The sequence below is a fragment of the Desulfitibacter sp. BRH_c19 genome, assembly GCA_001515945.1.
In the GTDB taxonomy this organism is placed as follows: Bacteria; Bacillota; DSM-16504; order Desulfitibacterales; family Desulfitibacteraceae; genus Desulfitibacter.
This window is the reverse complement of the sequence record LOER01000023.1, coordinates 1-165,006: the sequence shown is the minus strand read 5'-3', so window position 1 is coordinate 165,006 and position 165,006 is coordinate 1. Positions and strand designations below refer to the sequence as shown.

General features: G+C 36.6%; 143 protein-coding genes, 7 tRNA genes and 1 pseudogene. 136 read left to right on the top strand and 15 right to left on the bottom strand.

The genetic code is table 11. From position 1 onward, the window contains the following. Nucleotides 1-1,590 (top strand): annotated as a pseudogene (locus APF76_13575). A 12-nt stretch (nt 1,591-1,602) separates the two neighbouring features. Further along, a complete protein-coding gene (locus APF76_13570; protein ID KUO51662.1) occupies nt 1,603-2,259 on the top strand; it encodes a hypothetical protein in 657 nt (218 codons plus the stop codon). A gap of 14 nt (nt 2,260-2,273) precedes the next feature. Here APF76_13570 and APF76_13565 read toward each other — a convergent pair whose 3' ends face one another. Next, the gene (locus APF76_13565; protein ID KUO51661.1) at nt 2,274-3,350 is read right to left on the bottom strand and encodes a hypothetical protein; all 1,077 of its coding nucleotides are present in this window, start codon (nt 3,348-3,350) and stop codon (nt 2,274-2,276) included. Nucleotides 3,351-3,821: 471 nt separating this feature from the next. Here APF76_13565 and APF76_13560 point away from each other — a divergent pair, with 471 nt between their 5' ends. The 22 genes from APF76_13560 to APF76_13455 all read left to right on the top strand — a co-directional run bounded on the left by APF76_13560 (nt 3,822) and on the right by APF76_13455 (nt 29,138). Next, a complete protein-coding gene (locus APF76_13560) occupies nt 3,822-5,252 on the top strand; it encodes a hypothetical protein (GenBank protein KUO51660.1) in 1,431 nt (476 codons plus the stop codon). A 292-nt stretch (nt 5,253-5,544) separates the two neighbouring features. Further along, entirely contained in the window at nt 5,545-6,123 is a 579-nt protein-coding gene (locus tag APF76_13555; GenBank protein KUO51659.1) for a hypothetical protein, read from the top strand. Nucleotides 6,124-6,144: 21 nt separating this feature from the next. Then, entirely contained in the window at nt 6,145-7,299 is a 1,155-nt protein-coding gene (locus tag APF76_13550; protein KUO51658.1) for a hypothetical protein, read from the top strand. An 11-nt stretch (nt 7,300-7,310) separates the two neighbouring features. Next, nucleotides 7,311-8,018 (top strand): ABC transporter ATP-binding protein, encoded by a 708-nt coding sequence (locus APF76_13545; protein KUO51657.1) that lies wholly within the window; start codon nt 7,311-7,313, stop codon nt 8,016-8,018. 1 nt (nt 8,019) lies between these two features. Continuing rightward, on the top strand, nt 8,020-9,189 hold the full coding sequence (locus APF76_13540) for a hypothetical protein (protein ID KUO51656.1): 1,170 nt from the start codon (nt 8,020-8,022) through the stop codon (nt 9,187-9,189). A gap of 272 nt (nt 9,190-9,461) precedes the next feature. Continuing rightward, nucleotides 9,462-10,913, top strand: coding sequence for a hypothetical protein (locus APF76_13535; GenBank protein KUO51655.1), 1,452 nt, complete (start codon nt 9,462-9,464; stop codon nt 10,911-10,913). Nucleotides 10,914-11,090: 177 nt separating this feature from the next. Further along, nucleotides 11,091-12,737 carry a hypothetical protein gene (locus APF76_13530; protein ID KUO51654.1) on the top strand — a complete coding sequence of 549 codons (1,647 nt, stop codon included), beginning with the start codon at nt 11,091-11,093 and terminating at the stop codon, nt 12,735-12,737. A 131-nt stretch (nt 12,738-12,868) separates the two neighbouring features. After that, on the top strand, nt 12,869-13,765 hold the full coding sequence (locus tag APF76_13525) for a peptide ABC transporter permease (GenBank protein ID KUO51679.1): 897 nt from the start codon (nt 12,869-12,871) through the stop codon (nt 13,763-13,765). A 37-nt stretch (nt 13,766-13,802) separates the two neighbouring features. After that, nucleotides 13,803-14,699, top strand: coding sequence for a diguanylate cyclase (locus APF76_13520; protein KUO51678.1), 897 nt, complete (start codon nt 13,803-13,805; stop codon nt 14,697-14,699). A 12-nt stretch (nt 14,700-14,711) separates the two neighbouring features. After that, nucleotides 14,712-15,716 carry a peptide ABC transporter ATP-binding protein gene (locus APF76_13515; GenBank protein KUO51653.1) on the top strand — a complete coding sequence of 335 codons (1,005 nt, stop codon included), beginning with the start codon at nt 14,712-14,714 and terminating at the stop codon, nt 15,714-15,716. Between the two features lie 54 nt (nt 15,717-15,770). Continuing rightward, complete coding sequence (locus APF76_13510; protein ID KUO51677.1) at nt 15,771-16,691, top strand: peptide ABC transporter ATP-binding protein; 921 nt, start codon at nt 15,771-15,773, stop codon at nt 16,689-16,691. A 142-nt stretch (nt 16,692-16,833) separates the two neighbouring features. Continuing rightward, nucleotides 16,834-18,432 (top strand): hypothetical protein, encoded by a 1,599-nt coding sequence (locus APF76_13505; protein ID KUO51652.1) that lies wholly within the window; start codon nt 16,834-16,836, stop codon nt 18,430-18,432. A 176-nt stretch (nt 18,433-18,608) separates the two neighbouring features. Then, nucleotides 18,609-20,246 (top strand): hypothetical protein, encoded by a 1,638-nt coding sequence (locus APF76_13500; GenBank protein ID KUO51651.1) that lies wholly within the window; start codon nt 18,609-18,611, stop codon nt 20,244-20,246. A gap of 15 nt (nt 20,247-20,261) precedes the next feature. Then, the gene (locus APF76_13495; protein KUO51650.1) at nt 20,262-21,194 is read left to right on the top strand and encodes a peptide ABC transporter permease; all 933 of its coding nucleotides are present in this window, start codon (nt 20,262-20,264) and stop codon (nt 21,192-21,194) included. Between the two features lie 2 nt (nt 21,195-21,196). After that, nucleotides 21,197-22,003, top strand: coding sequence for a diguanylate cyclase (locus tag APF76_13490; GenBank protein ID KUO51676.1), 807 nt, complete (start codon nt 21,197-21,199; stop codon nt 22,001-22,003). An 89-nt stretch (nt 22,004-22,092) separates the two neighbouring features. Beyond that, nucleotides 22,093-22,746, top strand: coding sequence for a hypothetical protein (locus APF76_13485; protein KUO51649.1), 654 nt, complete (start codon nt 22,093-22,095; stop codon nt 22,744-22,746). Nucleotides 22,747-22,982: 236 nt separating this feature from the next. Then, nucleotides 22,983-24,284 carry a hypothetical protein gene (locus APF76_13480; GenBank protein ID KUO51648.1) on the top strand — a complete coding sequence of 434 codons (1,302 nt, stop codon included), beginning with the start codon at nt 22,983-22,985 and terminating at the stop codon, nt 24,282-24,284. 19 nt (nt 24,285-24,303) lie between these two features. Then, nucleotides 24,304-24,831: a hypothetical protein gene (locus tag APF76_13475; protein ID KUO51647.1), complete on the top strand. Its 528-nt coding sequence runs from the start codon at nt 24,304-24,306 to the stop codon at nt 24,829-24,831. 155 nt (nt 24,832-24,986) lie between these two features. Further along, nucleotides 24,987-27,527, top strand: a complete 2,541-nt coding sequence (locus APF76_13470) for a pyridine nucleotide-disulfide oxidoreductase (GenBank protein ID KUO51646.1) — start codon at nt 24,987-24,989, stop codon at nt 27,525-27,527. A gap of 313 nt (nt 27,528-27,840) precedes the next feature. Continuing rightward, nucleotides 27,841-28,374, top strand: coding sequence for a transporter (locus APF76_13465; GenBank protein ID KUO51675.1), 534 nt, complete (start codon nt 27,841-27,843; stop codon nt 28,372-28,374). A 12-nt stretch (nt 28,375-28,386) separates the two neighbouring features. Further along, complete coding sequence (locus APF76_13460; protein KUO51645.1) at nt 28,387-28,611, top strand: response regulator SirA; 225 nt, start codon at nt 28,387-28,389, stop codon at nt 28,609-28,611. Nucleotides 28,612-28,622: 11 nt separating this feature from the next. After that, on the top strand, nt 28,623-29,138 hold the full coding sequence (locus tag APF76_13455; protein ID KUO51644.1) for a YeeE/YedE family protein: 516 nt from the start codon (nt 28,623-28,625) through the stop codon (nt 29,136-29,138). On the opposite strand, the gene APF76_13450 is transcribed toward APF76_13455, so the two are convergent. Continuing rightward, complete coding sequence (locus tag APF76_13450; protein ID KUO51643.1) at nt 29,139-30,032, bottom strand: LysR family transcriptional regulator; 894 nt, start codon at nt 30,030-30,032, stop codon at nt 29,139-29,141. Between the two features lie 280 nt (nt 30,033-30,312). On the opposite strand from APF76_13450, the gene APF76_13445 reads away from it, so the two are divergent. The 9 genes from APF76_13445 to APF76_13405 all read left to right on the top strand — a co-directional run bounded on the left by APF76_13445 (nt 30,313) and on the right by APF76_13405 (nt 38,529). After that, nucleotides 30,313-31,254 carry a hypothetical protein gene (locus tag APF76_13445; GenBank protein KUO51642.1) on the top strand — a complete coding sequence of 314 codons (942 nt, stop codon included), beginning with the start codon at nt 30,313-30,315 and terminating at the stop codon, nt 31,252-31,254. 210 nt (nt 31,255-31,464) lie between these two features. Next, complete coding sequence (locus APF76_13440; GenBank protein ID KUO51641.1) at nt 31,465-32,184, top strand: hypothetical protein; 720 nt, start codon at nt 31,465-31,467, stop codon at nt 32,182-32,184. Next, nucleotides 32,177-33,418 (top strand): ABC transporter substrate-binding protein, encoded by a 1,242-nt coding sequence (locus tag APF76_13435; protein ID KUO51640.1) that lies wholly within the window; start codon nt 32,177-32,179, stop codon nt 33,416-33,418. The genes APF76_13440 and APF76_13435 overlap by 8 nt, the downstream gene beginning before the upstream one ends. 3 nt (nt 33,419-33,421) lie before the next feature. Beyond that, nucleotides 33,422-34,279 carry a spermidine/putrescine ABC transporter permease gene (locus APF76_13430; protein ID KUO51639.1) on the top strand — a complete coding sequence of 286 codons (858 nt, stop codon included), beginning with the start codon at nt 33,422-33,424 and terminating at the stop codon, nt 34,277-34,279. A 2-nt stretch (nt 34,280-34,281) separates the two neighbouring features. Beyond that, on the top strand, nt 34,282-35,088 hold the full coding sequence (locus APF76_13425) for an ABC transporter permease (protein KUO51638.1): 807 nt from the start codon (nt 34,282-34,284) through the stop codon (nt 35,086-35,088). Between the two features lie 11 nt (nt 35,089-35,099). Further along, on the top strand, nt 35,100-36,221 hold the full coding sequence (locus APF76_13420) for a hypothetical protein (protein ID KUO51637.1): 1,122 nt from the start codon (nt 35,100-35,102) through the stop codon (nt 36,219-36,221). Beyond that, nucleotides 36,136-36,819, top strand: a complete 684-nt coding sequence (locus APF76_13415) for a hypothetical protein (protein KUO51636.1) — start codon at nt 36,136-36,138, stop codon at nt 36,817-36,819. Before APF76_13420 ends, APF76_13415 begins: the two co-directional genes overlap by 86 nt. Nucleotides 36,820-36,821: 2 nt before the next feature. Next, nucleotides 36,822-37,493: a hypothetical protein gene (locus tag APF76_13410; protein KUO51635.1), complete on the top strand. Its 672-nt coding sequence runs from the start codon at nt 36,822-36,824 to the stop codon at nt 37,491-37,493. A gap of 1 nt (nt 37,494) precedes the next feature. Further along, nucleotides 37,495-38,529 (top strand): hypothetical protein, encoded by a 1,035-nt coding sequence (locus tag APF76_13405; protein KUO51634.1) that lies wholly within the window; start codon nt 37,495-37,497, stop codon nt 38,527-38,529. Here APF76_13405 and APF76_13400 read toward each other — a convergent pair. Then, complete coding sequence (locus APF76_13400) at nt 38,512-39,357, bottom strand: hypothetical protein (GenBank protein ID KUO51674.1); 846 nt, start codon at nt 39,355-39,357, stop codon at nt 38,512-38,514. The two genes, APF76_13405 and APF76_13400, sit on opposite strands and share 18 nt — an antisense overlap. Nucleotides 39,358-39,570: 213 nt before the next feature. Next, the gene (locus APF76_13395) at nt 39,571-40,431 is read right to left on the bottom strand and encodes a hypothetical protein (protein ID KUO51633.1); all 861 of its coding nucleotides are present in this window, start codon (nt 40,429-40,431) and stop codon (nt 39,571-39,573) included. A gap of 204 nt (nt 40,432-40,635) precedes the next feature. Between APF76_13395 and APF76_13390 the strand changes: the two genes are divergently transcribed. From APF76_13390 to APF76_13350, 9 genes are all read left to right on the top strand, one after another. Further along, nucleotides 40,636-41,577, top strand: coding sequence for a hypothetical protein (locus tag APF76_13390; protein ID KUO51632.1), 942 nt, complete (start codon nt 40,636-40,638; stop codon nt 41,575-41,577). Nucleotides 41,578-41,754: 177 nt separating this feature from the next. Beyond that, complete coding sequence (locus APF76_13385; GenBank protein ID KUO51631.1) at nt 41,755-43,488, top strand: indolepyruvate ferredoxin oxidoreductase subunit alpha; 1,734 nt, start codon at nt 41,755-41,757, stop codon at nt 43,486-43,488. 11 nt (nt 43,489-43,499) lie between these two features. Next, a complete protein-coding gene (locus tag APF76_13380) occupies nt 43,500-44,078 on the top strand; it encodes an indolepyruvate oxidoreductase subunit beta (GenBank protein KUO51673.1) in 579 nt (192 codons plus the stop codon). A gap of 147 nt (nt 44,079-44,225) precedes the next feature. After that, on the top strand, nt 44,226-44,546 hold the full coding sequence (locus tag APF76_13375; protein ID KUO51630.1) for a hypothetical protein: 321 nt from the start codon (nt 44,226-44,228) through the stop codon (nt 44,544-44,546). 398 nt (nt 44,547-44,944) lie between these two features. Further along, nucleotides 44,945-45,790, top strand: coding sequence for an MBL fold metallo-hydrolase (locus APF76_13370; protein KUO51629.1), 846 nt, complete (start codon nt 44,945-44,947; stop codon nt 45,788-45,790). A gap of 72 nt (nt 45,791-45,862) precedes the next feature. Next, nucleotides 45,863-46,624: a hypothetical protein gene (locus tag APF76_13365; protein KUO51628.1), complete on the top strand. Its 762-nt coding sequence runs from the start codon at nt 45,863-45,865 to the stop codon at nt 46,622-46,624. Then, complete coding sequence (locus APF76_13360) at nt 46,621-47,523, top strand: hypothetical protein (GenBank protein ID KUO51627.1); 903 nt, start codon at nt 46,621-46,623, stop codon at nt 47,521-47,523. The genes APF76_13365 and APF76_13360 overlap by 4 nt, the downstream gene beginning before the upstream one ends. 58 nt (nt 47,524-47,581) lie before the next feature. Continuing rightward, nucleotides 47,582-48,655, top strand: a complete 1,074-nt coding sequence (locus tag APF76_13355) for an iron ABC transporter (GenBank protein ID KUO51626.1) — start codon at nt 47,582-47,584, stop codon at nt 48,653-48,655. 1 nt (nt 48,656) lies between these two features. Continuing rightward, nucleotides 48,657-49,925 carry a hypothetical protein gene (locus APF76_13350; GenBank protein KUO51625.1) on the top strand — a complete coding sequence of 423 codons (1,269 nt, stop codon included), beginning with the start codon at nt 48,657-48,659 and terminating at the stop codon, nt 49,923-49,925. 174 nt (nt 49,926-50,099) lie between these two features. Here the strand turns inward: APF76_13350 and APF76_13345 are convergent, their stop codons facing one another. Continuing rightward, nucleotides 50,100-53,150 (bottom strand): hypothetical protein, encoded by a 3,051-nt coding sequence (locus APF76_13345; protein ID KUO51672.1) that lies wholly within the window; start codon nt 53,148-53,150, stop codon nt 50,100-50,102. Nucleotides 53,151-53,375: 225 nt separating this feature from the next. Here APF76_13345 and APF76_13340 point away from each other — a divergent pair, with 225 nt between their 5' ends. The 10 genes from APF76_13340 to APF76_13295 all read left to right on the top strand — a co-directional run bounded on the left by APF76_13340 (nt 53,376) and on the right by APF76_13295 (nt 63,665). Further along, nucleotides 53,376-54,578, top strand: a complete 1,203-nt coding sequence (locus APF76_13340; GenBank protein KUO51624.1) for a hypothetical protein — start codon at nt 53,376-53,378, stop codon at nt 54,576-54,578. 107 nt (nt 54,579-54,685) lie between these two features. Next, nucleotides 54,686-55,987: a hypothetical protein gene (locus tag APF76_13335; protein ID KUO51623.1), complete on the top strand. Its 1,302-nt coding sequence runs from the start codon at nt 54,686-54,688 to the stop codon at nt 55,985-55,987. A gap of 89 nt (nt 55,988-56,076) precedes the next feature. Continuing rightward, nucleotides 56,077-57,222 carry a hypothetical protein gene (locus APF76_13330; protein KUO51622.1) on the top strand — a complete coding sequence of 382 codons (1,146 nt, stop codon included), beginning with the start codon at nt 56,077-56,079 and terminating at the stop codon, nt 57,220-57,222. Nucleotides 57,223-57,239: 17 nt separating this feature from the next. Then, the gene (locus APF76_13325) at nt 57,240-58,145 is read left to right on the top strand and encodes a hypothetical protein (protein ID KUO51621.1); all 906 of its coding nucleotides are present in this window, start codon (nt 57,240-57,242) and stop codon (nt 58,143-58,145) included. A gap of 43 nt (nt 58,146-58,188) precedes the next feature. Beyond that, the gene (locus APF76_13320; protein ID KUO51671.1) at nt 58,189-58,989 is read left to right on the top strand and encodes a hypothetical protein; all 801 of its coding nucleotides are present in this window, start codon (nt 58,189-58,191) and stop codon (nt 58,987-58,989) included. 12 nt (nt 58,990-59,001) lie between these two features. Then, entirely contained in the window at nt 59,002-59,727 is a 726-nt protein-coding gene (locus APF76_13315) for a hypothetical protein (protein ID KUO51620.1), read from the top strand. A 32-nt stretch (nt 59,728-59,759) separates the two neighbouring features. Continuing rightward, on the top strand, nt 59,760-60,692 hold the full coding sequence (locus APF76_13310; protein ID KUO51619.1) for a hypothetical protein: 933 nt from the start codon (nt 59,760-59,762) through the stop codon (nt 60,690-60,692). Nucleotides 60,693-60,722: 30 nt separating this feature from the next. Further along, the gene (locus APF76_13305; protein ID KUO51618.1) at nt 60,723-61,721 is read left to right on the top strand and encodes a hypothetical protein; all 999 of its coding nucleotides are present in this window, start codon (nt 60,723-60,725) and stop codon (nt 61,719-61,721) included. Nucleotides 61,722-61,840: 119 nt separating this feature from the next. Further along, a complete protein-coding gene (locus APF76_13300) occupies nt 61,841-62,938 on the top strand; it encodes a hypothetical protein (GenBank protein KUO51617.1) in 1,098 nt (365 codons plus the stop codon). Between the two features lies 1 nt (nt 62,939). Then, on the top strand, nt 62,940-63,665 hold the full coding sequence (locus APF76_13295) for a glucosamine-6-phosphate deaminase (GenBank protein KUO51616.1): 726 nt from the start codon (nt 62,940-62,942) through the stop codon (nt 63,663-63,665). 54 nt (nt 63,666-63,719) lie between these two features. On the opposite strand, the gene APF76_13290 is transcribed toward APF76_13295, so the two are convergent. Then, nucleotides 63,720-63,965, bottom strand: coding sequence for a hypothetical protein (locus APF76_13290; protein KUO51615.1), 246 nt, complete (start codon nt 63,963-63,965; stop codon nt 63,720-63,722). A gap of 1 nt (nt 63,966) precedes the next feature. Beyond that, nucleotides 63,967-64,962, bottom strand: a complete 996-nt coding sequence (locus APF76_13285; GenBank protein KUO51614.1) for a hypothetical protein — start codon at nt 64,960-64,962, stop codon at nt 63,967-63,969. Nucleotides 64,963-65,153: 191 nt separating this feature from the next. On the opposite strand from APF76_13285, the gene APF76_13280 reads away from it, so the two are divergent. The 8 genes from APF76_13280 to APF76_13245 all read left to right on the top strand — a co-directional run bounded on the left by APF76_13280 (nt 65,154) and on the right by APF76_13245 (nt 72,781). Continuing rightward, nucleotides 65,154-65,837 carry a 2-deoxyribose-5-phosphate aldolase gene (locus APF76_13280; GenBank protein ID KUO51613.1) on the top strand — a complete coding sequence of 228 codons (684 nt, stop codon included), beginning with the start codon at nt 65,154-65,156 and terminating at the stop codon, nt 65,835-65,837. A gap of 97 nt (nt 65,838-65,934) precedes the next feature. Continuing rightward, nucleotides 65,935-67,047: a hypothetical protein gene (locus APF76_13275; protein ID KUO51612.1), complete on the top strand. Its 1,113-nt coding sequence runs from the start codon at nt 65,935-65,937 to the stop codon at nt 67,045-67,047. Between the two features lie 100 nt (nt 67,048-67,147). Then, nucleotides 67,148-68,671 carry a heme ABC transporter ATP-binding protein gene (locus APF76_13270; protein ID KUO51611.1) on the top strand — a complete coding sequence of 508 codons (1,524 nt, stop codon included), beginning with the start codon at nt 67,148-67,150 and terminating at the stop codon, nt 68,669-68,671. Further along, entirely contained in the window at nt 68,668-69,726 is a 1,059-nt protein-coding gene (locus tag APF76_13265; protein KUO51610.1) for a sugar ABC transporter permease, read from the top strand. Before APF76_13270 ends, APF76_13265 begins: the two co-directional genes overlap by 4 nt. A gap of 1 nt (nt 69,727) precedes the next feature. Next, nucleotides 69,728-70,675, top strand: a complete 948-nt coding sequence (locus APF76_13260) for a sugar ABC transporter permease (protein ID KUO51609.1) — start codon at nt 69,728-69,730, stop codon at nt 70,673-70,675. Between the two features lie 121 nt (nt 70,676-70,796). Continuing rightward, nucleotides 70,797-71,207, top strand: coding sequence for a hypothetical protein (locus APF76_13255; GenBank protein KUO51608.1), 411 nt, complete (start codon nt 70,797-70,799; stop codon nt 71,205-71,207). A gap of 432 nt (nt 71,208-71,639) precedes the next feature. Beyond that, nucleotides 71,640-72,461 (top strand): hypothetical protein, encoded by an 822-nt coding sequence (locus APF76_13250; GenBank protein ID KUO51607.1) that lies wholly within the window; start codon nt 71,640-71,642, stop codon nt 72,459-72,461. 86 nt (nt 72,462-72,547) lie between these two features. After that, the gene (locus APF76_13245; GenBank protein KUO51606.1) at nt 72,548-72,781 is read left to right on the top strand and encodes a hypothetical protein; all 234 of its coding nucleotides are present in this window, start codon (nt 72,548-72,550) and stop codon (nt 72,779-72,781) included. On the opposite strand, the gene APF76_13240 is transcribed toward APF76_13245, so the two are convergent. Further along, a complete protein-coding gene (locus APF76_13240) occupies nt 72,776-73,315 on the bottom strand; it encodes a hypothetical protein (protein ID KUO51605.1) in 540 nt (179 codons plus the stop codon). The two genes, APF76_13245 and APF76_13240, sit on opposite strands and share 6 nt — an antisense overlap. 34 nt (nt 73,316-73,349) lie before the next feature. Between APF76_13240 and APF76_13235 the strand changes: the two genes are divergently transcribed. From APF76_13235 to APF76_13225, 3 genes are all read left to right on the top strand, one after another. Continuing rightward, nucleotides 73,350-73,952, top strand: coding sequence for a hypothetical protein (locus APF76_13235; GenBank protein KUO51604.1), 603 nt, complete (start codon nt 73,350-73,352; stop codon nt 73,950-73,952). Between the two features lie 116 nt (nt 73,953-74,068). Continuing rightward, nucleotides 74,069-75,199: a hypothetical protein gene (locus APF76_13230; protein ID KUO51603.1), complete on the top strand. Its 1,131-nt coding sequence runs from the start codon at nt 74,069-74,071 to the stop codon at nt 75,197-75,199. Nucleotides 75,200-75,257: 58 nt separating this feature from the next. Continuing rightward, the gene (locus APF76_13225; protein KUO51602.1) at nt 75,258-76,511 is read left to right on the top strand and encodes a hypothetical protein; all 1,254 of its coding nucleotides are present in this window, start codon (nt 75,258-75,260) and stop codon (nt 76,509-76,511) included. Nucleotides 76,512-76,544: 33 nt separating this feature from the next. On the opposite strand, the gene APF76_13220 is transcribed toward APF76_13225, so the two are convergent. After that, nucleotides 76,545-77,285, bottom strand: coding sequence for a hypothetical protein (locus APF76_13220; protein ID KUO51601.1), 741 nt, complete (start codon nt 77,283-77,285; stop codon nt 76,545-76,547). Nucleotides 77,286-77,707: 422 nt separating this feature from the next. Here APF76_13220 and APF76_13215 point away from each other — a divergent pair, with 422 nt between their 5' ends. The 3 genes from APF76_13215 to APF76_13205 all read left to right on the top strand — a co-directional run bounded on the left by APF76_13215 (nt 77,708) and on the right by APF76_13205 (nt 83,866). Next, nucleotides 77,708-79,561, top strand: a complete 1,854-nt coding sequence (locus APF76_13215) for a protein prkA (protein KUO51600.1) — start codon at nt 77,708-77,710, stop codon at nt 79,559-79,561. A 350-nt stretch (nt 79,562-79,911) separates the two neighbouring features. After that, the gene (locus APF76_13210; protein ID KUO51599.1) at nt 79,912-82,509 is read left to right on the top strand and encodes a hypothetical protein; all 2,598 of its coding nucleotides are present in this window, start codon (nt 79,912-79,914) and stop codon (nt 82,507-82,509) included. 22 nt (nt 82,510-82,531) lie between these two features. Further along, nucleotides 82,532-83,866, top strand: a complete 1,335-nt coding sequence (locus tag APF76_13205; protein KUO51598.1) for a glutamate dehydrogenase — start codon at nt 82,532-82,534, stop codon at nt 83,864-83,866. Nucleotides 83,867-83,904: 38 nt separating this feature from the next. Here APF76_13205 and APF76_13200 read toward each other — a convergent pair whose 3' ends face one another. Continuing rightward, complete coding sequence (locus APF76_13200) at nt 83,905-85,734, bottom strand: GTP-binding protein TypA (protein KUO51597.1); 1,830 nt, start codon at nt 85,732-85,734, stop codon at nt 83,905-83,907. Between the two features lie 325 nt (nt 85,735-86,059). Here APF76_13200 and APF76_13195 point away from each other — a divergent pair, with 325 nt between their 5' ends. From APF76_13195 to APF76_13170, 6 genes are all read left to right on the top strand, one after another. Next, the gene (locus tag APF76_13195; protein ID KUO51596.1) at nt 86,060-86,503 is read left to right on the top strand and encodes a hypothetical protein; all 444 of its coding nucleotides are present in this window, start codon (nt 86,060-86,062) and stop codon (nt 86,501-86,503) included. Between the two features lie 144 nt (nt 86,504-86,647). Next, nucleotides 86,648-87,808 (top strand): stress response protein, encoded by a 1,161-nt coding sequence (locus APF76_13190; GenBank protein KUO51595.1) that lies wholly within the window; start codon nt 86,648-86,650, stop codon nt 87,806-87,808. A 9-nt stretch (nt 87,809-87,817) separates the two neighbouring features. Further along, nucleotides 87,818-88,993, top strand: a complete 1,176-nt coding sequence (locus tag APF76_13185) for a hypothetical protein (GenBank protein KUO51594.1) — start codon at nt 87,818-87,820, stop codon at nt 88,991-88,993. A 132-nt stretch (nt 88,994-89,125) separates the two neighbouring features. Then, nucleotides 89,126-90,211, top strand: coding sequence for a histidinol-phosphate aminotransferase (locus APF76_13180; protein KUO51670.1), 1,086 nt, complete (start codon nt 89,126-89,128; stop codon nt 90,209-90,211). A 25-nt stretch (nt 90,212-90,236) separates the two neighbouring features. Beyond that, entirely contained in the window at nt 90,237-91,304 is a 1,068-nt protein-coding gene (locus APF76_13175; GenBank protein KUO51593.1) for a butyrate kinase, read from the top strand. Between the two features lie 27 nt (nt 91,305-91,331). Then, a complete protein-coding gene (locus APF76_13170) occupies nt 91,332-92,243 on the top strand; it encodes a phosphate butyryltransferase (protein KUO51592.1) in 912 nt (303 codons plus the stop codon). Here APF76_13170 and APF76_13165 read toward each other — a convergent pair. Then, nucleotides 92,232-92,981, bottom strand: a complete 750-nt coding sequence (locus APF76_13165) for a LytTR family transcriptional regulator (protein ID KUO51591.1) — start codon at nt 92,979-92,981, stop codon at nt 92,232-92,234. The genes APF76_13170 and APF76_13165 overlap by 12 nt on opposite strands. A 201-nt stretch (nt 92,982-93,182) precedes the next feature. On the opposite strand from APF76_13165, the gene APF76_13160 reads away from it, so the two are divergent. The 16 genes from APF76_13160 (at nt 93,183) to APF76_13085 (ending at nt 104,984) form a co-directional block, all read left to right on the top strand. Beyond that, the gene (locus APF76_13160) at nt 93,183-93,818 is read left to right on the top strand and encodes a hypothetical protein (protein ID KUO51590.1); all 636 of its coding nucleotides are present in this window, start codon (nt 93,183-93,185) and stop codon (nt 93,816-93,818) included. A gap of 231 nt (nt 93,819-94,049) precedes the next feature. Then, the gene (locus tag APF76_13155) at nt 94,050-96,164 is read left to right on the top strand and encodes a hypothetical protein (protein KUO51589.1); all 2,115 of its coding nucleotides are present in this window, start codon (nt 94,050-94,052) and stop codon (nt 96,162-96,164) included. Nucleotides 96,165-96,354: 190 nt separating this feature from the next. Continuing rightward, entirely contained in the window at nt 96,355-97,158 is an 804-nt protein-coding gene (locus APF76_13150; protein ID KUO51588.1) for a hypothetical protein, read from the top strand. Then, complete coding sequence (locus APF76_13145; protein KUO51587.1) at nt 97,155-98,129, top strand: 2-hydroxyglutaryl-CoA dehydratase; 975 nt, start codon at nt 97,155-97,157, stop codon at nt 98,127-98,129. Before APF76_13150 ends, APF76_13145 begins: the two co-directional genes overlap by 4 nt. A 6-nt stretch (nt 98,130-98,135) precedes the next feature. Next, nucleotides 98,136-98,906 carry a 2-hydroxyglutaryl-CoA dehydratase gene (locus APF76_13140; protein ID KUO51586.1) on the top strand — a complete coding sequence of 257 codons (771 nt, stop codon included), beginning with the start codon at nt 98,136-98,138 and terminating at the stop codon, nt 98,904-98,906. 52 nt (nt 98,907-98,958) lie between these two features. Beyond that, nucleotides 98,959-100,107: a glycerate kinase gene (locus APF76_13135; protein KUO51585.1), complete on the top strand. Its 1,149-nt coding sequence runs from the start codon at nt 98,959-98,961 to the stop codon at nt 100,105-100,107. Then, on the top strand, nt 100,108-100,866 hold the full coding sequence (locus APF76_13130; GenBank protein ID KUO51584.1) for a hypothetical protein: 759 nt from the start codon (nt 100,108-100,110) through the stop codon (nt 100,864-100,866). It begins immediately after the preceding gene. A gap of 12 nt (nt 100,867-100,878) precedes the next feature. Then, complete coding sequence (locus tag APF76_13125; GenBank protein KUO51583.1) at nt 100,879-101,646, top strand: ribonuclease PH; 768 nt, start codon at nt 100,879-100,881, stop codon at nt 101,644-101,646. 11 nt (nt 101,647-101,657) lie between these two features. Continuing rightward, nucleotides 101,658-102,260, top strand: coding sequence for a non-canonical purine NTP pyrophosphatase (locus tag APF76_13120; GenBank protein KUO51669.1), 603 nt, complete (start codon nt 101,658-101,660; stop codon nt 102,258-102,260). A gap of 147 nt (nt 102,261-102,407) precedes the next feature. Further along, nucleotides 102,408-102,481, top strand: a tRNA-Gly gene (locus tag APF76_13115). A gap of 14 nt (nt 102,482-102,495) precedes the next feature. Further along, nucleotides 102,496-102,572: transfer RNA gene (locus APF76_13110), tRNA-Arg, on the top strand. 29 nt (nt 102,573-102,601) lie between these two features. Further along, nucleotides 102,602-102,678, top strand: a tRNA-His gene (locus APF76_13105). 28 nt (nt 102,679-102,706) lie between these two features. Continuing rightward, nucleotides 102,707-102,781: transfer RNA gene (locus APF76_13100), tRNA-Gln, on the top strand. Between the two features lie 7 nt (nt 102,782-102,788). Beyond that, nucleotides 102,789-102,864, top strand: a tRNA-Lys gene (locus tag APF76_13095). Nucleotides 102,865-102,886: 22 nt separating this feature from the next. Continuing rightward, nucleotides 102,887-102,971, top strand: a tRNA-Leu gene (locus tag APF76_13090). A 321-nt stretch (nt 102,972-103,292) separates the two neighbouring features. After that, complete coding sequence (locus tag APF76_13085) at nt 103,293-104,984, top strand: hypothetical protein (GenBank protein ID KUO51582.1); 1,692 nt, start codon at nt 103,293-103,295, stop codon at nt 104,982-104,984. 18 nt (nt 104,985-105,002) lie between these two features. On the opposite strand, the gene APF76_13080 is transcribed toward APF76_13085, so the two are convergent. After that, nucleotides 105,003-105,332: a hypothetical protein gene (locus tag APF76_13080; protein KUO51581.1), complete on the bottom strand. Its 330-nt coding sequence runs from the start codon at nt 105,330-105,332 to the stop codon at nt 105,003-105,005. A 473-nt stretch (nt 105,333-105,805) separates the two neighbouring features. Here APF76_13080 and APF76_13075 point away from each other — a divergent pair, with 473 nt between their 5' ends. From APF76_13075 to APF76_13030, 10 genes are all read left to right on the top strand, one after another. Beyond that, complete coding sequence (locus tag APF76_13075; GenBank protein ID KUO51580.1) at nt 105,806-108,532, top strand: diguanylate cyclase; 2,727 nt, start codon at nt 105,806-105,808, stop codon at nt 108,530-108,532. A 327-nt stretch (nt 108,533-108,859) separates the two neighbouring features. Beyond that, nucleotides 108,860-109,123 carry a stage V sporulation protein S gene (locus tag APF76_13070; protein ID KUO51579.1) on the top strand — a complete coding sequence of 88 codons (264 nt, stop codon included), beginning with the start codon at nt 108,860-108,862 and terminating at the stop codon, nt 109,121-109,123. 339 nt (nt 109,124-109,462) lie between these two features. After that, nucleotides 109,463-109,795, top strand: a complete 333-nt coding sequence (locus APF76_13065; protein KUO51578.1) for a hypothetical protein — start codon at nt 109,463-109,465, stop codon at nt 109,793-109,795. A 257-nt stretch (nt 109,796-110,052) separates the two neighbouring features. Then, nucleotides 110,053-110,127, top strand: a tRNA-Gly gene (locus APF76_13060). A 192-nt stretch (nt 110,128-110,319) separates the two neighbouring features. Further along, a complete protein-coding gene (gene tig, locus APF76_13055; GenBank protein ID KUO51577.1) occupies nt 110,320-111,657 on the top strand; it encodes a trigger factor in 1,338 nt (445 codons plus the stop codon). A 66-nt stretch (nt 111,658-111,723) separates the two neighbouring features. Beyond that, on the top strand, nt 111,724-112,326 hold the full coding sequence (locus APF76_13050) for an ATP-dependent Clp protease proteolytic subunit (protein ID KUO51576.1): 603 nt from the start codon (nt 111,724-111,726) through the stop codon (nt 112,324-112,326). Nucleotides 112,327-112,369: 43 nt separating this feature from the next. Beyond that, on the top strand, nt 112,370-113,617 hold the full coding sequence (locus tag APF76_13045; protein ID KUO51575.1) for an ATP-dependent Clp protease ATP-binding subunit ClpX: 1,248 nt from the start codon (nt 112,370-112,372) through the stop codon (nt 113,615-113,617). 152 nt (nt 113,618-113,769) lie between these two features. Beyond that, nucleotides 113,770-115,464: a Lon protease gene (locus APF76_13040; protein ID KUO51574.1), complete on the top strand. Its 1,695-nt coding sequence runs from the start codon at nt 113,770-113,772 to the stop codon at nt 115,462-115,464. A 143-nt stretch (nt 115,465-115,607) separates the two neighbouring features. Then, nucleotides 115,608-117,956, top strand: a complete 2,349-nt coding sequence (locus APF76_13035) for a DNA-binding protein (GenBank protein KUO51668.1) — start codon at nt 115,608-115,610, stop codon at nt 117,954-117,956. Then, nucleotides 117,946-118,530, top strand: coding sequence for a GTP-binding protein (locus APF76_13030; protein ID KUO51573.1), 585 nt, complete (start codon nt 117,946-117,948; stop codon nt 118,528-118,530). The genes APF76_13035 and APF76_13030 overlap by 11 nt, the downstream gene beginning before the upstream one ends. A 36-nt stretch (nt 118,531-118,566) precedes the next feature. Here APF76_13030 and APF76_13025 read toward each other — a convergent pair whose 3' ends face one another. Continuing rightward, nucleotides 118,567-119,724, bottom strand: a complete 1,158-nt coding sequence (locus APF76_13025) for a hypothetical protein (GenBank protein KUO51572.1) — start codon at nt 119,722-119,724, stop codon at nt 118,567-118,569. Nucleotides 119,725-119,749: 25 nt separating this feature from the next. Next, nucleotides 119,750-120,637 carry a hypothetical protein gene (locus APF76_13020; protein KUO51571.1) on the bottom strand — a complete coding sequence of 296 codons (888 nt, stop codon included), beginning with the start codon at nt 120,635-120,637 and terminating at the stop codon, nt 119,750-119,752. 136 nt (nt 120,638-120,773) lie between these two features. Between APF76_13020 and APF76_13015 the strand changes: the two genes are divergently transcribed. The 37 genes from APF76_13015 (at nt 120,774) to APF76_12835 (ending at nt 161,112) form a co-directional block, all read left to right on the top strand. Beyond that, nucleotides 120,774-121,184, top strand: coding sequence for a hypothetical protein (locus APF76_13015; GenBank protein ID KUO51570.1), 411 nt, complete (start codon nt 120,774-120,776; stop codon nt 121,182-121,184). Between the two features lie 140 nt (nt 121,185-121,324). Continuing rightward, nucleotides 121,325-122,275 (top strand): GTPase, encoded by a 951-nt coding sequence (locus tag APF76_13010; GenBank protein KUO51569.1) that lies wholly within the window; start codon nt 121,325-121,327, stop codon nt 122,273-122,275. Between the two features lie 658 nt (nt 122,276-122,933). Then, a complete protein-coding gene (locus APF76_13005; GenBank protein KUO51568.1) occupies nt 122,934-125,579 on the top strand; it encodes a valine--tRNA ligase in 2,646 nt (881 codons plus the stop codon). A gap of 16 nt (nt 125,580-125,595) precedes the next feature. Then, nucleotides 125,596-126,903: a bifunctional folylpolyglutamate synthase/dihydrofolate synthase gene (locus APF76_13000; protein ID KUO51567.1), complete on the top strand. Its 1,308-nt coding sequence runs from the start codon at nt 125,596-125,598 to the stop codon at nt 126,901-126,903. 91 nt (nt 126,904-126,994) lie between these two features. Then, nucleotides 126,995-127,624, top strand: a complete 630-nt coding sequence (locus tag APF76_12995; protein KUO51566.1) for a redox-sensing transcriptional repressor rex — start codon at nt 126,995-126,997, stop codon at nt 127,622-127,624. Between the two features lie 112 nt (nt 127,625-127,736). After that, nucleotides 127,737-128,324 carry a hypothetical protein gene (locus APF76_12990; GenBank protein ID KUO51565.1) on the top strand — a complete coding sequence of 196 codons (588 nt, stop codon included), beginning with the start codon at nt 127,737-127,739 and terminating at the stop codon, nt 128,322-128,324. A gap of 592 nt (nt 128,325-128,916) precedes the next feature. Next, nucleotides 128,917-129,576 (top strand): hypothetical protein, encoded by a 660-nt coding sequence (locus APF76_12985; protein KUO51667.1) that lies wholly within the window; start codon nt 128,917-128,919, stop codon nt 129,574-129,576. 95 nt (nt 129,577-129,671) lie between these two features. Beyond that, nucleotides 129,672-130,718, top strand: a complete 1,047-nt coding sequence (locus tag APF76_12980) for a rod shape-determining protein MreB (GenBank protein ID KUO51564.1) — start codon at nt 129,672-129,674, stop codon at nt 130,716-130,718. 18 nt (nt 130,719-130,736) lie between these two features. Then, nucleotides 130,737-131,609: a hypothetical protein gene (locus APF76_12975; GenBank protein KUO51563.1), complete on the top strand. Its 873-nt coding sequence runs from the start codon at nt 130,737-130,739 to the stop codon at nt 131,607-131,609. Then, nucleotides 131,609-132,112 carry a hypothetical protein gene (locus APF76_12970; GenBank protein KUO51562.1) on the top strand — a complete coding sequence of 168 codons (504 nt, stop codon included), beginning with the start codon at nt 131,609-131,611 and terminating at the stop codon, nt 132,110-132,112. The genes APF76_12975 and APF76_12970 overlap by 1 nt, the downstream gene beginning before the upstream one ends. Before the next feature lie 6 nt (nt 132,113-132,118). Next, on the top strand, nt 132,119-134,188 hold the full coding sequence (locus APF76_12965) for a hypothetical protein (GenBank protein ID KUO51561.1): 2,070 nt from the start codon (nt 132,119-132,121) through the stop codon (nt 134,186-134,188). Nucleotides 134,189-134,426: 238 nt separating this feature from the next. Beyond that, the gene (locus APF76_12960; GenBank protein KUO51666.1) at nt 134,427-134,828 is read left to right on the top strand and encodes a septum site-determining protein MinC; all 402 of its coding nucleotides are present in this window, start codon (nt 134,427-134,429) and stop codon (nt 134,826-134,828) included. Nucleotides 134,829-134,858: 30 nt separating this feature from the next. Then, nucleotides 134,859-135,650, top strand: coding sequence for a septum site-determining protein MinD (locus tag APF76_12955; protein ID KUO51560.1), 792 nt, complete (start codon nt 134,859-134,861; stop codon nt 135,648-135,650). A gap of 27 nt (nt 135,651-135,677) precedes the next feature. Continuing rightward, on the top strand, nt 135,678-135,941 hold the full coding sequence (locus tag APF76_12950) for a cell division topological specificity factor (GenBank protein KUO51559.1): 264 nt from the start codon (nt 135,678-135,680) through the stop codon (nt 135,939-135,941). Nucleotides 135,942-136,048: 107 nt separating this feature from the next. Continuing rightward, the gene (locus APF76_12945; protein ID KUO51558.1) at nt 136,049-137,194 is read left to right on the top strand and encodes a rod shape-determining protein RodA; all 1,146 of its coding nucleotides are present in this window, start codon (nt 136,049-136,051) and stop codon (nt 137,192-137,194) included. Between the two features lie 135 nt (nt 137,195-137,329). Then, nucleotides 137,330-138,007, top strand: a complete 678-nt coding sequence (locus APF76_12940) for a hypothetical protein (GenBank protein KUO51557.1) — start codon at nt 137,330-137,332, stop codon at nt 138,005-138,007. A gap of 12 nt (nt 138,008-138,019) precedes the next feature. Then, nucleotides 138,020-138,880, top strand: coding sequence for a hypothetical protein (locus APF76_12935; protein ID KUO51556.1), 861 nt, complete (start codon nt 138,020-138,022; stop codon nt 138,878-138,880). Nucleotides 138,881-139,084: 204 nt separating this feature from the next. Continuing rightward, on the top strand, nt 139,085-140,956 hold the full coding sequence (locus APF76_12930; GenBank protein ID KUO51555.1) for a radical SAM protein: 1,872 nt from the start codon (nt 139,085-139,087) through the stop codon (nt 140,954-140,956). Beyond that, entirely contained in the window at nt 140,940-141,638 is a 699-nt protein-coding gene (locus APF76_12925; GenBank protein ID KUO51554.1) for a hypothetical protein, read from the top strand. Before APF76_12930 ends, APF76_12925 begins: the two co-directional genes overlap by 17 nt. A 6-nt stretch (nt 141,639-141,644) precedes the next feature. Beyond that, a complete protein-coding gene (locus APF76_12920; protein ID KUO51553.1) occupies nt 141,645-143,315 on the top strand; it encodes a ribonuclease G in 1,671 nt (556 codons plus the stop codon). Between the two features lie 163 nt (nt 143,316-143,478). Beyond that, nucleotides 143,479-143,790, top strand: coding sequence for a 50S ribosomal protein L21 (locus tag APF76_12915; protein ID KUO51552.1), 312 nt, complete (start codon nt 143,479-143,481; stop codon nt 143,788-143,790). Between the two features lie 4 nt (nt 143,791-143,794). Further along, nucleotides 143,795-144,133: a hypothetical protein gene (locus tag APF76_12910; protein KUO51551.1), complete on the top strand. Its 339-nt coding sequence runs from the start codon at nt 143,795-143,797 to the stop codon at nt 144,131-144,133. 3 nt (nt 144,134-144,136) lie between these two features. Further along, nucleotides 144,137-144,415, top strand: coding sequence for a 50S ribosomal protein L27 (locus tag APF76_12905; protein ID KUO51665.1), 279 nt, complete (start codon nt 144,137-144,139; stop codon nt 144,413-144,415). A 188-nt stretch (nt 144,416-144,603) separates the two neighbouring features. After that, nucleotides 144,604-145,152 carry a hypothetical protein gene (locus APF76_12900; GenBank protein ID KUO51550.1) on the top strand — a complete coding sequence of 183 codons (549 nt, stop codon included), beginning with the start codon at nt 144,604-144,606 and terminating at the stop codon, nt 145,150-145,152. A 35-nt stretch (nt 145,153-145,187) separates the two neighbouring features. Next, nucleotides 145,188-146,453: a GTPase Obg gene (locus APF76_12895; protein ID KUO51549.1), complete on the top strand. Its 1,266-nt coding sequence runs from the start codon at nt 145,188-145,190 to the stop codon at nt 146,451-146,453. A gap of 18 nt (nt 146,454-146,471) precedes the next feature. Further along, nucleotides 146,472-146,765, top strand: coding sequence for an RNA-binding protein (locus APF76_12890; GenBank protein ID KUO51548.1), 294 nt, complete (start codon nt 146,472-146,474; stop codon nt 146,763-146,765). Between the two features lie 238 nt (nt 146,766-147,003). Then, nucleotides 147,004-147,666: a nicotinate-nicotinamide nucleotide adenylyltransferase gene (locus APF76_12885; protein ID KUO51547.1), complete on the top strand. Its 663-nt coding sequence runs from the start codon at nt 147,004-147,006 to the stop codon at nt 147,664-147,666. Then, complete coding sequence (locus APF76_12880; GenBank protein ID KUO51546.1) at nt 147,644-148,207, top strand: hypothetical protein; 564 nt, start codon at nt 147,644-147,646, stop codon at nt 148,205-148,207. The genes APF76_12885 and APF76_12880 overlap by 23 nt, the downstream gene beginning before the upstream one ends. A 12-nt stretch (nt 148,208-148,219) precedes the next feature. Further along, complete coding sequence (locus tag APF76_12875; protein KUO51545.1) at nt 148,220-148,582, top strand: hypothetical protein; 363 nt, start codon at nt 148,220-148,222, stop codon at nt 148,580-148,582. A 164-nt stretch (nt 148,583-148,746) separates the two neighbouring features. Then, complete coding sequence (leuS, locus tag APF76_12870; protein KUO51544.1) at nt 148,747-151,221, top strand: leucine--tRNA ligase; 2,475 nt, start codon at nt 148,747-148,749, stop codon at nt 151,219-151,221. A gap of 167 nt (nt 151,222-151,388) precedes the next feature. Then, complete coding sequence (locus tag APF76_12865) at nt 151,389-151,964, top strand: hypothetical protein (GenBank protein ID KUO51543.1); 576 nt, start codon at nt 151,389-151,391, stop codon at nt 151,962-151,964. A 15-nt stretch (nt 151,965-151,979) separates the two neighbouring features. After that, nucleotides 151,980-154,778: a hypothetical protein gene (locus tag APF76_12860; protein KUO51542.1), complete on the top strand. Its 2,799-nt coding sequence runs from the start codon at nt 151,980-151,982 to the stop codon at nt 154,776-154,778. Nucleotides 154,779-155,188: 410 nt separating this feature from the next. Further along, a complete protein-coding gene (locus APF76_12855; protein ID KUO51664.1) occupies nt 155,189-155,791 on the top strand; it encodes a formate dehydrogenase in 603 nt (200 codons plus the stop codon). 48 nt (nt 155,792-155,839) lie between these two features. Beyond that, on the top strand, nt 155,840-158,212 hold the full coding sequence (locus APF76_12850; GenBank protein ID KUO51541.1) for a formate dehydrogenase: 2,373 nt from the start codon (nt 155,840-155,842) through the stop codon (nt 158,210-158,212). A gap of 31 nt (nt 158,213-158,243) precedes the next feature. Next, nucleotides 158,244-159,029 carry a hypothetical protein gene (locus APF76_12845; protein ID KUO51663.1) on the top strand — a complete coding sequence of 262 codons (786 nt, stop codon included), beginning with the start codon at nt 158,244-158,246 and terminating at the stop codon, nt 159,027-159,029. 2 nt (nt 159,030-159,031) lie between these two features. Next, nucleotides 159,032-160,255, top strand: a complete 1,224-nt coding sequence (locus APF76_12840) for a hypothetical protein (GenBank protein KUO51540.1) — start codon at nt 159,032-159,034, stop codon at nt 160,253-160,255. Nucleotides 160,256-160,335: 80 nt separating this feature from the next. After that, nucleotides 160,336-161,112 (top strand): hypothetical protein, encoded by a 777-nt coding sequence (locus tag APF76_12835; protein ID KUO51539.1) that lies wholly within the window; start codon nt 160,336-160,338, stop codon nt 161,110-161,112. A 169-nt stretch (nt 161,113-161,281) separates the two neighbouring features. Here APF76_12835 and APF76_12830 read toward each other — a convergent pair whose 3' ends face one another. Then, nucleotides 161,282-162,196, bottom strand: a complete 915-nt coding sequence (locus tag APF76_12830; GenBank protein ID KUO51538.1) for a hypothetical protein — start codon at nt 162,194-162,196, stop codon at nt 161,282-161,284. Nucleotides 162,197-162,522: 326 nt separating this feature from the next. Here APF76_12830 and APF76_12825 point away from each other — a divergent pair, with 326 nt between their 5' ends. Continuing rightward, nucleotides 162,523-164,865, top strand: coding sequence for a hypothetical protein (locus APF76_12825; GenBank protein KUO51537.1), 2,343 nt, complete (start codon nt 162,523-162,525; stop codon nt 164,863-164,865). Nucleotides 164,866-165,006: the final 141 nt, after the last annotated feature.

Below are 165,006 nucleotides of genomic sequence, written 5' to 3'. Positions count from 1 at the left end.
CAAGTAGGACAAGATACTACAGATAGTAATGGAGAAGTAACTTTTACAAACTTGACTCCAGGAACAGCTTATACAGTAGTAGAAAGTGGAGGACCATCTAACTACACAGCTACTTACAATCCAGCAGGAGCATTTGAAGTAGTAGCAGATCAAACAACTAATATAGGCGTATCAAACGCACCAGATACAGTTGTTACAAAAGGAAGCGTTAAAGTAACGAAAACATTTACTGATGGAAATACTAACCTATCAGGAATAACCTTTACATTATATGATGACGGAGTACAAGTAGGACAAGATACTACAGATAGTAATGGAGAAGTAACTTTTACAAACTTGACTCCAGGAACAGCTTATACAGTAGTAGAAAGTGGAGGACCATCTAACTACACAGCTACTTACAATCCAGCAGGAGCATTTGAAGTAGTAGCAGATCAAACAACTAATATAGGCGTATCAAACGCACCAGATACAGTTGTTATAAAAGGAAGCGTTAAAGTAACGAAAACATTTACTGATGGAAATACTAACCTATCAGGAATAACCTTTACATTATATGATGACGGAGTACAAGTAGGACAAGATACTACAGATAGTAATGGAGAAGTAACTTTTACAAACTTGACTCCAGGAACAGCTTATACAGTAGTAGAAAGTGGAGGACCATCTAACTACACAGCTACTTACAATCCAGCAGGAGCATTTGAAGTAGTAGCAGATCAAACAACTAATATAGGCGTATCAAACGCACCAGATACAGTTGTTATAAAAGGAAGCGTTCAAGTTACCAAATCATATACAGATGAAACTAGCCCCGAAGGAGTAACCTTTACATTATATAAAGGTGAGGTTCAAGTAGGAAGTTCACAGAATACAGATAGTAATGGAGAAGTAACCTTTGGAAACTTGACTCCAGGAACAAATTATACAGTAGTAGAAAGCGGAGGACCATCCGGATACACAGCCACTTACAGTCCAGCAGGAGCATTTAGTGTAGTAGCAGATGAGACTACCTATGTAACAGTAACAAATACAAGAGAAGAACTCCAAGATATCACAATAACATTAAAAAAAGTATGGGTAAGCAATTCTTCTAGCAGACCTTCTGGATGGAAGGTAGAAGCCTACATTCCTGGCGAAGAAGATGAAATACTAGCAACTTTAGAATTAGATATAGACGAAACTACTTTTGAAATAGCACCAGGAACAATCTTTAGCATAAAAGAAACTGGGATAAATAATGTAGCAAATTGGAGTGCAACTGGTGACTTAGGAGACGGCTTTGAACCAAATGAGGATACTACCTACACCATAACAAATACTAGGACTACCGGCAGCAACCCTAGAACCCCTAGAACACCTACAGTCCTAAAGGTTGACCCTGAGCAACCAACTGTTCAAGAGATTGAGATAGTACCTGAAGAACCTGAAACACAGCCTGAACCAGAAGTAGTAGAGATTGTTCTAGAAAAACCTGCAGCTAAGCCTGAACTTCCTAAGACTGGTGGAAGTGGAATGTTAGCTCTTGCATTAAGTGGTATAATGTTAACAAGTGGAGGATTATTCCTAAGAAGATACGGCAGAAAGTAGGATGAATGAGTAATGACACATAAAAGGGCAGGAAACCTTAAGCGAATTCTATCTTGGATAGGTGCAGTATTGATAATCGCTGGGGTTTCCCTGGCCCTTTTCCCTTTCTTAGAGAATGCCTATTACAGATATTTTGTATTAGGGCAACAAAAGGCAAGTACTGCCTGGTACTGGGAAGACAAACCAGATGAGCTTTCCTACGTTATGCTAATTGAGGATCACGTAAAGGTAATTCCTGAAAGATTTCCAGATAAACTAATAGCAGATGAAGGATTCTTAACGATACCAGACATAGAATTAAGCCTTGCAGTAGGTTATGGAATTGAAGATGCGGATTTAAGAACTGGTCCTAGTTTTTATCCACAAAGTGGTTATCCGGATACAGGAAATGTATCCATTGCAGGACATCGTAATGCCTATGGATCTCCCTTTTGGCACTTAGATAAGTTGACAAATGGAGATGAAATATATTTAACGTACAGGGGTAAAAACTATATTTACCAGGTAGATGAGGTATATATTACTAACAGTACGGATTGGAGTGTAATCGATCCAACTCCTACGCCGGCTTTAACACTTACCACCTGTGATCCGGTTATAAGACCTAGAGATGGGGAGTATGATAGGTTAATTGTAAGGGCGTATTTAATTGAAGCAAATAAAAACTGACATTCGGGCGAATGTCAGTTTTTACTTACAAGATCTTCTTGCCAATTCACTTTTAGGCCACCATTTTCACCTTGGTGGCTTACTCGTAGTGAATGATCAATGTAATTCTGTGCTATGTGGCTTGTGTAAGGGAGGTAGCCAAAATATTTAGAAGGGTCATTTTTTGGGCTAAAGGTTGGGTCTGCTGGAAGCCAGCCAATATCTTCGATATAGAATTCAACCCAACTATGTCTATAGTTTCTAAGAGAAACTGCTTGTCCATTTTTTACGTTCCAAACATCACCAAGAACTTTAGGGTCAGCATAACCATTAACCTGTCTTGCAGGAATGTCAGCAGCTCTAGAAAGTGCTACAAATAATGCTGCATAATCTTCACATACACCTTCACCTGTTGTCAATGCACTCATAGCACCTTTATTTCTGTTTGGTGAGTCTAGATTGTATGTAATATGATTTTTAACATAAGCAAATATTGCACGAGATTTTTCCAAATCACTAGTTAAGTTTTTAGTAAGTTCTGATGCTTTATTCTTGATTGCTGATTTATCACTTTCAATTTTCTCAGATGGTTGAAGATACTCTTCTAAGTTCTTAGTTGACTCATATCCCAAGTCACCATAGGTTTCAGTTATGTTAGCTGGGGTGGTTAAACTATACACAGGATTAACTAATATATTATAGTCAATTACTATTGTTTCAGTTTTCCCAGGTGCAATAGAATCTATTGTAAAGATACCGTTACGAGAATTTTGGACTTCATCAACCATTTCAATGGGTGTCATGTTATAGGATTCGGTTATTGTTTCTTGGTAATTAGAGTCAATACTTATTAATGGAACCTGTATACGTACATTTTTTGAGATCTGATTACTAGTATTAGCAACTTCTATTTTTGTCTGGATATTTCTGTAGAATGATTCAGATATTCCATTTGGCTGAGCTGGTTCAATTATTGCAGTTTGATCAGGCACAGCAGAAGCTGTGCTAGAACTAGCACCAGCTAATGGTGTAATAGATAGTACAGCAATGAGTATAATCAAAATACCTTTTAAGCCCAGGTTTCTAACAGGTTTAATAATTTCTTTAAACAAAACAATCCCTCCAAGTGTGAGGGACCGACAATTCTTTCCGTTTTTTCCTGCATACTCTGCATTTCCAAAGTATAACTGTTGTAAAATAAAAATCCCCTGTCTTCGGTAACCTGGCGATCATAGTTCAAATGAACCTTAGATCCACGGCTTTGCGTCCTTACCTTTCAGTAAGTTTGCCTTTGTCGGTCAGGATATTAATCCTTACCCCTTATTAATTTATTACTAGCATTTAAGCGTAATTTCGATATATTTCTATTTTGTACATAAAGTCTTCTACATTAAGAAATAAATTCCTTCTTTTTATTTAAAATAAATTATTTTTTTACAGAATTTATTTTAACGCTAAGAAATTGTTTTTCCTGAGTTAATAGATGTTCAGTTATTATTAAATACAGAAAAAATGCAGGAATAATTGGTAATAGTATAGTATATAAACATAAGTTCATTTTGCATTTGAGAGAAGGTTAGATAATGGCAGAGATTAAGAGAATTATATGTACTACTTTAATACTTCTTGTAGTGATTACTTCATTTCAAATAGTGTTTTTTGAGGAAAGTGCTTCTGCAAATATGCCAGTTAAAATTGCGGTTGATGGGGTTATCATAAACCCAGGTGACCAGCCTCCATTTATACAGAACGAGAGGGTACTTGTCCCATTAAGAGTCATAACTGATTTTCTTGGAGCTAATACCACCTGGAATAGCGTGACTAAAACAGTTGTAATTGAGATAGATAATAGGGTAGTAGAAATGTGGCTGGGAAGCAATTACGTGAAGGTTGATGGGGTTACTACTTCAGTAGATGTTGCTCCTAGATTAACAAATAATAATAGAATAGTGGTTCCTTTAAGGTTTGTAAGTGAAGTATTAGGATACCAAATTGCATGGGATGGTAGAAATTATCTCGCAAGTGTATTTACAAAGGGGCAATCCTCTCAGGAGAGGGCTACAATCATAGTGGCACTAGCTGATAGAAGTCGCCTTCAGCAAAATAATCTACAAAGGATAAGTATTGGTGACAAAGATCATCAGGTCGAATATGTCATGGGTAAACCTAATCGCAAGGAAATTGGTTTTATGGGATTAGATACCTGGACATATCATTATAATTATCATGATTATTATCTTTTTGGTTTTTATAATGGAGAGCTAATGTATATATATACAAATTCTTCTTCTGAAGATGCCCAAGGGGTTGCAATAGGTGATAATAAGGCAGTATTAGAGTCCAAGGTTGACACCCGCGATTTTCCGCCATTAGAATTTTTTGAGGGTAATGTTCTTGTTTATTTGGCAAATAATCATACAAGGAGTAATAAAATTCACACAGTAATAGGTGATAGTGTTGTAGTTTATTATATTGATGAATTTGACGATAATAGAGTATCAGGAATAGAAGTATATCACAAGCTTATGATGACTTGTGATAATCCAATTATAGACTATAATTATACATACCTTGGAGATGAGCCTCAACTAGGCTTACCCCAACCCTCAGCTAGAATGCAGACAGACATAAATAGGTCTTTAGAAAGACAAATTTTTGATATGACAAATTCCCTAAGGGTTAAGGAAGGTTTAGATCCAGTTTTGTGGCATAATGATGTAGCTATAGTAGCTTATGCGCACAGTAAAGATATGTCTGATGGAAACTACTTTGCCCACATATCTCCTGACGGAAAAGGACCTAGGAATAGGGTAAGAGAAGCTAATATTGCTTTTCAGGATGTTCTAGAAAATATAGCCATGAATACTATTAATTCTGCTGAAACAATGCATGCATTGATGAATAGTGAAGGTCATAGAGACGCTATCTTACTAGAAGGAAATACCCATCTTGGGGTGGGAGCATTTAAAGGAAAGGATATATATTATACACAAGTTTTTCTTACCGTTAACTAATTGCTTATTAAACTTAGGTAATAGAAAAAATTCAAAAAAAGAATAAAAAAGGCAGTCCGTTTAAATTAAAAAACGGCTGTCTTTTTCTTTATGAAAATACACAAAAAAGACACAATTGTTTGCTATGATAATGTATAATTTTGGAGGTGTGAAAGTGGAAGCTTCTAGTCACTAACCCAAGGGCAGGATTAATTACCTGCTATAAAGTTTTGGAGTGTGGACTAGCTAATGTTATCATAAGGTTCTAGGAAAAGGCTTTTAGTTTGATTGAAAAAAGGAGGATGGATTTCATATGTCGCAAAAGAAACAGGAATTTATGAAAAGAAAAAACAAGAAGACAGGTGGAAACAGGGTTGTTATTGGAGTACTTATAGTTCTTATAGTTTTTGCTGTGGGAGCTTATATTAAAATGTCTGGTGATGCCCCAAGTGAAGTTAGATGGGAAGGTGGAGACTATAACTTTGGGCAGGCTGTGGATTATTCTGGCAAAATATTGACCCAAGAAAGCATAGAACTTACAGTAGAGGATGGAAAAGCAATTATCCCCCTTGACTATGTGACTGAAAATGAATTTATCTATACCGAATATGATAAGGATGACTTTAGCTTGCCATTAATGTCATATATTTCCCCAACAGGAAGATTGGTTACTGCCATATCTTTCTGTGAACCATGCCGTTCTCAAAGCTTTCACATTAAAGGTGAAGAAATTATATGTGATAGTTGTAATACGAAGTGGGATTTAGCTACATTAGACGGAATTTCTGGGGGATGTTTGAACTATCCTCCTGAAGAAATTGATTACCAGGTAGACGATGGCAATATTGTTATTAGTGAGAACGATATAAGGTCATGGATTCCAAGGGACTAAGCGCAACGAGGTGAAAGTTTAATGAGGGTTGATTCCATAGCATTAAAAAATATAAAACGACGCCCGGCCAAAGCGCTATTTATGGTACTTGGAATTATCTTGGCAGTAGGTACCATAGTCACTCTTTACACTACTACAAGCTCCTTGAATGTGGAATTAGCAGATCGCTTTGACGAAATAGGTGCAAACATCATGGTAATTCCTGATTCTAAGGAAATCAATCTCTCATATGGAGGGGTGAGGGTGAGTGGCACCCAGGAGAAGCAATACCTAGTAAATCGTGATATCATTGCTATTAATACCATTCCTAATGGTGAGAATATAGCTACAGTAGCACCGAAGCTTTTAACTCCTTTGACAATTTCAGGACAAAGGATTGTTGCTATGGGAGTAGATTTCCCAATGGAATTTGCTTTAAAACCTTGGTGGAGCTTTGAAGGGGAAAAGCCTAGAGGGGTAATAGATGTGTTGTTAGGTTCAGATGTGGCAACAATCTTAGGTCTTAAACCTGGTGATGCCATAGATATTGAAGGGGAAATTTTTAATGTTTCTGCGGTGCTTGACCCACAAGGAAGTGAGGAGGATGGTCTTGTTTTCATCCAGCTCTTAGCTGCACAAAGATTAGCAGATAGAGAGGATAGCCTGTCTTTAATTGAAGTGGCTGCATACTGTAACACATGCCCCATTGAAGATATTGTTATGGATATTAATAAAGCATTACCCGGTGCTAAAGCTACCGCTCTAGGTGAGGCTGTACGGGCTCGTGCAGCGGTAGTGGATAGGTTTAATAAATTCTCGGCGGCTGTAGCCTTTGTAGTCTTTTTAATAGGATCTCTTTTGATCCTAGTTACAGTAATTAGTTCCGTAAAAGAAAGAACAAAGGAAATAGGTGTATTTAGGGCAATAGGTTTTAGGCAGAGTAGTATTATAGAAATATTTCTTACAGAAGCACTAATCTTAGGCTTGCTTGGTGGTGTTATTGGGTATATTGCAGGTACCATTACTGCAAGGGTTTTAGCAGCTAGTGCCGCTGGCATGGAAGTTGCTATAGGGTGGGACTTTTTGTTTGCTGGAGTTACGATTGTCCTGGCACTAATTATAAGTCTTTTGTCTAGTGCATACCCTGCTGTAAAAGCAGCCAAGCTTGATCCTGTGGAAGCCCTACGCCACATTTAGGAGGTTGAAATATGGGGAAAAAGGATTTAATAGAAGTCCAGAATCTAACAAAGATATATGCAAGTGGCAGCGAACAGGTTAACGCCTTAAATGGTCTTAATCTTACAATAGAAAATGGAGAATTTGTAGCACTTATGGGTCCTTCGGGTTCTGGTAAAAGCACCCTTTTAACAATACTGGGAGCCCTTAATCCACCAACTCAGGGACAGGTTTTAATAGATGATATAGATATTTATAAATTGCCTACTGAAAGAAGGGCTGACTTTAGAAGCACTTATATGGGATTTGTGTTTCAACAATTTCACTTAATCCCATATTTGACTGCTGTAGAAAATGTTATGCTTCCCCTTGCAATTGGTGCTAAATCCAGCAAGGAACAGACAGAAAAAGCTAAAACTTTGCTAGAAAAGGTAGGCTTAGGGAATAAATTTAATAGGCTACCAAATCAGCTGTCAGGTGGGGAGCAGGAAAGGGTAGCAATAGCTAGAGCCCTTGTAAATGACCCTCCTATAGTGTTTGCAGATGAACCAACAGGAGCTCTCGATGCTAAAACTAGCTTGGAAATAATGGAATTATTTCAAAAGGTAAATGAAGAAAGTTATACGATTATAATGGTTACTCACAATAAGGAGAACCTAGATTTTGTTAAAAGAGCTGTTTTTATTAAAGACGGTGAAATAGAAAAGGAAGATTCTTACGAAAGGGCAGGGTTATCATAAATTGAGCCTGATAAATATAGCATTAGCTAACCTAAAAGTAAGAAAAATAAAATATATCTTTCTTATGCTTGGAATGTTAATTGGTACTGCTACTATAGTAACCCTATTTTCAATTACTACTGCTATGGAATCAGAACTAAAGGATCATTTTGATAAGGTAGGAACACGAATCCTTATTACAGAAGGCCAAGAGAAGCTTTCTTTATCCTATCGAGGAATAACTGTGGCAGAGGACATTGGAGAAGGTCCCAATTTGTTTTCTGACGAAAAACTAACTGCTTTGTCACAACTTTTATCTTATGAAACGGTGGCTACAGTTTCACCAAAATTAGTATCAAGCGGGGTAACGGATGAAGGAATATCTGTATTATCAATAGGTATTAATTTTGCTGATGAGGTAAATGTAAAAGGATACTGGCAGGTATCGGGTGGGCTCCCTGTTCAAGAAAATCAAGTTCTTCTAGGTAGGCATTTAGCAGATAATCTGGAAGTAGACGTTGGAGATTCTTTCATTATATTTGATGAAAAGTTTAATGTAGCAGGGATATTAGATGAATTAGGCTCCCAAGAAGATTATTTATTATACCTGTACCTAGAGAAATTACAAAGTCTAACAGACAATGAAAGTCTATTAAGCATGGTTGAGTTGGTTTTCCCTGGTAATAAGGGTATAGAGGCTGCAGATTCGTTGATTGATGAGCTAAGTAAAATAGATACAACCTTAGCAGGTACAAGAGTGCAGGATGCAGCAGAAGGAAGAAGAGTTTTGGTAGAGCATTTTGCAAAGATTTCATTTATGGTAACTATAGTAATTATTGTGATAGGATCTTTAATTATGGGTACCACAATGATGTCTTCTGTAAAAGAAAGAACTTGGGAAATTGGTATTTTCAGAGCATATGGTTTTAGGAAAAAGCATATCATGTCAGTAATTTTTTATGAAGCTGGAATTCTAAGTGCTGTATCAGGAGCAGGTGGGTATCTCTTAGGAATGCTTTTAGCTGTTTTTGCAGCACCTGTAATAGCTGATATTCAAACAAGTATAGTCTGGAATCCTCTGGTGGGTTTATGGGTGCTGGTCTTAACAGTATTAGTAGGAGTACTCGCAAGTCTTTATCCAGCAGTTAGGGCTGCTAATCTGGATCCAGTAAAAGCTCTTAATTATTTATAGAAACTTACAGAAACACCTAAAATTAGGCTAATCGCCTAATTTTTTTTATTGAAGGAAAAAAAAGAGGAATATGGAAATATCTAGAGAAATAAATATAAATAGTTATTAGAATATTCTGGATTAGGATATATTGGTATAATTGGTCCGCCAATTTTTGTGAACCTCCAGTAAAGACTGCGCCGGAATTACTGGTCTGTATCCTGATACTATAGAATAGATTACTTAGTATAGAGATTTGGTAGATTATACCTAAGATTAGATAGGGGACCGCAATGAAAGACATTTATTTCTTGAGAGATTTAGCTACAGTAAAGACGGTTTCAGATCCCCAAAGGTTGCGGATTCTGGAGCATCTCATTTGTCAACGGGCGACGGTGCAACAAATAGCAGGGATGCTGCAAGACACACCTGCCAAGATCCATTACCATGTCAAGGAACTGGAAAAGTATGGGTTAATCCAGCTAGTGAAAACCATTGAAAAAAAGGGCATTTTAGAGAAATATTACAGGGCAGTAGCTTACAATTTTTACATAGATCAAGCATTAGGAAAGTTTTTTCAGGAAAATGAGGCTGCAGCTTTACACACCGTTACCCGGGACATTCTCTCGTGGCGACGTCACGAATTACTGAAAGTGGATATAGAACGGGTGGCCAAAACAATGGTCAGTACATGCCTAGCTATTCAACCCGGTGAAGTGGTCTATATTCAGGGAAGCACTCTCCAGTCGGAACTGGCGGAAGCCATCAGTCTTCACATTTTTCGTGCCGGAGCGAACCCGCATTTGCAGATAGTTTCTCCTTTCATGAAGCTACAAATGCTCCAGGAAATGCCAGAAAAATATTTGATTAATAGTATGGATTATCTAGTGGATTGGTTAGATAAGGTTGACACCATGGTAATGCTAGAACATGTGGTTGACCCTCTAGAATTGAAGCAGGCTGATCCTAAGAGAGTTGAACTATTACGCCAGGCTTGGTCTAAAGTGCGTAACAAGCGGACTGAAAGAGGGATTAAATGGGCCTTTGTTGGATATCCGACTAATAATCAGGCAGCAGCCATAGGTGTAAATTTTGTTCATTTTCATGATATTTTTTGGTACAGCATGGATATAGAGTACGACAGAATAGGTACTCTAGGACGTAGAATTGCCTCGGTTTTGGATAAAGGTCAAGAGGTCGTTTTGTCTTCGGATCGAGGAACCTGTCTAAAACTGAGTATTACTGACCGCTCCAGCATGGTAGAAGACGGCATTATTTCTGCAGAGGATTTGGCTGATGGCAGACCCTTTATTAATTTGCCCTGTGGTGAAGTTAGTATTGCCCCTGTGGAAACATCGGCGGAAGGTAAGATGTACTGTAATTTTTTATATTATAACGGACAACGTATCAGCGGTGTTGAGCTGAAATTTGCTGGGGGTAAGCTAGTTGGAATCCAGGCAGCTGAAAAAGAAAATTTAATTAGAGAGATGCTGTTTAGCGGAAATGATGATCGTAACCGCATTGGGGAATTGGGCATCGGTCTAAACCCTAAAATATTGGAACCATTAGGCTACCAGGTCTATGACAGTAAAGCCTTTGGGCGAGTACACTTATCCATGGGGGAAAACCGGATGTTCGGCGGGAAAAACCAGTCGGCACTAAACCTGCCTCTGGTATTGGAACCAGTTGATGTAGCAATAGACGGACAACAGCTCATCAGAGCTGGACAGTTCGTTTTTAAATAGGAAGACGATAAAATAAATTTTAATGATAAATTTTTGTTAATTAATGTTATCGAGTTTACTGGTTAAACTGCTTTGCTGCAATATGAGTTTTTGATTTTGTAAGGGAGGTGATAGTCAGGAGTTAGCTAGGAAGTTATGTATGGAGGATATTGTTAAAATTTTTGAGGAGGTTAAAAAATGAGGAACTGGAAACTTATGTTAGTTTTAGTGGTTTTGTTAGCTGTCGGTCTGATATTTATAGGCTGTGGTCAAAACCAAGAAGTTCAGGAGGATGATGTTAAAGAGGAAGCTGTTCTGGTTTACAACTTAGGTGCTGAACCGGAAATCCTAGACCCGGCTCCGTCAACCGGAGTCCCCGAAGCAACCGTTCAAACGGCTATTTTCGAAGGCTTGACCAGATTGGATAAAGACAACCTACCGTCTGAAGGTATGGCAAAATCATGGGATGTTTCCCCCGATGGTCTGGTATATACTTTCCACTTACGGGAAGATGCCACTTGGACCAATGGCGATCCTGTAACTGCCGAAGACTTTGTATATTCATGGAAACGTTTACTTAGCCCGGAAATGGCTGCTGAGTATGCTTACCAGCTCTGGTATGTGAAAAATGGTGAAGCCTACACCAATGGTGAAGCAAATGCCGATGATGTTGGTATTAAAGCGTTGGACGAATTCACCTTGGAAGTTACTTTAGAAGCACCGACTCCCTATTTCGTGAGCCTAGCTTCCTTCCCTAGCTTGTACCCGGTTAATCAAAAAGTAGTGGAAAGTGACCCAGATGGTTGGCATCTCAATATGGAAACCTTGGTTGGCAATGGTCCATTCAAGATTGTCAGTTGGGAGCATAATAGCAAAATTGAGATAGTTAAGAACCCAGATTACTGGGATGCAGATACAGTTAAACTAGATAAGGTAGTTATTACTTTGGTGGAATCACAAGATACCGAACTGAGCATGTTTGAAGCTGGACAGATTGATATTGCGGAAGATCCACCGATTACTGATGCTCGTCGTTTGTTAGATGAAGGTACAGCAACTCTATATCCGGAATTGGGCATCTATTACTACCTGATTAATACTGCCAAGGAACCATTTGATGATGTACGGGTGCGCAAAGCCTTAGCTTTAGGCATTGACCGTCAATCCATCATTGATAATGTAACCCAGAGATTCGAAGCACCTGGTACTGCCGTTGTACCCATTGGCCTGCCTGATGCTAAACCTGGTGATGATTTTCGGGAAATTGGCGGAGACTACTTGAAGGATAATGATGTTGAAACAGCTCAACAGTTGCTGGCGGAAGCTGGTTTCCCAGGCGGCGAAGGCTTCCCAGAGTTTACTATTTTGTACAATACTCACGATAATCACCAAAAGATAGCCGAAGCTATCCAAGAAATGTGGAACAAGAATTTAAACATCAATGCCAAACTCACTAATCAGGAATGGGGTGTATACCTAAATACTCGTAAAGTGGGAGATTATGAGGTAGCCCGGGCTGGTTGGTTGGCTGACTATGTGGATGCTATGACTTTCCTTGATATGTGGATGACCGGCAGCGGAAATAACCATACCAACTGGAATGATACGGAATTCGATAGATTGATTAACGTCGCCAAGAGCGATGATAATCCGGATGTTCGGATTAAAGCCATGCATGATGCTGAGGATATTTTAATGGATGCCATGCCGATTATCCCTATATACTTCTATACCAATGTCAACATGTATAAGCCCTGGGTTAAGGATGTATATGTACCTGTGGTGGCTAGCTACCAAGAATTTAAATGGGCGTATATTGATCAAGATTTGAAGAATAGTCAGTAACTGGCTGGAGGAATTGCAGAGGTATACATGATTTTCATGTATACCTCTCCCTACCTTATTCCTTATTGGTAAAATATTACAGAGAAGAGGTTGTCTGTGTGACTCATTACTTGGTACGCAGGATAATAGCCATGGCTATTGCCTTATTCTTCATTGTTACCTTGACATTCTTTGGTATGAAGATAATACCAGGAGGCCCTTTTCAATCGGAAAAGGAAATGCCTCCGTCAATTAAAAAGAATATTGAAGAAAAATACAAGCTCAACGCTCCGCTTAGTAAGCAGTATCTTGATTACCTTGGTAGAGTGATTCGTTGGGAGTTTGGACCTTCTTTTAAATTCCCAGGACGTAGTGCTGATCAAATGATTGAGGAAGGCTTTCCAGTTTCTGCAAAATTAGGAGCCCTGACAGTGGGATTTGCCCTGATAATTGGATTGTCAGCCGGGATTATTTCTGCCTTGCGTCAATACCATTGGCAGGATTATTCGGCCATGGTGTTGGCTACAATTGGGTTTTCTGTACCCAGTTTTGTAATGGCTGGAGGCCTGCAGTATGTCTTTGCCTATAAATTGAACTGGATTTTACCGGCCATGTGGGGGTCGCCTCAGCAGGCTATTTTGCCAACTCTGGCGTTGGCCGGCTTGCCTACCGCCATGATTGCTCGTTTAATGCGCTCTAGTATGCTGGAAGTATTGCAGCAGGACTATATCCGTACTGCAAAATCTAAGGGATTAGGGGAACGGGTGATTATTTATCGGCATGCTTTGCGCAATGCTATTATGCCGGTGATAACCTATTTAGGACCATTAATAGCCAGTATTTTTACTGGCAGCTTTGTGGTGGAATACATCTTTGCCGTTCCTGGCTTGGGTAGACATTTCGTCACCAGCATTATGAACAGGGACTATACAGTAATTATGGGAATTACAGTTTTTTATAGTTTGTTTTTAATGATTATGAATCTAATGGTTGACCTCGCCTATAGTGCAATCGACCCAAGGGTTAAACTAACCGGTGGAAAGGAGTGAGTAGAGCATGGTTGTCAGGCTGGAAGTACAGCAAGAGATGTTTGAACATGTGGGGCAGGACCGGAAGGAAGCGGAAGTGCTCACTCGCCCTACTACTACCTATTGGCAGGATGTCTGGCGGCGGCTGAAACAGAATAAAGTGGCCATGGCCAGTCTGGTGATGATTAGTATTTTGACAGTACTAGCTGTTGTAGCACCTTACTTTAACTCTTTTTCCTATTCTGATCAGGTGCTGGAGCTGAAAAATTTACCACCCAATGAAACCTACTGGTTTGGAACAGATTCCCTAGGTCGTGATTTATTTACCCGAATTTGGCACGGTGCCCGAATATCCCTACAAATCGGTTTTCTGACGGCTTTTATCGTATTGGTAATCGGGGTTATCTATGGTGGTATCTCCGGGCTATTGGGCGGTTGGGTTGACGAAGTGATGATGCGGATTGTGGAAATATTATATAGTGTGCCATTTCTGATTTATGTAATTTTGCTGATGGTGATTATGGAGCCTAGTTTAAAAACAATTTTAATTGCCTTGGGTGCTGTATACTGGCTGCCCATGGCCCGTTTAGTAAGGGGGCAGATCCTGAGTTTAAAAGAGCAGGAGTATATTTTGGCAGCCAGAACTTTGGGCGCTGGTAACTTGCGAATCCTGTTCAGACATTTAATTCCCAATACAATGGGGCCCATTTTAGTGTATACGACCCTGGCCATCCCGGAGGCCATCTTTACGGAAGCGTGGTTAAGTTTTTTGGGTTTGGGTGTATCAGCTCCCATAGCCAGTTGGGGTGCCTTAGCAAGTGACGGATTAAAAGGTATACGTGCCTATCCCTGGCAACTGCTTTTCCCGGCCTTGTTTATAAGTTTAACGATTTTGTGTTTTAATTTATTCGGCGATGGACTGCGGGATGCCCTAGATCCGCGGACCCGCAAATAGGAGGTGTAACCGTTGAGCAAAATTTTGGAAGTCAAGGATTTGAAAGTATCTTTTTTTACCCATGTAGGCGAAGTGCAGGCGGTTCGCGGTATCACCTTTGATTTGACTGCGGGAGAAGCTATTGCCATTGTAGGGGAATCTGGGTGCGGGAAAAGTGTTACTGCTCAGGCCATAATGAAACTTGTTCCCTCACCGCCGGGAAAGGTGGTAGCTGGGTCTATCTTTTTTAATGGCATTGATCTGGTACATAAGCCTGAAAAAGAAATGCAGTCTGTCCGGGGAAACCAAATTGGAATGATTTTTCAGGATCCAATGACATCACTAAATCCTACTATGACCATTGGCCGTCAGATTGTAGAGGGTTTAATTAAGCATCAAGGGTTAAATGGAGCCAAGGCTAGGGCTAAAGCCTTAGATATGTTAAGTTTGGTGGGTATACCACAGGCAGAACGCAGACTTAAGCAGTATCCTCATGAATTCAGCGGTGGGATGCGCCAGCGAGTTATGATTGCGTTGGCCTTGGCCTGTAATCCAAAACTTTTAATTGCTGATGAACCAACAACAGCTTTAGATGTAACCATTCAGGCTCAGATTATTGAGTTGATGATAGATTTAAAAGATAAGACTGGAACCTCTATTATTTTGATTACCCACGATCTGGGAGTGGTTGCAGGTTTAAGTAGCCGCATTATGGTCATGTACGCTGGACAAATTGTAGAAGAGGGAACAACCCGTGAGGTATTTTATAAACCGAAACATCCCTATACATGGAGCTTGCTCAAAGCGATTCCGCGCTTGGATGAAAAAACCAAGCAACGCCTGGTTTCAATTCCGGGGCAACCCCCTGATCTAATTCAGCCGCCAAGTGGTTGTAGTTTCGCACCCCGTTGTGAACATGCAATGCGGGTTTGTTTGGAGCATCCACCCCAAGAAACAAAGCTTGAAAATGGTCACCGGGTATCCTGTTGGTTGATGCATTCTCAGGCACCAAGAGTTCTTCTGGAAGGGGTGAGGTAATTGAAACCAGCACAAGTACTAGTGGAGGTAAGTGATTTAAAGAAATTTTTTTCTATGAAAACAACTTTGCTTGGCCCACCTAGTTATCTTAAAGCTGTTGATAATGTCAGCTTTACCATAAAGAAGGGAGAAACTTTGGGTTTGGTTGGCGAAAGTGGCTGCGGTAAAACTACGGTAGGCCGGACGTTGATCCGCTTGTACAACCCAACTGATGGAGTCTTCCATTTTGGGGGTAAAAATGTGTTTGCTTTCAAGGGTAAGCAGATGCTGGTCATTCGCCGGAAAATACAGATGATTTTTCAGGATCCTTATGCATCACTTAACCCGAGAATGACTGTAGGTGACATAGTTGGTGAACCCTTGGATATTCATAACCTGGCCAAATCTGCTCAGCGTACCCGCCGTGTTCGTGAGTTATTGGACAGGGTAGGTTTACTTCCGGAACATGCTAACCGTTTTCCACATGAGTTTAGTGGTGGTCAAAGGCAGCGCATCGGCATCGCCCGTGCATTAGCTGTGGAACCTAGTTTCATTATTTTAGATGAACCGATTTCTGCATTGGATGTTTCCATCCAGGCACAGGTAGTGAACATGTTGGAAAATTTGCAGCAGGATATGGGTTTAACTTATCTTTTCATTGCTCATGATTTGTCCATGGTGCGTCATATTAGTGATCGCGTGGCAGTAATGTATTTGGGTAGAATTATGGAAATTGCGGATAGTGTTGATATTTATGAAAAACCGCAGCACCCTTACACAAAAGCCTTATTGTCAGCGGTACCTATTCCTGATCCTGACCTGGAGGCCAAGAAAAAAAGGATTATCCTGGAAGGCGATGTACCCAGTCCGATTAAACCCCCTAGTGGATGTCGTTTCCGTACCCGTTGTGCACAAGCACAGGAAATTTGCGAGCAGCAGGAACCGGAACTACGAGAAATAGACATCGGACATCAGGTGGCTTGTCACCTGGTTTAGAGTGCAGCTCAAGACAAGAGCGCTTTGGGACCCGAAGCTTTTTTGTGGATTATTCTGTTTAGAAGTTTTTTGTTTAAATAGCTTCCTTTAACAAATACTAAAATAAGTGCATTGCACACAACTAGATAAAGGAGGTCTGAAATTGAATGTTGCAGAAGCAATTCTAACCCAGCTAGCAAACTGGGGGGTGAGAAATATCTATGGAGTGGCAGGTGACCACATCTTTCAACTACTTCACCAGCTAAGTACTTGCCCCAAAATTAAGTTTTACTCAGTTTGTCATGAAGAAACGGCTGCACTTATGGCCTCTGCTCACGCAAAGCTTACTGGGCAGATTGGCGTTTGTCTAGCTACTGGTGGGCCTGGTGCTACACACCTTTTAAATGGTATTGCAGATGCTTATAAAGATCAAGTTCCTGTTTTAGCTATTACTGGAGACGAAGCTACAAAGGATTTAGGAACAGATCAGAAACAGGTTATAAATCAAAGCATGCTGTTTGCAGGTGTCACATGTTTTTCAGGGCAGGTAGTTAACCAGGAGGCAGCTGGAGAAGTATTAGTAAAGGCTTTGAGTCAAGCCATACAGAAATCTACGCCTACTCACATTAGTATCCCAAAGGACATATTGCAAAAAACCTATTCTGGAAAGCTGTTTCCAGAAGCCCCATTTATAAATACTAGGGCACAGTCAACAGATCAGGTTATTGGAGAGGCTGCAGCTAAGATAAATCAGTTTAAGAAACCAGCAATTTTAGCTGGTAAAGGTGCAGTAGGCCAGTCTGAAAAGGTCTTGGCTTTCGCAGAAAAATTAAGTGCTCCCATTATACTAACCTCTGTTGTAAAAGGAGAATTTCAATATGACCACTCTCTGGTCTTAGGTGGACTTGGAGACGGTGGAAGTGAAGCTGCAACCAATATACTTAACAAAGCTGATGTAGTTTTAGAAATTGGTGCGAACTGGTGGCCAGAAAGTTATTTAGCAGAAGGTATTACTATTATAAAGATTGATAGTAATCCTGCTACCTTGGCTGGTGGGCAACCAATTGCCTTTGGCCTTGTTGGTGATATTGCTACTATCCTTGATAAACTGATTCCACAAATAACAGCTAGTTCAGATGCTAATTGGATAAAAGAATATGAAAAAGAGCGAGATAGCTGGAATAAGAGGGTAGAAAAAGAATTATCTCAAGCTGGAAACCCTTGTTCCCCAGCCAGTATAATAGAAGCTATGAACAAAACTATTGCAGACAATGCAATTGTCACATTAGATGTAGGGGATCATTTTCTATGGTTTAATAGACTATTTAAAGGAAAAGGACAGTCAATTCTTCTTTCAGGCAAATGGCGTACTCTTGGTTTTGGATTGCCAGCAGCATTAGCTGCAAAGATAAATTCCCCTGATAGACCAGTTGTTGCTTTTGTAGGTGATGGCGGCTTAACGATGCTAATGGCTGATTTTTTAAGTGCAGTCAAACACGAGTTGCCAATTACAATTATTGTTGCAAACAACAAATATTATGCCATGGAAAAGAATAAGATGACGGCAGAAGGGTTGACACCCTTTGGAACAAAATTACATAACCCAGATTTTAAAATGTATGCAGAAAGCTGTGGAGGAATTGGATTTATAGTTGAAGAATCAAAAGACCTTGAAGCTACTCTTCAAAAAGCTTTTGAAAGTAATAAACCATGTATAGTGGATGTTTATACAGAGACCACTCCTCCTGCCACAGTTCATTAATAGAATAGTGTTAGGTAAAAGACAAGGGACTTTATTAAGTTTCTTGTCTTTTTACGTATAAAATTATTTAAAAATTTTACAATATATTACCACAATATACAGGAAAATAGGAAATAATAGAGAATTTATATATATTAATTATCTAAATTTGGGGTATTTAGGGGGCAAATGACTATATGAACAAAAGAGTACTATTTACTGGATTTGCTTTACTGATGATTTTAGTTTTTTTGCTTACTGGCTGCGGACAGGAAGAACTAGTTAGTGGTACTGAAGAGGATGAGATTGCTATTTTAACATTCAATTTAAATAGCCAGCCGGAAACCACAGATCCAGGAAGGGTTGCGGGACAGCCCGACATGACTTTGGTCAATGCAGTTATGGAGGGTCTAACAAGGTATAATACAGCAGGTGAACTTGAACCTGCCATGGCTAGTCATTGGGATATATCAGAGGACAACAAAACCTATACCTTCTATATTAGAGATGGTGCTAAATGGAGTAACGGTGAACCTGTAACAGCTCATGATTTTGAATATGCTTGGAAGAGAGTTCTGGCACCAGAATATGCTTCAAACTATGCTTATCAGTTATATTATATAGTCAATGCCTTTAACTATAACGATCAGGAGAATACAGATGTTTCAGATCCAGATTTAGTAGGAGTTACTGCCTTAGATGATCAAACTTTGGAAGTAGTACTCAATGCACCTACTCCTCAGTTTTTAGGGTTAACAGCTTTTCCTACTTACTTTCCAGTTCATAAGAATACTGTAGAAAATAACCCTGCTTGGAATCAAGATATTGAAACTTACATAAACAACGGCCCATTTAAAATAGATCAATGGCAAGAATATCAGCAGATAGAGTTAGTGGCTAATGATTTATATTGGGATAAGGATAGTGTTAAGCTAGATAAATTAGTGTTTACGCTAATTGAAGAGGAAAGTTCTAGCTTGACAATGTTTGAGACAGGAAATCTTGATGTAGTGTATAATATTCCATCCCAAGATTTAGATAGGTTAAAGAGTGATAATCTTGGCTTAAAGATTGGAGATGATTTATCTGTTTCTAAATACATATTCAACACAAATACTGTGCCATTGGATGATCCAAGAGTGAGACAAGCTTTAGCATTAGCTATTGAGAGACAGGAAATTGTTGACTATGTAACAAGGGCCGGTGAAAGACCAGCTTATGCTTATGTACCCTACGGTGTTCCAGATGTGAATCCATTAAAAGATTTTAGAGAAGTGGGAGGAGAATATTTCTCGGAAAATCTTGAAGAAGCTGAAAGGTTACTTTCTGAGGCAGGTTATCCTGATGGAACAGATTTTCCGGAGCTAGTTCTCTTAATAAATGATTCTGAAGATACTCTTAGGATAGCCCAGGTAGTTCAAGAGATGTGGCGAAGAAATCTTGGAATTTCAATAAGTATTCAATCACAAGAGTGGAGAGTATATATGCAATCAATATTTACTGGTGATTATCAAATTACCGCTGCATCTTGGTCAGCTGATTACATTGATGCAATGACCTTTTTGGACGTATATCTTACCGATGGAGGAAATAATTTAACTGGTTGGGGCAGCACGGAATATGATGAATTAATTGCTGAAGCAAATACCTCTGATGACCAGGAAATGCGTATACAGGCACTACATAAAGCAGAGGAAATTTTAATGGATGAAATGCCTATTATGCCAATTTTTTATGATACTAAACCTTATCTAATTAAGGACTATGTGAAGGATGCTGGTGTGCTAAGCTTTGGTCCGCAAATGGAATTTAAATGGGCTTATATTCAGAAATAAGCCTGGAGGGTATTCATGAGATATCTCATTAGGAAAGTGAGTTCTTCACTCATTACTCTTTTTGTAATTATTACACTTACCTTTATTTTAATACACTCTATTCCAGGGAGTCCTTTTGAGACTGGTAAGAGGCTTCCTGATGCAATTGCGCAGAATTTGAATTACAAGTATCAATTGGATGCGCCTTTAGGGGAACAATATTTAAACTATCTAAAGGGTTTATCAAAGGGAGACCTAGGATCATCAATAAAGCAAGAGAATAGAACTGTTAACAGCATAATAAGAGATGGTTTTCCCATTTCAGCACTACTAGGAATATCATCAATTCTAATAGCTCTTAGTTTTGGAATTATGCTTGGTTGCATCACAGCTATTTATAGAAATAAATGGTTGGACATGGGTGTGAGTTTGTTTACAACACTAGGAATTTCAATACCAGGCTTTGTTTTAGCTGGGCTATTGGTACAGATGTTTGCTGTTAAATTGCAATGGTTTCCACCTGCCCTTTGGCATGGTCCTATATCGATGATATTACCGGTTATTGCTTTATCATTATTACCAATGGCAATTATAACAAGATTAATTAAAGCAAGCCTATTTGATGTGTTAGGGCAAAATTATATGCAAACAGCTAGAGCAAAGGGCTTGCCCTATAGTAAAGTGGTCTTCAAGCATGGGCTGCGAAATAGTCTTTTCCCAGTACTAAGCTACTTGGGACCAGCGGTTGCTGCAATTGTAACAGGGAGTTTCATAATAGAGAGCATTTTTTCTATTCCAGGAATGGGAAAATGGTTTGTTATAAGCGTAATTAATAGGGACTATACAGTAGTTGTGGGATTAACTATTTTTTATAGTACATTGCTAATATGTATCAATATTATAGTTGACATAGCTTATGCAATTTTAGATCCCCGCGTTAAGGTCTGGGATAGGGGGATTATTAAGTGAAAATGGATAGAGTACTCCTTATCGCAGGATTAAGCATTATAGCATTGTTGCTGATAATGGCACTTATTGGGCCATATCTAAACTCTTGGACTTATTATGAACAGGTTTTACAAAGGGCAAACGAATCACCTAGTTCACAGTATTGGTTTGGAACAGATTCTCTTGGAAGAGATTTGTTTACCAGGGTATGGATTGGGCTACGTATATCATTTATGATAGGGATTATAGCAAGTATTATAAGTGTTGTTATTGGAACTATTTATGGTGCTATAGCGGGTTATTTTGGAGGCCTCCTTGATGAAATAATGATGAAATTGGTGGAGATTCTTTATTCAATACCATTTTTGGTATATGTAATTTTGTTATTACTAATTATGGAACCTGGAATTAAAACAATCATGGTAGCACTAGTGGTTGTGTGTTGGTTAGGTACAGCAAGAATTGTCAGGGGAGAAATTGTACGGCTCAAAGAAATGGACTTTATTTTAGCTGCCTATTCCATTGGCGCTAATTACTGGAGAATTATATTTTATCATCTAATTCCTAGTGCAATAGGTCCTATTATTGTTATGGTTACTGTGACCATACCTGAGATAATTCTTGCAGAAGCTGTATTGAGTTTTTTGGGGTTGGGAATCAGTACTCCCAAAGCAAGCCTAGGTTTTTTAATTAATGAAGGATTTCAAAGTATACGATCTTATCCATATCAATTGTTTTTTCCAGCAGTTCTTTTAACACTTTCTATGCTAGGCTTTAATATGCTTGCTGATGGATTACGCAGAATCTTGGATCCTTCTGTAAATAAATAGAAAAAATTTGTTTTTTAAGTTATTTTTAGCAGGAAAATGTTTACTTTTAGTCGAATGTGAGTTGTATGTGTTAGTGGGGAGGAAAAGATATGTCTACATCTGATGAAACAAGTAGTCACGCAGGACAAAGACAGATAGAAGATGTTATTAGAAGAATAAAAGGTGTAATCTCCTGTAATGTTGTTATTTCTAACGAAGATGGAAAGATACAGGAAGTGCATATATTATCAGAAAGTAACAGACAACCTAAGCAAATGGTAAGAGATATTGAATCAGCGGTAATGGCTGAGTTGAATATTCCCCTTGATCACAAAAAGATTAGTGTTGCGCAAATAAAACAAACTACACCAGTTTCTAAATATAGCCGATTGATAATTAATAGTGTGGATATTAATGGAAGTAAGAATTGGTTATCTTTCAAAGTATCTGTAAAACTAGGGGAATTTACTTTTGAAGGTCAGTCTGAAGGACCAAATTCAAAATCAAATAGATACAGAGTACTAGCAGGAGCAGCATGTCAGTCAATAGAGACAGTTTTAGAGCATAAACTTAGGTTTATAGTTGAGGAGGTTTCTTGGACAAACCTACCAAGCTGTGAAATTGGCACAGTTGTTCTGTCATGTGTATCAGAAAACAGCATTGAAAGAGTAGTAGGCTCCTGCCTATTTTCCACAGATAAAGACATAACAATTGTGAAAGCTGTTCTAGATGCACTAAATAGAAGGATAGATTTGATTATGTAGTTTTATAGGGGTCGTATGAGCGGAGCTAAATAGCGGAGCGGAAAAACCTTTACTGACTAGCGGAAACAGTAAGAGATCACCGTAAAAGGGGGTTTTTCCAAATGACAAAATTATTTAAAGTTTTAACTGCATTGACAGCATTGTTATTAGCTGGTGGTGCTACTTGGAGATGGTAAAACTTTGATTTAACGTACGACCCCTTATTACATATACAAATATAGAATTGGATGATAAATATGCAACACAAACTAAACAAAATGACCAAACTTTATATTTGTTTTACTCTAAGCATTTCTTTATTTTTTACTGTTCTTTCTATTAAAAATGTTTTCATTAGTGAGTCATTTTATACAAGCTCTGTCATGTTCTGTATCTTAATTGTATTATCTAACCTAATGCCAGTAAAGCTTCCTAGACGAGGTTCTGTAGCAATTACTTTTGCTATGCACTTAGCTGCAATTTTCAATTATGGTCCATTAATCTCCATTGTATCGGAAATCATATCAGCCTTTCTGATATACTTTAAGGAATCCAAAAAAAATAAGATAAAAGAAATATTCAATGCTAGCCAAGTTATCATTTCGATTTACTTTGCATCACTTTTTATCCAACCCTGGCAAGTAGCGGCAATGGATATGGATGCATTCCTAGTAGCAAATGCATTTTTAGTAAGTGTAGTATATTTTATTGTAAATACGATCCTAGTTACATTTGTTATAAGCTTTAGCGAAAAGTTAAACCCATGGAATATTTGGGTTACCAATTTTAAAATATTAACACCACATTATTTGGCATTAGCCCCTATGGGTTTTGTGGTAGCTGTAATCTATTATTATATTGGCCCTTTTGGCTTAATAATGTTCTTTTTACCCTTCCTTTTAGCACGTCACTCATTTAAATTATACATGGACATGCGTGATAATTACTTAAATACGATAGAAACTTTAATTAAGTCCATAGAAGCAAAGGATGAATATACTAAGGGTCACTCAGAAAGGGTTGCTACTTATAGTGTTGCCATTGGAAGACAAATGTCCTTAGATGCAGCAGACTTAGAACAACTAAACTACTTAGCACTACTTCATGACATAGGCAAGGTAGCTGTTAGTGATTCAGTATTAAATAAGGTTGACAAATTAACAAATGGGGAATTTGATTTAGTAAGACAACACCCACAGATTGGTGCAGATATTATTAAAGACATAAAACTGCTTACCGATGAAAAAAAGGTGGTATTGCATCATCATGAGAGGTTCGATGGTTACGGTTATCCTGATAAGTTAAAGGGTGAAGAAATACCCCTTATGGCAAGAATCATTGCAGTTGCAGATTGCTTTGATGCCATGACTAGTAACAGGGCATATAGAGATGCAACATCATATACAGTTGCTATTAGAGAAATAGTAGAATGCTCCGGCAAGCAATTTGACCCAAAGGTAGTGGAGGCATTTATAGAATGTTTTCCAGAGATATTTCCGGATATAAAGCTTGAATCTAAGAAGGAAAGCACATCTGCTCAAAAATTGCTAGCATACTAAGAGTTTTAAGGGTGAGGATATGTTTATAGAGACTCTCATATTTAGTATTATTGTTGGACTAATCCGAAAGGGTAATATAAAAAACTTTGCGCTAATTCATTTAAGGGGAATTAGCTTTTTATTTGTTGCCCTTTTTATACAAATAATACTTGATAGGTTTGGATTGGTGTTCTGGGATTGCTGGGGATTAGTTATTCATCTAGCTACTTATCTTATGCTCTTTTACTTCTTTTGGTTAAATAAGGGAAGGTTAAATATTCTTCTACCTTTTGGGACCTTTTTTAACTTTATTGTTATTCTGTTTAATAAAGGTGCAATGCCTGTTAAGACAACTTACATGCCTGAAGAAAGCATAGCGTTTCTTGCAGAACGTGTGACTCATACTATCATGACTGCCCAAACGAAGCTACTCTATCTTGGGGATATAATTTATATTAGCTGGCCTATTCAGCAAATGATTAGTATAGGAGATATCATTATGAACATTGGTATCTTTCTATTTATCCAAGGTATAATGTATAAAAATAGGAAAAAAACTGGTGCATAAGTGCCAGTTTTTTAATTAATCATGAACAATTATTATTACTATAATTATTTCTTATACCATATAAACAACTGTTATCCTACTTTAGGCTCTCTGGAACTTATAATGGTACTTAAGGTATTCTGGACTTTTAAGCTAGCCGAAGGAGGAATTTATATATGACACAGTTCAAAGATGATGAAATATTACGCCAAAAGATGCAAGATATTGTTGAGGAGTGCATGGGAGAATCTCCATCATTTTGCGTAGCTACATGTCCTTTACATATTGATGTTAAGGGGTATGTTGGCAAAATTGCAGATGGCGACTTCAGGGAAGCCCTAGCAATAATTCGCAAAGATTTGCCTTTCCCAGGTACATTGGGAAGAATATGTGCCCATCCTTGTGAAGAAAAATGCAAACAAAATGAAGAAGGGGAGCCCCTTGCTGTACAGCAGCTAAAAAGATTTGCAGCCAATTATGATAGTGAGTTTGAATGGGACATTAGTATTGAGGGAAATGAAAAGCCACAAAAAGTAGCTATTATTGGTGCGGGACCAGCGGGTGCTATGGCTGCATATATTTTGAGAAAAAAAGGATACGCAGTAACAATATTTGAAAGATTACCTGTTGTGGGGGGTATGATGAGAGTAGGTATTCCTGCCTATCGTCTTCCTCGAGAAGTTATAGACTTTGAATATAGTATTTTGCCATTAATGGGTGTAACTATTCATTTAAATACTGAAATAGGCAAAGACATTCAATTTGATGATTTATTAAATGATTATGATACAGTCTTTATTGCTGCGGGTGCTCACAAAAGTATAATGCTTGATGTCCCAGGAAAAGAACTAGAGGGGATAGAACCAGGAGTAGATTTTTTAAGAAATGTGAGTTTAGGCGAAGCACAGAAAGTAGGCAAAAAGGTTGTAGTAATTGGTGGAGGAAATGTTGCAATTGATGTAGCTAGAAGTGCTGTTCGAAAAGGTGCAGAAGAAGTAATCATGGTATGCCTTGAACAAAAGCATGAAATGCCAGCCCACTCCTGGGAGGTAGAGGAGGCAGAAGAGGAAGGAATTAAAATAATTGATGGGTATGGTATTAAGCAATTCTTGGGAGAAGGAAAAGTAGAGAAGATAGACCTAGTAAAATGTGTATCTTTATTTGATAGTGAAGGTAGTTTTAATCCTAAATATAGTGAGGAAGAAAATTTATTACTTGATACTGACATGGTGATATTGGCAATTGGTCAGGGTGTTGAAAGTAATTTTCTTAATGGACATTCAGACATATTAGCACCTAATGGAAAGATAAAGGTTGATCCAATAACATTACAGACTACCAACTTAAAGATATTCGCAGGGGGAGACATGGTTGGTAGACCTTTAATTGCCATAGAAGCAGTAGCTCATGGTAAGAAAGCAGCCATTTCCATTGACAAGTATTTTAAAGATGAAGATTTAACTATTGGTAGAGAGAAGGAAGGTACTTTTGAGACGACACTAGTTAGAGAAATAAAGGATGAAGAAAAGGGAACCATCCGTACTAAGGTTAAAAGAATACCTATTGAAAGGCGATTAACAACCTTTGACGAGGTTGAAGTTGGTTTTACAGAAAAGTGTGCTATTCATGAGGCAACAAGGTGTCTACAGTGTGAATGTAAGTTGTGCATGAAAGAATGTATTATGCTTAATGAATTTTGTGAATACCCAAAACAATTGATGGAGCAGACATTGGCAGCTTGTTGTATAGATCCATTAATTCCATACTCTTGCAATATGTGTAACCAGTGCACCATAAATTGTCCTAAGGAATATAAGTTTAGTGAAATATTTGCTCAAATGCGCAAGGATCTTGTAAAAGATGGGGAAGGTCCATTACCTCAGCATAAACCAATTTATATGCATCAAAAGCTAGGGTTCCACCCAATATTTAATATAGTTAAACCAGACCTTAAGGCAGGATATACGAAGAGGGCATTTATGCCTGGCTGTAGCTTACCTTCCTATTCGCCAAAATTAGTAGGAGAAATATTAAGATATTTGCAAAAAGAACTGCCTGGAACCGGTGCCGTCTTAAAGTGCTGTGGTAAACCTACAAAGGCCTTAGGACTAGAAAAGGAATTTAGAGAAAGATATTCCATGCTAGAAGATGCGTTTAAACAATTAGAAGTGGAAGAAATTATTGTAGCATGCCAGTCTTGTTACAGTATGATTACAAATATGAGTCCTCACTTAAAAGTTCGTTCACTATATGAGGTCTTGAGAGAGATAGGTATTCCTGAAGAGGCGAAAGGAATTGGTAAAGGAAAGGTTATGGCTCTTCATGACTCATGTGTTACGAGAGAAGCTGATGAAATTCATGATTCTGTGAGATTTTTAATGAGAGAAATGGGCTATAAAATTGAAGAATTGCCTCATAATAGACATAATACACGCTGTTGTGGTTTCGGGGGTATGGTTGTGCCTGCAAATCCCGATCTTGCCAAGAGGGTTATGAATCGCAGGGCTGCCGAGGCAAAATCAGAGCATATGGTTACTTATTGTGCAGCATGTAGGGAATCAATGACCTTGGGTGGCAAAAAATCACTTCACCTTATGGATTTAATGTTTGATAGGGATTGGGAAAAGATAGGGGTGCCAGGATTGCAAGGTCCTCTTAACAACTGGCTGAATCGATATAAATCTAAAAAAGAAATAAAGCAGTCTCACATATTTTGAATGTAGCTAACTTTTCTATCAATAAACATTCTTACCTCCTCCATATATAAGCAACAATTTAGAACCTGTCAGGAAAAAATATAGGAATCCAACAATGTTGGATTCCTATATTCCTTTTGCAGGAAAAACATGTGCTTGTGAGGAATAGTACTTTAAAGTATGTATTGCAGAAATGGGGGGTAAAATGCCTCAGATTGAAAGAAGTATAGTTCCTAGAAAAAAGAAAAAAGATCAAAAGCCTGTTTTCTTAATTGTCCTTTGCGTGGTTTTACTTTTGTTATATATAGTTGGATCTAATGAACAGACACTTGGTATTTATTTGACTTTTGGAATAGCATTCGGTTTCATACTTCAAAGAAGTAGGTTTTGTTTTGCTGCAGGATTTAGAGATCCAGTTATTGTTGGTAGTACTTCCATATTGCGAGCCATTGTTATTGCCATGGTAATTATGACAATAACTTTTTCTATTATTCAGTATCATTCATTGTTGCAGGGTATTCCTACAATACCTGGGCACATTTATTCTATTGGATTTCATACTGCATTGGGAGGATTTTTATTTGGCGTGGGTATGGTAATAGCAGGAGGCTGTGCAACTGGGACGTTAATGAGAATCGGAGAAGGATTTCTTATGCAGTGTATTGTATTAATAGGTTTCCTAATCGGCACATTATTAGGTGCTAGGCACTTTCCGTGGTGGGAGAAGAACTTTATCAATGAGGCGCCAAGTATTCATCTTCCTAGTTATTTTGGATGGCCTGGTTCAATTGGTCTACAAATAGGAGTACTAATGTTGCTGTTTTATTTGTTAAAAAGATATGAAGATAAACATAATATTATGTTGTAGTGGAGGAAAATTATGGCAGAAATAAGAATAGATTGTCTTTATGAAGCATGTCCAATTCCATTATTAAAGGCAATGAAGAAGCTTAAAAAAATAGCAGTTGGCGATGTTTTGATTATTGAGACCGACCACAGTTGTGCTATAAAAAACTTTACAGAGTGGACACAGAAGAATAATCTGCCATGTGAAATAGTTGAGGTTGATAATGGGGAGTGGGAAATCAGACTTATAAAGAGATAGGGAGTGGAAGGATGCTGGATAAGCTAATTAAAGAACCATGGACCTATTATACTGGAGCTGTATTGATTGCAATATTGAATACAATACTTTTTGTTGTGATAGGAAGACCATGGCAGATAACCTCGGGTTTTACAAATTGGGCTGCATGGATATGGAGATCATTGGGTGGAAAACCTGAACAATGGGAGTATTTTGCTACTAACCCAGTCAGAGCGGAAGCAATGACACAGGGATTTTTTACAAACACTCTTTCATTGATGGATTTTGGCCTAATCATTGGTGCATTGCTGGCTGTTCTGCTTGCTTCACAATTTAAGTTTAAAAAAGTAAAGTCCTACAAGCAGGTGATTGTAGCTCTTTTGGGTGGCATAATTATGGGGTATGGAACAAGAATATCGTCAGGGTGCAATATTGGAGCTTTTTTTAGTGCCATACCGTCCTTATCATTAAGTGGTTGGGTTTATGGGATTTTTGTTTTCTTAGGTGCCTGGCTTGGCAGTAAAATATTAATGAGGTTTTTGTTATAATTAACAAAAACCTCTTTTTTTTGACTTAACAAATTCTGCAAAATCTTTTTCAGGTCCTTTAAGATTATAGTCAGGAGAATGGACTAGAAAATAGTCAGCCTTAAAATCGATTCCACTAATTTCTACCTCTTTTAAAGTCCCTGTAGCAAGTTCTTTTTTGATTGCCAGCTTGGATAATATAGAAAATCCCTTTCCTGCTATTAAAGCAGATTTAATAGCCTCTGGAGAACTTATTTCCATAACGATATTAGCGTTACCTATATTGGCCTCAGCTTTTTCAAGTGCTTCAACTATTACAGCTTTAGTGCCAGAACCGGTTTCCCTTGTAATAAGGGGCACCTGTAAAAACTCATCAATAGATATTTCAGGTTTTTTGAAGCGCTTAGGGGAAACTACTAGTTTTAGATTATCACTTGTAACCTTTGTGAGCATTATGCCTTTGCTTTCTGGCTTTCCTTCAATAATCCCTATTCGCGTAGATCCATCTATTACTTTTTTTATCACACTACTTGAATTGGTAATATCCAATAAAATATTTACATTAGGATATTTTTCTCTAAAAGTATAAAGACTGCAAGGCAATGCGTATGAGCCAACAGTCGTACAGGAGCTTACCACAACTTCGGTTTGTTTATTTTTTATGCAGCCAAGTTGACGCTCTATGTTGTCTTGAATTGCTAGTAAAGATACAGCGTAATCATATACAACTTGGCCTTCTTCTGTTAATTTGACTCCCTTATTACTTCTGCTCAATAAATTCACATCTAGCTCTTTTTCAAGGGCCTGAACTTGTATACTTACACCAGGCTGAGACATGTGTAACAGCTTTGCTGCTTTAGAAATACTGTTACATCGGACAGTAATGTAAAACGTTTTAAGATACTCAAGATTCATAAAAAACCTCCAAACATTTGTATAAGAAAACATTATAAAGAATATAACAATAAATTATATAGCATAAAATACTATCATTATAAAATCTTATGCCGCCATAGTATAATCTTATTGTAAGTATTAGACATTGAGAATGAAAGTACCTTCACAAACTTTACAAAATTTATTTACTTTTTTTAAATCAAAGCTTGTGCAAAAAAGTATTTATTCTATGTGAGGTATCTGGGTTCTCAAGTACAAAACAAATCTATTGCAGGAGAGAGAGAGGAGAGGTTGGTTAATGTTTGTGAAAAAAAGATTAAATATTTTAGTAGTACTTCTTTTAGTTCTAAGTCTATTGGCTGTTGGTTGTGGCCAAAAACAAGCACCATCAGTAACAGTTGACGAACAAGAGTATGCAAGACCTGAGATGTTAGTTGATGTTGAGGAATTGAAGGAAATAGTTGACGATCCAAATGTTGCGATTTTAGACATTCGTGCTCAAGCTAAATACATACTCGGGCACATTCCAGGAGCAATTAATGTCTGGAGACCCGAATATGAAGCTCCAGAAGCAGATTACGGTTTTGGAGGTATGCTTTGTGATAAGGCACAATGGGAAGAATTAATGGGCAGTCTAGGTATTGATAATGACACCAGAGTAATTATTTATGATGATAAAGGTGTATATGATAGTGCAAGGGTTTGGTGGGCTTTGTTTGGCTACGGACATGAAAATATGCAGGTACTTAATGGCGGATGGGATGCTTGGGTCGCTACAGATGGAGATACATCACTTAAAGGTCCTAGTATTACTCCTACCACATATACTGCAAAGGACTTTGACATGGATATTTATGCCACTTTAGATGAAGTTAAAGATGCTGTTGATAGTGGTGACGTAGTGATTATAGACACTCGTGCAGAAGGAGAGTATACAGGGGAAGAACTTAAAAGCGGTGCCTTTAGACAGGGCAGATTGCCAGGAGTCGTATGGATTGAATGGAATCAGAATTTAAATGAAGATAAGACAGTTAAGAGTGCAGAAGAACTAAGAGAAATGTATAAAGAATTTGGTATTGAAGAGGACACAACTGTAATAACCTATTGCCAATCAGGTGTAAGATCTGCAGCGGCCTGGTTTAACTTAAGACTCATTGGATATGACAATGTTCAAAACTTCGATGGTTCCTGGATTGAGTGGAGCTATAATGAAGATCTACCAATTGAAACTGATCAATAAAATATGTTGTTAAAGAAGAAGGGGTAAGTCTACTCCTTCTTCTTTAAACAAATTAAGTGAACTCATTCAGCCAAAGCTGAACATCGGGGTATCAGATGGAGGCTCTACTCCACCTGATTTAGAGACCACTTATAGAAGTGGGGGCCTTAACCTATATAGAATATTTTGGATAAACAGTTAAAAATGGATGTCTAGAAAGAGGGGGATTTTATGGAAAAGGAAAAAAAATCAAAAAACAAGAAACAGGATAAGGTCAAACTACTTATAATTATGGGTATAATTGCGGCTGTTGTTATCCTAATGAAAGTCTTTGGAGTTTTTGATTATATCAGCATTGATAACATAACAAAGCTTACTGAGTGGATTAATAGCTTTGGTATGATTGGTCCACTAGTTTATATTGTATTATGGATTGCTGCATGTATCTTCTTTTTACCAGGACTGCCAGTTGCACTTTTAGGAGGTTTTGTCTTTGGCCCATGGTTTGGAATATTATATTCTTCTATAGGTTCGACTCTTGGAGCTACAGCAGCATTTTTAGTAGCTCGTTATGCAGCACGTTCCATGGTAGAGGGTTGGGTACAAGGAAATGAACAATTCAAGAAAATTGATGAAGGTGTAGAAAAGCAAGGATGGCGGATGCTTATGGTTACTCGACTAGTTCCTGTATTCCCATTTAACCTACAAAACTATGCCTATGGTTTAACTAAAATTAAATTTGCAACATATGTGCTTGTTTCTTGGATTTGTATGATTCCAGGAGCTGCCGCATTTTCATTCGCTGGAGGATCTGTAGTAAGTGGTCAAGGAAATCTAGGTAAAACTTTAATGTACTTAGGTGTAGCTGCAGTATTTTTTGTAATAATATCTTTAATACCAGGTTGGATACAAAAAAGACAAAAAATTGAGGGTGACAAAAAAGTTGCGTAAATTATTGTTTATCCTATTAATTTTAATAATTGTATTGCCTGTGGCAGGGTGTGGTAATGACAAGGGTGAGGTTCTAGAAGAAGACGTTTTAGAACAGGATTGGGATCTTATTGTTGCTTCTGCACAAGGTACAACTGTTAACTTTTATATGTGGGGTGGAGATGACAGAATTAATAGTTGGGTAGATAATTATGTTTCCCAGACCATGCAGGAAACATATAATATTACAGTTAATCGAGTCCCAATGGATGCTCCAGAGTTTATCAATAAACTTCTTGGAGAAAAGCAGGTTAACAGGCAAAAAGGCTCTATTGATTTACTTTGGATTAATGGAGAAAACTTTCGTACTGCTCGCCAGGCCGAGATGTTATGGGGACCATTTGCAGAAAAAATACCAAATTTCAATGAGTATGTAGATACGGATGCACTAGATATTGCGTTTGATTTTGGTTTTCCTGTTGAGGGATTTGAGGTTCCATATGGGAAAGCACAGTTCGCCTTTACTCATGATACTGCTAGAGTAAGTAATCCACCTAGATCAAGTTCAGAACTAATGGAGTGGGTAAAAGCTAATCCAGGAAGATTTACTTATCCTGAAATGCCTGATTTTACAGGTAGTGTTTTTATACGGCATTTAATGTATGAATTATGTGGAGGCTACGAAGCCTTTCCCTATGTTGAAGAAGTAAACATAGAGGACTTAAATGAACAGCTGCAACCACTTTGGGCATATTTAAATGATATTAAACCCTATCTTTGGAGACAAGGAGAGACCTATCCCTCCCAGATAGCTCAGCTTGATCAGCTCTTTACAGATGGAGAAGTAGACTTTACTATGACATATCATCCATCAAGATTTTCCGGTATGATAGACCAGGGACTAGTGCCTGATACAGTTCGTACTTTTGTATGGGACCAGGGTACGATTGGCAATACACATTTTTTAGCAATACCCTTTAACGCACCCAATAAGGGCGGTGCCATGGTATTAGCAAATTTCCTCATGAGCCCAGAGGCGCAAATATCTAAATATGATCCTACAAATTGGGGTGATATGATAGCTTTAGATATTAATAAGCTAGAGGAAAAGTATATACAAGAAATCGAAAGTACTGATCTAGGAATTGCAACTCTGTCAGCAGAAGAATTAGCTAATCATCGTTTACCTGAGATTGCGTCAGCCTACATTCAAGTTATAGAAGATCTTTGGAGAGATAATGTTATCAAGGAGTAAAGAATGAAATACAAACCATATCTTTATTTGGCACCAGCTTTATTAGTATTGACAATATTTTTCTTGGGGGGTCTTGTTTTTGCGTTACTTCAGAGTTTTGGATATTTTCCAGTTCTGGGATTAACGCAATTTACTCTTAAGTATTACTTGCTAGTAGTAAAGCAAAAAGAATTTATGGCCTCCCTTACCTTTACCTTATATATAGCTTTTGTATCAACTTTTCTGTCAACTATAATAGCTATATATTTGGCAAATTATATGGTGAACCTAAAGCAGAAGAACAAAGTAATTGACTTTATGTATAAACTGCCAATAGCAGTTCCACATATAGTTGCTGCATTAATGATTGTTTTTCTAATATCACAAGGAGGGTTTTTAGCAAGGATTTTCATTAACCTAGGGGTAATTAATGAATCAGGACAGTTTCCTCCTGTTTTCTATTCGAGAAATGCTATTGGAATCATAACAATATACATGTGGAAAGAAATACCCTTTATTACATTAATGATTTATACAGTTATGAAAAATATACATGGAAAGCTAAATGATGTGGCAGCTACGTTAAAAGCTTCTCCATGGCAGGTGTTTTTTCAAGTTACACTACCTCTTAGTATGCCAAGCATAATTTCTGCATCTGCCATAGTTTTTGCTTTTTCCTTTGGTGCCTTTGAAATACCATTTTTATTAGGGGCCACCTATCCCAAAGCTTTACCAGTATGGGCTTATTACAATTATATTTCTCCGGACTTGTATAACCGACCCATTGCCATGGTTATTACAATAATTCTAACATCAGTTTGCGTAATGCTTGTCGGGTTATATTATCTATTTATGAAAAAATATCTAAGACAATGGGGGTAAGTATGGACAAAAAACAACTAGTGCATAAAATTATTGTCATGATTTTTTTCATCCTCTTAATGTCCCCGTTTTTAATTCTATTGTTATGGGCCTTTAGTAAAGTATGGACGGCAGGAAGTATTTTTCCACATGACTGGGGATTAAGGGGTTGGCAGTATATATTAAACCCTCAGAATAAAATATTGTCTGTTATCGGAACAAGTATATTCCTATCTTTGGCAGTAACTCTAGTAGCGACAATTATTAGCATTCCAGCCGGAAAGGCCTTAGGCTTATATGACTTTCCTGGAAAAAATATTGTTGAAATTCTTGTTCTAGCCCCTATAATTATTCCGCCTATTACAATTGGAATGGGTATACATGTGATTTTTATAAAGTATGGGCTGGTTGATACTTTTTTGGGAGTTCTCTTAATCCATTTAGTGGTGGTTATGCCCTATGGGATAAGAATATTTGCAAGTGTATATAAAGCAATGGGGTTAAAATGGGAGGAGCAAAGTAAAATATTGAAGGCAAATAATTGGCAAAGATTCATATATGTGACTTTGCCTTTCCTAAAACCAGGGCTAATTACCAGCGGTATTTTAATGTTTAATGTTTCCTTCAGTCAATACTTTTTGACATTTTTAATTGGTGGTGGAAAAATTGTTACATTACCATTAGTTCTTTTCCCATATATTAATAGTGGTGATAGAGTTATAGGTTCTGTTATCAGCCTTATATTTATTCTGATTGCACTTATTTTTATGTTTATAATTGAACGGGTGATTACAGACCCAAAACAAAAATCAAGTTATTATTATTTATAAGGGTGGGTTAAATGGCTAAAGTAATCTTAAAAAACCTGGTAAAATACTACTCGAAGGAAAAAGTTATCAAAAATTTAAATATAGAAATTGAGCATGGGGAATTTGTTGCTCTAGTAGGTCCTTCTGGTTGTGGTAAGACAACAACATTGAAACTCCTGTCTGGATTATTACTTCCTGATCAAGGTCAAATTTTACTAGATAAAGAGGAGATAACATTTTTACCTGCGGAACAAAGGGACATTGTTATGGTATTCCAGGACCATCTGCTTTTTCCCCACCTTTCTGTAGCTGAAAATGTTGCTTTTGGTCTGAAAATGCTAGGAGTATCAAAAAAAATAAGAATGGAAAAGGCAAAGGCCTTGTTAGAATTGGTTCATCTCCCAGGAATTGAGCAAAAATATCCTGGCCAATTGTCAGGGGGACAGCAGCAAAGGGTGGCCTTAGCACGGGCACTAGCCCTGGAACCAAAGGTATTATTGTTAGACGAACCTTTGTCAAACTTGGATCCCACCCTTCGTGAGGAAATGAGAGAATTAATTCTCCAAATCCATAGAAAGCTTAATATGACCACAGTATTTGTTACCCACGATCAGAATGAGGCTATGCTTTTAGCAGATAAAATTGCAGTAATGCTAGAAGGGCAGATACTTCAATATGATACTCCATATAACCTATATAATCACCCAGTAAACAAAAAAATAGCAAGCATGTTTGGGGTCTGCAACTATTTAGAAGGAAATATTCACAACAATAATTTTTTTGCAAAGGGTAAGAAAATCAGTATTCCCCACTTTTTAGACAATGGAGAGTTTGTAGCCTGTGTAAGAGCAGAACATATTGAAATTTGTTCACCGCCTCAAAAGGAATGCTTTTCAGGAGTAATAGAAGATAAAAAATTCTCCGCAGGTCAAAGTATAATCAAGATCTCCACAGATTTGGGTTTGCTGACAGCAGTGGTAAAAAACCATATTGATATTGAGTTGGGTTCAAGAATGTACTTTAAAATTGAATGGAACAGGGTTTGGTTTCAAAAAAGGGGTGAAAGCTGTGAAGATTTCCATCATAATTCCCACCTTGAACGAGGCCAACAAAATATTACAAACATTAAAAATGATAAGGCAGCTTGTGGGTGATAAAGAGATTATAGTAGCAGACGGAGGTAGTAGTGATGATACTATTACCATAGCTAAAACAATAGAGGATGTAATTGTTGTTAATAGCCATATTGGTAGAGCAAATCAAATGAATACGGGGGCTAAGGTAGCCTCAGGAGAGGTATTACTTTTTCTCCATTGTGATAGCGTATTAGAACCATCAGCATTAATAAGAATCGAAACAACCATTGCAGATACTAGAATTGTAGGTGGTTGTTATACATTGAAAATGGATGATAATCGGCTTGTTTTTAAGTTTATCTGTCTTGGGTCAAATATAAGAGCCAGGTTATCTAAGGTATTCTTCGGAGATCAGGGTATATTCGTTAGAAAGAGTGTATTTGATGAGTTAGGCGGATTCCCTGCCATTGAGCTGATGGAAGATTGGGAGTTTTCTAGGAAGTTACGAGAGAAAGGGAAGACAGTACAGGTTACTGAAGGAATAATCACTTCAACACGGCGTTTTAAAAAAGGTGGAGTTTTAAAAACCTGTTTGTTTATGCATAAGCTGAAAATACTATACCTATTAGGTAAGACACCGGCAGAATTAAAGAATAAATACTATGATGTGAGGTAAATATGTTAATTGCCTTAATGACTAGAATACCTGAGCCAGGTTACACAAAAACCAGATTAGAATCCCATTTTTCAAAAAATGAATGTGCGCTTCTTCATGGAGCTTTTATTATGGATATGGTATCAATGCTTAATAATAATGGGTTAAAGTATAAAGTGTTTTATGATGTTAAAGGAAATGTAGACAAGCTTAAAAGTATACTACCTGTAAACGCCCCTGTTATACCTCAACAAGGATTAAATTTAGGAGAAAAAATGTACAATGCTCTTAAATGGGGTTTTAGCAATGGCTATACTAAAGTAGGAGTTCTTGGGACAGACTTGCCTACGTTAGAGCTATCTTTTATAAAAAGTGCAAGAAATTTACTAGATGTATATGATCTTGTTTTAGGACCTACAGGTGATGGTGGATACTATTTTTTAGGAATGAAAATGCTGCATAAAGAAGTTTTTAATATAGACAATTGGGGTAGTTCTACTGTGCTAGAAAGTACAATTACGGTAATAAACAAACTTAATTTGAAGTGGTGTTTATTACCCGAATGCAATGATATAGATTATTTTAGTGATGTAATCCAGCTTTGGAAAATGCTTAATGAGAACAAGGTTGAAAGTATCCCAAAACATACCTATAGTTTATTAAAGAATCTAAATGTTGATAGTAGGGTGAGATAAAATGCTTGCAGAAAAATTATTTGATACAGTTCAAGATTATGTGAATTCACCAACCTTTAAAAAGCAAATGAAGATAGACATAAATGATAAGGTTATGGTAAATTACCTTGCCCAAGGTGAATACAACTTAAATTATTTATTAATGACTAGTAATGCCGACAAATACGTTTTCAGGGTTAACACAGGAAGCCAAATGCTACTTAAAAACCAAATTAGCTACGAATATCAGGCTTTGAATATCCTGCAGCACTCAGGTGTAACGCCAAAGCCTTGCTATATAGATGATACAATGGAAAGCATTCCATATGGAGTGCTTGTTATGGAATACCTTCCTGGAGAACCATTAGACTATAAAACAGATTTATCTAAGGCGGCTGATACTTTTGCTAGAATTCATGGATTAGAATTTACAGAAAATGATACAGATTTTTTGGTAAAGGAACCTGGTCCATTTACTGGCATCTATAATGAAGCTACTAGGCTGCTCACAAAATATTTTGAGTGTCCCAAGGCTAATATTGAAACATCAAGATTATTGGAAAAGGTAATTTTAGAAGCAGAAAATAGAAAAAATCAAGAAAAATTGCTTTTGGCTGACCCCTGGCTGCGGGTAATTAATACAGAGGTTAATTCTCACAACTTTATTGTAAATGAAGAAATGGGGACATGTCATTTAATTGATTGGGAAAAGCCTATTTTAGGCGAACCAGCGCAAGATCTGAGTCATTTTGTTATATGCACTACAACTATCTGGAAGAGGAATTATGTGTTATCTAATGAAGAAGAAAATTATTTTATTAATGGATATTTGCATAAGCTACCTGTTTGTCCCCAAAAAGATACTTTAAAAGACAGGCTGGAAATGTTTAAGTTCTTTAATTATGTTCGTGCAGTATCGTGGTGTGCTATGGCCTGGACAGAATATATTGAACCCGGACGGCTTTTAAGTAATGATGATACCTTTGATAAGATAAAGGCTTATATTGAACCGCAGTTTTTAAAAAGTGTTTTTGGAAATCTAAAAACCAATTTTTAGACTGAGCCAGGCTTTATAGACATCATCAGTAAACATCTTTAAATTATCTATTGTAGGAAGATTTATCACGCAAGGAAAAGCATCTTCAGTTTCATTTACTAAAAGACCTTTTTCAAGATTAGTAAGATTAGGTGTTATATGATGTAGCGAGTCTTTAAAAAGTGAAGGTTCTACTAAATATACAGCTGCCACAACATCCCAATTATGGAAACCATTTATATTAAAAGTACACATCATGTTTTGAAACCAGTATAAGCATTTTCGCGCAATATACTTTGCTGCAGGATTATCACTAGATAAAAGTCTTTCGTCAAAGTCTTTTTTAGTAAAAAAAGCATCAAGACAGTTATTTCCTGTAATTACAGATACATTTCTACCGTTTTTTAAAACACATTGAGCAGCAGCAGGGTCACAGGAAAAATTAAGTTCATTAAGAACCTTACCTTTGATAATCAGTTCTTGAGTGATACCCCCCATTAGGACAATTTTAGATACCTTTTCAAAAATCTCATTATCTAGTAGATATGCTCCATATATATTTGTTAGAGAGCCTAGGGCTAATAAGGAAATGTTTTCTTGATTAGCATTTACCGTTGCAACTATAAATTCAGCTGCGTCACTAGTTAAGGTATGTTTATCAGGGCTACCCTCGAGCAGGGGGATGTGAGTCGCATCAATATCATTTAGCAACTTTTGTGTTGCTGAATATACTGTTTTCAAATCGCTATTTCCAAATGTTGTAGTAATTCCACAGATTTCTATCCATCCCTTTCCTAATAGATAAAGTAAAGCTAAGCCGTCATCTACATCGCATCCTTCAACACCCATTGTATTATCACAATCGAAAATAACTTTCTTCACTTCAAAACCCTCCCAGAAGAAATTACCAGCTAATGTTTTCTATACCTATAATATTACAAACAGAATTGGATTACAAAAATTAAGTAGCAGTAATGGGCCAAGTAGAGAATCTCTTGCTTGAATAAGCTCGCAGATTGAGAGGAATCATCAAGAGGTATAGATTTTATGGAATAATCACCATTAGTTTAACCCTGGATCTTCGTCTTTTAAATATACAAACCAGTATACTAAACCTACAAATAGTACTCCACCTACAATGTTTCCTAAGGTTACAGGAATTAGGTTGTTTATTATAAAACTTCCCCAGTTTAACATATCTGTGTTAATTGGATATCCCAGTATTTCTTCGGCCTGTTCAAAACCAATATTTCTGTGAACTAAAAGAATACCCATGGGAATAAAATACATGTTAGCTATAGAGTGTTCAAAACCTGAAGTAACAAAGGCTGCAATAGGCAAGATAATCGCAGCAATTTTATCAGTCACACTACGAGCTCCAAAGCTTAACCAAACAGCAAGGACAACTAAAATATTGCACAGTATACCTCGCATAAAGGCTTCTAAAAAGCTATAGTTGACTTTGGTGTTGGCTATTAAAATTGTTTTAGCACCTACTAGCTGGTCATTAATTAAGGGCTGTTGAGCAAGATAAACTAATAACACCAAGATTAAAGCGCCTAGAAAATTGCCTGCAAAAACAATTACCCAGTTTCTAAGCATTAAATAGAAAGATATCTTCTTTTGTACATAGGCCATGACAATTAGAGTATTGCCTGTAAATAGTTCTGCACCACCAATTATTATTAGAATTAAACCAAGTGTAAATCCTAAGCCTCCAATCAACTGGGTAAATCCTAACGACAAAACAGAATCATGTATGATAAATGTATAGAACTGGGAGCCAAGTGCTATAAATCCCCCTGCCAGAAGACTTAGTACAAACATTTTTGTAAAAGAGTTTGTTGCTTTTGCCACTCCAATTTTTTCTACCCTTGACGCCATTTCTTTGGGAGAGTAGGCATCAATATGCAAATCCCACATTTTTTTCACCACTTTTTAGAATTGAAATTTAAGAGACTATTTGATTATCTAGTATACCCTAAATATTCATTTACAGTATTTTTTTGAGCTGTACTTAAAGTTCAGGATACTAGCTAACATGATTTAACAATGAGATTGAACCTAATTCTGTGTTATAATTACTTCCATATGAGAGGACTATCGGAGTAGAAATGGGGTGTTAATATGGATCCGTTAACTCATGCTTTAGCTGGTGCATTAGTGGCTTCTTTCTCAGGAAACCCTATATCCATAGCAGACCCCATTTTTTTGGGTGTTGTTTTAGGATCTATGGCTCCTGATTTAGATATTATATATCAGACTAAGGGAGATATGGCTTATTTAAAAAATCACAGGGGCTTCTCCCATTCATTTATTGGATTTATTATTATAGCTACTGGAATAGCTGGTGTCCTAAGTTTTATATTTCCAGAAACAGCTTTTATGACAGTATTCTTGTGGACTTTGCTCGGAGCATTAAGTCACGGGTTTTTGGATTTTTTGAATTCATATGGTGCGAAGCTTTTCTGGCCATTTTCCAAAAAGAAACAAAATTTAGGGATATTAACTGTTTTTGATCCTATTCTAACATTTATTATGGGGGCATCATTAGCTGGGCAAATGCTAAATCCTATGATAAATGTCATTGGCGCAATTAGCGTTATGGCATATTTGGCTTTTAGGGTTTATATGCGTTTAAGAGTAGCGTGGGTAGTTAAGAAAAAGTATTCTAATTTTAAAAAGATTATTGTGATTCCATCGGTTATCAGTATTTGGAACTGGCACTTTCTTTTAGAAAATGACAATAATATTACAGTAGGCGAAGTAAAGTTTTTGTCATGGGCAATGAAAATAAGGAGAAGCTATAGAAAACAGAAAAATCATCCTGTTGTCCAAGCAGCTATTAATAGTAAGCTTGGTAAATTATTTGGGGATTTCACTCCAATTTTTCATGTTGCTTTCCAAACAAAACCGAATGGGCATCTTGTTAGTTTTATTGATTTAAGATATTTTTTAAGAGACGATTTTATGCACCATGCTTCATGTATTATCAATGAGGAACTCCAGCTTATGGATGGAATTTTCCAACCTTACAACAAAAACAGAAAAATAAAGATTGCTAGTTAGCAAAGGGTGCTTTCTGGTATTTGATAACCTGTGGTTTAATTAAGTGCCACAGGTATTTTATTAAAAAAGCACTTACCTTGCATTAATGTTAATGATACAATTATATAGCAAAACTAACTATATGATTGATAAACTTAGAATAGATTATTGTAATACTACATGAAGGAGGTCTTTTATTTGTACAAATTGTTTTCCGGAAATGAAGCAATAGCTAGGGGTGCGTATGAGGCAGGAGTTAAGGTAGCGGCTGCTTATCCAGGAACTCCTAGCACAGAAATTCTCGAGAATGTTGCCAAATATGATGTAATCGATTCCCAATGGTCCCCTAACGAAAAAGTGGCCTTAGAGGTAGCTATAGGAGCTTCTATTGGGGGAGCTAGAGCATTATCAACTATGAAACATGTAGGAGTGAATGTTGCAGCTGATCCTCTAATGAGTTATACCTATATTGGGGTAAATGGGGGACTGGTTTTAGTAGCAGCTGATGATCCAGGAATGCATAGTTCACAGAATGAACAGGATAGTAGATATTGGGGTCTTTTTGCTAAAATTCCTGTTATTGAGCCAAGCGACAGCCAGGAAGCAAAGGATTTTGTTAAGTATGCTTTTGAAATTAGTGAGATGTTTGATACTCCTGTTATTCTAAGAACAAACACACGAGTTTCACATTCAAAAAGCATGGTCAAGCTTGAGGAACCTAAGGAAATAGTGATTAAGGAATATATAAAAACTCCTGAGAAATATGTTATTCTTCCTAAGCATGCTAGAGTTAGACATTCAGAAGTTGAGAAAAGAAGAATTGCTCTTGAAGAATTTGCGGGCAAAACCCATTTAAACAGAATTGAATGGGGTGATAGAAAACTAGGCATTATAACTAGCAGTATCAACTATCAATATGTAAAGGAAGTTATTCCAGAGGCTTCAGTTTTAAAAATAGGCTTAGCCTGGCCATTAAATGAAGCACTTATAAAGGAATTTGCAAATGGTGTTGAAAGGCTGGTAATAGTCGAAGAACTAGAACCAATATTTGAAACCCAGATTAAGGCAATGGGAATTAAAGTAGAGGGGAAAAGCATTATTCCTAGAGAAGGGGAACTTACAGAGGATATTCTTCGCAAAGCATTTTTTGATATTGAAAAGACTGAGTTATATCAATCAGCTCAAAATTTACCAGTAAGGCCTCCTATTCTTTGTCCAGGATGCCCTCATAGGGGAACCTTCTACGTTTTAACAAAGATGAAGCTCACAGTAACTGGGGATATTGGTTGTTATACCCTTGGAGCAGCACCACCCTTTAATAGAATAGATACTACTATATGTATGGGAGCATCCATAGGAGCATTGTTTGGATTGGAGAAGGCCTTAGGCAAAGAGTTTTCTCAAAAGACCGTTGGAGTTATTGGGGACTCAACATTCTATCACTCTGGAATGACTGGTCTCCTAAATATGGTATATAATGGCTCCACATCAACATTGCTTATTCTAGATAATTCCACAACAGCAATGACAGGGCATCAAGATCATCCAGGTACTGGAAAGGCATTAATGGGTCATGATACGCCCCATATTAATTTGGAGGATGTAGTAAAAGCATTAGGTGTAAAAAGAGTGCGAAATGCGGATCCATTTACTTTGAAGGACTTAGAAGCTGTATTAAAAGAAGAGCTTACAGCGGAAGAGACTTCAGTAATAATAGTAAAAAGGCCTTGTGCTCTTATTCAAAAAAAACATGACACTCCATATTCGGTGGACGAAGATAAGTGTATAGCATGTAAAAAATGCCTCAAGGTTGGGTGCTCTGCTATTTCAGTAGACCAAAAATCATCAATAGATCAATTAATGTGTGTCGGATGTGGTGTATGTAGGCAAGTCTGTCCTAAAGATGCAATTGTGAAGGCTGGTGTCCAATAATGACAAATAAAATGGCGGATAAAAGCATATTAATTGTAGGAGTTGGAGGACAGGGAACGCTATTGGCAAGCAAAGTGCTTGGGCAGGTAGTAATGCAAGAAGGGTTAGATATTAAAATGTCAGAGGTACATGGAATGGCTCAAAGGGGCGGTAGCGTTGTTACCCAGGTTAGGTTTGGTGAAAAGATATATTCTCCACTAATTCCTGATGAGGGTGCAGATATAATTCTATCTTTTGAAATGATGGAAGCCTTGAGATATTTGCCCTTATTAAAGAAGGATGGAAAAATAATCATTAATGAACAGAAGATAGCACCAATGCCAGTATTAGTAGGAGCAGTCAAGTATCCAGAAGATCCTATCAAGGAAATACAGAAAATGGGTATCGAAGTGATAGGCTTAAAGGCTTATGAGTTAGCTAAAGAAGCAGGTAACATGAAGGCGGCTAATGTTGTATTGCTTGGTGTTTTGGCAAAGGATCTGGATTTTGATGAAAACATGTGGGAAAATGCCATAAAAGAAACTGTTCCTGAAAGATTTTTAGAAGTAAACATGAAAGCCTTTGAAATGGGATATAATTATAACATTTAATGTGAATTTTTTGCTAAAAAGCAGTCATACTCGTGTGGCTGCTTCTTTTATTCCTTAATTTGTTAATACATCATATTAATCACCAGTATACACAATCCAATTTCTACACATGTTAAATAATGAAAACAAATTAAGGAGGAATTTTGCATGAAAAAGCAGCAAAGGCAGGGAGTCCAAGAGACTGTTAATAAAGCACAAAAAGCTCATAGGGCTGTTGAAGAACTGAATTCTAGTACTCAGCCTATAGAACTACTTGAAGCTAGCAAGCAAGTGCAAGAAGCTCAGCAGAATGTTCAAGCAACTGAGAGTCAATATATAAATCAACAAAATGGTACTGATTTTCAACTGCTTCAACAAGCAGAGGATGTACTTCAAATGGATCAACAAGCCATTGAACAAGTAGGTCATGAACTTATTGAAAAGGCACAACCCCCAGAGGTTAAGACTCAGAAAAATAGAGAGTACTAAAAGAGTATATCTATTTAACTGACTAACTTGGCGTAGCTCTGCACAGGTTCAACTAAGTCAACAAGTTGACAAGTTTCACTTCGAGTCTCCCATCTTCTACAAGTGGGAGTACAACGCCAACTAAGCCATTCATTCGTAGCTCTAAAATTCAGCGGGAGTAGAATCTCCCCCTGAATTAAGATCTTACTTCAATGAAGGATATTAGGTCTAATTCCTAGTATCCTTTTATTTATACTATCAGAAAGCACTATAAAAGTTTTTCTTAATTAAATTCCTGACAAGTGTGGTAAAATTAATTTATCAACTAATGACTTAGAGTACATAACGGAATGCCATAAGCTAAATATATTCTGATCTAATTCATAGTCAGATAATAATTGGTAAGGAGATGATATTCTTTGTCTAAAGACCTAAAAATAACAGTACTAGTAGAAAATACCGTTGGAATTAGTATTGGGTTAGTAGGAGAATGGGGTTTAAGTTTCCTAATAGAGATAGAAGGGAAGACTATTCTTTTTGATACTGGAGCTACAGGAGCGATAGTACCAAATGCACGAACGCTTGGAATTAATTTAGAAGATGTAGATTTAGTAGTATTAAGTCATGGACATTATGATCATACAGGTGGATTACGTTCCTTTCTACAATACTATAAGGGATCACTAGATATAATTGCTCATCCTGACATCTTTAAAGCACGCTATACTGTAACTGATGGTAAATTAAGGCACGTAGGTATTCCATATACACGTGCGGAATTAGAAGGGTTAGGGGCTAATTTTCAGTTAATCACCCAACCCTTAGAAATAGCACCTAACCTTTTTGTAAGTGGTGAAGTGCCTAGAAACTCTACCGTAGAAAATCAGGATCTGAGATTAAAAGTTTTAGAAGGTGATCAACAACTGATAGACTCTGTATTAGATGATTTTTCGCTTTATGTACCTACTGAAGCAGGATTAGTCATTATTCTTGGTTGTGCTCATGCAGGTATAATCAATATAGTAGAACATGCTCGTAAAGTAACTGGAATTTCTAAAATACACTCAATAATTGGGGGAACTCATTTAGGACCGCTACCAAAAGTTAGGCAAGAAGAAACAATTGAGTTCTTAAAATCTCTAGATTTAAAGCTCTTTGCGCCTAATCATTGCACGGGACCACAAGTGTCAGCAGAGCTATATAATATTTTTGCTGACTCCTTCAAATTTGTATCTGCAGGCAGCTCATTTATTTTAGCCCACTAAGTAATGCAGGAAAAGGGAGATAACTGTGGAAATATAATATGGTAGTTTTTCTGGATAAGAAGGTGACGGAGGTTGGGACAAATTTTGAAAACCCCTAAATCAGATTTGCTTTTTAAAAGTTCTGCTGGACATGAGGTACACAGGCATGAAAATAATATTTTTATTCGTTATAATAAAGAAATGCTTGCCTTCTCAACATCTCAGCTAAATGGCGGTATCAATAAAATAGACTATAGCTTCAATCATCAATTATCTAAATGGATTGAAACAGTTGATGATTTACCGGGAGGCAGCTTAAAAAACTATCTAGCCTATAATTCAGAAATCTTAGGGTTGGAAGGTAACCGATCAACAGGTTTAATCACTTCAGCCTCCATGGATAATGTAGCCATTATTCACGAAGTTCTCGGAGATGCGTCATTATTTGCTGTAGTCACGGGAGGAGCTAGTGTTAATGCTGCTAGGGCAGGAGATTCTGCTTCATATGATGAGACAAGCTTTGGAAGGTTTGTACCTGTTGCAGGCACTATAAATATAATGCTTGTACTTGAATTTTCCATACCTGTCGAAGGCCTTGCAAGGACTGCTATTGTGGTTACAGAGGCAAAGACAGCAGCTATGCAGGAGCTAAATGTTAAAAGCTGTTTTTCTGAAGGAGTAGCTACAGGGACTGGTACAGATGGCCTGATAGCTGCTTGCCATAACGATGATGAATATTCTTTTTCGGATGTTGGTACCCATTCCAGACTAGGAGAACTAATAAGTAGGATTGTAAAAAAGGGAGTTACAGAAGCACTAATTAAAGATGGAATAGAGGGGGTTAAAACACGATGAAAGGTACTTACAAAGTGTTGGTTCTACTTATTGCTTTTACATTCTTATTGAGTGGGTGTGGTAGTAATGCGATAGATGTAAATACAAATACGGACAGCAAAATTTTTAAGGATGTTTTAGGAAGAGAGGTAGAAATACTTGAACCTCCACAAAGGGTAATATCTTTAACACCAGCAGTAACTGAAATTCTATTTGAATTAGAGCTGGGTGACAAAGTAATGGGAGTTACTGAGTACTGTACTTTTCCTGAAGAAGCACTTAGCAAACCAAAGATGGGAGGGTTCGAAGATCCAAATATTGAGTTGGTTGTGGATGCAGAACCTGATATTGTTTTTGTAGCAGCTGGGATACAGACGGAGCTAATTGAAAGACTTGAAGAACTTGGTATTACAGTATTCTGTTTAGATGCTGCAAGTGTTGATCAGGTAATTAAAAACATAAGCATGGTAGGGGATATCATGGGGGTACCTGAGATAACCAAGAGTTTAACAGATGAAATGCAAGAAAAGGTAGATTATATAGTTGATAAGGTAAAGGACCAAGAAAAGCCTGTTGTGTTTTTTGAGGTATGGGATGAACCACTTATGTCTGCTGGTCCCGGAACATTTATAGACAGTATTATTAATCTTGCTGGTGGAAGTAACTTGGCAGGAGATGCTGATACCCAGTTTCCTCAGTTAAGTATGGAAATTCTCTTTGAAAGAGACCCAGATGTATATATTGCAAACGATTTTCATAAAAAGGGTGACATTATGACAAGACCTGGTTATGAAACTTTAAAGGCGATAAAAACAGAAAGGGTTTATACCTTAAATGATGATTTAGTAACATTGCCTGGGCCAAGGATTGTTCTAGGTTTAGAAGAGGTGGCCAAGATAATCCATCCTGAATTGTTTTAGTTATAAAGAAAACCTAGCCTTTCTATGACGAACAGGCAAATTGAGTGGAGTGCTGTAAATGGAGTTAGTGGACAAACCTGAAAATCCAAGTGTACAATTAAAATCGCGCCCCATTGGCAAAATAGTCTTCTTGGCTATTTTGCTTATATTTGTTTGCTTAACAGCCGTTACCATTGGGCCTGCGGATATAACTTTGGGTCAGACAGTAAAAATTTTACTTTCTGAAATACCGGTGCTGGGAGATAGCATTGTTCTTGATGATGTGAAAGTTAGCCAACAGACAATAGTGTTACAGATAAGGTTTCCTAGAATTCTTTTGGCTGCCTTGGTTGGTATAGCACTAGCAACTGTAGGAGCAACTTTTCAAGGTCTATTAAAAAACCCAATGGCTGACCCATATATAATTGGTGTATCATCCGGGGCTGCCTTGGGAGCTACTATTGCAATAGTAACAGGTCTCTCAGCTGTACTAGGATATTTTGCGGTGCCATGGATGGCATTCATAGGGGCTTTAATAAGCACCTATACAGTTTACAATATAGCTAGGGTCGGAAACAGCGTTCCTGTATATACATTGTTGCTAGCAGGGGTAGCGTTGAGTGCCTTCATGTCTGCAATAATGTCCTTTCTTATGGTTCTAAACTCTAATGAAATGCAGCAGATAATGTTTTGGCTCTTGGGAAGCTTCTCTGCAAGAAACTGGGGGCATGTTCAAGCAGCAGCACCATTAATACTTATTGGTGTGGTTATTATTAACTGTTTTACAAGAGAACTAAATGTTATGCTATTTGGGGACCATACTGCACAGCACTTGGGTATAGATGCAGAAAGAACAAAAAAACTGCTTTTGACTCTAGGGGCTTTTACTGCGGCCGCAGCGGTATCGGTAAGTGGTACCATAGGTTTTGTTGGATTGATTATTCCCCATGGAGTACGTCTTGTGGTAGGACCTGATCATAGAGCTTTAATGCCAATTTCCGCATTAGTGGGAGGTATCTTTATGGTAGCAACAGATACATTTGCTAGGACCCTTTTAGGAAGTGTGGAGATACCAGTAGGAATTATAACAGCCATGCTTGGAGGGCCATTTTTCATATATTTATTAAAAAGAAAGAAAGGGTCTGAGATTTAATATGATTATTCCTGGGTCAGAAATAAAAGTTAAAAATTTGCAGTTTGGATACGGGAAAAGTATAGTGCTCAAGGATATAAACCTTGAGGTTAGGCCTGGAAGCTTTCTTTCTATAATTGGCCCAAATGGTTCAGGCAAATCAACTCTGCTTAAAAATATTTCTAGAGCAGTCTTGCCACAAAAGGGAGAAGTTGAACTTGATTCTCAAAATCTCCTTTCAATGAAACCTAGGCAAATTGCTCAAAAGATGGCTGTTGTTCCCCAAGATACTGCAATTGAGTTTTCCTTTAGTGTGTATGAAACGGTTTTGATGGGTAGAACACCCTTTTTGGGAAGATTTGAAAATGAAAGCCCTAGGGACTTTGCTCTTGCCAAATGGGCTATGGAGATAACTAATATATGGCAGCTCAAAGATAGATCTGTTACGGAAATAAGTGGTGGGGAAAGACAAAGGGTGGTTGTTGCAAGGGCTTTAGCCCAGGAACCCAGGATTATTCTTCTAGATGAGCCTACTGCCCACCTTGATATTCAGCACCAGGTAGAGCTTTTAGAACTTCTGCAAAGCCTAAACTGGACAAGTGGCCTTACTATCATAGCGGTTCTTCATGATTTAAATCTCTCCGCCCAATTTAGTGAATCTATTCTTTTGATGAAAGATGGGGAGATCTTTGCAGAGGGAGAACCTCATCAGGTATTGACTCCAGCTAATATAAGAAAAGTATATAATATGGAAGTTGCCATAACTGATAATCCTTTGACAGGTAGGTTTAATGTGATTTCTCTGGGAAGAACTAAATCAGACCTAAAGGATGGAAAAGGCCTTCATATTCATCTTGTATGTGGTGGTGGGACAGGGGTATTTATCTTAGATAGACTTGTTCAGCTTGGCTATAAAGTAAGCTGTGGTGTTTTAAATATTGGAGATACTGATTGGAACAGGGCGAAGATGCTGGGGGTAGAAGTTGTGGAAGAAGCACCCTTTGCACCTATTAGTGAAAGATCTATCTTAAAGAACAAAACTTTAATTGAAAAAGCAAACTATTTAATTATAACCTCTATACCCTTTGGGAACGGTAATTTAGCAAACTTACAATTAACTGTAGAGGCCTGCCGGACTGGCAAGCCTGTTTTAATGATGGCAAATGATTTTTCAGAAAGAGATTTTACTGAGGGAAATGCTGGAAAGCTGATGGAGGAAATGAAAACAGCTGGTGTTGTACTTGTCCATAACCCACAGGAGATTTTTGAGTTCCTAGAGAATGATGTATAACCATATTATTCTACTAAACAGTTGAGGAGGTTAAAGTAAATGATGGCGTATAATATCTTTTCGTTCATACTAATGCCAATATATCTGCTTATCCCAGCGGTTATACTATATTTTGTGGTAAAGTTAGCTGTAAAGCATGCTGTAAAAGAATTGAAAAATGATGGAATTATTTAATTAGATTGCTAAGACGGCTATTTCCTGAGCTATCAGACTAAAGCCCTCACCCCTTTTTGAAATATACCCTGATACAATCAACGGCTTCGGAGAAGCTGTGTAAATAAACTGTCCGAACTTTTTATAAATATCTTCAAAGACAGTTACATCGGTGAGACCTGTTTCATCCTCTAAGGAGAAAAATACCATTGTTTTGCCACTTTTTACAGGTGGTCTTTGAGGCCTAATGGGTATGCCCGAACATTTCACCTTTGTTTTGTCTGGGAACTTCTTTAGTTCAGCTGCAGTATAGAAACCCTTCAATTTCAAGATCTTCCTTATTTTCCCCAATGGATGTTCATTTACGTGGATGCCTAGAACTTCGAACTGGAGTATTTCCCGCTCATCCGTAGGAAAATCAGGTACAGGAGAAGAGAAATGAATTTCCTTTCCTTTTAGTATCTTATGTAGCTTCCAAAGGAGGTCGCGGCGGTTTTGCCCTATGGAATCAAAAGCCCCTGAAAAAATTAGATTTTCACATAAATCCTTTGGAACTCCCGTTCGTTTATAAAAATCCTCAAGAGAAGTGAAATCCATTTGAGAACGAACTTCCAATATTTTCGGAAGGATTTTATCCTGCATCCCCTTTACTTGCCCCAAAGAAACTCTTATTTCTCTGCCTTCTACAACAAATTTATCCTTACTTAAATTAATATGGGGAGGAAGTATTTCAACATCTCTCCTTCTTGCTTCTACACATAAGGTTTGAGCACTATAAAACCCCATTGGCTGATTACTTAAAAGTGCTGCAAAAAAATGGGCTGGATAATGCTTTATCAGATATGCCGTTTTATATGCCGTTGTGGCAAAGGAGGCTGCATGGGCTTCACAAAAACCATAGCTTGCATAGGAAGCTATGTATGAGAAGATAACTTGGGCTAGATCCTGGGAAATTCCATTACTTTGAGCTTTAGTAACAAAGTGTTCTCCAATTTTCTCCATTGCCTTATAAGATCGTGCCTTGGTCATTATCCTGCGCACCTGATCTGCCTCACCAGGAGAAAAGCCTGCCACCTCAGTGGCTATTTCAATAACCTGTTCTTGGAAAAGAACAACCCCATAGGTTTTTTTCAAGATAGGTTCTAATTTGGGATGAAGATAAGTAACAGCTTCTGTACCATGGCGTCTAGCAATAAATGGTTCTACCATGTTTCCTTTAATAGGACCTGGACGTATAAGTGCTAGGCTGGCCACAATATCTTCCATATGAGATGATTTCAGTCTATTTTGCAATCCTCTTTGGGCAGGACTTTCTAACTGAAAAACACCTATGGTTTCTCCTTGCTGTAGCATATTAAAGGTATCTTTATCATCATAAGGTATAGCTTCATAAGAAAAGCTACTTTCAGCAAGCTTGATGCTTTCGTTGCAGTCTTCTACAGCAGCGAGTGTTCTTAAGGATAGCAAATCAAGCTTCACAAGTCCGAATGCTTCAATATCATCCTTGTCAAATTGGGTTATAGTCAAACCTTTGGCAGAAGGCTGGAGCGGTGTTACCTGTTCTAATGGGACCGAGCTTACAACTACCCCTCCAAGGTGAGTTCCAAGGAATCTTGGAAGACCAGCTGCCTGTTTACAGAAATCAAAGAGCTGGCTATAGTTGCTCCAATCCATGTTGCTTTTTCTTAACTCTGGAAGACTAACTAACACATCAGGAATCTGATCAGCATAGACATGGGGAAGAAGCTTTGCTATTTTGTCCAGTTCCCCTTCAGGTATTTCCAAAACCTTTCCTAGATCTCTTACTGCTCCACGAGCCTTAAAAGTATTATAGGTGCAGACACTTGCAACCTTATCCTCACCGTATTTTTTGACAAGATAATCTATTAAAATATCACGCTTACGGGAGTCAAAATCTATATCAATATCAGGTTTTTCAGCCCTTTCTAAGCTCATAAACCTTTCAAAAAGTAGTCCCCGAGAAATGGGATCCACTTCAGATATTCTTAAGGAAAATGCGACAACAGAGACAGCTACTGAACCCCTAGCTGCATACCTTATTTTCTTCCTTGAAGCATACCGTGCAAGATCCCATACCATCAAGAAATAGTCCTGAAACCCTAGCTTGATTATCACATCTAGTTCACCCTCTAAACGGGTTCTTATGGATTGAGTTAATTTTTTGTATCTTGCTGCTGCTCCTTGATAAACAATTGTTTTAAGAAAATCTGCAGCGTCTGTGCCAGGTGGTAGGGGAAATGAAGGAAATAATCTATTAGCTGTGGGTAGGGCGTCCTGACATCTTTCCTCTAATTCATGGATGTTTTTAAGGGCTACGGGATTGTTTTTAAAAAGATATTCCATTTCCATTTGGCTTTTAAAATAGCATTCGGCGTTTAATCTTCTTTCTTTATGTATTTGGTTTAAGGTGGTGTTTGTTCTGATACAGGTAAGGATGTCATGTAAAGCAAAGTTTTCTTTTTTTAAGAAATGGGTATTGTTTGTAGCTACTATTTTAAGATTAAGCTGTTGTGCTAATTGGTGAATATGATTTTGTAACAACTTATCACCTGGGTGAAGTAGGTTTTGTATTTCCAAGTAAAAGTTATCCTGATTAAAAATATTTAAATATCTTTTAGCTACTTCTAGTGCTTTATGAAATTGCCTATTTAGCAATAGGGCAGGTATTTCTCCTCTGTAACACCCGGAAAGGGCAATAAGATTTTCATGATATTTTTCCAGAGTCGAAAAGGAGGTTGTAGGCTGATAACGCCCCCCTTTTTTATAGCTTTCAGTTAGAATTTTGCAGAGATTATTGTAACCCTTGGTGTTTGTTGCCAAAAGGGTTAGGTGGTAGTTGTTTTCCAGAGTTATCTCACTACCTATGATAGGTTTAATATTAGCTTTTTTAGCAGCCTGATGAAACCTTACTGCTCCACAGAGATTATTATGGTCCGTAAGAGCTATGGATGACATATTTAAATTAGCCGCCATTTCCACCAGCTCTTCGGGTGAATTACAACCATCTAGAAAAGAGAAATATGAATGACAATGTAAATGAGAAAAGCTTATCATATTAGTTAACCTCCTAACCTCATTATACGAACATATGTTTGAATAGGCAAATGTTATTATTTGGTAAAAAGTGTTTGTAAAATTCCTACTTCTTAGCAGGAATTTGAGAATTTTTGGAGAAATACTTACTTAGTTAAGTTAACAAAGTAGCATTTAATGCTTTGTTTTTCTCAAAACGTTTACAAGTTAAAGTTAACTAAGTTAACTCAGGAGGAGCAAATAATGGCGCGAATTGGCGGAAATCAGCACTTAGTTCGCAAGACAAATCTAAAGCTGATTATAGAAACAATAAAAAGAAAAGGGACTATTTCCAGGGCTGAGTTGGCCAAGGAATTAATTTTAAGTGCTCCTAGTGTATCTTCAAATATAGATCAGCTATTGAAGATGGACTTACTGAGGGAAGTTGGCGAAGGAGACTCTGGAGGCGGGAGAAAACCTATCCTTTTAGAATTTAATAAGGAATACGGATACGTAATAGGCATTGACTTAAGTAGTGAAAATTGCAGGACTGCTTTAGGAGATCTACTAGGCAATATAATTGCCATGGAGCAGTTTAGCTTGCCTGAGGATAAAGACGGAGAAAAAATCATCGAAAAAATTATATATACTATTCAGGAGATTTTTGCTAGTTATCCTGAGACTAAAAATAAATTAAAGGCTATTACTGTCGGTACTCCAGGGGTAATTGATCCTGAAGCTAATACAGTACGCTTAAGTCCCCAGTTCAGGGGTTGGGATCATCTGCCAGTTAAGCAAATATTAAGTGAGCACTTTCAGGTGCCTGTGTTATTAAAAAACGACATTAACTTGGCGGCTTTAGGAGAGGCCCATTATGGGGTAGGGAAAAAAAGCCGTAACCTAGCCTACATTAGCGTGGATATGGGAGTGGGTGCTGGAATCATTCTAAAGGGAAAGCTGTTCGAAGGCAGTAATCTTGCTGCAGGGGAAATTGGCTACATGGTACCGGATGTAGACATGCTTGATGAAGAGTTCGATGGGTATGGTCCACTAGAGGCAAGAACATCCGTCCCGGCACTATTGAAACAAGTGAAAAAGTTAGTGGCTGGTGGGGAAGTTTCTATTATAAATCAATGGGTAGATGATCCGGATAAAATAACGTTGAAAATTATTAAACAAGCATTAGACAATCAAGATGCACTTGCTGAAAAGGCAGTTACAGCAATTGCCAGATACTTGGCTGTAGCAACCGCCAATCTTCAGGCAGTATTAGACCTAGATCTAATTATCATTGGTGGTGAAATTAGAGTATTAGAAAATCACTTGCTTGATCTAGTTAATAAGCAGGCTGGAAAGATAATGCCCACTAAACCAGCAATAATATACTCTGTGCTTAACAGTAAGGCGGGTATTTATGGGGCCTTTGCGATTGGACTAGATTATGTGTTTAAGCATTTATTGGATTGAATTTTGGCATTTATGAAAGGGGGATTGAGACATAAGGTTTTCTGTGTTAATAGTTACTCTTTAAGATGTTGATAGTTACTTTTTAAGATTATGGAGGAGGAGAAAAGATGAAAAAGTTTTTAGTTTTATTGTTAGTACTTGGCTTAGCTATAGGTTCATTAGCCGGATGTAGTACATCTGAGCCTGATGAAGAGGGAGAACCAGAAGATGGTATAGTAGAAATTACATTAACTAGCTGGAGAACTGAAGAAATTGAAGCTTTTAAAATACTGAATGCAGAATTCAATAAAGAATACCCAGACATTAGGGTAAAATATGACCCTATTAAAAACACAGAGTACAACTCAGTATTAAGCATGAGCTTAAATACTAATACTGCTGCTGATTTAATGTATGTTAGACCTTTTGACAGGGGTGTAAGTTTATTTGAATCCGGATATTTGGTAGAAATGAATGAAGAGAACTTACCTAACCTGGCAAGTGTTCCTGAAACCCAAAGACAGGTTTATAAGTCTGAAGATGGAAAACTTAATTCTGCTCCATATATGTATGTATCCTATGGATTTATCTACAACAAGGGTATCTTCGATGAACATAATTTATCAGAGCCAGAAACTTGGGATGAATTTTTTACAGTATTAGATAAACTTAAAGCTGAAGGCGTTACTCCCCTTGCCCTTGGTACTAAAGATGGCTGGGTGATGGATGAAGTAATAGCTAATCCCAACTATGTCAATTTCCTTGATGGGGAAAACTGGCGTAATGCTATTTTAAAAGGTGAAAAGAAATTTACTGATTCTGATTTTGTAGGTTATCTAGAAAGCCTTGACAGATGGAAGGATTACATGCCCAATGCTTACCAGGCAATTGGTTATGTAGAATCACAACAGTTATTTTTATCTGAGCAAGCTGCTATTTACCCAGCTGGATCTTGGGAAATCGGCTATTTCCAAGATCAAAATCCAGATATGGAGTTTGGTGTATTTATGTCCCCAACAGTCAATAAAGGGGATAAGCAGTGGCTAGCTTTCAACGGTGGAGCAGGGGTAGGAATTAATAAGAACTCAGAACATGTTGAGGAAGCTTTAATTTATGCTAACTGGTTACTAAGTGAAAAGGCACAGATTCTTACAGGTAACTTGATGGCAGGACTTTATCCAACTGTAAATGTACCTCTTGATAAGATTGAAGACGAATTAGCAAGGGAATGGATTGAAGCTTCAGGAGCAAATGGTGAAAACTTTGCTGTATGTTATGGATTAGAAAATTTCAACAGAGAAGAACCATCTGCCGGAACGCTTAATATGGAGAGTATTACCAGCATGTTTAATGGAGATATGACTCCACAAGAAGCTGCGGAACATCTCCAAAATGGATTGGCAAGTTGGTACATACCATTTCAGGAATAATATCAAAAATCTAAAATATCTATGGGATGGTCAATGAACCATCCCATAGATTATATTTTACATCTTGCATCGTGAATGGAGGGGAATTTGTGAATTCCAAAGAAAGATTACTAGCTGTCTTAAAAGGAGATATGCCAGATAGAGTTCCTATCAATACTCTTGAGCTACAGGGATGGAAATCCAATGATTGGTATAACAAGCAGCCCAAGTATGCTGAGTTGATGGACTATATCAGGAAAAATACTGATGGAATAAATTTTTGGTATCCCTATACAGGTCAACGTATTGGTGATTCGGATAAGGGATTGGGCCGTTTTTTGACAGGTACCAAGAAAATAACAGAAGAGCTTCGTAGCTGGCGAGAAGGGGAAGATACTTACACCGAAATTATCATAAAGACCCCAAAGGGTGACCTTAAAATGGTGGAACGTTTCAATGATCTAGTTAATACTGTTTGGGTTATTGAACATTTTGTGAAAGATCTTAGTGATTTGGAAAAAGTACTTTCAATTCCATATGAACCATTTCTGCCCGACACTAGTTCTCTAATACAGGCTCAGATTGAAATAGGTGATAAAGGAATTATTACAACTGATATTGGGGACCCTATTGTTTACGTTTTTGACTTATTTAAGTATGATGAATTTTTAATGTTTGCAATGACAGAAGAGAAAAGAATGCATCAGTTATTAGAAATATATTTTGAGAGAATTTATAATTACCTGCAGTATCTTCTAGAAAATGGTGCAGGACCATTGGTAAGGATTTATGGCCCCGAGTTGGCAACACCTCCTTATTTACCAAACAGATTGTTTAAGGATTATGTATATAATTATGATAAGAAGCTTATTGATTTAATCCATAAATACGATTGTTATTGCCGAGTGCATGCCCATGGTCGGGTAGGCCAGGTTTTGGAATATATTGCAGACATGGGTGCAGATGCTATAGATCCTGTTGAGGCCCCTCCTAGTGGTGATATAGAATTGGCGGAGGCGAAAAGAATTATTGGTGATAGGGTTACCATTTTTGGAAATATCCAACTCCATGACTTGGAATTGCGTAATGAGAAAGAAATAATAGAAATTACAAAGCGGACAATTGACCAGGGGGCACCAGGGGGAAGATTTGTTTTGATGCCCACGGCTGCCCCACTTGATGTAGAACTTAAAGAAAGAACTAAGAATAATTACGTTGCGATGATTGATACAGCACTATCATACGGAAAATATTAAGATATAGGTGTGATGACATGGCAAAAAAAAGAACTAGATATGGAATAATCCTATACTTATTGCCAGCAGTAATTCTATATACGCTATTTATGGCCTATCCATTAATAATGTCCTTAGGTATGAGTCTATATGAGTGGAATGGCTATGGTCCAATGAGTTTTGTTGGACTTGAAAATTTTAAAAGGCTGCTTTTTGTAGAGCCTTTTAATGCTAGGTTTTTTAATGCCCTGACGAACAATTTTAAATTATTTGCATATACCACCTTATTTCAAAATGTGGTGGCTCTCTTTTTAGCGGTATTATTAACCAAAAAGTTAAGAGGGACAGATTTTTATCGTACAATTTATTTTATGCCTGTCACTTTATCCGTATTAATAGTAGGTTTCATATGGACGCTTATTCTAAATCCTACTTGGGGAGTACTGAACAAAGGTTTAGAATTAATAGGTCTGGTGAATTTAGCAAAGCCTTGGTTAGGGGACCCTAACTTAGCGTTACCAGTAATTGCATATGTTAATTCCTGGCAATTTATTGGCTTGCCCATTATGATGTTTGTAGCCGGGATTAGGGCAATTCCCGAAGAGCTCTTTGAAGCGGCTAGAATAGATGGGTGTAATGAATGGCACGTATTTAGAAATATAACCCTGCCCGGACTAATGCCAATAATTGGCTTAGTGATGATATTAACAGTAGTTGGAAACTTTAGTTCATTTGAAATTATTTATGCCATGGCTGGTACCATGGCCGGACCCAATTATGCTACGGATGTTTTAGGAACCTTATTTTATCGTACTGCCTTTAGCGCTACGAGTGCACAGCCAAGCATGGGGATGGGAGCAGCAATAGCAGTCTTTATGTTTGTGATTATCTGCTTTGGTGTGGCAAGTTGGTCATACATTGATTCCAAATTTAACAAGAGTTAGGGGGGGAAAGATAGTGAATCCTAAAGTACGAATTACTAATCTGATGACTCATGCCATTTTATTGGCTTATTCCTTTGTAGTCATTTATCCTTTGTATATTATGGTCATTACCTCCTTTAAGACAAATTTAGAAGTGATGACAAAACCTTTTGGCTTACCACAGAGCATTAATTTAAGCGGTTATGAGACAGTATTGCTACAAACTAATTTTTTAATTTATTACCGCAACAGTATTATGGTAACGGTTGTTTCTTTATTGCTAATAATAGTGGTTTCAACTCTGGCTTCATATGCATTAGGAAGATATGAGTTTCGCGGAAATAAGCTGATTTATTTCTTTTTTCTGGCCGGCATGATGATACCTATCCGCCTGGGAGTTTTGAATTTGTTTCAGATCTTTCAGAGTCTAAATCTATTTGATAACTTATTAGCATTAATTTTGATCTATACAGCTATGGGGATCCCCTTTTCAGTTTTTATCATAACTGCCTTTGTGAAACAAATTCCTAAAGAAATGCTGGAGGCAGCACAAATTGATGGGTGTAATGACTGGCAAATATTAATAAGAATTTACTTGCCACTACTGCGTCCCGCCATAGCCACATCAGCTATTTATCACTTTATACCAATTTGGAATGATTTCTATTTTCCGTTGATATTTATCAAAAGTGATGCATTAAAGACCGTACCTCTTGGAACAGCCATCTTTTTCGGCCAATTTCAAACAGACTGGCCTACTGTATTTGCTGCATTAACAGTAGCGGTCATACCAGCCATAATTTTCTATCTAATCATGTCAAAACAATTTATTAAGGGACTTACTGCTGGTGCAGTAAAAGGATAGGAGGTAGTTGAAGTGATACAAAAAAGTAAACGAAGGTTAACAGTATTAGGCATAGGGGCACATCCCGATGACTTGGAAATATCTTGTGCTGGTACTTTAGCAAGGTACCATCACCTAGGTCATGAAGTAGTTATGGGAGTAGCCTGTGAAGGTGATAAGGGACACCGCCATATTGCTCCTGATGAGCTTGGCAAGATAAGGATTGAGGAGAGCAAAAAGGCTGCTCGACATTTAAACTCCCCTGTTTATAATATGGGATTTAAAGACGGAGAGATAGAGGAGAATTTGGCGAGCAGATGGAGAATGGTGGACTTGATTCGAAGGGCTAATCCTGATCTCATTATCACTCACCATCCAGCTGATTACCATGCCGACCATGTGGCAGTTTCTAAACTAGCAGTTGATGCCAGTTTTATGGTATCAGTTCCCCACATTATCACGGAGTACCCAGCTATTGACAAAGTGCCTCAAATTTACTTTATGGATAATTATGCTGGTGTAAATTTTGCTCCTACGGAATATGTGGATGTGACTGAAACATTTTTTTTAAAGGAAAAAATGTTGGCTGAACATGTGAGCCAAATTGACTGGCTCAGGGATCATGACAATATGGATATTATGGAGTTTATTAAAATATGTGGCCGCTTTCGTGGTTTCCAATGTGGAACAGAATATGCGGAAGGCTTTATCAGGTATATAAGTTCATTAAGGGTTACCCCTGAACGACTTCTTCCTTAACAATCAATGCAAGTAATGGGGTGGATGCAATAGTGAAGAAACTAGATATAATTGTAGCAGGAGATGTCAATTTAGATATAATACCAGGTAGCTTTGATGAACTACCGAAAATGGGTGAAGAATTATTTATCGATGAGATGGCTGTGACTGTGGGTGGTAGTGCTGCTAACACCGCTATCAGTTTATGCAAGCTAGGCTTAAAAGTAGCCCTATACGGGGTAGTGAGTAACGATCATTTTGGACAGTATATCTTATCATACCTGGAAAAGCTGGGAGTAGATACCTCACTAATGGAAGTTGTAAATAAAGCAGATACGGGAATTAGTATCTGCCTGACATCAGGTAAGGATCGAGCCTTTATAAGTTATATGGGAAGCAACAAACTATACAATCCAGAGAAACTATTAGAAAAAAGTGTTGAAAATGCTGGACATATCCATGTAGCTGGTTTTAACTGGCGAAAATTAATTGATGGCTATGTTAAGGTTTTTGTAGAGTTAAAACGACGAGGCATGTCGACATCGTTAGATATAGGCTTTGACGATTATGAAAAATATTGGGAAAAAATGAATCAGGTTCTAACTAACATAAATCTATTTTTCCCTAATGAAACAGAGGCACTAAAGCTCACTAGTGAAGAAAATGTGGATAAAGCTTTAAATATATTAAGTGCTTTGGTGCCGATAGTAGTGATTACTAGAGGCAGCAAAGGAGCTATTGCCAAGGACCATAATGGAAGCTGGAAACAAGCTGCTTTTCAGGTGGCTGCGTTAGATGCCGTAGGGGCAGGGGATGCCTTTGATGCCGGATTTCTCTATGGGTATCTGAATAATCTTTCCACAGCTCGGTGCCTGATGCTGGGAAGTGCGTGTGGAGCCATTGCCGCATCTAATTATGGGGGAGGAGCCTCGGCACCTGATTTGAAAATCTTGGAAATTTTCTTAAAAAAGCATGATTGCCAATAAGGAATCCAAAGCATAGGGGGTTGAATAACCATGAATTCATATGAAAGAACAATGGCAGCAATAACCTTTCAACCAGTTGATCGAGTTCCTGTATGTCCATTTGTGATGGCATTTGCTTCTAAATTTGCCCAAGTGCCTTATGGGAAGTACTGTACAGATTATCGCAGCATGGCTGAAGCACAATTGGCTTGTGTGGAGCATTTTGACTATGATATTGTTACTGCAGATACAGATGCTTATCGTGAAGCCGAGGCTTGTGGTGCACTAATTGAATTTCAAGAGGATGACTTGCCAATTGAAAAGATAAAAGCAATTGCTGAAAAAAAAGACCTCTTAAATATGCAAGTACCAGTAATTAGCGGGTCTTATCGCTTGGCTGATAAAATAGCAGGAGTGGAAGAGTTACGAAAAAAGACTGCTGGAGAAATACCAGTTTTAGGCTGGGTAGAGAGCCCATTTCAAAGCGCAGCTATTTTGAGAGGCTTGACAGAGTTGATGATGGATACCGTAGAAGATGAGGACTTTGTGAGGGAATTGCTTGAATTTACAACACGGTTAGCCATTGACTTTGGTGTTGCGCAGGCTAAAGCGGGAGCTCATATAATAGGGATTGGAGACGCAGTTGCTTCCCTGATTTCACCTAAATCTTATGAAACCTTAGTCCTGCCTTACAATAAAAGGGTGATCGCAGCAATTAAAAAAAGTGGTGCTAAAGTCAAATATCATATCTGTGGTGATGCCTCTCATTTGCTAGAACAAATTAAAGTGCTAGGAGCAGATTTAGTTAACATTGATTCCAAGGTAGACTTGAATAAAGCCAGGGACGTGCTACAGGATACTTGTATTAAAGGAAACATAAATCCTAGTGGGGTGTTGCTACAGGGAACTGAAGAAAAAATCCTAACCGAGGCCAAAAAGTGCATCGAAATAGGTGGGTTGGGATATATATTAAGCCCTGGTTGTGAGGTGCCTAAAGATACATCTCATAACAATTTTCAGGCATTATTAAGAGCAGTTAAGTCGGTATAAGGTAGTACCCATGTTACAAGAGACAGACCTCAAAGGGGAGACTAGTCTTATTGGACCAGGAGAAGTGAAGGAAACATGGTTAGAAGTAAGCGTTAATGAAGGAACTGGAGGGAAGAAAAATGGCACAGGTTGAATTGAAAAACATCAAGAAAAATTATGGAGATGTAACTGTTGTCCACGATTTCAATTTGCTTATAAATGATCAAGAATTTTTGGTGCTAGTTGGTCCATCTGGCTGCGGAAAGTCCACCACATTAAGGATGATTGCTGGTTTAGAGGAGATTACAGCTGGGGAATTGTATATTGACAATAAACTGGTTAATGATATTTTACCCAAGGATCGGGATATTGCCATGGTCTTTCAAAACTATGCACTTTATCCTCATATGAGTGTCTACGAAAATTTAGCCTTTGCGTTAAAGCTTAGAAAGATGTCAAAGCCTGAAATAGAGAAAAATGTTCAAGAAGCAGCCAAAATACTTAACTTAGAGGACTATTTGCACCGCAAGCCAAAAGCCCTCTCTGGGGGACAGAGGCAGAGGGTAGCCCTAGGAAGAGCTATTGTTCGCCATCCTAAAGTATTTTTGATGGATGAACCACTATCTAATTTGGATGCCAAGCTGAGGGTGCATATGCGAACAGAAATTAGCAAGCTCCATAAACGATTAGGTGCGACTATAGTCTATGTTACTCATGACCAAACTGAAGCTATGACAATGGGAGATAGAATTGTGGTCATGAAGGACGGTTATATTCAACAAGTGGATACGCCCTTACATTTGTACAATACACCAGCTAACATGTTTGTTGCCGGGTTTATTGGTTCTCCTGCTATGAACTTCCTACCAGTTATGTTAAAGCAAGAAGGAGAGCAGTTAATTGTGGAAGGTGAAAAGTGGCAGGCACCGGTACTTAATAACTGGCACGAGGCTCTGAACAATAGTGATTTGGTTTTAGGTGTAAGACCTGAGGATATCAGACTTGGGCTTTATACTGAAGGGGCGCGGGCTTTTGGGTTAGTAGAAGTAATAGAACCTATGGGAGCAGAAACCTATGTGTATGTAAATTTGGCTGGTAAGACTATCATAGCTAGGGTAGAGGCCAATCTGTCCATAAAAACTGGAGACAAGGTAACAATTAATTTTATTACTGACAAGCTGCACTTATTTAATGGCAAAAGTGAGCAGACAATTTTCAATGGAAGTCAGGTTAAGTAGCATGAAAATACGCATCTTGGATGACTATTCAAAATTAAGTGCAGAAGCAGCTAAATATGTAGCTTGCAGGATAGAGCAAAAGTCCAACCTAGTGCTAGGTTTAGCCACAGGTTCTACACCGTTAGGAATGTATAAGCAGCTAATTAAGCTTTACCAATTAAAACAGGTAAGCTTTAGTCAGGTTACCACCTTTAATCTAGATGAGTACTATCCCATTGCTAGAGAAATTCCCCATAGCTATTATAGCTATATGCGGGAAAACCTCTGGAATAGAGTTGATATAAGAATGGAGAACACTAATATTCCTGATGGAAATCCTGTGGATGCCCTTAAAGTTTGCCTGGATTATGAGGCCAGGATAGAGGAGGTAGGAGGAATTGACCTACAGGTGTTAGGGATTGGTGAGAATGGTCATATTGGCTTTAATGAGCCAGGTGCTTCCTTGTCTGCTAATACCCATCTAGTCAAGCTAAGTGAGGATACAATAAAGGCTAACAGCAGATTTTTTGTAGATATTAATGATGTACCCAAGCAAGCCATTACCATGGGAATGGGTACTATTATGAAGGCAAAGGAGATCATTTTGCTGGCTGCTGGTGAGAGCAAAGCAGAGATAATTAAAGAAACATTAACTGGTGTTATCAGCACCCAAATACCTGCATCTATGCTCCAGGTCCATCCCAGGGTGACAGTACTTTTGGATAAAGGGGCAGGTAAGCTTATATAGTAATGGACATTCCTGTCCACAGGTACTGCCCTTTATCCTAGTTCAGACGATTTTTTAGTCGTAACTTTTATACAAAAACCATTTCTTTTCCTTTATATCGTAAAAGATTTCCCATAACCCTTTATCTAGAGTTTCAAGGCGGTAAAAGATTTTTTCCCCTTCACCGAGCCACCATGAACCTATATCCTTCCACTGCTCTATAATCTGAAGTGTTTCATATTTTTCTTGTCTCCAAATAAATGAAATGGGCAGTCCATTTTTGGTTTCAACCAGAATATTAAGCTCCCAAATTTTTGTCATTTTAATTTCTCCCTTGTCTATATGGATCATATAAGGAAAGAATCTGTTCTCTTCTGCTTACATGAGGGCAGATAGAAATAGAAGGTAAACTTTTTACATGGTCAAGAGATTGACCTCTAGCGGGTTGTAAATCGTAAATGTCTAGTTGCTTACCATCAATGGCTTCATATTCCTTAACTTGAAGAGAAAAATCTAAAAGTTGGTCTTCATAATGGCCTTTAAATACAGATTTAAAAAAACTCAAACATGTATTTTCAAAAATACCCCATTGGTTTTTAGGTTGAGAGTAGATTTCTTTTTCACTTAAAGTAACGCCTGTATACATATTTGCATTTAAGAAAATGGTGCGGCAACCTAAATTTTTATTTGCTAATTCCAAGGATAGCTCTTGGCATGCTATTTTGATATATTCCAGAAGGTCACTAAAGTTATGGTCTGGGGGTATTGATTTATATATTACAAATTCTAAAGGTAATGGAGAAGTAGCATAGGGGAAGATCCCATTATTCAATAAATATATAATCTTTGCATCTTCTCCAAGGAAATCTTTAAGGGTCTCCATGGAAATTCTATTTGTTTCACTAAGACTGTTTATTCCAAGGTTAATCAATGTTTTCAAAGTTTTAGAAGATAAAAGAAAATGTAGCGCTTTTAAAGCTGTTGTCTGAATAAAACTAGATGAATTATTTTTTTCTACCCATGATAAATATCCCCAGTTTGTTTTTTTTCTAATAAGCTGGGGATGTCTAAATGAAGTTAGGGCAGCAATATATGCCGCTAATCTATTATAAGCTAAACCAAAGGTTACGATTTTATGTGGAAGCAAATTCAGATTATTAATCTGGACAATAACTTTTTCCAGATTAATTTTTCCCATTTCAATAAAAAATTCGTTATCCTGTTTTTTAATTATATGGGGAGATAAAGAGTAACATGAATCAATAAAACTTCTATTAAAACTACCATTTTTTAATTTCACAAAAATAACAAGGGACATAGAAAAACCACCTAACCAAACTAATGTTCGTATAACAATTATAGTAACAGATAAATTAAGTGTCAATCTATAAATTTTGGTAAAGATACAAAAAGGGTTTATACAAAATTTGGAGAATATGAGAATATAATTATTAATTTTAAAATATAGATCAAGGTAGGGTAGTTTCAAAATATGGATGGGAGGATAATATGAAACAACAAAACAAAGTTCTTAATGCTAAAGAAATAGCTAAAATGATAGATTATCCCATGCTGAAACCTGAAATGACAGATGAAGAAGTTATTGAAGGATGTAAAATTGCTAACGAATATAGTGTGGCAACTGTATGCGTAAGGCCTTATGATGTAGCTACTTGCAAAAAAATCTTAGAGAATTCAGAAGTTCTTATTAGTGCTGTGATAGGTTTTCCCCATGGGAATAGTACTACAGCAGCAAAACTATATGAAGCCATAAAGGCAATGGAAGATGGTGCAGTGGAGCTTGACATTGTAATGCCTATTGGCAAAATACGTTCAGGGGATTGGGATTATGTAAAGGAAGATGTTAGAACAGTTACTGAGGCATGCCACGAAAGAAACGTCCTAGTTAAAATTATTTTTGAAAATGCTTATCTTACTAATGAAGAGATAGCTAAGTGTTGTAAGTTATGTGAGGAGTTAAAAGTGGATTTTGTTAAGACATCTACAGGTTTTGCAGGAACAGGTGCAACACTTGAACACATTAAATTAATGAGAGAAAGTTGCGGGCCCCAGGTAGCGATTAAGGCTTCAGGTGGAATTCGCACATTAGAACAAGTATTAGAGCTATATAAAGCAGGAGCAACTCGAATTGGTACAAGCGCTACGCAGAAAATAATGGAGGAAGTAAAATAAATAGATCATTAAATATTGCTAGTACACAAAGATCAATATTGTGGTAAAATGAATTTGTTGGTAAATTTTTGAAAGAAAAAATTGAGGAGGAGTGTAGATGTTTAAAAGAAGAGTTGGTTTGTTTGTAGTTTTGCTATTTATGTTAGCAGTAGCTGCTGGATGTGGTGGGACAGACGATGCACCTGCTAATGACCCTGCTAATGACCCTGCAGGTGAAGATGCTGGTTTTAAAGTAGGGATGGTTACAGATGCAGGAACTATTGACGATAAATCGTTTAACCAAGGGACTTGGGAAGGTGTATTACAAGCAGGAGAAGACTTTGGCTTTGAAACAAAGTATTTAAAACCTGCAGGAACTACTGAAGCTGATTATATTAAGGAAATTGGAAACCTTTATGACGCTGAGTTTAAATTTATTGTAACTCCTGGATTCAAATTTGAAACAGCAATATTTGCAGCACAAGAAAAATATCCAGATGCAAAGTTTGTATTGATTGACGGATATCCCCATGCTGGTGATTGGGTTTCAGTTGTTAAGGAAAATACAGTTTCCATCTTTTTTGCGGAACACGAATCAGGTTTCCTAGCAGGTGTTGCAACTGCTCTCCAATTAGAGGATGGAGAAGCTGGTTTTATTGGTGGGATGGAGATACCTGCAGTTCAGAAATTCAACTGGGGTTTTCAACAGGGAATCCAGTATGCAAATGATAACTTTAACACAAGCATAGCTATAGAAGCAGAGAATGTCATTTACCAAGGAAGTTTTGATGATGTTGCTGCTGGTCAGCAGTTAGCTGCACAGATGTATGACAAGGGAGTAGACGTTATCTTTACAGCTGCTGGTGGTGTGGGTATTGGTGCCATTAATGAAGCAAAAGCTAGAGCAATAGCTGGCAATGACATTTGGATTGTTGGTGTTGACGTTGACCAATATGCTGAAGGTATTTACGATGGAGACAAATCCATTATTCTTACTTCTGCTATGAAGCAGATTGATAAATCTGCTTATGACATGATTAAGGCTGAAAAGGAAGGCAACTTCCCAGGTGGGGAGACGCTAATGTTTAGTGCACAAAATGATGGTGTAGGAATACCTAGCGAGAACCCAAATCTTAGTGAAGAAGTTGAAGCTAAAGTTGCTGAAGTATTTGCCCAATTAAAGGCAGGAAGTTTAGTAGTGTCAGATGTTCAAGGTGAATTAATTAAGTAAATGGATTGATTACAGTATGAGAAAGGGACGGTATTAATCCGCCCCTTTCTTTTTGAGTATGATATTGAGTGAGGATGTTGTTGACAAAGGTGGGGTAGCTATGGAGTATGTTGTTGAAATGCAAAAAATTCGCAAAGAATTTCCTGGTGTAGTTGCCTGTGACGATATTACCCTCCAGTTGAAAAAGGGAGAGATTCATGCACTATTGGGTGAAAATGGTGCAGGGAAGTCTACTTTAATGAGTATTCTTTTTGGTCTTTATCAACCTGATAGTGGGAGTATAAGTCTTGGGGGAAAAAAAGTAAACATTTCCAATCCCAATATTGCTAATGACCTTGGCATTGGAATGGTTCATCAACACTTTAAACTAGTGCATAATTTTACAGTTACAGAAAATATTATTTTAGGTATTGAGCCAACCAGGGGATTAATGGTGGATACGGACTCAGCTGCTAAGAGAATAAAGGAGCTTTCAGAAAAATATAAGCTTAATGTAAATCCCCATGCAAAAATTTATGACATTTCAGTTGGTATGCAGCAGAGGGTAGAAATACTCAAAATGCTTTATCGAAGTGCAGATATTTTAATTTTTGATGAACCAACATCAGTTCTGACTCCACAGGAGGTACAGGAACTAATGAAAATCATGGGAAATCTGATTACTGAGGGAAAATCTATTATTCTAATAACCCATAAGCTAAAAGAAATTAAAGCAATTGCTGATCGCTGTACAGTTATTCGCAGAGGCAAGCATATAGGTACAGTAGATGTTGCTTCAACCTCAGGAGAGGAATTAGCAGAAATGATGGTTGGACGAAAGGTCTCCTTTAAGGTGGATAAAAATAAAATGGAATCTGGTGAGGTTATTTTAAGTTTAGAAAATCTATCAGTTCGCAATATTCATGGGGTTCTTGGATTAAAGAATTTTTCACTAGATATATGCTGGGGAGAGATACTTGGTATCGCTGGTGTTGATGGAAACGGTCAGTCAGAAATAGTGGAATCACTTCTAGGTCTGAAAAAGGTTGAAAGCGGGAGAATACTTTTTAGAGGAATGGATATCACCAACCTGCCTATTCGGGAGAGGATTAACAAAGGCCTTTCCCATATTCCAGAAGATAGGCATAGAGATGGGCTTATTTTAGACTATACCCTGGAAGAAAATATGATTTTAATGGTGTATTATCAAGAGCCCCTTTCCAGAAACGGTCTTATAAACTGGGATAAGGTTCACCAATACGGAGAAAAAATTATTAATGATTTTGATGTTCGTGCTGGACAGGGCAGTTCCTCTTTGGCTCGTTCACTTTCAGGTGGAAACCAACAAAAGGCTATTGTTGGTCGTGAAATTGATAGAGACCCAGATCTTTTAATTGCTGTTCAGCCTACTAGGGGATTAGACGTTGGCGCCATTGAATATATTCATAAGCGTTTAGTAGAACAGAGAAATAGAGGAAAGGCTGTTCTACTAATATCATTAGAACTAGACGAAATTCTTGATATTTCGGATCGAATTGCTTGTATTAACAATGGAGAGTTAGTTGATATAGTCAATGCTGATGAAACCAACGAAAATGAGGTTGGTTTAATGATGGCAGGAATAAAGAGAGGTGCTACAGCTTGAAAATAAAATTTAACAATGAATATTTTTTATCTCTGATTGCTGTAGTGCTAGGGTTGATAGCAGGAAGCATTCTCATGCTAGTTGCTAAAAGCAATCCAGTCGAAGGATATATATACCTGTTCCAAGGTGGGACAATGAATATTGAAAGAATAGGGAACTCTCTAGCTACTGCTACTCCTTTAATTTTTACCGGCCTTTCAGTAGCTTTTGCTTTTAAGACAGGGTTATTTAATATTGGTGCAGCTGGACAAATGCTAATTGGTGGACTTTGTTCCACAGCGATTGGATTGACCTTTGCCTGGCCAAAACCTATTCTTCTGATAGTTATGCTTCTAGCAGCCATGATAGGTGGAGGACTTTGGGGTGCATTACCTGGTTTGCTTAAATCAAAGTATAATGTCCACGAGGTTGTTTCTACTATAATGATGAATTGGATTGCTTACTGGACTGTTTATTATACGATTCCAGCTTATTTCAAAGGCCAATTCTTGGAAACAGAGTCGAGAAGAATTCCATATGAAGCATCATTAAAAGTTCCTTGGCTTACAGATTTATTTTATGGCTCTTATATTAATCTTGGTTTATTTTTAGCTATTTTATTTGTAATTATAATTGCATTCATCCTTAATAAGACAACCCTAGGTTATGAGCTAAAGGCTGTTGGCTATAATAGACACGCAGCTGAAACAGCAGGAATAAATGTAAACCGTAGTATTATTCTTTCAATGGTCATTGCGGGTGCTTTGGCCGGGTTAGCTGGTGCAACGTTTTATGTTGGATATGCTTCTAATATGCAGATTGGAGTTTTGCCTTCTCATGGTTTTGATGGTATTGCAGTAGCCCTTTTAGGCGCTAATTCACCAGTAGGTGTTATGGTGTCTGCCATCTTCTTTGGTCTGCTTCATACTGGAAAAGGTTTCATGAATGCAATGACTAGTATACCTCCTGAGATAGCTGATACAATTATTGCTACTATTATTTACTTCTCAGCCACCAGTATCCTAATCCAAAGAAACTGGGACAAGCTGAAGAAAAAGCTGGGAGGTGCCAAGTGATATGCTAAGTGTAATATTACTAATTTTTCCATATGCTATTGCCTTTACTATTCCTTTATTAATAACCTCTCTTGGAGGACTATTTAGCGAGAGAAGTGGTGTTGTTAATATTGGTCTTGAAGGTCTGATGGTAATAGGTATGTTTACTGGGGCAATTGTTATTTCTCAGTTAGAGTTCATTTATCCTGGTACTGCTATTTGGATTGGCCTACTAGCTGCCTTTATTGCTGGTGCTGCATTTTCTCTATTGCATGCTTTTGCCTGTATTACTCTCAATGCCAATCAGGTCATTAGTGGGATTGCAATCAATATGATGGCAGGGGCTCTTACTACCTTTCTAGCCAGAAATATTACGGGTAGTGGTAACATCCAAATTGTTCATGGGATGGCAAGGCAGAATATCAACCTACTGTCTGATATTCCAATACTAGGAAAGCTCTTTTTCACCACGAGCTATTCGACAACTTGGTTAGTATTATCCATACTTCTGATTTCATGGTTTGTACTCTACAGAACAGCTTTTGGATTACGATTAAGGGCCTGTGGTGAACACCCCCATGCTGCTGATTCTGCTGGTATTAATGTTTATGTGATGCGCTATATTGCTGTTATGATATCTGGAGCATTTGCCGGGTTGGGAGGGGCTATTGTGATTGTTACCTACTCAGGTGAGTTTAATGGAACGGCTGCAGGTTTAGGATTTCTTGCCCTTGCTTCATTGATCTTTGGACAATGGAAGCCTCTTGGTATCTTAGCTGCAACCTTATTTTTTGGTTTTGCTAGCACCGTAGCTAACGTTTCTCAAGTGATTCCTCTTCTTGCTATTATCCCTGGTATATTGCTAAAAACTTTTCCATATGTGTTTACTCTCATAGCTTTGGTATTGTTTTCAAAATCTTCCCAAGCCCCTAAAGCGGCTGGGGAACCCTATGATAAGGGAAAACGTTAGAAATAAGCCCAGGCCAGTCCACAGGTCTTGGGCTTTTATTTTTCAGCGCTCCTTGCAGGATTTTTTAACAATTAGCGAGAAGTTAACAGGAGTCTTTTTTCATTTTAGGAGGGCATCAAAGATGGCTTTGGTAAGAGACTTCATGGAAAAGAGTTTTCAGACATTAGCCCCAAAGAATACACTACTATGGGCTTTAAAGCTTCTCAGGACTAACAGAATTAGGTATATCCCTGTTGTGGAAAATGGGGATTTTGTAGGACTTATTGCTGAAAGAGATTTGAGAGATATACTTCCATCAATTGTAGAAGAGTGTGATATGGAACTTTTGAATTTGACTTGTGTTCAATCAGTAATGCAGGACAAGATTATTTCAGTAACAGAAGATACTACTATTCTAGTTGCAGCAAAGATAATGACAGATAACAAGGTTGGATGCCTTCCAGTAACTAAGGGTAATAAGATTTTAGGTTTATTTACAGAAACCCATGCGATTAGAGGATTGATTTCTTTGGCCAATAACATTCAAAATTAATATTAATAATTAGCCTGGTTTTTTAACATAATATTAATAACTTGTACATTAGTTGGGGACATTCCTCAGTTACACAGAGCTAGCTTTAAAAGAGGTGTGTCCCCGTACATTGAATGGAGGAATTTTATAAATGGTCTATCCACAATCGGAAAATAGTAGTACTAGTTATAAATGTGCGAACTGTGGTACCATGTTTTCTTTAACAGAAAACAAAGAAAGTGAGTGTCCTATTTGTGGTTTTCATTGCAATGAAAATAAGTGTAATATGCTTGATGCGTCTGATGAGGGTTACTAAATGGTAATCCTCATTCTTTTTTAGTAATTATTATTGCAATGAAGAAAAAAAGCAGGATAGAGTATTTCTCTTAGAGAATTAAGAATTATCTAAATGTGACTGAAAATTTAAACAATTGAATAGAGGGGAGACATGAAATGATTTTTAATACTATAGATAAACCTCTTTTTCAGGAAGTTGAAGTTCTGACAAAAACGAGGGAAACCCAGAATTCATATACCTTTTGTTTTTCTTTTATCAAAAAGCAATTAGTAAGAAAGTTGGAGTTTTTACCAGGTCAATTCAATCTATTAGATATTCCAAGTCTTGGAATTTTTAAAAGTATTATTACTTCTAATCCTAATGAGATAAATACATTTGAACATACTTTTCGGTTCACTACAAGAGATAGTATAGAATATAAAATTATTGAACGTCTTATGGAAGGAACTGTAATTAAAGCCTCAGGACCATTTGGAAATGGATGGTTAGGAACAAAGCTACAGGGTAAAAATTTATTAATTATTACTAGCGGGTTAGGGTTTAGATCTATCAAGCCTATGTTAGATTATATATATCATCGAAGATTTTTGTTTAACGAAGTAGAGGTTCTATATGCTGTTAAAACACCTAAAGATTTTCTTTACATGGATGAATATGAAAGATGGAAAAATGTTAAGATTGACATGAAGTTTATTGTAGAAAACATTCCTTTAAATGACACTACAAAACATAAGAGAGGCCTTATTGTGAGCCTTTTAAAAGATATGAATAGCACCTGTGACGATACAATAGCCCTAATTTCTGGACCTGAGATGATGCTTAAATTTGCTGCTAATTTTTTATATAGAAAACAGTTTAATGATAAGCAGATAATGGTTAGCTTAGATTATCTACTCAACAAAGAAGATCACAAGTGGGTAAATTTAAATGGTCCAGTTTTTTCTTTAGAAGAAATAAAAAGTAATCTGATTTTGTAGTGAACTCGTTCAGCTAGAATTTTTTGGATAAAAATTGTTAACCTGCTGAATAATATAAGAAAGAAGATTATGGTGGGGTAAGATACATGGAGATATGTCCATTGTGTAATGGGTTAGAAAATATTCAGGAATTTATATGTCCTCATTGTGGCATAAAAATGATCGATAATGGAAGCATTAATGAATTTGTTGGACCGTATAGTCCATATGAAGAATTAACTCTCAGAACTGATAATGTGGACAATAAATGTGTTCACTTGGTTAGTTGTTCAAAGTGTGGTAGTGATTTTAGGTTGTCAATAGATTTAGTTGAATTATAGATAAGGGGAAAGTGTTAATTTCTCTTTTTCTCTTTGTCTGGAGTCCCAATTGATCAAATCCTTTATTAAACTGTTTTTAATTAATTTTGACCAGGCTTTTTGTAATCCTTCTACATAATTACTGTTGAGGGATGATTTTTTTTCTATCAGAGGACACGTATATGGAAGCTTCAAAGTCTCCCAAATTAGTATTAAATTGCCATCTTTTGTAATGTGGGGAGTTAATGGAAAAGTTCTGCACTGTATAGGGCGCTTTTCTCTCGGACAAGGCTTTAAACATTTTGCATAGTATACAGGTTGTAACCAACTTCCGGGAAAATCATAATTTTGGGGATTATGGGTTTCCCATGATAACCAGTCCATATCTTCAGAGTTGAACATTTTTTCTTCCCCAGGCATTAAATACATCCCCATATCCTGGTTGTAGGTTTGACAGCAAGCAGCTTTACACAGGGTTCCACAGTCCTTTGTATCCAAAGGTCCTGGATTTAATAATTCATATATCTCTTGATAATCTATTAATGTAAGCTCCATATTTAATCTCCTTAATAGTATTGGAGTTGAGTTAATGTCATCAGTTATAGATTCTATACTATATTATATGATTTTAATAGGGTATCCTGGAATTTTTTTCGTAATGCTTCTTGAGGGTCTATCAATACCTTTTCCAGGTGCCTATTTTATAATATTTGCAGGCTTTTTAGTGGCTGGAGGTTTTCTGTCTTTTTGGCCCGCCCTATTTTCAGGGGTCATGGGCTTTTCTTTAGGTTCAATGGTACCATTCTTTTTATCTTTTCTTTGGGGTAAGAAAATTCTATCTAAGATTAAGAAAGTAAACCTAGGATACCATACAAAATTCTTATCTGGGCAGAAATGGTTGGAAAGATACGGACCAATGGTTGTTGTATTTAGCAGACCTCTATTTTGTGGAAAATATGTATCTTACTTTGCTGGAATGACTAAAATGTATCCCACCCAGTATTTCTGTTATACCCTCATGGGGACATATCTGTGGTGTGGTGGGTTGTTAATAGCAGGCATCGTATTTAAAAGTAACTGGCAGGTTGTCGTGAACTATTCATCTATGGTTTTCCCAGGTGTATTATCATTGGGTGTAGTGTATTATATTATTATCCGTTTTTGTAGTAGATTTAGCAAATATCTAAAATAATGAAAAGTGAACTCATTCAGCTAATGCTGAACATCGGGGAATCAGATGGAGGCTTTACTCCACCTGATTTAGAATCTTAAAGAAGTATAGAATTTTTTGGATAAAGGTGTAGATTAATGAATCTAAGTGAAAAGCTGATAAAATTTTGCAAGGACATGGGATTTGATCTGGTTGGTATAGTAGAACCGGATTTTTTAAAAGACCGTTTGGATGTTTTAACAGAAAGGCGTAGAAAAGGATATAACTCTCGTTTTGAAAACCCAGATCTTAATCTTCGTACATCTCCCCAATTAGTTTTACCTAATGTAAAGTCAATTCTTGTACTTGGACTTGGTTACTATTCTGATGTAGAATCTAGCCCAGAACCTCTCAAAGCACAGGTAGCTCGTTATACGCGGGGAATGGATTATCATCTAGTTATGAAGCAAAAAATGAATAAGGTAATAGAATATTTGAAGTCAGAAGAAGAAAGTTTCGAGTATAAGGCGCTAGTGGATAGTAGCCCTTTATTAGAAAGGTTTCTTGCAGAAAAAATAGGGCTTGGTTGGATAGGGCAGAATTCTTGCTTTTATACAAAAGCCACAGGTTCCTGGATATTCCTTGGAGAAATATTGCTAACAATTGAACTTGGCATTACTGAAGTTTCTTCAGTAGAGACCGGTTGCAAGAATTGTAAAGTCTGTATCAAAGCTTGTCCTACAGGTGCTATAGAAGGAATGTATACCTTAAACCCGCATAAATGCCTAGCCTATGTCACTCAAGCTAAGGAAATAGTCCCTAAAAAATTACGTCCATTAATAGGTAGCAACCTAATGGGATGTGATATCTGCCAAGAGGTATGCCCTAATAATAAAGGTGTTTCACCTAATGGACACAAATACCTTGAACCCCTGGATTTTTTAGATATTAGTTTAAAAGATATCTTAACGTTAACTAATTCAAAATTTAAACAACTTTTTTCAAGAGCCGCTTTTGGTTGGTGCGGAAAAAAAGTTCTGCAAAGAAATGCTTTAATTGTTCTAGGTAATCAGAAGCAATCTGACGCAATTCATTTGATAGAACCATTTTTAAATCATGAAGATTATAAAATGAGAGTACATGCTGCATGGGCTTTAGGTCAGATAGGTAATCAACAGAGCAAAACCCTTCTTGAGAAAAGTATGCATATTGAGAACCATTTGGAGGTTGTCCACGAAATCAAAGATGCTCTGGATAAAACAAGGGAAAAGACGCCACACTATACTTAATGGATGTGTTTAAAGGGAATATTTTGAACTATCATCTGAAAGGAGCGAGAATTCGATTATGAAATTTCGTATGGTGCTTGGCGGGTTATTGTGTATTCTATTTATATTTGGTTGCAACCAATCTCCTCCACAAAAACCTAAGCCTCCTGAAGGAAAGGTTGGTGTTATATTTACCTTGATTGAGGAGGATATTGCTAAGATAATGGAAAAAACTATGGAAGAGGAAGCTAAAAAGGAAAATGTAGCTTTGGCCTCAGTCGAAATGGCACCAACTGAAGAGGATTTACGAAAAAAAGTGGATGAAATGTTAAAGGAAGATATAGATGCAGCAATTATACAATTTGGCCCGGGAAAAGGTAACAGCGAGGTTGCAACAAAAATCATGGAGGAAGGTGTTAAGCTAATCTCCATTGGGGTAATGCCCGAGCAGGTTCCTTTAGATGGACATATTGCTCCTGATTTTGTTAGAATTGGTCAGATACAAGGGAGCTTTATTGGCAAGAAGCTAGAAGGAACTCCAGGTGAGATAGTAATATATACCTTTGAAACTAATGCAACAGCTTTTGCAGAAATGGTAAAGGAGGTTGTCGATGAGTTAGAAAAGGCCAAAATGCAATATGCTATTAGGAATTTACCTGCTGATGATATAGAAGGGGCTGCAGATTTTATTGCAAGGGATTTAAGTCAAAATCAAAATATTATTGGTAGCATATTTCCATCTAGCCTGCTAGCATTAAAGGGTGTGGAAGCTCTTGATACTGTTGGTAGAGATCCTCAGGTGATTACAGTAGGCTTAGGTGCCACTAAGGAAGCAACTGAAGCAATCAAACAGGGTTTTCATGATGGAGAAGTGGATTATATGCCACAAATGATTGCTAGAAACGCGCTGAAAGCAGCAGCCCAGTTAATTAAGGATGATCAGTGGGATAGTGAAAAGACTCTTAAGAATGGAAACTTTGATGTTCCTGGAAAGATAGTTCCTGTAAGATTAATAACTCAAGAGAATACATATCTTTTAGATGAGCGGTTCAAATTGCTTGGCAACCAGAAAAGCAGTGGTTCGAGTTCTAAGAATCAGGGTAATTCCCCATCATCAGGCAATAGTCCCATGACGCTAATGATCGAGACCAAAGAAGGAAATGTAAAAGTAGAAATTCCCAAGCCCATTAAAAATTTAGAAATTGCTCCTAAAGAAGAGAATAAACCAACTCCATTAATGTTAACTATTGAGACAGTTGAAGGTCAGACTATTGAAATGGAGATTCCAGGGGAAATTGTAACCTTGCAGCTTCAGCAGGCAGAAAAAGAGTAAAAAAGAAAAGACCAAGACATATGGTCTTTTCTTTTAATTTGTAAGTATTGCAAAACACTGAGGATTTTCTATAAATGCACTATACAAGGGTTTATCTTTTATATCTGATATAGGCTGCTCCAAATTTGGTGCGGCTTTTATTTTTAACCCTACCGAGTTTTTATAGTCTGGATTTTTTATCCAGTCACACTTACCCTTTTCAGTTTCTATATAGAAATAAGCAGCTCCTGACTTCTCCAAAAATGCTTCAGAGATAGCACTTACATTTGCAGCAATTAAGTTAGCAACAACTAAAAAGCTTTCGCCGGGGTTAATGATAACATGGCCATAGTTGGAGGGTATGTATACTTTGTCGCCTGTTTTGGCTTCAATTGCAATGACTTCTTCCACTTCATTGTTGCGGCCATTTTTTTGGAGTAAAAAGATAGCTTCTCCGGATAACACTTCATAATACTCTGAATAGGTTTCCTTCCCTGTACTTTTCAAAGGTTGAAAAGTACCTATTGTTTTAATGAATTCTTTTCCAATTTTTCCTGGAAACATCACAACAATATCGTATCGGATATTAACTTCATTAAAGATTGTTTCATCCTGTTCATAATAAATATTTTTGTATCTATAATACAAGGGGACTTCAGTCGGCGCTACCTTATAATAAAAGAAGGAAATTGCATCTTTTATAGTGCCAATTTCTGGTTCAACAGGATGAATTATTCCTTCGGTAAAGACTATAGTACCCTTATCCGTAAGAATAATATCTGTACCAAATATCATTAATAAAGGCCTCCTTGGCAGCTTCTTTTAAATCATTATAGTATAAATTATAAAAGATTACAAAAGAAAACTGTAAAATAACCAGCTTATGACATTAAGCTGGTTATTTTTAATCACTACATTTTAACCATATTTGTTCCGCAACATTCCTGCTCTATACTAGATGTATTGCTGCAAGTTTTACATAAGTAAGATCCTTGTCTAACTGTTGATTTACCACAGCAAAAATCCGGTAATCTTGAGGTTTTCCCACATTGACTGCATATGTAAGCCAAAGTAACACCTCCACCTATTAATATATTTATTTCTTCCTTATTATAAAATACCCATTATTTGTTAGTATTACTCATACTCAAAAAAAGTTATACATATATTTAAGGTAAAGTGACTATCTATCTAGCTTTCTGCCAAGGGGGAACAGAATGGACTTTTTAGAAAAGCTCAAAAAATCCCAAGAAGATATGAAGAAACTAAAATGGGAAGGCAGCTTTGTAAAATATCTGCAAATGGTTAAGAGCAATCCAAATATTGTAAGATTAGCTCATAGCAGAATATATGACATGATTTTATCCCAAGGTTTTAGAGAAATAAATGGAGAAAAACAGTACAATTTTTTTTCAGTTGAGTTGTTTGGCCTAGATAAGACCCTTGAAAAGATTGTAGAAGACTATCTTTGTTCTGCAGCAAGAAGATTAGATGTTAGGAAAAGAATTTTGGTATTGGTGGGTCCTGTAGGTGGAGGTAAATCTACAATAGTTAATATGTTAAAAAAAGGTTTAGAGAAGTATAGCAAAACAGAAGCAGGCACTTTGTATGGAATCAAAGGATGTCCCATGCATGAAGAGCCTCTGCACCTGATTCCAGACCATATGAGAGGTATGTTTCAGGATCAGTATGGCATATATATAGAAGGAAATTTATGTCCTTCATGTAAAGTCAATTTGCGTGAAAAGTATAATGGATGTATTGAAGATGTACTAGTTGAAAGGATAGTGATTTCTGAGGAAGAAAGAAGGGGAATTGGAACTTTTACTCCATCAGATCCAAAATCTCAAGACATTTCTGAATTAACAGGGAGCATAGATTTTTCAACTATTTGTAAATACGGATCAGAGTCAGATCCAAGGGCGTATAGATTTGATGGAGAGTTCAATAAAGCAAATAGAGGATTAATGGAATTTCAGGAGATTTTTAAATTTGATGAAAAGTTTTTATATAATTTATTGAACTTATCTCAGGAAGGCAATTTTAAAGTGGGGAGATACGCCTTAATTTCAGCTGATGAAATGGTTATTGCTCATAGTAATGAAGCAGAATACAAGGACTTTATTAATAATGAAAAAAATGCAGCTCTACGTTCAAGGATGGTTACTGTACCTGTAATGTATAACTTAGAGGTAAACAATGAAATCAAAATTTATGAGAAAATAATTAATAAAAGTGATATAAATGTTCACATAGCACCCCATGCCCTATGGAGTATTGCAGCTTTTGCTGTCTTAACAAGGTTAAAACCATCTCAAAAGCAAGGCTTAACTTTAATAAAGAAACTAAAGCTTTATAATGGGGAAAAAGCAGAAGGGTTTTCTGGAAAAGATTTAAAAGACTTAAAAATGGAGTTTCCAGGGGAAGGAATGGAGGGTATTGATCCTCGAATTTTAGTTAATCTTATGTGTTCCTTGCTAGTCAAACACCAGAATGAATGTTTAAATGGACATGAAATATTAAAGGCATTAAAAAGATCCTTGCTTGAGGCTGGATTTAGTGACAGTACAAACAACGAGAAATATTTAGGTTATATAGAACTAGTTAGACAAGAGTACATCAAAAAATATACCAATGATTTTTATAATCTCTGTAAATCCTCCTTTTCAAAGGAAGCCCGAGTAATATTTAGAGAATATCTTAAGATGATAAACTCATATTTAAATGATACGGAAGCTGATGAAAATTTTATGAGAAGTTTGGAAGAAAACATAGGGATTAGTGAGAATGCTAAAAATGGATTTAGAGAGGAAATAGCAATCAGGTTTACAGAGAAAAATTTAAAAGAATTGGATTTAGATTATAGTTCCCATAGTGTCTTAAAGGAAGCTGTTGATAAGAAGCTCTTTTATGATTTCAGAGAAATAATTAGCTTAAAAGTAGGCTCTTATCACCATGAAGATAGAAAAACCCTAAATAAAGCAACTAAGCATTTGATTGACTATAATGGATATTGCGAGTTGTGTGCATCAGAACTGTTAAATAACATTGCTGGTTTAGCATTTAGATAATGTAAAAATATGTTATTAAATTTTGCATGCAAATATACTTTCCGAAACAAGATTACTGTGCTATAATACAATTTAAGAAAATAATGTAGGGCGATGACGTCCTCAATAGACCTGCTTTCTAGGCGGGTCTATTGGGGGCGTTTTTTATTTTCACTAGCCAAGTTTTGTTTTATCCGAAATATTTTATGTGGGTTAAGACCCCCACTTCTATAAGTTGGCTCTAAATCAGGTGGAGTAGAGTCTCCATCTGATTCCCCAATGTTCAGCTTTGGCTGAACGAGTTCACTCTATTTTGTTATGAATTAGGAGCTTAATTTAGCGTGAGATTGATTAAAAAGAGAGGAAACTCCATGTCTGCAGATTTAGCTTTGGCTACTACAGGTTTAAATGAATTAGACAAGATAATAGACAAATTGAGGATAGGCGATAATGTGGTTTGGCAGGTTGAAGATGTCAATGACTATCACCATTTTATTATGCCCTATATCAAAAGGGCTTTGGAGGATAATAAGCGGGTAGTATATATGAGATTTGCGCGTCATAAGCCCCTTATTAAAGTTAGAGAAGATGTTGCAATCTATAAGTTAGATGCCCATCGGGGTTTCGAGTATTTTTCTTCCCAGGTTCATAATATTGTAACTAGAGAAGGAGAAGATGTGTATTATGTCTTTGATTGCCTAAGTGATTTACAGGAAATCTGGGCAACGGATACTATGATTGGCAACTTTTTTGTGGTTACATGTCCGTATCTTTTTCAATCTAGAACAATAGCCTACTTTGCAATTTATAGAAATAATCACTCATTTAAAACTATAGCCAGTATCAGAGAGACAACTCAATTACTGATAGACGTTTTCAGTTATGAGGGGAACCTTTATGTTCATCCATTAAAAGCTTGGAAAAGGTACTCACCTACGATGTTTTTGCCCCATAAAAAAGCAGGAGAAAGTTTTGTGCCCATCACTAACAGCTATGATACTACTGTACTTTTATCATACATGGCCAAAAAGAGGAAGAAAACTGCTAAAAGAAATCTTGACTATTGGGATCAATTATTTTTAGATGCTGCAAATCTATTAGAAAGACCTTCTGGAGATGGTGAAAAACATCAGATGGTTGAGCAGCTTTGCAAAATAATGATTGGTAGAGAAAAGAGAATATTAGGCCTTGCAATAAACCATTTTACATTGGAAGACTTATTAAATATTAAAGCAAGGCTTATTGGAACAGGATTTATAGGTGGGAAGGCTGCTGGAATGCTTATTGCGAGAAATATTCTTTTAGGGGATAAAACCATTGAGTGGCAGACCTACATTGAACCTCATGATTCCTTTTATATTGGTTCGGATGTTTTTTACACTTATCTAGTTAAAAATGGTTGGTGGAAATTACGAATGAAGCAAAAGGCAAAAAAGGGGTATTTTGTTGAGGCACAAAACCTAAAGGAAAAAATGTTAACTGGAGAATTTCCAGAGGAAATTAAAGAGCAATTTTTGCAGATGATAGAGTATTTTGGCCAATCTCCCTTCATTGTTAGGTCCAGCAGCTTACTCGAAGATGGCTTTGGGAATGCCTTTGCTGGTAAATATGAAAGCATTTTTTGTGTAAATCAAGGCACCCCAGACGAAAGATACAAAAATTTTAAAGAGGCTGTCCGTAAAATTTACGCAAGTGTTATGAATGAAGATGCCCTTGCTTATAGAATGCAGAGGGGCTTGGATCAGCAAGATGAACAGATGGCACTTCTGGTTCAAAGGGTATCCGGTGCTTATTATAATAATTATTTCTTTCCATATCTTGCAGGGGTAGGTATATCACATAATACTTTTGTCTGGAACAAAGACCTTGATCCTGAGGCCGGCATGTTAAGACTTGTTTTCGGACTAGGAACAAGAGCAGTAAATAGGGTAGAGAATGATTATCCTAGATTAGTTGCCCTTGATGAACCACTATTAAGACCCCATGCAGGCTTGGCAGACATTAGAAGGTTTTCTCAGCATTATGTGGATGTATTAAATGTTAGGGACAATAGATTAGAAACAGTAACTTTAAAGAGGTTAACAAATGAAAAGCTTGATATAAATATGGAGCCAATTGGTTTAAAAGACTATGAATCAATTCGCAAGCTCAAAGAAATCTGTGATATTAATGAGGATATCTGGATTCTTAATTTTGACAACCTATTTTCTAATACTTCATTTAATACTGTGATGAAAAAGATGCTCAAGAAGCTAGAAAGAATTTATGAGTACCCTGTTGATACTGAGTTTACAGTTAATTTTAATAAGGATGGTTCATTCAAGATTAATCTTTTACAATGTCGCCCTCTGCAGACTCAAGGAAGTGAAGAGAAGGTAACAATTCCAAAAATCATAGATGATAGCAAGTTGATTTTGAAGCTCGAAAACAGTTTTATGGGAGGCAGTATTTCTAGAGAAATACAAAGGATTATTTATGTTGATCCAAAGAGCTATAGTGAATTAACAACATCTCAGAGATATGAAACAGCACGTATAGTGGGTAAGCTAAATAAGAAGATTAATGATAAATTTAGTACACCAACCTTATTATTAGGACCAGGGAGGTGGGGAACTACCACACCTTCACTAGGTATACCTGTAAGCTTTTCGGAAATAAATAATATAGCTGTAATTGGTGAGATAGCACATAAAAGTGGTAGCCTAAGTCCAGAACTGTCCTATGGAAGTCATTTTTTTCAAGATCTGGTAGAAACCAATATTTTTTATATGGCTATTTTTCCTAGTGATCATAATGTATTTTTTAATTGGGATTGGTTTAATAAACTTCCTAATGAGTTATCAGAAGTACTCTCTGACAAAGCTGACTATTCTAATGTCGTGAAAATTTGCGATTTGAAAGATAGTACTGTAACTATTGTGGCAGATATAGTTACACAAAAATTAGTATGTTTATTAAATAATAATTAAATTAAATTTGGGGGTAGGTAATATGTTAATTGCACAAGAAATTATGGATCAAGTTATTAAAAGGGACGAAAATGAATTAGAATTTCATCAAGCAGTACATGAGGTTCTTGAGTCGTTGGAACCAGTTCTAGAAAAATACCCAGAGTACAAAGAACTGGGAATTATTGACAGAATGGTGGAACCTGAAAGGCAAGTTGTTTTCAGAGTTCCTTGGGTTGATGATAATGGGAAAGTACAAGTAAACAGGGGTTTCAGGGTACAGTTTAACTCTGCTATAGGGCCATATAAAGGTGGCTTGCGTTTTCACCCATCAGTAAATTTAGGTATAATAAAATTTTTAGGTTTTGAGCAAATATTTAAGAATTCCTTAACTGGTCTTCCAATCGGTGGAGGAAAAGGTGGTTCTGATTTTGATCCTAAGGGCAAGTCAGAAGCCGAAGTTATGAGATTTTGCCAGAGCTTCATGTCTGAACTTTTCAGACATATTAGTGCTGATACAGACGTACCTGCTGGGGATATTGGCGTTGGTGGAAGAGAAATAGGCTACATGTTTGGTCAGTATAAAAAGTTGACTAACTTATATGAAGGTGTATTAACAGGTAAAGGTATTCCCTATGGAGGATCTCTAGGGAGAACAGAGGCTACAGGTTATGGAGTCGTTTATTTTGTAGAACAAATGCTAAAGGCTAAGGGAGATTCCTTTAAAGGTAAAACTGTAGTAATATCAGGTTCTGGTAACGTTGCAATTTATGCAGCTGAAAAGGCACAAGAATTAGGTGCCAAAGTTGTTGCAGTATCTGATTCAAGTGCGTATATTTGTGATGAAGACGGTATCAATTGTACTATAGTTAAAAGATTAAAAGAGGTTGAAAGAAAGCGTATTAAAGACTATATAAATGATGTTCCTGAGGCTACATGTGTAGAAGATTGCTCTAGTATTTGGTCTATTAAATGTGATATTGCTATTCCCTGTGCAACTCAAAATGAGTTGGATGGAAATGCAGCTAAGATGCTTGTAGAAAATGGAGTAATTGCTGTTGCTGAAGGTGCTAATATGCCATGTACTCCTGAGGCAGTTAAACTATTCCAGGAAAATGGAATTCTATTTGGCCCAGCCAAAGCTGCTAATGCAGGTGGAGTTGCATGTTCTGCCCTTGAAATGGCACAAAACAGCATGAGATTACAATGGTCATTTAAGGAAGTAGATATTAAATTAAACCAAATCATGAGAGACATTTATATTAAGTGTGATGAGGCAGCAAAGGAATTTGGCAAAGAAGGGGATTTCGTGGCTGGAGCAAATATAGCTGGTTTCCTAAAAGTAGCTGATGCTATGAAAGCTCAGGGAATAGTCTAAGATATTATCAATAACTAAACAAAAAATCCTGTATCTTATTATGATACAGGATTTTTCTTGTTGTTCTTTTCAAATCTTTCACGTTCTGCCTTTTTCAAGTATTTTTTACGTATCCGTATGGACTTTGGAGTTAGTTCTAAATATTCATCAGTATCTATATATGCCAAAGCCTGCTCTAGGGAAAGATTACGTGAACCCTTTAATTTAACAGTATCATCCTTGGTGGAGGAACGCACATTTGTTAATGCTTTTTCTTTGCAAATATTTACAACAATATCTTGGTCTCTGCTGTTTTCACCCACAACCATACCTTCATAAACTGCAGTTCCTGGTTCGATGAAAAGAATGCCTCTTTCCTCTGCTGCTAAAAGTCCATAGGTATTAGCAGTTCCACTTTCGTAGGCTATGAGCACTCCCCTAGTTCTACTAGTAAAATCTCCTTGATACGGTTTATAGGAGTCAAAACTTCTGTTTAGGATTCCATAACCACGAGTATCAGTTAAAAACTCAGTTCTAAAACCTACGAGACCTCGAGTAGGGATAGAATATTCTAAACGAACCTGTTCCCTGATGTGAGTCATATTCATTAAAGTTCCTTTACGCAGCCCTATCTTTTCCATTATTGAACCTGTATATTCTTCAGGAATATCTATGGTTAGGTTTTCAAATGGTTCATGTATTCTGCCATCTACCCTTTTTGTAATTACCTGAGGTTTAGATACCTGAAATTCTAGACCTTCTCTACGCATTGTTTCAATTAAGATTGCTAAATGTAGTTCTCCTCTTCCAGCAACTAGGAATACATCTGGACTGGATGTTTCTTCCACACGTAATGATACATCAGTTTCTATTTCTCTCATTAGCCTTGCTCCTAGCTTGCGTGAGGTTACCGGGTCTCCTTCTTTACCTGAAAAAGGTGAATTATTTACTATGAAGCTCATTTGCAGGGTAGGCTCATCAATTGTTAATAATGGGAGTGGTTCACATGTGTCCACATCACATAATGTTTCTCCAACATTTATTTGCTCCATGCCAGCTAGGGCAACTATGTCTCCTGCAGCCACCTGGTCTGTTTCAACTCGTTTTAGGCCTTCAAAGGTGAAAAGCTTTGTTACTCGGTGAGTTTCAATCGTCCCATCTCTTTTTAGAACTATAATCTGATTTCCTTTTTTCATGGTACCTCTATTAATTGTCCCAATTGCAATTCTTCCAAGATAATCGTTATAATCCAAAAGTGTTACCTGCATTTGTAATGGATCATCTTTTTGACCCTGGGGTGCAGGAATTTGATTTACAATTGTTTCGAAGAGGGGCACGAAATCTGTATCCAAGTTATCTATATCAAGACCAGCCTTACCATCTAAGGCTGAGGCATAAATTACTGGAAATTCAAGCTGATCTTCATTAGCACCTAAATCAATAAATAAATCTAAAACCTCGTCAACTACTTCAAGGGGTCTAGCATTTTCTCTATCCATCTTATTTACAACAACTATTGGTATCAGGTTTTGTTCTAAAGCTTTTTTTAGAACAAATCTTGTCTGTGGCATACATCCTTCAAAGGCATCCACTACAAGAAGCACTCCTTGTACCATTTTCATAATCCTTTCAACCTCACCACCAAAGTCAGCATGTCCAGGAGTATCTAATATATTTATTTTATATCCCTTATATTTTATTGATGTATTTTTGGCAAGTATGGTAATACCCTTTTCTCTTTCAAGGTCATTTGAATCCATGACCCTTTCAATAACCTGTTCATTCTCCCTAAAAGCTCCTGACTGAGATAACATTTTGTCAACTAAAGTAGTTTTCCCATGGTCAACGTGGGCGATTATTGCTATATTGCGTATATTATCCGATGACATTAATAGTCCTCCTTTTTAATGAACGGGGACACACCTCTTTTGAGGATATGCTCCTAAATTAAGTTTCACTCTGTTTTTTATGATTTATTCCTTAGTTAAGCAATTTGAATATGTCTCCAACCCTATAATTATAGCATTAAAAAGTATAATTACTATAATAAAGTTTCTAGAAATAGGCTTAATAGGCTTAAGTTTAACAAAAATTATACTAAGTGCCAAGTTTTATAAGTTTTTTTATTATAAAAAAAGGAGTTTCGTTATAAACATCAAAATAGTAAACAGTATTAAGTGAAGCTAAGTTCTTCCTTAAATAAGGGGGGTTTTAATGATGTTTGAAAAAATTCTATTTCCCACAACAGGTGCAGGTTTGTCTAATAAAATAGCTAATACAATTGTAGGATTAATAAAAGAAAAACCGGATAGAGAAGTTACTATCCTCCATGTGCTTGAGAAATATGATATGCCAGCAGAGGTTGATTATGAAATAGTCACAAGAGGCAAGGATTTTCAGAAAATACTAAGTGCGCATGTTGAAGAATGTATTCAGAAATCTACTAAAGTATTTAAAGACAATGGTATTGCTTATAAGATTAGAATTAAGAGGGGAGACCCAATAAAAGTAATTAAGGCAATATCTGAGGAAATAGGCAGCGATTTAATGATTATCGGCTATCATGGTGAGACTAGCTTGACTGAATTACTTTTTAAAGGTAATACAATGACACAGTTAATTGATAATTCGCCATGTCCGGTAATGATAATTAAATAGGAAGAGTAGCATTATAATAATAAAAAAATGATTTAGGAAGACAAATATTCCGGCGAAAGGGGAATATTTGTTTTTTTATTTTGAAAGAGTTAACTGTACAAGCCAAAAAGCATAAGGTGTAAAAACAGCTTCCTGAACGGAGAGATTACAGTGGTAAATTTTCGAATTAATAGGGAGGATTGGTCATTATACCGAAAGCCCTTTATCGATGTGGAACGACATAGAAAAAAGGTTCTTGAAGCTCTTAAAAATAATTTAGCTGAGTTCCTTTGTGATGAAAGTTTAATACTAGAAAAAGGGAAAAAGCTTTTCAAAATACCAGTCCAGTCTATGGAAGAATATTGTTTTCGGTATAATCTACAGCAGATAGACTATGCTGGTCAGGGTTTGGGCAATACAAAGGAAGGTAAAGTCTTAAGTACCATCAAGGAACAAAACACACAGTATGAAAGAGGCAAATTAGGAGCTGGAACTCTTCCAGGAGTAAGTTATTATGAAGTAGAAATAAATCTTGAAGATGTGGAAGACATTCTTTTTAAAGAGCTAAGGCTTCCCGATCTTCAAAAAAAAGGTGCAAAGATAATAAAAGATGACACTTTAGAATTTAAGAGTATCAGTAGAACAGGGTCTCTTAGTAATCTTGACAAGAAAAAAACAATTTTAGAAAATATCAGAAGAAATTCCTTAAATGGAATGAATTTAAATGGAACTAATATTGTTAATACTTTTATTCCGGAGGATTTGCGTTTTAGTACATGGGACAAAACTGAAGAAATTTCTTATGGTGCTGTAGTGTTTGCTATGATGGATATCTCTGGTTCGATGGGTACATACGAAAAATATTTTGCTAGAAGTTTCTTCTTTTGGATGACTAGATTTTTAAGGGTATATTATAAAAAAGTTGAGATAGTTTTTTTAGCACACCACACAGAAGCTAAAGAAGTTGCAGAGATTGATTTTTTTACAAAAGGAGAAAGCGGAGGCACAAGATGTTCTTCAGTTTACGCATTAGCTCTGGATTTAATAGGTAACAAGTATAAACCTTCAGAATATAATATCTATACCTTCCATTTTTCTGATGGAGATAACCTTCCATCAGACAATGTTAAGTGCTATGAATTAATGGAAACCTTGATAGGAACATGTAATTCAGTTGGATATGCAGAAATTGCAAATCCCTATTATAAAACTGGAACCCTAATGGATTTATATAAACCCCTTTGCAGTAATAAAAAGTTTGTGCCCGTTAATATAAAGGATAGAACAGATGTCCATCTGGCGCTAAAAAAATTCTTTTCAGAATAGGGGATTCCTATGAAAAATCTGCACAAAAGAGTGGAGAAAATAGATTTACTAGCAAGTGAATACGGTTTAGATTTTTATCCAATCGAATTTGAATTATGTCCATCAGATGTTATTCATGCAATTGGAGCATATGGAATTCCTACTCGCTTTAATCATTGGAGCTTTGGAAAACATTTTTATAAAATGAAGCTTCAATATGAACTAAATCTGCACAAAATTTATGAATTAGTTTTAAATTCCAATCCATGTCATGCATTTTTGTTGGAAGATACATCTTTAGTTGAACAAACAATGATTGTAGCCCACGTTTACGCCCATAGTGATTTTTTTAAGAATAACATTTTTACTTGTAAAACTGATAAGGATATTCTAAATACTATGGAGAGAAACAAGGATACAATAAGTAGATACGAAGAAAGATTTGGTAGTTATGAAGTTGAAAAACTTTTAGATGCTGCCATGGCGCTTAAAAATAATCCTCAAGTAGGGGAAGAGGGCATTCTTAACTTTATCTGTTTACATAGTCAGTATCTTAACCAGTGGCAAAAAGATATTTTAATGATACTAAAAAAAGAGATCGAGTATTTTTTGCCTCTAAGAGATACTAGAATAATTAATGAAGGCTGGGCTACTTTTTGGCATTCTAAAATCATGCGTCTAATCAACCTGAGTGCTGAGGAATTTATACAATTTGCACAAATGCAGGCAAATTTGCTGCAAACAAATAAATTTTTTATAAACCCTTACCTTGTTGGTTTCAAAATATTTGCTGAGTTGGAGAAGTCAATGGGAATTGAAGCTTTGTTTGATGTACGTAGAAACGAAAGGGATTTTTCTTTTGTGAGAAACTATCTTGACGAAAGTTTAATTGAGAATCTAGATCTATATCTTTATGCAAAAAAAGGTCAAAAATGGGTAGTTGTTGAAAAAAACTGGGAAAAAGTTCGGGATGGTATAATCAATAGTTTAATTAATGGAGGACATCCCATAGTTAAGGTAGTTGATGGAAATTATAACAATAAAGGCGAATTGTATTTACTTCATTGCTATGATAAATGGGAGCTAGACCAACAATATTTAGAGAAAACGTTAGAGTTATTGTTTTTTTTGTGGGGCAAAAAGATACATTTGGAAACAGTAATAAAAGATTCCCCAGCGATTTTTACTTATAATGGAGGAAAGTAGACATGGATCATCACTCTGCTTTGCTAATATGTGCTGGTGTAGTATAATTGAAAAGGAAATTACATAGAAATTCTTTTTTAAAGGAGTGTGTTGAAGGTGAGTAAAAATTTTCCTAAGTATCGTGAATGCATAATGAATATTAGACCCTATGTGCCGGGTAAGCCAATAGAGCTAGTACAGAAGGAATTTGGTTTAACAGATGTTATCAAACTAGCCTCCAATGAAAACCCCATAGGTCCATCCCCGAAGGCTGTACAAGCCATGAAGGATAATGCCCATAAAATGTTTTTATATCCTGATGGATACTGTACTGAATTAAGAAATATGGTTTCCGATTTTTTGGAGGTTCCACAGAATCAATTAATATTTGGTAATGGGTCTGACGAAATAATTAAACTTTTAGGTGAGACTTTTATTCATCCAGGGGATGAGGTAATAGTTGCTGATCCTAGCTTTTCTGAATATAACTTCGTGTGTCTATTGATGGGTGGCATTCTTAAAAAGGTTCCAGTGACAAATCATACCCATGATCTCGAAAAAATGGCAGAACAAATAACTGAAAAAACAAAAATGATTTTTATATGCAACCCTAATAACCCAACAGGAACCATTGTAACATCTGAAGAGGTAGAGAAATTCCTAGCAAAGGTTCCTGATCATGTAGTGGTTGTTTTTGATGAAGCGTATTATGAGTATGTGGACAATAAGAATTATCCTCAGTCTATGGAATATGTTAAAAATGGAAAAGAAAATATAATAATTCTAAGGACTTTTTCCAAGATTCATGGTTTGGCAGGATTAAGAATAGGATATGGAGTTGCTGTTCCTGCTATGATCCAGCTTTTAGAAAGAACTAGAGAACCTTTTAATGTTAATCTAATGGCTCAAAAAGCTGCTCTAGCTGGGTTACAAGACAAGGAACATGTCCTAAATAGTATAGATGTGAACAAAGCTGGAAAAGAATTTTTATATAAATCTTTTGAAGAAATGGGATTAGACTATATTCCTACCCATGCTAACTTCCTGATGGTGGATTTAAGGAAAAACTCTAAAGAAGTTTTCATAGAGCTGCAAAAGAGGGGAGTTATAATACGTACTGGAGATATTTTTGGTATGGATACCTTCATAAGGGTCACCATAGGCACCCAGGAAGAGAATCAAAGGTTTATAGCTTCGTTAAAAGAAGTATTATTAATTTTAGCAGATTCCTCTATCTAAATAGAAAGGTGGAAAATTTACTTTAATGGAGAAAAATAATATTCTTGTTATTAATCCAGGAGCTATTTCAACAAAGTTTGCTGTATTTGCAGATGACCAACCAATATTAAAGAAAACCCTTGAGCATGAGGTAATAGAATTGGAACAGTTTGCAAGGGTATTTGATCAGTATACATATCGCCTAGAACTTATATTAAAAGAACTTGCAAAGGCAAATATAGAGCTTAACTCAATTAATGCTGTTGTTGGACGTGGCGGACTGGTTAAACCTTTAGCTGGTGGAACGTACCGAGTTAGTGAAAATATGCTTAGTGATCTGAAGGAAGGGAAAAGGGGAGAACATGCATCCAATCTTGGTGCAGTAATTGCCTACAATATTGCTAGTAAGTTGAATATTCCAGCCTTTATAGTTGATCCCGTTTCTGTTGATGAAATGGAACCTGTAGCAAGAATATCAGGATTACCTGATATTGACAGAACTAGCTTGTCACATGCTCTAAACATGAAAGCAGTCGCCCATAAAGTGGCAAAGGAATTAGGTAAGGGCTATCAAGAATTTAATTTTGTGGTGGCCCATCTAGGGAGTGGAGTATCGGTTACTCCTCACAAACGTGGCAGAATGATTGATGTAAACAATGCCATTGAAGAAGGCCCTTTTTCTCCAGATAGATGTGGAGGTCTACCTGCAACGCAATTGATGAATTTGTGCTATTCAGGTAAGTATACCCATAAAGAAATGAAAGAAAAGCTTATTAGCAAAGGTGGTTTATTTGCTTATCTGGGGGTAAAAGATCTTAGAGAAATTGAAAAAATGGCAGTAGATGGTAATCAACAGGCAGTCCTTTTACTGAATGCTCTTTCCTATCAGGTAAGTAAGGAGATTGCTGCCATGTCTGCAGTACTAGAGGGTCAAGTTGATCGGATTATAATTACTGGCGGAATAGCTCATTCAAAAAGAATCACAGATGATATTATTAAACGAGTGAAATTCATTGCTCCTGTAATACTCGTTCCAGGTGAAGAAGAACTGGGGTCTTTAGCTATGGGGGCTCTAAGAGTACTTAGAAGAGAAGAAGTGGCTAAAGAATATTAAATGGGTTTCTCAAGGAGGTGGTAATTCTTGTACCACAATTTCAATGAAATTCTAGAAAGTGCCAAAAGTAGAGGGAATTATCTAATAAGCGTTGCTGTTGCACAGGATAAAGATGTCCTTGAAGCCATAGACGCTGCCAGAAGAGCAAAATTAGCTTCAGCCATTCTTGTGGGAGATGCAATCCGTATAGGGTCTATTTTAAAAAACATGGGCATCAATGCAGGCTATGAAATTGTAGATGAGCCCGACGACGAGAAGGCGGCTTTAAAGGCCGTTTCTCTGGTAAAAAAAGGAGAAGCACATATTTTGATGAAGGGCCTTATTAATAGTAGCACATTTTTAAAGGCAGTCTTAAATAAGGAAGAAGGCCTACGAACAGGTAGATTATTAAGTCATTTAGGAGTTTTTGAAATCCCAGGGTGGGATAGATTATTATACCTTACAGACGGAGGAATAAATATAGCTCCAAATATTAATGAGAAAAAAGACATTTTAGTTAATGCACTATTAACGCTAAATGCAATGGGGCTTGATAATCCACATGTTGCGGTTTTGACAGCTAATGAGCAGGTCAACTCAAAAATGCCAGCAACTGTTGATGCTAAGGAACTTTCAGAAATGAGTAAAAGAGGTGAATTGCCCAAAGGAATTGTTGAAGGCCCAATTGCCCTTGATGTAGCTGTTAGTCAAGATGCAGCTCACCACAAAGGAATTGACAGTAAGATATCTGGCAAGGCAGACTTGTTTTTGCTTCCAAATATTGAAACAGGCAATGCCTTTGGGAAAGCATTGATTTATTTTGCGAAAGCAAAAATGGCTGGACTTGTTCTAGGTGCAACTAATCCTATAGTATTGACTTCAAGGGCAGAGAATGCAGAGGGCAAGCTTAATTCAATTGCCTTGGCTTGTCTTGCATATGAAAAACCATCACATTCCTAATGAATTTCTAATTTGTTTCACCTGTGATCTACTAACTGGCACTTCACTTTTCTCTTTATCGTCTACTGTTAATAAAAGTGTACCATTATAAAGGGGTGTTACTTCCCGAACTCGTTTAATGTTCACAAGGTATGAACGATGACAACGAAAGAAAAGATTTTTGTTAAGTCTTGCTTCTAGGTCTTTTAAGGTGAACCTAGATAAAAATTGTTTATCAAATGTTTTAAATATACAGTAATCATTTTGAGCATTTACGTAAATGATATCAGTATGCTTTAAGAGAACTGTTTTTCCTTGACTTTCAATAGGGATTATATCAAGGGTAGTAGAGTTGGCTTCACTCTTAGGTTTAGTAGCAATATTATTGGTTTTTGCAATTCTATTTTCAACTTTTAATAAAGCTTCAGTCAACCTTTCAGGGTTAACTGGTTTAAGTAAGTAATCTACAGCATCTACTCCAAAAGCCTCCAATGCATATTCTTCATGAGCTGTTACAAAAATAACATTAGGTTTTTGAGGATTATTTTTTATTTGCTTGCTTAAGTCAAGTCCATTAACTCCAGGCATATTAATATCTAGAAAAATAATCGAGTAATCTAGCGCATTTATTAGCTGAAGAGCCTCAGCTGCATTGGTTGCTTCGCCTACCACTTCAACATGGGAGAATTTTTCTAATAAATATCGCAATTCCATTCTTGCAGGATATTCATCATCTACAATAAGAGCCTTTAATCGCATTATACTATTACCTCCAAGGAATATATTATTATATATCTTAATTCTTCAAAAAAAGACAAAAATCCTTTTTAGTACTATCAGGAAGTATAACTTTTGTTTTATCTTCTAGTGAAAAAAAGCAAATAAGAAAATAGTAATAAATTCCTCCTTTCAAGGATAAACATGTACTATGAAAAACAATTTAGGAAGGGAGGATTTTTTGTGTTAATTAAATCTAGAAAGCAAAAGATTTTTGTGATTATTCTCATTGTGGGCTGTATGTTAGTTATGGCCGGTTGCGGTGCTATCAATACCTTAACATCATTAAAAGAAAAATTCAGAGGTGAAGAGGAGCCAACAATAACAATTGATATTCCAGAGGAAAATCAATTCCAAGAGGTTCCCATGAACGCAGAGGACTATTCACTTGAAGAACCTGGCGAGCAAATTGTAGTACAACTGTGGTTTGGTGATAGCCAGGGACAAACGTTGGTAATGGAAGAGAGAGAAATTTCCAAAGTTGAGGGAATAGGGCGAGCAACCGTCAATGAATTAATAAAAGGCCCAAGTGCAGATAGTGATCTACTTCCAATTATTCCAGTTGGAACTGTACTTAAAGATATAAATGTCAAAAGTGATGGTTTAGTAATTGTTGATTTCTCAAAAGAATTAATAGACAATCATATAGGTGGAACAACTTCTGAAGCACTAACTGTTTATTCAATAGTTAATACACTTACCCAGTTCCCAACAGTTGATAGAGTTCAGTTTTTAGTTGAAGGTCAATATGTTGAAACATTAACCGGCCATATGGATCTTTCCCAAGCTATTTCTTCTAGTCTTGAAATGGGGCCCTAAAAAATCTCAAGATACTTCACCGGCAAAAGCCGGTTTTTTCTTTTAAAGGTTCATCTACTCCGATGAAAAGGCTTGACCCATATAAAAGACCTCTGTGGATATTTTTACCATACGAAAAATAGGTAAATTTTGCAGGAAATACCTATAAAAACTCGAAATATGAAACGTATTAGTAAAAAGATGCAACAAATGTCATCGGGGTTTCGTCTATTACATTGAGGAGTGAGTATATTGGAGTCTAAGAAATCGATTGTAAGATTTATTACATACATATTAGTTTTTACTGTATTTGCTACATTAATTCCTGCAAACATATTAGCAAGTGGTGCTACAGCTACCATAACAGGAAACGTTTTGAATGTACGTGCAGGACCCGCTCTAACTCATTCCATAGTAGACCAGGTACCAAAGGGTAGTAAGGTATCTGTTTTAGAAGAAAATAACGGTTGGGTTAAAGTTAAACTTAATAACGGAAAGATCGGCTGGGTTTCAAAAGATTTTATTAAAATAGATTCACCTGCAAGCACCACAGAGGCAAGCAATATAGGAGTATCTGTAAACGGCAAGAATGTAAGCTTTGATGTGCATCCATTTGTTAATTTCCAGAATAGAACAATGGTTCCTATACGTTTTATTGGTGAAGAATTGGGATCTGACGTGAATTGGTTGCCGGCAGAGCAGAAGGTTGTTATTAAGAAGCAAGGTCAGGAAATACAACTTTGGATTGGCAAGATGCAGGCCGATGTGAATGGTAATAGTGTAACAATGGATACACAGGCTGAATTGACCAATGGAAGAACAATGGTTCCACTTAGGTTTATAAGCGAATCCTTCGGAGCAGATGTAGAGTGGCAGGCCTCCAATAAAATGGTTGTTATAACTACTCATGTCAGTCAGCCCCAAGGAGATGTTGCTGTTGTGACTGACAGTAATGTCAATGTTCGATCTGGTCCTGGAACAGAGAATGCTCAAGTTGGACAAGCAACTTCCGGCAATGAATTTAAAATACTTAATTCATCCTTGGATAAAGATGGGGAAATATGGCACCAAATTACCCTTGATGATGGAGAGAAAGGCTGGATTGCCGGTTGGCTAGTTACACTAAGAAATGGTTTTTCAGAACAAAAACCTGATGGGACGGATGTAGGAAATCAACAGCAAACGGCACTCGTTATTGGTAGTGTAGTAAACATTCGCAAGGGTCCAGGAACTTCTTTTGATATTAATCACCAGGCAAACATTGGAGATATTCTTGAAGTTTTAAATGAAAGTAATAACTGGTATTATGTTAAAACGACTAGTGGAGATGTGGGCTGGATAACTGGGGATTACATATCTCTTCAATCAATTAGAGATGATAGATATACTCAAGCATCAAGGGGAACAGGAATCATAGTTGCTGACTTTAATGAGAGTAAGGACAACTCTTCCTATCCTTCATTATTTGGCTTAGAATGTGAAGAGGTTGATGATGCTTTCTTTTTAACATTACAAGGCAACAATGGACTCCACTATAGCACCATGTATCTTGAAAACCCATATAGAGTTGTCATAGATGTCCAAGGAGTTAAATTGGATTTGCCAGTTGATGAACTTGAAAAAATTAAACTTAATAATCCATTTATCAAACAAATCAGGGCAGGGCAGTTTTCAGATGATGTTGGCAGGGTAGTTATAGAGCTAAAATCTCCAATTGGGTTTTCTGAATTAAGTAGCCAGGGTGACAAAGAAATAACCTTCTTATTCCAAAAAGGTTCCTTGGCAGGAAGACTAATTGTAATAGATCCTGGTCACGGTTCTGTCAATGGGTCAGGCTTATCTGATCCAGGTGCCATGGGTTCTTCGGGTCTAAAGGAGAGAGAAGTTGTAATGGATATAGCTAATAGAGTAGCTGGCATTCTAACGGATAAGGGTGCAAAGGTAATGTTAACTAGAACTACTCAAGCTACGTCTCTATCTCTTGATGGCAGGGTGCAGCTGGCAAACTCAGTAAATGCTGATTTATATGTAAGTATTCATGCCAATGCAGCATTAAACCGAAATGCTGGTGGAACTTCTACATACTACTACGCTCCAGCTAGTGATCCTATTTTAGGACCTCAAAGGGCACAAAGGATTAGATTAGCACAGCTCGTTCAACAGTCAGTAGTGGCCCATGGCGGAAGGAAAAACATGGGAATAATTCAGAGTTCCTTTAAGGTAATACGAGAGACAAAAATGCCTTCGATATTAGTAGAAACTGCTTTTATATCCAATTCCACAGAGGAAAAGCTTCTCGCTGATCCAAATTTTAGAGCTAAAGTAGCCAGAGGAATTGCAGAAGGAATTGAACGTTACTACAACTAAAACAAAACCAGCCAGGGGGACGGTTCTCCTGGCTGGTTTTGTTTTATAGTATATTGACACATGTTCATGAAGTGCTAAAATGGTTTAAGTAATATTGTTTTTCGCTAATGGCCAAATGGTTGTGTATTTCCACATTAAAAAAACATACACTATTTATGGTTATATAATAAGAAAGTGAGGCGTTATTTCCTTGTTAAATAAAAAACCCATAGGAGTTTTTGATTCTGGGTTAGGCGGTTTGTCAGTAGTTGAAAAAGTATTAGTTCAAATTCCCCAAGCAAAAATAATTTATCTTGGGGACACAGCTAGGGTTCCCTATGGAGGAAAAAGTGCTGGGGAATTAAAATCTTTTGCTGATGATATTACACAGTTTTTAGTGGATAAGAATTGTGGGGTAATAGTTGATGCATGCAATAGTACCTCTGCGGTAGCCCTTGATTTTTTACAGGAGAAGTATGCAAACCCCATAATCGGTGTAATTGAACCTGGGATAAGGTCGGCACTTGCTATCACGCAAAATGGAAGAATATGTGTTATAGGCACAGAGGCTACAGTTAAAAGTGGTGCCCATAAGAAAGTCGCTTGTGAATTAGATCCTGATGTATCGGTAGTTTCTTTAGCTTGTCCTGATTTTGTACCTTTGGTGGAGGCAGGAGAGGTTACTGGGGAGAGAGTTATCTCTATAGTAAGAAGAACCCTTGAACCATTAATGGATACAAAAATTGATACCCTTATATTAGGGTGTACACATTATCCATATTTAGCTAAAGCCATTAAAGAGGTGATAGGGGAAAGTATAACATTAGTGGATCCTGCTTATGAGACAACTAAAGAAACAAAAAAGTACTTCGGAGAAGAATTTGCAGAAAAGACGTTACAAGAAAAGGTGCCTGACCATGAATTTTATGTGACCGGTAATCCTGAAAATTTTCAAAGGGTAGGAGAAATCCTAATGGGAGGGAAGCTACCATTAGTTAAGAAGGTGATTACGTGAGAAAAGTAGGGATAACTACAACAATTCCCTCAGAAATAATATATGCCGCGGGAGCTGTTCCTGTGGACTTAAACAATATCTTTATAACAGCGCACTCACCTAATCATTATGTTGAGGTAGCAGAATTAGCTGGATATCCTCGTAACTTATGCGGGTGGATTAAAGGTTTATATGGAGTTGTGATAGACAATAAGATTGGGGAATTAGTTGCAGTAACCCAAGGGGATTGTAGTAATACCCATGCATTGATGGAGACATTACATTTAAAGGGTGTGAGGATAATTCCATTTGCATTTCCCTATGATAGAGATAGAGAAATGTTAATGTTACAGTTAAATAAATTTATGGATTACATGGGTGCTAGCTGGCCAGAGGTAAAGCTCTGGAAGGAAAAATTACAAAAAGTGAGGCAGTGGGTTTGGGAATTAGATAGACTAACCTGGGAGGCAAATCAGGTAACTGGATTTGAAAACCATCTTTGGCAGGTTTCCTGTAGCGATTTTAACGGCAATCCAGATCTTTTTTGTAATGAACTAAAAATATTAATAGAAGAGGTAAAATCACGAAAACCTTTGAAAGAAAAAGTGCGTTTGGGCTTCATGGGTGTTCCACCTATCTTTACTGATTTATACCAATACATTGAGGAAATCGGGGCAAGGGTAGTCTATAATGAGATACAAAGACAGTTTACGATGCCCTTTAATGAGGCAGAACTAGTTGATCAATATTTGTTGTATACCTATCCTTATCATGCCTTTGCTAGGATAGAGGACTTACAAAGAGAGATAAAAAGAAGGCAGTTGGATGGGATAATCCATTACACACAGAGTTTTTGTTTTAGACAAATAGAGGATCTAATTTTTAGAGAAAAAATCAACATTCCTATCTTAACTCTCGAAGGGGACAGGCCAGGTCTGCTTGATGCTAGAAGTAAGATGAGAATAGACACTTTTGTGGAGATGTTGAGGTGATTCAAGGTGCTTTGTGGAATAGATTTAGGAAGCAGGAATGTTAAAATAGCTGTTATGGACAAAAATAAAATTATAAAGACAGCAGTTTATGATACCATAAAATTTTATAAAAATTATGCAATTAAAAAAGATCAGCAATTGCACATTGACTTTTCTGCGCTAACCATCCCTAATTGTCAAGGAATAGTTTCTACTGGTTATGGAAGACTTACAGTTAAACTGGCTGGTGCAGATGCAATTCCTGAAATAAAAGCCCATTACCTAGGGGCACTATCTCAATGTGGTTTACAAAACTTTACTTTGCTGGATTTAGGAGGACAAGATAGTAAAATTGTTAGAGTATCTGGTGGGAAAATGGTTGATTTTCTCACTAATGATAAATGTGCTGCTAGCTCAGGTCGATATCTAGAAAATATGGCTACTGTTTTAGGAATTGAATTAGGTGAATTGAGTAAATACTATGAAAGGCCTGTGGAACTAAGCTCTACATGTGCGGTCTTTGGGGAAACTGAATTGATTGGAAAGATTGTAGAGGGGTATTCATTAGAAGACCTAGCCGCGGGAGTAAACTACACGATTTTTAAAAGAATACAGCCGTTACTTCATAAAATGGGCTATGATACATTAGTTTTTGTAGGTGGAGTTGCCAAAAACATGGCCTTTGTGGAAATTTTGAAGAAAGAGTTAGGATCAACAGTAATAATCCCTCCGTCACCTCAGTTTAATGGAGCTATTGGCTGTTGTGTATATGGCAGCAATCTGGAAGGCCTAAATTGAGAATTTATCCAATTTGGTATAAAATATGATCAAAAGACCGGGAGGGATAAAATTGAGGATTATTGTTGCTTCAGATTCTTTTAAAGGTAGTGTCTCTGCTATTGAAGCTGCCTCTGCGATGGAAGAAGGAATTAAAAAGGTATTTGCTAATAGTGAAGTAATAAAAATACCACTTGCTGATGGAGGAGAAGGTACAGTAGAAGCACTAACGCAAGCTACTGATGGCAAAATTGTTTCCGTGATGGCACTTGACCCCCTCGGTAGAGAAATAGAAAGCTTTTTTGGGATCCTTGGCAACGGAAGAACTGCAGTAATTGAGATGGCAGCTGCGTCTGGACTACCGCTACTAAAAACGAAAGAAAGAAATCCTTACATTACAACCACATACGGGACAGGGCAACTCATTAAAGCTGCCTTGGATTATAATTGTGAAGAAATAATTGTGGGAATCGGAGGAAGTGCCACAAATGATGGTGGAGCAGGAATGGCACAAGCCTTAGGGGCAGTATTGCTAGACAAAAACGGAAATAAACTTTCATTTGGTGGAAGAGCTTTAAAGGAATTGGATAAACTAGATATGTCCAAAATAGATTCTCGCTTGAAAAACACAAAAATTACAGCTGCTTGTGATGTTGACAATCCACTATGTGGAGAAAGAGGGGCAAGTGCAGTTTATGGGCCGCAAAAGGGAGCTAATCCTGAAATGGTCAGAGAATTAGATACTTCTCTTGCAATATTTGCTGAAAAGGTAAAGGAACAATTGGAAATAGATGTTCTAAATGTACCTGGGGCTGGAGCCGCAGGTGGATTAGGGGCGGGGATACTAGCGTTTTTAGGAGGAAGCCTAAAACCTGGTATAGGTTTAGTACTTGATGCAGTTGACTTTGAAAACAGGCTAAAAGGTGTTGACCTGGTATTAACTGGTGAAGGGAGAATTGATGAACAGACTGCCTATGGAAAGGCTCCTATGGGGGTTGCTCAATTAGCAAAAAAATATGAAATTCCTGTTTTAGCCTTTAGCGGTATATTAGGTCATAATTATCAAAAGATATATGAAAAGGGAATAGATTTTGTGAGTGCTAATGTTCAGAGCATAATAACTTTGGATGATGCAATAAATGAGGGTTATTCTTTATTAGTAACAAATGTTGAAAGAGCTATGAGGGCAGTTAGAATAGGAATAGATTTAAGGAGTGAATAAATGAGGATAACTGTTTTAGGGAAATGGTCACCCTATCCTAGAGGAAATGGAGCATGTAGTGGATACTTAATTGAAAGCAATAACTCTATAATTCTCTTAGAAATCGGCAATGGCATCTTTGGTAAGGTAGAACAATATGGATCCTTTTGGAATTCAGAAGCAATTATATGTACCCATTTGCATGCTGACCATAGTGGAGATTTACCATTAGCAAGAAATGCAGTAAAAACCGGAGTCTTATATGATAAAATTCAAGGCAAAATGCCGGTTTATCTTCCAGGAAAACCAGAACTGAATTATTCTATTATAGATACATACCAAGATGGCTTAGACCTTAATATTATCGAAAACTTACCGGAACAAGGCCTATATAAAGTGGCTGAAGTAGGTAACTTTAAACTAAAGTTCTTTAAAGTAGAACATACTATGCTTGCATATGGTGTTAGTATTGAAGTTGGTGGCAAAACAATTGTATATTCTGGTGATACTCAATATTTCCCGGATTTAATTGACTTTGCAAAGGATGCAGATTTATTTATTAGTGAGGCAACTGTACTTGAAAAGAACAAAGATTACGCAGTAGGTAGACACCTAACTGCAAGACAAGCCGGGGAGATAGCAAGAAAATCAAATGCTAAAAAATTCTTACCAAGTCATTTTTTTCCAGAATACGATCTCAATATAGTCAAAAAAGAAATAGAAGAAGGATACGGAAAAGAAGTAGATATGGCAGAAGAAGGAATGATAATAGATATATAGGAGGAATTAGATATGCCAAGAGCTGACGAAAGAGCTGCAGATCAACTACGTCCAGTAAAAATAACCAGAAACTATAATAAATTTGCTGAGGGTTCAGTATTAATGGAAATGGGAGACACAAAGGTTATATGTACTGTAACAGTAGAAGAAAGAGTTCCTCATTTTTTAAAGGGAGCAAATAAAGGTTGGATTTCCGCTGAGTACTCAATGCTACCAAGGGCAACATCAGTTAGAACAATCAGAGAGGCTGCCAGGGGTAAGGTTGGAGGTAGAACCATGGAAATCCAAAGGTTAATAGGAAGAGCTATGCGTTCTATTGTTGATCTAAAAGGACTTGGAGAAAGAACATTATGGCTTGACTGTGATGTAATCCAGGCAGATGGTGGGACTCGTACAGCAAGTATTACTGGTAGTTTTGTAGCTTTAATCGATGCATTACATAGCCTCATAAAAAAAGGAGCATTAGAAAAAATGCCAGTAATAGACTACCTGGCGGCTATTAGTGTGGGTAAGGTAAATGATGAAATTTTATTAGATTTAAATTTTGGGGAGGATTCCAACGCACAGGTGGATATGAATGTTGTTATGACTGGTGATGGGCGAATAGTTGAAATACAGGGCACAGCTGAGGAGTATCCATTTACAAAACAAGAGATGGATAGCCTTTTAAGTGCAGCAGAAAAGGGCATTCAGGATCTAGTGATGATCCAAAAAGATGTTTTAGGGTCATTAGCAAGTCAGGTAGGCATTTGGCAAACTAATGGTAAGGATGAAGCTTAATGGTTGAACGTATTAAGATAGTATTAGCTACTCAAAATAAAGGTAAAATAAAAGAATTTATAGCCATGCTTAATTATAACTCTCTTAATATTGATATGAAATCACTAGTGGACATTGCTAATGTCCCTGAGATTATAGAGGATGGCAAAACGTTTCGAGAAAATGCCTTCATCAAAGCAAAGGCTGTCTCATTACATACTAAGTTGATTACTTTAGCGGATGATTCTGGTCTTGAGGTGGATTATCTCGGAGGAGCTCCAGGTATTCATTCTGCACGTTTTGCTGGTGAACCAAAGGACGATAATAAAAACAATGAAAAGCTTCTTTCATTATTAAAAGATGTACCTTATGAAAAGAGATTGGCACGCTTTAGATGTTCCATATGCATCATGACACCTGATGAAGTGTTTTTTGAAACAGATGGTACCTGTGAAGGTATAATTATTGATGATTTAAAGGGAGAACATGGCTTTGGATATGATCCACTCTTTTATCTGCCTGAATACAAAAAGACATTAGCGCAGTTAGAACCAGATATTAAAAATACAATTAGTCACAGGTCAGAAGCATTCAAAAAAGCAGTTAAAATACTTGCGGATATCTTGCAGAAATAGTCTTGAACCTGGTTGGATTTCGTGTTATAATAACCTCCGTTGAAGACGAAGAAAGACAAAAAGGTAATAAATACCTATAAAAAACCTTTGACATGAGTTTGTATTTGGGGTATAATAAACTTTGTCAGTCGCGCGGCGACGCTGTTTGCGGGTGTAGCTCAATGGTAGAGTTCCGGCCTTCCAAGCCGGTTGTGTGGGTTCGATCCCCATCACCCGCTCCAAAAAAAGTCATTGAGCGCCTGTAGCTCAGTTGGATAGAGCAACGGACTTCTAATCCGTAGGCCACAGGTTCGAATCCTGTCAGGCGTACCATATGTATTTTTGTGAAATCCAACACTGTGGTGGGTGTAGCTCAGGTGGTTAGAGCACCAGATTGTGGCTCTGGGGGCCGTGGGTTCAAGTCCCATCATCCACCCCATAATAAAGTAAAATCATGTTATAGACGATGGGGCGTAGCCAAGCGGTAAGGCATCGGTCTTTGGAATCGACACTCGTAGGTTCAAATCCTGCCGCCCCAGCCATTTACATGAGCCATTAGCTCAGTCGGTAGAGCACCTGACTTTTAATCAGGGTGTCCCGCGTTCGAGTCGCGGATGGCTCACCATTAAAAATTTAATTTAAAATGTGCGGGAATGGCGGAATTGGCAGACGCGCTAGACTTAGGATCTAGTGTCTCACGATGTGCAGGTTCAAGTCCTGTTTCCCGCACCAAACCCAAAAACCAAAGGCACTCAAGAGATTGAGTGTTTTTTTGATTCTGTGATTTGTGGGTTTTGCCTACTATGAAGGTGTCTGATTTTCCTTATATATGTTTCATCTTATTTCTTCATCAGAAGAGCTGAACTTAAGAAATAGTTAAAATTGGGAAAATAAGGAGGAATATGATGGAAATTGTCGAAGAGGAACAAAGACCCTTTATATAAGAGTGCTGTCAGCACTCTAACTTTATAACAACTATCTTTAATTTCTTCCACAATGAAGCAATGAAACCAGTTAAGCTACAGTATATGAAAGCAGAAAGGGACGATAGATATGATTAAAAATGGATGTTTAACCTCATTAGTAGACCATTGGATTGACCCTAGTAAGCCCCAAAAGATGGTAACCATTATCTTAACTTTTCTTTTAATTATTTTGAGTGGCCTGTTAGTTTATTTTACAGGTGGAATAAAATATGTATATTCACATGTTATGTATTTCCCTATTGTACTAGGGGCTATGTTTTTTGGAGTTAAAGGTGGAATCATAACAGGATTAGTTGCAGGTATTGCCCTAGGTCCCTATATGCCTATTGATATAGTCACAGGAGAAAAACAAGAATTAATTAACTGGTTGTTCCGGGCATTTTTTTTTGCTTTTGTTGGTATGTTTATAGGTATATTTGCTCAGAGTTTTCTAAATGCAATTAAAAAGATTAAACATAATAGATATCATGATCAACATACTAATCTCCCAAATCAAAGCTGTTTAGAACTTGGCCTAGACAATGCTATTGTTAAGATTAATCAGGAAGAAATTAATGGATTCAGTTTGCTACTGATAAATATAGAAAATTACATAGAGATTTATTATACATTTGGACCTGAAGCCTCTGATGACCTTATCCAGATATTTATCAACCAAATTAAAGAACTGCTAGATGAAGAAATTTTAGTTTATCAGATATTACCCAATAGATTAGCGGTATTTACAGAAAAGAATACAAATTTGAAAAACAATCAAGATAATCTGACTACAATTCTAAATGGTTTTCAAAGTGACTCCGTACATGTCGATGGGGTTCCAATATATGCAGACATTAGAATTGGAATTGCATCCTGCCCTGAAGATGGAACAGATTCAAAAACCTTATTAAAGTTAGCTGGTATAGCTTTATATAGAGCAAAAAAAGACTATTTGCAGTATGCAGAATATGACGGTGAAACTGATTGGACAAAAAACAGCAAATTGGAGTTGCTTGGCGATATACCAAAAGCAATTAGAGATAATCAGTTCAAGTTATACTATCAGCCCAAATATGATATATGTGAAAAGAAAATTATAGGTCTTGAAGCATTATTACGCTGGTATCATCCAGAAAAAGGGATTATTGGTCCTAACAATTTTATTGCTGAAGCAGAACAAACAGCTTTGATTCATTCAATTACTAAGTGGGTGTTTACTAATGCCCTAGAACAAATTGTTTTGTGTGATAAAGAGGGATTAGAGGTCAAAATTGCAATAAATATTTCATCAAGAAATTTAAAAGATCCGCAATTTACTGCTTTCATGTTAGAGCAATTAAAGGCTTTTGATATTAAACCTGAAAGAATTGAATTGGAAATTACAGAAAGAGAATTGATAGAAGAAACAGGAAGTAGTTATAGAATATTAAATGAACTTGCTCAAAGTGGCTTTGAAATAGCCATAGATGATTTTGGTACTGGAGACACTTCATTGAGATATTTAAAACATATTCCGGCTACTACAATTAAGATTGATAGGAGTTTCATTGAAAATATACATCTAAATTGGAGAGAAGAGAAAATAGTAGAATCTATGATTAGCATGGCTACTGTATTAGGTTACAAAGTTGTAGCTGAAGGAGTAGAGTATCAAGAAGCTGTAGATATTCTTTCAAAGATCAATTGTAATGTTATTCAGGGGTATGTATTTAGCAAACCTATCCCAGGTGAAGAACTTATTGAAAAATTAAAGCTATTTAACGTTAATGGTAAATTTTAACGTAAGTAAATGATGTGTTTATATATTATTTTGATTTTTTGCCCACTGGGTAGATTCTAGTTTATCTTCACGAAGATAAAATCTGCCGTCTTCTGTCACTTGCACAATCTCTGCTTGTATTAGCCTTTCCAGCGCTTGAGGCTTATAATCGCGGTTCTTGACGAGGCGATCAACAACAGTTTGCGGCTTAATCCCTAGTTCAATATTGTATTTCGCATTTTCAGGTGAAACAGCATTTTGCTCACGAAATTCTTTAATCACGGCCGAAATAGCGAACTTCAACATAATTGAGGGAATCAGGAAAATTAAGATGATGGCTACTACTATAAACAGTACAGTATAAAGCATATTTTTGTAGGCCTCCTCAAATTCTAATATTTACTCACTAGCCCTGCATACATTGATACACGAACATTATAACAAAAAAGAGAAGGAACTTCTATTTATGCTTTTTATAGTGCTTACACATCAACTGCTATGTACTCTACTAAGATACCAATACAAGAAGATACCAAGGTGTTAGTATATAAAATAGAACAACTGAAGGCGATCAACCTCCTAAACTGGAAAGCCAGTAAATAATAACCAATAGTGCCGATTTAAGTGCTAATGCATTTATTATCGGCACTTTCATTTGCTATTATAAATAATTGACGATTAATGTCGAAATATGGTAAATTGTACATGAATATGCATTAGACAGCTAATAGCATATTTGCAAAACTATTTGATTTGCTTATTGTAGATTATGCCTCCTAAGAAGGAAGGTTTAAATTTCTTAAAAAATACGCCGAAAATAAGCGGTGAAAGAAGATGGAATAATGGATAATAAAAGCATTTCGATTAGGAACAGCATAATCATTGTATTCATAATACTCATGTTAGCAACAGTTAGCGTGATAGGCTATATTATATTTTCAAACTGGTTGTCTTCGGCAGATGAATCCATAACAAAAATGGCAGAAGACATGAACTCCGAAATATTCCATCAAGTTGATGTATTCGTAGCCGTTCCGTTGCATGTCAATGAAGCAAATCAAGTGCTGTTAGAAAATGACATTGTGAATATACATAATGAGGGTGAACGTGAGAGCTTTTTTGTAGGGGTTTTGAGAGCACATAGTGATGATGTTTACAGTTTTAGCTATGGTACTGAAAACGGGGAATATTATGGTGCTCGAAGAAACGAAAACTATGATATAGAAATTATGAGAAATAATAGAGATACTGATGGCCATTCTTGGTACTATTCCTTAACTGAAGATATGACTGCGGGAGAACTTGTGGTGGAAGCTGGAAAATTTGATCCGCGAACTAGAGATTGGTATAAGGCGGCAAAAGAAACACAAAAGCCGGTATTTTCACCGATATATAAACATTTTGTCATGGATGATTTGACTGTATCGGCAGCTTACCCGATTTACAATAATCTTGACGACCTTCAAGGTGTATTGGGGACCCATATCACCCTTTCAAAAATAGACAACTATTTGGAAGGAATTGTAAAAGATAAAAATGCCTTTGCTGTGATTGTAGAAAGAGATTCCGGAGAATTGATTGCTAACTCGCTTGATATGGAGAATTTTAAAACCCTAGAAGATGGTAGTATAAAAAGGTTGACGATTAATGAAATAGATAATCAAGCAGTAATCCAGGCTCATGAAGATTATAAAAGTACTGAAGAAAGTAATTTTCGAATAAAGAATGAAAACGATAGACTGTATATTAAGATAACGGAGTATTATAATGAAGGATTGGACTGGCTGGTTATTACAGCAATACCTGAAAGTCTGTTTATGGCAGGCATTATTGAAAATATGAAATTGACATTACTGCTGACAATATTAGCTCTTATGCTATCAATAGGAATTTATTTGATGCTTACAAATAGATTCTTAAAACCTATAGACAGCTTGATACGCACTACTGAAAAGTTTTCTCAAGGTGATTTATCCCAAAGGGCAACCATTACCAGAAATGATGAGATTGGAATGATATCGGAATCTTTCAACAAAATGGCAGATACAATATATATGCTTGTCAATAACCTTGAGAAAAAGGTGAAAGAGAGGACGGTAGAGCTAGCAGAAACCAATAATGAATTGAAGGAAAGCAAGGACCAGCTGCACCTCATTTTGGATTCCACCGTAGAAGCAATATACGGGATTGATAATAATGGAAATTGCACATTTTGCAATGCTAGTGTTTTAGAAATATTAGGATATAAACATCAAGATGAGCTGACTGGCAAGAATATGCATTTACAAATTCATCATAGCCATAAAGATGGGACATCGATGTCTATCGAAGAATGCAAAATTTTTAAAGCATTCATCACAGGAAAGGGTACTCATGTAGATGATGAAGTGTTTTGGAGGGCAGACGGCACAAGCGTTGATGTAGAATACTATTCCTATCCCCAGTATAAAGATGGAGAGATTATTGGTGCAGTTATTACTTTTATGGATAATACCGAACGCAAAAAAAATGAGGAACATATCAAGCATTTAAGTTATCATGATTCTTTGACTGGCCTATATAATAGAATGTTCTTTGAAGATGAGCAGAAAAGGATAGACATCAAAAAAAATCTCCCCATATCAATCATTTTTGGGGATGTCAATGGGTTGAAGCTGACAAATGATATCTTTGGTCACGTTGCAGGTGATGCTCTTTTAAAAAAATCATCAGAAATATTGAAAAATATTTGCAGGGAAGAAGACATTGTTGCTCGTGTGGGTGGAGATGAATTCGCAATTCTTTTGCCTAACACAGAGGCAAGTGTTGCAGACAAAATTATCAACAGGGTAAAAAAAGAACTATCTAAAGAACAAATTGTTGCTATAAAGTGTAGCATGTCGATGGGGTATGATACTAAAACAAATGCAGATCAAGATATAGAGAGAACGATGAAAAATGCTGAAGATAAAATGTATAAAGAGAAAACGCTTAATCGAAAAACCATTAATTCCGATATGGTACAGACAATTATCGAAACACTACACGACAAAAGCCCTCGAGAAAAAGAACACTCCATAACCGTAAGTGAAATATGCCAAAATATTGGCCAGGCAATGAAATTATCGCAAACAGAAGTAAGAAAATTAAAGGAGGCTGGATTTTTTCATGATATAGGTAAGATAGTATTAGACAAAGATACTCTTAATAAAAATGATACGTTGACTGAGCAGGAGAAAAAAGAGATGCAGCAGCACCCCGTCGTAGGCTATAGGATTTTAAATTTATTTGATGATACATTAGATTTAGCAGAAGGAGTTTTTAACCATCATGAAAAATGGGATGGTTCTGGATACCCTAAAAAGCTGAAAGGAGAAGAAATTCCCAAATTAGCAAGAGTTATAGCAGTAGCAGAGAGCTATGATGCAATGACAAATAATTTGAATAAAAATGCCTTGAGTAAAGAAGAAGCCTTACAGGAAATCAAGAAATATACTGGAGTAAAGTTTGATCCTGAGATTGTAGACATCTTTATAGATATGATGTCAGGTAACAAAAACTATTTCACACAGAAGAATATTTTATCTTAGCCAGTTTAAGAAATGACCTACTTTAGATTTCTTTCAAAAGGATCTCTTTAATATCTAGCCTTGGTCTCTGTATTCAAATTTAAATATGCCTTAAAAATCTAAAGTATTAAGGTTAATTGGTAGTTTATGGGTCTTATGCTTTTGGCAAAAATGAAAGTTAAAAATCAATAAAGGTTTATGGCTATTTATGGAGAATAAAACTTACAGATGTTATAATTACTAAATATTCTGTATGTAAACTTTGCAATAGATGCAATTCAAGAAGCTAGTAGAGAAAGAAGCACTAAACCGAACAATTAAAGAGTGGTAAAGGGGGAACTATAATTAATGGAAATATTAAAAGTTTCAGCAAAATCTAATCCTAATTCGGTAGCAGGAGCTCTAGCAGGAGTTATAAGAGAAAAGGGGAAAGCTGAAATGCAGACAATTGGAGCAGGAGCTCTTAATCAGGCAATTAAAGCGGTGGCTATTGCCAGAGGGTTCGTGGCTCCTAGTGGTATTGATCTTGTTTGCATTCCCGCCTTTATTGATGTTCAAATTGATGGAGAAGAAAGAACAGCAATAAAACTCATTGTAGGTCCTCGTAAATAACATTTATTTATTGTTTCAAAAATTAAAGGCACTCTTGGAGTGCTTTTTTTATTGCCCACCAGATGATAAGGACACATTAATGTTATGAGCCAGACTGCTAGGTAAGAAGATTGGCCGTCTGTTAAATGAATTCGATGAAATATTAGTGTGGGTTATAAAGGAAGCAATAAGAATCAGAGAATAGTCACAGCATGGGAATAAACTCGGTGAAGAACACTTTAATGGAATTACAATGTATTTAATTGATTATACTAAGGGACAACTCGAAAAGCTGATTATTGGATTATTTCTGTTATAGAGAAAGAGGATATTCCTTTTCCATCAGTAATTAAAGAGTTGGTGTTAAATATTGAACATTTAATTGCTTGTAGTTTGAGAAAGAATTTATCATTATTTGATGAGGCTTGCAGCATACTTGAAAAGATAAAAAATCTAACTAAATTTTTGGAAGGAATACCCGAGGAAGCTTGTGATATCTTTTGTTCTTATGCGCAAAGTAGTGTCCTTGAAACCAGTTGTAATATTGCTGTAGTTGGCCAGGGGTGCTATCAATGTTCCTTGAGTGCAGGGAAGGAGATTAGGGTTAAAGGAGCTTTTAGAGGTGGCGAGATGCTCGCTAATGGAGATATTTGCGTGGATGAAGTTAGGTTCAACAGGTATATCTGTCGGTAAGTCAAAATAAAAACTTCTGACAAAGCCGTTGTTACTTTAAATAGGGTTCATCCCGAAACTTTTGTTCAACTAGATAACCAGTCCTATATTTTTGAAGAGAATATGAAACAAGTGAAGATATATTTGGGAGCCGAAAGAAAAATTAAAATGAGTTTTTTAAAAGATGCTATGCTTAAAGATTACCATATTTATCACTTGACAAAGTAAATAGTTAGTGCTAATATTTCTAGGTGAATAATCTAGACTATTAAAAATTTGCGGGAGTAACTCAGTGGTAGAGTGCAACCTTGCCAAGGTTGAAGTCGAGGGTTCGAATCCCTTTTCCCGCTCCAAACTAGACTATTACCTCGGTTTGTGGTATTATCCAAGCCGAGGTGTTAGTATATTTAAGGCTATTTAGGCTTAATATGTTTAGATTTATAGCAGTTGTTTATAATATACTTATTCTAGTTCATTTGTTATATATTTACCTGAATGTGACAATTTTAAATAAATTAAAGGAATAGAATTTAAGGGGGATCATAATGAAAACTAGTATTAAAGAAAAAGTAAACGGTAAAATCACACTAGAAGTAGAATTAGAATCTTCAGTATTTCAAGGTGCAGTAAATAAGGCTGCAAAAAAATTAGCGAGTAAGGTAAACATACCTGGTTTTAGAAAGGGAAAAGTACCCAAAACTGTACTTCAGAAATTTGTAGGTAGCGAAGCAATTAGCGCTGAAGCTGTTGATGATATTTTACCAGATACATACATAAAAGCACTTGAACAGGAAAAAATTGAGCCAATTGACCAACCAAACATAGATTTAGTACAATTTGAGGAAGGAAAGCCTTTAATATTTACAGCTGAGATTCCTGTAAAACCTGATGTAGAGTTAGGGAACTATAAAGGTGTTGAAGTAAAGCATAAGGATGCAGAAGTTACGGAAAAAGAAATAGAAAACTACCTTGGAACAATGCAGCAGAGACATGCTCAAATTGAGGCAGTTCCTGATAAAGCATTAGAAGAGGGAGATACTGCAATTATGGATTTTGAAGGTTTCTTAGATGGAGAAGCTTTTGAAGGTGGTAAAGGTGAAAATTACAGCCTAGTAATTGGATCTAAAACGTTCATTCCTGGTTTCGAAGAACAATTGGTTGGCATGAAACCTGGTGAAGAAAAGGATATTACTATAACTTTCCCAGAAGATTATGGCAATGAAACATTAAAAGGAAAAGAGACTACTTTTAAAGTAAAAATGAATGAAGTCAAAGTAAAGAAGTTAATGTCGATTGATGATGAATTTGCAAAAGATATAAGTGAATTTGAAACCTTAGAGGAATTAAAGCAGGATGTGGAGAATAAGTTAAAAAAGGCAGCTGAGCAGGAAAATGAGCAACAAATTAGAAATAAAGTATTAGATAAAGTGGCGGAAGGTTGCCAAGTGGAAGTGCCTAATGTTTTAATTGAACGAAAAATTGATGATTTAATTAAAGAGATGGAATTTCGAATTCAGCAGCAGGGTCTAACTTTGGAAAACTATCTAAAGTTTACTAATAGTAGTATGGAACAAATGAGGGAACAGTATGAAGAGAACGCTTCAAATAGTGTTAAAATAGATCTTATATTAGAAGCTATTGCTAAAACCGAGAATATTGAAGTTACTGATGAAGAGCTAGATAAAGAAATTGAAAAAGTTGCAGAACAGAATAAGCAGCCTGCTGAGCAAATTAAACTTTTCCTACAAAGTCAAGGTAGACTTGATTCTTTTAAAGATAGTTTGATGATTGATAAAGCAGTCAATTTACTGGTTGAAAGTGCTAAAATAGTAGAACCCAAGGCTGAAGAAACTGTAAGTGAAAATAAAGAAGAAAATTTATAAAAAATGAGTAACCAAAATCAAGCAGTATAATACGAATACAAATAAGAGGAAAGTTGGTGTATATTTATGTCTGTGCTTGTACCAATGGTAGTTGAACACACAAATAGGGGAGAAAGAGCTTATGACATATATTCCAGGTTGCTCAAAGATAGAATTATCTTTTTAGGCAGTGAAATAAATGATCATGTAGCTAACCTTGTCATTGCTCAGTTGTTATTTCTAGAAGCAGATGATCCTGATAAAGATATACATTTATACATTAACAGCCCAGGTGGATCTATAACTTCTGGAATGGCAATCTTTGATACAATGACATATATTAAACCAGATGTTCAAACTATTTGTGTAGGATTAGCAGCTAGTATGGGAGCATTCTTGCTCGCAGCAGGTTCAAAAGGAAAGAGATTTGCTTTACCAAATAGTGAAATAATGATTCACCAACCTTTAGGTGGAACCCAGGGTCAAGCGATTGATATTGAAATACATGCTAAAAGAATTATTCGCATTAAGGAAAGATTAAATAAAATTTTAGCTGATATCACAAAAAAATCATTAGAACAAATTGAAAAAGATACAGATAGAGATTATTTCCTAACAGCAGAAGAAGCTAAAAATTATGGTATAATTGATAAGGTAATGACAACTAGAGAATTAAGCAGTAAGAAATAGTTAGCTCTTACAAGGCGTACTAAAAAGTTGGTGAGGTGAAATAATGTATAAGTACACCGATGACAAAGGGCAGTTGAAGTGTTCTTTTTGTGGTAAACTACAGGATCAGGTTAAAAAGCTTGTAGCTGGACCTGGAGTATATATTTGTGATGAATGTATCGAACTGTGTAACGAAATAATTGAAGAAGAGCTTAGTGAAGAACTAGGTATAGAAATGGGCGATGTTCCAAAGCCACAAGAAATCAGGGAAATTCTTGACCAATATGTAATAGGTCAAGAAAAAGCTAAAAAGTCCTTGGCTGTAGCTGTATATAATCACTATAAAAGAATTAATATGGGTATGAAAGTTGATGATGTTGAGCTGCAAAAGAGTAATATAGTAATGCTAGGCCCTACTGGTAGTGGGAAAACTCTTTTAGCTCAAACATTAGCTAAAATATTAAATGTACCATTTGCTATTGCAGATGCAACGTCATTAACCGAAGCAGGTTATGTTGGAGAAGATGTAGAAAACATCTTGTTAAAGCTGATACAGGCTGCAGATTATGATGTTGAAAAAGCTGAAAAAGGAATCGTGTATATTGATGAAATAGATAAAATAGCACGGAAATCTGAAAACCCATCAATAACAAGAGATGTTTCTGGTGAAGGGGTACAGCAAGCATTACTAAAGATTTTGGAGGGTACTGTTGCAAGTGTACCACCGCAAGGTGGCCGAAAACATCCTCATCAAGAGTTTATTCAGTTAGACACAACCAATATTCTCTTTATTTGTGGTGGGGCTTTTGATGGAGTGGATAAAATCATAGGTAATAGAATTGGTAAAAAAGGAATTGGCTTTGGCTCTGAAGTCAAAGGCAAGAAAGATAAGAATATTGGAGAAGTCTTAAACAATATTTTACCAACTGATCTATTAAAATTTGGTCTAATACCGGAGTTTGTTGGTAGATTACCGGTTATAGTTACCCTTGAAGCCTTAGATGAAGGTGCTCTTGTGAAAATTCTGACCGAACCTAGAAATGCACTAGTTAAACAGTACCAGAAGCTATTTGAAATGGATACTGTGGATTTGGAATTCGAAAAAGAGGCTTTAGAAGCTATTGCAAAGGAAGCTATTAAAAGAGAAACAGGAGCTAGGGGTTTAAAAGCCATATTGGAAAATATTATGTTAGATGTTATGTATGATATTCCTTCCAAAAAGGATATTAAACATTGTGCTGTTACTAAAGCGGTTGTTGAGGGTAAAAAAACCCCAATACTAACACTAGATAAAAAGGAAGAAACTGCATAGATATCTAAAGGCTCTCTCAACTGAGAGCCTTTTTTATTTTTAGTAAATTCCTTTTCCAGGGGATATATTCGGATAAAAATAATCCTGTTGGCAATAATATTTAAGCAAAGGACTTTAAGTTTTAGCTGGGAAAAGGAGTTGGATTGTTAAAGATGTATTCATATGGTGCTGGACTGGGAAGTGTATTAGGTTTTGTTCAAATATTTTTTGCTATTGTTATAGGACTATATTTTTGGAATCTACTAAAAAATCAGCAGGGTAATAAAGTAGCAGTTGAAAAAGAATCAAAGAAAGAGTTAGAAAAGCTTCAAAAAATGCGCAGAGTTACCTTAAGTCTCCCTCTATCTGAAAAAACTCGCCCCACCTGTTTTACCGAAATTATAGGACAGGAGGAAGGTTTAAAGGCTCTAAAAGCGGCTCTTTGTGGACCCAATCCACAACACGTAATTATCTATGGGCCTCCTGGAATTGGTAAAACTGCTGCTGCTAGGCTAGTACTAGAAGAGGCAAAAAAATCTCCTGATTCACCTTTTAAAAGTGAGGCAAAGTTTATAGAGATTGATGGGGCTACTGCTAGGTTTGACGAAAGAGGAATAGCAGATCCCCTGATAGGTTCAGTCCATGACCCAATATATCAGGGAGCAGGTGCTATGGGTATGGCAGGGATTCCTCAGCCTAAACAAGGAGCAGTAACTAAGGCACATGGAGGAATGCTTTTTATTGATGAAATAGGAGAATTGCACTCTATTCAGATAAACAAGCTACTGAAGGTGTTAGAAGATAGGAGAGTTATTTTAGAAAGTGCATACTATAGCTCTGAAGATAATAGTATCCCAAGTCATATCCATGATATATTTCAAAATGGTCTACCAGCAGATTTTCGCATGGTGGGCGCTACCACACGTCTACCAAATGAAATTCCCCCGGCAATTAGATCTAGATGTATGGAGGTGTTTTTCAGGCCATTGCTCAGCTGTGAAATTGAAGAAATAGCATGGAATGGCGCAAAAAAAATTGGTTTTGAAATAGAACAGAGTGCAGTAAAGGTGGTTGCTAGATATGGCACAAATGGACGAGATGCCGTAAATATTATCCAAATAGCAGCAGGCCTGGCCCTAGGAGAGGGTAGAAAAAACATCTTATGTTCAGATGTGGAATGGGTAGTTAATAGTGGTCAGTATTCTCCTAGACCTGAAAAAAAAATTCATTCCAGTCCCCAGATTGGGCTTGTCAATGGTTTGGCAGTTTGTGGTCCAAGCGTTGGAATGTTGCTAGAACTTGAGGTAAGTGTCTTAAAGGCAGAAAAGGGTCAGGGTAAAGTTGTTGTTACAGGAGTAGTTGAAGAGGAGGAAATGGGATCTCAGGATGGAAAACGACTTCGCAGAAAGAGTATGGCGAAAGATTCTGTAGAAAATGTTTTAACAGTTCTCAAAAGAAACTTTAATTTAGATCCATACAACTATAATATACATGTAAATTTTCCTGGAGGTGTCCCAATAGATGGACCATCAGCTGGTGTAACAATTGCAACAGCAGTTTACTCAGCTATCAAGGAGATTGTTGTGGATAACAAAGTTGCAATGACAGGTGAAGTGTCTATAAGGGGATTTGTAAAGCCTGTCGGTGGCATAGTAGCCAAGGTTGAAGCTGCGCGCCATGGAGGTGCTAAAACAGTCATTATACCAAAAGATAACTGGCAAGAAATGTTTAGCCTTCTTGATGATATAGAGGTAAAACCTGTAGAAACTCTTGAAGAAGTATTATCAATAGCGATTCTCCAAGAAAATATTGAAAGTTGTCAAGGTGTTTTGTCAAATGTAGAAGTACTTACAGCTTCGCAGATTTAAACTGTGGATTAATAACCCAACAAAGGAAACCTTTGCAGGAAATAGTATTATCATGTAGAATATCACTAAGACTATTTCCTGACATGGCTAAGTTTTTTGCCTTAGAATACCACTCGAACTCACCAGGAGGTGTTTACGTGACAATTAAAGCATCTAATTTAAGAAAGGGTATTCCAGTACTTCCATTAAGAGGTGTTTTAGTATTTCCATATATGGTTATACATCTGGATGTCGGCAGAGAAAAGTCAATTAGTGCAATTGATGAAGCGATGCTTACAAATAGAGAAATCTTATTAGTGATGCAAAAGGATGCCCAAACTGACGAACCTGCAATTGAAGAAATTTATCATACCGGGACAATTGCTGAAATTAAGCAGCTATTAAAACTACCGGGTGGAACAATTAGAGTATTGGTAGAAGGAAAAGTAAGGGCGAAAATCGTTAATTTCTTAGATGATCAATCATATCTAAGAGCTGACGCAGAAGAGTTTTCCGAAGAAATCATAATTAGTTCTGAGATAGAAGCTTTAATGAGAACCTTAGTAGATAAATTTGAAAACTATGTAAAGGTTAGCAAAAAAATACCACCAGAAGCAGTAGTGTCAGTTGTTACTGTCGATGAACCTGACAGACTAGCTGATGTAGTTTCAGCTCATCTAACCTTAAAACCTCACGATAAGCAACAGGTTTTAGAAAAAATTGATATCATTAAAAGGTTAGAGTTTCTTTGTGAGATAATAGCCAAAGAAATGGAAATCCTTGAACTTGAGAGAAAAATTAATATGCGGGTCAGGAAGCAAATGGAAAAGACCCAAAAAGAGTATTATTTAAGGGAACAAATGAAAGCAATACAAAAAGAGCTTGGGGAAAAGGATGACCTAAAGGCAGAAACTGAAGAGTTAAAAGAAAAGATAGAAAAGGCACGTATGCCCAAGGAAGCAAAAGAAAAAGCCTTAAAGGAATTAGACCGCCTGGAAAAAATGCCTCCAATGGTCGCAGAGGCAACTGTAGTAAGAAATTATCTTGACTGGATACTGTCAGTTCCATGGCATAAACAGACTAAAGATAGGCTAGATATCAATATGGCACAGACAATATTAGATGAAGATCATTATGCTCTTGATAAGGTTAAAGATAGAATCATAGAGTATTTAGCAATTAGACAGTTAGCAAAAAAAATGAAGGGTCCCATTATCTGCTTTGTTGGTCCTCCAGGAGTAGGAAAGACGTCATTGGCAAAATCAGTTGCTAGGGCATTACAGCGAAACTTTGTTAGGATGTCCTTGGGAGGAGTAAGGGATGAAGCGGAAATTCGTGGCCATCGTAGAACCTATGTAGGTGCAATGCCAGGTAGGATAATTCAAGGAATGAAACAAGCGGGTACTAAAAACCCTGTATTTTTATTAGATGAGATAGACAAGATGAGTATGGATTTTAGAGGAGATCCATCTGCAGCCCTTTTAGAGGTACTAGATCCTGAACAAAATAGTACTTTTAGTGACCATTACATAGAAGCAGCTTATGACTTGTCTAAGACAATGTTTATTACAACAGCCAATATTCAATATAATATACCTAGACCATTGCTTGATAGAATGGAAATAATCTATCTTTCTGGTTACACAGAAGAAGAAAAGCATAAAATCGCAAGTATCCACTTGTTACCTAAGCAATTGAAAGAACATGGCTTAACGGAAAAGCAATTGGACATTTCAGAAAATGGTCTCAGAAGAGTAATAAGAGAGTATACAAGAGAAGCAGGAGTCAGGAACCTAGAAAGGGAATTGGCCACAATATGTCGTAAAACAGCTAGAGATATTGTTGCTAAGAAAGAAAAAAGCCTTAAAATAACTGCTCAAAATATAGAAAAATATCTTGGCATTCCTCGATATAGATATGGAATTGCGGAAAAAGAAAGTGAAGTAGGAGTATCTACCGGTCTAGCTTGGACTGAGGTAGGTGGAGATGTTCTATTTGTGGAGACAACCCTTTATAAGGGAAAGGGCAAACTGACGTTGACTGGTCAGCTTGGGGATGTTATGAAAGAGTCTGCATATGCTGCCTTTAGTTATATTAAGTCTAGAGCTGACAATCTGGGAATTGACTCAAAAACCTTTGAAGATCATGATATCCATATCCATGTTCCTGAAGGAGCAATTCCTAAGGATGGTCCGTCAGCAGGCATTACAATAGCTACTGCTATGGCATCTACATATACAAACAAGCCTGTTCTTAAGGATTTAGCAATGACAGGTGAAATAACCCTTAGGGGAAGAGTACTTCCTATAGGTGGTCTAAAAGAAAAGGTTATTGCTGCCCACAGAGCAGGGATTCGAAAAGTAATACTACCTAAAGAAAATGAAAAAAGTCTCGAAGATGTACCTCAATCAGTTAAGAGAAAGATGGATTTTCATCTTGTAGAACATATGGATGAAGTATTAGCTTTTGCTCTTTTGGATAAGGTACCTAAAGAGGGAGAAAATGAAGGTTAAAAGTGCCACTTTTATAACAAGTGCTGTAAAAAAAGATCAATATCCTGTGGGAGGAAAACCGGAAATTGCTTTTGTAGGAAGGTCAAATGTAGGCAAATCTTCACTTATTAATACCCTCGTTAACAGAAGAGGACTTGTAAAAACTAGTCAAAGACCAGGTAAGACACGTTTAATTAATTTCTTTGATGTAAATGAAGAAATCCATATGGTGGACTTACCAGGATATGGATATGCAGCTGTATCTGGTGGTATGAAAGAACAATGGGCTGGTTTTATTGAGGAATATCTCAAAGAAAGAGAAGACCTAAGATTAGTAATTCAGCTCATAGACATTAGGCACGAACCTACAGATCTTGATGTCCAAATGCATTTGTGGTTACAAAGATTCGGAATACCAAATTTATTGGTTGCTACAAAAGCTGATAAGATTTCTAGGGGGAAATACTCTAAGCATCTAAGTGATATCAAGAAAAAACTCTTACTGGCATCTGATACTAAGATTATTACATTTTCAGCAATGAATAGAGAGGGTAAGGAAGATGTGTGGAAGATTATTATGGATCATATTGACTAATATAAAACTCCGTGAAATCTACGGAGTTTTTTGTTATCATTCTTTTCTTTTTATGACAATTAGATTTCTGTCATCAGTTGGATCTTCTTCACTAACTTTTTCTATATATTTAATAATGGCATTGATTGTGTCATTTGCATTTAAGTCTTTTAATTGATCTAATTTATCATAGAAATTTGTAATGGAAAGCTGTTGGTCCTTTGAGATTTGTATTTCAAAAAATCCATCTGTGAACAAAGATACTTTACCACCAACAGGAAGAGAAACACTAAACTCTTCGTATTTAATGTCTTCAAAAACACCAACTGGTAAGGTTGTGGTCTCATTTAATACACGACTTTCATTATCGTACTGAAGTAATGGTTCAGGATGTCCACCATTAACAAGTTTTAACTCCCAATCTTTTGTATTAATAATCAGGTAAAGAGCTGTGATAAAGCTATCACTATCTGTTAAAGAAAAGAAGTCTATAAGTCCATAGTTTAAAGCTTCAATTAATTTTTTTGGATCCTTCCATAAATGCCTATTCTGAAATAACCTATCTTTTAGTACCATGCTTTTCATCGCTGCAGAAACTCCATGACCACAAATATCTGCCAGGAATACACCAAGATTATCATCATCTATTTCCATAAAATAATAGAAATCTCCTCCAATTTCGATACTAGGTTCGTAGAAAACTGCTATATCTAATGAGTCTATGTCTGGAACAGAATGAGGAAGTATGCTTTCTTGAAGATATTTGGCCATTGCAAGTTCCTTTTTTAGAAGTTTGTAATGATGTTCAAGGTCATCATGAAGTGATTTTGTTAAAAGCAAGGATTTAACTCGTGTGAGTAGCTCGATCCTATCAACTGGCTTAGTAAGAAAATCATCTGCACCAACTTCAATTCCCCTGATTTTGTTTTCTTTGTCATTTAATGCGGTGATAAGCACTACAGGTAAGAATCTAGTATCCGGGTTACTCTTTATCTTGGAACATACTTCATATCCATTTACTATAGGCATCATTATATCCAATAAGACTAAATCAGGTTTATATTTATCTATTTTTTCAAGAGCTTGGGAGCCGTTAACTGCACTAATAAGTTGATAATTTTCATTGGTAGCTGTTAAAAAAGCTTCTAATAAACCTAGGTTCATTTCATCATCATCAACTATTAAAATTTTATATCTTTTTGAGAATTTTTGCATGGATTATAGACCTCCATTTCCGCAACTAACTATCTAAACTAGTGACAGCTTCTTGGGTTTCTCCTTTGAACTCAACTAGAAGAATTCCCATAACCATTAATGCTGCACCAAATAGATGTCTGGAAGTAAATATTTCTCCAAGAAACATATATGCAAAAATAGCAGCAAAAACTGGCTCAGTAGTGATAATTACTATAGTACGTGTGGGTGTTGTGAACTTTTGTGCCCAGGTTTGGATCATAAATGCCAGGCAGGTAGCTGGTATTGCACAAACAAGTAAAGCTATTACAATGGAAGAAGTCATGCTAACGAGTGAGCTTTCTAAGAAGACTGAGCATAAGAGACTTAAAAAAGCTACTGTGACAATCTGCATTGTTACTAATGGTATGGTATCAAACCCTAGACAGTACTTACTTAATAGGAGTATATATATAGCATAGGAAATTGCACAAAAAAGTGTGATTATATCGCCAATGTTATAGGTTAAACTGCTATCAACGGAAAGAAAGAATAGTCCCAGAGCTGCCAAGATTGCCCCAGCTATGCTATAAATTCCGGGAAGTTTTTTAATAACTAATGTAGCAAATAGAGGCACAAAGACAACTGCAAGGCCTGTGATAAAACCAGAATTTGAAGCAGTAGTATACTGCAATCCAACTGTTTGAAAGGTATAACCTAGAAATAGAAAAAAACCTATGATGCTACCAATTTTTATTAATCTTTTATCAAATTTACTTTTATTAAACCAGCATATAAGAAGCATAAAGATGCTCGCAATCAAAAACCGATAAGCATTAAATGTAAAGGGCTGAATATCATCCAAGGCATTTTTAATAACTACAAAGGTTAGTCCCCATATTGATGCCACCAATAATAGAAGTAAATCTGCTTTAATTTGTCTAGTAATTATCATTTACTCTCTCCTTTTGTAACTCGCCTGAATCTAATATTTTCACACATCTAGTTGAAAAGTCAAGAAAAACAATTATGATAGTACACTATTTGGCATAAGATTAATTAAGTTGATCAATTAAAGGGGAGTGATGAAAGTGAGAAGTAAGGCAAAGCTTAGCCTAATATTTATGTGGACAATTACTTTTATTACATGGTTCATTATATTATTATTTCAGATATCATTTGGGGATCCATACATAAGCTTATCAGCCTGGAATATAAGTCTATGGGTAGTACTCTTAATAGGTTTAGGAATTATAGGTTATTATAGTAAAGATTGGAGAAACTTGCGCTTGTATATAGCCATTTGCGCACTGTATCAATTACCATTTACATTATTATATTTTGTTTTTGGAGTTGTTCCTTTAGAGATTTCTATAGAGTTTATAAGTAAAATTTTCTTTGGAACAGTTGCTGGAATGTGTGGCTCTAATATACATAAGCTAAATATCATGGAGAAGAGGATTGAAAAAGACCAGAAAAAGAGATACTCAGTAAAGCTATAATTATGATACAATTAAATGGTATATGACTAGCAAGTTAGGCTAGGACTACACTTAAATTATGGATGTGAAAGTAGAATTCTGTATTCTGTCTTCTGAGCTAGATGGATAGGCACAAATTATTTAGCATAGGTGGTGGAAGTGTGAATTTAGTAGATTCTCTGCTAAGTGGTAACATTAGAGCTTTGGCAAAGGCAATAACCGCTGTCGAAAATGAGTTGCCTGAAGCAGAAGAAATATTAAGCACTCTTTTTCCCCATACGGGGAAGGGCTTTGTTATAGGGGTAACTGGTTCTCCTGGAGCCGGCAAAAGTTCTATGGTAGACTGCATGATAAGTTATTATAGGAAACAGGGTAAAACAGTAGGAGTGATAGCTATTGATCCAACTAGTCCATTTACTGGAGGAGCACTTTTGGGGGACCGAATTAGAATGCAGGAGCATTCTCTAGATGATGGTGTATTCATAAGAAGTATGGGTAGCAGGGGTAGTTTAGGTGGGTTATCCCAGGGCACAAAAAATGCAGTAAGGCTTATGGATGCCTTTGGTAAGGATATAATAATTGTGGAAACTGTTGGTGTGGGCCAATCTGAGATTGAGGTAATGAATGTTGCTCACACAACCTTGGTAGTACTAACTCCTAACGCAGGTGATACTATACAGATATTAAAAGCGGGAATAATGGAAATAGCGGATGTGTTTGTGATAAATAAAGCTGACTTAGATGGTGCAACCAAGGTAAAAGGAGAAGTAGAAGGCTTCTTACACCTTAAGGCGAAGCAAGAGTGGGATATTCCTGTTATCCCTGTTGTTTCAAGCAAAAATCAGGGTATTGATAAATTGTGTGGTAGTATAGAAGATCATTGGAAGCATTTATTTAAGAATAATACTTGGCAAAAGCAAGAAAGGGTGCGCTTGCGTAGAGAAGTTGAAGAAATAATGTCCTTAAAGATAAAAGAATCTGTATTTAAAGAAATTAAAAACAATAGTGAATGGGAAAAATTATTGGACAAACTCTATAATAAATCCTTGGGACCCTACGAGGTAGTTGAGACAATTCTTGACAATTTTTTTAATTGTGTATATGATAAATAAAATAGAATACAGAAATACAGAATATAGGAAACAGAATAGTTTCTTCTGACTCCTAACTTCTGAATTCTGATTTCTAAATCGATGATAGGAAGTAGTAACTATTTTCTTCCTCTAGAGAGAATTGGTCCTTTGGCTGAAAGACCATGAGGTAAGTTATAGTGAAGTCGCCCTGGAGACTAAATGCTGAAGCTAGTAAGCATTTTCGGGTCAGTCCGTTATAACTGGTTAAGTGTCAATAAAGTTGAACTTCTATCAGTAAGGAATATTTTTATTCATTACTGGTGTTTGTTTGATTTTGGAATTAAGGTGGTACCGCGAAAGCTTTCGTCCTTAAAAAAGGATGATGGCTTTTTTTAATGTTTAAAGTAAAATGAAGATAAACGATCATAGTTAGCAGTATGACAATCAACAAGGATGTCAATGTGAGTGTCCCATCAATTAAATTTTGTAGTAATTCATGGGGCATGAAGGATAAAATCCGTAATGATTTGCATGTCTGAGCGTAGCGAGTTTGCAAAGCATAGGATTTTAGTTGTAATGCCACATAGAATTTCTGAAATTTAATTTAGGAAAAAGAACATGACATTTTTGTTAACACATTGAATATCCTCGTTTAGTAATAACTTGAGGTAACTTTTAATATAGGAGGAAAAATTTAATGCAAAAAACCTTAGATTCGAAATACGACCCTCAACAGGTTGAAAGAAAATGGTATAAACATTGGGAGGAAAGTGGTTACTTTCATCAAGAACCTCAAAAAGAAAAAGATCCATATTGTATTGTGATGCCCCCACCAAATGTTACAGGATCTTTGCATTTGGGACATGCTCTAGACAACACATTACAAGACATATTAATACGGTTTAAAAGGATGCAAGGTTACAATACTCTCTGGGTACCGGGAACTGATCATGCAGGTATTGCAACACAGGCTAGAGTTGAAGAGCATCTTGCTAAAGAAGGTCTAACCAAGTATCAACTAGGAAGAGAGAAATTTCTAGAGAGAGTTTGGGACTGGAAACACGAATATGGGAATACCATCACAAGACAGTTAAGGTTATTGGGAGCATCCTGCGACTGGAAACGAGAGAGATTTACAATGGATGAGGGGTGTTCAAAAGCTGTCTTAGAAGTTTTTGTTCAGTTGTATGAAAAAAGTTTAATATATAAAGGAAACTACATTGTAAACTGGTGTCCTAAGTGCAAAACTACCATATCAGATATTGAAGTAGAGCATAAAGACTCAAAAGGAAAGCTCTATCATATTAGGTATCCATTTAAAGATGGAAATGGTCATGTAGTGGTTGCTACAACAAGACCTGAGACAATGCTAGGTGATACTGCCATAGCAGTCCATCCAGATGATGAAAGGTATAAAGAATATATAGGCAAGACTGCTATTTTGCCCATTCTTAATAAGGAGATTCCAATTGTTGCAGATACCTATGTAGATCCTGGGTTTGGTTCTGGTGCTGTCAAAATAACTCCAGCACATGATCCTAATGACTTTGAAATGGCTGTAAGACATAAACTACCCCATGTTGTAGTTATTGGCAAGGATGCTTCAATGACAGGAGAAGCCGGACCATATCAAGGAATGGATAGGTATGATTGTAGAAAACAGATTATTGAAGACCTTGCAAACCAAGGTTATTTGGTAAATATTGAAGAACATGACCATGCAGTAGGGCAATGTTATCGCTGTGATACTATTATAGAACCTCTTGTATCCCCTCAATGGTTTGTAAAAATGAAGCCTCTAGCAGAGCCAGCAATGGAAGCAGCTAAAAAAGGTGATGTACGATTTGTACCAGAGAGATTTACAAAAGTGTATCTAGGATGGCTTGAAAATATTAGAGATTGGTGTATATCAAGGCAGTTATGGTGGGGACATAGAATTCCAGTATGGTACTGTGATGACTGCGGCAAAGAAATCTGCAGTCTAAGTGAACCCAAAGAATGTGATGCTTGTGCTGGGAAGCTTACCCAGGATCCTGATGTTCTTGATACATGGTTTAGTTCTGCATTGTGGCCCTTTTCTACACTAGGTTGGCCAGAAAATACTGAGGACTTAAGTCAATTTTATCCTACAAGTGTACTTGTAACAGGAAGAGATATTATTTTCTTTTGGGTAGCACGAATGCTCTTTATGGGAATTGAGTTTAAGGAGGGTGTACCCTTTGATGATGTATTTATCCATGGTCTAGTGTTGGATGGTCAAGGTAGAAAAATGAGTAAAAGCTTGGGTAATGGTATTGATCCAATAGAGGTTATAGACAAGTATGGAGCTGACACACTCAGATTTATGCTTATTACTGGTAACACTCCAGGTAATGATTTAAGGTTTCAGTTTGAAAGACTAGATGGAGCACGAAACTTTGCAAATAAGATTTGGAATGCCTCCCGCTTTGCCCTGATGAATCTGGAGGATTATGATCCAGAGCAGATTAGCAATTCTAGTAATTATTCTCTTGCAGACAGGTGGATAGTAACTCGTTATCAGGAAGTAGTAAATAAAGTAACCGAATCTATGGAGAAGTATGAATTGGGTGAAGCAGGTAAGATCATTTATGAGTTCATATGGAATGAGCTTTGTGACTGGTATATAGAATTAATTAAACCAAGATTATTTGGAAAAGTTACTGAAGAAAGCAAGAATACGGCTCAGGAAGTTTTGTATAGTACTTTAACAGGAGCACTCCAATTGCTTCATCCATTTATGCCGTTTATTACTGAAGAGATATGGAATCATATGCCTGGTAAACAAGGAAGCATAATGCTCTCAGCTTGGCCAGAGGTTAAGGATGTGAAGGATAGTACTGATGTAGCCAAAATGCAGCTTTTAATGGAAATAATTCGGGGGATTAGGAATATTAGAAATGAGATGAATGTCCCACCTGGCAAAAAGGCAGAGGCTATTATTTTGATAAAATCGCTTGAAGCTAAGGAAGCTCTTAAAGACAATCTTGCTTATATAGAAACCCTTGCTAGTGCATTTCCTATCACCATAAAAGATACTTTGGAAGAAAAGCCTGAAAAAGCTGCTACTGTCGTGGCATATGGTGTAGAAGTTTATGTTCCATTAGAAGGTCTGATAGATGTAGAAGTTGAAGTGAAGCGTCTTGAAAAAGATATTGCTAATATTACCAAAGAACTAGATAGGGTAACCACGAAACTAAATAACAAGGAATTCTTAAAAAAGGCACCCAAAGAAGTTGTGAATAAGGAAACAGAAAAGGAAAAAGAATTAACTGCGAAACATGAAAGCTTAGTGGAAAGACTGTCAGTATTTCAACGTGAATAGGAGAGTATGATACGCGATGAATTATCAGGAAGCTCTTGATTACTTGAGAAATCTAACTACATTTGGCATGAATTTTGGCTTGGACAGAATCCTAAAATTATTAGAACTACTTGGAAACCCTCAAAAGACACTAAAGGTTGTTCATATAGGGGGGACAAATGGAAAAGGATCTACAGCTGCAATGTTAAGTTCAGTTTTAGCTGAAAGTGGTTACAATGTGGGAATGTTCACATCCCCACACATCCACTCCTATAGGGAAAGGTTTAGGATTAATGGTGAGATGATTAGTCGGGAAAATGCCACAGCTTTAATAACCTTTATAAAACCCTTATTAGAAAAAATGGTACAGGAAGGCTATGAGCATCCGACTGAATTTGAAGTAAATACTGCAATGGCTTTCAAATATTTTCAACAAGAAGCAGTAGATTTATTAGTATTAGAGGTAGGTTTAGGCGGAGAGATAGATTCTACTAATGTTGTAAATAATCCACTCTTGTCTATTATAACAAATGTGGCAATGGATCATATGGATTACTTGGGAAATTCAATTAAAGAAATTGCTACTGTAAAGTCTGGGATTATTAAAGAAAATAGACCAGTCATTACTGGAGTAGACAAGGTTGAGGCATTAGAGGTTATTGAACAAAAGAGTAACTCACTTGAAAGCCCATTATATATATTGGGAAGAGATTTTAGTTACCAAACAAGCTCCTTAGGACCAGAAGGTTCGGTTTTTACTGTTACTGGAATAAAAGATAATTACCCAAAGATAAATTTGCCTTTACTAGGAGAACATCAGGGCAAAAATCTTGCTATGGTGCTAGTTGCAGTCGAACTTTTACAAGAAATGGGCTTTGCTAAAATTACTAAAGATACTTTACTTAGAGGATTGCAAAAAGTTGTCTGGAATGCACGTCTTGAAATATTTAAAAAAGATCCTCTAATTATAATCGATGTAGCTCATAATGTAGATGGTATCATGACTTTGAAAGACGCTGTAGAGAATATATTTCCTGACTACCAACTGACTTTGGTAATAGGTATGTTGGCAGATAAAGAAAGGGAAAAGGTTGTACAAATAATTGCTCCTCTAGCAAGGAGAATAGTTGTAACAAAACCTTTAAGTCCTAGAGCTGGGAACTGGGAACAATTAAAGTTTCTAGCAGAAAAGTACTGTTCTGAGGTTTTATTAGAACCAAATATCGGAGATGCACTAAAAATAGCTTTAACCAAAGTAGGCTCATTACCAAAGGAAATGATAATTATAACTGGATCTTTCTATATGGTTAGTGAAGCTAGACAGTGGTTGCAGGAAAATGCATAAAATTTGTACCTTTTTGCACAAATCTGTTATAATAACGTTGTAGATTTGTTCAGGATATAATATGACCGTTAAAGGAGGGCACGTTAGCCAAATGAAAGCTTTAAAAATACCAGAAGCAACGGTTAGTCGATTATCGGTTTACTCGAGATTTTTATTTCAGGTTGACAAGAAAGGGATCATTACTATTTCCTCAGGGGATATTGCTCAAGGTGTTGGAGTAAGTCCAGCCCAGGTCAGGAAAGATTTAGCTTATTTTGGGGAATTTGGAACCAGAGGTGTTGGTTACAATGTAAAGGACTTGCAATATAACATCTTGAAAATATTGGGACTAAACAAGCAATGGAAGGTCATCGTTATAGGAGCTGGAAACTTAGGGTCAGCCCTTGGTATTTATGCTGGTTTTAAGGAGAGAGGTTTTGATATCGTAGGCATCTTTGATGATAATCCCCAAAAAGTTGGATTTAAAGTAAACAACATAGAAATTATGTCCATGGATCGGTTGCCCAAAATTGTAAAAGAGTATAAAGTTAAAATGGGCATTATTACAGTACCAAGTGAACATGCACAGGATGTGGCAAATTATCTGATAGAAAACAATGTAACATCAATACTGAACTTTGCACCAAGGGTTCTTAATGTGCCAAAAGATATTATAGTTAGAAATGTTGATTTATCTGTGAACTTGGAAATACTAACTTTTAATATGATTAATCAAAAATGATAAAGTATAAGAAAAAGGGGAATACCCCTTTTTCTTGACTTCTTGACTATCTTTTTGCAATCAATGGAGGATGGTGACATAGATTATCAGAGAGGATGAAAAGCTTATTAATATTAAAAAACAACCTCAAATAATACTAGCTTCAGCATCTCCAAGGCGTAGAGAATTACTCAAAATCTTGGATATTAATTTTATTGTTGATTTTAGCAAAGTAGATGAGGTAGTTCCAGAAGGAATACCTCCATCTAAAGTAGTTGAAGTGTTAGCCTTAAAAAAAGCGAAAGAAGTTGCTATAAAGTACCAAGAAGGTCTTATTGTTGGTGCAGATACCATTGTAGTATTAGATGATAAAATCCTTGGAAAGCCGAAAGATGAGGATGAGTCTCTGTCAATGCTTCTAAGTTTACAAAATAGAAAACACAAAGTCTATTCTGGCATTGCTATTGTTGATGGACTAACAAAAACAGAAATATCGGACCACGAAGTTACCGAAGTCGAATTTCGACCCATTGATAAAGATGAAGCACTTAGATATATCAATTCTTCTGATTCCCCGAAAGGAAAAGCGGGCTCATATGCTATACAGGGAAAAGGAGCAATTTTTGTAAAAAGAATTGATGGAGATTATTTTAATGTTGTTGGTTTACCGTTGTTTAAGTTAGCTAATATGCTTAGTAATTTTGGTATAAAAATAGTCTAAGAGTTGTACCAAAAAGAATACCCAAGAACATTTTAGGGAGTGCCTTTGCACTCCTTTTCCTATTGGATTATTTATTCCAAAATCGAACCCTTTAAACTAATAACCTTATTCCGTATAAAAGTAGTATATGGATTTTGCTCCAAAATGAATTATCATAATATCTAAAGATAAATTATAAAGACCATAATAAAAGTAGAAATTATAATATTAAAATGTTATTGTTATTATAGGTCGAAAAAACACAAATATCGATAGATTTTCAAAAAAAAGGGAATATGCTTTATCCGATGACTATCACCGCTAAGACTCCCATCTTCTATAAGTGGGAGATAAGCGGTGCTATGTCCCTGGATAACGGTTTCCCCTAAAGGATTAGCTCAGCTAAACATTTAATCTGCTGATTAAATGAAGTTTCGCTCTATAACCTTCAGATGGAGTAATTCAGTGAAACTTAGTTCAGATGCTTTTTCCTGAACTGTAGTTGAACTAATCCTGTGGGAAACTCCACCTGAAGTCAAGAATCCTGTTTATTGAAAAAGTATTTGGGGGTAGATATTTAGTGAGTGAGGAATATCGTTTGACGGTAAAAGAAATGCCGGAGGATATTCGACCTAGAGAACGTTTGCTACAAAAGGGACCTGCAGCTTTAAGCTCGGGGGAGCTTCTGGCAATTTTATTGAGGATAGGCAATAGGAAAGAAACTGCTATTGACATTGCTAATAAAATATTACATCATTGTAATGGTCTAAAGGGTCTAGCAAATATTTCAGTAGAAGAACTTAGTAGCTTTCAAGGAGTTGGACTAGCAAAAGTTGCACAAATAAAAGCAGCAATTGAACTAGGACATAGGATATATAAGGAAGTAGGCGTAGTTAAACCGAAAATAACTAGCCCATTAGATGTGGTTGATCTTGTAATGGAAATGCAGTTTTTGGACAAAGAACATTTTAAGGTTATTACCTTAAGTACAAAAAACCATGTTATTGGAATAGAAGAAGTGTCAATAGGAAGTCTAAATAGTTCAATTGTACACCCAAGAGAGGTTTTTAAAAGAGCTGTTGAAAAAAGTGCGGCTTCTGTAATATTAATTCATAACCATCCTAGTGGTGATCCTGAACCAAGTAAAGAAGATATACAGGTAACCAACAGGCTTGTAAAAGCTGGGGAAATATTGGGAATAGAAGTTCTTGATCATATTATTATTGGGGAAGGTAGATATAAAAGCTTAAAAGAGCTTTGTGTAATTGGGTAGTCCCAAATCTTTCCCCTTGATAGCAGTTTCAATGCTATAATATAATTATATGTAGGTAACAAATTAGAGAGCTAACTTGGAGAGGAGTAACATAAATGTTTTTTGCAAAAGACTTAGGAATTGACTTAGGAACGGCTAATACTTTGGTTCACTTACGTGGAAAGGGAATTATATGTACTGAACCTTCTGTTGTTGCTATTCAGAGAGAAAATGGGGCAGTTTTAGCAGTTGGTGAAGAAGCAAAAAAAATGATTGGTAGAACTCCGGGCAATATAATTGCCATTAGACCAATGAAGGATGGAGTAATAGCTGATTTTGATATAACATCAGCCATGTTGCGCTACTTTATTAACAAGGCATTGAATCGAAAAAACAAAAGTACAATAGTTAGACCTAGGGTAGTTGTTTGTATCCCTTCAGGTATTACAGCTGTTGAAGAAAGAGCAGTAAGAGAAGCTGCCATGCAAGCAGGAGCCAAGGAGGTTTATCTAATAGAGGAGCCAATGGCTGCTGCTATTGGGGCTGGCTTACCAGTACATGAACCTACTGGAAACATGGTTGTAGATATTGGTGGAGGTACTACAGAAGTAGCAATTATATCATTGGGTGGAATAGTAACATCCAGATCAATCCGTATAGGTGGAGATGAAATGGATGAAGCAATAGTTCAACATATTAAAAGAAAATATAATCTTATGATTGGTGAAAGAACAGCAGAAGAGTTAAAAATCCAAATTGGAGCAGCTTATTTCCCTGTAGGTAATGGTGATGAAAAGGCTAAAGTAGTAGTTCCCGTAAGGGGTAGGGACTTAGTTGCTGGTTTACCAAAAACTATTGAAATTACTTCAAAAGAGATTAAAGAGGCTTTAAATGAACCAGTAACGGCTATCATAGAGGCAATTAAAGTTTGTTTAGAAAAAACTCCTCCAGAACTTGCGTCAGACATCATGGATAGGGGAATTGTAATGGCAGGAGGCGGTTCGTTGCTTTGGGGTTTAGATACACTTATTAGCCATGAAACAGGTATACCTGTTCATATAGCAGAGGATCCATTATTAGCTGTTGCCAATGGAACAGGAAGTGTTTTAGAAAATATCGAAATGCTTAAGAGGGTATTAATACCCAATAGAAAATTGGGTTAGAGATGTAGGTGTATATAAATGGCACGCAAGATTTCCAGAAAAAAAAGTATAATTGTGAGTGTTTTGATAGTAATTATACTTTTAGCTGGTATTAGATTTACTTCAACAACTAACAGAACACAGTTGTCCCAACTGGAAATTATTATACGTGATACTATAGCCCCGCTGTATAGCGGGGTTATGCAAGTTTCAAGAACAGTAGTAAATATAGGGAACAGTATAACTTTGTATAATGAGCTTTTAGAAGAAAACAACGACTTAAAAGAACAAGTAAGAGGCTTAGTCTTGCAAAATAGCACAATGGAAGAGTATCGTCTAGAAAACAAGAGGCTGAACCAGCTGCTTGGGCTCAGAGATTCTAATGAAGATCAACTGGAACTCCTTGCGGCGAAGGTTATCGGTAGAAATTTAGGAAACTGGTTTGATACAATAGTAGTAAATAAAGGTGAAAATCATGGCATAAGGATGAATATGCCTGTAATTAATCACCAAGGATTAGTTGGCAGAGTTGTAGCTACTTCAAGAAATACTGCTGAAATAATGCTCTTGCTAGATAGAGATAGTGCTGTAGGGGCAATGGTACAGCAAAATAGAACGCTTGGTGTAGTTGAGGCTACAACTACAGAAGAGTATCCTCTACAGATGATCCATATAAGTCATGATGCACCAATTGATGTGGGGGATATTTTAATAACCTCAGGCTTAGGAGAGATTTTTCCAAAAGGCTTAAAAATAGGTTATGTTACAGAAGTAGTAATGGCTCCTAATGGCCTTGTAAAACAAGCAATGATAATTCCATATGTGGAATTTGGAAAATTAGAGGAAGTAATGGTTGTTATGCAAGTTAAAGAACTCCCAGAAGAACTTGAATTGGGAGAGGGTGAAGAGTAGTGAAGCACTGGTTTTTGATGGGTTTTTTGCTGGTTTCCAGTTTGGTTCTACAGGCAACAGCATTTAATTATTTAGCAGTAGCCGGTGTAAAGCCTGATCTGCTGTTGATTATTGTAGTCTTGTATGGACTACTTTATGGGAAAAAAGCAGGAGTTTTGGGTTTTGTTTATGGTTTAGTAGAAGATTTACTTGTAGGAAGATTCATAGGTTTTAACGCTATTACTAAGGGTTTAATGGGTTTACTTATCGGTTTTTTAGAACCAAAGCTGTTTAAGGACCATATTTTAGTGCCAGTAATAGTTTTGTTAGTTGGAACATTTGTGTTTGGCGCTATAAGCTATTTAATAGGATTTATTGTTGGTATGTATTCATTTTTTGAGTATAATGCCTATTTGAGAGTAGTAATACTGCAATCAATTTATAATGCTTGTTTAGCACCTTTTTTATATGGCAGGTATTACAAAATTAGCATGGAGCGGTTTGTTAAAAAATTGAGGAGGTAGGGACAAATGACCCTTTCTCGTAAAATACTACAAAAAAAACTAACTATTTTTTTATATATAACCGCTTTGATATTTCTTGTTCTGGTTGGAAGACTATTTCAATTGCAGGTTGTTAATGCTCATGAATTTAAGACTCAATCCGAAGAAAATCGTATTAGAATTATTTCCAAGGAAGCAAGACGGGGGGATGCAGTTAGTGCTGATGGTAAAGTCCTCGCTACAAGTATGCCTGCGTTTAATATTTCCATTTCCTATCTGGCCGATGCAAATACGTTGCAAGAGGTAATAGATAATTTAGTTGAGATATTAGACGATGTAGAGATTAATGCAGATATCATCCATGAAAAATTGGGCGAGAATACTAGAAAATTTGAACCTGTACAAATAGTTACGTTACCATGGGATGAGGAAGGGATTGAGATTATTTCTCGTTTAGAAGAAAGAAGGAGTGATTTACCAGGGGTCGTAATAGAAGAAGTACCCCAAAGGTTCTATCCATATGGTAGTTTAGCAGGGCATATTTTAGGTTACGTGGGACAAATCAGCGAAAGAGAACTAGAGACATTCACAGAGCATCAATATGGGCTAAATGATAAGATCGGCAAGACCGGAATAGAAAAGGTTGCAGAAATAAGAGAAATAGATGGTGTAAATGCAGGTTTAAGAGGGAAAAAAGGAGTCCATCAAGTGGAGGTAAATGCTAGTGCTAGGCCCATAAGAGAGCTAGTTAGTATTCCATCAACCCCGGGAAACAACGTGCTTCTTACAATTGATTCTGAGCTACAAAGAGTAATGGAAAATTCTATGGATGAGGTAATTGAAAGAGTACAAGATGAAAATCCCAAGGGTGGTGCTGGAGGGGCTGTTGTAATAGATGTAAAAACCGGTGCTATTCTCGCAATTTCTAGCAAACCAGACATGAATCCCAATGACTTTGTTGATGGTACTTTTACGGAAAAAAAAGATTATTATAATGACCCAGTTTTAAAGCCAGAATTCAATAGAGCAGTTCGTGGCACTTATCCTCCTGGTTCTACTTTTAAAATGATCACATTAATGGCAGCCTATGAAAATAAATCTGTTAACCTAACTGATACTGTTATATGTACTGGTGCCTATTGGCGACCACCTTATATAAAATGTCACGATGTTCATGGGGTGGTTAATTTTCATAGGGCACTGGCAGTTTCCTGTAATACCTATGTGCAAAACGCTGCGTATTTAACTGGCATTGATAATATTGTAGACGTTGGCCAGCAATTTGGTTTGGGAACTAAAACTGGTTCTCCAGATATCCTCGGTGAGGAGGTTGGAAATTTACCAACACCTGAATGGAAGAGGACTTTAAGTGATATTTTAGTAAAAAGAAAATACGAAACTAGAAGAGATAATATTGAAAAAAAATACCAAACCTTAAGGGGAGAGGCTCACACATTTGAGGAGTTTCAAGAATTAGATAGACAAAAGGATGGAGAACTTGCTAATCTAGAGGCACAATACAAAATTGATTATAACTTTGAAACCAACTGGCATCCATACGATACTTATAATACATCAATTGGACAGGGATCAAATAATTATACAATCTTACAGCTTGCAAATTATACTGCTACTATTGCAAATGGTGGAACTAGGTATGTTCCATATCTTATAGATAAGATAACCTCTCCGCAGGGTGAAGTTGTAATGGATTATCTTCCAGAGATAGCTGGGGTAGTGGACGTTTCTCCAGAAACATTGAAACAAGTTACCAAAGGAATGCATGATGTTACTAGCCCTGGCGGAACATCATACTATTTATTTAGCGAATTTCCACCTGAAGTCGGGGTAGCTGCTAAAACTGGAACTGCCCAGACAGGACTCGTAGGGGATGACAAGAGTAAAGATTTCCATGGTGTATTTGTTGCTTTTGCTCCGGTAGAGGATCCCCAAATAGCCTTTGCTGGCGTAATTGAGTATGGCAAAACTGGTGGAGGTAGTGCTGGTGTAGTTGCAAAAGCTATATTTGAAGAGTATTTTGGTTTAAATAAAACAGTTTTAGATGAGGAAGAAATACTAATGAATTCGACAGAATAGGCTGTTTGTTTTTCCTGATGTCATAAATTGATGTAAAAACAAGGAATTTTTGTCCTTGTTTTTTTCTTGTCTTGCAGGAATTGGTGTTTATTCGTAGAAAGTTAACTTAGTCCATTCAAGAAGCATGAAGCAATAAGAGAGCATTAATCCTGCCTCTTACATCTTGCATTCTTGCCTCTTGTTGGGGAAGCTGGTGAATTTTATGTCAGACAGAAAAGTAAATTATGTAAAACAGGGGATGACAGAACTGGTCGAAGCAACTTGTAATTGTAAAATTCCTGACAACGAGACAATCCTGGTGCAGAGAACTATTCGTTCCGGGCAGACCGTGCATTATTCAGGTCACATTGTGATATTAGGCGATGTAAACCCTGGAGCCGAAATTATTGCCGGAGGAAACATTATGGTCCTAGGATGCCTGAGGGGAATTGCCCATGCTGGTGCTCTTGGAAACCAATCAACAGTAGTAGCAGCTTTTAGATTGGAACCTACCCAACTAAGGATAGCCAATCATATTACCCGGGCACCTGACGGGGAAACATGGCAACCACAGCAACCTGAGGTTGCCAGGATAAAAAATGGAGTAGTAGTTATAGAAAAATTGCAGTCAATGGGTGAGCGTTACCTGAATTTTTGTTAACTGAATCTACTATCTTAAGGGGGAAATATTATGGGAGAAGTTATAGTAATTACATCTGGCAAAGGAGGAGTGGGCAAAACTACTACAACAGCCAACATTGGGACAGGTCTAGCTTCACTTGGTTATAAAGTTGTAATGGTTGATACAGATATCGGATTGCGTAACCTTGATGTTGTGATGGGTTTGGAAAACAGAATTGTATACGACATTGTTGATGTTGTACATGAGAACTGCAGATTAAAACAAGCTATGATTAAGGATAAACGTTTTGAGGAATTATTCTTACTACCAGCTTCCCAAACCAGGGACAAAACTTCAGTAACACAAGAGCAAATGGTAGTATTATGTAAGGCACTCAAGGAAGAATATGACTATGTTTTAATTGACTGTCCAGCTGGAATTGAAGGTGGCTTCAAAAATGCCATTGCAGGTGCAGATAGGGCAATTGTCGTTACAACTCCTGAAGTATCTGCTGTAAGGGATGCTGATAGAATAGTAGGTTTGTTAGAGGCAAATGATCTAAGAAGTCCTAAATTAATTATTAATCGGATTCGCCCTCACATGGTAAAAATGGGTGATATGATGGATATTGATGACATGATTGAAATATTAGCAATTGAATTGCTAGGTGTTGTACCAGAAGATGACTTTATAGTTGTTTCAACTAATAAAGGAGAACCTGCTGTTCTAGATAAGGATTCAATAGCCGGACAAGCTTATAGAAATGTATCATTAAGAATAACTGGTGAGAATGTTCCCTTGATGAAGTTAGATACAAATGTAGGGATTATGAAGAAACTTCGTAAACTAATTGGATTTTAATACAACACGTAAAAGGGGGCGTTGGCTATGCTACAGTTATTACAACGTATATTAGGGATTGGTTCTCCCACAAGTAAAACAATTGCTAAAGAAAGGTTGCGCTTGGTGTTACTCCATGATAGGACGAGCATTCCACCGCACGTCATAGAGGCATTAAAGGGTGATTTAATTGCTTGCATTTCCAAATACATGGAAATTGACGAAAATAATCTTGATGTAAGCCTTAGTAATGAAGATGATTCCGTAGCTCTCATTGCAAATATTCCTATTTTAAAAGTTAGACAAATGTAAATTTTATTAATCTATCCCTGTCATTGACGGGGATTTTTTATTCCAGTTTTTCTATTACTAAAAAGTCCTATCCATGTGTTATAATTACAAGCATGGGGGAATAAGATATGAATTTACCAGAAAAAAAGATGCTTAAAAATATTGATTATATGTTTGTTTTAGCCCTAATAGGAATATTGGGACTAAGTATTACAGTAATGCCTAGTGCTTCAGCTATCAATACTAGCAATCCGTTCTTTTTTGTAAAAAGACAATTAATATTTATTGCTATTGGACTTGTAGCAATAACGTTTATATTATCATTTGATTATAAGCAGTTTCAAAAGTACTCAAAGTATTTATATGCGCTTAATATTATAATCTTGCTTTTAGTGCTTAGTCCTTTAGGTCATAGTGCAAAAGGTGCTCAAAGGTGGATTACAATGGGACCATTTGCATTTCAAGCATCAGAATTTGCTAAGATACTAGTTATAATTACCTTTGCAGATTTTCTTGCTAAGAGACAAGGTAAACTTGAAACACTTAAGCAACTTATTCCATGCTTGGTCTTTGTTGCAATACCCATGTTATTGGTATTAATGCAGCCGGATTTAGGAACGTCTTTAGTTTTCGTTGCTATATTCATTGGGATGATGTTCATAGCTGGTGCAAACCCAAAACTTTTAGTTGGACTGATATCAACCGGTCTACTAGGAGGCATAGGGCTTATATATTCTAACTTAAAATGGGGAACTTGGGTACCTTTAAAAGATTACCAGTTGATGCGTCTGGTGGTATTTCTAAATCCCTACGAAGATGGAATGGGAGGCAGGGGAGCAGGCTACCAGCTAATCCAATCCCAAGTGGCTGTTGGATCTGGGGGCTTGACAGGTAAAGGTTTATTCCAGGGGTCCCAGGTACAGTTAAACTTTCTTCCAGAACATCATACAGATTTTATTTTCTCTGTTGTTGGAGAGGAACTTGGTTTTATTGGTGCGGTGATAATACTTGCATTGTACTTTTTCCTAGTATATAGGAGCATTGATATTATGGCCAATGCCAAGGATATGTTTGGAGTATTAATGGTTGCAGGAATCACATCCATGCTAGTTTTTCATGTTTTCGTAAATGTGGGTATGGCAATAGGAATTATGCCCATAACAGGTTTACCTTTGCCACTTTTTAGTTATGGAGGAAGTTCCATGCTTGCAAATCTAATAGGGCTGGGAATTGTTCTGAATGTGAACATACGGCGTAAAAAGATCATATTTTAAAAGTGGTCTTGAAAGAGATTTTAGGAATGCAATCGTTTAAAAGATTGCATTTTTTTTATTCTGCGCAAGCATATTCCTTGAAAATATGAATATATTTACTAGTGAACTTGCCTGTCCGAGGAGGGAACATTGCCAATGGATAATTGGGGTATGAATAGGAGTGATACTCCTGGAATTTTTGCAAGAGCAATTGTAAGACAACTATTAGCCGCTACAGCAATACTAGCTATTTGTATAGGAATTTTGAGTTTTGACGGAGTTTTTTCCCGAAAATTTCATATGCAGGCTTCCCATTACTTGACATCCTATGATAGTGATTGGGGACCAGCCATTGAAACAATGGTAGCAACAGGTTTATGGATGGATAGCATAGATAAGGGTGCATTTGAAGTAGTAGCCCCCAAGGATGATGACCTCTATTTAACACTACCTGTTTCAGGAACAGTTATCAGAGAATTTGGATGGATTGAAATTTCAGGAAACCCCCAGAAGCTATTCCATTCAGGGATAGATATAGAGACCGATGTAGGGACGCCCGTTAGATCAGCACTCGATGGCCAAGTTATTAATGTCGATATAAATGATGCGTTGGGAAGGTTTGTAGAGTTAGAGCATAGGAGTGGGCTTATCACAGTTTATGCTAATTGTAGTGAAGTACTTGTACAAGAAGGAGACGTAATTACCCAAGGGCAGATAATTGCTAAAGCAGGAATTAGTGTCTCAGACAAAGGTCAGCTTCATTTTGAGATAAAGGAAGGGGATCAACCAGTAGATCCATTTCAATATCTAAACTTTTTAAATGAAGCACCTTAGGAGCGTTTATAAGTGAGACTATTTAAATATCATGAGATTGATGTCAAAGTAGATAAGTTATTCTTACTTATGATGGTTTTCTATGGCTTTGCAAATGTACTTCCCCAAGCACTTATCATATTTTTAGTAGTCTTCATCCACGAATTAGCACACACTATGCTTGCTAGGGGATATAAGGTAAACATTGAGGAGATAAAACTTTTTCCATTTGGGGGAGTTGCAAAACTGGATTTTTTGGAAGTTGATTCCAATGAAGAGGTTAGAATAGCTTTAGTTGGTCCATTGAGTAACTTTTTTATGGCAGGCTTAGCTTTGGCAGCCCAGTATTATCTAAATTCAGAGTACTGGCTGCAATTTTTTATAAGACTAAATATTATAATGGGATTGTTTAATCTCATACCAGTATTACCCCTAGATGGGGGGAGAATATTTAGAGCTTGGTATTCCAAGAAAGTAGGAATCTTTGATGCTACTAAAAAAGCTGCTCAACAGGGAAAGCTGCTTGCTGTTCTTTTGCTTTTAATATCAGTTAGTGGATTATATTTGAGACTATGGGATTTAAATGCAGTTACAATGGCTGGTTTTTTATTTTATGCAGCGCGTGAGCAGGACAAAACAGCATCTTTTCATTTCATTAGATATTTACTTAATAAGAAAGAAATTATCTTAAAAGAAAACATACAACAATTAAAGACGTATTATGTAAGAGAAAATACACCCCTCAAGGAGGTATTACCTCATCTTGTCCCAAATAACTATCATCTCTTTTTTGTATTTAACCAAGCAGGGGAAATAGTAAGCACAATCTCAGAAGAAAGACTAATTGAGGAATATTTTAAAAAGGGTGATGATATATCTATTGGAAGAATTTAAAGGAAATAAGGATAGTGTGACGAATAGCCTTTTAGTAGACTTGCTAAGGGGTTATTTTTTGTAGAATAATATAATACTATACATGACTGTCAAGTTAGCTAGAATATAGTAGTCAGTATCCAGGAGTCAGAATAAGAGCTTGACCCCATCTTCTGAATTCTGTATTCTGTCTTCTGATCTCAACAAGGTAGGAGGGTTATCTTCATGAAGAATATTTTAGAATCTGAAGTATTGGGTGAAGTAGAAAAACCTGCTCGATATTTGGGCAATGAGTTTAATTCTGTACATAAGGATTGGGATAAAGTATCCGTTAAAATGGCTTTTTGCTTTCCAGATGTTTATGAAATAGCAATGTCCCATCTGGGATTAAGAATACTTTATGGTCTGGTAAACGAAACAGAGGAATTTTTAATGGAAAGATGTTTTGCACCTTGGGTTGACATGGAAGGTGAGTTACGAAAAAGAGATTTACCTCTATTTAGCCTGGAATCTACAAAACCGCTCAAAGAATTTGATGTTTTAGGTTTTACATTGCAATATGAAATGAGCTATACTAACATTCTAAATATGCTTGATTTAGGTGGGATACCTCTTTTACAAAGGGATAGGGATGAAAGTTATCCCCTCGTTATTGCAGGAGGTCCATGTGCTTTTAATCCAGAGCCATTGGCTGATTTTATAGACTTCTTTTTGTTGGGGGATTCAGAAGAATTATTACTGGAGGTTCTTGGCCAGGTTAGAGATAAATACCTACAAGGTTCTCTAAAAAAGGATGAATTTCTTAAAGAAATAAGCAGCATTTCCGGAGTGTATGTTCCTCGTTTATATGATTTTGAATATAACGAGGAAGGTACTGTAGAAACTATAATCCATCCAGAAAATGATAAAGGTGTTAGAAGAAGAATAGTACAAGATTTTGATAAAGCGTATTTCCCCGTTAAACCTATTGTACCTTTTGTTGAGGCTGTACATGATAGGGTTATGCTAGAAGTTGCAAGGGGTTGTACTCGGGGATGTAGATTTTGTCAGGCGGGCATCTTATATAGGCCAGTAAGAGAAAAATCACCTGAAACTCTTCAGAAACAAGCTCAGCTTTCTCTTGAGAACACAGGCTATGAGGAAATATCTCTTACTTCTTTAAGCTCTGCTGATTATTCATGCATCGAACAGGTTACCAGGGGTTTACTTGATAAACATGAATCTGATAGGGTTAGTCTCTCATTGCCCTCTTTAAGAGTCGATGCCTTTTCAGTAAACCTTGCCAAGGAAATACAAAAGGTTCGAAAAACAGGTCTAACCTTTGCGCCTGAGGCAGGGACTCAGAGATTAAGAGATGTTATTAACAAGGGTGTTACAGAAGAGGATTTGGAGAGATCTGTTACTGGAGCCTTTCAAGAAGGCTGGAATGCTATTAAACTATATTTTATGATAGGGTTGCCTACAGAAACAGAGGATGATTTAAAGGGCATAGCAGCGTTGGCACATAAAGTGCTAACCATTGGCAAGAATGTTATGAAAAGACAAAACTCTAAGGGAACATTGAAAATATCAGTAAGTGTTTCTTCCTTTGTTCCAAAACCTCATACTCCATTTCAGTGGGAACCTCAGGATACAATAGAAGTTTTAAAACAGAAGCAGAAATATTTGAGAGATTTATTAAAAGATAAAAAGATATCATATAGCTACCACAGTCCTCAGATAAGCTTACTAGAGGCGGTTGTTTCAAGGGGAGATAGAAGATTAGGCAAAGTCCTGAAACGAGCTTGGGAAAAGGGTTGTAAATTTGATAGTTGGGATGAATTTTTTAAATATGAGAAGTGGTTAGAAGCATTTGATGAAAATAATCTGGACCCTACCTTTTATGCATATAGGAAAAGAGATAAGAATGAAGTTTTCCCATGGGATTTGATTGATGTTGGAGTTACAAAAAGTTTTCTTTATAAAGAGTATGAGAAGGCAATGGTTGAGGCTAGGAGTTATGATTGTCGTCTTGAACCATGCAGCGGTTGTGGAGTATGTTCTAGATTTGATGTTAATCTTGATATAAAGGGGAAGCAAAATGAAACTACGGGTTAAATATGCAAAAATGGGAAGTTCTCGTTTTTTATCTCATCTGGAGTTAATGAAAGCTATGGAAAGGGCTTTTCGTAGAGCAAGGATTCCATTGGCCTTTTCCGAAGGCTTCAATCCACATCCAAAAATAAGCTATGCTTCAGCTCTTTCTGTAGGGATAGCAAGTGAAGGTGAATATCTAGATATTGAACTTTCTACTGAAATGGATATAGAGGATTTCAAAATTGAAGTTAATAAAAACCTGATTAATAGTCTTGAGATACTAGATGTTAAAGAGATCAAGATCAAGGTTGAATCATTGACAGCTATAGTAGAAAGAGCTAAATACAGGGCAATATGTCTGTTGGAAGAAGATATAAAAGAAGAGGTATTAAATGAAGTAGTAAAAAGATTTCTTGACCAGGAAGAGATGATAGTTACTAGGAAAACCAAGGATAAGGTAAAGGAAATTAATATAAAAGAAGGAATTTTTTATGTAGACGCTGAAATTAAAGATATGAATTTGTTTTTCAAATTTATTGTAGTAACAGGAAGCAAAGGAAATGTAAGAGCTGGGGAAGTATACGATGCTTTTATATCATTTGGGAATTTTAAGGTAAAAGGCAGACCCAACTTTATAAGGGAAGCCCTGTATGCTTTGAAAGATGATGCTTTATGTACTCCAATGGACATATTGGAAGGGTGAAGTCATTTGCAAAAGGATTTACTAGTAGACGTTCAAGAGGAACAGATTTTAGTAACCGTTGTTGAAAACGGGACGCTGATGGAAGTATATGTAGAAAGAGAATTTAATAAACGTATCGTGGGGAACATCTACCTAGGAATTGTAAAAAATGTACTTCCGGGTATGCAGGCTGCTTTTGTTGATATAGGCTTGGAAAGAAATGCCTTTTTGTTTGTGGAGGACGCTACACCATCTAAAAATATGATAGATGAAACCTTTAAAGGACCACAGATAAGTATTTGTGATTTATTAAAGGAAGGGCAGCAAGTACTAGTTCAGGTTTCAAAGGAACCTGTAGGTTCTAAAGGAGCTAGGGTTACGAGTAATATAACTATACCCGGTAGATATACAGTTTTAATGCCTTATGTGGATTATGTGGGTGTGTCAAGAAGAATTGAAAATGAAGAGGAAAGAGAAAGACTTAAAAAGATTTCCCATGAGATTAAGCCGGAAGATATGGGTATAATAGTTCGTACCGTTGCTGAAGGCGCAGGGGAAAGCGAGCTAGAGATGGATCTGCAGAACCTGACAGGCATCTGGAAGAAAATAGAGAAGAGATTAAGTAAAACATCAGGGCCTAGAGTTATCTATAAGGATTTAGGTCTGACTCAGAGAATGGTTAGAGATCTCCTTGATGAAAAAGTAACAAGGATCATTGTCAATTCTATTGAAGTTAAAGATCAGATACTTGAGGCAATGACACTACTTGATTGTCAATATAGGTATAAAATTGTTTATGAACAAGGAGATGTTTTAGAAAGGTATTCTATCCTTACTCAATTAGACGAAGCATTAAACAAAAGGGTTTGGCTTAAATCAGGAGCTTATATTGTTATAGATCAAACTGAAGCTTTAACAGCAATTGATATTAATACAGGCAAATATATTGGCAAGGATAATCTTCAGGCTACTGTGCTTAATACAAATTTACAAGCAACTGCTGAAATTGCCAGACAACTAAGGCTTAGGAATATTGGTGGAATTATCATTATTGATTTTATTGATATGGAAAAGGCTGAGCATCAACAGCTTGTCTTGGAAGCTCTAGAAAAAGAACTCAAAAACGATAAAACCAAGACAAATATTATGGGAATTACCACCTTAGGGCTTGTGGAAATGACTAGGAAGAAAGCCAGGATGGGCTTAGAAAGTCTCATGTTAAATGACTGTCCGTATTGTGAAGGAAAGGGTAAGCTTCTTTCCGTTGAGACTATAGCGTTAAGGACTAAGAAGAAGGTTAGAAGCATGGCAGAAAGAACATTGCAGTCTGCTCTATTAATAATGGCTAATCCTTTACTAGCCTCTCAAATAATTGGTAGTAATGGTGTTTCCCTTAAAAAATTAGAGGAATCTACTGGAAAAACTATTGTAGTAAAAGGAGAAGAGAGCTTCCATTTGGAACATGTGGAAGTACGGAGTATATCGGATAAAGAAATGGAGGCCTACCTGCCAGTTAAGGAAGGTGATATTATAAAAGTATTAGTAGAAGAACCCCAAAGTGGTGATGGAAAAGATGGGATAGCACGTATTAATGGCTATGTTCTAAGTATAATTAATGGGTCTTCTTTTGTTGGTAAAGAAGTGTCAGTAAAGATAAATAAAGCATACAGAACATATGCTAGAGGAGAGCTCATTTAACTTTGACATTTATTGAATGCTATGATATAATTCATGATTGTTAGAATAAAGTTTTGCCGTTCAAAACCGCATAAAAAAGGTTATAAAAGTAATCCGGAATTCATTAATATGATTTCTGTGTTCTCACCTTTTCTAGCGAGTCTTTACGAGGAGGAAAATAATAATGTATGCAATTGTTGAAAGTGGTGGAAAGCAGTACAAGGTACAAGAAGGAGAACTTTTTAGGGTTGAACTTTTAAAGTCCGAAGAAGGTAGCACATTGGATATTTCAGATGTTTTAGCTGTTGTGGATGGTGACAATTTTAAGTTTGGAACTCCAAGGGTTGAAGGAGCAAAAGTTGTATGCTCTGTACTTAAGCATGACAAGGCTAAGAAAATCCTTGTGTTTAAGTATAAGCCTAAAAAGAACTATAGGAGAAAGCAAGGGCACCGTCAACCATATACTTTGTTAAAGGTTGAAAAGATAGAAGCTTAATGTTATGGTAATAGTTAAAATTATTTTTAAAGATAAAGATAATAAAGAAATTGTTGGTTTTCAAATTGAAGGTCATGCCCACTTTTCACAGAAGGGGCAAGATATAGTTTGTTCAGCAGTTTCAGTACTAGCACAAACTACGATTATTGGATTAGGTAAGTATTTATGCGAAAGTAGCTTTAACTACTCAATAAAGGATGGTTATTTGGATTGTAAATTGCAAAACAAATTGACTTCAGATGAGAACAAAGCTGCTCAAATTTTATTAACCACAATGTATCTTGGGATACAATCCATTGAAGAAAGTTATGCATCACATGTTAGAATTCTTAAGGAGGTGTAAATGATGCTGAAAATGAATCTTCAATTATTTGCACAGAAAAAAGGTGTTGGTAGTTCTAAAAACGGTCGTGATAGTGAATCTAAACGACTAGGTGTTAAAAGACATGATGGACAGGTAGTTTTAGCAGGAAATATCCTGGTAAGGCAAAGAGGAACTAAAATCCATCCAGGAAGTAATGTTGGAATAGGAAGAGATGATACTTTATTTGCCTTATCTGATGGTGTTGTAAGATATGAGAGAAAAGGTAAGGATAAAAAACAGGTAAGTATTCACGCTGTATAAGTTTATTTAGGTCCCTGGATTGTTTTCAGGGGCCTTTTTGTACTATGGGAGAATATAGTTTTTATCAATGCGAGGACTTTGGCACAACTAAGGCTTCCGCCAGTTTATTTTAGGCTAGTTGAATTTTGAAGGAAATTCTTAGTAAATGAAGAATTTACTACATATAGTCTATAATTGGAGTGATATTCTTGAAAGATGATACTTACATAGAAGAAGCCATTAGATTGCTTAGGTTACAGAAACATGATGTGGTAAACTATCTACAAATTGTCCTTGGGTATATACAGTTAAACAAAGGAACCGAAGCTCAAAAACACATAAAAAATGCTATGAATGAATTAAATCTTAAAGGAAGCTTATTGAGAATAGTTCATCCTAGACTGCTAATATCATTAATGTCACAAATTGATAAGGCCTTTAGATTAGGTATTCCATTAGCTATAGAGTGTAAAAGTAATCTAAAGGGTATTGACATTGAAGAAGATCTTTTAATAGACCTTTTAGAAAAAACCTGGGATGAACTGCTGGTAGCCCAGTTAAAACAACCAGTAGAAGAAAGGCATATACAATTCAAAGTGGATACTGACTGTAGTTTTAGATATTCAGGAACTGGATTTTTTAATTACATATCAAAGGAAGAACTAAATGAATTAAATAGTTTTTCCTTTAAAATTGGATATGAGGTAGTATGCTCGGATGAAAACTTGATAATAAGAAATATTATAGATAGAGGGTAGAGAAAAATACGAAGATAGGATTGTGGTGTTACTTTATGTTTTATGATAAGGCAAAAATATATGTCAAGGCCGGAGACGGTGGTAATGGGATAGTAGCTTTTAGAAGAGAGAAGTATGTGGCAGAAGGTGGGCCTAGTGGTGGAGATGGTGGCGGTGGTGGAAGTGTTATTTTAGTTGGAGATAAGGGTTTACGAACCCTTGTTGATTTTAAGTATAAACCCCATGTGAAAGCAAAAAGGGGTGAACATGGGCAAAGTAAAAATATGCATGGTAAGAACGCCGAGGACTCTATTATTAAAGTGCCACTAGGAACCATAATCAAGAATTTTGATACAGGTGGTTTGATAGCTGATATAACAGAGGAAAATCAGAGTGTCGTTATTGCAAAAGGTGGTAGAGGAGGCAGAGGAAATGCACGGTTTACCAGTGCAAAAAATAGAGTGCCTTCAGTTGCAGAAAAGGGAGAGCCGGGTGAGGAAGTTACATTGTCTCTAGAGCTTAAACTGTTAGCAGATGTTGGCCTAATAGGTTTACCTAATGCAGGTAAATCAACTTTAATATCTGTAATATCGGCAGCCAAGCCCAAAATAGCAGATTATCCTTTCACAACTCTTAAGCCCAACCTAGGAGTTGTTTCAGTAGAAGAAGGGAATAGTTTTGTTGTAGCTGACATTCCGGGTTTGATAGAAGGAGCTCATCAGGGAGCTGGATTAGGTCATGAATTTCTGAGACATATTGAAAGAACTAGGATATTTGTTCATGTGTTGGATATGACTCTAGGTGAAAATAAAAGTATATTAGATGTTTTTAATTCTATAAATAAAGAGCTTTTCTTATACAATCCAAAGCTTGCAAATAAAAAACAAATTATAGCTGCAAATAAAATGGATGTTCCTGGTGCAGAAGAGAATTTAGCAGTACTAAATAAGGAAATTGGAGAAGAATATGAAATATTTCCTATATCTGCAGTTGCGAGGACAGGCATTAAGGCACTCGTTGGTAGATTAACACAACTAATAGATGAAATTGAGCATGAACCACTATATAATGAAGATGAAATAGAGGTTTTTGTGGAGCCTGAGGAAAGATTTAGTATTGTAAGAGAAGATGGAATGTTTGTTGTCCAAGGTAAAGAAGTGGAAAAACACTTTGCAATGACAGATTTTAATAACGAAGAGGGTGCCAAAAGATTCCAACGTATTTTAAAAGCAATGGGTGTTGAGCAGGCACTTCTTGACAAGGGCATAAACTATGGAGATCTTGTAAGAATTGGAGATTTAGAATTTGAGTTTCTTGAATAGGAGTGAAAATATATAATTATGTTAAGTGGTAAACAAAAAAGATTTTTAAGAGCCCTTGGTAATGAATTAGAACCTATAGTTCAGATTGGCAAGGGAGGAATCAACAAAAACCTCATGGCACAAGTAGATGAAGCGCTAGAAGCTAGGGAACTAATTAAAGTTAGAGTATTGCCAAATAGTGAAGAGATACCAAAAGATGTTTCCATTAGAATTGCAGAAGAAGTTAAATCTCAATTGGTACAAGTTGTAGGTAGAAATTTTTTACTTTATAGAAAATCATCTAAAAAGGATATTATAGAACTTCCAGAGTAAAAAAATACCAGGAACCTTTTGCATGATAGCCTATACTCTATAAATGAGGAGTGATGAAGCATGCAAATAGGTGAATGGGTTCTAGTGAAAGGCTGTGGAAGAAATTTGAAGTTTCAACTTATTGCATATACCAGGAGTAGAAAAGGCATGAAAATAGCAATTCTTAAGAATTATGATGATACAAATTATGAACTTAGATTTGTGCCTGTTGAACACTTGGAGGCATTTTAAGGGGGCGATGATACTGTCAGCAAAAAAAGTCAAAAGGCTTGGCATTATGGGAGGAACTTTTGATCCGGTACATTATGGTCATCTAGTTACTGCAGAAACTGCCAGAGATCAATTTAGCCTTGATAAGGTTATATTTGTACCATCAGGATATCCACCCCATAAAGTAGGACAAGAAATATCTGATTCACGACACAGATATTTGATGACTGTATTGTCAGCAGCCACCAATACATTTTTTGAAGTGAGCAGAATTGAAATAGATAGACAAGGCTATTCTTACGCTATAGATACAGTTTCACAATTAAGAGAGAAATACATGGAAGAATGGGAGATATATTTCATAACTGGCGCAGATGCAGTTCTAGAGATACTTACATGGAAAAACATAGAGAATATAATTGAAATGTGTACCTTTGTGGCAGCAACTAGACCTGGTTTTGATTTATCTGTTCTCGATAAAAAGTTAGAGCTGATATCAGCTCTTGCCAAGGATAGATTTTTAACATTTGAAGTTCCTGCTTTATCAATTTCATCTACCGATATTCGTCAAAGGGTTGCTAATGGTAAACCTATTAAGTACCTTTTACCTGAAGTTGTGGAACGGTATATATATACAAACAAGTTATACAGGGAAGGGAAAGATATTATTGCTGTCAACAGCCAACTTTAACGCTATTCTAAAAAAATATCTTTCTACTAAAAGACTAGAGCACAGCCACAGAGTAGCAAATCTTGCTAAATATATTGCAAAAAAAAACTCTTTGGACTGGCATTTAGCCTATACAGCAGGCTTGCTACATGATATAGCAAGAGATATGGACAAAAAAGAATTAATCTATCTTGCAAAAAAGTATCAGCTTTACCATTATCCTATGGATATAGATATTCCGATTTTATTGCATTCCTATGTGGGTGCATGGCTAACTGAGAATAAACTTGGTATCACAGATGAAACAATTCTAGAGGCCATTAGATTTCATACTCTTGGTAGTCCTAAAATGGGTAGCATTTCTATGGTGGTATATATTTCAGATATTCTTGAACCAGAAAGAAATATTGATGGCTCAAATGAGTTAATAGAACTAGCTCTTAGTAATTTGGATAAAGCTATGCTATACTGTCTTAATAGCACATTGAAGTACCTAATGGATACAGAAGAGATAATTCATCCATTGACAGTTGAAACGAGAAACCATTATTTAAATAGATAGGAGTGATAGTTTTTGTCAGATATCTTAGATTTAGCACAAGTAGTAGCGAAGGCTGCTCTAGATAAAAAAGCACGTGATGTTGTTATTCTTAAAATGGATGATGTTACAATCATCACAGATTATTTTGTGTTATGTACTGCTACAAATAGAACTCAAGCACAGGCTATTGCAGGTAACATTGAACATGAAATGAAAGATAGAGATTTAAAGGTTTTATCAAGAGAGGGCTTAAGAGAGGCTACTTGGATATTATTAGATTATGGTAGTGTGGTAATACATATATTCCAGGAAGATATGAGAAGGTTTTATGACCTAGAAACTTTATGGGGTGATGCCACTAAAATAGAAGTAGAAACTGAGCTAATTGACTTTTAAATATATGTAATCTATAATTTTACTAGTAATATTACGACTGTTTCCCTTGTAATAGGGATTTTTCTTTGTTAAGGAAAGGGGACACACCTCTTATGAGGGTATGCTCTGTGGCCGAGGAATGTCCCCAAATTAATAGGAAATAAAGCGTATAAGGGGTGAAGCAAATGCAAGAAAAATACTATTTTAATGATCTGGAACCTAAGTGGCAGCAAAAATGGGACAATTCAAAAATATATCAAGTTGATGAGGACAAGTCTAGAGAAAAATATTATGTTCTGGAGATGTTTCCTTACCCTTCAGGTAATTTACATATGGGACATGTAAGAAATTACTCCATTGGGGATGTAGTTGCACGATTTAAGAGTATGCAGGGATTTAATGTACTTCATCCTATGGGCTGGGATTCCTTTGGCTTGCCAGCTGAAAATGCTGCTATTAAGCACGGGATACCTCCTGCTAAGTGGACGTGGGAAAATATTGAAAATATGAAGATCCAGCTAAAGTTAATGGGAATAAGCTATGATTGGGATAGAGAAATAGCTACTTGTCATAAGGATTATTATAAATGGACTCAGTGGTTATTTTTACAGCTTTTCCATAATGGACTAGCATATAAAAAGTATGCTCAGGTAAACTGGTGTCCAAGTTGTAACACAGTTCTGGCTAATGAGCAGGTTGTAGATGAGGGTTGTGAACGTTGTGGCACACAAGTAATCAAGAAAAATTTAGATCAGTGGTTCTTTAAAATCACAGACTATGCTGATAGACTTTTAGAAGACTTAGATAAGCTTCCTGGGTGGCCTGAAAAGGTTAAAATAATGCAGAGAAATTGGATAGGTCGAAGTGAAGGTGCAGAAGTAAAGTTTGCTACAGAAAAAGGGCACGAACTAAAAGTGTTTACTACAAGACCAGATACTTTATTTGGCGCTACTTATATGGTACTTGCCCCAGAACATCCATTGGTTGAAGAACTAATACAGGGCTCCGAGAAAGAGCAAGAAGTAAAAGAATTTGTAAAAAAGGTTTCAAAGGTTGAAGCTGAAGATAGAACATCAGACGAAGGCGAAAAGGAAGGAGTCTTTACAGGTTCTTTTGCAATTAATCCAATGAATGGGGAGAAAATACCCATTTGGATAGCCAACTATGTACTTATGGGTTATGGTACAGGTGCTATCATGGCCGTACCCGCTCATGATCATAGGGACTTTGAGTTTGCAAGAAAATATGACTTGCCTATTCAGGTGGTTATTAGCCCAGAAGATGAAAATTTAAAGGGAGAAACTATGACTGAGGCCTACGTAGGTCCTGGAAGTCTGGTTAATTCAGGAGATTATAATGGGTTAAGTGTGGAAGATGGTATTGCCAAGGTATCTGCTTATCTTGAAGAAGCTGACAAGGGCAAGAAGCAAGTTAACTATCGGCTTCGAGATTGGCTAATCTCCAGACAAAGGTACTGGGGTGCTGCCATACCTATAGTCTATTGTGATAAATGTGGTGTAGTTCCAATTCCGGATGATCAACTACCTGTTATTTTGCCAGAACAGGTTGAGTTCAAACCTTCTGGAGAATCACCTTTAAAAGATCCATCCTTTTGGAAAACAACCTGCCCGACATGTGGATCAGAGGCTAGACGAGAAACGGATACAATGGACACTTTTGTTTGTTCATCTTGGTACTTTTTACGTTATGCAAGCCCTAAATCAGATGAGTATGCCTTTGAAAGAGAAAAGGTTGACTATTGGATGAATGTTGATCAATATATTGGTGGTGTAGAACACGCTATTTTGCATCTAATGTATGCACGCTTTTTTACAAAAGTTGTTTATGACTTAGATTTAGTATCAGTTGAGGAGCCCTTCCAAAACCTCCTTACCCAAGGGATGGTATTAAAGGATGGAGGCAAAATGTCCAAATCCAAGGGTAATGTTGTTAGCCCTGAGGAGATAATTTCTAAATATGGTGCTGATACAGCAAGGCTATTTATACTATTTGCTGCACCACCTGAAAGGGATTTAGAATGGAGTGATCAGGGGGTAGAAGGATGTTTCCGCTTTCTAAATAGGGTCTGGAGATTAGTATATGCCTATAACAATCATTTAGATAATGTAATAGGTTCTGCGAAAATTAATAACAAGGCAGACAAAGATTTATACTTTGCATTAAACGCCTCTGTTAAAAAAGTTACTGATGATATCACAGAAAGATTTAACTTTAACACAGCAATAAGTTCAATTATGGAGTTGGTAAATTCTCTTTATCACTACAAAGATAATGTTGAATTTACAGAACAAAATTTGCCATTGGTCAAAGATTCGCTAGACAAGTTGACTCTTGTACTTGCACCCTTTGCGCCGCATATTACTGAAGAGCTATGGCAGGTTTTGGGTAATCAGGGAAGTGTTCATACCCAGAAATGGCCTGCTTATGAGGCTGATGCGTTGTTTCAGGATGAAATAACAATAGCAATACAAATAAATGGTAAAGTGCGTGGCAAGCTCACACTTCCTGTAGGGATAAGTGAGGAAGAAGTAAAAACAAAGGTTACTAAAGAGGGTAAGGTGAGCAAGTATCTGGATGGAAAAAATATAGTTAAGTTTATATATATAAAGGAAAAACTAGTGAATATAGTGGTTAAATAACAAAAAGTCAGACATTGCGTCTGCTTTTTTTGTACAAAGATTACTTTTTGACTCGGAATTCTGAACTAGATGGATTGTTAGCTTATTTTATTGATAAAAAGCAGGAAATAGAGAAGTAAATGTAGTATTCTGCCTCAAAGGGGATCAAGTAAATTTGAGGTGAGGATATGAATTTTCAAAAGTCACATATAATTTTACTTATTATAGTTACTGCTATAATATTCAGTTCTGGTGCATATTATGCAAAAATTAACGAGAAAAGAGATCCTATTACGCTTACCGAAGGAAATGTACTCAAGACAGATGAAATTAAGGACTTTGTAGTCGTCCATGTTTCAGGGCAAGTTGTGAACCCAGGTATCTATGAATTTAATAAAGATAAAAGAATTGATGATGCAGTCAAAAAAGCTGTACCTTTACCTGATGCAGATTTAAATTCATTAAACCTTGCAGAAGTCCTAAAAGATGGACAAAAAATCCATATTTCGTCAATTGTAAAGAATACTCCAGAAACTCAGATTAATAGCGAAGGAGACAAACAAGGCAATATATTCATAAATATTAATACAGCTGGGCAGGAGGAGTTAGAGAGCCTGTCTGGGATTGGACCTGCTCTTGCCCAAAGAATTATAGAATATAGAGAGCAAAATGGAGGTTTTACTACCATAGAAGAAATAAAGCTAGTAACTGGTATAGGAGATAAAAAATTTTCTGCGATAGAAAGTGCTATAACTACGTATTAATGAAAGGATCATAATATGAGCAACTTACAGGGCAAGCAAAATGTAACTTCCGTTGATTATAGAAAGGTTGTACTGATGAGTCTTTTACTTGCAGTTACTTCTTTTATATTTATGTCTTTAAATTTTCTCTTTTTTCATACAATCATTGAACTATTTTCAATACTTGTGGCCTTTTCAATATTTATCATAGCAATAAATACTTACAGTATCACTAAAAATTGCTATTTTATATTTATAGGGATTTCCTTTGGCTTTGTAGGATTGTATGATCTATTACATACCCTTGCATATCAAGGAATGGGAGTTTTCCCAGGGGATACATCCAATTTAGCAACTCAACTATGGATTATTGCAAGGTATGTTCAAAGTATCTCCTTATTTATTGCAACTGGATTTCTCTTTAAAGAGCTTAAACCAGCTGTAATTTCTCTTGGGCATAGTTTGGTGGCAGCATTCCTTTTTGCTGGCATCTTTTATTGGGATTATTTTCCCGATTGCTTTATCCCTGGTCAAGGGCTTACATTGTTTAAGGTTAGTAGTGAGTATGTAATTTCAATTATATTGCTGGTTGCTGTATATTTACTGTATCGGTATAGAAAGCATTTTCATGATAGAGTCTGTATGCTCCTAATAACTGCAATACTTTTTACAATTGGATCTGAACTTGCCTTTACTTTTTATGTAGATGTATATGGATTATCAAATGTTATAGGTCATGTATTTAAGGTGGTCGCTTTTTATTTAATATATAAAGCCATTGTAGAAACCAATCTAAAAAAACCATATAATTCGTTGTTCTTCCAATTAAAACAGACAAAGGATGATTTAGAAGAAACAAATGCTAAATTAACAAAGGAGATTGTTCAGCATAAAGAAGCAGAAGTACAGGCTAAAAAACTGTATAAAGCCGTAGAACATAGCCCAAGTGTAGCGGTGATAACAGATAATGAAGGTTATATTGAATATGTTAATTCAAAGTTTACGGAGATTACTGGGTATCTAAGAGAGGAAGTCATGGGAAAGAAACCAAATCTCCTTAAGTCAGGTAGAACAGATAGAAAGACCTATGATGAGCTATGGGAAACAATAAGCTCTGGTAAGGAATGGAGAGGCGAGTTTCTTAATAAGAAAAAGAATGGGCAATTATACTGGGAACAAGCATCCATTTCTTCTATAATAAGTTCTCAAGGAGAAATATCCCACTATATTGCAGTTAAAGAAGATATTACAGATCGTAAGCAAGCTGAAGAAGTCTTAAAAAGGTATCAGCTTTTATCTAAACATGCTAGAGATATAATCCTATTCATTGGTGCTGATGGTAAAATAATTGATGCAAATAGAGCAGCTGTTAGAGCTTATGAATATGAATATGAAGAGTTGCTGGAATTAAATATTAAGGATTTGCGTTGTGATAAGGTAAAGCTTGTTAGATCACAGATACTTAAGGTCTCTGAAGAAGGGGTACTTATGGAAAGATTTCATTGTCGTAAAGATGGCAGCTCGTTTCCCGTGGAAATAAGTTCACAAGGTATGGTTTATAGAGATGAACATATACGTATGAAAATTATCCGTGATATAAGCGAAAGGAAGGTAGTTGAAAAGGAGTTAAAACAAGCAAAGGAAACAGCAGAAGCAGCAAATCGTGCAAAGGGCGAATTCCTTGCTAATATGAGTCATGAAATTCGTACCCCTATGAATGCTATTATGGGCATGACAGATTTGGTTTTAGATACTGATCTAAAAGATACTCAAAGAGAGTACCTATCAATGGTGAAAACCGCCTCAGGTTCTCTTTTGAGGATAGTAAATGATATTCTAGATTTTTCAAAGATTGAAGCAGGAAAGCTTGACCTGGAGAAGATAGATTTTGATATTAAAGCAATCACTAAACAAACTATTGAAGTTTTTGTGTTTAAAGCCGAGGCCAAAGGTTTAAAGATAGATTACTATATTCATCCAAAAATACCGCACATTATATCAGGCGACCCAGTACGATTACAGCAAGTATTAAATAATCTTATTGACAATGCACTTAAGTTTACAGAAGAGGGTGGCATTTATATAAAGGTTACTATGGAAGAACTTGTTAATAATTTGATTAAGATAAAATATGAGATTAAAGATACAGGCATAGGGATTCCAGAGGATAAAGGAGATCTTCTTTTCAAAAGCTTTAGCCAAGTTGATGGTTCTTCTACAAGAAGGTTTGGTGGAACTGGCTTGGGCCTGGTGATTTCAAAAAGACTTGTTGAAATGATGGGTGGGAGCATCTCTTATACTAGTGAACCTGGCACGGGAACCACATTTTCATTTACTGTTACAATGATGGTACCAGATATCCTTTTTGTTGATAACAATAATGATGAAATTGATATTACTTCCAATGGGATAGCTAATCTTAGGAATCATAACAAAACAAAGACCAAAAATAGTGGTGGATTTAAAGCCTTAATTGCGGAAGATAATGAACTAAACAGAGAATTAGTTTTAACCCAATTTGAAATGAAGGGTTGGGATGCAGTTGCTGTAGAAAATGGGAAGGAAGCAGTAGAAGCATTTGATAATTACAATTTTGATCTTATTTTAATGGATGTCCAAATGCCAGAAATGGATGGATTTGAAGCTACAGCACTCATTAGAAATAAAGAAAAAAGGGAAGGTGGGCATGTTCCTATCATTGCCATGACTGCTCATGCCATTAAGGGAGCCGAGCAGGAATGTTTTAGAGCAGGGATGGACTATTATCTATCTAAGCCTGTAAAATCAGATGCCTTGTATTCTTTAATAAAGAAAATACTTGATGATAGAGAATAGTACTTATATGTTATTTATAGTAATATTTTAAACTTTTTAGCATATGAGAAGGAAATATCAAGTAAATGTAGTATTAGGATAATATTCAGGGAAAATGAAAGACTAATATTTGTTTTATTGACACCAAGACAAGCATAAAGAATAGCTTGTCTTTTTTTACACCTATAGCTATAACGAATACTTATTAAAACTATTTGAAAACATAATACTTTTGTAAATAAGTACAATTAAACATACAAAATAGGTACAATCGTACCCATAAATAAATACAATTAAACCTATAAAAAAATACAGAAGCTATAGTACGTTTTACTCATAGCAATAATTCACTATTTTACTAATATTTTAAATAGTGAAAATTAATATATAGAGAGAGATCGATTTAAGACAAAGGAGGTTGTTTTGTGAGTATTAATAAACTAATTTCACGACGGGGCTTTTTAAAAGGCTTGGGTGGTGCTACTGCATTTGGCACTACAGTTTCAGGAATGGAATTACTTGGGGGCCCTTCCAAAGCTTTAGCTGGGGAACTAAAGATCAAGTATGGTACTGAAAAAATGACTATATGCCCTTATTGTGGGGTAGGTTGTGGCATCCTAGTTTATGCAGAAGACAACAAGGTCATTTATGTTGAAGGAGATCCTGATAACCCAATCAATGAAGGTGCTTTGTGTTCAAAGGGTGCTTCAATTGGTGATTTTACCCATATTATGGAGAAAGGTAAAAGGGTTGAAAACAAGCTCAGGCTTAAAAAAGTATTGTACAGAGCTCCTAAAAGTACGGAATGGGAAGAAAAAGATTGGCAGTGGGCGCTAAAAGAGATTGCTAGAAGAATCAAGGATACAAGAGATGCAACATTTGAGCAAAAAAATGCACAAGGTGTTACTGTAAATAGAACCTTTGCAATGGCAAACTTTGGATCAGCAGCTCTAGAAAATGAAGAAAATTATCTCTTCCACAAATTCGTTAGGGGTTTAGGCTTAGTAAGTATTGATCACCATGCTCGTCTCTGACACAGTCCTACTGTTGCCGGTCTGGCAGCATCATTTGGGCGTGGGGCCATGACTAACCATTGGATAGACTACAAGAATTCGGATGTGTTTTTAATAATTGGTGCTAATCCAGCAGAAAATCATCCACTCGCAATGAAGTGGATTCACAGAGCTAAGGAACAAAGAGGGGCAAAGGTTATTGTTGTTGACCCTAGATATAGTAGAACATGTGCTTCTGCTGATATGGTTGCCCATATTCGTCCAGGTACTGATATTGCATTTATAAATGGGATTATTAAATATGCACTTGACCATGGTAGTTATCATCACGATTATGTGATTAACTACACAAATGCATCATACTTGGTGAGAGAAGACTTTATTTTTAATGATGGCGAATTTTCTGGGCTGCAGGAAAAAGATGGCAAGGAAGTTTATGACAAAGGAACTTGGAAATACCAATTAGATGAAGAAGGAAAACCTATAAAGGATATAACCTTGACCAATTCTAGATGTGTCTTTCAGCTTTTAAAGAAGCATGTAGAACGCTATGACATTGAAACTGTTTGCCAGGTAACTGGCTGTGATAGGCAGACATATGAGACAGTAGCAAGAACATATACCTCTACTGGTATTGCCGGTAGAGCTGGTAACGTTATTTATGCAATGGGCATTACCCAGCATTCTGTTGGAACCCAGAATGTCAGGATACTTGCTATGTTGCAGTTAATCCTCGGTAATATGGGGATAGCTGGAGGTGGAGTAAATGCGCAACGTGGTGAGTGTAATGTGCAAGGCTCTACTGATATGGCAATGCTATATCACATAATTCCGGGCTATCTAGCTGTTCCAAAGGATTTTGCTCATCCAAATTTAGCAGATTACATTCAAAAGGAAACTCCACCTGGTGGATACTGGGTAAACAAACCAAAATTCTTTGTGAGTTTATTAAAGGCATTTTATGGGGAAAATGCTACACCGCAAAATAATTTTGGATACGACTATTTTCCTAAGTGTGACGCAAATGATCATTCCCATCAAAGTATAATAAAGGATACCCATGAGGGAACTATTAATGGAATGATGATCTGGGGTCAAAATCCAGTAGTTGGAGGACCTAATACTAGCTATACTGTAGAGGCATTAAAAAAATTAGACTGGATGGTAGCAATAGACCTCTTCGAGACTGAAACTGGTGCATTCTGGAAAGCTCCAGATGTTAACCCAGAGGAAGTGGATACAGAGGTATTTATGCTACCTGCTGCTAGTGTATACGAGAAAGAAGGATCAGTTACAAATAGTGGCAGATGGATACAGTGGCGTTACAAAGCAATTGAACCAATAGGTGAGTGTAAAAGCGACCTATGGATTGTAGATAGAATATTTAATGAAGTTCGGGATTTATATAAGTCACAAGGAGGAGCTTATCCAGATCCAATTCTGAAGATGAATTGGGATTACGGTGGAAGCTTTGAGAAAAAACCTGATGTTAAAAAGATAGCACTAGAGGTTAATGGATATGATGTGGCTAGTGGTCAGGGGATTACTTCTTTTGGCGTTCTTAAGGATGATGGAAGTACTGCCTGTGGAAACTGGATTTATGCAGGTTATTTTGCTGATCCAGAAAACCCGGCATGCAAAAAACGTGAACTAGATGATCCTGGAGATTTAGGAGTATTCCTTAATTATTCGTATGCGTGGCCACTTAACAGGAGAATATTATACAATAGATGCTCAGCAGATATTAATGGTAAGCCATGGAATAATGAAAAGCCCATATTTAGCTATAGTGGAGGAAAGTGGACAAATCTAGATGTTCCAGATTTTAACGCAACTATAGAACCAGAAGTATCTGGAAGTAGCCCATTCATTATGACGGTTGAGGGAGTGGGCAGACTGTTTTCAGATTCCCCTTTAGATGGTCCTTTCCCAGAGCATTATGAACCTGTTGAAAGCCCAGTTAAAAACGCCTTTAGCAAAAGAGAGTTCATGCCTGTTGCAAACATATGGAAACATGACCATAGTAAGCTAGTTGAAAAGGGTGATCCTAATTATCCTATAATTGCTTCTACAATGCGTGTAACTGAGCATTATCAAAGTGGTGTAATGACACGGAACCTACCATCTTTGGTTGAGTTAATGCCAGAAATGTATGCAGAAATATCTAGAGAGCTTGCCGCCGAATATAGAATTGAACCTGGTGAAATGATTCTAATTAGCTCTCCCAGAGGACAAATAAAGGTCAGGGCTATGGTAACATCCCGTAACAAACCTTTATACATAAGGGGTAACGTGCATCATCTTGTTTGTATGCCCTGGCACTGGGGATTTAAGGGACTTTCCACAGGAGCTTCTGCAAATACTCTTGTTCCTAATGTGGGTGATGCAAACTCATCTATACCTGAGAGCAAAGCATTTATGTGTAATATTCGAAAAATATAAATAGTTGGGGGTGATTAGATTGTCTAAAGCCATGTTAATAGATATTACTAGATGTATTGGATGTAGATCGTGTCAGGTATCATGTAAATCCTGGAATAATCTAGATACGGAGAAAACCAGCTTTTCAAATTCCATAACAAATCCTCCTGCAACTGCAGCTCAGACATTTACTATGGTAGATTTTATAGAAACTGAGCAGCATGGAAAGCCAGCCTGGAGATTTGTTAAGAGGATGTGTATGCACTGTATAGATCCAGCATGTGTTTCTGCATGCTTTGCTAAAGCTATAACAAAAAGTGAATCAGGTGCTGTTGTATATAACAAAAAGAACTGTGTTGGATGTCGTTACTGCATGTTAGCGTGTCCATGGTGGATACCTAAATATGAGTGGGATAAAGTTTTTCCAGCTGTTAAAAAATGTAGGCTTTGTATTGACTTGTTAGAAGAAGGCAGAAAACCAGCCTGTGCTACCTCATGTCCTAGCGCTATCGAATTTGGGGACAGGGAGGAAATGTTGGCACTTGCAAGAAAGAGGATATCTACTAATCCTGGAAAATATATTGACCATATATATGGAGAGCATGAGGCAGGGGGTACAAGTGTACTTTATCTTTCAGATGTACCTTTTGAGAACTTAGGTTTTTCTACAAAAATATCTTATGAACCATATCCAAAGCTTACATGGAAAGCACTTAAGAAAGTACCAGCTTTGGCGGTAGGTGTTGGTGCTTCTATGACAGCTATTTACATGCTTACGCACCGTAAGGAGCAGGTTTTAAAAGCTGAACAAGATAAAATTGAAAAGGTAGGTGAATAGCTGTGGGCTATAAAACTATAAAAATAGGATCCTTTTCATTTAGAATAACATTTTTAAGAATAGTGCTTTTGCTTGTAGCTTCCTTTGGAGCAAGCACCATGTTGTACAGATTAGTATTTGGTTTGGGATCAGTAACAAATCTAAACGATTCTTGGCCCTTTGGTTTATGGATTGGCGTAGATGTTATGTTAGGGGTGGCATTGGCAGCAGGTGGTTTTACCACAGCGGCTCTCTATTACATCTTTAATCTCAAAGACTTTAAATCCCTTTCTAAACCAGCTATTTTAACAGCCTGGATTGGATATTTACTAGTGGTAGTCGGTTTGGGCATGGACGTTGGTTTGTGGTATAACTGGTGGAGACCACTTTTCTCTTGGGGTTATACATCTGTTTTATTTGAAGTTTTTACTTGTGTTATGGTATACAACGTTGTCCTCTTGGTGGAGTTTCTTCCTGTCATATCCAAAAGGTTTAAGTGGAAGAAGGTATACCAGGTCACTACAAAGATAGCCATTCCTGCAGTAATTGCTGGTATAGTTCTGTCATCGATGCATCAATCCTCCTTAGGAGCTTTGTTCGTGATAATGCCGGAAAAATTACACCCATTATGGTATACAAGTTTATTGCCATGGTTATTCCTATTTTCTGCAGTAATTGTAGGGCCTGCCATGGTTACAATTGAGGCTTCTCTTGCATCAAGTGCTTACAAGATGGAATTTGAAAAACATGTACTAGCAAAACTATCAAAAGGTATTGCAATATTGCTAACCCTCTATGTTGGATTAAAGCTTTGGGATCTTCAGGCAAGGGGGCATATTGGAACAATGTTTGAAGGTACACTTCCTAGCAATATGTTCTTGATTGAGATGTCTCTGTTTATTATTCCAATCTTGATTGTAATGTTTACATCTAAAAATGCTAGCCAAAGAGCTATTTCCTGGTCAGCATCATTAGTTGTAGCAGGTGTTGTTGTGAATAGATTAAATATACTCTTCACAGGTTTATATCAAGCGGCTCCTATGGGTTATATTCCTGCTATAACAGAATTTGCAGTTAGCTTCGGAATTATTTCCATGGGCTGTCTTGCTTATCTATTTATAGTAGAGAATTTTGAAGTGTTTGAACCAGAAGCAGAGAATAACCCCTTTGTGGAGAATCAGCAGAAGGGGTTAGCACCAGAATATGTACTAGATATGGATTCAAAACAACAATCATTGTCTAAATAAAAAAATATATTGAAGATTTAGGTGGAGCTTATAAGCTCCACCTAAAATTCTATAATTTTCTTACAAAAGGTGGGAACTAGATGGAGCAAAAAATAGAAAGACAAATACCACAATGGAAAATTAAAATGTTTGAGAAGCTAATACAAATAGATCAAAATGTAGAAAAGACATATATACCCAACCAAGTTACAGATATCTTTCCACCAGGCATTGACATTGAAGGTTATCGAAAAGTCTTAAAAGAAGTAATAAGCTTATTAAAGGAATATATGGAAGAAGAGATTAAAACCCTAGGGGAGTTAGAAGAAATAGCTTCTGCAGAAGAAGAGGGTGAAGACAGCAGGTTACAAAGAATTTTTTCTCAAATAACCATTAAAAATGGGTCCTTTGAATTAGAGCAATTTACAAATCCGTCTTATGCAAAAACTGTGTTAATTTATAGCTTAAAGCCTTTTTTGAAAGTTTATGGAAAACAAGTCACAAAGAATAATGATATACATGAGTGGAAATCAGGTCATTGTCCTGTCTGTGGTCATAATGCAGTCTTTGCACGTTTATCTGGAAAAGAAAATGGCAAAAGGTATCTTTTATGTCCCCTTTGTGAAACTCAATGGCCATTTAACAGGATAGCTTGTCCATTTTGTCTTGAAAAAGACCCTGAAAAATTAGGGTACTTTAAAATTGAGGAAGAGAAGAAATTTAACGGATATAAGGTTAATTTCTGCCTAACATGTAATGGTTATATTAAGACTTATGATGAAAGAAGTGGCAGCTTACTAAAAGATAATATTCTCATAGAAGATGCCGAAACCTCATATCTAGACTACCTTGCCCAAAAAGAAGGCTTCCAAAGGTGACAAAGGGACGTTTCGCTTGTCATTTTTTCCCCGTTGTTTTCCAATGGAGACTAAGCAACCACATCTATAATTAAAGGTTTCTAAGATGCAGATGAAAAATTTCACCTGGTCTTAGAAACCTTTTTGTTTTAAACAGATCACATACCTGTACTTATAATGCTTTATATCACTATAGAAGAAGCATTATAATTGGTATAGTAACAATACATAACAAGGTAGTAATAAATACTGCAGAAGCTGAAAAACTGGGGTTGCCCACATATTTTTGGTATAGTAAAGGAGCTGCTACCATAGTTGGGGTAGACGTTTCTAATAGTATAACTCCTGCAACCAAACCGGTAATTCCAAATAATTTTATACATATAACAGTTACTAAGGGTATCAAGATTAATCGTGTTATAATTAAACTGGACATGGTTTTAGTTCGCCATTGAATTTTTTGCATTTGGGAAAGCATTCCTCCTATATATATCATTGCCAATGGGGGAGCTAATGCACCAAGCATATCAACTCCTGACATCACTAAGGATGGAATGGGTATATTTGCTGTGGAGAAGATAAGCCCCACTAGAAATGCAAGAACCGGTGGATTTAACAGATTTTTTAAAACCCTATTTACACTACTGCGCTGCTTTCCTAATAATACAAATATTCCAAGACTAAAAACGAGAAATGTCATTCCAAAATCAAATACTGCTGCTAGCAGAGCTCCTTCGCTCCCAAAAACAGCATAGCACACAGGAATTCCTATAAATCCTGTGTTCCCATACACAGCTGCCAGCAAAAACTCTGGTTTCTGTCCTTTGTCAATTTTATTTACCTTAATTACCAGATAACTGACTCCATAACCGACTATGGCAGTTACTGTAGCAAAAGTGAAAACTGTTGACATAGATAACAGCATATCACTACTAAACTCTAAGACAAAAGCAGAAAAGATTAGAGCAGGTATTCCATAATCTATAACTAACTTTGCAATATCTTGTAAGCTTTCCTTCTTGGGTTTAGCCAGGTATCCAAGGAGTATCATAGCAAGCATAACACTCAGATTACCCATTAAATTCAATGAAAATGATAGATCCATAATTGCTTGTTCCTCCATTTAAGTTATTAGATTATGTTGGCAGAAAATCTTATATTTCTTAAATAAGCACAATTCATATCTATTAGACATTGTTAAGGCTTTTCCTCTTTTTTTAGAAATTAAAATGCTATCCTGATCAATTCTTATATATTAGAAGGCAAAAAATATACTTAATTAGTGATGGCTTCCCATTCCCCTTTCCTTAAGAGAAGTGGGGTCTTAACCCATATAGAATTTTTTGGATTAAAAGGAAAAATAGTGGTATGTGTCGAATTGCCTAACAGGAAGCAAGTAGATTATGTTATGCCTACAAACTGAGGTTTTATATGAGTTTTGGACTAGTTTTATCCATATTAATTTCATATATCTTTGGAATAATGGCAGGGGTTAATATTGCTTCTTCAGGATATCATTTACATCTAGCCTTCCTAACAATAGTTTCCATTGCCCTGCTTATTCCTGTAGCCTATAATTTCAAGAAACAGGTAGGAGTTGTTTTGGTTATCTTTTTTCTTCTTGGGTCACTAGTTTCCGCTCAAAAAGTTAATTTTAATTCACCCTTAAAAGAGCAGACTGGTACCTTTGTAGAAATTGAAGGAATGGTTTCTAGGTATACTTCTTATATAAATAGAACAGTATATTTGCTTGAAAATCCAGTAGTATTTCATGGAGACAGAAAATTGACAGGTAAAGGCAAAGAAAAGATTCAGCTAACTATTTACAATCCTACCCATAATTATTCCTATGGAACAGTTGTAAGAGCATCAGGAGTATTAAAAGAACCTTCTTTAAGAAGGAATCCTGGGGGCTTTGATTATCAAAAATACTTAGCAAGAAGAGGCGTATATACCGTTATCAATATCCCCGAAGGTCAGGCTTTTAAGGTGGGAGAAAAACCAGGAAATCTCTTATTATCAACTGGTTTTAATATGCGGGATAGGATAACTGAGCTTTCATATACCTTAAGTCAAAATGAAGAAGGAATATTCAGGGCAGTTATTTTAGGAGACAAAAGTGGACTAACACCGGAAAACAGGAATATGTACCAAGGGTTAGGGGTCATGCACATTTTCGCCGTTTCAGGTATGCATGTTGGATTTGTGATGTTCCTTTTACTCAGCCTCACGTCCATTTTTCGTATGCCCAAAAATACTGCCAATGTATTTATTTTAATGTGCCTATTAATCTATTGTGCTGCTACAGGTTTTTCATCGCCAGTAATGAGAGCAAGCATCATGCTGGGGATTTATCTTTGGGGAAGAGAAAACTGGAGTAATGTGCAAACGGCAAACTCTCTTTTTCTAGCAGCATTATTTCTCCTGCTCTTAAACCCCCTGATGATTTTTGATGCAGGCTTTCAATTTAGTTTTGCAGCGACAGCCTTCATTATTTTTCTAACTCCAATTCTAAAAGCTAATAAATATTTAGGTAGAGATCTAATAGCTGTGCCACTAGCAGCATGGCTAGGTACGCTTCCCCTAACTGCCTACTACTTTAACATACTTACGCCCTTAGGAATAATACTAGCTTTGCCAGCAGGGTTAATGGCAGGGGGAGTTGTGATTATTGGCTTTGTCGCCCTGATTTTAGATTTTATATCAAGCTTAATCTCCCAATTCCTTATAACATCAGTTGGAGGCCTAATTTTCTACTCACAGTATTTGATGCAGTTATTTAATAAACTTCCCCTATTTGGAGAAGGCTTTATCATTGCAACACCGAAGATAGTGACCGTAGTCTTGTTTTATTTTGCTTTTATTATAGCTTTTATAGCCTACCATCATCGCTATAACCCCCATCTGAGATTTTTTGTTATAAAAAAGTACAAGCCTATATTAGCAACTTTCCTAGCAATTATCTTTATATCACTAAGCTTCCAGGTATTTGCACCATCATATTTAGAAGTTGTCTTTTTAGATGTGGGACAAGGAGACTGTATTTATATAAAAACACCTAATAACAGGGTGATATTAATAGATGGAGGAGGGGTTTCAGGTAGTCATAACTATGGGGATTTAGTCCTTATTCCATTTTTAAAACATCTTGGAGTGAAAAAAGTGGATGTAGTAATTAATACCCATCCAGATGATGATCATCTGGCAGGCTTAAATCCAGTATTAAAGCAGTACCCTGTTGATTTAACACTAATACCTGCAGGCTTTGAAGAGGAATACGAAGGCTTTTTGGACATTATTGAAAAAAGAGGACTTAACTATTCCTACAGCAATGGAGGTCAATCCATAGGCTTAGATTCAGATATACAACTAAACATATTACATCCATCTGGAGATTATCCAGCTTCTCTTGGTGCCAACAACAATTCCATTGTTGCAGAGCTAATATATAATGATGTATCACTTCTATTTACAGGAGACATCGAGATGGAGACTATTAATCACATGCTGCCCTATACCACTCAGTCCCATGTCTTAAAATTTCCTCATCACGGAAGTTCATATTCTTTTAATACAGAATATCTAGCAAAAGTAGATCCAGAAATAGTTGTAATCCAGGTTGGAGAAAACAATTCCTTTGGACATCCTGGGAAGAATGTCCTGGAGTATTTTGAAGATGTGGGTATTCCTGTTTACAGAAATGATCTACACGGAGCCATCACCATTTACTCTACTGGGAAGAAAATAAATAAAGTGGAGACAGTTATTAAATAGGATGGCAATAAGACCTGGAAATGAAATATGTATACTCAATACCTTGATTTTATCAATTCTATAAGCATGCCTATATTTTGGCGCACTAGCCTCTAGAAACAATAGGTAAAAATTATATTTAGTTAACCTTCGGTGGATAAT

Excerpts from the sequence above, each read along its gene's own strand:
- APF76_12915 (KUO51552.1), top strand. The coding sequence starts at position 143,479 with ATGTATGCAATTGTTGAAAGTGGTGGAAAGCAGTACAAGGTACAAGAA.
- APF76_12930 (KUO51555.1), top strand. The coding sequence starts at position 139,085 with ATGAAGAATATTTTAGAATCTGAAGTATTGGGTGAAGTAGAAAAACCT.
- APF76_13245 (KUO51606.1), top strand. The coding sequence starts at position 72,548 with ATGGAGATATGTCCATTGTGTAATGGGTTAGAAAATATTCAGGAATTT.
- APF76_13410 (KUO51635.1), top strand. The coding sequence starts at position 36,822 with ATGTTAATTGCCTTAATGACTAGAATACCTGAGCCAGGTTACACAAAA.
- APF76_13270 (KUO51611.1), top strand. The coding sequence starts at position 67,148 with ATGGAGTATGTTGTTGAAATGCAAAAAATTCGCAAAGAATTTCCTGGT.
- APF76_13525 (KUO51679.1), top strand. The coding sequence starts at position 12,869 with ATGGCTATTGCCTTATTCTTCATTGTTACCTTGACATTCTTTGGTATG.
- APF76_13180 (KUO51670.1), top strand. The coding sequence starts at position 89,126 with ATGAATATTAGACCCTATGTGCCGGGTAAGCCAATAGAGCTAGTACAG.
- APF76_12865 (KUO51543.1), top strand. The coding sequence starts at position 151,389 with ATGAATTTTCAAAAGTCACATATAATTTTACTTATTATAGTTACTGCT.
- APF76_12950 (KUO51559.1), top strand. The coding sequence starts at position 135,678 with ATGCTACAGTTATTACAACGTATATTAGGGATTGGTTCTCCCACAAGT.
- APF76_13285 (KUO51614.1), bottom strand. The coding sequence starts at position 64,962 with ATGTCCCTTGTTATTTTTGTGAAATTAAAAAATGGTAGTTTTAATAGA.
- APF76_13130 (KUO51584.1), top strand. The coding sequence starts at position 100,108 with ATGAGGATAACTGTTTTAGGGAAATGGTCACCCTATCCTAGAGGAAAT.
- APF76_13400 (KUO51674.1), bottom strand. The coding sequence starts at position 39,357 with ATGGGTGTTGAAGGATGCGATGTAGATGACGGCTTAGCTTTACTTTAT.
- APF76_12940 (KUO51557.1), top strand. The coding sequence starts at position 137,330 with ATGGATAATTGGGGTATGAATAGGAGTGATACTCCTGGAATTTTTGCA.
- APF76_13555 (KUO51659.1), top strand. The coding sequence starts at position 5,545 with ATGTCGCAAAAGAAACAGGAATTTATGAAAAGAAAAAACAAGAAGACA.
- APF76_12885 (KUO51547.1), top strand. The coding sequence starts at position 147,004 with ATGATACTGTCAGCAAAAAAAGTCAAAAGGCTTGGCATTATGGGAGGA.
- APF76_13530 (KUO51654.1), top strand. The coding sequence starts at position 11,091 with ATGAGGAACTGGAAACTTATGTTAGTTTTAGTGGTTTTGTTAGCTGTC.
- APF76_13390 (KUO51632.1), top strand. The coding sequence starts at position 40,636 with ATGGATCCGTTAACTCATGCTTTAGCTGGTGCATTAGTGGCTTCTTTC.
- APF76_13210 (KUO51599.1), top strand. The coding sequence starts at position 79,912 with ATGTCTGCAGATTTAGCTTTGGCTACTACAGGTTTAAATGAATTAGAC.
- APF76_13405 (KUO51634.1), top strand. The coding sequence starts at position 37,495 with ATGCTTGCAGAAAAATTATTTGATACAGTTCAAGATTATGTGAATTCA.
- APF76_12910 (KUO51551.1), top strand. The coding sequence starts at position 143,795 with ATGGTAATAGTTAAAATTATTTTTAAAGATAAAGATAATAAAGAAATT.
- APF76_13280 (KUO51613.1), top strand. The coding sequence starts at position 65,154 with ATGAAACAACAAAACAAAGTTCTTAATGCTAAAGAAATAGCTAAAATG.
- APF76_13220 (KUO51601.1), bottom strand. The coding sequence starts at position 77,285 with ATGATATTTGGTACAGATATTATTCTTACGGATAAGGGTACTATAGTC.
- APF76_12835 (KUO51539.1), top strand. The coding sequence starts at position 160,336 with ATGGAGCAAAAAATAGAAAGACAAATACCACAATGGAAAATTAAAATG.
- APF76_13125 (KUO51583.1), top strand. The coding sequence starts at position 100,879 with ATGCCAAGAGCTGACGAAAGAGCTGCAGATCAACTACGTCCAGTAAAA.
- APF76_13520 (KUO51678.1), top strand. The coding sequence starts at position 13,803 with ATGTTTGAACATGTGGGGCAGGACCGGAAGGAAGCGGAAGTGCTCACT.
- APF76_13475 (KUO51647.1), top strand. The coding sequence starts at position 24,304 with ATGTTTATAGAGACTCTCATATTTAGTATTATTGTTGGACTAATCCGA.
- APF76_13420 (KUO51637.1), top strand. The coding sequence starts at position 35,100 with ATGGCTAAAGTAATCTTAAAAAACCTGGTAAAATACTACTCGAAGGAA.
- APF76_13470 (KUO51646.1), top strand. The coding sequence starts at position 24,987 with ATGACACAGTTCAAAGATGATGAAATATTACGCCAAAAGATGCAAGAT.
- APF76_12995 (KUO51566.1), top strand. The coding sequence starts at position 126,995 with ATGAAAGCTTTAAAAATACCAGAAGCAACGGTTAGTCGATTATCGGTT.
- APF76_13535 (KUO51655.1), top strand. The coding sequence starts at position 9,462 with ATGAAAGACATTTATTTCTTGAGAGATTTAGCTACAGTAAAGACGGTT.
- APF76_13075 (KUO51580.1), top strand. The coding sequence starts at position 105,806 with ATGGATAATAAAAGCATTTCGATTAGGAACAGCATAATCATTGTATTC.
- APF76_12925 (KUO51554.1), top strand. The coding sequence starts at position 140,940 with ATGAAACTACGGGTTAAATATGCAAAAATGGGAAGTTCTCGTTTTTTA.
- APF76_13005 (KUO51568.1), top strand. The coding sequence starts at position 122,934 with ATGCAAAAAACCTTAGATTCGAAATACGACCCTCAACAGGTTGAAAGA.
- APF76_13335 (KUO51623.1), top strand. The coding sequence starts at position 54,686 with ATGAAAAAGTTTTTAGTTTTATTGTTAGTACTTGGCTTAGCTATAGGT.
- APF76_13545 (KUO51657.1), top strand. The coding sequence starts at position 7,311 with ATGGGGAAAAAGGATTTAATAGAAGTCCAGAATCTAACAAAGATATAT.
- APF76_12905 (KUO51665.1), top strand. The coding sequence starts at position 144,137 with ATGCTGAAAATGAATCTTCAATTATTTGCACAGAAAAAAGGTGTTGGT.
- APF76_13020 (KUO51571.1), bottom strand. The coding sequence starts at position 120,637 with ATGATAATTACTAGACAAATTAAAGCAGATTTACTTCTATTATTGGTG.
- APF76_13500 (KUO51651.1), top strand. The coding sequence starts at position 18,609 with ATGAACAAAAGAGTACTATTTACTGGATTTGCTTTACTGATGATTTTA.
- APF76_13260 (KUO51609.1), top strand. The coding sequence starts at position 69,728 with ATGCTAAGTGTAATATTACTAATTTTTCCATATGCTATTGCCTTTACT.
- APF76_13025 (KUO51572.1), bottom strand. The coding sequence starts at position 119,724 with ATGCAAAAATTCTCAAAAAGATATAAAATTTTAATAGTTGATGATGAT.
- APF76_13490 (KUO51676.1), top strand. The coding sequence starts at position 21,197 with ATGGATAGAGTACTCCTTATCGCAGGATTAAGCATTATAGCATTGTTG.
- APF76_13165 (KUO51591.1), bottom strand. The coding sequence starts at position 92,981 with ATGCGATTAAAGGCTCTTATTGTAGATGATGAATATCCTGCAAGAATG.
- APF76_13195 (KUO51596.1), top strand. The coding sequence starts at position 86,060 with ATGATGTTTGAAAAAATTCTATTTCCCACAACAGGTGCAGGTTTGTCT.
- APF76_13205 (KUO51598.1), top strand. The coding sequence starts at position 82,532 with ATGTTAATTGCACAAGAAATTATGGATCAAGTTATTAAAAGGGACGAA.
- APF76_13340 (KUO51624.1), top strand. The coding sequence starts at position 53,376 with ATGGCGCGAATTGGCGGAAATCAGCACTTAGTTCGCAAGACAAATCTA.
- APF76_13395 (KUO51633.1), bottom strand. The coding sequence starts at position 40,431 with ATGTGGGATTTGCATATTGATGCCTACTCTCCCAAAGAAATGGCGTCA.
- APF76_13290 (KUO51615.1), bottom strand. The coding sequence starts at position 63,965 with ATGACAAAAATTTGGGAGCTTAATATTCTGGTTGAAACCAAAAATGGA.
- APF76_13040 (KUO51574.1), top strand. The coding sequence starts at position 113,770 with ATGTATTCATATGGTGCTGGACTGGGAAGTGTATTAGGTTTTGTTCAA.
- APF76_13275 (KUO51612.1), top strand. The coding sequence starts at position 65,935 with ATGTTTAAAAGAAGAGTTGGTTTGTTTGTAGTTTTGCTATTTATGTTA.
- APF76_13240 (KUO51605.1), bottom strand. The coding sequence starts at position 73,315 with ATGGAGCTTACATTAATAGATTATCAAGAGATATATGAATTATTAAAT.
- APF76_13070 (KUO51579.1), top strand. The coding sequence starts at position 108,860 with ATGGAAATATTAAAAGTTTCAGCAAAATCTAATCCTAATTCGGTAGCA.
- APF76_13360 (KUO51627.1), top strand. The coding sequence starts at position 46,621 with ATGAAAGGTACTTACAAAGTGTTGGTTCTACTTATTGCTTTTACATTC.
- APF76_13295 (KUO51616.1), top strand. The coding sequence starts at position 62,940 with ATGAAAATACGCATCTTGGATGACTATTCAAAATTAAGTGCAGAAGCA.
- APF76_13175 (KUO51593.1), top strand. The coding sequence starts at position 90,237 with ATGGAGAAAAATAATATTCTTGTTATTAATCCAGGAGCTATTTCAACA.
- APF76_13300 (KUO51617.1), top strand. The coding sequence starts at position 61,841 with ATGGCACAGGTTGAATTGAAAAACATCAAGAAAAATTATGGAGATGTA.
- APF76_13250 (KUO51607.1), top strand. The coding sequence starts at position 71,640 with ATGATTTTTAATACTATAGATAAACCTCTTTTTCAGGAAGTTGAAGTT.
- APF76_13510 (KUO51677.1), top strand. The coding sequence starts at position 15,771 with ATGAAAACAACTTTGCTTGGCCCACCTAGTTATCTTAAAGCTGTTGAT.
- APF76_13460 (KUO51645.1), top strand. The coding sequence starts at position 28,387 with ATGGCAGAAATAAGAATAGATTGTCTTTATGAAGCATGTCCAATTCCA.
- APF76_13445 (KUO51642.1), top strand. The coding sequence starts at position 30,313 with ATGTTTGTGAAAAAAAGATTAAATATTTTAGTAGTACTTCTTTTAGTT.
- APF76_13255 (KUO51608.1), top strand. The coding sequence starts at position 70,797 with ATGGCTTTGGTAAGAGACTTCATGGAAAAGAGTTTTCAGACATTAGCC.
- APF76_13380 (KUO51673.1), top strand. The coding sequence starts at position 43,500 with ATGGCGGATAAAAGCATATTAATTGTAGGAGTTGGAGGACAGGGAACG.
- APF76_13430 (KUO51639.1), top strand. The coding sequence starts at position 33,422 with ATGAAATACAAACCATATCTTTATTTGGCACCAGCTTTATTAGTATTG.
- APF76_13325 (KUO51621.1), top strand. The coding sequence starts at position 57,240 with ATGGCAAAAAAAAGAACTAGATATGGAATAATCCTATACTTATTGCCA.
- APF76_12955 (KUO51560.1), top strand. The coding sequence starts at position 134,859 with ATGGGAGAAGTTATAGTAATTACATCTGGCAAAGGAGGAGTGGGCAAA.
- APF76_13080 (KUO51581.1), bottom strand. The coding sequence starts at position 105,332 with ATGCTTTATACTGTACTGTTTATAGTAGTAGCCATCATCTTAATTTTC.
- tig (KUO51577.1), top strand. The coding sequence starts at position 110,320 with ATGAAAACTAGTATTAAAGAAAAAGTAAACGGTAAAATCACACTAGAA.
- APF76_13000 (KUO51567.1), top strand. The coding sequence starts at position 125,596 with ATGAATTATCAGGAAGCTCTTGATTACTTGAGAAATCTAACTACATTT.
- APF76_13485 (KUO51649.1), top strand. The coding sequence starts at position 22,093 with ATGTCTACATCTGATGAAACAAGTAGTCACGCAGGACAAAGACAGATA.
- APF76_13495 (KUO51650.1), top strand. The coding sequence starts at position 20,262 with ATGAGATATCTCATTAGGAAAGTGAGTTCTTCACTCATTACTCTTTTT.
- APF76_13375 (KUO51630.1), top strand. The coding sequence starts at position 44,226 with ATGAAAAAGCAGCAAAGGCAGGGAGTCCAAGAGACTGTTAATAAAGCA.
- APF76_12850 (KUO51541.1), top strand. The coding sequence starts at position 155,840 with ATGACTAACCATTGGATAGACTACAAGAATTCGGATGTGTTTTTAATA.
- APF76_13455 (KUO51644.1), top strand. The coding sequence starts at position 28,623 with ATGCTGGATAAGCTAATTAAAGAACCATGGACCTATTATACTGGAGCT.
- APF76_13480 (KUO51648.1), top strand. The coding sequence starts at position 22,983 with ATGCAACACAAACTAAACAAAATGACCAAACTTTATATTTGTTTTACT.
- APF76_13425 (KUO51638.1), top strand. The coding sequence starts at position 34,282 with ATGGACAAAAAACAACTAGTGCATAAAATTATTGTCATGATTTTTTTC.
- APF76_12825 (KUO51537.1), top strand. The coding sequence starts at position 162,523 with ATGAGTTTTGGACTAGTTTTATCCATATTAATTTCATATATCTTTGGA.
- APF76_13045 (KUO51575.1), top strand. The coding sequence starts at position 112,370 with ATGTATAAGTACACCGATGACAAAGGGCAGTTGAAGTGTTCTTTTTGT.
- leuS (KUO51544.1), top strand. The coding sequence starts at position 148,747 with ATGCAAGAAAAATACTATTTTAATGATCTGGAACCTAAGTGGCAGCAA.
- APF76_13440 (KUO51641.1), top strand. The coding sequence starts at position 31,465 with ATGGAAAAGGAAAAAAAATCAAAAAACAAGAAACAGGATAAGGTCAAA.
- APF76_13050 (KUO51576.1), top strand. The coding sequence starts at position 111,724 with ATGTCTGTGCTTGTACCAATGGTAGTTGAACACACAAATAGGGGAGAA.
- APF76_12965 (KUO51561.1), top strand. The coding sequence starts at position 132,119 with ATGACCCTTTCTCGTAAAATACTACAAAAAAAACTAACTATTTTTTTA.
- APF76_12890 (KUO51548.1), top strand. The coding sequence starts at position 146,472 with ATGTTAAGTGGTAAACAAAAAAGATTTTTAAGAGCCCTTGGTAATGAA.
- APF76_13355 (KUO51626.1), top strand. The coding sequence starts at position 47,582 with ATGGAGTTAGTGGACAAACCTGAAAATCCAAGTGTACAATTAAAATCG.
- APF76_13030 (KUO51573.1), top strand. The coding sequence starts at position 117,946 with ATGAAGGTTAAAAGTGCCACTTTTATAACAAGTGCTGTAAAAAAAGAT.
- APF76_13560 (KUO51660.1), top strand. The coding sequence starts at position 3,822 with ATGGCAGAGATTAAGAGAATTATATGTACTACTTTAATACTTCTTGTA.
- APF76_13235 (KUO51604.1), top strand. The coding sequence starts at position 73,350 with ATGTCATCAGTTATAGATTCTATACTATATTATATGATTTTAATAGGG.
- APF76_13350 (KUO51625.1), top strand. The coding sequence starts at position 48,657 with ATGATTATTCCTGGGTCAGAAATAAAAGTTAAAAATTTGCAGTTTGGA.
- APF76_12830 (KUO51538.1), bottom strand. The coding sequence starts at position 162,196 with ATGGATCTATCATTTTCATTGAATTTAATGGGTAATCTGAGTGTTATG.
- APF76_13185 (KUO51594.1), top strand. The coding sequence starts at position 87,818 with ATGAAAAATCTGCACAAAAGAGTGGAGAAAATAGATTTACTAGCAAGT.
- APF76_13570 (KUO51662.1), top strand. The coding sequence starts at position 1,603 with ATGACACATAAAAGGGCAGGAAACCTTAAGCGAATTCTATCTTGGATA.
- APF76_12845 (KUO51663.1), top strand. The coding sequence starts at position 158,244 with ATGTTAATAGATATTACTAGATGTATTGGATGTAGATCGTGTCAGGTA.
- APF76_13230 (KUO51603.1), top strand. The coding sequence starts at position 74,069 with ATGAATCTAAGTGAAAAGCTGATAAAATTTTGCAAGGACATGGGATTT.
- APF76_13450 (KUO51643.1), bottom strand. The coding sequence starts at position 30,032 with ATGAATCTTGAGTATCTTAAAACGTTTTACATTACTGTCCGATGTAAC.
- APF76_12980 (KUO51564.1), top strand. The coding sequence starts at position 129,672 with ATGTTTTTTGCAAAAGACTTAGGAATTGACTTAGGAACGGCTAATACT.
- APF76_12985 (KUO51667.1), top strand. The coding sequence starts at position 128,917 with ATGCCGGAGGATATTCGACCTAGAGAACGTTTGCTACAAAAGGGACCT.
- APF76_12945 (KUO51558.1), top strand. The coding sequence starts at position 136,049 with ATGAATTTACCAGAAAAAAAGATGCTTAAAAATATTGATTATATGTTT.
- APF76_13305 (KUO51618.1), top strand. The coding sequence starts at position 60,723 with ATGAATTCATATGAAAGAACAATGGCAGCAATAACCTTTCAACCAGTT.
- APF76_12975 (KUO51563.1), top strand. The coding sequence starts at position 130,737 with ATGGCACGCAAGATTTCCAGAAAAAAAAGTATAATTGTGAGTGTTTTG.
- APF76_13085 (KUO51582.1), top strand. The coding sequence starts at position 103,293 with ATGATTAAAAATGGATGTTTAACCTCATTAGTAGACCATTGGATTGAC.
- APF76_13550 (KUO51658.1), top strand. The coding sequence starts at position 6,145 with ATGAGGGTTGATTCCATAGCATTAAAAAATATAAAACGACGCCCGGCC.
- APF76_13320 (KUO51671.1), top strand. The coding sequence starts at position 58,189 with ATGACTCATGCCATTTTATTGGCTTATTCCTTTGTAGTCATTTATCCT.
- APF76_12960 (KUO51666.1), top strand. The coding sequence starts at position 134,427 with ATGACAGAACTGGTCGAAGCAACTTGTAATTGTAAAATTCCTGACAAC.
- APF76_13200 (KUO51597.1), bottom strand. The coding sequence starts at position 85,734 with ATGTCATCGGATAATATACGCAATATAGCAATAATCGCCCACGTTGAC.
- APF76_13215 (KUO51600.1), top strand. The coding sequence starts at position 77,708 with ATGGACTTTTTAGAAAAGCTCAAAAAATCCCAAGAAGATATGAAGAAA.
- APF76_12895 (KUO51549.1), top strand. The coding sequence starts at position 145,188 with ATGTTTTATGATAAGGCAAAAATATATGTCAAGGCCGGAGACGGTGGT.
- APF76_13225 (KUO51602.1), top strand. The coding sequence starts at position 75,258 with ATGAAATTTCGTATGGTGCTTGGCGGGTTATTGTGTATTCTATTTATA.
- APF76_12860 (KUO51542.1), top strand. The coding sequence starts at position 151,980 with ATGAGCAACTTACAGGGCAAGCAAAATGTAACTTCCGTTGATTATAGA.